This window comes from Neotamlana laminarinivorans (genome assembly GCF_020523925.1).
GTDB lineage: Bacteria > Bacteroidota > Bacteroidia > Flavobacteriales > Flavobacteriaceae > Neotamlana > Neotamlana laminarinivorans.
Genome location: NZ_JAJAPW010000005.1, coordinates 1 through 220,216 on the forward strand (window position 1 = coordinate 1; position 220,216 = coordinate 220,216).

At 32.0% G+C, this 220,216-nt stretch carries 187 protein-coding genes, 9 tRNA genes and 1 pseudogene; 145 read left to right on the forward strand and 52 right to left on the reverse strand.

Annotation, left to right across the window (positions count from 1 at the left end; all coding sequences use genetic code 11):
• Positions 1–1,224: 1,224 nt before the first annotated feature.
• A tRNA-Phe gene (locus LG649_RS11905) sits at positions 1,225–1,297 on the reverse strand.
• A gap of 171 nt (positions 1,298–1,468) precedes the next feature.
• Here LG649_RS11905 and LG649_RS11910 point away from each other — a divergent pair.
• From LG649_RS11910 to LG649_RS11955, 9 genes are all read left to right on the forward strand, one after another.
• Entirely contained in the window at positions 1,469–2,200 is a 732-nt protein-coding gene (locus tag LG649_RS11910) for a type III pantothenate kinase (protein WP_226544039.1), read from the forward strand.
• 221 nt (positions 2,201–2,421) lie between these two features.
• Positions 2,422–3,783 (forward strand): hypothetical protein, encoded by a 1,362-nt coding sequence (locus tag LG649_RS11915; protein WP_226544040.1) that lies wholly within the window; start codon positions 2,422–2,424, stop codon positions 3,781–3,783.
• Positions 3,783–4,343: an LPS export ABC transporter periplasmic protein LptC gene (lptC, locus tag LG649_RS11920; protein WP_226544041.1), complete on the forward strand. Its 561-nt coding sequence runs from the start codon at positions 3,783–3,785 to the stop codon at positions 4,341–4,343. Before LG649_RS11915 ends, lptC begins: the two co-directional genes overlap by 1 nt.
• Before the next feature lie 65 nt (positions 4,344–4,408).
• On the forward strand, positions 4,409–4,603 hold the full coding sequence (locus tag LG649_RS11925; protein WP_226544042.1) for a hypothetical protein: 195 nt from the start codon (positions 4,409–4,411) through the stop codon (positions 4,601–4,603).
• Entirely contained in the window at positions 4,604–5,893 is a 1,290-nt protein-coding gene (locus tag LG649_RS11930; RefSeq protein WP_226544043.1) for a hemolysin family protein, read from the forward strand. It abuts the gene before it with no gap.
• 137 nt (positions 5,894–6,030) lie between these two features.
• A complete protein-coding gene (locus LG649_RS11935; RefSeq protein WP_226544044.1) occupies positions 6,031–8,160 on the forward strand; it encodes a peptidylprolyl isomerase in 2,130 nt (709 codons plus the stop codon).
• A 145-nt stretch (positions 8,161–8,305) separates the two neighbouring features.
• Positions 8,306–9,286 (forward strand): thioredoxin-disulfide reductase, encoded by a 981-nt coding sequence (trxB, locus tag LG649_RS11940; protein ID WP_226544045.1) that lies wholly within the window; start codon positions 8,306–8,308, stop codon positions 9,284–9,286.
• Between the two features lie 99 nt (positions 9,287–9,385).
• A tRNA-Pro gene (locus tag LG649_RS11945) sits at positions 9,386–9,460 on the forward strand.
• A gap of 475 nt (positions 9,461–9,935) precedes the next feature.
• On the forward strand, positions 9,936–12,587 hold the full coding sequence (locus LG649_RS11955) for a fibronectin type III domain-containing protein (RefSeq protein WP_317197663.1): 2,652 nt from the start codon (positions 9,936–9,938) through the stop codon (positions 12,585–12,587).
• A gap of 420 nt (positions 12,588–13,007) precedes the next feature.
• Here the strand turns inward: LG649_RS11955 and LG649_RS11960 are convergent, their stop codons facing one another.
• From LG649_RS11960 to rpsO, 3 genes are all read right to left on the reverse strand, one after another.
• Positions 13,008–14,378, reverse strand: coding sequence for a glycosyltransferase (locus tag LG649_RS11960; protein ID WP_226544046.1), 1,371 nt, complete (start codon positions 14,376–14,378; stop codon positions 13,008–13,010).
• A 147-nt stretch (positions 14,379–14,525) separates the two neighbouring features.
• A complete protein-coding gene (locus tag LG649_RS11965) occupies positions 14,526–16,751 on the reverse strand; it encodes a polyribonucleotide nucleotidyltransferase (RefSeq protein ID WP_226544047.1) in 2,226 nt (741 codons plus the stop codon).
• Between the two features lie 187 nt (positions 16,752–16,938).
• Positions 16,939–17,208 (reverse strand): 30S ribosomal protein S15, encoded by a 270-nt coding sequence (gene rpsO, locus LG649_RS11970; RefSeq protein WP_226544048.1) that lies wholly within the window; start codon positions 17,206–17,208, stop codon positions 16,939–16,941.
• Positions 17,209–17,387: 179 nt separating this feature from the next.
• Here rpsO and LG649_RS11975 point away from each other — a divergent pair, with 179 nt between their 5' ends.
• Positions 17,388–18,509 carry a sensor histidine kinase gene (locus LG649_RS11975; protein WP_226544049.1) on the forward strand — a complete coding sequence of 374 codons (1,122 nt, stop codon included), beginning with the start codon at positions 17,388–17,390 and terminating at the stop codon, positions 18,507–18,509.
• Positions 18,510–18,512: 3 nt separating this feature from the next.
• On the opposite strand, the gene LG649_RS11980 is transcribed toward LG649_RS11975, so the two are convergent.
• Entirely contained in the window at positions 18,513–20,006 is a 1,494-nt protein-coding gene (locus LG649_RS11980) for a TrkH family potassium uptake protein (protein ID WP_226544050.1), read from the reverse strand.
• A 9-nt stretch (positions 20,007–20,015) separates the two neighbouring features.
• Entirely contained in the window at positions 20,016–21,365 is a 1,350-nt protein-coding gene (trkA, locus tag LG649_RS11985; protein WP_226544051.1) for a Trk system potassium transporter TrkA, read from the reverse strand.
• Positions 21,366–21,499: 134 nt separating this feature from the next.
• Between trkA and ubiE the strand changes: the two genes are divergently transcribed.
• Together ubiE and porT are read left to right on the forward strand one after the other, a co-directional pair.
• A complete protein-coding gene (gene ubiE, locus LG649_RS11990) occupies positions 21,500–22,225 on the forward strand; it encodes a bifunctional demethylmenaquinone methyltransferase/2-methoxy-6-polyprenyl-1,4-benzoquinol methylase UbiE (protein WP_226544052.1) in 726 nt (241 codons plus the stop codon).
• Positions 22,226–22,229: 4 nt separating this feature from the next.
• Entirely contained in the window at positions 22,230–22,961 is a 732-nt protein-coding gene (gene porT / locus LG649_RS11995; protein ID WP_226544053.1) for a type IX secretion/gliding motility protein PorT/SprT, read from the forward strand.
• A 26-nt stretch (positions 22,962–22,987) separates the two neighbouring features.
• On the opposite strand, the gene LG649_RS12000 is transcribed toward porT, so the two are convergent.
• Entirely contained in the window at positions 22,988–23,725 is a 738-nt protein-coding gene (locus LG649_RS12000; RefSeq protein WP_226544054.1) for a TrmH family RNA methyltransferase, read from the reverse strand.
• A 151-nt stretch (positions 23,726–23,876) separates the two neighbouring features.
• Between LG649_RS12000 and tamL the strand changes: the two genes are divergently transcribed.
• From tamL to LG649_RS12020, 4 genes are all read left to right on the forward strand, one after another.
• On the forward strand, positions 23,877–26,414 hold the full coding sequence (tamL, locus tag LG649_RS12005; RefSeq protein WP_226544055.1) for a translocation and assembly module lipoprotein TamL: 2,538 nt from the start codon (positions 23,877–23,879) through the stop codon (positions 26,412–26,414).
• Positions 26,415–26,540: 126 nt separating this feature from the next.
• Positions 26,541–27,608 (forward strand): class II fructose-bisphosphate aldolase, encoded by a 1,068-nt coding sequence (fbaA, locus tag LG649_RS12010; RefSeq protein WP_226544056.1) that lies wholly within the window; start codon positions 26,541–26,543, stop codon positions 27,606–27,608.
• Between the two features lie 241 nt (positions 27,609–27,849).
• A complete protein-coding gene (gene accD, locus LG649_RS12015; protein ID WP_226544057.1) occupies positions 27,850–28,707 on the forward strand; it encodes an acetyl-CoA carboxylase, carboxyltransferase subunit beta in 858 nt (285 codons plus the stop codon).
• A 133-nt stretch (positions 28,708–28,840) separates the two neighbouring features.
• Positions 28,841–29,107 (forward strand): hypothetical protein, encoded by a 267-nt coding sequence (locus tag LG649_RS12020; protein ID WP_226544058.1) that lies wholly within the window; start codon positions 28,841–28,843, stop codon positions 29,105–29,107.
• 67 nt (positions 29,108–29,174) lie between these two features.
• Here the strand turns inward: LG649_RS12020 and LG649_RS12025 are convergent, their stop codons facing one another.
• Positions 29,175–30,359, reverse strand: a complete 1,185-nt coding sequence (locus tag LG649_RS12025) for a pyridoxal phosphate-dependent aminotransferase (protein ID WP_226544059.1) — start codon at positions 30,357–30,359, stop codon at positions 29,175–29,177.
• A 19-nt stretch (positions 30,360–30,378) separates the two neighbouring features.
• Complete coding sequence (locus tag LG649_RS12030; RefSeq protein ID WP_226544060.1) at positions 30,379–31,479, reverse strand: fatty acid desaturase family protein; 1,101 nt, start codon at positions 31,477–31,479, stop codon at positions 30,379–30,381.
• 141 nt (positions 31,480–31,620) lie between these two features.
• On the opposite strand from LG649_RS12030, the gene rsmG reads away from it, so the two are divergent.
• A complete protein-coding gene (rsmG, locus tag LG649_RS12035; RefSeq protein WP_226544061.1) occupies positions 31,621–32,250 on the forward strand; it encodes a 16S rRNA (guanine(527)-N(7))-methyltransferase RsmG in 630 nt (209 codons plus the stop codon).
• Here the strand turns inward: rsmG and LG649_RS12040 are convergent, their stop codons facing one another.
• Positions 32,251–33,207, reverse strand: a complete 957-nt coding sequence (locus LG649_RS12040) for a tetratricopeptide repeat protein (RefSeq protein WP_226544062.1) — start codon at positions 33,205–33,207, stop codon at positions 32,251–32,253.
• Positions 33,208–33,275: 68 nt separating this feature from the next.
• Between LG649_RS12040 and LG649_RS12045 the strand changes: the two genes are divergently transcribed.
• From LG649_RS12045 to LG649_RS12070, 6 genes are all read left to right on the forward strand, one after another.
• A complete protein-coding gene (locus tag LG649_RS12045) occupies positions 33,276–34,568 on the forward strand; it encodes a DUF2851 family protein (RefSeq protein ID WP_226544063.1) in 1,293 nt (430 codons plus the stop codon).
• Between the two features lie 14 nt (positions 34,569–34,582).
• Positions 34,583–34,810: a PspC domain-containing protein gene (locus tag LG649_RS12050; protein WP_226544064.1), complete on the forward strand. Its 228-nt coding sequence runs from the start codon at positions 34,583–34,585 to the stop codon at positions 34,808–34,810.
• 6 nt (positions 34,811–34,816) lie between these two features.
• Positions 34,817–35,842, forward strand: coding sequence for a potassium channel family protein (locus LG649_RS12055; protein ID WP_226544065.1), 1,026 nt, complete (start codon positions 34,817–34,819; stop codon positions 35,840–35,842).
• Positions 35,843–35,946: 104 nt separating this feature from the next.
• Positions 35,947–37,644, forward strand: a complete 1,698-nt coding sequence (locus LG649_RS12060) for an alanine/glycine:cation symporter family protein (protein ID WP_226544066.1) — start codon at positions 35,947–35,949, stop codon at positions 37,642–37,644.
• A gap of 21 nt (positions 37,645–37,665) precedes the next feature.
• The gene (locus LG649_RS12065; RefSeq protein WP_226544067.1) at positions 37,666–38,538 is read left to right on the forward strand and encodes a ComEA family DNA-binding protein; all 873 of its coding nucleotides are present in this window, start codon (positions 37,666–37,668) and stop codon (positions 38,536–38,538) included.
• A complete protein-coding gene (locus LG649_RS12070) occupies positions 38,531–39,697 on the forward strand; it encodes an acyl-CoA dehydrogenase family protein (RefSeq protein ID WP_226544068.1) in 1,167 nt (388 codons plus the stop codon). Before LG649_RS12065 ends, LG649_RS12070 begins: the two co-directional genes overlap by 8 nt.
• Before the next feature lie 13 nt (positions 39,698–39,710).
• Here the strand turns inward: LG649_RS12070 and LG649_RS12075 are convergent, their stop codons facing one another.
• Positions 39,711–40,643, reverse strand: a complete 933-nt coding sequence (locus tag LG649_RS12075) for a hydrogen peroxide-inducible genes activator (protein ID WP_226544069.1) — start codon at positions 40,641–40,643, stop codon at positions 39,711–39,713.
• Positions 40,644–40,729: 86 nt separating this feature from the next.
• Here LG649_RS12075 and LG649_RS12080 point away from each other — a divergent pair, with 86 nt between their 5' ends.
• The 21 genes from LG649_RS12080 (at position 40,730) to LG649_RS12180 (ending at position 59,353) form a co-directional block, all read left to right on the forward strand.
• Positions 40,730–42,250, forward strand: a complete 1,521-nt coding sequence (locus LG649_RS12080; RefSeq protein WP_317197664.1) for a catalase — start codon at positions 40,730–40,732, stop codon at positions 42,248–42,250.
• A 64-nt stretch (positions 42,251–42,314) separates the two neighbouring features.
• Complete coding sequence (locus LG649_RS12085) at positions 42,315–43,397, forward strand: glutamyl-tRNA reductase (protein WP_226544070.1); 1,083 nt, start codon at positions 42,315–42,317, stop codon at positions 43,395–43,397.
• Positions 43,398–43,425: 28 nt separating this feature from the next.
• Positions 43,426–43,959 (forward strand): ankyrin repeat domain-containing protein, encoded by a 534-nt coding sequence (locus tag LG649_RS12090; protein ID WP_226544071.1) that lies wholly within the window; start codon positions 43,426–43,428, stop codon positions 43,957–43,959.
• Positions 43,960–44,060: 101 nt separating this feature from the next.
• Positions 44,061–44,255 (forward strand): 30S ribosomal protein S21, encoded by a 195-nt coding sequence (rpsU, locus tag LG649_RS12095; protein ID WP_226544072.1) that lies wholly within the window; start codon positions 44,061–44,063, stop codon positions 44,253–44,255.
• A 123-nt stretch (positions 44,256–44,378) separates the two neighbouring features.
• Entirely contained in the window at positions 44,379–45,269 is an 891-nt protein-coding gene (locus LG649_RS12100; protein WP_226544073.1) for a tyrosine-type recombinase/integrase, read from the forward strand.
• A 37-nt stretch (positions 45,270–45,306) separates the two neighbouring features.
• Positions 45,307–45,609, forward strand: coding sequence for a ribosome hibernation-promoting factor, HPF/YfiA family (gene hpf / locus LG649_RS12105; protein ID WP_226544074.1), 303 nt, complete (start codon positions 45,307–45,309; stop codon positions 45,607–45,609).
• Between the two features lie 101 nt (positions 45,610–45,710).
• Positions 45,711–45,784, forward strand: a tRNA-Thr gene (locus tag LG649_RS12110).
• 62 nt (positions 45,785–45,846) lie between these two features.
• A tRNA-Tyr gene (locus tag LG649_RS12115) sits at positions 45,847–45,928 on the forward strand.
• 22 nt (positions 45,929–45,950) lie between these two features.
• Positions 45,951–46,023 (forward strand) — tRNA-Gly (locus LG649_RS12120).
• 11 nt (positions 46,024–46,034) lie between these two features.
• Positions 46,035–46,106, forward strand: a tRNA-Thr gene (locus LG649_RS12125).
• Between the two features lie 74 nt (positions 46,107–46,180).
• On the forward strand, positions 46,181–47,368 hold the full coding sequence (tuf, locus tag LG649_RS12130) for an elongation factor Tu (RefSeq protein WP_226544075.1): 1,188 nt from the start codon (positions 46,181–46,183) through the stop codon (positions 47,366–47,368).
• Positions 47,369–47,429: 61 nt separating this feature from the next.
• A tRNA-Trp gene (locus LG649_RS12135) sits at positions 47,430–47,502 on the forward strand.
• A 62-nt stretch (positions 47,503–47,564) separates the two neighbouring features.
• Positions 47,565–47,759 (forward strand): preprotein translocase subunit SecE, encoded by a 195-nt coding sequence (secE, locus tag LG649_RS12140; protein WP_226544230.1) that lies wholly within the window; start codon positions 47,565–47,567, stop codon positions 47,757–47,759.
• A gap of 22 nt (positions 47,760–47,781) precedes the next feature.
• Positions 47,782–48,336, forward strand: a complete 555-nt coding sequence (nusG, locus tag LG649_RS12145) for a transcription termination/antitermination protein NusG (protein WP_226544076.1) — start codon at positions 47,782–47,784, stop codon at positions 48,334–48,336.
• A 70-nt stretch (positions 48,337–48,406) separates the two neighbouring features.
• On the forward strand, positions 48,407–48,844 hold the full coding sequence (gene rplK, locus LG649_RS12150) for a 50S ribosomal protein L11 (RefSeq protein ID WP_226544077.1): 438 nt from the start codon (positions 48,407–48,409) through the stop codon (positions 48,842–48,844).
• 20 nt (positions 48,845–48,864) lie between these two features.
• The gene (rplA, locus tag LG649_RS12155) at positions 48,865–49,554 is read left to right on the forward strand and encodes a 50S ribosomal protein L1 (protein ID WP_226544078.1); all 690 of its coding nucleotides are present in this window, start codon (positions 48,865–48,867) and stop codon (positions 49,552–49,554) included.
• A 19-nt stretch (positions 49,555–49,573) separates the two neighbouring features.
• The gene (gene rplJ / locus LG649_RS12160; RefSeq protein WP_226544079.1) at positions 49,574–50,095 is read left to right on the forward strand and encodes a 50S ribosomal protein L10; all 522 of its coding nucleotides are present in this window, start codon (positions 49,574–49,576) and stop codon (positions 50,093–50,095) included.
• Between the two features lie 64 nt (positions 50,096–50,159).
• A complete protein-coding gene (gene rplL, locus LG649_RS12165) occupies positions 50,160–50,537 on the forward strand; it encodes a 50S ribosomal protein L7/L12 (protein WP_226544080.1) in 378 nt (125 codons plus the stop codon).
• Positions 50,538–50,724: 187 nt separating this feature from the next.
• Positions 50,725–54,537, forward strand: a complete 3,813-nt coding sequence (gene rpoB, locus LG649_RS12170; protein ID WP_226544081.1) for a DNA-directed RNA polymerase subunit beta — start codon at positions 50,725–50,727, stop codon at positions 54,535–54,537.
• A 70-nt stretch (positions 54,538–54,607) separates the two neighbouring features.
• On the forward strand, positions 54,608–58,909 hold the full coding sequence (rpoC, locus tag LG649_RS12175; RefSeq protein ID WP_226544082.1) for a DNA-directed RNA polymerase subunit beta': 4,302 nt from the start codon (positions 54,608–54,610) through the stop codon (positions 58,907–58,909).
• 126 nt (positions 58,910–59,035) lie between these two features.
• Positions 59,036–59,353, forward strand: coding sequence for a DUF3467 domain-containing protein (locus LG649_RS12180; RefSeq protein ID WP_226544083.1), 318 nt, complete (start codon positions 59,036–59,038; stop codon positions 59,351–59,353).
• Positions 59,354–59,404: 51 nt separating this feature from the next.
• Here the strand turns inward: LG649_RS12180 and LG649_RS12185 are convergent, their stop codons facing one another.
• Entirely contained in the window at positions 59,405–60,994 is a 1,590-nt protein-coding gene (locus LG649_RS12185) for a peptide chain release factor 3 (protein WP_226544084.1), read from the reverse strand.
• Positions 60,995–61,119: 125 nt separating this feature from the next.
• Here LG649_RS12185 and idi point away from each other — a divergent pair, with 125 nt between their 5' ends.
• The 4 genes from idi (at position 61,120) to LG649_RS12205 (ending at position 62,538) form a co-directional block, all read left to right on the forward strand.
• On the forward strand, positions 61,120–61,647 hold the full coding sequence (gene idi, locus LG649_RS12190; protein WP_226544085.1) for an isopentenyl-diphosphate Delta-isomerase: 528 nt from the start codon (positions 61,120–61,122) through the stop codon (positions 61,645–61,647).
• A complete protein-coding gene (locus tag LG649_RS12195) occupies positions 61,644–62,054 on the forward strand; it encodes a 6-pyruvoyl trahydropterin synthase family protein (RefSeq protein WP_226544086.1) in 411 nt (136 codons plus the stop codon). Before idi ends, LG649_RS12195 begins: the two co-directional genes overlap by 4 nt.
• 80 nt (positions 62,055–62,134) lie before the next feature.
• The gene (locus tag LG649_RS12200; protein WP_226544087.1) at positions 62,135–62,404 is read left to right on the forward strand and encodes a hypothetical protein; all 270 of its coding nucleotides are present in this window, start codon (positions 62,135–62,137) and stop codon (positions 62,402–62,404) included.
• 60 nt (positions 62,405–62,464) lie between these two features.
• Positions 62,465–62,538, forward strand: a tRNA-Thr gene (locus LG649_RS12205).
• A gap of 92 nt (positions 62,539–62,630) precedes the next feature.
• Here LG649_RS12205 and LG649_RS12210 read toward each other — a convergent pair.
• Positions 62,631–63,326, reverse strand: coding sequence for a DUF4369 domain-containing protein (locus LG649_RS12210; RefSeq protein WP_226544088.1), 696 nt, complete (start codon positions 63,324–63,326; stop codon positions 62,631–62,633).
• Between the two features lie 347 nt (positions 63,327–63,673).
• On the opposite strand from LG649_RS12210, the gene LG649_RS16435 reads away from it, so the two are divergent.
• Both LG649_RS16435 and LG649_RS12215 read left to right on the forward strand, forming a co-directional pair.
• A complete protein-coding gene (locus tag LG649_RS16435; RefSeq protein WP_394371917.1) occupies positions 63,674–63,763 on the forward strand; it encodes a DUF4044 domain-containing protein in 90 nt (29 codons plus the stop codon).
• 204 nt (positions 63,764–63,967) lie between these two features.
• Positions 63,968–64,633, forward strand: a complete 666-nt coding sequence (locus tag LG649_RS12215; RefSeq protein WP_226544089.1) for a M15 family metallopeptidase — start codon at positions 63,968–63,970, stop codon at positions 64,631–64,633.
• 3 nt (positions 64,634–64,636) lie between these two features.
• On the opposite strand, the gene LG649_RS12220 is transcribed toward LG649_RS12215, so the two are convergent.
• Complete coding sequence (locus tag LG649_RS12220; protein WP_226544090.1) at positions 64,637–65,878, reverse strand: DEAD/DEAH box helicase; 1,242 nt, start codon at positions 65,876–65,878, stop codon at positions 64,637–64,639.
• Positions 65,879–66,010: 132 nt separating this feature from the next.
• Positions 66,011–67,639 (reverse strand): L-glutamate gamma-semialdehyde dehydrogenase, encoded by a 1,629-nt coding sequence (gene pruA, locus LG649_RS12225; protein ID WP_226544091.1) that lies wholly within the window; start codon positions 67,637–67,639, stop codon positions 66,011–66,013.
• 152 nt (positions 67,640–67,791) lie between these two features.
• Here pruA and LG649_RS12230 point away from each other — a divergent pair, with 152 nt between their 5' ends.
• A complete protein-coding gene (locus tag LG649_RS12230; RefSeq protein ID WP_226544092.1) occupies positions 67,792–68,517 on the forward strand; it encodes an NRDE family protein in 726 nt (241 codons plus the stop codon).
• Positions 68,510–69,502: a DUF6695 family protein gene (locus tag LG649_RS12235; RefSeq protein ID WP_226544093.1), complete on the forward strand. Its 993-nt coding sequence runs from the start codon at positions 68,510–68,512 to the stop codon at positions 69,500–69,502. Before LG649_RS12230 ends, LG649_RS12235 begins: the two co-directional genes overlap by 8 nt.
• Positions 69,503–69,657: 155 nt before the next feature.
• On the opposite strand, the gene apaG is transcribed toward LG649_RS12235, so the two are convergent.
• On the reverse strand, positions 69,658–70,044 hold the full coding sequence (gene apaG / locus LG649_RS12240) for a Co2+/Mg2+ efflux protein ApaG (protein WP_226544094.1): 387 nt from the start codon (positions 70,042–70,044) through the stop codon (positions 69,658–69,660).
• 104 nt (positions 70,045–70,148) lie between these two features.
• Positions 70,149–71,393, reverse strand: coding sequence for a type IX secretion system plug protein (locus tag LG649_RS12245; protein ID WP_226544095.1), 1,245 nt, complete (start codon positions 71,391–71,393; stop codon positions 70,149–70,151).
• A gap of 169 nt (positions 71,394–71,562) precedes the next feature.
• Between LG649_RS12245 and LG649_RS12250 the strand changes: the two genes are divergently transcribed.
• Genes LG649_RS12250 through nqrF form a run of 6 tightly spaced genes read left to right on the forward strand, consistent with a single transcriptional unit; the run spans position 71,563 to position 77,606 of the window.
• Complete coding sequence (locus LG649_RS12250; protein ID WP_226544096.1) at positions 71,563–72,918, forward strand: Na(+)-translocating NADH-quinone reductase subunit A; 1,356 nt, start codon at positions 71,563–71,565, stop codon at positions 72,916–72,918.
• On the forward strand, positions 72,918–74,117 hold the full coding sequence (locus tag LG649_RS12255; protein ID WP_226544097.1) for an NADH:ubiquinone reductase (Na(+)-transporting) subunit B: 1,200 nt from the start codon (positions 72,918–72,920) through the stop codon (positions 74,115–74,117). The genes LG649_RS12250 and LG649_RS12255 overlap by 1 nt, the downstream gene beginning before the upstream one ends.
• A 4-nt stretch (positions 74,118–74,121) precedes the next feature.
• The gene (locus tag LG649_RS12260; protein WP_226544098.1) at positions 74,122–74,874 is read left to right on the forward strand and encodes a Na(+)-translocating NADH-quinone reductase subunit C; all 753 of its coding nucleotides are present in this window, start codon (positions 74,122–74,124) and stop codon (positions 74,872–74,874) included.
• A gap of 5 nt (positions 74,875–74,879) precedes the next feature.
• Positions 74,880–75,524 (forward strand): NADH:ubiquinone reductase (Na(+)-transporting) subunit D, encoded by a 645-nt coding sequence (locus LG649_RS12265; RefSeq protein ID WP_044625883.1) that lies wholly within the window; start codon positions 74,880–74,882, stop codon positions 75,522–75,524.
• A gap of 50 nt (positions 75,525–75,574) precedes the next feature.
• Positions 75,575–76,294 (forward strand): NADH:ubiquinone reductase (Na(+)-transporting) subunit E, encoded by a 720-nt coding sequence (gene nqrE / locus LG649_RS12270; protein WP_044632566.1) that lies wholly within the window; start codon positions 75,575–75,577, stop codon positions 76,292–76,294.
• 1 nt (position 76,295) lies between these two features.
• Positions 76,296–77,606 (forward strand): NADH:ubiquinone reductase (Na(+)-transporting) subunit F, encoded by a 1,311-nt coding sequence (gene nqrF / locus LG649_RS12275; RefSeq protein WP_226544099.1) that lies wholly within the window; start codon positions 76,296–76,298, stop codon positions 77,604–77,606.
• A 177-nt stretch (positions 77,607–77,783) separates the two neighbouring features.
• Here the strand turns inward: nqrF and LG649_RS12280 are convergent, their stop codons facing one another.
• The 3 genes from LG649_RS12280 to LG649_RS12290 all read right to left on the reverse strand — a co-directional run bounded on the left by LG649_RS12280 (position 77,784) and on the right by LG649_RS12290 (position 80,648).
• Entirely contained in the window at positions 77,784–79,283 is a 1,500-nt protein-coding gene (locus LG649_RS12280) for a PAS domain-containing sensor histidine kinase (RefSeq protein WP_226544100.1), read from the reverse strand.
• Positions 79,284–79,408: 125 nt separating this feature from the next.
• Entirely contained in the window at positions 79,409–79,876 is a 468-nt protein-coding gene (locus tag LG649_RS12285; protein ID WP_226544101.1) for a Na(+)-translocating NADH-quinone reductase subunit F, read from the reverse strand.
• Positions 79,877–79,916: 40 nt separating this feature from the next.
• The gene (locus LG649_RS12290; protein WP_226544102.1) at positions 79,917–80,648 is read right to left on the reverse strand and encodes a tetratricopeptide repeat protein; all 732 of its coding nucleotides are present in this window, start codon (positions 80,646–80,648) and stop codon (positions 79,917–79,919) included.
• Positions 80,649–81,136: 488 nt separating this feature from the next.
• Between LG649_RS12290 and LG649_RS12295 the strand changes: the two genes are divergently transcribed.
• Both LG649_RS12295 and LG649_RS12300 read left to right on the forward strand, forming a co-directional pair.
• Positions 81,137–81,514: a Na(+)-translocating NADH-quinone reductase subunit F gene (locus LG649_RS12295; protein ID WP_226544103.1), complete on the forward strand. Its 378-nt coding sequence runs from the start codon at positions 81,137–81,139 to the stop codon at positions 81,512–81,514.
• Entirely contained in the window at positions 81,515–82,489 is a 975-nt protein-coding gene (locus LG649_RS12300; RefSeq protein ID WP_226544104.1) for an FAD:protein FMN transferase, read from the forward strand.
• Between the two features lie 8 nt (positions 82,490–82,497).
• Here LG649_RS12300 and LG649_RS12305 read toward each other — a convergent pair whose 3' ends face one another.
• From LG649_RS12305 to gpmI, 6 genes are read right to left on the reverse strand one after another with little or no spacing between them, the layout of a single operon-like run.
• The gene (locus LG649_RS12305) at positions 82,498–82,866 is read right to left on the reverse strand and encodes a DUF423 domain-containing protein (RefSeq protein ID WP_226544105.1); all 369 of its coding nucleotides are present in this window, start codon (positions 82,864–82,866) and stop codon (positions 82,498–82,500) included.
• A gap of 6 nt (positions 82,867–82,872) precedes the next feature.
• Positions 82,873–83,640 carry a class I SAM-dependent methyltransferase gene (locus tag LG649_RS12310; RefSeq protein WP_226544106.1) on the reverse strand — a complete coding sequence of 256 codons (768 nt, stop codon included), beginning with the start codon at positions 83,638–83,640 and terminating at the stop codon, positions 82,873–82,875.
• An 11-nt stretch (positions 83,641–83,651) separates the two neighbouring features.
• Complete coding sequence (locus LG649_RS12315; RefSeq protein ID WP_226544107.1) at positions 83,652–84,434, reverse strand: DUF3050 domain-containing protein; 783 nt, start codon at positions 84,432–84,434, stop codon at positions 83,652–83,654.
• 1 nt (position 84,435) lies between these two features.
• Complete coding sequence (gene map, locus LG649_RS12320) at positions 84,436–85,254, reverse strand: type I methionyl aminopeptidase (protein ID WP_226544108.1); 819 nt, start codon at positions 85,252–85,254, stop codon at positions 84,436–84,438.
• A 45-nt stretch (positions 85,255–85,299) separates the two neighbouring features.
• Complete coding sequence (locus tag LG649_RS12325; RefSeq protein ID WP_226544109.1) at positions 85,300–85,704, reverse strand: BT0820 family HAD-type phosphatase; 405 nt, start codon at positions 85,702–85,704, stop codon at positions 85,300–85,302.
• 34 nt (positions 85,705–85,738) lie between these two features.
• The gene (gpmI, locus tag LG649_RS12330; protein ID WP_226544110.1) at positions 85,739–87,256 is read right to left on the reverse strand and encodes a 2,3-bisphosphoglycerate-independent phosphoglycerate mutase; all 1,518 of its coding nucleotides are present in this window, start codon (positions 87,254–87,256) and stop codon (positions 85,739–85,741) included.
• A gap of 231 nt (positions 87,257–87,487) precedes the next feature.
• On the opposite strand from gpmI, the gene LG649_RS12335 reads away from it, so the two are divergent.
• On the forward strand, positions 87,488–87,889 hold the full coding sequence (locus tag LG649_RS12335; protein WP_226544111.1) for an ankyrin repeat domain-containing protein: 402 nt from the start codon (positions 87,488–87,490) through the stop codon (positions 87,887–87,889).
• Between the two features lie 74 nt (positions 87,890–87,963).
• Here LG649_RS12335 and LG649_RS12340 read toward each other — a convergent pair whose 3' ends face one another.
• Both LG649_RS12340 and LG649_RS12345 read right to left on the reverse strand, forming a co-directional pair.
• Complete coding sequence (locus LG649_RS12340; protein ID WP_226544112.1) at positions 87,964–88,731, reverse strand: M48 family metalloprotease; 768 nt, start codon at positions 88,729–88,731, stop codon at positions 87,964–87,966.
• Positions 88,732–88,809: 78 nt separating this feature from the next.
• Positions 88,810–89,274 carry a GNAT family N-acetyltransferase gene (locus LG649_RS12345; protein WP_317197665.1) on the reverse strand — a complete coding sequence of 155 codons (465 nt, stop codon included), beginning with the start codon at positions 89,272–89,274 and terminating at the stop codon, positions 88,810–88,812.
• A gap of 63 nt (positions 89,275–89,337) precedes the next feature.
• Here LG649_RS12345 and LG649_RS12350 point away from each other — a divergent pair, with 63 nt between their 5' ends.
• Together LG649_RS12350 and LG649_RS12355 are read left to right on the forward strand one after the other, a co-directional pair.
• Positions 89,338–89,763: a GNAT family N-acetyltransferase gene (locus tag LG649_RS12350; protein WP_226544113.1), complete on the forward strand. Its 426-nt coding sequence runs from the start codon at positions 89,338–89,340 to the stop codon at positions 89,761–89,763.
• A gap of 50 nt (positions 89,764–89,813) precedes the next feature.
• Positions 89,814–89,886 (forward strand) — tRNA-Gly (locus LG649_RS12355).
• 297 nt (positions 89,887–90,183) lie between these two features.
• Here LG649_RS12355 and pepE read toward each other — a convergent pair.
• Positions 90,184–90,891, reverse strand: a complete 708-nt coding sequence (gene pepE, locus LG649_RS12360; protein WP_226544114.1) for a dipeptidase PepE — start codon at positions 90,889–90,891, stop codon at positions 90,184–90,186.
• Positions 90,892–91,004: 113 nt separating this feature from the next.
• Here pepE and LG649_RS12365 point away from each other — a divergent pair, with 113 nt between their 5' ends.
• The 6 genes from LG649_RS12365 to LG649_RS12390 all read left to right on the forward strand — a co-directional run bounded on the left by LG649_RS12365 (position 91,005) and on the right by LG649_RS12390 (position 98,304).
• Positions 91,005–91,808 carry a carboxypeptidase-like regulatory domain-containing protein gene (locus LG649_RS12365; protein WP_226544115.1) on the forward strand — a complete coding sequence of 268 codons (804 nt, stop codon included), beginning with the start codon at positions 91,005–91,007 and terminating at the stop codon, positions 91,806–91,808.
• A complete protein-coding gene (locus LG649_RS12370) occupies positions 91,795–92,595 on the forward strand; it encodes a peptidase associated/transthyretin-like domain-containing protein (protein WP_226544116.1) in 801 nt (266 codons plus the stop codon). Before LG649_RS12365 ends, LG649_RS12370 begins: the two co-directional genes overlap by 14 nt.
• Before the next feature lie 58 nt (positions 92,596–92,653).
• Entirely contained in the window at positions 92,654–93,157 is a 504-nt protein-coding gene (locus LG649_RS12375; protein WP_226544117.1) for a DUF6702 family protein, read from the forward strand.
• A gap of 109 nt (positions 93,158–93,266) precedes the next feature.
• Complete coding sequence (locus tag LG649_RS12380; RefSeq protein ID WP_226544118.1) at positions 93,267–95,516, forward strand: M1 family metallopeptidase; 2,250 nt, start codon at positions 93,267–93,269, stop codon at positions 95,514–95,516.
• A gap of 81 nt (positions 95,517–95,597) precedes the next feature.
• The gene (locus LG649_RS12385; RefSeq protein ID WP_226544119.1) at positions 95,598–95,885 is read left to right on the forward strand and encodes a Sec-independent protein translocase subunit TatA/TatB; all 288 of its coding nucleotides are present in this window, start codon (positions 95,598–95,600) and stop codon (positions 95,883–95,885) included.
• Positions 95,886–96,015: 130 nt separating this feature from the next.
• The gene (locus tag LG649_RS12390; RefSeq protein ID WP_226544120.1) at positions 96,016–98,304 is read left to right on the forward strand and encodes a tetratricopeptide repeat-containing hybrid sensor histidine kinase/response regulator; all 2,289 of its coding nucleotides are present in this window, start codon (positions 96,016–96,018) and stop codon (positions 98,302–98,304) included.
• A 72-nt stretch (positions 98,305–98,376) separates the two neighbouring features.
• Here the strand turns inward: LG649_RS12390 and LG649_RS12395 are convergent, their stop codons facing one another.
• On the reverse strand, positions 98,377–101,703 hold the full coding sequence (locus LG649_RS12395; protein WP_226544121.1) for a carbohydrate-binding protein: 3,327 nt from the start codon (positions 101,701–101,703) through the stop codon (positions 98,377–98,379).
• Between the two features lie 303 nt (positions 101,704–102,006).
• On the opposite strand from LG649_RS12395, the gene LG649_RS12400 reads away from it, so the two are divergent.
• The 22 genes from LG649_RS12400 to LG649_RS12505 all read left to right on the forward strand — a co-directional run bounded on the left by LG649_RS12400 (position 102,007) and on the right by LG649_RS12505 (position 135,038).
• Complete coding sequence (locus LG649_RS12400; RefSeq protein ID WP_226544122.1) at positions 102,007–104,640, forward strand: glycoside hydrolase family 31 protein; 2,634 nt, start codon at positions 102,007–102,009, stop codon at positions 104,638–104,640.
• Positions 104,641–104,642: 2 nt separating this feature from the next.
• The gene (locus LG649_RS12405; protein WP_226544123.1) at positions 104,643–106,175 is read left to right on the forward strand and encodes a sulfatase-like hydrolase/transferase; all 1,533 of its coding nucleotides are present in this window, start codon (positions 104,643–104,645) and stop codon (positions 106,173–106,175) included.
• 107 nt (positions 106,176–106,282) lie between these two features.
• Positions 106,283–107,716, forward strand: coding sequence for a hypothetical protein (locus LG649_RS12410; RefSeq protein ID WP_226544124.1), 1,434 nt, complete (start codon positions 106,283–106,285; stop codon positions 107,714–107,716).
• 5 nt (positions 107,717–107,721) lie between these two features.
• Positions 107,722–109,569: an arylsulfatase gene (locus LG649_RS12415; RefSeq protein ID WP_226544125.1), complete on the forward strand. Its 1,848-nt coding sequence runs from the start codon at positions 107,722–107,724 to the stop codon at positions 109,567–109,569.
• A 10-nt stretch (positions 109,570–109,579) separates the two neighbouring features.
• Entirely contained in the window at positions 109,580–111,070 is a 1,491-nt protein-coding gene (locus tag LG649_RS12420; protein WP_226544126.1) for a sulfatase-like hydrolase/transferase, read from the forward strand.
• A gap of 170 nt (positions 111,071–111,240) precedes the next feature.
• Entirely contained in the window at positions 111,241–113,859 is a 2,619-nt protein-coding gene (locus tag LG649_RS12425) for a carbohydrate-binding protein (RefSeq protein WP_226544127.1), read from the forward strand.
• Positions 113,860–113,870: 11 nt separating this feature from the next.
• A complete protein-coding gene (locus tag LG649_RS12430; protein ID WP_226544128.1) occupies positions 113,871–115,211 on the forward strand; it encodes a glycoside hydrolase in 1,341 nt (446 codons plus the stop codon).
• 250 nt (positions 115,212–115,461) lie between these two features.
• On the forward strand, positions 115,462–118,728 hold the full coding sequence (locus LG649_RS12435) for a SusC/RagA family TonB-linked outer membrane protein (protein WP_226544129.1): 3,267 nt from the start codon (positions 115,462–115,464) through the stop codon (positions 118,726–118,728).
• An 11-nt stretch (positions 118,729–118,739) separates the two neighbouring features.
• Positions 118,740–120,626, forward strand: a complete 1,887-nt coding sequence (locus tag LG649_RS12440) for a RagB/SusD family nutrient uptake outer membrane protein (protein ID WP_226544130.1) — start codon at positions 118,740–118,742, stop codon at positions 120,624–120,626.
• A gap of 30 nt (positions 120,627–120,656) precedes the next feature.
• The gene (locus tag LG649_RS12445) at positions 120,657–121,901 is read left to right on the forward strand and encodes a DUF4959 domain-containing protein (protein WP_226544131.1); all 1,245 of its coding nucleotides are present in this window, start codon (positions 120,657–120,659) and stop codon (positions 121,899–121,901) included.
• 17 nt (positions 121,902–121,918) lie between these two features.
• A complete protein-coding gene (locus LG649_RS12450; RefSeq protein ID WP_226544132.1) occupies positions 121,919–122,695 on the forward strand; it encodes a DUF4998 domain-containing protein in 777 nt (258 codons plus the stop codon).
• A 203-nt stretch (positions 122,696–122,898) separates the two neighbouring features.
• A complete protein-coding gene (locus LG649_RS12455; RefSeq protein WP_226544133.1) occupies positions 122,899–124,641 on the forward strand; it encodes a leucine-rich repeat domain-containing protein in 1,743 nt (580 codons plus the stop codon).
• Positions 124,642–124,815: 174 nt separating this feature from the next.
• Entirely contained in the window at positions 124,816–126,453 is a 1,638-nt protein-coding gene (locus LG649_RS12460; RefSeq protein WP_226544134.1) for a GH39 family glycosyl hydrolase, read from the forward strand.
• Between the two features lie 10 nt (positions 126,454–126,463).
• Positions 126,464–127,207 (forward strand): DUF6250 domain-containing protein, encoded by a 744-nt coding sequence (locus LG649_RS12465; protein ID WP_226544135.1) that lies wholly within the window; start codon positions 126,464–126,466, stop codon positions 127,205–127,207.
• Between the two features lie 83 nt (positions 127,208–127,290).
• Positions 127,291–128,187, forward strand: a complete 897-nt coding sequence (locus LG649_RS12470) for an AraC family transcriptional regulator (protein WP_226544136.1) — start codon at positions 127,291–127,293, stop codon at positions 128,185–128,187.
• Between the two features lie 136 nt (positions 128,188–128,323).
• Positions 128,324–129,985, forward strand: coding sequence for a UxaA family hydrolase (locus tag LG649_RS12475; RefSeq protein ID WP_226544137.1), 1,662 nt, complete (start codon positions 128,324–128,326; stop codon positions 129,983–129,985).
• Between the two features lie 23 nt (positions 129,986–130,008).
• Positions 130,009–130,791, forward strand: coding sequence for an SDR family NAD(P)-dependent oxidoreductase (locus tag LG649_RS12480; RefSeq protein ID WP_226544138.1), 783 nt, complete (start codon positions 130,009–130,011; stop codon positions 130,789–130,791).
• Positions 130,792–130,817: 26 nt separating this feature from the next.
• Positions 130,818–131,672: a fumarylacetoacetate hydrolase family protein gene (locus LG649_RS12485; RefSeq protein WP_226544139.1), complete on the forward strand. Its 855-nt coding sequence runs from the start codon at positions 130,818–130,820 to the stop codon at positions 131,670–131,672.
• A complete protein-coding gene (locus LG649_RS12490; protein WP_226544141.1) occupies positions 131,672–132,508 on the forward strand; it encodes an amidohydrolase family protein in 837 nt (278 codons plus the stop codon). The genes LG649_RS12485 and LG649_RS12490 overlap by 1 nt, the downstream gene beginning before the upstream one ends.
• A gap of 16 nt (positions 132,509–132,524) precedes the next feature.
• The gene (locus tag LG649_RS12495; RefSeq protein WP_226544143.1) at positions 132,525–133,307 is read left to right on the forward strand and encodes an L-fucose dehydrogenase; all 783 of its coding nucleotides are present in this window, start codon (positions 132,525–132,527) and stop codon (positions 133,305–133,307) included.
• A gap of 35 nt (positions 133,308–133,342) precedes the next feature.
• Complete coding sequence (gene fucP, locus LG649_RS12500) at positions 133,343–134,689, forward strand: L-fucose:H+ symporter permease (protein WP_226544145.1); 1,347 nt, start codon at positions 133,343–133,345, stop codon at positions 134,687–134,689.
• 10 nt (positions 134,690–134,699) lie between these two features.
• Positions 134,700–135,038, forward strand: a complete 339-nt coding sequence (locus LG649_RS12505) for an L-rhamnose mutarotase (RefSeq protein ID WP_226544152.1) — start codon at positions 134,700–134,702, stop codon at positions 135,036–135,038.
• 92 nt (positions 135,039–135,130) lie between these two features.
• Here the strand turns inward: LG649_RS12505 and LG649_RS12510 are convergent, their stop codons facing one another.
• From LG649_RS12510 to LG649_RS12535, 6 genes are all read right to left on the reverse strand, one after another.
• Positions 135,131–136,072: an endonuclease/exonuclease/phosphatase family protein gene (locus LG649_RS12510; RefSeq protein ID WP_226544153.1), complete on the reverse strand. Its 942-nt coding sequence runs from the start codon at positions 136,070–136,072 to the stop codon at positions 135,131–135,133.
• A gap of 165 nt (positions 136,073–136,237) precedes the next feature.
• On the reverse strand, positions 136,238–136,954 hold the full coding sequence (locus tag LG649_RS12515; RefSeq protein WP_226544154.1) for a head GIN domain-containing protein: 717 nt from the start codon (positions 136,952–136,954) through the stop codon (positions 136,238–136,240).
• Between the two features lie 113 nt (positions 136,955–137,067).
• On the reverse strand, positions 137,068–138,864 hold the full coding sequence (locus LG649_RS12520; RefSeq protein ID WP_226544156.1) for a PspC domain-containing protein: 1,797 nt from the start codon (positions 138,862–138,864) through the stop codon (positions 137,068–137,070).
• Positions 138,857–139,201, reverse strand: coding sequence for a PadR family transcriptional regulator (locus tag LG649_RS12525; RefSeq protein WP_044633969.1), 345 nt, complete (start codon positions 139,199–139,201; stop codon positions 138,857–138,859). The genes LG649_RS12520 and LG649_RS12525 overlap by 8 nt, the downstream gene beginning before the upstream one ends.
• Before the next feature lie 312 nt (positions 139,202–139,513).
• Positions 139,514–139,960, reverse strand: a complete 447-nt coding sequence (locus LG649_RS12530; RefSeq protein WP_226544158.1) for a DUF4870 domain-containing protein — start codon at positions 139,958–139,960, stop codon at positions 139,514–139,516.
• Between the two features lie 160 nt (positions 139,961–140,120).
• Positions 140,121–141,203 carry a serine hydrolase domain-containing protein gene (locus LG649_RS12535; RefSeq protein WP_226544159.1) on the reverse strand — a complete coding sequence of 361 codons (1,083 nt, stop codon included), beginning with the start codon at positions 141,201–141,203 and terminating at the stop codon, positions 140,121–140,123.
• 83 nt (positions 141,204–141,286) lie between these two features.
• Here LG649_RS12535 and rimO point away from each other — a divergent pair, with 83 nt between their 5' ends.
• From rimO to LG649_RS12550, 3 genes are all read left to right on the forward strand, one after another.
• On the forward strand, positions 141,287–142,591 hold the full coding sequence (rimO, locus tag LG649_RS12540; RefSeq protein ID WP_226544161.1) for a 30S ribosomal protein S12 methylthiotransferase RimO: 1,305 nt from the start codon (positions 141,287–141,289) through the stop codon (positions 142,589–142,591).
• Positions 142,592–142,673: 82 nt separating this feature from the next.
• Positions 142,674–143,363 carry a peptidoglycan DD-metalloendopeptidase family protein gene (locus tag LG649_RS12545; RefSeq protein ID WP_226544162.1) on the forward strand — a complete coding sequence of 230 codons (690 nt, stop codon included), beginning with the start codon at positions 142,674–142,676 and terminating at the stop codon, positions 143,361–143,363.
• A 125-nt stretch (positions 143,364–143,488) separates the two neighbouring features.
• The gene (locus tag LG649_RS12550; RefSeq protein WP_226544163.1) at positions 143,489–144,037 is read left to right on the forward strand and encodes a YceI family protein; all 549 of its coding nucleotides are present in this window, start codon (positions 143,489–143,491) and stop codon (positions 144,035–144,037) included.
• On the opposite strand, the gene LG649_RS12555 is transcribed toward LG649_RS12550, so the two are convergent.
• From LG649_RS12555 to LG649_RS12585, 7 genes are all read right to left on the reverse strand, one after another.
• Positions 144,024–144,476, reverse strand: a complete 453-nt coding sequence (locus LG649_RS12555) for a hypothetical protein (protein ID WP_226544164.1) — start codon at positions 144,474–144,476, stop codon at positions 144,024–144,026. The genes LG649_RS12550 and LG649_RS12555 overlap by 14 nt on opposite strands.
• 166 nt (positions 144,477–144,642) lie before the next feature.
• The gene (gene secA / locus LG649_RS12560) at positions 144,643–147,996 is read right to left on the reverse strand and encodes a preprotein translocase subunit SecA (RefSeq protein WP_226544165.1); all 3,354 of its coding nucleotides are present in this window, start codon (positions 147,994–147,996) and stop codon (positions 144,643–144,645) included.
• A 171-nt stretch (positions 147,997–148,167) separates the two neighbouring features.
• A complete protein-coding gene (locus LG649_RS12565; RefSeq protein ID WP_019387375.1) occupies positions 148,168–148,389 on the reverse strand; it encodes a DUF2795 domain-containing protein in 222 nt (73 codons plus the stop codon).
• A 342-nt stretch (positions 148,390–148,731) separates the two neighbouring features.
• Positions 148,732–149,304: a cob(I)yrinic acid a,c-diamide adenosyltransferase gene (locus tag LG649_RS12570; protein ID WP_226544166.1), complete on the reverse strand. Its 573-nt coding sequence runs from the start codon at positions 149,302–149,304 to the stop codon at positions 148,732–148,734.
• 55 nt (positions 149,305–149,359) lie between these two features.
• Positions 149,360–150,463 (reverse strand): DUF748 domain-containing protein, encoded by a 1,104-nt coding sequence (locus tag LG649_RS12575; RefSeq protein ID WP_226544167.1) that lies wholly within the window; start codon positions 150,461–150,463, stop codon positions 149,360–149,362.
• A 65-nt stretch (positions 150,464–150,528) separates the two neighbouring features.
• On the reverse strand, positions 150,529–151,290 hold the full coding sequence (locus LG649_RS12580; RefSeq protein ID WP_226544168.1) for an O-methyltransferase: 762 nt from the start codon (positions 151,288–151,290) through the stop codon (positions 150,529–150,531).
• Between the two features lie 7 nt (positions 151,291–151,297).
• The gene (locus LG649_RS12585; protein ID WP_226544169.1) at positions 151,298–153,160 is read right to left on the reverse strand and encodes an ABC-F family ATP-binding cassette domain-containing protein; all 1,863 of its coding nucleotides are present in this window, start codon (positions 153,158–153,160) and stop codon (positions 151,298–151,300) included.
• Positions 153,161–153,263: 103 nt separating this feature from the next.
• On the opposite strand from LG649_RS12585, the gene LG649_RS12590 reads away from it, so the two are divergent.
• The 39 genes from LG649_RS12590 to LG649_RS12780 all read left to right on the forward strand — a co-directional run bounded on the left by LG649_RS12590 (position 153,264) and on the right by LG649_RS12780 (position 193,916).
• Positions 153,264–154,046, forward strand: coding sequence for a polysaccharide biosynthesis/export family protein (locus LG649_RS12590; RefSeq protein ID WP_226544170.1), 783 nt, complete (start codon positions 153,264–153,266; stop codon positions 154,044–154,046).
• 8 nt (positions 154,047–154,054) lie between these two features.
• Complete coding sequence (locus tag LG649_RS12595; protein WP_226544171.1) at positions 154,055–156,520, forward strand: exopolysaccharide transport family protein; 2,466 nt, start codon at positions 154,055–154,057, stop codon at positions 156,518–156,520.
• A 25-nt stretch (positions 156,521–156,545) separates the two neighbouring features.
• Positions 156,546–157,385, forward strand: coding sequence for an ABC transporter permease (locus LG649_RS12600; protein ID WP_226544172.1), 840 nt, complete (start codon positions 156,546–156,548; stop codon positions 157,383–157,385).
• Between the two features lie 6 nt (positions 157,386–157,391).
• Positions 157,392–158,588, forward strand: coding sequence for an ABC transporter ATP-binding protein (locus tag LG649_RS12605; protein ID WP_226544173.1), 1,197 nt, complete (start codon positions 157,392–157,394; stop codon positions 158,586–158,588).
• Between the two features lie 5 nt (positions 158,589–158,593).
• Positions 158,594–159,682: a DegT/DnrJ/EryC1/StrS family aminotransferase gene (locus LG649_RS12610; RefSeq protein WP_226544174.1), complete on the forward strand. Its 1,089-nt coding sequence runs from the start codon at positions 158,594–158,596 to the stop codon at positions 159,680–159,682.
• Positions 159,672–160,382, forward strand: coding sequence for a WbqC family protein (locus LG649_RS12615; RefSeq protein WP_226544175.1), 711 nt, complete (start codon positions 159,672–159,674; stop codon positions 160,380–160,382). The genes LG649_RS12610 and LG649_RS12615 overlap by 11 nt, the downstream gene beginning before the upstream one ends.
• Entirely contained in the window at positions 160,379–161,185 is an 807-nt protein-coding gene (locus tag LG649_RS12620) for a sulfotransferase domain-containing protein (protein WP_226544176.1), read from the forward strand. Before LG649_RS12615 ends, LG649_RS12620 begins: the two co-directional genes overlap by 4 nt.
• Positions 161,182–162,168: a sulfotransferase family protein gene (locus LG649_RS12625; protein ID WP_226544177.1), complete on the forward strand. Its 987-nt coding sequence runs from the start codon at positions 161,182–161,184 to the stop codon at positions 162,166–162,168. The genes LG649_RS12620 and LG649_RS12625 overlap by 4 nt, the downstream gene beginning before the upstream one ends.
• A 6-nt stretch (positions 162,169–162,174) precedes the next feature.
• Complete coding sequence (locus LG649_RS12630) at positions 162,175–163,092, forward strand: glycosyltransferase family 2 protein (RefSeq protein WP_226544178.1); 918 nt, start codon at positions 162,175–162,177, stop codon at positions 163,090–163,092.
• A 19-nt stretch (positions 163,093–163,111) separates the two neighbouring features.
• The gene (locus tag LG649_RS12635; RefSeq protein ID WP_226544179.1) at positions 163,112–163,888 is read left to right on the forward strand and encodes a glycosyltransferase family 2 protein; all 777 of its coding nucleotides are present in this window, start codon (positions 163,112–163,114) and stop codon (positions 163,886–163,888) included.
• Entirely contained in the window at positions 163,888–164,817 is a 930-nt protein-coding gene (locus LG649_RS12640; protein WP_226544180.1) for a glycosyltransferase family 2 protein, read from the forward strand. Before LG649_RS12635 ends, LG649_RS12640 begins: the two co-directional genes overlap by 1 nt.
• Complete coding sequence (locus tag LG649_RS12645) at positions 164,814–165,806, forward strand: hypothetical protein (protein WP_226544181.1); 993 nt, start codon at positions 164,814–164,816, stop codon at positions 165,804–165,806. The genes LG649_RS12640 and LG649_RS12645 overlap by 4 nt, the downstream gene beginning before the upstream one ends.
• A 16-nt stretch (positions 165,807–165,822) precedes the next feature.
• Complete coding sequence (locus tag LG649_RS12650) at positions 165,823–166,740, forward strand: glycosyltransferase family protein (protein ID WP_226544182.1); 918 nt, start codon at positions 165,823–165,825, stop codon at positions 166,738–166,740.
• On the forward strand, positions 166,733–167,647 hold the full coding sequence (locus LG649_RS12655; RefSeq protein WP_226544183.1) for a class I SAM-dependent methyltransferase: 915 nt from the start codon (positions 166,733–166,735) through the stop codon (positions 167,645–167,647). Before LG649_RS12650 ends, LG649_RS12655 begins: the two co-directional genes overlap by 8 nt.
• Positions 167,644–168,903, forward strand: coding sequence for a glycosyltransferase (locus LG649_RS12660; RefSeq protein ID WP_226544184.1), 1,260 nt, complete (start codon positions 167,644–167,646; stop codon positions 168,901–168,903). The genes LG649_RS12655 and LG649_RS12660 overlap by 4 nt, the downstream gene beginning before the upstream one ends.
• A gap of 7 nt (positions 168,904–168,910) precedes the next feature.
• Positions 168,911–169,687: a glycosyltransferase family 2 protein gene (locus LG649_RS12665; protein ID WP_226544185.1), complete on the forward strand. Its 777-nt coding sequence runs from the start codon at positions 168,911–168,913 to the stop codon at positions 169,685–169,687.
• Positions 169,687–170,523, forward strand: a complete 837-nt coding sequence (locus tag LG649_RS12670; RefSeq protein WP_226544186.1) for a glycosyltransferase family 2 protein — start codon at positions 169,687–169,689, stop codon at positions 170,521–170,523. Before LG649_RS12665 ends, LG649_RS12670 begins: the two co-directional genes overlap by 1 nt.
• Before the next feature lie 12 nt (positions 170,524–170,535).
• Positions 170,536–171,315, forward strand: coding sequence for a glycosyltransferase (locus tag LG649_RS12675; protein ID WP_226544187.1), 780 nt, complete (start codon positions 170,536–170,538; stop codon positions 171,313–171,315).
• 22 nt (positions 171,316–171,337) lie between these two features.
• Positions 171,338–172,072, forward strand: a complete 735-nt coding sequence (locus tag LG649_RS12680; protein ID WP_226544188.1) for a glycosyltransferase — start codon at positions 171,338–171,340, stop codon at positions 172,070–172,072.
• 6 nt (positions 172,073–172,078) lie between these two features.
• Entirely contained in the window at positions 172,079–172,777 is a 699-nt protein-coding gene (locus LG649_RS12685; protein ID WP_226544189.1) for a class I SAM-dependent methyltransferase, read from the forward strand.
• Between the two features lie 19 nt (positions 172,778–172,796).
• Positions 172,797–174,203, forward strand: a complete 1,407-nt coding sequence (locus LG649_RS12690) for a DUF6056 family protein (RefSeq protein ID WP_226544190.1) — start codon at positions 172,797–172,799, stop codon at positions 174,201–174,203.
• Positions 174,196–174,888 (forward strand): sulfotransferase family 2 domain-containing protein, encoded by a 693-nt coding sequence (locus tag LG649_RS12695; protein ID WP_226544191.1) that lies wholly within the window; start codon positions 174,196–174,198, stop codon positions 174,886–174,888. Before LG649_RS12690 ends, LG649_RS12695 begins: the two co-directional genes overlap by 8 nt.
• Complete coding sequence (locus tag LG649_RS12700) at positions 174,885–175,814, forward strand: glycosyltransferase (RefSeq protein WP_226544192.1); 930 nt, start codon at positions 174,885–174,887, stop codon at positions 175,812–175,814. Before LG649_RS12695 ends, LG649_RS12700 begins: the two co-directional genes overlap by 4 nt.
• On the forward strand, positions 175,815–176,912 hold the full coding sequence (locus tag LG649_RS12705; protein ID WP_226544193.1) for a glycosyltransferase family 2 protein: 1,098 nt from the start codon (positions 175,815–175,817) through the stop codon (positions 176,910–176,912).
• The gene (locus tag LG649_RS12710) at positions 176,909–178,048 is read left to right on the forward strand and encodes a glycosyltransferase (protein WP_226544194.1); all 1,140 of its coding nucleotides are present in this window, start codon (positions 176,909–176,911) and stop codon (positions 178,046–178,048) included. The genes LG649_RS12705 and LG649_RS12710 overlap by 4 nt, the downstream gene beginning before the upstream one ends.
• 57 nt (positions 178,049–178,105) lie before the next feature.
• Complete coding sequence (locus LG649_RS12715) at positions 178,106–179,260, forward strand: acylneuraminate cytidylyltransferase (protein WP_226544195.1); 1,155 nt, start codon at positions 178,106–178,108, stop codon at positions 179,258–179,260.
• A gap of 108 nt (positions 179,261–179,368) precedes the next feature.
• The gene (locus LG649_RS12720; protein WP_226544196.1) at positions 179,369–180,244 is read left to right on the forward strand and encodes an N-acetylneuraminate synthase family protein; all 876 of its coding nucleotides are present in this window, start codon (positions 179,369–179,371) and stop codon (positions 180,242–180,244) included.
• 1 nt (position 180,245) lies between these two features.
• A complete protein-coding gene (locus LG649_RS12725; RefSeq protein WP_226544197.1) occupies positions 180,246–181,079 on the forward strand; it encodes a polysaccharide pyruvyl transferase family protein in 834 nt (277 codons plus the stop codon).
• Complete coding sequence (locus LG649_RS12730) at positions 181,072–182,466, forward strand: glycosyltransferase family 28 protein (protein ID WP_226544198.1); 1,395 nt, start codon at positions 181,072–181,074, stop codon at positions 182,464–182,466. Before LG649_RS12725 ends, LG649_RS12730 begins: the two co-directional genes overlap by 8 nt.
• On the forward strand, positions 182,463–183,611 hold the full coding sequence (locus LG649_RS12735) for a glycosyltransferase family 4 protein (RefSeq protein WP_226544199.1): 1,149 nt from the start codon (positions 182,463–182,465) through the stop codon (positions 183,609–183,611). Before LG649_RS12730 ends, LG649_RS12735 begins: the two co-directional genes overlap by 4 nt.
• Entirely contained in the window at positions 183,608–185,140 is a 1,533-nt protein-coding gene (locus LG649_RS12740) for a glycosyltransferase family 2 protein (protein WP_226544200.1), read from the forward strand. The genes LG649_RS12735 and LG649_RS12740 overlap by 4 nt, the downstream gene beginning before the upstream one ends.
• Complete coding sequence (locus LG649_RS12745; protein WP_226544201.1) at positions 185,137–186,138, forward strand: glycosyltransferase family 2 protein; 1,002 nt, start codon at positions 185,137–185,139, stop codon at positions 186,136–186,138. Before LG649_RS12740 ends, LG649_RS12745 begins: the two co-directional genes overlap by 4 nt.
• Positions 186,138–186,878 carry an FkbM family methyltransferase gene (locus LG649_RS12750; RefSeq protein WP_226544202.1) on the forward strand — a complete coding sequence of 247 codons (741 nt, stop codon included), beginning with the start codon at positions 186,138–186,140 and terminating at the stop codon, positions 186,876–186,878. The genes LG649_RS12745 and LG649_RS12750 overlap by 1 nt, the downstream gene beginning before the upstream one ends.
• A gap of 10 nt (positions 186,879–186,888) precedes the next feature.
• Positions 186,889–187,896, forward strand: coding sequence for a hypothetical protein (locus LG649_RS12755; protein ID WP_226544203.1), 1,008 nt, complete (start codon positions 186,889–186,891; stop codon positions 187,894–187,896).
• A 2-nt stretch (positions 187,897–187,898) separates the two neighbouring features.
• Positions 187,899–189,017 (forward strand): glycosyltransferase family 4 protein, encoded by a 1,119-nt coding sequence (locus LG649_RS12760; protein ID WP_226544204.1) that lies wholly within the window; start codon positions 187,899–187,901, stop codon positions 189,015–189,017.
• Complete coding sequence (locus tag LG649_RS12765) at positions 189,018–190,094, forward strand: glycosyltransferase (protein ID WP_226544205.1); 1,077 nt, start codon at positions 189,018–189,020, stop codon at positions 190,092–190,094. It abuts the gene before it with no gap.
• The gene (locus LG649_RS12770) at positions 190,091–191,452 is read left to right on the forward strand and encodes an O-antigen ligase family protein (protein ID WP_226544206.1); all 1,362 of its coding nucleotides are present in this window, start codon (positions 190,091–190,093) and stop codon (positions 191,450–191,452) included. The genes LG649_RS12765 and LG649_RS12770 overlap by 4 nt, the downstream gene beginning before the upstream one ends.
• Before the next feature lie 4 nt (positions 191,453–191,456).
• Positions 191,457–192,470 (forward strand): glycosyltransferase family 4 protein, encoded by a 1,014-nt coding sequence (locus tag LG649_RS12775; protein WP_226544207.1) that lies wholly within the window; start codon positions 191,457–191,459, stop codon positions 192,468–192,470.
• A gap of 54 nt (positions 192,471–192,524) precedes the next feature.
• Complete coding sequence (locus LG649_RS12780) at positions 192,525–193,916, forward strand: sugar transferase (protein WP_226544208.1); 1,392 nt, start codon at positions 192,525–192,527, stop codon at positions 193,914–193,916.
• A gap of 10 nt (positions 193,917–193,926) precedes the next feature.
• Here the strand turns inward: LG649_RS12780 and LG649_RS12785 are convergent, their stop codons facing one another.
• Positions 193,927–195,102, reverse strand: a complete 1,176-nt coding sequence (locus tag LG649_RS12785; RefSeq protein ID WP_226544209.1) for a lipoprotein N-acyltransferase Lnb domain-containing protein — start codon at positions 195,100–195,102, stop codon at positions 193,927–193,929.
• Positions 195,103–195,130: 28 nt separating this feature from the next.
• Positions 195,131–196,225: a putative type IX sorting system protein PorV2 gene (locus LG649_RS12790; RefSeq protein ID WP_449587297.1), complete on the reverse strand. Its 1,095-nt coding sequence runs from the start codon at positions 196,223–196,225 to the stop codon at positions 195,131–195,133.
• 87 nt (positions 196,226–196,312) lie between these two features.
• Between LG649_RS12790 and pssA the strand changes: the two genes are divergently transcribed.
• Positions 196,313–197,014: a CDP-diacylglycerol--serine O-phosphatidyltransferase gene (pssA, locus tag LG649_RS12795; RefSeq protein WP_226544211.1), complete on the forward strand. Its 702-nt coding sequence runs from the start codon at positions 196,313–196,315 to the stop codon at positions 197,012–197,014.
• A 9-nt stretch (positions 197,015–197,023) separates the two neighbouring features.
• The gene (locus tag LG649_RS12800) at positions 197,024–197,830 is read left to right on the forward strand and encodes a TerC family protein (RefSeq protein ID WP_226544212.1); all 807 of its coding nucleotides are present in this window, start codon (positions 197,024–197,026) and stop codon (positions 197,828–197,830) included.
• Between the two features lie 572 nt (positions 197,831–198,402).
• On the opposite strand, the gene lptB is transcribed toward LG649_RS12800, so the two are convergent.
• From lptB to LG649_RS12815, 3 genes are read right to left on the reverse strand one after another with little or no spacing between them, the layout of a single operon-like run.
• Positions 198,403–199,143 carry an LPS export ABC transporter ATP-binding protein gene (gene lptB, locus LG649_RS12805; protein WP_226544213.1) on the reverse strand — a complete coding sequence of 247 codons (741 nt, stop codon included), beginning with the start codon at positions 199,141–199,143 and terminating at the stop codon, positions 198,403–198,405.
• 23 nt (positions 199,144–199,166) lie between these two features.
• The gene (gene tatC / locus LG649_RS12810; protein ID WP_226544214.1) at positions 199,167–199,997 is read right to left on the reverse strand and encodes a twin-arginine translocase subunit TatC; all 831 of its coding nucleotides are present in this window, start codon (positions 199,995–199,997) and stop codon (positions 199,167–199,169) included.
• A complete protein-coding gene (locus tag LG649_RS12815) occupies positions 199,997–200,962 on the reverse strand; it encodes a KpsF/GutQ family sugar-phosphate isomerase (protein ID WP_226544215.1) in 966 nt (321 codons plus the stop codon). Before LG649_RS12815 ends, tatC begins: the two co-directional genes overlap by 1 nt.
• A gap of 182 nt (positions 200,963–201,144) precedes the next feature.
• Between LG649_RS12815 and recQ the strand changes: the two genes are divergently transcribed.
• The 5 genes from recQ to LG649_RS12840 all read left to right on the forward strand — a co-directional run bounded on the left by recQ (position 201,145) and on the right by LG649_RS12840 (position 205,955).
• Complete coding sequence (recQ, locus tag LG649_RS12820; RefSeq protein ID WP_226544216.1) at positions 201,145–203,346, forward strand: DNA helicase RecQ; 2,202 nt, start codon at positions 201,145–201,147, stop codon at positions 203,344–203,346.
• Positions 203,347–203,459: 113 nt separating this feature from the next.
• Positions 203,460–204,392: a peptidylprolyl isomerase gene (locus tag LG649_RS12825; RefSeq protein WP_226544217.1), complete on the forward strand. Its 933-nt coding sequence runs from the start codon at positions 203,460–203,462 to the stop codon at positions 204,390–204,392.
• Between the two features lie 98 nt (positions 204,393–204,490).
• The gene (locus LG649_RS12830; protein WP_226544218.1) at positions 204,491–204,913 is read left to right on the forward strand and encodes a hypothetical protein; all 423 of its coding nucleotides are present in this window, start codon (positions 204,491–204,493) and stop codon (positions 204,911–204,913) included.
• An 8-nt stretch (positions 204,914–204,921) separates the two neighbouring features.
• Positions 204,922–205,461: a YfiT family bacillithiol transferase gene (locus LG649_RS12835; RefSeq protein ID WP_394371919.1), complete on the forward strand. Its 540-nt coding sequence runs from the start codon at positions 204,922–204,924 to the stop codon at positions 205,459–205,461.
• 11 nt (positions 205,462–205,472) lie between these two features.
• Positions 205,473–205,955 (forward strand): GNAT family N-acetyltransferase, encoded by a 483-nt coding sequence (locus tag LG649_RS12840; protein WP_226544219.1) that lies wholly within the window; start codon positions 205,473–205,475, stop codon positions 205,953–205,955.
• Here LG649_RS12840 and LG649_RS12845 read toward each other — a convergent pair whose 3' ends face one another.
• Complete coding sequence (locus LG649_RS12845) at positions 205,956–206,513, reverse strand: thioredoxin family protein (RefSeq protein WP_226544220.1); 558 nt, start codon at positions 206,511–206,513, stop codon at positions 205,956–205,958. It lies immediately after the preceding gene.
• Between the two features lie 48 nt (positions 206,514–206,561).
• Between LG649_RS12845 and LG649_RS12850 the strand changes: the two genes are divergently transcribed.
• Positions 206,562–206,897 (forward strand): tRNA-binding protein, encoded by a 336-nt coding sequence (locus LG649_RS12850; protein ID WP_226544221.1) that lies wholly within the window; start codon positions 206,562–206,564, stop codon positions 206,895–206,897.
• A 4-nt stretch (positions 206,898–206,901) separates the two neighbouring features.
• Here LG649_RS12850 and LG649_RS12855 read toward each other — a convergent pair whose 3' ends face one another.
• From LG649_RS12855 to LG649_RS12865, 3 genes are all read right to left on the reverse strand, one after another.
• Entirely contained in the window at positions 206,902–209,406 is a 2,505-nt protein-coding gene (locus LG649_RS12855) for a M14 family metallopeptidase (RefSeq protein ID WP_226544222.1), read from the reverse strand.
• A 70-nt stretch (positions 209,407–209,476) separates the two neighbouring features.
• Positions 209,477–209,842 (reverse strand): PUR family DNA/RNA-binding protein, encoded by a 366-nt coding sequence (locus LG649_RS12860; RefSeq protein ID WP_226544223.1) that lies wholly within the window; start codon positions 209,840–209,842, stop codon positions 209,477–209,479.
• Between the two features lie 155 nt (positions 209,843–209,997).
• Positions 209,998–211,755, reverse strand: coding sequence for an ABC transporter ATP-binding protein (locus tag LG649_RS12865; RefSeq protein WP_226544224.1), 1,758 nt, complete (start codon positions 211,753–211,755; stop codon positions 209,998–210,000).
• Positions 211,756–211,954: 199 nt separating this feature from the next.
• On the opposite strand from LG649_RS12865, the gene nusB reads away from it, so the two are divergent.
• The 4 genes and pseudogenes from nusB to LG649_RS12885 all read left to right on the forward strand — a co-directional run.
• A complete protein-coding gene (nusB, locus tag LG649_RS12870) occupies positions 211,955–212,899 on the forward strand; it encodes a transcription antitermination factor NusB (RefSeq protein WP_226544225.1) in 945 nt (314 codons plus the stop codon).
• 87 nt (positions 212,900–212,986) lie between these two features.
• On the forward strand, positions 212,987–213,463 hold the full coding sequence (locus tag LG649_RS12875; protein WP_226544226.1) for a DUF1573 domain-containing protein: 477 nt from the start codon (positions 212,987–212,989) through the stop codon (positions 213,461–213,463).
• A gap of 10 nt (positions 213,464–213,473) precedes the next feature.
• Complete coding sequence (yajC, locus tag LG649_RS12880; RefSeq protein ID WP_226544227.1) at positions 213,474–213,770, forward strand: preprotein translocase subunit YajC; 297 nt, start codon at positions 213,474–213,476, stop codon at positions 213,768–213,770.
• Between the two features lie 542 nt (positions 213,771–214,312).
• A pseudogene (locus LG649_RS12885) lies at positions 214,313–220,216 on the forward strand (hypothetical protein); the annotation flags it as partial.

Here is a 220,216-nt window from a genome sequence, read left to right on the forward strand (position 1 = left end):
CCATTAGCGCCGATGGTACTACACTCGTGGGAGAGTAGGTCGCCGCCTTTTTTAAACCCTTCACAACACTGTGAAGGGTTTTTTGTTTTTATTCCCTTTTTAATAATATTTAAGATTTTATATAGTTAAGCATTCATATAAAATTTGACTTTTTCTTGCACATTATTAAAAATAAAGAATATTTATGTGTTGATTATGGTTAGCATTTTAAGTAAATAATTAGGTGTTAAATTTTAGAGTATCTAGTAAATGGGGTTAATAATATTTATTATTATAGAGAAGATAAAGGAGATCATTATTACGTTTCAAAAGGTAATGATGTATTATATGAACTGAAAAATAATGAGAAAACTGTATTAATTGTTGGTGTAACTTATATTAAAGAAAATAAGGAATATATAGGAGCGTTAAAACATTTTTTCAAGGAAAGTTCCTAGAATAATAAAAAACGTTTAAAATATAGCGCTAAAAGATAAATCATTAATTGATATTACGAAGGACTATCATAATGAAGTTTGCCTAGGCCAAATATGTTTAGTTTATGAAAAATCAATATCAAAAATTAAAAACAAATTTGGTTTACTTGTTGGTTTTAATGTGTTCTCTATTTCAGATAATAATGTAACTTATGAGTATTATTTTAGGAATAGTAACTTTAACTTTTCAATAGCACCAGCAATAGGAGTATATTATAAAATTCATCTTACTAGATTGAATGAAAAGCTTTTTTACAATATGAGGGTGTTTTCTCTTACTTTAAACAAACTAAATCTAATATCTATACAGAAGAAATATTTTGTACAAATTATTATAATAATATTAATTATGAACAATATGGATTTAATAATGATAATCTGTTTAAATATGAATTGCCAAATAAAAGAAAATTTAATCCCATACTTTCAATAGGTGTTTTTTTTAATTATTCTTTAGCATATGAATATAATCGAGATTTAGAAGTTAAATTTTTATCTGTTTATAAAAGATCGTCAGAAGAATTTGAATAAAGTCCTCTTTCAAAAATTGATAATTGATATTGGATTTGGACTAAAAACGGTTAATATTAAAAGTAAAAAGCCATTCTTTGATATTAAATATAGAAAAGGTTTTGGTTTATTGGAAGGAGTCTCTACAGATTGCTTTTTAGTTAATGTTGGTATGCAAATTGGAAAATAATTTATATAATAAAAAAATCCCGTAAACAAATGTTTCGGGATTTTTTTGTGGTACCTCCAGGAATCGAACCAGGGACACAAGGATTTTCAGTCCTTTGCTCTACCAACTGAGCTAAGGTACCTCGCTAAAGCGGTTGCAAATATATATTCAATTTTGTTATTTGCCAAAATAAAATTGCAAAAAATTTAAATTATTTTTCAGTTAAATTATATTTATTTGAATTTTAATAATTTATGTTAAAGTCAAGTATTATTATTTTCGTGTTTTATAAATTTACTGCCAATTTTACGGTATGAAATTAATTATAGATGTTGGAAATACTTTTATTAAACTAGCTATTTTCAATAATGGAACTTTATTATTTAAGCAAGTAATTACAGAAAACACGTTTTTTAGCGCTGTAGCACAAATTAAAGAAACTTATGAAGATACTAATGTAGCTATAATTTCTTCCGTAGGAAAACTTCAACCAAACAGCATAACATTTTTAAATCAGAATTTTAAATTGCATGAATTGTCGGTTTCATCAATATTACCATTTAAAAATTTATACGCAACACCATATACTTTGGGGGTAGATCGATTAGCTTTAGTTTTAGCTTCAATAAAACACTTTTCAAACAAAAACGTGTTAATTATAGACGCAGGAACTTGTATAACTTTCGATTTTATAAATAACCAAAATGAGTATTTAGGAGGCGCTATTTCACCAGGTTTGAAAATGCGTTACCAAGCCTTGCATAATTTTACAGCTAAATTACCGTTGTTAAAACCAGAAAAGCCTAAGCATATTATAGGTAATTCAACAACGCAATCCATTCATTCTGGTATTGTTCATGGCGTTTTAAGTGAGTTACAAGGTGTTGTTAATAAGTATAAAATTAATTATAAAGATTTAAAAGTTGTTTTAACAGGAGGAGACTGTGAATTTTTGTGTGAAAATTTAGAAACAAAAGTTACTGTATTACCAGATTTTTTATTAGAAGGACTTAATTATTTTTTAGATTTAAAATTAACTAATTAGTAATTCTAATTTAAAATTTAATATAAATTGAAATTTTTTGGCACGTAATTTGGTAATATGTTAATGAAAAAGGAATTTTAGACTATAAATTATTAATGAATTAATTTTAAGCTAAAGTTTAATATAAACAAGTGTTTTGATAGTTTCTAATTAACCTTATCTTTGAGCGATAAATTATGGAAAATAAAACACGACTAACAGCATAAATTTATTTAATTATCATGAAGAAACAATTTACACTATTATTAGCAATTTTATTTGTTGGGTTAAACTATGGGTTTGCTCAACAAAATGAAGAATGCATGGCGAAGCTATCAATATTTCATGAGTATGTAAAAGCTAAAAATTATGATGCAGCATACGAGCCCTGGATGGCCGTTAGAAATACCTGCCCAAAATTTAACAATGCAATTTATATAGATGGAGAAAAAATTCTAAATCATAAAATAGATAATTCTTCAGGAGCAGAAAAAGTTGCTTTTATAAACGATTTATTAAAACTTTGGGAGCAACGCGCAGAGCATTTTGCAAGTAAAACACCTAAAGGAGAATATGCTGCTAAAGCAGGTCAATTATTATATGATAATAGAAAAGAGCTAGGTAAAACAAACGAAGAGTTATACGCTGCTTTCGATGCCGCTTTTAAAGAAGATAAAGCGTCGTTTAAAAACCCTAAGAGCTTATATACATATTTTTCTTTAATGGTTGATTTATATGATGCTAAAAAGAAATCGGCTGCCGATTTATTTAATAAATATGATGATGTAGTTGAAAAAGTTGAAGAAGAAGTAGGAAACTACTCTGAATCTTTAAATAAACTTATAGCCAAAGATTCTACAGGAAAAACCTATACCAGTAAAGAAAAGAATTACAAAAGATATTATGAAAGTTATTTAAATGCCTACGATCAAGTTTCAGGAAGTATTGATAGTAAATTAGGAGATAGAGCAAACTGTGATAATTTAATTCCTCTTTACGAAAAAGATTTTGAAGCAAACAAAGATAATGCTGTTTGGTTACAACGTGCAGCTGGTAAAATGAGTGAAAAGGAATGTACTGACGATCCTTTATTCTTTAAGTTAGTAAATGCATATCACGAGTTAAGCCCTTCTGCTAATTCTGCTTATTATTTAGGTATATTAAAAGATAAAGATGGAGATTCAAACGGAGCTATAGCTTTTTATAAGCAAGCTATTAGTTTAGAGACAGACGACTTTAAAAAAGCTAAATTAAACAAGCGTATTGGTTTAAAACTTAAAGGTAAAGGTCGATATGGGCAAGCTAGATCTTTTTATAGACAAGCTTTAAAGTTAAATCCATCTGATAAATCACCACATATTTCTATAGCTGCCATGTATGCATCTAGTGCCAATAGTTGTGGGGATACTCAGTTTAATAAAAGAGCTGTATATTGGTTAGCAGCAGATGAAGCAAAAAAAGCTGGTAGTATGGGGTCTAAATCTGTAGAAAGATATACTGCCCTTGCGCCTTCTAAGCAAGATGTTTTTAGTTCTGGTCGTGCAGGAGAAACTATTAAAATAGGTTGTTGGATTGGTTCTTCAGTTAAAGTGCCAAATATTTAATGGTAAAAAAAAATAAATATATAATTAAAAACATAGTCATAGCAGCAGCTGTGGCTATGTTTTTTTCTTGTAATAATAGTTTATCAAACGTTCAGAAAATAGGAATTTCAGAAAACGAACCTATTGGCGAAGAGTATAATTCTAACTTAAAATATACAGATTCTGGTAGAGTAAAAGCAAACTTAATAAGTACCAAGTTATTCGATTATACTAACAGAGACTTCCCGTTTCATGAATTTACCGACGGAGCAACTTTATATATTTATGATAACGAGAATCGTAAAAGTACTATTGTTGCAGATTATGCGTATGTTTATACCGAAACCGATTTAATTGATATGCGCAGTAACGTGGTAATAACAACACATGATAACCGAGTTTTAAAAACCGATCAACTCTATTACGACCAAAGTAAAGAGTGGTTGTATACAAATAAGCCCGTATCGTTTAAAACCGAGCAAGACCTTATAAATGGTAATGGTTTCGATTCTAACTCAAAGTTCACTAACGCAGAAGTACTAGAGGTAACAGGTATAATTACGCTACAGGAAGAAGATTAAAAACTTTCGCTTAGCATTCTTCAAAATTAAGTATCTTTGCCGCATAAAATAATTCGTTTCAATTCATGAAATATTATAAAATATTCCAATATGCTTATTTAGTATTTGCAGTCTTATTTCTTTGGGATGCCTTCACAAAATTTGGAAATAACCCAACAGGAGCCTACATATCTATTGGCTTATCAGTTTTAGCTGTTTTTATTTTTTTCTTCAGAAGAAAATTTAGTAAAAAGTACGACAATAGAGATAACTCAAAGTAAATGAGTATTTACGTTGTTATTATAATAGCTTCCTTAATATTATCAGCCTTTTTTTCAGGCATGGAAATTGCCTATGTGTCATCAAATAAAATTCATATAGAAATTGAAAAAAAGCAAGATGGTGTATTAGCAAAAATTTTAAGCAAAATTACGGCAAAACCTTCAAAATTTATTACTACTATGCTTATTGGTAATAATATAGCTTTAGTAATTTATGGGTTTTTTATGGGCGATTTATTAGTAAATTGGTTTCAGTCGTTATTACCAGTTAGTAGTAACTTTTTAAACTACTTACTCACAGATTTAAGTTTACTATCACAAACTATAATTTCAACCTTAGTAATATTAATTACAGCCGAGTTTTTACCAAAGGTATTTTTTCAAATATATGCTAATACGCTAATAAAAGCATTGGCAATACCAGCATATCTATTTTATATGCTATTTACTTTTATATCAGATTTTATTATTTGGATTTCGGATATTATTTTAAAACACCTTTTTAAAACTGAAGGCGACCAAATACAAATGGCATTTACAAAAGTAGAGTTAGGAAATTATATAAGTGAACAAATGGAATCTGTTGAAGAGACTGATGATGTAGATTCCGAAATTCAAATATTTCAAAATGCTTTAGAGTTTTCAGATGTAAAAGCACGTGAGGTTATGGTGCCACGTACCGAAATTATAGCTGTAGAAATTAACGACTCTATTAAAAATTTAAGTGCTCTTTTTACAGAAACAGGTTGTACCAAAATTTTAGTGTATAAAGATACTATTGATGATATTTTAGGATACGTACATTCTTTTGAACTGTTTAAAAAACCTAAAAGTATAAAAGCTATGATGCTTCCTGTCGAGTTTGTTCCAGAAACCGTATTAATTAAAGATGTATTAGGTGTACTAACAAAAAAACGTAAAAGTATTGCTGTAATTTTGGATGAATATGGTGGTACATCTGGTATAATGACGGTTGAAGATATAGTTGAAGAATTGTTTGGTGAGATTGAAGATGAACATGATTCTATTGATTTAATAGAAGAAGTAATTAACAACGAAACCTTTAAATTTTCAGCACGTCTTGAAGTCGATTACATTAACGAAACTTACAAATTAAATTTACCCGAAAGCGAACATTACGAAACCCTTGGTGGTTTAATTGTTAATCACACAGAAGAAATACCACAGCAAAACGAAGTAGTTAAAATAGAACAATTTCAGTTTACTATTTTAGAAGTTTCAAATACTAAAATAGACCTAGTTGAAGTTAAAGTTTTAGATGAAAATTAAAATAATAGCTACTACTTTTATTATTGAATAGAAAATGGTATTTTCGCGCACGATATTTTTGCTAGATATAATGTTTGGCAACCAACTTAATAAGTAATCCTAGGTAAAAAAAGGGTTTAAAAAAATCAAATTTTCAAATGGCAGTTTTAAATAAGATAAGACAACGCTCACTAATTTTAATATTAATTATTGCATTAGCGTTATTTTCTTTTGTATTAGCAGATTTGTTTAAAAACACTGATGCATTAACTTCAAAGTCGCAAAATATAGTTGCGACAATTAATGGTAAAGAAATTTCTCGTGAAGACTTTCTTCAAAAAGTAGAAGCACTTCAACGTCAAATGGGACCAAATGCAACCAATTCTCAGGTAATGAATCAAGTTTGGAGTCAAGAAGTACGTCAAGCTGTTATGGAAACACAATACGATGCTTTAGGTATTACTGTAGAGAAAGACCAAATGCGAGATTTACTTAAAACCGCTTTAGCCTCTAGTCCAGAATTTTTAAATGAAGCAGGTTTATTTGATGAAAACAAATTAAATGAATACATCGCAAACTTAAAAGAAACATCTGAAGCTGGTTACCAAAGCTGGATTAATTATGAAAATCAAGTAGCAGCAAACGCGCTTCAACAAAACTATTTCAACTTAGTAAAAGCAGGTTTAACAGGCACCTTAAACGAAGGGAAATTAGAACATAAATTAGAAGGTAATAAAGTAGATGTAAAATATGTACAGATTCCTTACAGTAAAATACCAGACAGTACAGTTACTGTAACTAAATCTGAAATATCTGCCTATATTAAAGATCATGAAAAACAATTTCAAGTTGAAGCTTCAAGAGATATTCGTTTTGTAGAATTTAAAGAAGTAGCTTCAGTTGAGGACGAAACCAATATAATCAAGGAATTAACTTCATATAAAAATGGAAGATTTGTTGACGAAACAGGAAGAAAAGATACTGTTGTTGCTTTTTCAAAGGTTAAAACTAATGCAGATTATATAAATCATACAGCAGCTTCAGATATTAAATTTGACGAGCGTTTTATATTCAAAAATAGCCTGCCAACAGCAGTTGCAGATAGTATTTATAAATTAAATGAAGGAGAAGTTTACGGACCTTATAAAGACAACGGATATTTTAAAATATCTAAAGTAATTGCTGTAAAACAAATACCAGACTCAGCTAAAGTACGTCACATTTTAATACCATTTATAGGAGCACAAAGTGCAGCACCAGATGTAACTCAAACCGATGCTCAAGCAAAAGCTACTGCAGATAGCTTATTAACCGTATTAAAAGCAGACAAATCTAAATTTTCTGAGTTTGTTACAACGTTTTCTTCAGACCAAGGAAGTCTAACTAAAGAAGGACGTTACGATTGGCACCCATACAACACTATGGTTCCAGAATTTAATACATTCGAATTCGAAGGTAACGTTGGAGATTTAGGGGTTGTAAAAACTGTTTTCGGTTATCATATTATTGAAATAGAAGGTCAAAAAAATAAAAAGAAAGCTATTCAAGTAGGAACAATAGCAAGAAAAATAGAGCCGTCTGAACAAACCACAGATAAGCTGTTTAGAGATGCATCAAACTTTGAAATAAATGCTGCAAAGGGAGATTTTGATGCTATTGCCAAAGAAAACAAATATGCTGTAAAACCTGTAAATGGAATAAAAGCTTTAGATGAAGCTATTCCAGGAATAGGAAACCAACGCCCTATAGTGCGTTGGGCTTTTGATGTAGAAGCAGAAGTTGGAGATGTAAAACGTTTTAACATAACTGGAGGTTACGTAATAGCACAATTAGTAGCTAAACATAAAGCAGGATTAATGTCTGTTGAAGAGGCTACAGCAACTGTTCTTCCTAAAATTAAAAAAGAAAAGAAAGCAGAAATTATTCGTGAAAGAGTTAAAGCCAATACGCTTGAAGCTTTAGCTTCTGCAGAAGGAACAAGTGTTAGAACAGCTACAGGTATTAACATGAAAACACCAACAATTTCTGGAGCAGGTCGAGAGCCTTTAGTGGTTGGAACCGCTTTTGGATTAAGCGAAGGTGAAACTTCAGGACTTATAGAAGGAGTAAATGGTGTTTATATGGTACAAGTAACTAAAATAACACCAGCAGTAGAATTAGAAAATTACCAAGCTTCAGCTAATCGTGTTGAACAACAAAAAGCAAGTGCGGTTGCAAGTAAATTATACAATGCTTTAAAAGAATCTGCCGATATAGAAGATAACCGTGCTAAGATTCAAATTCAATAAAAAAGAATTTATTCATATTTAAAGCCTCGTTTCACGAGGCTTTTTTTATAACTATTTATTATTAATTAATAAGAACTGTTTATAATTTAGTTGTTAGGTTTCTAACAAAAAAACTACTTTTGTAATATCTAAAAAGAAATTCAATATGTCAGACACAATAGAAAAAGTAAAATGTTTAATTATTGGTTCTGGGCCTGCGGGTTATACCGCTGCTATTTATGCAGCTAGAGCGAATATGAATCCAGTATTATATCAAGGAACTCAGCCAGGTGGTCAGTTAACAACTACTAACGAAGTTGAAAATTTTCCAGGTTATCCAGAAGGTGTTACTGGGCCTGAAATGATGCTACAATTACAAGCACAAGCACAGCGTTTTGAAGCCGATATTAGAGATGGTTGGGTTACTAAAGTAGATTTCTCTGGAGGTGTACATAAAGTTTGGGTAAACGAAACTAAAGAAATTCATTGCGATACTGTAATTATATCAACAGGAGCTTCTGCTAAATATTTAGGTTTAGATTCTGAGCAAAAATATTTAAAATTAGGTGGAGGAGTTTCGGCTTGTGCTGTATGTGACGGATTCTTTTACAGAAACCAAGAAGTTGTAATTGTTGGAGCAGGAGATTCAGCATGTGAAGAAGCACACTATTTATCTAAACTTTGTAAAAAAGTAACCATGCTTGTTCGTAAAGATGAGTTTAGAGCATCAAAAATTATGGCAGATAGAGTAAAAAATACCGACAACATTGAAATTTTGTTTAATACTGAAACTGAAGAAGTTTTAGGAGATGGACAAGTAGTTAATGGAGTTCGTGTATTTAATAACAAAACTCAAGAGAAACAAGAATTAGATATAACCGGATTTTTCGTTGCAATTGGGCACAAACCTAACACAGATATTTTTAAAGATTATTTAGAATTAGATGAAACAGGTTACATTATAAATAAACCAGGAACATCTAAAACAAATATAGAAGGTGTTTTTGTTTCTGGTGATGCAGCAGATCACGTATACAGACAAGCTATTACAGCTGCAGGAACAGGTTGTATGGCAGCATTAGATGCAGAACGCTACTTAGCAGCTAAAGATGCTTCGTTTGAAGTTTCTACTTCTACGTATAACTAACAAACAAAGTTATAAATAAACAAAAAAGGTAGTTTTTTAAAGACTACCTTTTTTGTTTTGTACATATAAAAAAAATTATTTTCTTTGAGCACTTAAAATCGGGATGTGGCGCAGTCCGGTTAGCGTACACGGCTGGGGGCCGTGTGGTCGCAGGTTCGAATCCTGTCATCCCGACTAACCTAAAAATAGGTATAACCAAAACACTGTTAATTATATTATTATCGGTGTTTTTTGTTTTTTACTTTTATTTGAAATCAAATTAAAGCGATATAATTTCAGTTTAATTTTTTGAGATATTTGCAAAAGTATTGATATTTATTTGTTTAACTAGTTTATTGCTATTTAAAAAACACAACTTCATACACACGTTACCTAAAATTAAACTCGTCGATACAACTTTTTGTTTTAAATAAAAGAAGGAGATTAGTTCATGTAGGAGTTTTTTGATATTAATTGTAATGTATTCTTTTAAAATTACAACTAGATAATTCAAGTTATTTAATCTTATTTCTTAACAATATATCGTTATGGTTTTGTTATAAGAATAACAGAACGATGTTTTTTGTACTAAAATTTATATAAATATGTATTTCGTCATCTAAAAATCGGCTTTAGTCGTAAATCTCTTTGTATAAATAAAACCTACAAAATGAAACAAAAATTATGTCCCCAAAGACACCTTAGGAAACCATTAAAAAGCTTTATTATTGGTTTGTTGTTATCAGTTACATTCATTAGTCAAGTTCAGGCTCAAAGTGATTTGGTGCCTTCTGATTTATTAAATGCATGGAATTCTAACACAGTCAATAATACTACTTATGCGCATTGCGAACAATGGAAAATCACTTATCCGACTAGTGAAGAAGATAAAACCTTATGCGGAGAAGATAACAATGAGTTTTTTTATGTAAATTCTTCTAATGATGGAATTGTATTTTATGCCCCTGTACGATCTGATAATGGTACTACTCCAAACTCTAACAACATACGTTCTGAATTACGAGAAAGAGAAATTGATGGAGATTCAGATAAATACTGGACTACAGAAGGTAGGCATGTTATTTACGTAAAACAAGCAATTACTCACCTACCTATTAATGTAAACGAATTAGTGGCAACACAAATTCATGGAAACAAATCTGAAGGAATTGATGATGCTTTGGTTGTAAGACTTGAAGATAAACATCTTTTTTTAAGTTTTAATGGAGGTGTTTTAAGAAGTGATGTAACAATTACTAATAATTATCAATTAGGAACTTTGCATGAGGTTATTTTTGAAGTACTAGATGATAAACACTATGTATATTATAGTGAAGATGGTAATTTAAAAGCAGCATACCAAAACGGTACAGCCTCCTCTTATTTAGTGAAAGATGATGGTGATGCTGTATTAATGGATATTGAATATGATGATGCTTATTTTAAAGTTGGTAATTACACACAAAGTAATCCTTCAAAAGAAGGAGATGATACAGACGATCCTGATAATTATGGAGAAGTAGTTGTTTATGATATGTATGTAGATCATGCAGATGAAGCTATTGTTACACCAATTACTTGTAGTCTAACCGCTCCTTCAGGATTAACAGTAAATAATGTATTGAAAACCGAAGCAACTTTAAGCTGGAATTTTAATACTACTGTAGATCACTATAACGTTAGATATAGAGAAGTAGGTAGTTCTGTTTGGGTAACTGAATCTTCTATTACAGCAGGAAGTGTTACTTTAACTGGCTTAAATGAAGACACAAATTACGAATGGCAAATTAGAGCAAAATGTGCTGATGATACTGGTTCTGATTATTCAGATGCTCAAGGTCCAGACTTTAAAACAACTTCGGCAGAAACAATCTGTAATGCATCTGCTCCTACAGAATTAACAGTAACTAACGTATCGGTAACCGAAGCAACTCTAAGCTGGAATTTAGATAATACCGTAGACTATTACAACGTTAGGTATAGAGAGGTTGGTAGTTCTACTTGGGTAATTGAATCTTCTATTACATCAGGAAACATTACTTTAACAGGCTTAAATGAAGATACAAATTACGAATGGCAAATTACAGCAAAATGTGCTGATGATACTGGTTCTGATTATTCAGATGCTCAAGGTCCAGACTTTAAAACAACTTCAGCAGAAACAAACTGTAATGCATCAGCTCCTACAGAATTAACAGTAACTAACGTATCGAAAACCGAGGCAACTTTAAGTTGGAGTTTTGATACTACTGTAGATCACTATAATGTAAGATATAAAGAGGTAGGTAGTTCTACCTGGATTACTAAATCTTCTATTAGAGTAGAAAGTGTTATTTTAACAGACCTAAATGAGGCTACAGATTACGAATGGCAAATTAGAGCAAAATGTGCAGATGAGACTGGATCTAATTATTTAGATGGTTCAGGACCTAATTTTAAAACGACATCTGATTTATCTTCAGAAGCTTGTAGTGATACACCAACTGGATTATACGTTAGCAATTTAACGAGTGATAGTGTAACTTTAAATTGGGATTATAATTCTAGTGTAGACCACTATAATGTTCGCTATAAAAAAACTGGAGATTCCGATTGGAGATACGTTGAAAGTATAAATGCAGGGAGTGTAACATTAACTGATGTTAATACAAGTTCTACTTACGAATGGCAAATTAGAGCAAAATGTGAAGACGGTAGTGGTTCAGATTATAATGATGGTCAAGGGCCAGACTTTTTACCACCATCTTCAGATGAAATCTCTGTAACTCCATCATGTAGTGATACACCAACAGGACTATATGTTAGCAATTTAACGAGTGATAGTGTAACTTTAAATTGGGATTACTATTCTAGTGTAGACCACTATAACGTACGCTATAAGAAAACAGGAGATTCCGATTGGAGATACGTAGAGAGTATTAATACAGGGAGTGTAACATTAACTGATGTTAATACAAGTTCTACTTACGAATGGCAAATTAGAGCAAAATGTGAAGACGGTAGTGGTTCAGATTATAATGATGGTCAAGGGCCAGACTTTTTACCAACATCTTCAAATAAAAGTATTCAATCATCCATTATTGCATATACAAGTTCATCTAAAACTAACTTAATTGTTAAAATAGATGATACTACAAACACCCCAGAGCAGTCAATAAAAATATTTAGTATTTATGGAAGATTAGTTTATGAGAAATCAAATATTGAGTCTTCTAATGGCGAAGTTCTGTACGATATTAATATTGAAGATGGAATATATATAATTATGCTATTTAATAAAAATGGTGAAATTATAGAATCTAAAAAAGTGATGAAAAATTAAGATAATTTAAATCTTAATACTTTAACAGATGCTTGTATCAATAAGGTAGGTGTATTTTATAAATATATCTACCTTATTTAGTTTGTGTATAATGGGCAGACAGAAATTAAAACAAAATACTTTATAATAGCTATAAATGCTATTCCAAATAAAATAATTAAAGTTCTTTCAATTGTTTATTGCGTTTTGTTATTTAGCCTTGAAATAATTTTTTCAAATATATTAAGCTAAGGTGAATTGAGATAATATTAACTTAAAAGACGCCTAAAAACAAGTTGAAATTTCAGCGATATAGGAAAAATAAAAATATACCATAGGTAGATAGGTTTATTATTAATTTGGAGTCTTAGCCTAATTGTAATAAAAATAAAAAAAGCTGTAAACTAATGTTTTACAGCTTTTTTTATTTTTATTAAATTTTTACTTTTTTTCAGCTAGACCTCTAGTTAACCAACCTCTTCGGTTTGCAGTTACAATAGCATAAGGTGTAATCCAGAATAAACTAAACGTGTATAAAATACTGTAGGTATATGCCCAAATAGCTTCTTTAATTTTATATCTGTACGAATAAAATGCTACTGAAAATGTTGAGTAAATTAAAATAGTAACCAATGTAGACCCTAGGAATAAAAGTGGATGTACAGCAACAAAAAATAGCATGAAAATTAAAAACGGAAAACTCATTATTAACTCACTAACGTGGCTTATAAACAATAACCTGCTACCTAATTTATTTCCTTTTCTAAAGTTTTTAAAAATAAATTTAGACATTTCAATAGATTCTCTAACATTACTTCTTCCCCAACGTATAAACATTTTGTATAAACCAGTGTATTTATCTGGTACATTGGTAAAAGCTACTGCGTTTCTTTGAAAAAGTACATGTTTTCCTTGTTTTAGTATCATGTTAGTTAAGGCACGATCTTCACCAATATCTGATGGCTGTCCCATAAAGGTTTGATTAATCCAATCGTTTAAACAATTTAATACAGATTCTTTTTTATATGCAGCTAAAGCTCCAGGAGTACAAAAAACCGATTTTAGTGTGCTTTCTGCAGATCGAACAAACTCAAAACTTAATACAAAACTTACGTCTAGCATTTTTGGAAGCAATTCTTTGCTATTGTTTAATACCCTAATGTTTCCAGCAACAGCTCCACAGTTTTTATCTTTTATAAATGGGCTTACCAAGTTTTTTAAAGTATCTTCTGTAACAATAGAATCGCTGTCTACAGTTACAAAAACATCTCCCGTTCCTTTTTTAAATCCGTAATATAACGCATGGCGTTTACCCATGTTTTTTGGTTGTTGGTGAAGCTCTAAGTTTTCACCTAAAATAGCTTTTGCTTTTTGCATCCATTGCCAAGTGTCATCTTTACTGCCATCATCAACAGAAATTAATTGAAACTTATCTTTAGGGTAATCACTTTTGTTTAAGCTCATTAAAGTGTCAAAAACTTGTCGACTTTCATTATAAGCAGGAACTATTACGGTAATTTTTGGTAATTCTTTATTGCTTACAGCTTCAATAGGTTTGTATTTAAAATATTTGAAAAACATATATAGAAAAAAGAAAGCCTTATAAATAAATAGGGCAGAAGCAATTATTAGAAAAGAGTAACCAAGAGTAGAGCTACGTCTTTGCTCATTAAATTCTATAAAGTCTTCATGAAAAACATAAAAAAATGAGATGCCTAGCAAGATGAGTAAAAATGTACTAGTTAGAACTATTAGGTTTGAATAATTCCCTGATTTAATTTTATTACTTGTAGATTGTAAATTTGATAGCATAGCGTTGATTGTGATTTTTTCTTACACCATCATTTACGCTACGAGTTGTTATTTAGATTATATTTTAGAATTATTTAACATAGCTCTAAAATAAAGCCTCAATTAGATTTCTAATTGAGGCTTTTATTAACTATTTATAAAACAATACTAGTCTCTGTTATTGTTTCTTGGTTTTCTGTCGTCACGACGGTCACGATTTTTATTATCCTTACTACGGTTGTTATCGCGTTTAGGTCTTTCTTCCCAACCTTCTGGTTTTGGTAAAATAGCTTTTCTGGAAACTTTTTCTTTACGCGTTCTTGAGTCTATACCAAAGTATTTAACATCAAAAACATCTCCCATATTTACAACATCGGATACGTTTTCTGTACGTTCCCAAGCTAATTCACTTACGTGTAATAAAACCTCATTTCCTGGAGCTTCAGTATATTCTACTACTGCACCAAAATCTAACATTTTAATAACTTTTACTTCGTAAATGCTTCCAACTTCTGGTTTAAATAACATAGCATCAATACGAGCTAAAACAGCATCAATACCTTTAGAACCTACACCTAAAACTTCAACTATACCTTCTTCTGTTACTGGATCTTCGTTTATTACAATTGTAGTTTCAGTTTCTTTTTGTAATTCTTGAATGTTTTTACCACCAGGACCAATTAAAGCTCCAATAAATTCGTTAGGAATACGTCTTGTAATCATTGTTGGTGCGTGATCCTTAACTTGAGCATTTGGAGTTTTGATAGTATCGGTAATTTTACCTAAAATATGTAAACGACCATCACGTGCTTGTTTTAAAGCATTCACAAGAATTTCGTATGATAAGCCTTTTACTTTAATATCCATTTGGCAAGCTGTAATACCGTCTGCAGTACCAGTTACTTTAAAGTCCATATCACCTAAGTGATCTTCATCACCTAAAATATCAGATAATACAGCGTATTTTCCTGAATCAGCATCAGAAATTAATCCCATTGCAATACCAGAAACAGGTTTCTTTAATTGCACACCAGCATCCATCATTGCCATTGTACCTGCACAAACAGTTGCCATAGAAGAAGAACCGTTAGATTCTAATATCTCTGAAACCACACGTACTGTATACGGGCAATCTTCAGGAATCATGCCTTTTAAGGCGCGTTGTGCTAAGTTACCATGTCCTACTTCACGACGCGATGTTCCACGAATTGGTCGTGCTTCACCAGTTGAGAAAGGAGGGAAGTTGTAGTGTAAATAAAAACGTTCTTCACCTTCATATGATGGCATATCTATTTGGTTTGCTTCTCTACTTGTACCTAAGGTAACTGTAGCTAAAGCTTGAGTTTCTCCACGAGTAAATATTGAAGAACCGTGTGTAGATGGTAAATAATCTACCTCACACCAAATTGGTCTAATATCTGTAGTTTTACGTCCATCTAAACGCAAACCTTCATTTAATGTTAAATCTCGTACAGCTGCTTTTTCTGCTTTCGAGTAGTATTTAGAAATTAATCCGCCGTAATCTTCAACTTCTTCTTCAGAAAAACTAGCGATAATTTCTTCTTTAATTTCTGCAAATGCAGCACCTCTTTCATGTTTAGATGATCCTGCTTTAGCAACAGCATACACTTTATCGTATGCCATATCGTGTATTTTCTTAGCTAATTCTTCATCTTCTCTTTCTGGTTCGTATTCACGAACTTCTTTTTTCCCGAAGGCTTCAGCCAATTTTACTTGTGCTTCACATTGTACTTTAATAGCTTCGTGAGCAAATTTAATAGCTTCAGTCATTTCTTCTTCAGAAATCTCATCCATTTCACCTTCAACCATCATAACAGAATCGGCAGAAGCACCAATAACCATATCGATGTCACTTTCTTCTAACTGAGAAAAAGAAGGATTAATAATAAATTCACCATTGATACGACCAACTCTTACTTCAGAAATTGGGCATTCAAATGGGAAGTCTGATAGTTGAATAGCAGCAGATGCAGCCAAACCTGCCATAGCATCTGGCATAACTTCAGGGTCGTGAGACATTAACTGAATCATTACCTGAGTTTCAGAATGGTAATCTTTTGGGAACAGTGGACGTAAAACACGGTCTACTAAACGCATTGTTAAAACCTCACCGTCGCTTGGTCTTGCTTCTCTTTTGAAGAAACCACCAGGATACCTACCCGCAGCGGCAAATTTTTCTCTGTAATCTACTGTTAATGGTAAAAAATCTACATCAGCAGATTTGTAATTGGAAACAACTGTACATAATAACATACATTTTCCAGATTGTACTACAACAGAGCCGTGAGCCTGTTTTGCTAGTTTTCCAGTTTCGATGGAAATTTCTCTACCATCACCAAGGTCTATAACCTCTTTAAATGTTTGTGGAATCATAAAATTTTAATTCTTATTTCAAGCTTACTTTAGCTTGAAACATGTTAAACAATGGTCGTTGTGTTGTTGTGTAGTTGTTGTTGTAGACCAATGAAAAACTGTAAAAGCTTCTTCAATTTCGGTAGTTATACTCGCCCGAAACGAGTGTATATAAATTAAAAAAAGAGGCGCGAAGCCTCTTTTTTAATTATTTTCTTAAACCTAATTCTTTAACTATAGCACGATATCTTAAAATATCTTTCTTAATTAAATAATCTAGTAAAGAACGACGCTTACCTACTAGCTTTACTAACGAACGCTCTGTGTTAAAATCTTTACGATTTTTTTTTAAGTGTTCTGTTAAATGGTTAATTCTGTGCGTAAATAACGCGATTTGACCTTCTGCAGAACCAGTATCGTTTGACCCTTTACCGTGTTTTGCGAAGATTTCTTCTTTTACTTCTTTAGTTAAATACATGCTAATATTTTAAAAATGATTTTTATGTACATGAAAGGCTTTCTTTCAAGCGGCAAATATAATTAATTAATTGCTTTTTTATTTACTTATTTGTGGTTTTTTTATAAGTAGTATAAATCTTGTTAAAAAACGACAAACGGTAACTTTTTTATGTTAAATTTTTTTACATTTGGCATGCGATGGCTAGTAAGGAAAGAAGCGTAAAGCTTGATACATATAAGATTTTTGAAAGTATATTTAATTATGCTAACGGAGGTATTGCCATTGTTAGCTTAAAGGGCGATTGGATAAAGGTTAATGACAGCATTGAAAAAACTCTTGGCTATACTAAGGAGGAATTATACAAAATAAGGTTTCAAGATATTACTCATAAGGATGATTTGGATAAAGATCTTTCCCAAATGCATGCTCTATTAAATAATGAGATTGAAAGTTACCAAATGGAGAAACGTTATTTTCACAAAGCGGGTCATATTATTTGGGCACTTTTATCAGTTTCATTAGTTAAGGATGAACTTGGAAAACCGTTACATTTCATATCTCAAATTCATGATATTTCTAATCAAAAATCTGCAAATAAAGATTTTGAAGTTATGCTTGATGTAGCTAAAGAACAAAATTCCAGATTGTCTAATTTTGCTAATATTATAACCCATAATTTAAGAACTCACGCATCAAATCTAGAAGTTTTATTTGGATTTATTGAAGAGGAAGATGCGAATCTAATTTTAAAAAATGATAATTTTAAATATTTAAAAGAATCTATCCTTAATTTAAATGAAACGGTTTCCCATTTGTCTGAAATAGCCAAAATTCGAGCAGTCTCCGAAACTAAAATGAAATCGTTAAGTTTACAGTTGTATGTTAAAAATGCTATATACAACGTTAGTGCAATACTTAAAAAGAATAACTTTGAAATAGTTAATAACATTAATCCAGATCATCACTTAAAAGCTATACCTGCTTATTTAGATAGTATAATATTAAATCTTATAACGAATTCTATAAAATATAGAAGTAAAGAAAGACAAGGTAAGGTTGTATTATCTAGCTATACAGAAAATAATTTTATAGTTTTTTCTATAAAAGATAATGGTATTGGTATAGATTTAGAAGCACATGGTAAAGAGCTTTTTCAAATGTATAAAACATTTCATAGAAATAAAGATGCTATTGGTTTGGGGTTATTTATTACCCGTACACAAGTAGAATCAATGGGAGGCAAAATTACTGTTGAAAGTGATGTAAATATAGGAACCACATTTAATGTTTTTCTTAAAAATGCTGAAACTATTTTGTAGTTACTACCTGTTTCTCCAGAAAAAAGGAGTTAACAATATAAGTACTGTAAAGAGCTCTAAACGCCCTATTAGCATTAAAAACGAGGCCCACCATTGCCCTAAAAGTGGAATGGCGGCGTAATTATTTACAGGTCCAAAATCTCCTAAAGCTGGTCCTACATTTCCTAAAGTAGATGCGGCTAAACCAATTGCCGATTTATAATCTATACCAAACATAGAAAACACCAAGGCTCCAATTATAAACGATAGCATATACAGAATAAAGAAGCCTAAAATATTAAATACAATACCGCCTTCAATAGCTTTTTTATTGTATCGAACAGGTATAATAGCGTTTGGGTGTAATGCACGTTTAAATTCTAAAAATCCATTTTTAATTAAAATTAAATGGCGTACTACTTTTACACCTCCAGATGTACTTCCTGCAGAACCTCCAAGAAACATAATGCCAAAAAAGAATACCATTAAAAATGGAGTCCATAAGGTATAATCTGCAGAAACAAAACCAGTAGTTGTAATTACACTAATGATTTGAAATAAAGCATGCCTAAAAACACTTTCTGCTTTTCCCCAAACCATCGGATGATTAATAGAAGACTCTGTTAAATCGGCTTTAAAATAGATAATAACAGATGCTATGATGGTAAAAATTAATATAAATTTAAAATATAACCTAAGTTCTTCATCACGTAACGCCTTTTGAATTTTTCCTTTGAAAGCAAAATAACTTAATACAAAATTAGTTCCTGCTAAAAACATGAATAGGATTATTATGTATTGAATAATAGGTTGGTCGTTCCAGTAAGCCACACTAGCATTTTTTGTAGAAAATCCTCCGGTGGATAGTGTACAAAGCGCATGGTTTATAGCATCAAAAAACGACATACCTGCTAAACTTAAAAATAAAGTTTCTGCTGCGGTATATCCAAAATAAATTAGCCATAAGCGTTTTGCTGTATCTGTAATTCTTGGGTGAAGTTTATCTGCGCTAGGGCCTGGAGCTTCAGCAGCAAAAAGTTGCATGCCACCAATGCCTAAAAGCGGTAGAATGGCGATTGCCAATACAATAATACCCATGCCACCAATCCAGTGTGTTAAGCTACGCCAGAATAATACGCCTTTAGGTACGGCTTCAATATCATTTAAAATAGAAGCACCCGTAGTGGTGTAACCCGACATGGTTTCAAAAAATGCATTTGTAAAATTTGGTATGCTATCTGTAAAGATATAAGGTAAAGAACCTGATAAAGACATTATTATCCAACCGAAAGTTACTACAATATAACCTTCGCGTTTATTCATTTCTTTAATATGATTTTTTGTAAAAAACATAACAATAACACCAAGAAACAAAGTGGTAATACCTGCTAAACCAAGTTGGCCAGTTACGCCATCTTTATAAAGAAAGCTTATTAGAGTAGATAGTAGCATAAACGCCCCATTAAACAATAATAGAGAGCCTAAAAAGTAAAAAATGATTTTGTAATTAAGTTTCATTTTGAGGTTTTAGCGGAATAATTTTTCTACGCCTTTAATAGATTGTAATAAGCTGCAAACTACTACACGGTCGCCTTCTCGAATTTTAAAATCACCAAGAGCAATTTGTCCTATACCATCTCGAATTACGCCGCCAATAATGGCAGATCGAGGAAAATCTAATTTTTTTATGTATTTGTTGCAAATTTCAGATGATGCCTTAACTTCAAATTCTAACAACTCAGCATTCATGTTGTTAAGCTTTGTCATGGCAACAACTTCACCTTTTCTAATATATCTAAAAATATTATTAGCAGCCAGAAGTTTTTTATTAATTAAAGTTTCAATACCAACGGATTGGGATAACTCAAAATAGTCCATGTTTTCTACTAAAGCTACCGTTTTTTTTACGTCTTTAGACTTAGCTACTAAACAAGACATAATGTTAGTTTCAGAGTTTTCACCTACAGCAATAAAGGCATCCATGTCGCTTATGTTTTCTTCATCTAATAATTGAACATTTCTACCATCGCTATGTATTACAAGAACTTTGGGTAAATCGTCAGCAATATCAAAAGCACGTTCTTTATTTTCAACAAAAAGTTTAACATTAAAACCTTTTTCAGCTAAATCTCTTGCGGTTTTAAACCCTATTTTGCTTCCACCTAAAACCATTACGTTTTTAATGTCGCGGTTAGCTTTACCGGTTAATCGGCATAGCTCTTCGCCTCCGTTTTCTGTAGTTATAAAAACTACGGTATCCCCTTTTTGAAATTTGGTATCACCTCTAGGAATAATTGTGTATTGTGCCCCAAAACGTTGAATAGCAATAGGAACAAAATGAATTTCAGGGAAAATTTTAGCAGCTTCTTTAACTGTTTTACCAACAAATAAAGCCGAACGAGATAGAACAATTCGAGCCATTTTTAAAGCGCCTTCTTCAAACTCGTAAGCATCTGTAAAAGAAGATTGTTTAAGAGATAATTCAATTTCTGATGCAGCTAAAGATTCTGGCGATATAAGCTCGTCTATACCAAATTTGGTAAAGCCTAACTCTTCTTTATGCCTAATAAACTCTGTATTTGTAATTCTAGCAATGGTTTTGTCTGAACCTAATTGTTTAGCTAAAACACAAGCCGTAATATTAGTTGTTTCACTTGAGGTTACAGCTATAAAAAGGTCGCTGTTTTCTACTTGCGCATCCTTTAAAATAGCTCTAGAAGTAGAGTCGCCTCGAATAACCTTAATATCTAAATGCGTATCGGCATAGGCTAAGCTATCTTTATCTACATCTATTAGCGTAATTTCTTGCGATTCGTAAGATAATAATTTGGCTAAATGAAATCCTACTTCACCAGCACCTGCAATAATTATTTTCATTTTCCAGTATAATAAAAAGTAGTGCAAATATAGTACAATTAGGTTTTTTGAATAAAATTAATTCGATATAATTCCTTAATAGCCTTTGTGCATTAGTTTTATAAAAGGTTATCTTTGCATAAAAAATATATAGTTTGTTAAAAGTTAAACCTTATAAAAATAGCGACCTAGGAAAAAAAGAACAGGTAGCAAAAATGTTTGATACTATTTCTGAAGATTATGATGGGTTAAACCGTGTAATTTCTTTTGGTATAGATGTTAAGTGGCGTAAAAAAGTTGTAAAAATGGTAGAGGCAGCTAAGCCAGATTCTATTTTAGATATAGCAACTGGTACAGGAGACTTAGCTATTAATTTATCGCAAACTTCGGCCTCAAAAATAGTAGGATTAGATATTAGTGCAGGTATGCTTGAGGTGGGTAAAATAAAAATAAAAAAGAAAGCCCTACAGAATAAAATTGATATGGTTTTAGGCGATAGTGAAAATTTGCCTTTTGAAGATAATAGTTTTGATGCTATAACAGTAGCCTTTGGGGTTAGAAATTTTGAAACTCTAGAAAATGGATTAAAAGAAATTTTAAGAGTTTTAAAACCTGGAGGTACGTTTGTAATTTTAGAAACTTCTGTGCCAACCAAAACACCGTTTAAACAAGGGTACAATATTTATACAAAACATATAATGCCAATGATTGGTAAAATATTTTCTAAAGATAGAAGTGCTTATAAATATTTAAGCGAATCGGCTTCTGTTTTTCCTTACGGAGAAGCGTTAAACAATATTTTGCGAAAAATTGGGTTTATAGATGTTAAAGATTTTCCACAAACTTTGGGTGTGGCAACTATTTATAAATCATCGAAGTGATAATATGAAGCATTTTTTTGCAGTTGTAGCGTTTTTATTTGTTATTCAAAATTCTCAAGCACAACTTTTTAAAAAGGAAAAAGTAACCTATGATGCCAATCAAGGAAGAGGAACAACCGATAATAATTTACTACGTTGGGGCTATTACTTAGGTTTAAGTTCGTACGATTTTAATTTTGATTATTACGAAGATTTACGCGATGTTTATGTTAAAAGAACTGCAGGCTTTAATGTAGGACTTATTGGAAATTTAAGAATTAATAAGTTTTTAGATTTACGTTTAGAGCCAGGGTTGGTTATAACCACCAGAGAGTTAAATTATAGCGAAGAGTATTTTCAAGATTTTGCAGACTTAGGAAGCCATGATTTGGTTCGTGAAGTAAAATCAACCTACATACATTTTCCGTTGTTATTAAAAGTTTCTACAAAGCGTGTAAATAACTTTAAGCCATTTGTAGTTGGTGGTGTTTCTACAGCTATTAATTTATCTAGCAACGAAAGTAACCCAGAAGATAATAGTAGTGGACAGTTTAGAATGACTAAAAATGCCTTTTTTTATGAGCTTGGGTTTGGTATAGATTTTTATTTACATAATTTTAAATTTACACCATCGGTACGAGGTGTTTTTGCCCTTAGTGATGAGTTAGTAAGAGACGAAGACCCAAACAGCCCGTGGACTAGTAATATTGCTAGTATGAAAACTCGTGGCGTATTTATAAATTTCACATTTCAATAAAAACACTAACAAAAATTATTGTACGTTTAATCTCTTCGTTTAAACTCACTTAATAAAATAGCTGTTGCTGTAGCAACGTTTAAACTTTCGGTTGCTTGTAAACTACCAAACCGTGGTATAGATATTTTTTCTGAAATAAAAGCTTCAATAGTTGTGCTAATACCGTTTGCCTCATTACCCATAACCAAAATTCCGTTATTTAAATCTTGTTTCTGGTAAATATTTTCACCTTCCATAAAAGCACCATAAATGGGTAAGTTAGTATTTTTTAAATACTCCTGTAAATCTACATAATTAACATTTACCCTAGTTATCGATCCCATTGTTGCTTGTATAACTTTAGGGTTGTAGCAATCTACCGTTTGATTACTACAAATTAGATTTTTAATACCAAACCAATCGCAAAGTCTAATAATAGTACCTAAATTTCCAGGATCTCCAATGTCGTCAAGGGCAAGAATTAATCCAGAATTTTCAGGTTTTTTAAAGGAGGGTATTTTAAAAACAGCTAAAGCAGTGTTGGGTGAAGATAAAAAACTAATACGTTTTAATTCAGATGAAGTGATTACTATTTCCTTGTCTGTATTGTAACTATTGGCATCAAATTTGTTGTGTTCTGTGGTGTAAATTTTGAAGAGCTCAAAACTAGACTGAAGCAATTCGTTTATAGTTTTTAAGCCTTCAACAACAAATAAACCATGTTGCTGTCTATACTTTTTTTGCTTTAAACTAGTTATTAATTTTATTTGACTTTTTGAAAGCATAGTAATGTATTCTGGTTAAGAATTGCAAATATTAATAAGTTATGTTACTTGATTACTTAATTAAGTAATTTTTTCTTTTAAAAGCTGTATTTTTGACTGCAAAACTAAGGATTATAAATTTTAAAAAGCTACTAAACCTTTATAACTACGTTTGAAAAATAGACTCTCAAAAATATTAATTATAAGCATTTGTTTTAATTATTTTTCGTCCTGCGATAGTGTTAAAAGAGTTGCAGAAAACGATTATTTATTAGCCAAAAACACCATTAAAGTTAATAATGAAAAAAATAATACAGAGGTTTTAAATAATTTACTTTATCAGCAATCTAACGTTAAAATCCCTTTAATAAATTTACCCTTACGTTTGCATGTTTATAATTTAGCACGACCTAACATAGATTCAATTATAAATGAAAATATTTTTTTAAATACTAAGAAAAAGCAACGGTTAGAAAACTTTCTGTCAACAAAGCAATTCGATAAATATATTCAATCTAAAAAAGATTTTAATACTTGGTTAAAAAATACAGGCGAAGCACCCGTAATTGTTGACGAAGATAAAGCGAGTAAAACCGTAACAAGATTTAACAATTATTACATTAATAACGGATGGTTTGATGTTGATGCTAATTATAAAATTGATAAAAAAGAAAATAAAAAAGCTGAGGTAACTTACAATATTAATACGGGAAAAGCATATGTTTTAGATACTATAACAGCAAATATAAAATCGCCCATTGTTGATACTTTATATAAAGAAATAAAGAAAAAATCGTTACTAAAGCGCTTCGAACAGTATAAAACCGATAATTTTAATAATGAGCGCGATCGTATTTCTAGTGCTTTAAGAAATTCTGGGGTTTATCATTTTAAATCCGATTACATAAACTATACTATAGATACCATTGGAACCAATAATAAGGTTAACGTTGGTATTAATATTTTAAACAGAGCAATAAGAACACCCGATTCAACACGACGAGAACCTTTTAAAATATATAAAGTTAGCGATGTAAATATAATAACAGATTATACTTTTGAAAACAGAGGAAAGCCCTTTAACGACTCCATAAAATACAACGGTTTTAAAATTTATGCTTACGATAAAATTAAATATAACGCTAAGGCTTTAACCGATGCTGTATTTATTAATCCGGGTGGAGTTTATAAAGAATTAGATAAAACGAGAACTTACAGGCACTTAAACGAACTCCGAACATTTAAATACCCCAATATTGAATACGTAGAGAAAGGTAAAAATAGACTAAGCGATACTATTAGGCTTACACCCTTAAAAAAGTTTAATTTTGGTTTTAGCACCGATGCTTCACAAAGTGATATACAAATAGTTGGTTTTTCATTAAACCCAAGTTTAAAAATTAGAAATATATTTCGCGGAGCAGAAACATTCGAAATATCAGGGGTAGCATCAATTGGAGCTTCTACCGATGCTAATAGAAATAGTGATGAAGATCCATTTTTCGATATAAATGAATATGGCGTAGATTTTAAGCTAACAATACCAAGGCTATTTTCGCCGTTTTATACCGAGCCTTTTATACCAAAATACATGTCGCCAAGTACACAAATTAGTTTATCGGCAACAAGCCAAACTAATATTGGTTTAGACAAACAAAGCTTTAGCGGTGTGTTTAATTATAATTGGTATCCAAATTCAAAAATTTCCAACCGATTAGATTTTTTTAATATTCAATATGTAAAAAACTTAAATATTGACAATTATTTTTCGGTATATACAACATCCTATAGCAACTTAAATGATATAGCTCAGGATCTTGGATATGTAACAGATGATGACGATTTAAGTATCCCAACCGAAGCTGATGAGTTTATTGATGATGTTTTATCTGGAAACACAACTTTAACATCAGATGACGACGATTATATTACCGTATCTAACATTAATGAAAGAAAATTAAGGCTAACCGAAAATAACTTAATTCTAGCCTCAAGTTTTACTTTTACCAATGATGGTAGAACGAATTTATTTGATAACGATTTTTCTATATTTAAAGCAAAGTTAGAAGTATCGGGTAATTTATTTGCAACAGCTGCAGATTTAATGGGTTTCGAGCGTAATGCAGACAATCGTTTCGAAATTTTAAATGTTGCATTTTCACAATATACAAAAGCCGAGATCGATTATATAAAGCATTGGGATTTAGGTAGAAATAACGTATTAGCATTTAGAAGCTTTTTGGGTATAGCAATACCTTACGGAAACTCTAACAGCATTCCTTTTTCTAAAAGTTATTTTGCAGGAGGGCCAAACGATAATAGAGCTTGGACAGCCTACAGTTTAGGTCCGGGAAGTTTAGAAACCACTTACGAATTTAATGAAGCAAATTTTAAACTAGCAGTAAGTGCAGAACAACGTTTTAACATTGTTGGTAGTTTAAATGGAGCTTTATTTGTTGATGCTGGTAACATTTGGAATGTATTAGATAATGTAGACGATGATAGTGCAACACTAAGTAGTTTTACTTCATTAAAAGACATAGCTATTGGCTCTGGTTTTGGGCTCCGTTACGATTTTAGTTTCTTTGTATTTCGTTTCGATATTGGTTTTAAAACCTACGATCCTTCATACCAAGATGAAAACCGTTGGTTTAACGACTATAATTTTGCCAATGCGGTATACAATATAGGTATTAATTACCCTTTTTAAAAATACATTTACTACAACGTTTTAGGGTTATTTTAGGGTTAAATAAGTAATTAGCAATAATTAAATTGTTAAAAATTGATTACTTTTGAAGTAAGACTAATTAAAAAAATAAAATCAAACATAAACATGGCACACAACATTAAACCAGGAGTTGCTACAGGCGATGAAGTTCAAGAAATATTTAAACACGCAAAAGCGAACAATTATGCCTTACCAGCAGTAAATGTTATTGGTTCAGATACTATTAATGGTGTATTAGAAACAGCTAGAGATTTAAATGCTCCAGTAATTATTCAATTTTCAAATGGTGGCGCTCAATTTAATGCCGGAAAAGGATTAAGCAACGAAGACCAAAAAGCAGCAATAGCAGGTGCAGTAGCTGGAGCAAAACATGTTCATACACTTTCTGAAGCTTATGGAGTGCCTGTAATTTTACATACAGACCACTGTGCAAAAAAATTATTACCATGGATAGATGGTATGTTAGATGCTAGTGAAAAACATTTTGAAGCAACTGGAAAACCTTTATTCAGTTCACATATGATTGATCTTTCTGAAGAACCAATTGAGGAAAACATAGAAATATGTAAAACCTATTTAGAAAGAATGAGCAAAATGGGAATGACTCTAGAGATAGAATTAGGTATTACTGGAGGAGAAGAAGATGGAGTAGATAACAGTGATGTAGACGATTCTAAACTATACACACAACCCGAAGAAGTAGCTTACGCTTACGAAGAGTTAAGTAAAGTAAGTCCTCGTTTTACCATTGCAGCAGCTTTTGGTAATGTACACGGTGTTTACAAACCAGGTAACGTAAAATTAACTCCAAAAATCTTAAAAAATTCTCAAGAATATATTTCTGAAAAATATGGAGTAGGTCATAACCACATCGACTTTGTATTCCATGGTGGTTCTGGTTCTTCAGTAGAAGAAATTCGAGAAGGTATTAGCTATGGTGTAATTAAAATGAATATCGATACCGATTTACAATATGCATTCATGACTGGTATTCGTGATTACATGGGTGAAAAAGCTGAATATTTAAAAGCACAAATTGGTAACCCTGACGGAGACGATGTGCCAAATAAAAAATTCTACGATCCACGTGTTTGGTTAAGAGAAGGAGAAAAAACTTTCGTAGCGCGTTTAAAGAAAGCGTTTGAAGATTTAAATAACGTTAATACGTTGTAAGAAATTAAATGTTTTTGATAAAAGAGATTCTGTGAAAACAGAATCTTTTTTTGTATAATTTGTTTTCAACCAATTTAATAGGTTAAAATTACTAGAGTTTACATTATAAAAAGTACTGTAGTTTTACCTCAAAAGCAAAAAAAGGTTTAATTTTGTCTTCAGGCTTTTTTGTAAAAGCAAACTAACTAACAAAGTTGAAACTTAATAGATTTTTTATAATCTGTAAAAAAATATAAATCATATGTCTTGGTTTAAAAGAAAAACAAAAGGAATAACAACAACCACCGAAGAGAAAAAAGATACACCCAAAGGGCTTTGGTACAAATCACCTACAGGAAAAATTATTGATACCGAAGAGTTAGAAAAAAACTTTTATGTAAGTCCAGAAGATGGTTATCATGTACGTATTGGTAGTAAAGAGTATTTTGAAATTCTTTTTGATGATAATAAGTTTAAAGAATTAGATGCAAACCTAGAATCTAAAGATCCTTTAAAGTTTGTTGATACTAAAAAATACCCAGATCGTTTAAAATCTGCTCAAGAAAAAACAAATTTAAAAGATGCAGTTAGAGTAGGTGTAGGTAAATCTAAAGGAAAAGATTTAGTTGTAGCCTGTATGGACTTTGCCTTTATTGGTGGTTCTATGGGAAGTGTTGTAGGCGAAAAAATAGCACGTGCTGCAGATTATGCTTTAAAGAAAAAATTACCATTAATGGTAATATCAAAATCTGGTGGAGCTCGCATGATGGAGGCAGCCTTATCTTTAATGCAATTAGCTAAAACATCTGTTAAGTTAGCACAGTTAGCCGAGGCTAAATTACCATATATTTCGTTGTGTACAGACCCAACAACTGGAGGTACAACAGCATCGTTTGCTATGTTAGGCGATATAAACATTAGCGAACCCGGAGCTTTAATTGGTTTTGCAGGCCCTCGTGTTGTAAAAGATACAACTGGAAAAGATTTACCAGAAGGTTTTCAATCTGCCGAGTTTTTATTAGAGCATGGTTTCTTAGACTTTATTACGGTTAGAAAGGAACTTAAAAACAAAGTAAATCATTATATCGATTTAATAATGAATCAGCCTTTAAGAGCTTAATTCATTTTATAATATTTTAATCAAAGCCGCTAAATTTAGCGGTTTTTTTATTGGCTTTTAGTAACATTTTTTAAAAAGTGCTACCTATAATTACAACAGTGTGTTATTGTTTGTTAATTAAAACTATAAAATTATGGGAGGAGAAGGTGCAATGGCAGCAGCCAGTAATTCGTTAAAAAATAATAGAAGATTATTATCAAAACGACAAGACAAAAAAGTATTATCTGGAAGTTACGAAGGTGTTAAAATGAAATCTTTTCCAAAATCTACACCAGCATTATTAAACAAAATAAAACAGCAAACTATTGAGGAAAACAGAGTTTATAAAAGGAAAATTGTTTTTATAACATTATTGCTAATGTTACTATTTAGTTTGTTGGGGTATTATATTTTTATATAAAAAAAGACCTTTAAGTATATTTAAATCTTAAAGGTCTTTGTCTAAAATTATCAGCTTCAGTTAAAAATTAACTTACAGCTTCTTTAATACGTTTTATAGCTTCAATAATTTGTTCTTGTGAAGCAGCATATGAAATACGAATACAATCTGGGTTACCAAAAGCTTCACCTGTTACTGTAGCAACCAAAGCTTCTTCTAATAGATATAAAGAAAAATCAGTAGCATTGTTTATGGTTTTTCCACGTAAAGTCTTTCCGAAGTAATGCGAAATGTTAGGGAATACGTAAAAGGCACCATCTGGTGTATTGGTATTAAAGCCTTCTACATCATTCAATAAATCTAAAATTAAATCACGACGTACCTTAAACTCGTCAATCATGTATTGCACTTTACTTGGCGATTCGTTTAAAGCAGTAATTACTGCACGTTGTGCAATACAGTTGGCCCCACTTGTAATTTGCCCTTGTAATTTATTACAAGCTCTTGCAATTTTTTCTGGAGCACCAATGTAACCTATTCTCCAACCCGTCATAGCAAAGGCTTTAGAAACGCCATTTACTGTAATAGTGTTGTTATACATATCTTCAAATTGAGCGATACTGGCATGACCACCTTTGTAGTTTATATGTTCGTAAATTTCATCAGAAACCACATAAATGTTAGGGTGTTTTACTAAAACATCTGCCAAAGCACGTAGTTCAGCTTCGCTATATACCGAACCACTAGGGTTACAAGGTGAACTAAACCAAAGCATTTTAGTTTTTGGTGTAATAGCTGCTTCCAGTTGCGCTGCGGTCATTTTAAAGTCGGTGTCAATAGATGTTTTAACTTCTACAGGAACACCTCCGTTTAATTTTACAATATCAGAATAACTCACCCAGTACGGGCAAGGTAAAATAACTTCGTCACCTTCGTTAAGCATAACACCTGCAATATTTGCTAAGCATTGTTTTGCACCTGTAGATACAACAATTTGAGCAGGAGCATAAGTTAAGCCATTATCACGTTTAAATTTAGTTATAATAGCATCTTTTAATTCGCCATAACCATCAACAGGAGTATAAGAGTTGTAATCGTCGTTAATAGCTTGAATAGCGGCTTCTTTTATAAAATCTGGCGTGTTAAAGTCTGGTTCGCCTAAGCTTAAACCAATAATGTCTTTGCCTTCGCCTCTTAATTCTCGTGCTTTTGCTGCCATGGCTAACGTTGCTGAGGTAGCCATGTTTAAAATTCTATCAGATAATAGTTGCATTTAAATGTAAATAAGTTGGTTAAACGTTTAAAGCTGGTTTAGCTCCCATTTGTTTTAAAAATTTAAAATGAGAGATAATGGCTTTACGTGTTGTTTTATATTCGTTGTAAGGTAAATTAAATTCTTTAGCAGTTTCTTTTACTATTTTTGCGATTTTTGTATAGTGAACATGACTTATGTGCGGGAAAATATGGTGTTCCACTTGGTGGTTTAATCCGCCAGTAAACCAATTAACAATTTTGTTTTTAGTACTAAAATTAATAGTAGTTTTTAATTGGTGTATTGCCCAAGTATTTTTCATGGTGCCGTTTTCTTCAGGTAAAGGCATTTCGGCTTCTTCCATAACGTGTGCTAATTGAAACACAACACTTAAAATTAAACCAGCTGTATAATGCATTAAAAAGAAGCCTAAAAGTACTTTCCACCAAGAAATATCTAAAATTAAAAGAGGTAAAACTATCCAAATAGAAACATAAATTATTTTAGAAATAACCAGTTTACTCCAATTCCAAACAGGATTTGGGAATTTACCGTAAGACAGTTTACGTTTCATATAACGACGCATTTGTTGCCAATCTGTAGTAATTGCCCAGTTTATAGTTAATAAACCATATAATAGAATAGAGTAGTAATGCTGGAATCTGTGATACCATTTCCACTCAGAGTGATTTGTAAAACGTAATATGCGGCCAGCATCTAAATCTTCGTCATGGCCATGAATATTAGTATAAGTATGGTGTAAAACGTTGTGTTGTACTTGCCAGTTATAAACATTTCCTGCAAGTATATAAATGCTACTACCCATTAAACGGTTAACCCATTCTTTATTTGAAAAAGCGCCGTGGTTACCATCGTGCATTACATTCATACCAACTCCTGCCATACCTACACCCATTACAATAGTTAATAATAACTGTGCCCAACCAGGAATATTTAATGTAAGTATTAAAAAATAAGGTGCTAAGAAAATAGAGAACATAACTATGGTTTTAACCCATATTTTCCAGTTTCCGGTTTTTTTAACATTGTTTTCTTTAAAGTAATTGTTAACTCTTTTATTTAATGTTCTGAAGAATTTTGCTGAATCCGTTCTAGAGAACGATAATGTCTGTTTAGTCATGATAAAAATTTTATATAGTATTCAAATTAGGTCGAATTACCATATTCGGTGCAAATATAGTTATAAACGAACTGAACTAATAACGTTTTTTAGTAAAATAATGTATTTAAAAAGTATATTTTTGTTGAAAATTTAACAGAAATGGAACTCATTTTAAAGTACTTTCCAGATTTAACCGAGACTCAAATTAATCAGTTTAAACAATTAGAAAATCTTTATCAAGACTGGAATTTAAAAATTAATGTAGTATCTAGAAAAGATATAGACGAGTTGTATTTACGCCACGTTTTACACTCGTTAGGTATTGCAAAAGTAATGGAATTTAAAGATGGAAGTAAAATTATGGATGTTGGTACCGGAGGAGGGTTCCCTGGGGTGCCATTAGCTATTTTATATCCAGAATGTTCGTTTCATTTGGTAGATAGTATTGCTAAAAAGCTTAAAGTAGTAAATGAGGTTGTTCAGGGCTTAGGTTTAACCAATGTTAAAACTACACACACTCGTGTTGAAGAAATTAATGATACCTACGATTTTATTGTGAGTAGAGCTGTAGCAGCAATGCCAACTTTTGTACATTGGGTAAAAGGAAAAATAAAAAAAGAACAAAATCACGATTTAAAAAATGGTATATTATATTTAAAAGGTGGTGATTTAAGTGAAGAACTTAAAACGTATAGAACAGCTACTATTTACGATTTACCAGATTTTTTTGAGGAAGTTTTTTTTGAAACTAAGAAAATAGTACACTTACCATTAAAATACAAAGGCTAATTATTGTGCTTTAACAATGGCGTTAATACTGTTATTAAAGTAATGATAATAGTTTTGATGCCAAAAAGTATACTTATAATCTTCAATAGTATTTATGGCTTCACCAGGTGCAATTATGCTATTTGCTTTTTTTAGATATACAGACGCTTGCTCTAAACTACCTAATTTTTGGTAAGCCATGGCTAAGCCTAAATATGTGTCAAAATCCATGGTGTCAAAATCTTTAGCTTTTTTAAAGTCTGAAGCAGCATCATCATATAAACCCAAAAATAAATTAACAGCTCCACGGTAAAAATAACTGTAGGCATTGTTTTTGTCGGCGCGTAAAACTATAGATAAATCGTTTTTAGCTTCTTTTAAGTAATTAAGTTCCATAAAAAATATACCCCGGTTGTAATAAGATTCAATAGATGGTTCAATTAAAATAGCTGTATTGTAGTCTTTTAAAGCGATCTCATAGTCTTTCAAAGCTTTTCGTGCATGACCTCGTAAAATATAAACTTTAGCAAAGTCTGGAGCTATTTTTAAAATTTTAGAAAAGTCTGTTATCGCGTTTTCAAATTCACCTAAATCTAATTTAACACACGCTAAACTGTAAAGTGCATCAATAAAATCATCATCAAGAAAATAAGCTTTTGCATAATCGGCTTTAGCCCCACTAAAATCTTGCAAACTATATTTTGCATTCCCCCTGTTAAAAAATGTATTGGCATCTTGCTTATTAATAATAATTCTAGAATAGTCTGCAATAGCCCCCCTGTAATCACCTAAATTATTTTTAGCCAAGCCACGCTGGAAAATAGCATCGTAATATTGTGGCTCTAATTTTATAGCCTCATTTAAAATAGAAATGCGTTCTTTTAAATTAGACGTTCTCAACGCTTCGCGATACATTTTCTTAACTTGTCCAAAAGCAAGAAATGGAAATATTGTTAGTAGGAGTAGTAATTTTTTCATTAGCTATTCTTGAGCAAAAAATATGCCGTTTTTAAGATAAATATAATATAGTTTTTTAAATTAGAGCTATGCGAGAAGATTTTCTACACTACATATGGAAATACAAAAAGTTTATTATAACCGGATTAAAAACTGTTTCTGGGGAAGCAATTACAATTAAAAATGTTGGAGAACATAATTTTAATTCAGGGCCAGACTTTTTTAATGCACAAATCCAAATTGGAGATCAGCTTTGGGCAGGAAATGTTGAACTTCATGTTAAATCATCAGATTGGTTTTTGCACAATCATGAAAAGGACGATGCTTATAAAAATGTTATTTTACATGTGGTTTGGGAACACGATACCGAAGTTTTTGCAAAAAATAATTTACCTATAGCTACCTTACAGTTAAAAGATGTTGTAGACTTTAATTTAATTAATAGTTATAAGAAGTTATTTTTAAATGATAGCAGATGGATTAACTGTGAAAATAGTTTTTCTAGTATTGACGATTTTACGTTTAATAACTGGAAAGAACGATTGTATTTTGAAAGAATAGAGCAAAAAACAAGTGTAATTGAAGATTTGCTAAAAACTTCAAAAAACGATTGGGAAGCCGTTTTATTTAAAATGTTGGTTAAAAACTTTGGATTAAAGGTTAACGGTGAAGCTTTTTTTAGTCTAGCGAATTCCATAGATTTTTCATTGATTAGAAAATTACAAAATAGTACTAATTTATTAGAAGCATTACTTTTTGGTCAAGCGGGTTTATTGGAAGAAGACATAGAAAATTCATATTATATAAATTTAGTAAAAGATTATGCTTTTTTAAAAAGTAAGTATACTTTAAGCAATATAAATGTTCTTCCAGTACAATTTTTTAGATTAAGGCCTCCAAATTTTCCAACAATTCGTTTATCACAAATGGCTAGTCTTTATAACTTGCATGGCAATTTATTTTCAAAAATTATAGAGACGAATGTAATAAATGACTTTTATGAGTTATTAAAAGTTGAAACATCAAGTTTTTGGAAATCGCATTACACATTTAATAAAGAATCAAAAACGATAAAAAAGTCAGTTTCAAAATCTTTTATCGATTTACTATTAATAAATACAATTATTCCTATTAAATTTTGCTATGCTAAGCATAAAGGTATTAACATCAATGAAGATATAGTTTCATTAATATCATCAATTGCATCAGAAAAAAATAGTATAATTTCTGCATATAATAAATTAAAACCTGTGTCTAAAACAGCTTTAGACTCTCAAGCGTTAATTCATTTAAAAACAAATTATTGTAATACTAATTTATGCCTAAAATGTGCCATAGGTAATGCGTTTTTAAATAATAAACTTTTAAACCAAAAAACTTAGTGTTAACTTGCAATATGAATGTATTTTATAAACCAGTATATTTTTTTCAAAAGCATGGCTATTACGTATGCCAACGTATTGCCGATAGGTTGGGAATTCGTGCAAAAGTAGTACGAACCACATTCATGTATTTAACCTTTGTAACAGTAGGTTTTGGTTTCGCTTTATATTTATTTTTAGCCTTTTGGATGAAAATAAAAGACTTAGTATACACCAAACGCTCTTCGGTTTTCGACTTGTAGTTTTATATGAATCCATTAATAAAATTTTTTAGAACCAAAATATACACCGCCGTTCTTCTGCTAATTGTTCTTTTATTAATTGGTGTTGCAGGCTATAAAATAATTTCGGGATATACATGGGTTGATGCTCTTTATATGACGGTTATAACCATGACTACCGTTGGTTTTGGCGAGGTAGTTCCGTTAGATAATCAAGCTAAAATATTTACAGTTTTTTTAATATTGGCAAGCGTAATTATTGTAGGTTATGCACTATCTATTATCACCGAGTACATAATAAGTAAAAATGATGTTGAAGAGTTAAAACATAGAAAAATGCAAAAAAAAATAGATGCTTTTCAAAAACATATTGTAATCTGTGGTTATGGTAGAAATGGAAGGCAAGCAGCACAAAAATTAATGGCATATAAACGAGAGTTTGTAGTTATTGAAAAAGATAAAGAAATGGAAGAACGTTTAGAGCTAGACGGGGTTCCATACGTAATAGGTAATGCCAATGAAGATGAGATTTTAATACAATCTGGTGTACAGCGTGCATCATGCTTTATCTCCGCATTACCCAACGATGCCGATAACTTATTTGTAGTTTTATCGGCAAGACAACTTAACTCTAAAATAAATATTATTAGTAGGGCGTCTCAAGAATCATCTTACGATAAGCTAAAATTTGCTGGGGCCAATAATGTTATTTTACCAGATAAAATAGGTGGCGACCATATGGCATCGTTAGTTGTTGTTCCTGGCTTAATGGAGTTTATTGATAATTTATCAATAGTTGGTAAGGCAAACATAAATATAGAAGAAGTAGCTGTAGAAAAATTATTCAATACAAATAATTCTAACAAAACAATTAAGGATCTAGATTTACGCCGTAAAACAGGTTGTAACATAATTGGTTATAAGGATGCTCATGGAGAATATATTGTAAATCCAGAAGCCGATTTAAAAATAGAGCCTAAATCCAAAATAATTGTTTTGGGTCGTCCAGAGCAAATAAATACATTAAATTCAGAATATAATATAGAACAGTAAAATTACATTTTTAACAACCAATGTTTTAAAATGCCATTTTTTTTTAGCATCTTGCCAGCAATTACTCATTATTCTCTAAATAAAAACTAACTTATTTCTATATTATGAAGAAGAATCTTCTAACAGTTCTTACATTAATTTTACCAGTTTTAACATTTGCACAAGAAGAAGTTGGTCTCGATCAAAAAATAGATCAAGCTTTTGCTCCAATAGCTAACTTTTTTAAAAACGTTGTGTTTTTTCCTATTTATCAAGGGGAAGAATTTACAATTCCATTTGTATTATTACTTTTAGTAGGAAGCGCTTTGTTCTTTACTATTTATTTTGGTTTCCCAAACATTCGTTACTTCTGGACAGCAATAAATACAGTACGTGGTAAATATGAAGATATTGAAAAGCACGGTGCTCAAGAGCTTTATGGTGAAGATGGTATTGCTCAAGGTCAAGATTTAACTAATGTAGATATAGAAGAACATTTAGTAAGTGTAGAAGACGATTTAGCTGTAGATGGCGATATTGTTGATACCATACGAGATGAAAGCTCAGAAGGGGAAGTGTCTCACTTTCAGGCTTTAGCAACTGCGGTTTCAGGTACAGTAGGTAATGGTAACATTGCGGGTGTAGCTTTAGCTATTGCTTTAGGTGGTCCAGGAGCAACCTTTTGGATGATTATTTGTGGTCTTTTAGGTATGTCTACTAAGTTTGTAGAATGTACTTTAGGTGTTCAATATCGCGATGTAGGTGAAGATGGTACTGTTTACGGTGGTCCAATGTATTACATAAGTAAAGGGTTAAAATCAAAAGGATTTAAAACCTTAGGGAAAATTGCAGCAGGTATTTTTGCAGTATTTTGTATTGGTGGTTCGTTTGGTGGTGGTAACGCAGCACAATCTAACCAAGCAACTATAGTAATTAAAGAGCTTTTTAACTGGCAAAGTACTGCAGCAGGTGCAATTGTAGGTTTAGTATTAGCTGTTTTAGTTGGTATTATAATAATTGGAGGTATTAAGCGTATAGCATCGGTAACTGAAAAAGTCGTGCCTTTTATGGCTTTAATGTATATAATAGCTTGTGTTTATATAATCTTTAGTAATTTCTCTTTAATTGATGATGCTATTGGTTTAATTGTAAAAGAAGCATTTAATCCAACAGCATTTGGTGTAGGCTCGGTAATAGGAGTTTTACTAGTAGGTTTTAAACGTGCGGCGTTCTCTAACGAAGCTGGAGCTGGTTCGGCATCAATAGCGCACTCTGCGGTAAGAACAAAATATTCTGCTTCAGAAGGACTTGTAGCTTTATTAGAGCCATTTATTGATACTGTTGTAATTTGTACTATGACGGCTTTAGTTATTATTATTTTTAACTTTGGAGGCTTTTTTGAGTATGGTGGAGACGGTTCAGGTGTTGTGTTTATAGATGGTGAACCTTTTGAAGGTGCAGGTATTACATCTAAAGCATTTGCGCAATATATTCCTTACTCTAATATATTTTTAACTATAGCTGTAGTATTATTTGCTGTATCAACAATGATTTCGTGGTCATACTACGGATTACAATCATGGAAATTTTTATTCGGAAGAGGTAAAGTTGCCGATTTAGTTTATAAAATATTATTCTTAACCTTTGTTGTAATTGGTGCAGCAGCCAGTATGGGGTCAATTTGGTCGTTCTCCGATGCGATGATTTTCGCTATGATTTTCCCTAACATGGTTGGTTTATTCCTATTATTCCCAGTGGTTAAAAAACAATTAAATCGCTATCTTGATGCTATTAAGCTAAAAGTAGATGCTATTGAAGATTAAACTTTAACTAACTCAACTCTAATGCTATCCCATTTCAAGTTTACTAAACAACAGCGAAATGGGATTTTGCTTTTATTAACCATTATTATTGGTTTACAATGTGCTTATTTTTTTATTGATTTTTCTGCCGAAAGTGAACCAATAAACCCAGAAGAATATCTAGCCTTTGAAAAAGAATACGATTCTATTAAAAAAATAAAATTAGAGTTAAGTAAACCTAAATTATACCCTTTTAATCCTAATTACATTTCAGATTTTAAAGGCTCTAATTTAGGAATGACTAATGAAGAAACTGATAGATTATTAGCTTTTAGAAAACAAGGTAAATGGATTAATTCGGCTAAACAATTTCAAGAAGTAACACAAGTATCAGATTCTCTTCTAAATCAAATATCACCTTATTTTAAGTTTCCAGACTGGGTAAATAGAGATACACAACCAAATAGCAAATCACGCTTCAACAAAAATAAAGAAGAAAAGCAAGATTTAAATAAAGCAACAGCACAACAATTGCAAACAGTTTTTGGTGTTGGAGAAGTTTACGCGAAACGAATAGTAAGGTTTAGAAATAAATTCCCAGGTGGTTTTATTGCCGATGTACAGCTAAACGATGTGTATGGGTTGAAGCCTGAAGTAACAAAAAGGATTACCCAAAAGTTCACGGTTAAAACACCTCGAGTAGTTAAAAAAATAAATGTCAATACAGCCACTGTTAACGATTTTGTAACCGTTCAGCATATCGATTACGATTTAGCAAATGAAATAATAGCGTATAGAAATTCTCTTAATGGTTTTAAATCCATCCAAGATCTAAAAAAAGTAAATGGTTTTCCTGTAAATAAATTTGAGATAATTGAATTATATTTGCAAACCGAAAATTATTTAAATGAATAACATATACTTCACTGAAGAACACAACCTTTTTAGACAGAGTTTAAAAGACTTTTTACAAAAAGAAGTTGTACCGAATATTAATAATTGGGAAAAATCAGGTGTAATAGATAAATCTATTTGGACTAAGTTAGGTGAAATGGGTTTTTTAGGGATAAACTATCCTGAAACTTATGGGGGTTTAGGTTTAGATTTTTTTTACACAGTTATTTTACTTGAAGAACTTCAAAAAATAAATTCAGGCGGTTTTGCTGCAGCAGTTTGGGCTCATGTATATTTGGCCATGACGCATTTAAATGCAGAAGCTAGCGAAACCATTAAAGAAAAATATTTATCTGCAAGTATTGCTGGTGAAAAAATAGGATGTCTTTGTATTACTGAACCTTTTGGTGGAAGTGATGTGGCAGGAATGCGTACTACTGCAGTAAAAGACGGTAATGTATATGTTATTAATGGTTCTAAAACATTTATTACTAATGGTGTTTATAGCGATTACTTAATTGTTGCAGCTAAAACCACACCAGAATTAGGAAATAAGGGCATAAGTATATTTCTTATAGATAGAGAAACTCCTGGTGTTTCTGCAACAAAGCTAGATAAGTTAGGGTGGAGAGCATCAGACACAGGTGAAATAGCTTTCGATAATGTTAAAATACCTGTTGAAAATTTAATGGGAGAAGAAAACAAAGGCTTCTCTTATATCATGCAACACTTTGCATCCGAACGTTTAATTATGGGAATTAATGCCCATGCTCGCGCAGAATTTGCTTTAGAGTATGCCTTGGACTATATGAAGGAGCGTAAGGCATTTGGTAAATCAATCAATCAGTTTCAAGCCTTAAGACATAAAATTGCTGATTTGTACACCGAAATGGAATTCTGTAAAACTTTTAATTATGCTGTAGCTAACCAATTAAACAAAGGAGAATATGCGGTTAAAGAAGCTACTATGTCTAAATTAAAATCTACAAAAATGGCCGATGAGGTTATGTACGAATGTTTACAGTTTTTAGGTGGTTATGGTTACATGGAAGAATACCCAATGGCACGACTGCTTCGCGATAGCAGGTTAGGTCCAATTGGTGGTGGAACATCAGAAATACTTCGAGAAATATTATCAAAAATTATCATAGATAATAAATCATACAAACCAGCAACTTAATTTTAAGTTGTTTTTAGCGCCAATTTATTTTAACAAACCTAGAATTCTTTTTAAAGGCTTCTGGTGTGTGTTTTAAAATTGATTTTCTTAAAGCGGTAATTAAGGCTTCTTTTGTAAAGTTTTTGTGCGTTACAATGCTAATTTCTCGAACGGGTTCTGGAGATTCAAATCTAACAATATGTTTTTTATCAGTAGCTTCATTGTATGATAACTCAGGAATTAAAGTATAACCAGAAATTTTATTTATTAGGGGTTTTAATGTTTCAATAGAGCCGCCTTCCATTAAAATATTGCGTTCAAACTCTACGTTTTTTAGTTCGCATAATTTTAGCATTTGGTCTCTAAAACAATGCCCTTTTGCCAATAGCCATAAACCTTCGGGTTTTAAGTCTTCGCTACTTATTTTGTTTTTTCCTTTTGTTATAGATTTTATATTATCGGTGTAAACTAAAAAGGGTTCGTAAAACAAAGGGGTTTCAATAATATTTTTTTCGTTTAAAGGAGTCGCTAATATACCAATGTCTAATTGTTGTTTTTCTAATTTTTCTATAATGTCTTCACTGTGTAATTCTAGTATTTTGAGTTTTGTTTGTGTATGTTTTTCTAAAAATTCTTTTATAAATAAAGGCAATAAGTAAGGTGCAAGTGTTGGTATTATGCCAATACTAAAGGTGCCGTTCATATTTGTTTTTTCATCATTAACAGTGCCTTTTAATTCATCAATTAAAACCAAAATGTCTCTAGATTTTTTTATAAAGTCTTTACCTAAAGGTGTTGGTTTTAAAGGTTGACTAGTTCTATCAAATAAAATTAATCCTATCTGGTCTTCTAATTTTTTTACTTGTAGGGTTAATGTAGGTTGTGCTACGTTGCAACTCTCAGAAGCTTTTACAAAGTTTCTAAAATTATCTAATGCCACTATATATTTTAATTGTTGAATCGTCATTATTTATATTGTAAATATTAGTTGTTTAATTATCTATTTGATAAATATAGTAGCTCTGCTTTAATTTGCCAAAAAATAATTTAAACATGAAACAAATCAGCATTACTTTTTTAACTATTCTAATGTCAACTTTTGCTATAGCACAAGAAATGACAACTAACTTTGGTGCGCCCGTTGGCGATAACCAAAACTCAAAAACCGTTGGTGAGTACGGTCCTGTTTTATTGGAAGATATTCATCTAATAGAAAAATTAGCAGCATTTGATAGAGAACGTATTCCAGAACGCGTTGTACACCCAAGAGGGGCAGGTGCATTTGGAGTTTTTGAAGCCTCTGCAGATATGTCGAAGTATACAATTGCGGCACCTTTTCAGCAAGTTGGAAAAACAACAGAGTTAGCAGTAAGGTTCTCTACAGTAATTCATGGTAAAGGTTCTCCAGAAACAGCAAGAGATCCAAGAGGTTTTGCGGTAAAGTTTTACACAGAGCAAGGTAATTACGATATTGTTGGTAACAATTTACCTATCTTCTTTATTAGAGATGCCATTAAGTTTCCAGATATGGTGCACTCTTTAAAGCCATCCCCTGTTACTAACAAACAAGACCCAAACAGATTTTTCGATTTCTTTTCGCATATTCCAGAAGCCACGCATATGTTAACTCGTGTGTATTCAGATTACGGAATTCCAGCAGGTTATCAATTCATGAATGGTAGTAGTGTTCATGGTTATAAATGGATTAATGCTAAAGGTGAGGTAACTTATGTGAAATACCATTGGGAATCTAAACAAGGTGAGAAAAATTTAACAGTAGCTGAAGCTGAAGTACAACAAGGTAAAGATTGGCAACATGCCACAATAAGTTTACGTAATGCTATTGATAGTAAAAATTACCCACAATGGGATTTGTACGTGCAACTAATTAAACCAGAAGATTTACATAGTTTCGATTTCTTCCCGTTAGATGCTACTAAAGATTGGCCAGCTGATAAAATTGAGCGCATTAAAATTGGAACGATGACGTTAAATAGAAATCCTGTTAATTATTTTCAAGAGGTAGAGTCTATCGCATTTGCTCCTGGTTCATTAATTCCAGGCGTACAAGCTTCAGAAGATAAATTATTACAAGGGCGTTTATTCTCTTATTTCGATACGCAAAGACACCGTTTAGGTCCAAACTTTCAGCAAATTGAAGTGAATAAGCCAAAACAAAAAGTGGTTAACTATAATTCTGATAGTTTTTCAAGCTCAAGAAACGATGAGTTTGATAACCCAGATGTAAACTATCAACCAAGTTCTAGAACAGCTGTTTCAGATACCGAGAAATATAAATATGTTCAAGAAACTTTAAACAATGTAACAATTACTCAGCAAAAAATTACAAAAACTAACGATTTTAGTCAGGCTGGAGATTTTTACAGATCATTATCAAAGCAAGAGCAAGAAAACTTAATAAGTAATCTGGCTGGAGATTTAGCTAAGGTAAAAGATAAAAATACACAAAAAACCATGATTACTTATTTCTATAAAGCAGATAGAAATTATGGAATGAGTTTAGCAAAAGCACTTGGTTTTTCAATGAGCGATTTTATGGGTGGTAAACACTAAAAGTTGAGTTGATTATTATTCTGCGAAGCTTATAGTTTCGCAGAATTTTTAAATGAGGTTTAAAATGATGATGAAAAAATTATTGTACATAGGCATAACACACGAAACAAGTAAAGCTTCAGAAAGAGCGTTTTATGCGTTTACATCTTCTGAAAAAGAAAGACTAATTACTGCTTTAAGGTTAAAAATTAATGTGGAAGGCATAGCAATTTTAAGTACTTGTAATAGAATGGAGTTGTATATTGAAACCAGTAATGGAACTCCAGAAATTATAAAAGATGTTTTAGTAAATTTTGCCCAAACATTACATAATACAGCTTTAAACAAGTCGTTGTTTACACTTCATCACACTACAGCTGCTACGGTTAAACATTTGGCAACAGTTGCAAGTGGTTTAAAGTCATCAATTATTGGTGATAAACAAATTATTACTCAAATTCGTATTGCGTATAAAGAAGCAGTAGCGCAAAATAGGCAAGGTACTTTGCTGGAAAGAGCTTTTCAGGCTGTATTTAAAAGTCATAAACGTATAACAAAGGAAACACTGTATTTTACAGGAAGTACATCTACTTCATATGTAACTTTAAAATTGGTTAAAGATTATTTTAATGCAAATAATATTGAAAACGGAAAAGTACTATTAATAGGAGCTGGAGATATGATTCAAGATATTTTAAAATATCTTAAAAAAATACAGTTCTCCAATGTTTATATTTCTAACAGAACGCATATAAAAGCTCAAGAAATTGCTGAAAAATATCAACTAAATATTGTTAACTGGGATGATGTTGAAAATAATAATTTAGAAGATTTTAATGCTATAATTTCAGCAGTAAGTAATAGAAAGAACATTATGTGCAATACTAAATTGAATCAAACAAATCGTATTTATTTAGATTTAGCAGTGCCTTTTAATGTGAGTGATAGTTTAGGAGTTGTAAATCCTATTTATAATATAGAAGATATATCAAAGGAAGTAAATAAGGTTAATGGTATGCAAAATAACGCTATTCCTGTTGTAGAGAATATCATTAATCAAGAGGTGAAAAGTTATATAACCTGGGTTAATAATTATAATAATAGAAGGTTGAAAAATGATAAACCTTATAAATTTATTGAAGCCAAAAAGTATCTTTCAGCATCATAAAACAAAAATTTATAAAATAAGAATTGCTATGAAAACGAAAATTATTTTAATTATAACATGTTTACTATTTAAAACGTTAAGCTCACAAACCGATTTTTTTTCGCTAGTAAGAAACGGAGATTTGACTACTATTAAAACCATGGTGTTAAAAGATAAAAGTATTGTTAATCAGTCAAACCATATGGGGTTTACGCCGTTAATAATAGCTGTATATAATAATCAAACCGAAGTATCTCAATATTTAATAGCGCAAGGGGCAAATGTAAATGCTAAAGATAACAGCGGTAACACGGCACTTATGGGAGCTGCATTTAAAGGATTTGTAAAAGAAGCAAAACTTTTAATTGATTCTGGTGCGAATGTAAATGCGCAAAATTATAACAAAGCAACAGCTTTAACTTTTGTAGCTACTTTTGGTTCGGGTGAATTAGCTAATTTGCTTTTAAATGCAAATGCAGATATAACCATTAAAGACAGTGAAGGTAAAACGCCTTTAGACCATGCTATAGCACAAGGAAACAATGCTGTTTTAAATGTTATAAAAACAAAGTTTAAGGGCTAATAAACAGTGATTTAATAAAAATTATAAATTAAATTGTAAATTTTAAATTAGTTTTTATATTTGCACCCACAAAATCTGAAAAAGAGAGGAGGTTAAGAGCTATGTTAATTATACCAATAAAAGAAGGAGAAAATATAGATAGAGCTTTAAAGCGTTACAAACGTAAGTTTGATAAAACTGGTACTAAGCGTGGATTACAAAATCGTAAGCAGTTTACCAAACCATCTATTGCTCGTAGAGCGCAATTACAAAAAGCGCAATATATCCAAACTCTTAGAGATGCAGAGTCATTATAATACTTAAACTCTCAATATTAAAAATCCCACTAGTTACAAGTGGGATTTTTTTGTTTTATATCTTTACAATTGTATAAAGATGTGTAACTTTAGTACAATAAATTTAAAGTAAACTTCCAAATCTTGTCTATTTCAGCATTTTCAGAATATTTATTACTCGAAAAAAAGTACTCCAGATTAACAGTAAAGGCATATCAAAAAGATATTACAGCATTTTCAGAATTTGTGTTTACTGAATTTCAAGACGAATCAATAAATAATGTTAACTACGCACAAATTCGTACTTGGATAGTTAGTTTGGTAGAAGCTGGTATAACTAACCGAAGTGTTAACCGTAAAGTTTCAGCATTAAACACATATTACAAATACTTAATAAAAAGCAATCAAATTAAAATTAACCCTTTAGTAAAACATAAAGCCTTAAAAACAAGTAAGAAGGTGCAAATACCATTTTCTGAATCTGAAATAAGTGAAGTGTTAAATAGTTTTGATGCAGATAAAAGTTTTGAAAGCTTAAGAGATAAGTTAATAATTGAACTATTTTATTCAACAGGTATAAGGCGTATAGAACTTGTTGAGTTAAAAGTATCAAATATTGATTTACATAATAAAACGTTAAAGGTGTTAGGGAAACGAAATAAGGAAAGATTAATGCCGTTATTAAATTCTGTAGTGCTAACACTAAAGGAGTATTTAGAAGAACGTAATAAGCAGTTTAAGTTAATCGATTTAGATAATCTATTTCTTACAAAAAAAGGAGTTAAAATATACGAAACACTTGTTTATCGAATAATAAATGATTATTTTAGTAAAGCATCTAGAAAAGTAAAAAAGAGTCCGCATATATTAAGACATTCTTTTGCTACTCATTTATTAAATCAAGGTGCAAACTTAAATGCTGTTAAAGAACTTCTAGGTCACTCTAGTTTAGCTGCCACACAAGTCTATACTCATAATAGTATAGCAGAATTAAAAAAGGTGCATATAAAAGCGCATCCTAGAAGTAAAAAATAGTATTAAATTATTGTCTAACTAAACCTTATTATTTAAGATGAAAGTAAACACGCAATCCGTAAATTTTAATGCAGATCAAAAGTTAATTGAATTTATTCAAAAAAGAATGGATAAATTAGATTTGTTTTATGATAAAGTTATTAAGTCTGATGTTTTTTTAAAAGTAGAAAACACTAGCGATAAAGCCAACAAAATTTTTGAAGCCAGAGTAAGCGTTCCCGGTGATAGTCTTGTGGTAAAAAAACAATGTAAATCTTTCGAAGAAGGAGCAGATACCGCAATTGCATCACTGGAGAGACAGTTAAAAAAGCGAAAAGAAAAATTAAGAGCTTATTTATAGTAAAATTTTTAAAAAAATGTTTTGAATAAAAAAATAAATCTCTACATTTGCAGTCCGTTAGAAATAACGGGCTTTTTTTATATGCTAAAAAGTATTAAAAAGCCGATGTAGCTCAGCTGGCTAGAGCAGCTGATTTGTAATCAGCAGGTCGTGGGTTCGAGTCCCTCCATCGGCTCAAATAAATCTAAAAAACTTGTTTTTTAGTAACGTTCTTAAAAAGAGTGAAAATATAAAATTGGGGAGATACTCAAGCGGCCAACGAGGGCAGACTGTAAATCTGCTGACTATGTCTTCGCAGGTTCGAATCCTGCTCTCCCCACATTTTTATGGATAAAATAATTGCGGGAGTAGCTCAGTTGGTAGAGCGTCAGCCTTCCAAGCTGAATGTCGCCGGTTCGAACCCGGTCTCCCGCTCTAATATTTAAGCCGGTGTAGCTCAGGGGTAGAGCGTTTCCTTGGTAAGGAAGAGGTCACGGGTTCAAATCCCGTCATTGGCTCTATATCAAAGAAGATGAAAAATTATTAGAATACACTAATATTATTATATAACTAAGATTAAATTATTTTTAACATGGCAAAAGGAACTTTCGATCGTTCAAAACCGCATTTAAATATAGGTACTATTGGACACGTAGATCACGGTAAAACAACTTTAACAGCTGCTATTACTAAAGTATTAGCTGATGCAGGTTTATCTGAAGCTAGAGATTTCGATCAAATCGATAATGCTCCAGAAGAAAAAGAAAGAGGTATTACTATTAATACGTCTCACGTTGAGTATCAAACAGCAAATCGTCACTACGCACATGTAGATTGTCCAGGTCACGCCGATTATGTAAAGAACATGGTAACTGGTGCTGCGCAAATGGATGGTGCTATTTTGGTTGTTGCTGCTACAGATGGTCCTATGCCACAAACTCGTGAGCACATCTTATTAGGTCGTCAGGTAGGTATTCCTCGTATCGTTGTTTTCTTAAACAAAGTTGATATGGTTGATGATGAGGAGTTATTAGAGTTAGTTGATATGGAAGTTAGAGATTTATTATCTTTCTACGAATATGATGGAGATAATGGTCCTGTAATATCTGGTTCTGCTTTAGGAGCTTTAAATGGTGAGCAAAAGTGGGTTGATACTGTGTTAGAGTTAATGCAAGCTTGTGATGATTGGATCGAAGAGCCTGTACGTGATATGGATAAGCCATTCTTAATGCCTATCGAAGATGTATTCTCAATTACTGGTCGTGGTACTGTTGCAACTGGTCGTATTGAAACTGGTGTAGCAAACACAGGAGATCCTGTAGAGATTATTGGTATGGGTGCAGAGAAGTTAACTTCTACTATTACTGGTATCGAAATGTTCCGTCAAATATTAGATAGAGGTGAAGCTGGTGATAATGCTGGTATCTTATTAAGAGGTATTGAGAAAACTCAAATATCTAGAGGTATGGTAATTACTAAGCCAGGGTCTGTAACTCCACATGCTAAATTTAAAGCTGAGGTTTATATCCTTAAAAAAGAAGAAGGTGGGCGTCACACTCCATTCCATAATAACTACCGTCCACAGTTTTACGTTCGTACAACTGATGTAACTGGTAATATTTCTTTACCTGATGGAGTTGAAATGGTAATGCCTGGTGATAACTTAACAATTACTGTTGAATTAATTCAACCAATTGCAATGAATGTAGGTTTACGTTTTGCAATTCGTGAAGGCGGTAGAACAGTAGGTGCTGGTCAGGTAACTGAAATTTTAGATTAACAAATCGAAATATTTTATACTAAAGGTGTTTCGTTAACACGAAATACCTTTAAGTATAAATACGGGTGTAGCTCAGTTGGTAGAGCACTGGTCTCCAAAACCAGGTGTCGGGAGTTCGAGTCTCTCCTCCCGTGCGAAATAGAAGAAATTAAACAGGTTGAATTTAGGTTCAACTTGTTTTTATTAAAAAAATAACATTATGGGAATTGTAAATTATATAAAGGAATCATTCGCAGAGCTTAAAAATAATGTGACATGGCCTTCTTGGGCAGAATCACAAAGTTTAACGGTTTTAGTAGCTGTGTTTTCTATTATATTTTCACTTGCTATTTGGGGTGTAGATACAGTTTTTAGTAAGGTTATTTCGGCTTACTTTCAATGGATTGGATAACATTTAAAAGTTAAAAAAGATTATGTCTGAAGTAAGTGAAAAAAAATGGTATGTAGTTCGTGCAGTTAGTGGTCAAGAGAACAAAATTAAAACATACATAGAAAATGAGATAGCACGTTTAGGAATGCAAGATTATGTAGACCAAGTTTTAGTTCCTACAGAGCGCGTAGTTCAGATTCGAAATGGAAAAAAAATACATAAAGAAAAAGTTTTTTTTCCTGGATATATAATGGTTCAAGCTAATTTAACAGGTGAAGTACCTCATATTATTCGTTCTGTTACAAATGTAATTGGTTTTTTAGGAGAAACAAAAGGAGGAGATCCGGTGCCTTTAAGACAATCTGAAGTAAACAGAATGCTAGGTAAAGTTGATGAATTGGCAGTAGAAGAAACATCTAATGTAGCTATTCCTTACACTAAAGGTGAAACGGTAAAAGTAGTTGATGGACCTTTTAATGGTTTTGATGGAACAATTGAAAACATTAATGAAGAGAAGCGTAAACTTGAAGTTATGGTGAAAATTTTTGGAAGAAAGACACCATTAGAATTAAGTTATATGCAAGTTGAAAAAGTATAATAATTGTTACACTATATAATGATATGTTTTTTGCTTCCAAACTAAATCATATCAAACTAAATTATTAAAAATGGCAAAAGAATTAGGTAAAGTAGTTAAGTTACAAGTTCGGGGAGGTGCTGCGAATCCGTCGCCACCGGTTGGACCCGCTTTAGGTGCTGCTGGAGTTAACATTATGGAGTTCTGTAAGCAATTTAATGCGAGAACTCAAGATAAAGCTGGTAAAGTATTACCGGTTGTTATATCTGTTTATAAAGACAAGTCTTTCGACTTCGTTATAAAAACTCCTCCAGCTGCAGTACAATTATTAGAAGCGGCCAAGGTGAAAAAAGGTTCAGGAGAACCAAACCGAAAAAAAGTAGCTAAAGTATCTTGGGACCAAGTAAAGGCTATTGCAGAAGATAAAATGCAAGATTTAAATGCTTTTGAAATTGAATCTGCAATGCGTATGGTTGCTGGTACAGCAAGATCTATGGGGATAACTGTTACTGGTCAATTCCCATCTTAATCTATTAAAGACATTACAAAATGGCAAGATTAACAAAAAAGCAAAAAGAAGCTTTAGCGAAAATTGAAAAAGGAAGAGTGTATTCATTAAATGAAGCATCTGCCTTAGTAAAAGAAGTTACCAATACAAAGTTTGACGCATCAGTTGATATTGCTGTACGTTTAGGAGTAGATCCTAGAAAGGCAAATCAAATGGTACGTGGTGTGGTTTCATTACCTCATGGTACTGGTAAAGACGTAAAAGTATTAGCATTAGTAACTCCAGATAAAGAAGCAGAAGCTAAAGAAGCTGGAGCAGACTATGTTGGTTTAGATGAATACCTTGATAAAATTAAAGGTGGATGGACTGACGTTGATGTAATTATTACTATGCCTAGTGTTATGGGTAAATTAGGTCCTTTAGGACGTGTATTAGGTCCTCGTGGTTTAATGCCAAATCCAAAAACAGGTACAGTAACTATGGATATAGCAAAAGCTGTTAGCGAAGTAAAAGCTGGTAAAATCGATTTTAAAGTTGATAAAACAGGTATCGTGCATGCTGCTATTGGAAAAGCATCTTTTAGTGCTGATAAAATTGCAGGAAATGCAAATGAATTATTACAAACATTAATAAAATTAAAACCAACAACTGCAAAAGGTACTTACGTAAAGAGTATTTTTATTTCTTCTACAATGAGTCCAAGTATTGCTGTTGATCCAAAAATTGGTTAATTAAGTTAAAACTTTTATTATGACAAGAGAAGAAAAATCACAAGTTATTGAGGAGTTAACTACAGAATTAGCCAATAATGCAAATATTTATTTAGCTGATATTTCTGGGTTAAACGCAGGAGCAACATCTGACTTACGTCGTGCTGCTTTTAAAGCAAACATAACAATGGCAGTTGTTAAAAATACCTTACTAGCAAAAGCAATGGAGGCTTCAGATAAAGAGTTTGGAGAGCTTCCTACAGTTTTAAAAGGTAATACATCTGTAATGTATGCAGAGACAGGTAACGCGCCTGCAAAGTTAATTAAAAACTTCCGCAAGAAGTCAGAAAAACCTTTGCTTAAAGGGGCTTTTATTGAGGAAGCAATTTACATTGGCGACGAGCAATTAGATGCTTTAGTTGAAATTAAGTCTAAAGACGAATTATTAGGTGAAATTGTAGGATTATTACAATCGCCTGCTAAAAACGTTGTTTCAGCACTTAAATCAAGTGGAGGAAAAATTGCAGGTATTATTAAAACGCTATCTGAAAAAGAGGGATAGTATTGGCGAGTACGCACTTTATTACAATTATATTATTAAAAAACACTATTAAAACGATAGAAAAATGGCAGATTTAAAAGATTTCGCAGAACAATTAGTTAACTTAACAGTTAAGGAAGTAAATGAGTTAGCTACTATATTAAAAGATGAGTATGGTATCGAGCCTGCTGCTGCTGCTGCAGTTGCTGTTGCTGGTCCTGCTGCAGGTGGTGGTGACGCTGCTGAAGAAAAAACTGAATTTGATGTAATCTTAAAAGCAGCTGGTGGTTCTAAATTAGCAGTTGTAAAATTAGTTAAAGAATTAACTGGTTTAGGATTAAAAGAAGCTAAAGGATTAGTTGATGATGCTCCATCTCCAATTAAAGAAGGTGTAGCTAAAGATGAAGCTGAAGCTTTAAAAACTCAATTAGAAGAAGCTGGAGCAGAAGTTGAGCTTAAGTAAGCTTTACTACTCTTAAAAACAAAGGTTTAGGTATATCCCGCTAAATAGCGGGATAACACCTAGACCATTTTGCGTATATAAAAGTATAGCAAATAAATTACTATTTTTCAGCGCTATTTAGAGCTGTTTTTACCCAAGTGTTTAAAGAACACTTTAACTATTTTTTTAATCAAAATTCCGTCCATTGATGTTGTCAACACAAGCTGAAAGATTAAATTTCTCCTCTATTGTTAATAGAACGGAATATCCAGATTTCTTGGATATTCAAATTAAATCGTTTCAAGATTTTTTCCAATTAGAAACTAAATCAGAAGAACGAGGAGATGAAGGTCTTTATAATACCTTCATGGAAAACTTCCCAATTACAGATTCTCGTAATCAATTTGTATTAGAGTTTTTAGATTACTTCGTAGATCCACCAAGATATTCTATTGAAGAGTGTATAGAAAGGGGACTTACCTATAGTGTACCACTAAAGGCTAGATTAAAGTTATATTGTACAGACCCAGAGCATGAAGATTTTGAAACTATTGTTCAAGATGTTTATTTAGGTACTATTCCTTACATGACACCTAGTGGAACCTTTGTAATAAATGGTGCAGAACGTGTTGTTGTTTCACAGTTACACCGTTCTCCAGGTGTGTTTTTTGGGCAATCATTTCATGCAAATGGTACTAAATTATATTCAGCTAGAGTTATTCCTTTTAAAGGATCATGGATAGAGTTCGCTACCGATATAAACCAAGTAATGTATGCTTATATCGATAGAAAGAAAAAATTACCTGTAACTACGCTTTTCCGTGCTATCGGTTTCGAGCGAGATAAAGATATATTAGAAATTTTTGATCTAGCTGAAGAGGCTAAAGTTTCTAAAACAGGTCTTAAAAAGTATCTAGGACGCAAACTAGCTGCTCGTGTACTTAATACATGGCATGAAGATTTTGTAGATGAAGATACAGGAGAAGTAGTATCAATCGAGCGTAACGAAATTGTACTTGATCGTGATACTATTTTAGATAAAGATAATATTGAAGAAATTATTGAAGCTGATGTTAAAACAATTCTGCTTCACAAAGAATCTAATGAACAAGGCGATTATGCTATAATTCATAACACCCTTCAAAAAGATCCTACAAATTCAGAAAAAGAAGCTGTAGAACATATATACCGTCAATTACGTAATGCAGAACCGCCTGATGAGGAAACTGCTCGTGGTATAATTGACAAGTTATTCTTTTCAGATCAACGTTATTCACTTGGTGAAGTAGGTCGTTATAGAATGAATAAAAAATTACAGTTAGATATTGGTATGGATAAGCAAGTGCTTACTAAAGAAGATATCATAACTATTATTAAGTACTTAATTGAACTTATCAACTCAAAAGCAGAGATTGATGATATTGATCACTTATCTAACCGTCGTGTACGTACAGTTGGTGAGCAATTATCTCAACAATTTGGTGTTGGTTTAGCTCGTATGGCGCGTACTATTCGTGAGCGTATGAATGTTCGTGATAACGAAGTATTTACTCCAATTGATTTAATTAATGCAAAGACATTATCTTCTGTAATTAATTCTTTCTTTGGTACAAACCAGTTATCTCAGTTCATGGACCAAACGAATCCATTAGCAGAGATCACTCACAAACGCCGTTTGTCAGCATTAGGTCCTGGTGGTCTGTCTCGTGAAAGGGCAGGTTTCGAGGTTCGTGATGTTCACTATACACACTACGGAAGACTTTGTCCTATTGAAACTCCAGAAGGACCAAACATTGGTCTTATTTCTTCACTTTCAGTTTATGCTAAAGTTAATTCAATGGGATTCATTGAAACCCCATATAGACCAGTTGAAAATGGTGTAGTCGATATTAAAAATGCACCAACATACTTAAGTGCTGAAGAAGAAGAGGAAAAGTTAATCGCTCAAGCAACTGTTAATGTTGATGAGGATGGTAAGATATTACATGATAAGGTAATTGCACGTATGGAAGGTGATTTCCCTGTAATTGAACCGACTGATTTACATTATACTGATGTAGCTCCAAACCAAATTTCCTCTATCTCGGCTTCTTTAATTCCATTTTTAGAGCATGATGATGCAAACCGTGCTTTAATGGGATCTAACATGATGCGTCAAGCTGTACCATTATTAAGAGTAGATTCTCCTATTGTAGGAACAGGTCTTGAACGTCAGGTTGCTAAAGATTCCAGAGTATTAATTAATGCAGAAGGAACTGGAGAAGTTTTATATGTTGATGCAAACGAAATTAAAATTAGATATGATAGATCTGAAGATGAAGCTAAAGTAAGTTTCGATTCAGACATTAAAACATATCCATTAATCAAATTTAGAAAAACGAACCAAGGTACCTCAATCAACCTTAAGCCAATTGTTGTTAAAGGTGATACAGTAACAAAAGGTCAAGTTTTATGTGAAGGTTATGCTACACAGCAAGGGGAATTAGCTCTTGGTAGAAACATGAAAGTGGCCTTCATGCCATGGAAAGGTTATAACTTTGAGGATGCGATTGTAATTTCAGAAAAAGTTGTTCGTGAAGACATATTTACATCTATTCATATTGATGAGTACTCTTTAGAGGTTAGAGATACTAAATTAGGTAACGAAGAATTAACTAATGATATCCCTAACGTTTCAGAAGAAGCCACAAAAGATTTAGATGAAAACGGTATGATTCGTGTAGGTGCCGAGGTTAAACCTGGCGACATCTTAATTGGAAAAATCACACCAAAAGGGGAAAGCGATCCTACTCCAGAAGAAAAATTATTACGTGCTATTTTTGGTGATAAAGCTGGAGATGTTAAAGATGCATCTTTAAAAGCTTCTCCATCATTAAATGGTGTTGTAATTGAGAAGAAATTATTTGCTAGAGCAGTAAAAGATAAACGTAAGAGAGCTCAAGACAAAGATGATATTTTAGCTTTAGAGGCACAATACGACAGAAAGTTTGACGATTTAAAAGAAATTTTAGTTGAAAAACTATTCTCTATTGTAAACGGTAAAACAGCTCAAGGAATTTTTAATGATTTAGGTGAAGAAGTATTACCAAAAGGTAAAAAATTCACTTTAAAAATGTTAAATGCAGTTGATGATTATGCGCATTTAGTTTCAGGTAAATGGACTACCGATGAGCATACAAACCAATTAGTAGCTGATTTAATTCACAATTACAAAATCAAAGAAAACGATTTACAAGGTGCATTACGTCGCGAGAAGTTTACTATTTCTGTAGGTGACGAGTTACCATCAGGAATTATTAAACTTGCTAAAGTTTACATAGCTAAAAAACGTAAGCTTAAAGTTGGTGATAAAATGGCAGGTCGTCACGGTAACAAAGGTATTGTTGCTCGTATTGTTCGTCAAGAAGATATGCCATTCTTAGAAGACGGAACTCCTGTAGATATAGTACTTAACCCACTAGGTGTACCATCTCGTATGAACATTGGTCAAATTTATGAAACTGTTCTTGGATGGGCTGGACAAAAATTAGATAGAAAATACGCTACACCAATTTTTGATGGTGCAACTATCGATCAGATTAATGCATTAACAGACGAGGCTGGGATACCACGTTACGGACATACATATTTATATGATGGCGGTACAGGTGAGCGCTTCGATCAGCCAGCAACAGTAGGTGTAATCTACATGTTAAAGTTAGGACACATGGTAGATGATAAAATGCACGCACGTTCTATAGGACCTTACTCATTAATTACTCAACAACCTCTTGGTGGTAAAGCACAATTTGGTGGTCAGCGTTTTGGTGAGATGGAAGTTTGGGCACTTGAAGCATACGGTGCATCAAGTACTTTACGAGAAATTTTAACTGTAAAATCTGATGACGTAATTGGTAGAGCAAAAACTTACGAAAGTATAGTTAAAGGTGAGCCAATGCCAGATCCTGGTTTACCAGAATCATTCAATGTATTAATGCATGAATTGAAAGGTTTAGGATTAGATATCAGATTAGAGGAGTAAAAAAACATAGTTAACATCCACAGTTTAGATTGAAATATAAACTGTGGATGAAAGCTGAAGACTAAAAAACATGGCAAGAAAACAAGATAAGAATACAGTAAAGAGATTTAATAAAATCTCAATTGGTTTAGCATCACCAGAGTCTATTTTAGCAGAATCTCGTGGCGAGGTTTTAAAACCAGAAACTATCAATTATCGAACTCACAAACCAGAAAGAGATGGTTTGTTCTGTGAGCGTATTTTTGGTCCTGTAAAGGATTACGAGTGTGCTTGTGGTAAATATAAAAGAATCCGTTATAAAGGTATTGTTTGCGACCGTTGTGGTGTTGAAGTAACAGAGAAGAAAGTACGTCGCGATAGAGTAGGACACATTAACTTAGTTGTGCCAGTAGCACATATTTGGTATTTCCGTTCTTTACCTAACAAAATTGGTTATTTACTTGGTTTACCTTCTAAGAAATTAGATATGATAATTTACTACGAACGTTATGTAGTAATTCAGCCAGGTAATGCTAAAAATGAAGAAGGTGAGCCTTTACAAAAATTAGATTTCCTTACGGAAGAAGAATATTTAAATATATTAGAAGCACTTCCGCAAGACAATCAATATTTAGATGACACCGACCCTAATAAGTTTATAGCTAAAATGGGAGCAGAGTGTTTAATCGAGTTATTAGCTAGAATAGATTTAGAGACTTTATCATACGAATTACGTCATAAAGCAAACACTGAAACGTCTAAACAACGTAAAACAGAAGCTTTAAAGCGTTTACAAGTGGTTGAAGCTTTACGTGAATCTAACAACAACCGCGAAAACAGACCAGAATGGATGATTATGAAGGTTATTCCAATCATTCCGCCAGAATTACGTCCGTTAGTACCGTTAGATGGTGGTCGTTTCGCAACTTCAGATTTAAATGATTTATACCGTCGTGTTATTATTCGTAACAACCGTTTAAAGCGTTTAGTTGAAATTAAAGCACCTGAAGTAATTTTACGTAACGAAAAGCGTATGTTACAAGAATCTGTAGATTCGTTATTTGATAACACACGTAAATCTTCAGCAGTAAAAACCGATTCTAATCGTCCGTTAAAATCTTTATCAGATAGTTTAAAAGGTAAGCAAGGACGTTTCCGTCAAAACTTACTTGGTAAACGTGTAGATTACTCGGCACGTTCGGTAATTGTTGTAGGTCCAGAATTAAAATTATTTGAATGTGGATTGCCAAAAAATATGGCAGCAGAACTTTACAAGCCTTTTGTAATTAGAAAGTTAATTGAAAGAGGTATTGTAAAAACTGTAAAATCTGCAAAGAAAATTATAGATAAAAGAGAGCCTGTGGTTTGGGATATCTTGGAAAATGTTCTTAAAGGACATCCAGTATTACTAAACCGTGCTCCTACATTACACCGTTTGGGTATTCAAGCTTTCCAACCTAAGTTAATTGAAGGTAAAGCAATACAATTACACCCATTAGTTTGTACGGCATTTAACGCCGATTTCGATGGTGATCAAATGGCGGTGCATTTACCTTTAGGTCCAGAGGCAATCTTAGAGTGTCAATTATTAATGTTGGCATCGCATAATATTTTAAACCCTGCAAATGGTTCGCCAGTAGCAGTACCTTCTCAGGATATGGTTCTTGGTTTATATTATATGACTAAAGAGCGTAAGTCTACACCAGATTTACCAATAAAAGGAGAAGGCTTAACATTCTATTCTCCAGAAGAAGTAGAAATTGCTTTTAATGAAAAGCGTGTAGACTTAAATGCATCAATTAAAGTCCGTACGATTGATATTAATGAAGAAGGTAAGTTAGACAGAATGATTATTGAAACAACTGTTGGACGTGTGTTATTTAATCAACACGTACCACAAGCAGCTGGTTTTATCAACAAAGTACTAACTAAAAAGTCGTTAAGAGATATTATCGGTGATATTCTAAAAGCAACATCTGTTCCCGAAACTGCGGATTTCTTAGATGCGATTAGAACTTTAGGATTTAATTTTGCATTTAAAGGTGGTTTATCATTTAGCTTAGGAGATATTATTATTCCACCAGAAAAGCAATCTATGATTGATGCCGCCAATACTAAAGTAGATGGCATTACAGGTAATTACAACATGGGGCTTATTACTAACAATGAGCGTTATAACCAAGTTATCGATATCTGGACATCAACTAACGCTGAATTAACCGAGTTGTCTATGAAGCGTATTCGCGAAGATCAACAAGGGTTTAACTCTGTGTTTATGATGCTTGATTCTGGAGCTCGTGGTTCTAAAGAGCAGATTCGTCAGTTAACTGGTATGCGTGGTTTAATGGCAAAGCCTAAAAAATCAAATGCCGGAGGTGGTGAAATTATTGAAAACCCAATTCTTTCTAACTTTAAAGAGGGGCTTTCAATTTTAGAATACTTTATTTCTACTCACGGTGCTCGTAAAGGTCTTGCAGATACTGCATTAAAAACTGCAGATGCAGGTTACTTAACACGTCGTTTAGTTGATGTTTCTCAAGATGTTATTATCAATTCAGAAGATTGTGGTACATTAAGAGGTGTCGAAGTTGAAGCACTTAAGAAAAACGATGAAATAGTTGAAACATTAGAGGCAAGAATTGTTGGTAGAGTATCATTAAACGATGTAAATAATCCTTTAACAGATGAGTTATTGGTATCTGCAGGACAATTAATTGATGATAAAATAGCTAAAACTATTGGAGATTCTCCTGTTGAGTCTATTGAAGTTCGTTCACCATTAACATGTGAAGCTTTACAAGGTATTTGTGCTAAATGTTACGGTCGTAACTTAGCCTCTGGTAAAATGGTTCAGCGAGGCGAAGCAGTTGGTGTTGTAGCGGCACAATCAATTGGAGAACCTGGTACACAGTTAACACTTCGTACTTTCCACGTGGGCGGTATTGCAGGAAACATTTCAGAAGAAAATAAACTTATAGTTAAGTTTGATGGTGTAGCTGAAATTGAAGATTTAAAAACAGTTAAAGGTCAAGATAACGAAGGTAACGATATTGATATTGTTATTTCTAGAACATCAGAACTTAAACTTATAGATAAGAAAACAGGCATTGTTTTAAGTACAAATAATATTCCTTATGGTTCTACACTAAATATTAAAAATGGTGCTAGTTTAAGTAAGGGGGATGTAGTTTGTTCTTGGGATCCATATAACGGTGTAATTATTTCAGAATTTGCTGGTAAAGTAAGATATGAAAACATCGAGCAAGGTATTACTTACCAAGTTGAGATTGATGAACAAACAGGTTTCCAAGAAAAAGTAATTTCAGAATCTAGAAATAAAAAGCTTATCCCAACCCTTCATATTGAAGATGGAAATGGAGAAGTAATTCGCTCTTACAACTTACCAGTTGGGGCACACCTTATGATTGATGACGGAGAGAAAATTAATGTTGGTAAAATTTTAGTAAAAATACCACGTAAATCGGCTAAAGCTGGTGATATTACGGGTGGTTTACCGCGTGTAACCGAATTATTCGAAGCACGTAACCCATCTAACCCAGCTGTTGTTTCAGAAATAGATGGTGTTGTATCTTTTGGTAAAATTAAGCGTGGTAACCGTGAAATTATCGTAGAGTCTAAATTAGGCGAGATTAAAAAATACTTGGTTAAATTATCAAATCAAATTCTTGTACAAGAAAATGATTTTGTAAAAGCAGGTATGCCGCTCTCTGATGGTTCTGTAACACCTAACGACATATTAAACATTAAAGGGCCTTCAGCAGTACAACAATATTTAGTAAACGAAGTACAGGAAGTTTACCGTTTACAAGGTGTAAAAATTAACGATAAGCATTTTGAAGTTGTTGTAAGACAAATGATGCGTAAAGTTAGAATTATTGATTCGGGAGATACTCTATTCTTAGAAGATCAATTAGCACACAAAGCTGATTTTATTAAGGAAAATGATGATATTTTCGGTATGAAGGTAATTGAAGATGCTGGAGACTCTGTTAATCTTAAAGAAGGGCAAATAGTTTCACCTCGTCAATTACGTGATGAAAACTCAATTTTACGTCGTGAAGATAAAAATCTTGTTGTAGCTCGTGATGCACAACCAGCAACAGCAACACCTATTCTTCAGGGTATTACAAGAGCGTCACTACAAACTAAATCTTTTATTTCTGCAGCATCCTTCCAGGAAACTACAAAAGTACTTAACGAAGCAGCTGTAGCTGGTAAAGTAGATACTTTAGAAGGCTTAAAGGAAAATGTAATTGTAGGTCATAGAATTCCTGCAGGTACAGGTATGCGTAAGTATAGCGACATTATTGTAGGTTCGAAAGAAGAGTTCGACCAAATGATGCAAGTAAAACAAGAATTAAATTATAATTAATAATTTTTGTTATTCCCGCGAAGGCGGGAATCTATAAAATAAAAGCCTTCATGTATAAACGTGAAGGCTTTTTTTAATGAATTTATAATAATAAAACTTTTATTTAAAGTTAAAAAATAGTTTCAAATGGCAGACGAAAAGAATAAACCAAAACAAGGGCAAATAAATATAGAGTTAGATGAAAAAGTAGCTGAAGGTACATATTCTAACTTGGCCATAATTAATCATTCTGTATCCGAATTTGTAGTCGATTTTGTTAACATAATGCCGGGTGTACCTAAGAGCAAGGTTAAATCTAGAATTATATTAACACCACAACATGCTAAACGATTATTAAAAGCGTTAAACGACAATGTACAACGTTTTGAGCAAGCACATGGTGAAATAAAAGATTACGAGCAACCTCCAATTCCTTTAAATTTTGGACCAACAGGACAAGCATAAAAAAAAGCCTTTAAAATTAATTTTAAAGGCTTTTTTTTATTGAAATTAAATTTATTCAAACTCCGATGTGAAGTGTAATTTTACACTCGGGTATTTTTGCTGTGTCATTTGCAGTGAAAATGGAGAGTCTGATAAAAACACCAATTGACCTTGCTTGTCTTTTGCTAAAAAGCGCTGTTTAACTCTTAAGAACTCTTTATATTCATCAGATTTTGGATCATCTGGATCTACCCAACAGGCCTTATGAACATTTAAGTTTTCGTAAGTACATTTTGCTCCATATTCATGTTCTAATCGATATTGAATTACCTCGTATTGTAAAGCGCCAACGGTACCAATTACTTTTCTACCGTTAAGTTCTAAAGTAAAAAGTTGTGCTACACCTTCATCCATTAATTGATCGATACCTTTAAAAAGCTGTTTCGATTTCATTGGATCAGCATTGTTTATATATCTAAAATGCTCAGGAGAAAAACTAGGAACGCCTTTATAGTTTAAAATTTCTCCTTCTGTTAAGGTATCACCAATTTTAAAACTCCCTGTATCCTGTAAACCAACAATATCTCCAGGATACGATATATCTACAATTTCTTTCTTTTCAGCAAAAAACGCATTTGGGCTCGAGAATTTAAGTTTTTTATTATTTCTTACATGAAGGTATGGCGTATTACGTTTAAATTCACCAGAAACAATTTTAACGAAAGCTAAACGGTTACGATGATTTGGGTCCATGTTTGCATGAATTTTAAAAACAAAGCCTGTAAATTTCTTTTCATCTGGTTTTACCAAACGTTCTTCACTTTGTTTAGCTCTTGGTTTTGGTGCTATTTCAACAAAACAATCTAATAACTCGCGAACTCCAAAATTATTTAATGCGGAACCAAAAAATACAGGTTGTTGATTGCCTTCTAAGTAATCCGTTTTATTAAACTCTGGGTATATACCTTCAACTAACTCTATTTCTTCTCTTAAGGTATTAGCCGATTTTTCTCCAATTAATTCATCCAATTCAGGAGAAGATAAATCAGAAATTTCAATAGTTTCTTCAATATTTTTTCGGCTATCTCCACTAAATAAGTTTACATTTTTTTCCCAAATGTTGTAAATACCTTTAAATTCATAACCCATGCCAATAGGGAAACTTAAAGGAGCTACTTTTAAACCTAGTTTTTGTTCAACTTCATCTAACAAATCAAAAGCATCTTTACCTTCACGGTCAAGTTTATTAATAAACACAATCATAGGAATGTTTCTCATACGGCAAACTTCAACCAACTTTTCAGTTTGTTCCTCAACACCTTTTGCCACATCAATAACAACAATTACACTATCTACGGCTGTTAAAGTTCTAAAGGTATCTTCAGCAAAATCTTTATGTCCAGGTGTATCTAGAATGTTTATTTTTGTACCGTTATACTCAAATGCTAAAACAGAGGTAGCCACCGAGATACCACGTTGGCGCTCAATTTCCATAAAGTCACTAGTAGCACCTTTTTTAATTTTATTACTTTTTACAGCGCCAGCTTCTTGAATAGCACCACCAAAAAGTAATAGCTTCTCTGTTAATGTTGTTTTACCTGCATCTGGGTGAGAAATAATACCAAAAGTCCTTCTGCGTTGTATTTCTTTTAAAAAACTCATAAAATTTTAAATAAATGGGATGCAAATATACTACTTAATACACCAAATATTGTAGAACTTTACAGGGCTTTTTAATTTAGTAAATACATTGTTAGTTTAAATTTTACTTGGTATTTTTGTTTACTATGGAAGAAGAAAAAGTAATTCTTGTAAATGAACAAGATGAACAAATAGGATTAATGGGTAAAATGGAGGCTCATGAAAAAGCATTATTACATCGTGCATTTTCAGTTTTTGTTTTTAATGATAAGCATGAATTAATGTTACAGCAGCGTGCTTTTAGCAAATACCATTCTCCGGGCTTATGGACAAATACATGTTGTAGCCACCAGCGTGAAGGTGAAAGTAATATAGAAGCTGGAAAACGTAGATTATTTGAAGAAATGGGATTTGTAACCGAGTTAGAAGAAACAACTTCATTTATTTATAAAGCCCCTTTTGAAAATGGATTAACAGAACATGAGTACGACCATATTATGCTAGGGTACTTTAACGATGCCCCAGAAATTAATACAGATGAAGTTGAAGCTTGGAAATGGATGCCTTTAGAAGCCGTAAAAAATGATATTAATTTAAATCCAGATACTTATACCGAGTGGTTTAAAATTATTTTTGAAAAGTTTTATAAACACATAAATATTACAAAGCCATGAAAGCCACAGTAAGCAGAAAAGCCCATTTTAACGCTGCTCACAGACTTTATCGAGCAACTTGGAGCGACGATAAAAATAAAGCTGTTTTTGGTAAGTGTAGTAACCCTAACTTTCATGGACATAATTACGAGTTAATTGTAAGTGTAACAGGAGAGATAGATAACGAAACAGGTTTTGTTATAGATATGAAGGTTTTAAAAGATTTAATTTATGAAGAAATTGAGCAAACTTTCGATCATAAAAATTTAAATTTAGAGGTTGAAGTCTTTAAAACACTAAATCCAACAGCCGAAAATATAGCTGTTGTTATATACAACATTTTAAAACCAAAACTATCAAAGCATCTAGATTTACAAATAACACTGTACGAAACTCCACGAAATTTCGTTACCTATAGTGGTAAATAAAAAACTTTATAAGTTGTAAAAATAAAAAGAGTTTTATATTTATTTTAAATGTAATTTTGCATTAAATTAAAATTTATATTATGGCAAATGTTAGAGATTTAAAAAAAGACATAAATTATGTTCTAGGGGATATTATTGAAGCTGTTTACGTATGGGAAATGGAAAATACAGATAAGGATACAAAAGAGAGCGAAGCAATAATTGATGAAGCTATTGAAACGTTTGATGTTTTAATAGCAAAAGTAAATGCAAAAGATGTAGAAACCCCAAAGGCTCATTTTAAGGCAATTAACCTTGAACTGGAAGAAAAAGGGAAGGCGTTAATAGAAAAGATTAATAAATTAAGTTAATTTTTTTTAGAAAGTGCTTGCAAATTTAATTTTTGCGATTATATTTGCACCCGCAATTACGCCGATGTAGCTCAGCTGGCTAGAGCAGCTGATTTGTAATCAGCAGGTCGTGGGTTCGAGTCCCTCCATCGGCTCAAAACACTTAAACGTGTTGCGAAAAAAAACCTTTCAAATTTTAATTTGAAAGGTTTTTTGTTTTATAAGAGTTGTTTATGCACTATAGCAATTACTCTTTTTCTTTTATTTCTTTAATAAATGCATCAAGCTCTTTTCCATATAAAGAGTTTTTTATCTCTGGAGTTAGGCTTTGGTTAATAGTATCTAAATACTTTACTTGTGCATTGTAAATTTCAGAAAGTGCTAAATATGGAGCAACTTCGCTGTCTTTATGGTTAAGTGCAAAATTTACAGTATATAGGTATTGCCTTTTTAATAATGAGTTAGATAATTTTATTAAAGAGTCATTGGCTATTGAATCTCCTCTGCGTTGCGCTTCAAATTGTTCTTTAATAAGCTCTAAACGCTTGTTTTTTAATTTAGAAAGCATCGCTCTATATTCTTCGTATATTTCTTGTTGCTTAGAGCCTTTAATTTTAGCATCAAAAACAAAATTTTTAAGAGTTGTGTTAATTTCGGTAACTCCTTTATCAGCAAAAAACTGAATACGATCTTGTTCAGTACTTTTTTTATCTAAATCTAAAATGAACATTTCAGGAGATTTTAAGCTTGCTTGCAGTTCAAAGTTAGAGGTACCATTTAATACAAGGCTATCTACTGTTATTAGTATTGTATCTTGTACTTTTTTTAGGTAAACGGTTCCTTTTTTTAAACCTTTTATATTTCCTTTTACAATTAAATCGTTTTCTGTTTTACCACAAGAAAATAGAAGAGCTGTTACAGCTATTAACCAAATATGTTTCATTAATTTTTGTTTTAAGGTTAGCAAATATCTTATAATTTAAATAATAATACTAATCGGTTTTTAATTAAATAACACTAGGGGTTCTTTTTTTGTTAAATAAATACTAATGGAAAACAGGTTTTAAGTTTTTGGCACGAGAATTGATTACTAGTTAGTAATTACATTCAAATAATAGTTTATTGAGTGGTTACTTTAAACTTTAGATTGTAATTCAAATTTTGGTTAGTTAGTTAGATAAAAAACACCTTTTAATAAGGTGTTTTTTTATTGGTTAGAATTAATTTTAGAGAAACATTTTAGCTTATAAATATGTTTTTTATCGATTAAATGCGTTTTTTTGATTTTAAATGTTAAAAAAAAGTACATTTCATCGAATAACAATGTTTTTCGTCGTTATTCATGTTTTAAGAATTATATATTTGTTGTGTACTAAATAACACACTTTTTAGTTCAATGGATTAATTAATTAATATTTGCATTATGTTGTTGATGCGGTTATCCCCAAATCTAACCATCATAAGTAAAGAAGCAAATTGAGAAAAAACCGAGTTTGAGGGAACTCGGTTTTTTTATGCAATAAAATCAAGTATACTAATAGGTTTATTGATTATGCCTTAATTAATTTTTAAATTAGCATTATTATGACGTATAAGATTTTTATTTTAATATGTGTTTTAACTTTTAAAGGTTTTGCTCAACTTCCTGAAGGGTTTGTTTATGTAAAAGATATAATTCCTGATTTGGATGTTGAACTAAGGTATAATACAACTAATAATTTTTTAGGAAAGCATGTTAACGGTTACTACGGTAACACTTTAATTCTTACTGAACAAGCGGCTGAAGCTTTAAAATTGGTGCAAGAAGAACTTCAAAAACAAAATTTGTGTTTAAAGGTTTATGATGGTTACAGACCGCAGGAAGCCGTTAATCATTTTGTTAAATGGGCTAGAGTATTAGATGATACTATAAATAAATCAACTTTTTATCCAAAGGAAAACAAAAAGAATTTGTTTAAAAACGGTTATATCGCTTCTAAGTCTGGACATAGTAGAGGAAGTACAGTCGATTTAACAATAATTGATGCTAATACAGGAACACCTATCGATATGGGAAGTCCATTTGATTTTTTTGGACAACAATCGTGGGTTACGTTTGGCAAAATAACCAAAAAGCAGCATGATAATAGAATATTGCTTCAGCGTGTTATGCAAAAGCACGGATTTAGAAGTTACTCCAAAGAATGGTGGCATTTCACTTTACGCGGTGAGCCTTTTCCTAAAACCTATTTTAATTTCCCTATAAAATAAAGTTTAATACCAGCGCTTTTTCTTCTTTTTTGAAGCTGTACTTTTTCGTCCTTTTTTATGTTTACTACCTGTTTTTTTAGATTTATGAACAAGAGGTTTAGCTTTTGGATCTAATGGATATGGATGTTCTGCTTCAATAGGAATTTCTAATTGAATAAGTTGTTGAATAGTTTTAATGTAACTCTTTTCATCAGCAGAACATAGCGAATAAGCTGTTCCGGTTTTACCAGCGCGAGCAGTTCTACCAATGCGATGCACATAGGTTTCGGGTACGTTAGGTAAATCGAAATTTATAACAGCATCCAATTCATTAATATCTATACCACGTGCCGCAACATCTGTAGCAATAAGAATATTAACGTAGCCATTTTTAAATTTATTTAAAGCATCTTGTCGTAAATTTTGTGTTTTATCGCCATGAATACTATCAACTTTATAACCGTTTTTAGTTAATGTTTGTTCAAGTTTGTTTACTCCAAATTTGGTTCGTCTAAAAATTATAATACTACCTTTAATAGTGTTTCGAAGTAAGTGTAAACATAATTCCATTTTATTACGTTTAGGTACGTAATATAAAATTTGATTAATGTTTTTTGAAGTTGAAGAATTTGTAGCAACTTCAATACGTTCTGGAGTATTTAAAATGGTGTTGGCAAGTTGCTCAACTTTTGCAGGTATGGTTGCAGATAATAATAAAATTTGCTTTTCTTTTGTACAAAGGCGTTCAATTTTTTTAACATCATCAATAAAGCCCATGTCTAACATTAAGTCGGCTTCATCTAATACTAAAGTTTCGACATAGTCTAAATTTAGTAAATCTTGTTTGTGTAAATCGAGTAAACGACCTGGTGTTGCAATTAAAATATCGACACCTTTATTTAAAATATCTTTTTGAGGTTCTATAGATGTACCTCCAAAAATTACAGTAGATCTTAAGTTTGTATATTTTCCTAAAGTTTTAAAGTTATCTTGAATTTGAGAGGCCAATTCTCGCGTTGGGCTAACAATTAAAGCTTTAACTTTTTTGCCTTTTTTAGGTGCATCTTGATAATCGAAAAACTTTTGAAGAATAGGTAAAGCAAAAGCAGCTGTTTTACCTGTACCTGTTTGTGCAGAAACAATAACATCTTTATTGTTTAAAACAGAAGGAATTGTTTTTTCTTGAACCAATGTAGGGGCAAGGTAACCCGCTTCATCAATTGCTTTTAAAATAGGTTTGTTTAACTTAAAATTTGAAAATGACATACAAGAATTTTAGGCAAAGATACGGTAAAGAAAGTCAATTTGTTTTTAATTCAATTTAGGTTTTAAAATATCCAAATAAAAAAAAGCCATCTTGAATAGATGGCCTTTATATATAAAGATAATTGTTATTAATTATTCGCCTAAAAACGGGTAACGATAATCGGTTGGTGTTACAAATGTTTCTTTAATCATTCTTGGCGACACCCAACGTAATAAGTTTTGTGCGCTACCTGCTTTATCATTTGTTCCAGAAGCTCTAGCACCACCAAATGGCTGTTGACCAACAACGGCTCCGGTAGGTTTATCGTTTATATAAAAGTTACCTGCACTGTTTTGTAAAGCTTCAGTAGCTTGTGTAATTGCATATCTATCGGTTGATAAAATGGCACCGGTTAAGGCATACTCGCTAGTTTCATCTACTAATTTTAAAGTTTCCGCGTAAGCGTCATCTTCATAAACATAAATAGTAATTACAGGTCCAAAAAGTTCGGTACACATGGTTGTGTATTTTGGGTTTGTTGTTACTATTACCGTAGGTTCTATAAAATACCCTTTGCTTTTATCGTAATTTCCACCAGCTATAATTTCGGCATCGGTATCGTTTTTAGCACCATCAATATATTTTGCTAATTTATTGAAAGAACCTTCGTGAATTACAGCAGTAATAAAGTTGCTCATATCTTCGGGAGAACCCATTTTAAAAGAAGCAATATCTTCTAAAACAAAATGCTTAACATCTGCCCAAATGCTTTTTGGTATGTAAGCTCTAGAAGCTGCACTACATTTTTGCCCTTGAAACTCAAAAGCACCACGTGAAATAGCTGTTGCTACTTGTTTTGCATTAGCCGATTTATGTGCTACAATAAAATCTTTACCACCAGTTTCACCAACAATTCGTGGGTAAGTTTTGTAGTTGTGTATATTGTTACCTATTTGTTTCCAAAGTTCTTTGAAAATAAAGGTAGAACCTGTAAAATGTAAACCTGAAAAATCTGGACTTGCAAGTACAGTTTCGGTAATCATTGCTGGATCTCCAAATACCACGTTAATTACACCGGCAGGTACACCAGCTTCTTTAAATACATCCATTATAACTTTAGCTGAATATACTTGGCTATCACTTGGTTTCCAAACAACAACATTACCCATTAAAGCCATACATGCTGGTAAATTCCCTGCAATAGCAGTGAAATTAAATGGTGTAACAGCATAAGTGAAACCTTCTAGTGGTCTGTATTCAATACGGTTCCAAGCATCGCTTGTGCTTTCTGGTTGCTCCATGTAAATATCAGTCATAAACTGTACATTAAAACGTAAAAAGTCTATAAACTCGCAAGCCGCATCAATTTCGGCTTGGTGAATGGTTTTAGACTGAGCAATCATAGTTGCAGCATTAATTTTTGCACGGTAAGGACCGGCAATTAACTCGGCAGCTTTTAAAAATATACCAGCGCGTTGTTCCCAAGGCATTAAACTCCACGTTTTTCTAGCTTCTAAAGCTGTAGAGATGGCGTTTTCAACATGACTTTTTTCTGCTAAATGAAACGTTCCTACAATATGTTTATGGTCATGGGGAGGCGACATTTCTTTAGTGTTACCTGTTTCGATATTTTCACCATTAATATATAGTGGTACATCAATTTTGCTATTAAACATGTCCTTGTATGCAGTAAGTACTTCTGCGCGTTCTGGTGTTCCAGGAGCATAAGATTTTACAGGTTCGTTTACGGCAATAGGTACGTTAAAAAAGCCTTTTCCCATGATTTGTTGTTTTTTGTTATTGAAAATTCATTAATTGAGCCACAAAATTACGAATTTTTAAATGAATAATGATGATTGTATTTCCCCAAAAATGTGTTAATATTTAGTTTATATTTGTAAACTGCTAACCTGTTTAAAAGCTTATTTGTAACATGTGTACAGTTTCTATATTTCCTAAAGGAGATAATGATTTTATTTTAACCTCCAACCGAGATGAGGCGCCTAGTAGAATATCTTTGCCTCCAAGTTTTTACGATTTTAATGGAAAAAAAATGTTATATCCAAAGGATGAATTATCTGAGGGTACTTGGGTAGGTGTTAGTGAAAACAATCGGCTAATTTGTTTGCTTAATGGAGGTTTTAAACTCCATACACGACAACCTATATACAGGAAGAGTAGAGGTATAGTGGTTAAAGAGTTATTGGTAGCCCCACATATTATAAATATATTTAATGATTACAATTTTTTAGGAATTGAACCATTTACTTTAGTGATTGCAGATTGGAACGATGGTTTACAATTTTATCAGTTTGTTTGGGATGGCTTAGAAAAGTACTTTGAAAAATTACCTTTAGAGCCTAAAATTTGGTCTTCGGCAACTTTATACACTACAAGTATGAAAGTTGAAAGATTAGAATGGTTTAAAGAATTTGTAGAAACTAATGAAAATTCTGCAAACAATATTCTTGATTTTCATAAATACGCAGGAAAAGATAATAACGAATACGGTACGGTAATTAATCGTGGTTTTGTAAAAACCACAAGTATTACTCAAGTTTGTAAAACAGGAACAACAGTAGAAATGAGGTACGAAAACGTTCGTAATAAATTTGTTTCTAAAGAACAGTTTAAATTTCCTGAGCCTATAAATGAATAATACAGGAATTATTATAACCTTAGCTTATCCTGAAACTATTGTTATGGTTGCCGATGAGTGGTATTCTCCTTTTTTAAGGTTTATTGGTATAGGTAAAAAAGATTATTTAAGAGCAGGACATGCCGCATTAGTTTTAATAAATAAGGAAACCGGAATTTTAGAGTATCATGATTTTGGTAGGTATATTACTCCGGAACCAACAGGACGGGTTAGAGGTAAAGATACCGATAATGAATTACATTTTCCTATTCAAGCAATAATTCAAGAAAATCAAATAATTAATTTAAATGAAATTTTAAAGTTTCTTGCTACTAAGCCAAAGTTAACTCATGGAGAAGGTAAACTTGTAGCGTCGGTGTGTACTAAAGTTAATTATTTAAAAGCACGTACGCACATTACCAAAATGCAAAACAAACATTTTATTAGATATGCCGCTTTTATAAAAAACGCTTGTAATTGTGCACGTTTTGTAACGGAAAGTTTAATAGCTTCGGTTACAGATGGTAATGTTAAAAAAGCTTTGAAAAAATCGTTATGGTTTACGCCAAGTACTGTTGGTAATGTGTTGTTAGCAAATACAGAAAGTGCAGTTTATGAAGTTGCAGAAACTGGTGAAATTTCAATATTTAAAGGTTCTCAAAAAAGTGAAAATTTACGATGTTTTTTAGATAGGTTAAAAAATCACCAAGTTAATTTAGTGGGGTCTTTAAAACCAAAAATTGTTTCGGGTTTGCATGAAAATGCACAATGGTTATCCGGTATTGCAGCTGGTGCATGGTTTGAGTTGCATAATACTGAAAAAGATAGTAGGTACCGATTTAGACGAATTTCGCCTTATGGAAATATTGATGTTGATGCTGTTTTTGAGGTTGAAGATACTAGTTTTGATTTTGGGTTAAACTATAATTTTGTTCATTACTCCAATTGTAAATTTTTTAATATTGAACAAAACGGTAAGGTTTATAAATTTAATAGAATAGCCTAAACTTACTTACGCGTTAGGGATTGAAGCGGCATCCTTTTTTGTAGTGTTATAATTTGCCAATATTACTTTTGTATTATTGTTTGCGCGTGGTTTGAAAAATTTTAAAAGCTACTTTACAAAAAAGATATAGCGTAAAGCCCGCCCGAACGCCCAAATTAATTTACTGCAAACGGAGCGCTTAATTTAAATGTTGGTATGGTAACATCAAATTTTTTAGTGGTTGTAAAGTTTACCATGCTGTAAAACCCTTGCATAGCTCCAAATGGAGATGATAATAAACAACCAGAGGTATATGTGTGCGACTCGCCTGGTTTTATTACTGGTTTTTTACCAATAACACCTTCACCAGATACAATTTCTATATTGTTTAAGGCATCAAAAATTTCCCAATGGCGTGCATTAAGTTGCACAGAATCTTTACTTTGATTTTCAATTGTTACGGTATAACCAAAAGCATATTGAATTTTATAGTTTTTATAAAATGAGCCTTCGAAAGTTGTTTCGACCGAAATTTTAATGCCTTTTGTAACTTGTTGAACCATGTTAACTATTGATGAATCAATGTATTTAGTAGCAAAAATACGAAATTTATTGTTGCTTGGATTATTATTTTAACGAATAGGCTTAAATATTAGTTAAACGGTACTTAATTTGAGATGTTTACCGAGGTGCCTTCGCCTAATCCTATTATTTGATCGTAACGTGCACCCAAATTGCGATAATATACAATTACTTTGTAATTGTTTTCGGTTTGATAAAAATTGCCACTTACAATACCTTCGTTTAACGTAGTTTTTTCTTGCGAAACATATTTATAGTTGTAAAACCCTTGTTTTAATAATAGTGTTTTGTAAAAAATGTTTTGGTTTGCATCGTAATTCATTTTTGTATTATTATCAATAGAAAAATTATTAAAATTACCGTAAACATATATGGCTTTGTTTTTTAGGTTTTCGGTTGCTTTTAATGAAAAATGTACCCAAACATAATCAGCTTCAATATCAGAATCTTTGGCATCTAAATTTAACACAGTGTAATTACCATTAATATCTGGGAAATAGGTGTAAGGTATATTATTACGAGGTGTGTTTGTGTATAAATAGCTGTGGTATAGGTTTTTTAACTCGATGTATTGAACACCAGTATTTGCTGCACGAGTATCTTTGTTTTCAAAATATAGGTATTCGTTGCCTGCCCAAAAGCTAGTTTCCTTATCGTAGCGGTACATAAGTTGGGTGCCAACGGTAAATTGCGGTTTTATGTTTGTTATAGCTGTTTTTAAATTGTTGTTTTTTATAATTACAGCTTTTACGGTTTGCTTTGGGTTAGTTAATGTAATTTTTGGATCTATTAAAATTTCGACACGTTGTTTTTCGTTTATAAATGCCAGATCTCTAGATCGTTTTAGGGTTACACCAACGTTTGCTTTGTTTTCATAAATCATGAATTTTCTTGAAAACACTAATTCATCATCATTATTAAAAATAGAAATAATATAGTTGCCAGTAACTTTAAGGCTTTTTGTAAATTGGTTAGGTATTGTAAGTGTGTAATGTGAATATATTTGGTAGGTGTTATATGAGTTTTCGTAATTTCTGATGCGTTGATTATCAAAACCTTCAAGAAATTCAGGTTTCATAAGTTGAGATGGTGTCCAATCGTGATTAAAATGTTCTATTTTGTAATAGTAGTCCTCTTCATCTCCGTTTAAAGCATCAAAAGATATCTCAATGCTTTCTCCTAACTCTACGATAGGCAGCTGAGATAAATCGGTATTACCTTTAAAAATTATGGTTTTAATGTATTCTGGAGGGTTAACTTCATTTACTTGAGAAAAAGCAGCAAAAGAAACAAAGTAAAATGCTATGTAAAAACGGATTAAAAAAGTCATTTTATAAATAAAAATTTTAGTAAAGATAATCAAAATCTATGCCCAAGACTAAAATGTTATTTAGAATAAATATAAATAAATTATTGATGTGATTATAAATAGAATTTATATGAATTACTTCGTATTTTTGCTGCGATTTTTATTAAAATAAATTCAACAAAAAAATAATATGTCAAACGACATTCGTATTAAAAAGGGTCTGGACATTAAACTTAATGGTGAAGCTGAAAAAACTGTAGAACAAGCAGTTATTAGTAACTACTGCACCATAAGGCCAGAAGATTTCCACGGTGTTATTCCAAAACTTGTTGCAAAAGAAGGAACCTCTGTTAACGCAGGTGGTGTTTTGTTTTACAATAAAGCCAACGAAGCGATAAAGTTTTTATCGCCAGTTTCAGGTAAAGTTGTTGAGGTTGTACGTGGACCAAAAAGACGCATTGATGCTATTAAAATTGAAGCAAGCAAACCACAAACTTTTGAAGATTATGGTAAGTTTGATGTTGATGGCGCAACAGCGGAAAGTGTTAAATCGCATTTGCTACAAGCAGGTTGTTGGCCGTTTATTAAACAACGACCGTACGATGTAATTGCAAACCCAGCAAAGGCACCAAAAGCCATTTTTATTTCGGGTTATGCTTCTGCACCGCTTGCTGCCGATTTGGATTTTACCTTACAGGGTAAAGAAGCCGAATTACAAGCAGCAGTTACAGCCTTAGCAAAACTTACTGAAGGTAAAGTGCATGTGTCTGTTGGTAAAACATCAAACTCACCACTTGCAGGTTTATCTGGTATTACATTGCATAAGGTTTATGGGCCACACCCATCAGGTAATGTAGGGACTCAAATTAATAAAATCGATCCAATAAATAAAGGCGAAGTTGTGTGGACAGTAAATCCGCAAGACTTAGTTATTATTGGAGAGTTATTATTAACTGGTAAGTTTAATGCAGAGCGTATAGTTGCTTTGGTTGGTTCTTCAGTTCAGAAGCCAAGATACTTTAAAACTATTATTGGTAGTGAAGTTTCTACAATGATTTATGATAAAGGTGTAGAGCAATCAGGAAACGATCGTATCATTTCAGGTAATGTGCTTTCAGGTAAAGAAATTAAAGCCGATGGTGCTTTAGATTATTACAGTAATACAATTTCTGTAATTCCAGAAGGCGATGATTACGATTTTTTCGGTTGGAACAAACCAATATTTAACAAAATATCTACTTCAAGAGCTTTAACTTTTTCTTGGTTAAGCCCTAATAAAAAGTACGATTTAAATACAAATACAAACGGTGAACATCGCGCATTTGTTGTAACTGGTAACTATGAGGAAGTTTTTCCTTTAGATATTTTTCCGATGCAAATTCTAAAAGCTTGTATGTATAAAGACTTAGATGAAATGGAAGCGTTAGGTATGTATGAAGTAGCTCCAGAAGATTTTGCACTTACCGAGTTTGTTTGTGTGTCTAAACAACCGCATCAAAAAATTATTAGAGAAGGTTTAGACTTAATGATTAAAGAGATAGGATAATGAGTTTAAAAAGTAATTTACATAACTTAAAAGAAAAGTATAAAGGAACCAAAATGGCTCCTGCTTTTAACGCATTACATACGTTCTTATACTTGCCTAACGAAACTACTCATGGTGGTACGCATATTAAGGCAGCAGACGATTTAAAGCGAACAATGAACACCGTTATTATGGCATTAGTACCATGTTTAATTTTTGGTATGTTTAATGCGGGTTATCAGCACTTTGCTGCAGTAGGAACTCCTGTAGAGTTCTTATCATGGGATGCCTTTTACATTGGTTTAATTAAAGTTTTGCCTTTAGTAATTGTATCTTATGGTGTTGGTTTAGCTATAGAATTTTTATTTGCGGTAATTAAAGGACACGAAGTAGAAGAGGGTTACTTAGTAACAGGAATGCTAGTGCCATTAATTGTTCCTGTAGATTTACCACTTTGGATGCTTGCTGTAGCAGTTGCTTTTGGTGTTGTTATTGGTAAAGAAGTTTTTGGTGGTACTGGAATGAACATATTAAACCCAGCATTAACTATTCGTGCTTTTTTATTCTTTGCATATCCAACATGGATGTCTGGAGATAAAGTGTGGGTTCACGGTGCTGTAGAGCGTGCTCAAGAGGTTGCAAATGGTGCAAATGTAGATGTTATTTCAGGTGAAACTATTTTAGGTAGTTTAGCACAAAGCAATGTAGCAGGTTATTCTGTAGCTGATATGTTCTTTGGATTTATACCTGGTTCGGTTGGAGAAACATCAACGTTATTAATATTATTGGGAGGATTATTTTTAATCTTTACTAAAATAGGAAGCTGGAGAATTATGTTGTCATCTGTTGTTGGAGCCTTAGTAATGGGGTTAATATTCAATGGAGTAGTAAGTTCTGGTTGGATAACAGAAAGTAGCAAGTTTTATGGATTAATGAGTGAAACTTTTTGGCATCATTTATTAATTGGTGGTTTTGCTTTTGGTACTGTTTTTATGGCTACCGATCCAGTAACAGCGTCTCAAACAAATAAAGGAAAATGGATTTACGGATTTTTGGTAGGTTTCATTTCAATTTTAATTCGTGTGTTCAATCCAGCGTATCCAGAAGGTGTAATGTTAGCCATTCTATTAATGAATGTGTTTGCACCAACTATAGACCATTATGTGGTACAAGGAAACGTTAAGAAAAGAATGAAACGTTTAAAAGTTAAAACAGCTTAAAAAGATGAGTAATAAAACAGATAGTAACGTATATACCATAATATTTGCCATTGCTATGGTAATTATTGTAGGAGCTTTATTAGCATTTACAGCTGCATCTTTAGCTCCAAAAATATCAGAAAACCAACGTATAGAAAAACAACAAAACATTCTATATGCCATGGGAGTAAATAATAATGATGAAGGTAGTGCTGTGTTTGTTGATGCAGGTGAAGCTCAAGAGTTATTTTCAAAATATATTACTAAGCAATTGGTAATGCAAAATGGAAATGTAACAGAAGATGCTGAAGCTTACCTTATCGATATTAAAAAGCAAAAAACTATAGGAACAAATAATCCAGATGAAAGAAAGCTACCTATATTCTTAGGCGATAAAGATGGTAAAACATATTATGTTATTCCAATTTATGGTAAAGGTTTATGGGATGCCATTTGGGGATATGTTTCTGTAGATAAAAATATGGTTATTCAAGGTGCCTATTTCGATCACAAAGGAGAAACACCTGGTTTAGGAGCAAATATTAAAGAGCGCTTTTTTATGGATGACTTTATTGGAGAACATTTATTAGATAGCAACGGAAACTTTAAAGGTGTAGATGTTGCAAAAGGTAATGCCGATCCAAAAAATGAAAACAAAACCGATAACGAGGTTGATGCAATTGCGGGAGCTACTATTACAGGTAATGGAGTTACAGCAATGATAAAAAGCGATTTAAAGCTTTACAAACCTTATTTCGATAATCTTAAAAATAACTAAAACGTATGGGACTTTTATCAAAAAAAGATGCCAAGTTAATCACCGATCCGTTAGCAGATAATAACCCAATTACTATACAGGTATTAGGTATTTGTTCGGCTTTAGCAATTACTGCTCAGTTAAAAGCATCAATTGTAATGGCTGTGTCTGTAATGGCTGTATTAGGTATAGGTAACGTGGTAATCTCGTTAATGCGAAACATTATTCCTTCAAAAATTAGAATTATCGTTCAGCTAGTTGTAGTTGCCGCTTTGGTAATTATTGTAGATCAAGTTTTAAAAGCCTTCTCGTACGAGTTAAGTAAAACCCTATCTGTATTTGTAGGTTTAATTATTACCAATTGTATTATTATGGGACGTTTTGAAGCATTTGCTTTAGGTAATGGACCATGGCGTTCGTTTTTAGATGGTATTGGTAATGCTTTAGGTTACGGTGTAATTCTGGTTATAGTAGGTTTCTTTAGAGAATTATTAGGTTCTGGTACATTATTAGGATTTAAAGTTTTAGGAGATCCAATTGAAAAAACAGGATTATATGCTATTGGTTACGAAAACAATGGTTTCATGTTATTATCGCCAATGGCGTTAATTGTTGTTGGAATTATTATTTGGGTACAACGTAGTAGAAATAAAGATTTAATCGAAGACTAATTGACTTGTTATTCTGAACTTGTTTTCAGAATCTCATCAAAATAAAGAATATGGAACATATAGAATTATTTTTCAAATCAATATTTATCGATAACATGGTATTTGCCACATTCCTTGGGATGTGTTCTTACCTTGCGGTATCTAAAAAAGTAAGTACAGCCGTTGGTTTAGGTGCTGCAGTAGTTTTCGTATTAGCAGTAACTGTGCCTGTAAACTGGTTGTTAGACCAGTATATTTTACAACCTGGTGCTTTAAAATGGTTAGGGGCAGAATATGCAGAGTACGATTTAAGTTTCCTTTCGTTTATCATGTTTATTGCAACTATTGCAACTATGGTACAATTAGTGGAAATTGTGGTGGAAAAGTTTTCACCATCTTTATACAACTCTTTAGGTATATTTTTACCACTTATTGCTGTTAACTGTGCGATTTTAGGAGGTTCGTTATTTATGCAATCTCGCGAAATTCAAACTATAGGCTTAGCATTTAATTATGGTATTTCTTCTGGAATAGGATGGTTTTTAGCCATTTTAGCGATTGCAGCAATACGAGAAAAAATACGTTACTCTAACGTACCAGCTCCATTAAGAGGTTTAGGTATTACTTTTATTATTACTGGTTTAATGGCCATTGGTTTTATGAGTTTTGGAGGAATGCTTACAGGAGGTGATGAAGAAGCTCCAGCAGAAGAAAAAGCTGCCAAAATTGAGAAAAAGGAAGATTCAAAAAAAGACATTGAAGTCGCTAACAACATAAAAGTTATAAAGTAATATGATTTTAGCAGCAGGAACATTAGGAACCGTTATTGCAACAGTAAGTGCTTTTTTAGTAATTACATTGTTGTTAGTGGCGTTATTATTATTTGTAAAACAAAAATTATCGCCATCTGGTCCAGTAAAAATTACTATCAATGGTGAAAAAGAAATTGAAGTAGCTTCGGGTGGTAGTTTATTATCAACTTTAGGTAATCAAAAAATATTCTTACCATCGGCTTGTGGTGGTGGTGGTACTTGTATACAATGTGAGTGTCATGTTTTAGAAGGTGGAGGAGAAGCTTTACCAACCGAAACCCCTCACTTTACAAGAAAAGAATTACAACATGGTGCACGTTTGGCTTGTCAAGTAAAAGTTAAGCAAGACATGAACATTACAATTCCAGAAGAAGTATTTGGAATTAAGAAATGGGAAGCAGAAGTTGTACGTAACTACAATGTAGCATCATTTATTAAAGAATTTGTTGTTCGTATTCCAGAGGATATGAATTACAAAGCAGGTGGATATATTCAAATTGAAATTCCTAAATGCGAAATTAAATATGCTGATATAGATATTACAGCGCATCCAGAAGAGCATGAAACTCCAGATAAGTTTCAAGCAGAATGGGATAAGTTTGGTTTATGGCCTTTAGTAATGAAAAATGATGATATTGTAGAGCGTGCATATTCTATGGCTTCTTACCCTGCAGAAGGGCGTGATATTATGCTTAATGTACGTATTGCTACGCCACCATGGGATAGAAATAAAAACGGTTGGATGGATGTAAATCCAGGTGTAGCATCATCTTATATTTTCTCAAGAAAGCAAGGTGATAAAGTAACTATTTCTGGTCCTTATGGAGAGTTCTTTATTAACGAAAGTGATTCAGAAATGCTTTACGTTGGTGGAGGTGCTGGTATGGCGCCAATGCGCTCGCACTTATATCACTTATTTAAAACATTAGAAACAGGAAGAACGGTTACTTATTGGTATGGTGGACGTTCTAAGCGTGAGTTGTTCTACTTAGAGCATTTTTATGAGTTAGAGCGTAAGTTCCCTAACTTTAAATTCTTCTTAGCATTATCTGAACCTTTACCAGAAGATAACTGGAAGGTTAAAAAAGATATTCATGATGAAGAAGGAGATGGTTTTGTTGGATTTATTCACAACTGTGTAATCGATAATTATTTAAGTATCCATGAGTCGCCAGAAGATATTGAATTATATTTTTGTGGGCCACCATTAATGAACAAAGCAGTTCAAAAAATGGGTGAAGATTTTGGTATTCCAGATGAACATATCCGATTTGATGACTTTGGTGGTTAAACTAATTAATACATTATAATAAAAAAAACCAACTCTTTAGAGTTGGTTTTTTTTATGAATAAGATCAAGGCTTTTGTTTATAAACTTTGTTTTTAAATGTATTTAAAACTTTTTTTCAATGAAAATAGATATATTAATTAATGATATATTTATAATTTATTTTTTGGTCTAAAAAGTTTAATCTCTACTAGCTTTTTTTAAGTGAATTTTAAAAGTTGTTCCTACATTTACTTCACTTTCTATCTCAACTTTTCCACCAATTGCTTCTATTTGATTTTTTGTAATAAATAAACCAATGCCTTTTGAGTCTTTATTTCTATGGAAAGTTTTATACATACCAAAAAGTTTTTCACCATATCTCTCAAGGTCTAAACCTAGTCCAGAGTCTTTAATTGATATTATTACATAATCGTCAACTACATCTGTTTTAATTTCGATTTTTGGTGATTCGTTGGGTTTCTTATATTTTATAGCGTTTGTTAGGAAATTTAATATTATACTATCTAAATATGCTGGAATTCCTAATATGTGTATTGTAGAATCTATATCTAGGCTTATATCTGCTTTTGAGGCAATTATTTGGGCTGATAAACTATTCAGGATGGTATTAAACGCTTGCTTTAAATTTAAAGATTCTAGCTGAATATCTTTCTTAGTGTTAATTGACGCTACTGTGTTTAGGTTGTCTACTGTTTCACCTAAATGTTTTACAGCTTTTTTTAATAACGGATAAATTTGATTTTCTGAATCTTTAGGAGATTCCATTTGTTCTAAATCTAGAAGCATATCTAAATTAGAAAAATGAGATCGTAAGTTATGTGAAACTATATGAGCAAAATTTAATAAACGTTTATTCTGGTTTTCTGTGGTATCTAGTAAATCAATTATTTTTTGAGTGCCTTTTTTTAGTTGAGTAATATCGTTTATTTGTGTTACTATATGAAGAGGAGTGCCATCGTTATCTCTAATTATAGTTCCAGAAATAGATGCCCAAATAGTTTTTCCTGATTTATGATAATAGCGTTTTTCAGTTTTAAAACAGTTAATTTCACCATTAATAAGATCCATCACGGCTTTTCTTCCTTTTGCTATATCATCAGGGTGTGTAATATCGTAAAAAGTAAATGTTTTTATTTCCTCTTTAGTATATCCAAATGTTTTACAAAAGCTATGATTTGCGTCTATAAATTTTCCGTTTAAATCTATTATAACAGTACCAACTAAAGCATGATCAAAGGTTTTTTGTAATACTTGTTCTCTGTATGCTAATTCTTTTTCATTTTTTGTCTTTTCATCTATATCTTGAAAAAGCCCAATTATTTTTATACAATCGCCATTTTTAACAATAGGTTTACCAATGGCTCTAACCCATTTTTCTTTGCCTTTACTAGTAATTATTTGTAAATCTACATCGTAGTTTTTATGGTTTTCTACACAGTTTTTAAAAGATTTTGCAATCATTGCTCGACTATAACCTTCTTTATAGAAGTTTATAGCTTCCGTAATATTGGGTTTGTAGCTTAGGGGAAGTTCATGAATTTTATAAGTTTCTTCACTCCAAGAAACTGTTTGTTCTTCTATATTATATTCCCACGTGCCTATTTTTGCACAATCTTGAATAAAATTTAAGAAAAATTCCATATCTGTTTCTGTAATAACATCACGTGGGATTTTCATGTCTTAGGGGCTTGTAAATTTTAAGCTGCAATGTAATGAATTTTTATCAAAAAATAAGATGAAATACATAAAAAACCGCTAAAATGCATTTATGTATTTATTTTTCTTATTAATTAGTGATGAATTTATGTGTGGTTTTTAGTGTTTATTTCTTTCTTTTCTTTTAAAACAGTTGCAGTTTTAAAGAGATTTGTATAATCTAATACATTTTTAATATTATCTAAATCACATAAAAATTCAATTACTTCACAAAGTGCAGAAAATAAAATATGTGTATCGGTAGGGTTTTTAGGCTTTAGGTGGTTATGTTTAAATGGCAATTCATAGCCACATGCAGTTAAAAATATAACTTCAATTTTAAGTAGCTCTAAAGGTGTATACCCATTAAAAGTTTTTCCTAAGCGTTGGTTAACAGATCCAATGTAATTTAAGTTTGTTGAGCCATGATTATCTGAAAAATGTTTCCAACTATCTGTATTATCTAAAATATTACCTACTGCGCATTGTTTGCAACATTCAGGATTTAAATTACTAGAATTAAATGCATTATATAATTTTATTATGGCCCTATCTAAACGAGAATTACTATACATTTAATGTTTTTTACTAATATAACAAAAATTTAGTTTAATTTTAATTAGATAGTTTTGAAATTAATTTCTTACTATTTTCTGTGTTACTTTCGTTCAAGAATTGTTTGGCTAATTTAGTTTTTCCCTCTTTTAGGTAGGCTAATCCTAGATAATAATTAGCTTCACTTATTAAGGGAAATGTTTTTTTTGATTGCACGGTGCGTTCTAAAAAGGGTATTGCAGAATCTGTATTTTTGTTAGCTAAATGTGCTACACCAATAAAATAGTTTAGGGTGTCGTTTGCTGGGTTTTTAAGAGCTAATTTTTGTAATGTTTTAATTGCAGCGTTATATTCACCTCGATTATATTTATCCATAGCATTAAAAAATTCTATATCGTCACTTTTTTTATTTTGGTTAGGTAAACTTTGTGCAGGTGTGTAATATTTTGTGTAAAGTTTTTCGTTTTCTGGAAAACTAAAAAAATAAATGCTACCAAAACCAATTATAAATGCTGTAGCTAAGGCAAGTTGTTTGAATCTTAAATGGATAAAATTGTAATTGTTTTTTTTAGCAGGTTGTGTTTCAACATTGTTTACTAAATTATTAAGCTCTTCTTTTTTTTCTTCAGTTTTACTTATAAATGCTTTTACTTCCTCTACATTGTTTTTAAATTCATCATCTAACTCAATCAATTGATTTATATCTTGAGATTCCTTAAGAGTCATATCTCCTTTAATATAACGCTCAATAATTTCAAATAATTCTTTTGATATGTATTCTTTCTTTTTCAATTTATAATTATTTAAATAGTAAAACTATTTGATACCTATTTTATTGCAAACATTTTATAATACTTAAGTTATAGTATTTGTATTTGCATTTAATGTAAGTGTATGGTACTAAATAAATGAGGCAAATTATAAATCTTGCTAAAAAATAATACCTTTTTTAAGGTAAATTATTAAAGCCATTGTAGGTTTATAATATAAATATAAGATTTATTGAGTTTTGATATTAACTTTTAATGTTAAGTAATTTATAAATGTTTAGTTTTTATTAGAGCTAATTTTTTAATGTTTATAACTTAAAGATTATAAATAATAGAAGAAACAAAGCGTTTTATTGACATAATAATTAGAAATAATTTCATGATAATGAAATTATTATAAATACAAGAATATTAAATTTTTATAATGTTTTAGTTGTTAAAATTTAATATTAATTAATAAATTTTTAAAAACACTACATTATCATCAAAAAATATTTTTAATTTCGCAGCATGAAAAAGCCTCTTAGTCAGCAAGAATTACATAATTTAGCAATGAATCATGTAGGTAAAGATTTAGAAAATCGTGGTTTTGAATTTGTTGCGATAAATAGTAAGCTTAAAAAACATCCTCAGTTTGTTTGCATAGATAAAAACAAGCAATATTATTTTGTAATTGTTAGGGCAGTCATATTACCAGAAAACCCAAATAATTATGATGTTGTATGGATGGAGACTTTTAAAAAACATGCCCGACAAAATAACGCTAAAGTACTTTATGCAGGTGTAGGCTTAGGTAGTAAAACGGATACTAAAACACCTATTTATTTAAACGAAGAATATTTATTACAATACAATGGTATTCAAGTACTAGATACCAATTTAAATTAAATGATAAAAAAAATACTTGTTTTAACTTGTTTGTTAATATTAGGTTGTAAAAATGAAAAGCCTAAAAATGTAAAACTTCGAGGATCAGTTTTTGGAACCACTTATTCCATTATTTATGATGCTAAAACAAATTATACAAGTCAGTTGGATAGTTTGTTTTCTGTAATCAACAATTCTTTGTCTAATTATCAAGATAATTCAATAATTTCTAAAATAAACAGAGAAGAACTTGTTGAAACCGATGAGCATTTCGATAAGGTTTTTAAAACCTCAAAGGAAATATTTTATAATACTGAAGGTGCTTTCGACCCTACTATAGGGGCTGTGGTTAATGCATGGAGTTTTGGTTCTGAACATAAAATTATTAGTGTTGATAGTTTAATTATTGATAGCTTGATGCGGTCTGTAGGATTTGATAAGATTTTTAAAATTAACAAAAAAATAACCAAACCTAAAGATGCTTTTTTAGATTTTAATGCCATAGCGAAAGGATATGGGGTTGATGTTGTTGGTGAATTTTTAGAGTCTAAAAATATATTAAATTATCTTGTAGAAATTGGTGGAGAGGTAAGAGTTAAAGGAAAAAACGTTGAAAAAAATGCTTCATGGCGCGTAGGTGTTGAAAATCCTAATTTTAACGGAGAGCAATCTATTTTAAAAGCTATAGAATTGCATAATGAAGTTATGGCTACATCAGGTACTTACAGAAAGTTTAAAATAGATGATAATGGTAGTAGATATGCCCATATTATCAATACCGATACAGGATACCCTACTAAAACAAATGTTTTGAGTGTATCTGTAATCGCAGATAGATGTATGGTTGCTGATGCATACGCAACCGCATTTCAAGCCATGGGTGTAAATAAAATTAAAGAGTTTTTAAAACATCACCCAGAATTAAAAGTGTTTTTAATTTTTGAAAATGAAAATAATGAAATAGAAACACTTGCTTTAAATGGTTTTCCTGAATAATTGTAAGCTTAAATAGCTTGCAAAATTATTAATAACCAACCAACAACAAAAAGTAAGCCTCCAATTGGAGTAATAGGCCCTAAAAATTTTAATTTCTTTTCTTTAGCATCACTTATTACTAAGCCATAAATACTAAAGGAAAATAAAATAATTCCTATAGTAAAACATAAATACATTACTGTGGTTGAAAAATTATGGAAAAAGCCCAATAAAAGTAAAACTATCGCATGATACATTTGATATTTTACACCGGTTTCAAAACTTTTTAATTGATCTTCAGATAATAACTTTTTTAACGCGTGAGCACCAAAAGCTCCTAAAATTATAGCTAGCATACCAAAAGAGGCACCAGTTATTATAAATGTTTGTTGTGTCATTTTTAATTAGTTTTTTCTAACCAAGGGAATTATTTCACCTTTTGCTAAACGATATTTATCTATGTCTTCTTTAGTTAGTTTAGCTGTATAATCTACTTCTTCAACAGTAAAACCAATACTTCTAAGTTTGTCAAAGTAATCTTTACCATAAACGCGAACATGGTCGTATTGTCCAAATATTTTAGCGCGTTCGGCTTTATCGGTTATAGTATTATCTTCAAAAGTAACGTCTCGGTTTAAATCTTGCGGTATTTGAAAAATGCCCCAACCACCGGGTTTCATTACGCGATAAAGTTCTTGCATGGCCTTTGTATCGTCTGGAATATGTTCTAAAACATGATTACAGAAAATAATATCGTAACTATTATCTTTAAAAGGTAAATTGCAAATGTCTGCTTTTACATCGGCTATAGGTGAAAGTAAATCTGTTGTGGTATAATCTATATTTTTTAAAGCTTTAAAACGTTTTAAAAAGCATTGTTCTGGAGCAAAATGAAGTACTTTAAATTTATTAGAAAAAAACGATGTTTCACTTTTTAAATACAACCATAACAACCTATGTCTTTCTAAAGATAGGGTAGAGGGCGATAAAATATTTTCGCGCTGTTTTACATAACCGTAAGCTAAAAACGATTTAAAACTTTTACCATCAATAGGATCAGTGTATCTATCTCCTTTTAACATTAAAGCTAAAAACGGTTTTGCTAAATAGCTTAACCTAATTAATAAAGGCCTAGGAATAAGGTTTAATATGAGCTTAAAAAGAGATTTCAAAAGGTAAATTATTATGCTAAAATGGATTTATTAGCCTCTATTAAGTTTGCAATATTATCCCAAAGAGCAATACGTTGTTTAATCGCTTCAATAGCTATTTCTTTAGCTTCATCCCATTTTGTTTGGTCATTTCCACAAAGCTCTTCTATCATTTTTAATGATAAAGGCCCGTGTTCATCACCATCTAATTCAATATGACGCTCTAAGTAATAAGTTAATTTGCTGTAAGATTTGTCTTTAGTTTCTGATTTGTTTATAATTTGAAAAAACATATCAGGAATTAAATCTTCCCGCCCAAAAGTAAAAGCAGAAGCAATTAGGTGTGCTTTTTCTGATGCAATAACATTAAAAGTAAACTCAACGAACTTTAAAGTTTTTAAGTTTACTTTGGTTTGTTTTGAAGCTTCTTTAATGCTTGTACCATTATAAATACTTTTTACAAAAGCTTCAATTTGGTTTGTGTTTGCATCAATTTGAGTCATGGCATCCAAGTACATTTCGTAATGGCTTTTAGGTTCACCAAGCTCGTTTACATCGGTTTCTTCACCCAAAACAATTTCGTTTATAAACCGTGCTGTTGATGGCGTTTTAACAGGTGTCCATGGCAATGTTATGCATGTTAATTTGTTTTGCAGGGCTTTTAATAAAGACATAAAATCCCAAACCGCAAAAACATGATGTTCCATGAAGATTTTAACATCATCAATGGTTTGTAAATTTTTATAAAGTTTATGATTGTTTAATTCTGATAATAAAGGTTCTAACTCTTTTTGTATATCTTGAATGTAAGTCATGTTATAAAACTAATGCTTCTTGTCTAAATTCGTTTTCTTCGTCACTTTTTATTCCTAATGCATCATATATGTAAGCAAAGGTAGATAGTAATTCTGGCTTTCCATCAACTAAAGCAACGTCGTGCTCAAAATGCGCGCTTGGTTTATTGTCTCTGGTTGTAATAGTCCAACCATCGCTGTGTTGTTTTATGCGATGCGTTCCTAAATTAATCATAGGTTCTATTGCAACTACCATACCCTCAACAAATTTTTTGCCTCTACCACGTTTGCCGTAATTTGGCATTTCTGGGTCTTCATGCATTTTTTTACCTAAGCCGTGGCCCACAAGTTCACGAACTACGCCATAGCCATGGTCTTCGCAATATTTCTGGATGGCATAACCAACATCGCCAACACGATTATTGGCTTTAAATTCGCGAATACCAACATAAAGAGATTCTTTGGTTACTTGTAAAAGTTTTTCGGTTTCGGCATCAATCTCACCCACAGCAAAAGTGTAGGCATGATCGCCATAAAAATCATTTTTTAAAGCACCACAATCTATAGATATAATATCGCCTTCTTCTAAAGGTTTATCGTTAGGTATGCCATGAACCACTTGTTGGTTTGGACTCATGCATAAAGTGTTTGGGAAATCGTAGAGTCCTAAAAAACCAGGAATAGCACCATGATCGCGTATATGCTCTTCTGCAATTTTATCTAATTGTAGGGTAGTAACCCCAGGTTTTATTTCTTTTGCCAAAACGCCTAAAGTTTTAGAAACTATTAGGGCGCTTTCTCTCATTAACTCGATCTCTTCTTTTGTTTTTACTACTATCATGGTTTTAAAAATAAAAGGCAAAGATACAATATTGTTACGATTAGGCTATTTAAATAAACCTAAAAAGCCTTTTTTCTTTTCGGGAATATTGGGTGTTTCGTTGGTAATAATTTGATAAATTTTACCCCAACCTATAAAACCGCCAATGTTTCTATCATCAATAAAAACATCGGCGTTTATTTTTCTACTAGCATCGTTGCTAAATTTTTCTTCTGGAAAACTATTGTTAATGGCATAGAAGAAAATACCATTATCTTCACAAAACTTTACGGCTTCGTTAAGTCGTTCACCATGTCTATAAGTCCATAAAATAAGACGATGCCCTTCACTTTGAAGCTTTTTTAAGGTTTCAAATGCAAAAATTTTTGGTTTTCCTATTTTTGGGTAGGCATCCTCTACAATAGTGCCGTCAAAATCGACAGCAATAATTAATTGTTTATTTAAATTCATTGAAATAGACTTAGGGTTAAGGTATTGTTATAAATTATACAAGCGGATGTTGTGTCATAGCCTCTGGTTGTGGTACACCTATTAACTTTAAAATAGTTGGAGCTACATCACCTAAAATGCCATCTTTTATTTCCTTAATGTCTTTATCTACTAAAATAATTGGCACCGGATTTGTTGTGTGCGCAGTATTTGGTGAACCATCTGGGTTTATCATGGTTTCACAGTTACCGTGGTCTGCAATTACAATAGTAGTGTAATTGTTGTCTAAAGCTGTTGTAATAACTTCTTTTACACATTCATCTACAGCTTCACAAGCTTTTACGGCAGCTTCCATAACTCCAGTATGTCCTACCATATCGCCATTTGCAAAATTTAAACATACAAAATCGGTTTCCCCTTTTTGTAGTTCTGGTATTAAGGCATCTTTTAACTCGAAAGCACTCATTTCAGGTTTTAAATCGTAAGTTGCTACTTTTGGTGAGTTTCGTAAAATTCGGGATTCACCTTCAAATTCAGCTTCTTGACCTCCTGAAAAGAAAAAGGTTACGTGAGGGTACTTTTCGGTTTCTGCAATACGAATTTGTTTTTTTCCGTTTTTAGAAAGCACTTCACCTAAAGTTTCTTTTAAGTTTTCTTTATTAAAAATTACGTTTACATTTTTATATGTATCGTCATAATTTGTAAGCGTTACATAATGCAGATCGAGTTTGTGCATGTTTTGCTCATGAAAATCTGTTTGCGACAAGGCTTCAGTTAATTCACGACCACGATCGGTTCTAAAGTTGAAGAAAATAACCACATCTCCATCTTTAATTTTTGCAACGGGTTCATTTTTCTCATCAACCATAATTATAGGTTTTATAAACTCGTCTGTTACGTCATCATCATATTGCTTTTGAATAGAATTTGTAACGTTTTTAGATTTTTCACCAATACCTTTTACAACGGCGTCGTAAGCTAATTTAACACGCTCCCAACGTTTATCACGATCCATGGCGTAATAACGGCCTGTTACCGAAGCAATTTTTCCTTTACCTTTTTCTAGATGTTCTTCTAGTTCGGTTAAAAAACCGTATCCAGATTTTGGATCAACATCGCGACCATCTGTAAAAGCATGAACATATGTGTTTTCTAAACCAAAATCATCAGCTGCATCTAATAAGCCAAATAAATGATTGATATGTGAATGTACACCACCGTCACTTAATAATCCTAAAAAGTGCACATCTTTATTGTTTGTTTTTGCATAATTAAAGGCATCAACTAAAACCTGTTCGTTATTTAGTGTTTTATTTTTAACAGCTAAGTTAACTTTTACTAAATCTTGATATACAATTCGTCCTGCTCCTAAATTCATGTGTCCTACTTCGCTGTTTCCCATTTGGCCTTCAGGTAAACCTACGTGTAAGCCATCGGTACGAAGTGTTGCATAAGGGTAATTATTGTAAAGCGAATCTATAAATGGTGTGTTGGCATGGTCTATAGCAGAAACTTTTGGATCTGGAGAATTTCCCCAGCCATCAAGTATCATTAAGATAACTTTTTTGTTCATTTTTAATAAAATTTAATTTGAAACAAATATAACTAAGTTTCGTAAAAAACACTTATAAAAGTCTTATAAATACTAAGGTGTGTGCGGGATTTGATGTTGTTGTAACTATTTGTAAATGTGTGAAATAATTGTTAAAAAATGAGTTTTTGATATTTTTTATGTAACAATAGAAAAAAAGAGGCGTCTATTAAGTAAATCAAAAAACAATCACAAATCATTAAATCTTTCATCATGAAAAAAACAATCATTATTTCCGCAATCGCATTAAGTTTAGGTGTAACCAGTGTTAATGCAAAAACAGTTTCTAAAGACCTTAACGTTGTTAATTACGAGTATTTTTTTAAAGTGAATTCTTTTTGTGTCTCTATTGCACATGGCGATTTAGAAACGGTACAAAAATTAATAGCAAGAGGAGCAGATGTTAACGAACGTTCAAACGGAATGACTCCAGCCATGTACGCTGCAAAATTTAACAGAACTGAAATTTTAGAGTTACTTATAACTCACGGTGCCGATTTAAAAGCGAAATGTTCAAGTAAAAAAATGACAGCATTACATTATGCTAAATTACACGGTGCCAAGGACACTGCCGATATTATTAAAGCAGAGTTATCTAAGAAAAAGAAAAAATAGGAAATGGTATACCGTTTTCTAGTTATTCGAGCTAGTCACTCAGAAAAAAGCCTTGCATTTGCAAGGCTTTTGTTTTATAAATTTTTGTATTTGTTTATAGACTCTTGTATTTTTTCAATACGATTATCGGGATCGGGATGTGTACTTTGAAACTCTGGTACACGGTTAGGTCCTGCTGCTGCTTTTAGTATTTCCATAACACCAATCATTTCTTGTGGGTTGTAACCCGCTTTTATCATAAATTTTACGCCTAAGTCGTCGCTTTCTAATTCGTCGTCACGCCCATTAGTTAATAAAGTGTTTTGTCCTATACCGCTTACAACACCACCCATGTCTGCACCAACAGATCCTGCTGTTGTTAATCCTTGCCAATATTCGCTTTCAGCAATACGTTCGGCACTGTGGCGGCCTAAAACATGGCCAATTTCATGGCCCAAAACCCCTGCCAATTGGTCTTCGTTTTCTAATTGAGAAAACAAAGCGTAAGTAATAAAAATTTGTCCGCCGGGTAAGGCAAAAGCATTTATGGTATTAGGGTCGCTAAGTAAATGAAATTCATATTTGTATGGTGTTTCTCTGGCAATACTACTATTTACTAGTTTGTTACCAACATTATCGACTAAAGCTTGGTATTGTGTATTCTCGTGTAAACCACCGTGTTGCTGAGCCATTTGCGGTGCACTTTGTAAACCAATGGCAATTTCCTCGTTTGGCTCCATAGATATGGTTTGCGTTCGTCCTGTATAAGGGTTTACTTCTTGTTGGCTACAACGCTTAAAAACAAAAAACAATGCAATGGCTGCTCCAATTAATAACCTGAATTTTAAATTTCTTCCTCTCATTATGTTGTTAAATAAGTTGCAATTAAATTACAAAATTTAGTTTATATAAATTTAGACTCAAACTAATAATTAAAGTCACTACTGTAAAGGTTTATACATAGCGTAATGTGTGCCTATTTTTTCTATTTCAAAAGGTTCTCCAAAAATTTCATAACCTAAATTAGTGTAAAATTTAGTGGCGACCTCTCGGGCATTACACCAAATGGTAGTTATTCCTTTAGCTTTGATAAAACTTTCGGCATAGTTTAAAACTAGTTTTCCAAGGCCTTTGCCTTGTTGTTCTGCTAACACTGCCATTCCGCGAAGTTGATATTGATGAGCGTCGCTAAGGTTTTTATGTTCGTTTTTAAATAATGAACAAATACCCAATAATTGGTTATTTAAAAAAATACCAAAATGAAAGGTGGTTTCAAGTGTGTCGCCATCAAAAATACAAGTTTCAAAGGCACGACCTGGTCGTAAAACAGGATGACGAACTTGATAACTTTCTTGTGCTGAAATTAATTTTATAATATATTTTGGAGTATTGATAGTATTTAGAATTAAAAGTTAATAGATCAAACATAAAATATTTTGCTTAATTATTAACTTGCCACGAAAAAAAAGATGAGTTTTGATTTTAAGATTATAGAAAAAGAAAATATTCTGAATATTTTACCTTTGGTTGAAAAATTGAATGATTTTAAAATTTCTAAAGAGGTTTTAAAAGAAAGAATTTTAGAGATGACTGAACAAAATTATGAGTGTGCTGGGGTGTTTTTTAAAGGTGAGTTAGTAGGTATTTGTGGTTTATGGTATTGCACGCGCCATTATTCTGGTAAAAGTACAGAGGTAGATCATGTTTTTATTGAAGAAAAATTTAGGGGACAGGGTATTGGTAAACAATTTTTCAAATGGATTTATAACTATTTGAAAACGAAAGGTTTTGAGGCTATAGAGTTGAATACTTATACCACAAATTACGCTTCGCATAAGTTTTATTACAATGAAGGTTTTAAAATTTTAGGGTATCATTTTTTAAAAAAGTTGTAAAAGTTTTGCAGAATTGTAAGGAGTTTTTATATTTGCAGCCACTTATAAAGGCGGGAGTAGCTCAGTTGGTAGAGCGTCAGCCTTCCAAGCTGAATGTCGCCGGTTCGAACCCGGTCTCCCGCTCAAAAAAACTCTGTTGTTTTCAACAGAGTTTTTTTATTTCTGATTGTTAAATACTATGTTTTTTTAGTAGTAATTTTTTGGCTGTAATATAACTGGCAAACTGTATTCCCTGCATTTAAATACCCTTAATATTTATTTTTAGTGTGCTTATAACTAATTAATTAAAAGAGGTGTTTGATAAGATTAAGCTATTATACTACAAAATGCCCGCCTGAGGGATAGTAGTGGAAAGCCCACAGCGAGTTACGAGCGCGGACTTGTAACGTATAGCCCGACCCTTTATGGGGCACGCCCAAATTAATTTAAGTTGCTTAAGTTGGTTTCGGGATTTACTTCGTATGGTTTTTTGTTGTGTTCAAAAATTCTTGCTGTTAGTTCGCCTTTTAATGTTATGGCATTACCGCTTACTTGCAACCAGCTGCCTTCACGAAGCCCTACTACTGGTGGTGTATTATAGTGGTGAAACTCATTTATTCGGGTTTCTCGGGTTTCTCCCATATGCTTACTACTTGTGTCAGGATCTAAATAATGAGGGTTTATATTAAAAGGTACCAAAGCCAAGGCATTGAAACTTGGCGGATATACTATAGGCATATCGTTTGTGGTTTTTATTGTAAGGCCACAAATATTACTTCCGGCACTTGTGCCTAAATATGGCGTGCCATTTTTTAACATCTCTTGTAATGGTGTTATAAGTTTATTTACATAAAGTTGATTTGTAAGAACAAAAGTGTTGCCGCCACCTACAAAAATACCCTCGGCCTTGTTTATGGCTTCTACAGGGTTTTTAAAGGTATGTATGCCAACCACGTTTTTATTTATTTTTTTAAATGCTTTTGTTGCAATTGCTGTATACTCGTTATGCGAGATGCCTCCAGGGCGCGCATATGGTATAAATAATATGGTTTTAGCTGTTTTAAAGTGATTTGCAAGGGTTGGTAATATATAATCTAGGTAGCCACTGCCGTAAATTGTAGAGGTACTAGCAATTATTAAATTTTTCATGTGTTTTATTTTTTGTAAACTTAATTATTTATTGGCTTTAACAAAATATTACCGTGATATTACCTTTTTTTTAAGATAAAAAAGACGTAATTTATGGTACAAAAAAAATAGGCGTGAGAACAAAATTACTTTTATTACTAGTTGCTATTATACCAACAATTGTTTTATCTCAAACTGTAGAACGAGTTACAATTACTGGGGCAATTTTTTCTGAGTCTAACGATGTTGAGGCTGTTACAATTTACAATACATCGGCAAATCAAGGAACAATTACTGATGCTTTTGGCGTTTTTACTATTAACGTAGCTTTAAATGATATTATTGAAATTTCGGCCTTACAATTTCAGCCTGTTACGGTTGTTGTAGATGAGGATGTTGTTAAGACTAAAACTTTAAAAATTCAGTTAATTGAGCAAGTAAATCAATTAAATGCAATTACTGTTAAATCTGGTTTAAGTGGAAATTTAGAAACCGATATTAGCGATGTAAAGATGGTGAAAATTGAGCAGTTAGATATGGGGAATATGGATGCACTTAGCATGAGTGAAGATAAATCTGTTGACCCCCAGGTAATTCGCGATCATTTAACAGCAACTTTAAACCCTAATGCTTTAAACTATTTGCCAAATTTTGTTGAGATTTTTGAACTATTTGTAAAAATTAAGCCTAAAAAAAAGAACAAAAAAGTTGTTGTTGATGACGATAATAATGAGGAAATAGATGTTTTAGATATTTATACGGTTAGTTATTTAAATGAAAATTTTAATATTCCTGAAGATAAAATTCACGACTTTTTAAAGCATTTAGAAACTGAAAATATAGATAGAGAACTTTTTAAACCTAAAAATGAAATATTCCTATTGGAATTTTTATTAGTTGAAAGTCAACGTTTTTTAAATACTGATGATAAGAATTAAGCTATCTTTAATTATTATTTTGTGTTTTGGGGTAAAAAAAATGTTGGCTCAAAATGTTGAGTTATTAGGCACAGTTTATAGTAATGGTAATGTTGAAAATATACACGTTTTTAATAAAACTTCAAACCAATATACCATTACTAACCAACGTGGCGAATTTAAAGTTGTAGCCAAACTTAACGATACACTGCAGTTTTCTTCAATTCAACACACTCTTAAAGAGATAATAATAACTCCCAAAATTTTGAACTTAAAAAGTATAGTAATTACTCTAGAAGAGCAAGTAAACGAGCTAGACGAAGTTTTGGTAGGTAACGTTTTAACTGGCGACTTATTATCTGATGTGAAAAATGTAAAAGGTAAACCTCCAATAAATTTTTTTGACGTTGGAATTCCTGGTTATAAAGGCAAAATAGCAACCCAAAGCGAACGCCGATTGGCCGAAGCAGGCGAGTTTAAGCCCATAATGTTAGTTGGATTAATTGGTGGTGGATTGCCTTTAAATCCTATTATAAATGGAATTTCTGGGCGAACAAAAATGTTAAAAAATAGAGTTAAATTAGAACAGAAAGAAGCCTTAATGCAAAGTATTAAAGCTAGGTTAGGAACCTTGTTTTTTGATGCCTTTCCGTTAGATGATAATTTAAAAAATGATTTTTTTTACTTCTGTTCAGATGATCCACTTTTTACACAGAGTTGTGCTAATAAGCCAGATTTTGAAATACTAAATTTTTTAAAAGAAAAGTACGAAGCTTACTTAAATAACCAAGCTATAAATGCTAAATAAATTTAATATGGTACACATTTTGGTTATAAAATTTTACATTAGCAACAAATATTAATTCATGAAAATAAAGCATATAATTTTTATGTTGTGTGTTGTGCCACTTCTAGCTTTTACTGCAGTACACAAATATTATATTAGCGTTACGCAAGTTAACTACATAAAAAAACAGGAAGCATTACAAATTACCTCAAGAGTATTTGTTGATGATTTAGAAACAGCCCTTCGAAAAAAATATAGTGACACTATTACCTTAACAGGTTTAAATAAACCTGAAAAGGCCGATAGCTTTATTGAAACCTATCTTCGCGAAAACATAATTCTAAATATTAACACAGAAAAATCAAAATTCATCTTTATAGGTAAAGAATACGATGGTGATATAGTTAGGTGTTATTTAGAGGTTCCAGGTATCAAAAACATAAAATCTTTAAGTATTACCAACACTATTTTGTTTAATGTATATTCTGAACAACAAAATATTGTAAAAACTAAAATTAATGACCAACAGAAAAGTAAAGTGCTTTCTAATTCAAATCGAAAATTCGTGTTAAATTTTAATTAAAAAAGAGTGATAGCTCTTAAATTTTATTAATTTCGGGTGGTTTTGATAACAAAAAATTAACATAATTCATCATTTTATCAAAATTCTAAAATAACTCAAAAATCAAATAATGAAAAAACTAACGTATTTAATGTTTTCGTTTGTTTTTGTGTGCACTACTTTAATGGCACAGGAGCAAGAGAAACCACAAGGTCATACAGACCAAAACAAATTTAGGCAAATGAAAGATTTGCTGGCCACACCAAACACCACAAGAACGGCTTCTGGAGCTCCGGGTTACGAATACACCCAACAAAAAGTGGATTATGTAATGGATATTCGTTTAGATGAAGAAAAGAATCAAATTTTTGGTGAAGAAAAAATAACTTATCACAATAATTCTAAAGACCATTTAGAATATTTATGGCTTCAGTTAGATCAAAATATGAGAGCTAAAGACTCTAAAACTCCTGATGCTAATGAAGAAAGTTTTAGAACGCCATTTAACGGACCGCAATCTTTTACAAAAGCCAATTTAAAAGATAGATTTGATGGTGGTTTTAATATTGAATATGTTAAAAACGAAAATGGATCTCCATTATCACACACTATTAATAGAACCATGATGCGTATTAACTTACCTAAGCCTTTGGCCCCTGGAGAAGTTTTTAAATTTAGCATAAAATGGTGGTATAATATTAACGACATTAATGTTGATGGCGGACGTTCTGGTTTAGAAACCTTTCCAGATGGAAACATAAATTATACTATTGCTCAGTTTTTTCCAAGATTGTGTGTTTATAATAACGTAGAAGGATGGCAAAATATGCAATTTTGGGGGCGTAGCGAGTTTGCTTTAGAGTTTGGTCGTTATGATGTTAAAATTACAGCACCTGCAGATCATATATTAGAAGCTACAGGAAAATTACAAAACCCTAAAGATGTTTACACTAAAGAGCAACTTAAACGATTTGAACAAGCTAAAAAAGCCTTTAAAGATCCAGTTTTTATAGTAACTCAAGAAGAAGCAGAAGAAAACGAAAAGGGCAGAAGCAAAAAAACAAAAACATGGCATTTCATAGCCGATAATGTTCGCGATTACGCATTTGCATCATCCAGAAAATATATTTACGATGCTATGGCCGTAAATATTAACGGTAAAACTGTAATGGCTATATCTTTATATCCAAAAGAAGGAAATCCATTATGGGAAGAACACTCAACTAGAGTGGTAGCAAATACTTTAGAGGAATACTCTAAATACACATTCGATTATCCATACAGCAAGGCTATTTCAGTACACTCTGAAAGACAAGGTATGGAGTACCCAATGATCTGTTTTAACTACGGTCGCCCTAATCCAGATGGAACATATTCAGCAAGATTAAAACGCGGAATGATTGGGGTAATTACTCACGAAGTTGGTCATAACTTTTTCCCAATGATTGTAAACAGTGATGAGCGCCAATGGACTTGGATGGACGAAGGTATAAACTCGTTTGTTGAAACATTAGCCGAATTAGATTATGATCCTAATTACATTACAGGAAACTTACCTAAAGATATTGTGCCATACATGGGCGGCGATCAAAACTATATTTCTCCTATTATGTCTCAAGGAGACTATGTATATAAATTTGGTCCTAATGCATACACTAAACCAGCTGCTGGTTTATATATGTTGCGTCAAACCATAATGGGCCCAGAATTGTTCGATTATGCTTTTAGAACGTACTCACAACGTTGGATGTTTAAACACCCAACTCCAGCAGATTTCTTTAGAACTATGGAAGATGCTTCTGGTATGGATTTAGATTGGTTCTGGAGAGGTTGGTTTTATACAACAGATTATACCGATATTGGGGTTAAAAAAGTTACTGAATATTATTTAACAGATCAGCCAACTGAAGAAGCAGAAGCTCAAGCGAAGCGTTATAATATGAATCTTGAAGAATATAAAGATAAATTAATTTATTATGCCGAAGCTAAAAATGGTGTTCCTGCTAATGCTAAATCGGCTTCAGATTTTTCAGTTTTAAATGAGTACATTGCTAGTTTATCTGAAGAAGAAAAAGCGCAATTAAAAGAAGCTCCAAAACATTTTTATCAAGTTACTTTTGAAAAACCAGGCGGATTAGTAATGCCAATTATTTTAGACATAACTTACGAAGATGGAACAAAGGAAAGAAAAACATTCCCAGCTCAAATTTGGAGATTTAACGATAAAGAAGTAACTAAGGTATTTAAAACAACAAAAGCCATTACAAGCTTTGTTGTAGACCCAGATTTGGAAACTGCCGATGTTGATACTTCAAATAATACTTGGCCAAGAGATAACCAAAATGCTTTTGACAAGTTTAAGGATAACGTAAAACAATAAAAAGTATTAAAAAATATTTAAAAGCCGATTTTTTATAATCGGCTTTTTTTATTCTAACAAAACAACACCTATATTTGCATCGTGATACAAAACCCTACATTATTATTTATAAGCGGTCCAGAAATAGCTTTTATCTTATTTATTGCTATAATGGTTTTTGGCGCAGATAAACTACCCGAAATAGCTCGAGGTTTAGGAAAAGGTATGCGCACACTTAAAGACGCTACTAACGATATTAAACATGAAATTACCAAAACAGCACAAAATAGTGGTATAGACACAAGTGTTGCTTCTGACGTAAAAAAAGAAATAGATAAAGTAAAAGATGATATCGAAGATTTCGCTGGTTCAGTAAAGCGTAAAATGTAATCTTTTCATTATTTTTTTAAGTTTATTTTAACATTTTACCAATTCTATTAGCCATTTACCGATTTTATTGAGTTGATTTATATGGATTTGGTATATTTGAAATACCAAATCGTAAAATACAACCTACTCAATGAAAACTCTTCTACTTAGTTGTTTTCTTAGCTTTTCAATATTGGCGTTTGCCAATGATGAAAGGGAAATTATCAAGAAAATTGATAATATAACTTCATCTGCTTCTCAATTTTTAGAAAATAAAAATATTGTAAAAGCTTTTCAAGAATTTGTTCAAGCCAAAACGTTATCCGATTCCATTCAAGATCACTATGGTAGTGCTATAGCCAATTTTAATATTGGAAATATTTATAATTTAATGGAAAACCACGACTCGGCAAAGTTGTATTATGGTATGGCATTAAAATCGTTAACAGATTTGGAGGATGATTATTTATATGCTAATATCAACTTAAATTTGGCAAAAATTTATACAAAAGAAATTAGTTATGTAAAAGCTACCCATTATTTTAATGAGGCCTTAAAATATGCCGCAAACTACCCGAAACTTAATGGAAATGATTTGCATAAAACAAAACAGGTTTATTTTGAAGCAAGATTAAATTTATGTGAATTGTTAATTTCTAAAGGTAATTTAGAAGATGCTTTATTAAGTTTATTAAAAATTAATGAATATGTAGAAGCAGATAAAATAAACAATTTTTATCAAGGTTATTACAATCATGTTTTTGGTTTATACTATGCAAAAAAAGAATTGTTTAATAATGCTACCAAACATTTTAGAAAGGCAATTCCATTACTTAGCGATACATCAGAGAGCTTAAATTTGCTTAGCAAAGTTTATATGCAATTATCAATGTCTTTAGCAAAATCTGGTAAAAGCACAGAGGCTTATTTAACCTTGTTAGAACATAACAAATTCAAAGAAATATTTGAGAATAAGAAAAAAAACCAACAAGATTTATTAATTAAATCAAAATTCTTAATCGAAGATTATAAAAATAATGCAGAAAAAGCATATGCCGAAAAAAACGAGCAAATCCAAGTTGCAAACAAATTTAAAAAAATTAATAATGCGGTTATTATCACTTTAGTATTATTATTACTATCCGTACTAATTGTTTACAGTAGTTATGTCTCAAAACGAAAATTAAATAAAACGCTCGAAATTAAAAATAATGAACTAGAAATAGCTAAAGATGAAGCCGTTAAATCGGCAGAATTAAAAAGTAAATTTATTTCTAATGTATCACACGAGTTAAGAACACCGCTTTATGGTGTAGTTGGAATTACTTCTCTTTTATTAGAAAAAAACGATTTAAATGATAGTGATAAAAAATACCTAAATTCCTTAAAATATTCAGGTGATTATTTACTGAATTTAATTAACGATATATTACAAGTAGGTAAAATTGAAGCTGAAAAAGTTGAAATCAAAAATGTTTCAGTTAACCTTCCAGAAATGCTGCAGAATATAGTGAATACGTTTAATTATCGTTTAGAAGAAACTAATAATAAACTGTTACTATCTATTGATAATTATGTGCCACAATACATCTTTTGTGATAAAGTTAGATTATCTCAAATATTAATAAACTTAATAGGTAATAGTGTAAAGTTTACCACTAATGGTGTTATCAAATTAAATGTTAAATTATTAAGCAAGGAAGATGCTAAAGTAGGTTTACGCTTTGAGGTTGAAGATAACGGTATAGGTATACCCAAAGAAAAGTTTGATACAATTTTTGAAAATTTTTCTCAAATAGAAGAAAGTAATTTAAATTATCAAGGTACAGGTTTGGGGCTTTCTATAACCAAAAACCTTATTAATTTGTTTGGAGGAGATATTAAGGTTAAGAGTGAAGTTAATGTAGGTACTATTATTAGTTTTGAGCTAGATTTTAATGTAGATACCCAGAACACAATAAATAAGCCTAAAACAAAATCCTTTGAAAAACAAGCTTTAAAAACTGGTGCTGAAATTAAAATTTTAGTAGCAGAAGATAATAAAATAAACCAAGTAGTTACCAGAAGCTTATTAACTAAGCAAGGTTATACATGTTTTATAGTTGATAATGGTGAAAAAGCTCTAGAGGAAGTTCGAAATAATCATTACGATTTGGTATTGATGGATATAAACATGCCAGTAATGAATGGTAACGATGCAACTAAAGCTATTAGAAGATTTAATAATGAAATTCCTATTATAGCTTTAACAGCAGCAGATATTGATGATGTTAGCAAAAATTGTAATGAAATCGGTTTTAACGACTATATAATTAAACCTTTTGATAATTATGAATTTTTCCAAGTTATTTCAGAAAATCTTCAAAATTCAAATGTTAACAAAGAAGTGCACACACAAAAAGTTATGACTCCAAAATTAAAAGTAATCAAAGCATCATAAATTTATGAGTAGAAAATAGAAAAACCGAATGTATATTTTAATATTTCGGTTTTCTTGTTTTATCATAATCATTCAATTTTTTATTAGTTTTTTTACCAAAGTTCCTTGAGTATTTTTAAACCTTAAAAAATGTATTCCTTTATTAAGTTGTTGCAATGATAAGTTATGCTCGTTTTTATTAATTATAAATTGCAACTCTAATATTCCTTGTAAATTGTAAACTTCAACCTTAGTATTTATTGCATTCCCTATGGTTATAATATTTGTTGCTGGGTTAGGATAAAGTTTTATTTGGTTTAATGTTTTGCTATTAGTGCCTAAAGTATTGCTGCCGTAAACTTCTACTTCCGCAAGAGAAATAGCTCTATTCGAAGTTTTAGATATTTTTACAATTTTACCAACTGTTGTTCCAACATCAATAGTTAATGGGCGGCTACTTGGGTAAGTGGCATAAAATTGAGAAAAAGTAACATCGCCGTTAGCATTGATAATTTCTACAGTGAAATTATTTAAATCATCAATATAATTACTTCCTGTTCTGCCATATACTTTAATTTCATTAATGGTTTTGTCTGCTCCTAAATCTACTTGCCACCATTTAAGGACACCGTCGGCACCGTGTTCTGTGTGAGTAACAGAATTTCCTCCAAAATTTCCATCCGTATTTCCATCGTTTGCTCTGCTTGCTTCACCTTCGTAAGCTGTACTCGATTGAGATGCAATACCACCATTTGAAGCCAATGCTAAATTAATTGACTCTTCGGTTTCTGCATGAAATTCAAACCAATCAATATTAAATTCGTTATTGCCAAAATAAATATAAACGTCGTGAATACCTGTTACTTCTTGGTTTAAAGGCACGGTTACTTCTTGCCAAACTTCCCAGCCACCAGTTTGTGGTACTGTAGCTGTGGCAATCATGGTACCATCGTACGGGTGACTTAACATAACGTTTATATAGCCTGAAGTGGTACTAAGTCCCGCAAGGTTTAATGTGATTTCTGCCGGACTTGTTGACGTAAAATCTACGTTGCTATAGCGAATCCAATCGCCATCATGAATACCACCAAGATATTCGTCGTTTATTGGTATAACACCAAGCATACCGCAATAGCTTAATGCATCTATTTGAGTATAAGCATCATATGAAACACCAAAGCATTCGTCATTTTGAAAATAAAAATTATCGAACTTTAACCATGTTCCTGTACCTTCAGTAAATACAAAATATATGTCGTGAATTCCTGTTAGTTCACTACTTGTATAGCTTTTAAATACATCGTATGTGTTCCAGTCGCCGGTGCTTTCTACAGATATTGTTGCAAGCAAAGTACCGTCTACAGCACCGCTTCTAACTTCTACTTTACCATTTGAAGTTGCTGAAGCCAGAATTTCTATAGCATTATAAACATCGTCATACCCAAAATCGACATTCGAGAATTTTATGTAATCTGTGTTTTCTATATCGCTGACTACATCGTTAAAAATAGAAAGGTTTTCAATTGTAACACCATTACCATCACAATAATCTTCGGCGCTTAAACGGAAAAACGGATTATAACTTGTTGTACAAGGGTCTTCAACAAACTTAATGACATCAATATTAAAAAGCCATCCAGTATCTGAGGGCGAATTTGCAACAAAATATAAATCGGTTGTACCAGTAATAGTTTGGTTTAAATTAGCAGAATACTCTTGGTAAGTTAAATAATTACCAGTGCTTGAAATAGGAATTGTAGCCAAAAGCGTACCTGTTGCACTGCCTTGTCTAACCTGTAACGACACATTGTCTTTTGTACCAGAAGCTTTAACTGTTACCGACGCCATGTTTGTTAAATCGATGGAGCTAAAACTTATCCAATCGCCAGAATTTATACCATACACTTCACGTTCGTTGGTGTCGCCTGCTATATCTTGAGTGCCAATACTTAGCATGTTGTCGTAACATTCGGCCTGCAAATTGTCTGCACGGTTATCGCAAGGTCTAATATAATCACAGGTTGTTAAGGTTGTAATTGTGTTTCCAGAACCATTATCGGTAACAGGGCCACAAGAATAAATATCGCAATTTGTTGCAGTTTCTAAAATAACAGGATATTTTGTGTTATTAGTAAATGTAATATTTTCGGCACTTCGAGATGGTGGCGGTTCAACAGATCCTGTTAAAAATCTATTCGCGTATCTATGGCCTCCTAACACAATTTGGATATCCGGATTATAGTATGTTGTGCCATCGTGTATAGTAATATTGTGATTTGTTCCACCTGCAAAAAAGTAGGGAGTATTTCCAATTTTAGGTATGTAATTGTCTAAAATAGTAACCTCGTAAGTGGCGTTCGAGCGATGAATGTCTTCCGATAAAATAGGTCCAACAGAAGCATCTGCAAAACAATTAATTACATCGCCGTCGTTACCAAGCCAGAAACCACCTTCGCAAGCTAGAGCGGTACAGTTTTCTATACGTTTATTATCGCCACCTTCTGCGCCGGTATTAACACCAACACGCATTTTTACGATGGTACAATCTATAACCGTAGTATTCAAGGTTTGTCTTGCAGTTTCATCGGTTGGGTTTCCTTCACTATCGTAAACCACACCGTTTGAATATGCTCTAATTCCAGCTTCTTGTAAGCTAAAAGTATAATCGCTTGTATGATCTTTTAAATTGAAGTCCCAAACGGTTTCAAAATCGACATTGTCGGCAGGAGAATCGGTACCTTCTTCTTGAAGCATTTCGCCTACTGTTCTTAATTCACCTTCAACATAACAGCCTTCAATAATAGCGTCGTGAGAGCCTTGTACAAAAATACCATGACCATAAGCACGCATAATAACTGTACAGTTTTTTAGATGATTTCTGTCTCCTCTAACTAACATGCCTGCATGTTTGTTATGAGCAATTACAGAGCCACCGCCTTTACCAAAAGTATCTCCGTAGCCATAAGGAAAAGAGCCTCTTGTGGTTGTTTTAAAGCCTTCTATTAAGTTGTCTGCCCCATCTAGGTGTAAAGTGCCTGCGCCTTTTGTAGGAACAGTCATGCCAATATCTTCAAGGGTTAAGTTTTTGTAAGTATTGTTGCTACCTACTGGCCAAAATTCTATAATATCTACATTGCCATACAAGGTGAAAATTTCGGTATCAATTTCAAACTTAACGTCTGTAAAATCAAACGTTGAATTATTTCCTGTAAATAATAATAGTCTAGGATCATCAAAAAGTTTGCCCTCACCACAGTTACTGGTATTGAAATAATAGGTTCCTGGCGTCATAACAAAATTGCCATTATCTTCGTCTAACCTATCTTTTAATTCTGCAAGAGAATTAATTGTTGTTTGAGCTCCAGATTTGGCTGCAATAAGCAGCATCAAACACAAAATTAATTGAGTAATGTTTCTCATAATAATTAGTTTTATTTGGTCTTATTTAGTTTTTATAAAAGAACAAATAAAGCTTATGTATGTTTTTTATTTATGACTCAATGGCTGTAAAATATAACCCATTTAGTTAAACGAAAATCAATATTTATTAGAATTATATAGCGTTTATAGAGTTGTCTAAATTAAAATCAACATTATTTTATAGTTAATGCATCATGGTTTAAAGAGGAGAATGTTTTAAACGATTATTATTGTTATAAATTAAATAGGTTTACAGGAATGTAAAATGTTTTAATTATGACTAAACCAAACTAAATATTATACATGTTAAGTAAAATTTCAATTTTAAGTTTATTGTCAATGGTCGTTTTGTTTACAAGTTGCCATTCAAAATTTAAGCATCAATACACAACAACAGCTCACGGTGTAAGTATTGAAAATGATAGTGTAATTATTGATGTTGAAATAATAAATGAAGCCATTATTCATGTTAATAAAATGAAATTAGGGAGTGAGCCAACTTCAATTCCCGATTATGTAACAGTTTTAGAACCGCAAAATGTGGAATGGAGCATTACTGAGTCGACAGATAATTTAAGTATTGAAACTGAAGTATTAAAAATAGAAATTAGTACTGAAGGTGAAATAGTTTATAAAACTAAAAATAGCCAGAGTTTAGTTTCAGAAACAAACGAAAAAACGTTCATTAACTTAAATCCAGAAGTTTCTCATCCGGTTTCACAAGCATTTACAGCTGGCGACGAGGCGCTTTACGGTTTAGGGCAGTTTCAAAGTGGCATCATGAACTGGAAAAACGTGCCCATTCGTTTGCAACAATACAATCAAGAAATTGCTATTCCGTTTTTGGTTTCAACAAAAGGTTACGGTATTTATTGGCATAATTATAGTTTAACAGATTTTAATATGCCTGAAAATGAAATTGAGTTCGCTTCCGCGGAAGTGTTGCCAGACGCTCCAAAGAATAAGGAAACAAAAATAGAAGGCGAGAAGGAAGATGTAGCATCGCATATATCAAAACAAAATATATCTAAAAATATTCGTGAAACCACCTTTACGCCAACACAAACCGGTGAATATACCTTTTTAGCTTTAAGTGATAATAATGGACGAATGCGAGGCGAAATAAAAGTAACTATCGATGGTGACGACATCATCAACTACGAAACCATTTGGATGCCGCGTCGTTATTCTGGGAAAAAATATTTAGAAGCCGGTAAAACCTATAACGTCGTATTTCAAAATACAGGCGCTAAAATACCAGGGAAATTATTTTATAACACGCCCGATTTTAACAAAACCGTGTTTAGCAGCACGCAAGGAAACGCCATCGATTATTATTTAATTCAAGGAGATAACCCAGAAAAGGTAATTTCAGAATATCAAAACCTTACAGGAAAAGCACCATTATTTCCTAAAACAGCTTATGGTTTTTGGCAATGTCGAGAGCGCTATCATAACCAAGAAGAATTGTTAGAAAATGCAAACGAAATGCGCAAGCGTCAAATTCCATTCGATAATATTGTGCAAGACTGGTTTTATTGGCCAAAAGGAACTAAGGGGCCAGAATGGGATCCTGCTAAATACCCAAACCCAGATGCCATGGTCGATGAGTTAAAAAAATTAAACTTAAAACTAATGGTTTCGGTTTGGCCGGAAGTAAAAAATAAAGCACTAGAAGAAAAATATAATCTAAAAAAAATAGAGAGTTCTAATTATGTAGATATTTATGATACAGGCGTAAGCGAGCGTTTTTATAAAATGATTAGCGACTCTATGTTTCAAAAAGGTGTGAGTTCTATTTGGCTAGACGGCACAGAGCCAGAAGGTGTTACCGATGCAACTAAAATGACTGCTGTTGGTCGTTTTAATGAGGTTCAAAATCCATATTCCTTAGAGGTTACAAGAGCTATGTATGAAGGTCGCAGAAACGAATTCCCAAACGAGCGTGTGTTTAACTTAACACGTTCTGCCTATGCAGGACAGCAACGCTACGGTGCTACATCTTGGTCTGGCGATGTTGAAGCGTCTTGGGAACAATTAGAAGAGCAAATTTCTGCCGGACTTAACTTTACCATGGCAGGTATTCCATATTGGACCCACGATATTGGTGGCTTTTTTAGAGATTCAAAATCAATTAATCCACGTTTCGATAACCAATACACCAATCCAGAATTTATCGAGTTATTAACGCGTTGGTTTCAATTTGGGGCCTTTAGTCCTATTTTTAGAATTCATGGTTATAAATCGGAAACCGAAATCTGGCGATACAATCAAGAGTTTGAAGACATGGCTCGAAAATTTATCGATATTCGTTACCAACTCATGCCATACATTTATTCTGATGCTTGGAAAGCCACTACCACCGGAAAATTAATAATGGCGCCATTGGCATATCAATATCCAAACGATAAAAATGTTTGGGGTATAAAAGATCAGTTTTTATTTGGAGAATCTATTATGGTAGGTATTGTTACAGAATACAAACAACGCCAAAAAGCAATGTATTTGCCAGAAGGGACTTGGTACAACTTCTGGAACGATAAACAAGTTGAAGGAAACCAAAAAATAACGGTTAATGCCGAACTTGATGAAACACCAATTTTTGTAAAAGCTGGAAGTATTTTACCAATTGGGCCTAAAGTGCAAAATGTAACCGATAGTACTGAGAAACCAATTAATATAATGGTTTATCCTGGTGAAGATGCTAAATATACCATGTATTTAGATGATGGAGCATCTTATAATTACGAGGATGGTTCTTATTCTGAAATTGAATTTTCTTATTCAGAATCTACCAAAATCCTAACCGTAAAAAAGGGTGAAGGTGATTATCACGATTTTAAAAATACGCCAATAGAATTTACGTTTCAAATGATTGGAAAAAGTCGTGTCGACCAAAAATATTTTGTTGGAGAAGAACTTACAATTCAGTTTTAAAAATGAAAAAATTAATCTTAATTCTTCTTTGTGTTTTTACGTGTTTTGGGGTAAACTTTAATATTGAAGCTCAAAAATCCAAACAACCCAATATTATTTTTTTAATGACCGACGACCAGCGTTGGGATAATATGGGATGCTACGGAAGGTCTGAGTTTTACACACCAAACCTCGATAGTTTGGCAGCAAAAAGTGTGGTTTTCGATAATGCATATTACGCCGTAGCTATTTGTATGCCAAGTCGAGTTACCATGATGACAGGGCGTTATAATTCCAATCATCGCGTAGGTTTTGTGGCTCCAGATAATTACACTTTGTCTCAAACCGATTTAGCTAAAACTTATCCTGCCATGCTAAAAAATGCAGGATACAGAACTGGTTTTGTTGGTAAAGTAGGTTTTACAGTTACCGAAAATGGACAACGACCTAGTATTCCAAAAGAACATTTTTACAAAGAAAATTTAGGGCAAACTTTCGATTTTTTTGCGGGTAGCGAAACACGCCCAACTAAAGGTTTAGTGTTATGGCCGGAAAACGATGAAGCGCTTAAAGAAATTTACAAACCAGGAAGAACAAATACAGGTAGAACCTTAAAAACTGGCGAAGCCATGTTAAGGTTTATTGATACGCAACCAGAAGATCAGCCGTTTTGCTTATCGGTGAGTTTTTATGCGGTAAAGCATGATTCCGATAAACACATGTATATGTCTCATTTTGAGCAATTTAAAAATGAGGAGTTTTCGGTTCCTGAAAACTACGTTGAAGGCGATAATGAAAAATTGCCACAAGTTGTAAAAGAAAATGCTCGTGGTGTTTATTTGCATCGAAACAGGTCTTCAAAACCCGAGCAATATCAGCGATTAGTGCGCCGATTTGCGACACAAGGTTACTCGGTAGACGACCAAGTGGGGAAACTAATTAAAAAACTAAAAGAGAAAAATTTACTCGATAACACTATAATAATTTATACTAGCGATAACGGGCGTTTTCAAGGTTCGCATGGACTTTTTGATAAATGTTTGTTGTACGACGAGTCGGTTAAAGCACCACTAATTATTTACGATGGTCGAAAATCAGCTTCAGCGCAAAGTAGGCGAGAAGATGCGTTGATTTCTTCAGTAGATATGGCGCCTACCATAGTTTCAATGGCTGGTTTAAAGCCGGCAAATATCATGCAAGGTCGAGATATTACAAAGGTTTTAAACCAAACTCAAGATTTGTCGCAATGGCGAGACACTGTGTTTATGGAAGATTTGTTTTTAGTAGATATGTTTAAAGCCAAAAACAGTAATAATCCAGAGGCATTAAATCAAGAATTAATTAAAAATAATAAATCGTATCGAGCAAGAGGTGTGCGCACTAAAAAGTGGAAATATTTTGTGTATTACGAGCACGAACCTAAAATAGAAGAATTGTACGATGTAGAAAAGGATCCTTTAGAGCAAAATAATTTAGCTAATAACATAGAGTATCAAAACACTCTAAAAAAATTAAGAGAAAAAACTAACGATTTATATTTACAAATAATCGAATAATATTTTAGAAGTTTTTGGAGTATAATTGATAGCTTTTGAATAATAGTTTATATCTAAATATTACGCATAAATTAATTTTATCAACACTAAACAAAACTTAATTTTATATGATATTTTCAAATAAACTAAATATGGTAAAGTCTACCTATTTGTATATATTACTTAGTGTTTTTCTGATTTTTTATTCAAAAGTATATGCTCAAATCAAAGTAAACTCTTTACAGGAATTATTACCGTATTTAGATGATGATAACGCTGAGGTGAAGTTAAATCCAGGGGTTTACACTATTACCGAAGAAGATGTAAAAAACGGACTTTACAACTACGAAGTCAAACTAAAAAACACGAGTAAAGTATTGTTGCTTTTTAAAGGAAATAATAGTACTTACGATTTTTCAGGTGTAACTTTAAATATCGAGACAAAGGTGTTACAAGCTTTTGGAAAGCATCAAATACACGAATTGCGAATCATCGGTAATAACAATATTCTTAAAAATTTAACCATGGCCGATGTTGGTTCTGTGCATGATGCACCAGCTAGACGAGCAGTTAATGTTGTTATGGATGGAAAACATAATTTAATTGAAGGTTTTAATGTTACAACAAAAGGTTCGTTTCCTTATGGCTATGGTGATGCATTTGGCAAAGGCGGTAAGGCAGTTATTCCGCACAGAAAACACAGCGCATGTTTAATTCGGGGAGAATCAAATCATTTAAAAAACTCTAATTTTATTCATAAAAGTTACGGGCATTGTATATTCATGCAAGCGGCTAATAATCCAATAATTGAAGGTTGCAATGTAGTTGGAGAAGTGCGTAAAACCGATGATATGTTAGCCGAAACTTCGGGACCAGCTTTTGATGTAAATTTTATGACAGTTTGGGGTTATAAACTTCCAAAAGGCTATATGTTAAGTACTGGAGAAGCTGGGATTAGAGCTTATAACGCAGGTGAAACTATTATTGATGGTAAGGAAATTAGAAGAGGAACATCTAACCCAACCATAATTAATAATACTATAAAATTCATGCGAACAGGTGTTACTATTGCACACGCTACTGGAAAAAAATATGTTGAGGGGTGTAAAGCTATTGCTTGCGAAAACGGATTTTCATTAGGATCAGGAATAGCAGTTAATTGTAGTGCAGATTGCGCTTATGGCCCGGTGTATTCAACAACCTACGAGAAAGACAAAAATTATCATGCTAATATTACTATTTTACCAGCCTCTGTTCCATATTATAATGGTTCAGGGTCTGTAGCTTATATTGGGGGGAGCGAGCATGATATAATATTTACAGCTTCTAAAGATGTATACTGTAAAGGCTTAGCCATTAAAATTGGTGGCGATAAAAATAATATACGCCTTAAAAATGGCAACTTTCCGCATCAAAACGATTTTAAAGCTTATAATTTTAAACTAAATAATCAAACCTCTTTCCCTGTTTCTTTATCTAATAAAAGTACGGGAGTTAAAGTTAAATCTTTAGGAAAGGTAACCGATTTAGGAACTGGAAATAAAATAGAACAAATAAATTAATGATTATGAAGAATAGCAAAAAAAAACATTTATTTGCTAGATTAATTATAGTAACCATTTTCCTTGTTGTAAGCTGCAAACCCAATAAAAAAGAATCAATCGAAATACTTAAAACAGATAAGCCAAATGTTATTGTGCTTATGGTAGACGATGTAGGGTACGGCGATATTGCAGCCCATGGTAACGAATGGATTAAAACACCAAATATCGATAAATTACACAGTGAAAGCACGCGGTTAACCAACTTTCATGTTAGCCCAACGTGTGCGCCAACTCGTGCCGCATTTATGACGGGGCATCATAATTACAGAACCGGTGTATTTTTTACCATTAAAGGGCGTTCGCTTATTCTTGAAAAAGAAAAAACAATGGCTCAAGTGTTTAAAGATAATGGCTATAATACCGCTATGTTTGGTAAATGGCATTTAGGCGATAATTATCCGTTTCGTCCACAAGATAAAGGTTTCGATGAGGTGTTAATGAATAATGGCGGGGGCGTAGGACAAACTATGGATTACTGGAATAACGATTATTTTGACGACACCTATGTGCATAACGGAAAGTTAGAAAAGTTTGAAGGCTATTGTACCGATGTTTGGTTCGAAAATGCTAAGAAATATATTGGTGAACATAAGGACGAACCGTTCTTTTGCTATTTAGCAACAAATGCAGCGCATTCACCGTATTGGGTCGATAATAAATATTTAGATCCATATAAGGATAACGAAAATATTCCTAACGCCGCTTTTTATGGAATGATTACGAATATCGATGAAAACCTTGGTAAGTTAGTCGATTATTTAAAGTCGATTGACTTAATGGATAATACTATTTTAGTGTTTACTTCAGATAATGGTTCTGCTGCCGGAAATAAAATGGGAGAAGGGCAAGATCGTTTAGATGGTTTTATAGCCAAAGGAAATAACGCCGGTATGCGAGGTGTAAAAGCGAGTATGTACGAAGGTGGTCACCGCGTTCCATTTTACATCCATTGGAAAAATGGAGGTATAAATGTAGGTAAAGATATTAATGATTTAACAGCGCATTATGACATATTTCCGACATTGGTAGAGCTTTGTGATTTAGAATTAAAAGAAGATTTAAAATTTGATGGTTCAAGTTTAGTGCCTTTAATGAATGGCGATAATTCTAATTTTGACGACCGTATAGTTTACGTAAACACACAATTTTCTACAGACCCTGTGCCTTGGAAACGTACTGCATTAATGCATAAAAATTGGCGACTTGTTGAAGGAACAGAATTATACGATTTAAATATAGACCCAGAGCAGCGCACCAATTTAGCCGATAAATACCCAGAAAAAGTTGAATTATATAAAACGGAATATGATAAATGGTGGGCAGAAATAGAACCTACTTTTGTTGAGAAACCATTTTTTATTGTAGGTAACGAAGCCGAAAACCCAACCACCTTGTTTTGTCACGATTGGCATAGCGAAACCTTTACACCTTGGAAACAAGACCACATTCGCACAGGGCAAATAAATAATGGCTTTTGGCGAGTAAAGGTTGAAGAAGCTGGAACTTACACTATAAAATTACGTCGCTGGCCAGAAGAAACACATTTGCCATTGGGCGCCAAAGCACCGCTTCGTCCGGCACTCGAAGGAACAAGTGTAACGGCAAGTAAAAAAAGCAAGGCTTTAAATATTAAAAATTCAAGAATAGAAATTCAAGATATTAAAAAGTCTAAATCAGTAAATCTTGATGAGGAATATGTTGAGTATAAAGTAGAATTAGAAAAAGGAGAAACACATTTAAAGACCTGGTTTACTTTAGAAGATGGTGTGGAAATTGGAGCCTATTATGCCACTATAGAAAAGCAATCATAAATTAAAACGAATGAAAAAACATTATATATTTCAATCGGTTTTATTGTTTATGTTTTTAGGACTGCTAGGTTGTAAAAATAAAATTGAATTAAATGCTAACTTGAAAAAAGAAGCTAAAAGACCTAATTTTTTGTTTGTTTTAGTTGATGATCAATCACCTTTCGATTTACAAACCTATAATCCAGCGTCAATATTAGAAACGCCAACAATTAGTAAATTAGCCGAAGAAGGTATCGTGTTCGAAGAAGTTCGCCATATGGGCTCAATGAATGGCGCAGTTTGTACACCGTCGCGCCATATGATTATGTCTGGGCGCACACTTTGGCATTTACCACCAAGTGCAGAATTTCAAAAACAAACCGATCCGCATGAAATCGATGAGCAAACTATTGGTGCCATTTTTAATCGTGCAGGTTATAAAACCATGCGTACTTGTAAAAAAGGCAACTCGTATCCCGGAGCAAACAAGCAATTTACAGTATTTCATGATGCAACAAAACGTGGCGGAACCGATGAAACGGGAAGCCCTTGGCACGCCAAACAAGTATTAACTTACTTAAACCAAAGAGAAAAAACCAAAGAAGACGATCCGTTTTTTATTTACTTTGGGTTTTCACATCCACACGATAGGAGAGATGGGACACCAGAATTGCTAGAAAAATATGGTGCTGTAAATCATCGCGATAAAAATGCGTTACCAGCATTAAACGAAAAGCAACCACAATTACCAGAAAATTATTTAGAAAAACACCCGTTTCATCATGGACATCCTAATTTACGAGACGAAACGCGTGTAAGTGGCGTTTGGGAAAACCGAGACGAAAATACCATTAGAAACGAGTTGGGTAGAGAATTTGCATGTTCAGAAAATATCGATATTCAACTTAATAAAGTTTTAGCCAAATTAGAAGCCATGGGCGAGTTGGATAATACTTATATTATTTACACTGCCGATCATGGAATGGCTATTGGTCGTCACGGACTTCAAGGAAAACAAAACTTATATGAACATACATGGCGCGTACCGTTTATTGTAAAAGGACCTAATTTGCCTAAAGGAAAACGTGTAAAAGGAAGCGTTTATTTATTAGATGTGTTACCAACGTTATGCGATTTGGCAAATATTGAAATACCTGAAACTGTTGAGGGTAATAGTTTTACTTCGGTTTTAAATGGTGAAACAGAATCTATGCGCGAGGTTATGTACGGCGTATATTGTGGTGGTACCAAACCAGGTATGCGAACCGTTAAAAAAGGAGATTGGAAACTAATTAAATACGATGTGTTAGAAGGGCAAGTAAAAGAAACACAGTTGTTTAATTTGGCTGAAAATCCGCTTGAATATTTACCTGAGCATGGTAAAGACGGCGAGTTACTAACCAATTTAGCGAACAATCCTAAATATGCCGATAAGCTTGCAGAAATGGAAGCTTTGTTGCTAGAACAAATGGTACACTATGGCGATCCTTATCGCTTATGGAATCAGCCACAAATTAATTAGTTATTTATTATTAAAAATAGAATGCTGTATTTCAATTAAGAGATACAGCATTTTTTATGCGTTTTATTTTCTAAACGAACCATAATTTATACATAAAGAACTCTAGTTTAAAATATAAACTTTAATAATCTTATAATATTACGCTACCAACTAAACTAAATAATTTCATCATGACTAATTTTAATAAGAAGCTATTAAGCATTCTGGCTTTAGCTTTGTGCATATTTAATTTTTCTCAAGCTCAACTTGTTCATCCAGGGATTTCTCATAAATTATCAGATCTAGACCGCATGAAAGCTATGGTTGAAGCAGGTGTAGAACCTTGGGCAACTACTTATCAAAATTTAAGTAATAACTCAAAAGCGCAATATAACTACTCTGTTAATGTCGATCCAGCAATAACCACCGAATATAACAGTACTAGCGATGGTTGGTTTATTAACGATGGTACCGCGGCATATTATAATGCTTTAATGTGGTATATAACTGGAGACTCAAGGCATGCCGAAAAAGCCATAGAAATTTTTAATACCTGGAAAGGCTTAAAAAGAAATACCATGACAGTACCACTAAGTTCTGGTCGTATTTGGCGCATTATTGAAGCGGCCGAAATTATACAACATACATATGATGGATGGGTAGAAACCGATATTCAAGAGTTTAAAGATATGTTGGTATATCCTGGTTACTCAAATACTACAGTGCCTACGTCTGCGATAGCAAGTAACGATATAACATTTTATTGGCGTGTTTATCAAGGTGATCCAGCAAGACACGGTAACCAAGGATTGTTTTGTATGAGAACTATGATGGCAATGGCGATATTTTTAGATAATGAGATTATGTACGATAGAGCATTACGTTATCTACAAGGCTACACACATAGGGTTGATGATGTAGCTTATCCATCTGGACCTCCAATAAACAATAATCAGTTAGAAGGTTGCGAGTATTTTGATGAGTTTACTCAAAATGGATTTGAAACCACAATTACAGATTACGGCTATAACGAAGTAATTAGTAATTATATTTATGAAAACGGCCAATGTCAAGAATCTTCAAGAGATCAAGCTCATGGGCTTGCAGGGGTTTCAACTATAGCAGTTATGGCAGAAATGGCTTGGAGTCAAGGCGATGATTTATATGGTCATTTGAATAATCGTCCGCTTCTGGGGTTAGAATTTTATTATCGCTATAATTTAAGTTACGATAATTCATATCCAGACCAAAGCACGCCATGGGAGCCAACAGTAGCTTCAGGAGAATATATTGAGAGAAGCGATCGTTCTGGTCGATGGACATCATTAAAAATAAACCCTTATTTAGTTTGTAATACAGGTGAAGAATATAGGGAACGCGCTAAGCACAATCTTCAGCCTGTTTACGAAATGAATTTAGCGCATTATCGTGATCGATTACAAACCTTACCAAGCGACGATTATAAATGGTTACAAAGAGGTTTCGAATATTTAACTACTCAAATTGGCGTAGAAGGAGAAGGTACAGTGACCGATCATCCAGGTTTTGGGGGCTTAAAATTTCGAAGAGTAAGTCCTGGAGACCCAATTAGTGGTTTCGATAGTAATGGTTTGCCAATGTATAAAATGAATGATTTGTCTACGGTTATTGAGGCAGAGAATTTTGATTATTTTGTATTAAATGGTCAAGATAGAACATATAGTGATAATTCGAATAGTAATGAAGGTGGCGAGTATCGAACCGATGAAGCTGTCGATTTAGAAGTATGTAGCGAAGGCGGTTATTGTGTAACTAACATAGAAGGTGGCGAATGGCTAACTTATACCATAAATGTACCAGCTAATGGCATTTACAGTATAGGAATTCGTTATGCTTCAGAAAATTCCAACGGAAAAATAAAATTTAATTTAGATGGAGAAGATGTAACATCCGAAGTTGAAGTACCTTTTGGGGGTGCTAACTCTACAGGTTTAACCGACTGGAAAGATTATGAAGTAGCAAATCAGGTACATTTAAATCAAGGCGTTCAGGCTATGAAAGTTCTTTTTGGAGGTGCAAATAATGCTTTTCAATTAAACAATATCAATGTATCTCTTGTTGAGGCAGATCAAGATCCAGTTAATTTAGCTGTTTTATACGGTATTGCTTCACAATCAATAGATTCCGATCCTTGTCCTTACGGTGGTTGTGCAGAATTAGCTATAGATGGTAATACTAATGGAAACTTTGGTGGTGGTTCTGTTTCACATTCTGCACATGGAACAACTGACTCTTTAAAATGGTGGAAAGTAGACTTACAGAACAATTATAATATAGAAACTATAAATATTTATAACAGAACAGGAGGTTACGAAAGTAGACTTTCAGATATTACTTTAGAAATTAAAGATAGTAACAATAATGTGGTTTATAGCGAGTTTTTTGCTGGTTATCCTAACCCAATGTGGAGTATAGATATTGGTGGTGTTAAAGGTAAAGAGGTAACTATATCAAAAACTACCGACACCGGAATTACCTTGGCCGAAGTTGAGGTTTATGGCGTAGATGCGCCAGTAACATTATCGAAAAATAATTTTGAGTTTAAAAACAATATAAAGCTGTATCCTAATCCAGCTAATAATTTGCTTTATGTTACAAATGCTGAAAACTCAAAAATATCGATTTATAATATTTTAGGTACCAAGGTTCGTCAAAAAGATGTGATTAAAAACAATGAATATATTGATTTGTCAGGCTTAAAAAACGGTATGTATTTCGTGAAAATAAGTAAGGATGGTACTAATTCAACTCAAAGAATTATAAAGCAGTAACTCAATTTATTATGAATAAGCAAATACTTAGTAAATATAAGTTTCAATTTAAAAAAGGATATTTTGTTATCCTTTTTTTTATTTCAATACAATCAATAAGTCAGTCCATAACAATAAATACAACAAATTACAAGCAAGTAATAGACATGATTGGGGCAGATATTGAGCGTAGTTCAATAGCAATACAAAACGCGAAAAATAAAAATGAAATTATTAATTGGGGATTTAAAGATATAAATTTTAACTATTGTAGAGTGCAGTACGATAAGCATCAAGAGCTTACGCAAGGTCAAAAAAAAATGGGGTTTTATAAAAAGCAGCTACAAACCATGAAGCAAATAAAACAGTTAAACCCTAACATTAAGTTTTTTGCTACTATGCGAACCGATTACAATGGCTACGGAAATAAAAACAATATGCCAGATTGGATAGTGAATTATAAAACTAAAGCAGTAGATGTAAAAAAATATGCAACGTTTTTAGCCGACTATTTAGAGTTTATGGAGCACGAAAATTTAGCCATAAATACATTATCTATTACAAAAGAATGGACTTCTTTTATTAAACCAAAAATTGGAAGTGAGATAATTGTCGAGCTGCAACAACAATGTAACCTTCGGGGAATAAAAATGCCAAAAATATCAGATCAAGGGTTTTGGAGTATTTCACAGGGTATTAAATATCTAAATGCTATCAAGGCATTAAAAACAGAACACCTCTATAGTTCATTTTGTACACACGATTATAAAAATGAAGGACAAGAAAAGTGGCAAACAATTATAGCCAATACAAATAGTTTAGATAAAAAGTTATATGATGACGAATCGAGCACAGGATCAGGTTCTCCAACCTATGGATCAGAGCGCCCTATAAAAAAACAATTACAAGAATATATAGATAAGTCCGAGGCTTATAAAGCTGGACTAAGCGGCGAAATATTTTTTGAAATATGGTCGCGTGGCATAAACAAAGAAACCAGAGCTATTTATTATCCAGCAAATGGAGAAGGAAAAAGGCTTCGAGGCTATTTTATAATGAAGCAATTTTCTAACAACATTTTAAATTACAGGTATCTAACATCCGTAGTTAATAATATGCCAGATGTATATACAATGGCCTTTCGGAAAGAAAACAAAATAGTGTTCTGGATTTTAAATAATTCAAAAAATAAGTACGAAGTTTCAGTTAATCTAGATAATTCAAAGTTTTTGAGTGAAATAAATATGCGTTACTGGACAGATAGCACACCCTTAAATGGTGATTGTTTAATTTACAAAAGTAACCAATCAACTGTTAACTTAAGTTTAAAACCGGAAAGTATAAATTCTTATGTGTTTAGAGTTGTTAATTAAGTTTTAAGTATGCATAATGCACATTTTTAGGTGCTTATAAGGCGTTTGTAGCTATATAAGAATCATGATTTATATATTTTGAACTTAAATTTATTAATGTTCATTTAGTTTTTAAAGAAGTTTGGAGTATTGGTTTGTTAACCATTTGTTAAAAAATTATAAAATAAAATTTTAGAATATATGTAAAAAAAAAATAGAAAAACTAAAAATTAAGACTAGACCAATTAAACTAATTATTAAACCAAAAAGTATGAATAAAATTTATTCTTTAATCTGTTCGATGAATACACGATACAAATCGAGCAAAAAGATAATTAAGTCGGTTGCCGTATGTTCGTTGTTTGTAATAAACGGATATGCCACTACGGAAACCGCACTTAAAACTTCAGTAAATAATATCACAGATGAAAGTAAACAACAAGCTCAAGTAACAGGAACTGTTCTTGATGAAAGCGGAATACCTTTGCCAGGAGTAAATATTTTAGTTCAGGGTACAAATAGAGGGGTTCAAACCGATTTTGATGGTAATTTTACCTTACAAGCAACAAAAGGAGACGTGTTAGTGTTTTCTTATATAGGTTTTAAAACCCAAGAAGTTAAGGTAGGCAATTTCCCAACAGTAAATGTTACCATGATTGAAGATCTTACTGGGTTAGATGAGGTTGTTGTTGTGGGGTTTTCAACACAAACTAAAGAGGCTGTAGTAGGAGCTATTACGCAAGTAAAACCAGAAGATTTAAAAATTCCTTCAAGTAATTTAACAACATCTTTTGCAGGTCGTGTTCCTGGGGTAATTGCTTTTCAAAGTTCAGGCGAACCTGGTCAAGGTTCAGACAATGCTCAATTTTTTATTCGTGGGGCTACAACCTTTGGGAATTATTCGTCACCATTAATATTAATAGATAATATTGAATTAACAGCAGACGATTTAGCAAGAATATCTCCAGACGACATTGAAAGTTTTTCTGTGTTTAAAGATGCAACTGCAACAGCAATTTATGGTGCACGTGGTGCCAATGGAGTTATTGCTGTAAAAACAAAATCTGGAGAATTGGGAAAACCTAGAGTATCTGTAAGATATGAAACCACATATTCTCAAGCAACACAAAATTTAGAAATAGCAGACCCTATTACCTATATGAGGTTACATATGGAGGCTGTTAATACCAGAAATGCTTCGCCTAACATTAATCTTCCGCTACCTTATTTACAAAATAAAATAGATAATACAATAGCTGGAACAAATCCTTATGTGTATCCTGTAACAGATTGGCAAGATGAGCTTCTTCAGGATTTTACCAGAAATCAACGCTTAAATTTTAGTGTTTCAGGAGGAGGTAAAATAGCAAGATATTACGTGTCTGGTTCTGTTGCTCAAGATAATGGTATTCTAAAAGTAGATAATAAAGCAAATTTTAATAATAACATAGATAATAAAGTATATAACCTAAGGTCTAATGTTAATATCGATTTAACACCAAGTACAGAACTTATTGTTCAATTAAACCAAACAGTTGATGATTACCGAGGTCCAGTTCCTACCGGAAATCAAGTTTACAACATGATTACAAGAACTAATCCAGTACGTTTTCCAGCATACTATGCACCAGATGAAGCACATGCCACCAGAGAACATTTGCTATTTGGTAATGTTGATACAGGAGATGGTACTTTGGCTTCTTATTTAAACCCTTATGCCGAATTAGTACGTGGTTACAGAGATTATAGTAGAAATGTAAGTTTATTAAGTTTACAGTTAAAACAAGATTTATCTGGTATTACAGAAGGATTACGTTGGAGAATTTTAGGAAACATAACAAATACATCTTCATATAATATTCGAAGACAGTATAATCCATATTATTATGCCATATCAGATAATAACTATGATAGAGCAACAGATACTTATCAATTAACACCTTTAAACCCAGATAGCGGTACAGAGTATTTAGATTTTGTACAATTTCCAGATGATAGAGTTGTAAGCAGAAATATATATTTTGAAACAGCATTAAACTACGATAAAACATTTAAAGAAAAGCATACAATTAGTGGTTTGCTAGTGGGTATTGCAAGAGAAGCTGTAGATGGTAATGCCGATAATTTACAAGAATCGTTACCTAGCAGGAACATAGGCGTTTCAGGGCGTTTTACTTACGATTACGATCGTCGTTATTTTATTGAAGGTAACTTTGGTTATAACGGTTCAGAACGTTTTGCCGAAGAAAACAGATTTGGTTTTTTCCCTTCTGTTGGAGCGGCATGGGTAGTATCTAATGAAGATTTCTGGAATTGGGATTTTGTTAGTCGATTAAAACTTAGAGGATCGTATGGAGTTGTGGGTAACGCACAAATTGGAGACAGAAACGATAGATTCTTCTATTTATCAGAAATTAATTTTAATGGTACCGGAGCCACTTTTGGTACTTTTGGTGGCGATTCTGAAACTGGCGTTTCAATAGATAGATACGAAAACCCATATATTTCTTGGGAAAGAGCTTATAAGCAAAATTATGGTATAGAGGTGTATTTACTTAAAGACGCTATTCAATTACAAGCAGAATATTTTCAACAAAAAACCACCGATATTTTACAAACACGTGCAGATATTCCAACATTTTTAGGTTTGCAATCTACACCTGTTGCCAATTTAGGCGAAGGTAAATCTGGAGGTTTCGAGTTAACATTACTTGTTAATCATAATTTTAATAAAGATTGGTGGTTGCAAGCTACAGCAAACTTTGTAAAAACACATAGTAAATTTACTGTTTACGAAGAGCCAGATTTATCTGCAACACCTTGGTTATCAAAATTGGGTAATCCTTTTAATCAAGCATATGGTTTAGTAGCAGAACGATTATTTATTGATGAGGCCGATGTAGCCAATTCTCCAGAACAGCAATTTGGTGAAGTTATGCCTGGAGATATTAAATATACCGACATTAATGGAGATGGCATAGTATCAACTCTAGATATTGTACCAATAGGCGAGCCAACTCAAGCAGAAATAAGCTACGGCTTTGGTTTTTCATTAGGGTATAAAAACTTCGATATTTCTGCGTTTTTTGCTGGTTTAGATAATGTCTCGTTTTTTATAGACTCCGAAGGTTTAACTCCTTTTGCCGATACCGATGGTTCTGGAGACTATTTACCCGATGCTATAGCCGAAAATCAAATTTTGCAGGCATTTGCCGATAACCATTGGTCTGAAGAAAATCAAGATATATATGCATTATGGCCCCGACTTTCCAGCTACTCAGTTCAAAACAATAACCAGACAAGCACATGGTGGATGCGAGATGGTGCTTTTATGAGACTAAAATCGGTAGAAATTGGCTATAATTTTACACCAGACCAAGGTGATATTTTTGGTCAAGCCAACGTGCGCTTATACCTAAGCGGAACAAATTTAGTTCACTGGAGTAAATTTAAACTATGGGATCCAGAATTAAGAGGTAACGGACTAAATTATCCATTACAAAGAACCTTAAATATTGGAGCAAGAGTTAATCTTTAAAAAAAAGAAATATGAAAAAAATACATAAAATAATATTTTCTATGGTGTTTTTGCTTGTGTTTTCATGCGAAGACTATATAGATATCGTGCCAGACAATGTGGCAACCTTCGATTTGGTTTTTAATAACAGAACCAATGCAAAAAAGTTCTTTTTTACATTATATGGTTATTTACCAGGTTTTTCAGATTATAATGATAATGTAGCTTTAGTTGGCGGAGATGAAATTTGGACACACCAAACCTGGACGGCAATGAGTTTTTCACAAGGTGAACAATCTAAAGCATCTCCATTGTTCGATCACTGGGGAGATGGTAATCGCATTACACCTCATATTGCTTTACGAGATTGTAACATTTTTTTAAACAGAATAAATGATGTGCCAGATATGACACAAGAAGAAAAGGACAGATGGATTGCAGAAGCCAAATTTTTAAAAGCATATTTCCATTTTCATCTTTTAAGAATGTATGGACCAATACCTATTATTGATGAAAATATTGAAGTAAGTGAAGATATTATTTCTGTGCGAATAGGTAGAGATACCGTAGATGAAGTTGTGGATTATGTTGTAGAATTATTAGATGAGTCTATAGCAGGTTTACCATCGCAAATATTTTTAGAAGGCGACGAATTAGGAAGAGCAACACAGCCAATTGCAGCAATGCTAAAGGCTAAAGTATTAGCGCTAAGTGCTAGTCCTCAATTTAATGGAAATTCGGTTTATTCTACATGGACAGACGAAGAAGGTACACCCTATATCAATCAAACTTACGATGAAAATAAATGGCAATTAGCGGCAGATGCTTGTAAAGAAGCTATAGACTACGCACATGCTGGAGGACACTATTTATATACTTTCAATTCATCTTACGATTTATCAGATGAAACCATTTATAAAATGAATCTTAGAGGAGCCATTACAGATAGATGGAACGACGAAATTATCTGGGGTCAAGCCTATAATCCAACAACAAGTAATATTCAAAATGTAGCATTCCCTAGAATAGATCCTGCATGGGTAGGGCAAACCGCAGGTCAAGTAAATTCTTATTACTCGGCACCTTTGCATATAGCAGAACAATTTTATTCCATAAACGGAGTACCTATTGACGAGGATACTTCTTACGATTATGCTGGAAGATACAATTTAACAACTGGCGATGTAGAAAATCAATTTTATGTTCAACAAGGTTACGAAACTATAGGTTTGCATTTAAATAGAGAGCCAAGATTTTATGCATCATTAGCAGCAGATGGGGTATTGTCTTACGATGTTAATAATGAGGCAGATGATACCAGTTTGTTTGTTGTAAATGCTAAAAACGGAGGTGTTTCTGGTTATATAAACGAACGCCAATATAACCAAACAGGATATTGGCCAAAAAAATTAGTACACTATAAATCTTTTATTGCTAACGATAGTTATACAGCCGAAAATTATTCGTGGCCAGTATACCGTTTAGCAGATTTATATTTGTTATACGCAGAATGTTTAAACGAAGCCCAAGGCCCCTCAACAGAAGTGTATCAATACATAGATCAAGTTAGAGAGCGCTCTGGGCTAGAGGGCGTAGTAAGCTCATGGGCCTCATATTCAACTAATCCATCAAAACCAACAACTAAAGATGGGTTAAGAGATATTATTCACGACGAGCGCTTAATTGAGTTAGCTTTTGAGGGGCACCGTTTTTGGGATTTAAGACGATGGTATAAAGCACACGAATATTTAAATAGTACACCAATGAATGGTTGGGATTATTCTCAAGCTACAACCGAAAGGTTTTATAATATTGAAAACTATGGATATACCGAGTTCTCAATTCGTGATTACTTCTGGCCAATATCAGAAGCAGATATTTTAGCAAACCCTAATTTAGATCAGGCGTTTGGTTGGTAAAAACTAATAAGAAATACTAAATTAATTAAGATGAAAAATTTAAAATTACTAACGTTATTTATGTCTTTTGCACTTATTTTAAGTTGTGAAGAGGACAATACCGAGTCACTTGTGGCTAATGATGGTGTAGCCCCAGGAATGGTAACTGTAGAGGCTAATGCAGTAGAAAATTTTTCCGGAGGATCTAAAATAACATACAATCTTCCTGATGATGATGATTTATTATATGTAGTCGCAGAGTATCAAAGGGCTAGTAATGGCGAAGTTGTAAGTGTAAAATCTTCAGCATTTAATAACTCTTTAACTGTCGAAGGTTTTGCCAATGCCGAGGAGTATAATGTAAATTTATATGCTGTAGATCAATCAGAAAATAGATCTGCACCTACAATGGTAACTATTAGTCCAGAAGCCCCACCTTATACATTTGTATGCGAAACAGTTTACGCAGAAGCAACTTATGGGGGTATTCAGCTTTTTTGGGAAAATCCAGAAACAGGTCTAGTTACAATTGAAGTTTATATTGAAGATGCAAGTGGAAATTTAATTTTTAAAGATGCTATTTATACCGAAGGACCAACAGGGCAACGTTTAGTTTTAGGGCTTGATGCCGTAGAAACAAATTTTGTAATTATTGTACGAGACAGATATAACAATAGATGTCCGGAAATTAGAACAACATTAACCCCGCTTTATATTCAACTTTTTGATAGAGCAAATTATCAAGCTGTTTACCAAAAGCATGATACTCCAGATGCTTACGGATGGATCCTTCCTAATTTATATAATGGTTCATCAGGGGGTAATGGTTTTCATACACCACCAGGATGGGTAGATCCAGATGGAGAATTACCAGAATATGCAGATTGGTCATATGATGGTATCGATATGTATCCAACTATGTTTACCATAGATATTGGTGAGTTAGTACAGTTATATCGTTTTAAATATTGGCCTAGGCTTAGTAATTATATGTGGCGTCATGGTAACCCTCATTTATTTGATTTATGGGGTACAGATGAATTGAATGCAGATGGAACATTTGACGGGTGGACATTACTATTAGAAAACGTGGGGCCAGTTAAACCTTCAGGAACTTTAAGTAATGACGATAATACTACGGAAGATGAAGAGGCAGCAACTGCAGGGTTTAATTTCGAAATTTCTCCAGATATGCCAAAGGTTCGTTACATCCGATTTGTTCAAAAAGTAAATCAAGATCGTAAAAGTACGTTATTACATTTAACTGAAGTTGAGTTTTATGGAGATAACAGATAACATTAAAATTAAAATTTATGATTAATAATATAAAAAATAAGTTTATAAAAATCTTTGCAATTAGTACAGCAGGTGTTTCTGTGTTTTTTTCGTGCGATAATACAGATTTAACAGAAACGTATAATGAATACATTCCAGAGGCAGTAGTAAGTGTTGCTAAACCAGACTCTGTAGCTATAGTTCAAACAGGCTATAATAAAATAGCATTTCAAGTTTTTGTAAACGCTGATCCTAAAATAAATAAAATTGTTATAGCGTTATTTGATGATGATCTTACAGATGATGATGATAAACAAGTAGCTTCAATAGATGTTAACAGAACATTATTTGCTCCAGAAATTTACGAAGCAGAAGTGGAGTTAGAAGAAGGTGGTGCAGAATATTTTGTACATATAGAAGATGAATACGGTAATGAGTCTATTAAGTATGATGTATTTGGAACTGTTTTAGGAGCTTCTTATGTAGAAGGCTTAGCACCACGCTTATATTCAGATATTAGGTTATATTCTGAAACCGAAACAATCATTACATGGGAATCGAATAGAACCATAAATGACGATGATGAAGAGGAGGTAGTAAACCCTTTATTGGTAAAAAGTGTAATAACCTACACAAGCAGTGAAGATGGTACTGAGTTAACTATTGAAGTAGATGAATCTGAAGATTCAACCATAATCCCAGATTTTATATCAGAAGGTACATTTACGTATACAACTTTTTATAAGGTTTCGGCAAACTCTGATTATACTTTTGAGAGCAACCCAACCGAAGGTACTTTTCCAACCAAAATTTAAGTTTTTATTTTAAAACTTAAAACAGTTTGAATCTCCCATAAAGCTAAAATTAATCTTTCTGGGAGGTTTTTTTGTATTATATTGATTTGTATGTGTTTACTGTGTTTTATGGTTGTTTTGTTATATAGATTGAACAATAATTTATAGTGCGAATTACATCACTTTAAGATATTTATTCCAACTAAACTTTAAAACTAATTATAATGAAAAAAACATTACTATTTGTGTTTGCTATAATGGTAACCACAACATTATGTGCTCAAACTGTTGGAGATACATTTACAGATGGAGATTTAAACTATGAGGTTCTTAGTGTAGGTACACCAAACACAGTAACATTAACAGGTGGTGGGGGAGCCGTGGTTACAGTTCCAACCACAGTAACAGATGGTACTTACACCTATGAAGTAGTTGAGGTAAATAATAATGCATTTAAAGATAATGCTACACTTACTAATATTACACTTCCAAGTACTGTTACTACACTTAAAAATGGTGCTTTTAGAAATGCCGATAACTTAGTGTCTACAAACTATTCAAGTGTTTTAGTAACAGAAGCAAATTCGTTAAGTAGAAATGCAAGTTTTGATGGGCTGTCAATAGACTTGTCATCTGCAACAGAAATAAACGGTTATACCTTTTGGGAAAGTTACATTGCAGAAGTCGATATTGCTTCTGCAATAACCATCCACGATAACGCATTTAGAAGAACAGCACTTACATATATTAAAATACCGGAAACGGTAACTAGTATTGGAAGTGTAGCTTTTAGCGATACTAATATTGCAGCCGTTGAAGTTTACTGGAACGATGCAGGAAGTTTACCAACCATAGCAAACGATGCATTTTCTGGTTTAACCATTACATTATATGTGCCAGTAGGCACTACTAGTATTTACGAAAATGCAGCTGTTTGGCAAGACTTTACAATTGTAGAAGGAACCATACCAGAAAATTTAGGTGTTACATTTACTGAGGGCGATTATAATTTTATAATAACAGGAGCCGATACAGCAACTTTAACAGGAACAAATAGTACTACAGAAACACTTCATATTATTCCAGGTAGTGCTGCTTATTCTGGCGATGCATATACAATAACAGCTATTGCAGATAAGGCATTTTATCAAAACCTTAGTGTTGCTTCAGTTTCATTACCAACTTCAGTTAAAATTATGGGTAACGAGGTGTTTTTTCAATGTTACAGTTTAGCATCAATCAACACAGAAAACATTGAGTATATAGGCTCTAATGCATTCAGAGAAACAATTATTACATCTCTAGATTTGAGTGAGGTTAAAAGTATAGCTTCTAACGGGTTAGGAAGAATGGCAAAACTAACAGGAAATTTAAATTTACCTAAAATTGAAATATTAGGGGCTTATGCTTTCGTGGGGCCTGATGCAGCAGATGGAACACATATTACAGGTTTAAATTTAGGAAGTTCACTTACAGAGGTAGATACTAATTCATTTTATAGATTACGAGATTTGTCGTTACTAACAGTGGGTACAGATACACCACCAGCTTTAGCCGCAGGAGCAACTGCTTTCGATTTAAATACCACGCCTAGTAGTGGTTTAGTTTCAGATATTTCTTTAGAAGTGCCTACACCTACTGGAGTTTCAAATTATAGTATGGCAGATGGATGGTCTCAGTTTACAAATATTTCAGATAATTCGTCTTTAAGTACTGATAATATCTATGTAAATAGTTTAGGTTTTGCAATCTATCCAAATCCAGCAACACAAGTTATTTCAATTAAAAACACCGAAGGTTTAAACGCACAAATTAAAGTAAGCGATTTAAATGGAAGAATTTTAATAAGTAAAAATATCAATAATGATTTGTCTAAAATAAATATATCTAGCTTAAATGCTGGTATGTATTTATTCAAAATTACAACTCAAGGGAGAGAGTTTGTTATGCGTATAGTAAAACAATAAATTTACTGTAAGCAAGTATTTTAGTTTATTTAGAAAAAGCCGTTATCAATGCAAAATTGATGCGGCTTTTTTGTAAGAAAAGATACATTATTTATAGTTTATGGTTCATTATTTATATCTAAAATTTAAAACTTTTGGCAAATTGCATAACAAAGAATTAAACTTTTATATGAAATGAGTTTTTTAAAAAAAATAATTTTAAGCATTATTATAACAACAGCATTTTACCGTTTAAACGCACAAAATAATATTCAAATCGATGCAACTAAGCAAGGAGAAATATTTAATCATTATTGGAGTAAAATGGTTGGAGCTGGTAGAGCAAACGAAGCTTTGCGAGCTGGTTGGCTAGAGCAAATGCAACAAGTACAAGAAAATTGTGGTTTCCAGTATGTACGATTTCATGGGTTGTTTCACGATGATATGTTTCCGGTAATTATAGAAAATGGAAAAACCGTATATAATTGGCAATATATTGATGATGTTTTTGATAGACTCTTAGATTTAAATGTAAAGCCTTTTGTAGAATTAGCTTTTTTACCAACTAGTATGGCTGCTAAAAATTCTAAAACTGTTTTCTGGTGGAAAGCTAAAGTAACTCCAAAAGAAGATACCTTTACACAATGGCACGAATTAATTAAAGCTTTTACGCTACATTGTGTAGATCGTTACGGTATAAATGAGGTGCTTACATGGTATTTTGAGGTCTGGAACGAACCCAATCTTTATCCTTTTTTTTGGCACGGAACAAAATCGCAATATTTCGAGTTGTATAAGCAATCTGCTTTGGCTATAAAAAGTGTTGATGAGCGATTAAAAGTGGGAGGTCCCTCTACAAGTAATTTTGTTCCCGATGCTCGATTCGATAATGAAATTATAAACAATCATGTCTCAGAAGAAATATTTAAAATTGAAGATATAAATGCCCTAGAATGGCACGGCGTATGGATTGAAGATTTTTTAAAATACTGTAAAAAAGAAAATTTACCAGTAGATTTTGTGTCTACACATCCATATCCAACAGATTATGCTTTTAATCCAGAAACAGGTAAAGGTCGTGGGCTTACTCGCTACGTACACTCTTTAAAAGAAGATTTAGTATGGCTTAATAAAACTATAGCAAAAAGTGCATATCCAAATGCAGAAATACATTTAACAGAATGGAATACTAGCCCAAGCAGTCGAGATGCCATGCACGATCGTTTACCTGCTGCAGCATACATTGTAAAATCAAATTTAGACTGTATTGGCTTAACAAACTCTTTAGCATTCTGGACTTTTACAGATATTTTTGAAGAAAAAGGAGGCGCATCCAGTATTTTTCATGGGGGTTTTGGTATGATAAATTATCAAGGCTTAGTAAAGCCATCTTATCATGCCTATCGTATGTTACACCAATTAGGAAATCAACAATTGTACAAAGACGATTATGTATTTGTTAGTAAAAATTCTAAAGACAATAAAATTGTAGCATTAGCTTATAATTACCCAGAAGAATATGAAAATGCAGTACCGTCGGGTACCAATAAGCGTGAAGACGGTACTTCTAAAAAAATAAAATTAACTTTAACTAATTTAAAACCAGATAGTTTATTTCAAATTGAAATATTAGATAAAGATCACGGTAATATTCACAATTTTTGGGAATCTATGGGTAAACCAGAGCCGCCAACACGAGCTCAAATTAAAACTATGAAAGCTTATGCAAACACCATGAAAACTAAATTTATAAAAGTAAACAATAATGGCGTGTTAACTATTAACCATGAAATAACGCCGTGGAGTTTGGTTCTAATTAAACAAGTTAACTAATATAAAAACCATGAAAAATTTAAAACTACCGTTAATTGCGGCTTTAATTGCCACAGTATTTTTTACTGTTTTTGTTTCGGGTTGCCAAAACGAAAAAAACTTTATAATTAATGAAGCTGAAGTCGAAGCATCATTAATTTATGAAAATGATTTTGATGATGATTTAACCGATTGGCAGATAGAACAAATGGAAGGAGGTACAGTAGAGTTAAACAACGGAAAGTTAGAGATTAACGATGTTAAAGGTTGTACTGTTTGGTTAAAAGAAAAATTTACAGGTCCTATAATAATAGAATACAATGTGGTTATTATTCAAAATGGTGGTTTAAATGATAGAGTTTCAGATTTAAATTGTTTCTGGATGGCTACAGACCCGAAAAATCCTGGCAATTTATTTGCTAATAGCGCCCAACGCAAAGGTAAATTTTCAAACTACGATAGTCTACAATTATATTATATGGGTGTTGGGGGCAATCACAATAAAACAACCCGATTTCGAAGGTATACGGGCACTGGCGAACGTCCACTGTTACCAGAACACGATTTAAGTGATTCTAAATATATGTTAGAACCCAATAAAACGTATCATATAAAAATTGTAGCAAATAATGGGATAATTCAGTATTACAGAAATGGTGAATTATTTTCTAATTATAAAGACGAAGCACCTTACACATCGGGCTATTTTGGATTTAGAACAGTAAAAAATCATATGACTGTAGATGATTTTAAAGTGTATCAAATAAAATCTTAAAGCGTATTTGTGCTGTAAAGTCTAACAATCTGTTTAATTTTGCATTACCAATTGCCAAATTAAAAAGACAGACGTGTTAGATTATGAAGTTACATTTTCTTGATAGAAGTAGTTTAAACAACAGCTCATTTAGTGCTAGAGTTAATGAATATCCAAATTTTTTAAAAGTTTGGCACTATCATCCAGAAATGGAACTGGTAGTTATTTTAAAAAGTCAAGGTACTTGTTTTGTTGGAGACAGTATCGAGAAATTTAAACCAAAAGATATTGTTTTAATCGGTAAAAATTTGCCGCATATGTGGCAAAACGATCCAGAATATTTTAAAGAAGGTTCTCAATTAAAAGCTAAAGCAGTATCGGTTCATTTTAAAAAAGATTTTTTAGGTAGTTATTTTTTTGAAACACCAGAAATGATTCATCTTCTAGAATTGTTTGAGCGTGCTAAATTCGGACTTAAATTTTTAAAAGTACCCAATCGTTTAATTAACGAAATTACAAAACTACCAGAGTTAGATGGTTTTAATAAAACCATTGCCTTTTTAAATGTTTTAAACAAACTTGCTAAGCATAAAAACACTCAAAAATTAACCAGTCATGGTTTTGTAAATTCATTTAGGTTAACAAAAAGTAAGGTTCAAGATAAAGTACAAGCTTATATTTTTAATAACTTTAATAAGGACATAAATTTAGAGGAAGCTGCAAAAATAGCTAGCATGAATGCATCAGCTTTTAGTCGTTATTTTAAGCGTGTAAACAGAAAAACATTTTCTAGATATGTAACCGAAATTAGGGTTGGCTATGCTTGTAAACTATTAATTGAGAGCAAATTTAATATTGCAGCTGTTTGTTTTGAGTCCGGTTTTAAGAATATCTCAAATTTTAATAGGCAATTTAAGGTTATTATGAATTGTACCCCTTCAGAATTTTTAAAAAACTATAAATCGGAAGCTTCTGAAGAGGAAAAAAGTTATTCTGTTTAGGTCTTTTTTGTAAGGTATTTTTGCAATAACTCATGTGAGGTCTACTTAAAGGCAAAAATAATACTAGTATCTGTCAAATTAAAATTAGACAAAATCTTTATTAGGCAGTAATATTGCTTTAATAAACCAACGACTAATGAGTACAGCGAATACGGTATTAAAAATACATCCTAAAGATAACGTTATAGTAGCCTTAAGAGATTTAGAAAAAAACACGAAAGTGTCTCTAAATTCTGAAGATTATATTCTCAATGATACTATTCCTGCAAAACATAAATTTGCTACGCAAGCCTTTAAAAAAGGTGATGCCGTTTATATGTATGGGGTTTTAGTTGGACGAGCTAAAAAAGATATCGCCAAAGGCGGATTAATTAGTACTACAAATTTAGAGCACGATACCGAAACTTACGCAGCTAACAACGAAAAAAATAAAATTGAGTGGGAGCAACCCGATTTTTCAAAGTTTATAACTAAAACATTTAAAGGTTACCACAGGGCAGATGGTAAAGTTGGAACCGAGAATAATTGGTTAATTATACCGTTAGTGTTTTGCCAAAATAGAAATGTTGAGGTTTTAAAACACGCGCTTTTAGAAAAATTGGGTTTCAGTAAAGAGCAGCATTTAAAATTAGATGTTGATGCTTTAATTGAAGATTATAAAAATGGAGCTTCAACCGAAGCCATTTTAAATAAAGATATTTTAAAATCTTCTCAACATAAGGAGAAGAATCCATTATTTCCAAATATAGATGGCATTCATTTCTTAACTCACGAAGGTGGCTGTGGTGGTGCAACTTCAGATTCTGTGGCGCTTTGTCATTTATTGGCAGGTTATATTAATAACCCAAATGTGGCTGGAGCAACCATTTTAAGTTTAGGTTGCCAACATGCACAAGCTAGTATTTTACAAGATGCTTTAAATAAAATGTCGCCCGAACATAAAAAACCTATTTATGTTCTAGAGCAGCAGCATATAGCTTCTGAAGAAGTACTTTTAGCCGAAGCCGTTAAAAAAACTTTTGTTGGTTTAATTGAAGCTAATAAAATAGAACGAAAACCAGCGCCATTAAGTAAATTGGTTATTGGTTTAGAGTGTGGTGGTTCCGATGGCTTTTCAGGTATTTCTGCAAATCCAACCTTAGGATATGTTTCCGATTTAATTGTGGCTCTTGGTGGTGCAAGTGTGTTGTCAGAATTTCCAGAGTTAAATGGTGTTGAGCAGGAAATGATTAATAGATGTACAAAGGTTGAAAACGCTAAAAAGTTTTCACAAATAATGTCTACTTACAATGCTAAGGCCGATGCTTTAGGAGCAGGTTTTTATGCAAATCCTTCACCAGGAAATATAAAAGATGGATTAATTACTGATGCTATTAAATCTGCTGGTGCTGCAAAAAAAGGAGGAAGTTCTCCAGTTGAAGATGTTCTAGACTACACAGAGCAAGTAACTCAACCAGGTTTAAATTTACTGTGTACGCCAGGAAACGATGTAGAGTCTACTACAGGTTTGGCAGGTTCTGGGTGTAATGTTATTTTATTTACCACAGGTTTAGGTACACCAACAGGTAACCCAATTACACCAGTTGTAAAGGTATCTACCAACTCAAAATTATACAATAAAATGCCTGATATTATAGATTTTAATGCAGGTACAATTATAGAAGGAACAACCTCTATTGAAGAAGCTGGCGAGCAGTTGCTAGACTTTGTAATCGAGGTAGCTAGCGGTAAATTAACAAAAGCTAAGCAATTGCGTCAAGACGATTTTATTCCATGGAAACGCGGAATGTCCTTATAAAATATTAACCCAACTAACATCACATGTCAAAATTTAGTTTAAAAAACAAAGTAGCTTTGGTTACTGGAGGCGGTAGCGGTATAGGTAAAGCCATATCGTTAACTTTTGCACAGCAAGGAGCCGAAGTACATATATTAGATTTTAATTTAGAAGCAGCCGAAGAAACGGTTAAAGAAATTGAAGCAACAAATGGTAAAGCTGCAGCACATAAATGCGATGTTGCCAGTAAAACTAATGTAGATAGCATTGTAGAAACCATTACAAAAAACGGAAACATCGATATTTTAATAAACAATGCGGGTATCGCTCACGTTGGAAATATTGAAGCTTGCGAAGAAGAAGATTTGGATAGGTTATACAATGTAAACATTAAAGGTGTTTATAACTGTATCAAATCGTGTTTGCCGGCCTTAAAAAAATCAGGTAACGGGGTTATTTTAAATTTAGCATCTATTGCATCAATAGTTGGTATAAACGATCGTTTTGCGTATTCTATGACTAAAGGTGCGGTGTTAACCATCACCTATTCCGTAGCTAAAGATTATTTAAAAGATGGTATCCGTTGTAATTGTATAGCTCCAGGTCGTGTGCATACACCATTTGTAGATGGTTTTATCAAAAAAAATTATCCAGGAAAAGAAGACGAAATGTTTGCTAAGTTATCACAAACGCAACCAATTGGCAGAATGGGTAAACCACAAGAAATGGCCGATTTAGTATTGTTTTTATGTTCAGATGAAGCCGGATTTATTACAGGTTCTAACTACGCAATCGATGGAGGATTTGTAACCTTAAACGGAAATTAATAAAACACTCAAAAAAATAATTTAAAATGAAATTAATAAGATTTGGAGCTGTAGGCGAAGAAAAGCCTGGGGTTCAGTTAGCAAACGGAACTAAAATTGATGTTTCTGCTTTTGGGCAAGATTACAATGAAGATTTCTTTGGAAACGACGGTATCGAGAAATTAGCAAAGTGGTTAGAAACTAACCAAGCTAGTTGTCCAGAAATTGATGATAATGTACGTTTAGGTGTGCCATTAACCAGACCATCAAAAATAGTTTGTGTAGGTTTAAACTATGCACAACACGCTGCCGAAGCTGGTATGGAAATTCCAAAAGAACCTGTATTATTCTTTAAATCTACAACAGCATTAGTTGGGCCTAACGACGATGTTATTATTCCAAAAAACAGTGAAAAGAGCGATTGGGAAGTAGAGTTAGCTATTGTAATTGGCAAAAAAGCATCATATGTAGAAGAAGCAGATGCTTTTAATCATATAGCAGGATATGTTTTACATAACGATGTAAGTGAGCGTGCTTTTCAAATAGAAAAATCTGGGCAGTGGTGTAAAGGTAAAGGTTGCGATACATTCGCTCCAGTAGGTCCGTTTATTGCAACAACAGACGAAATAGAGGATCCGAATAACTTAAACTTATGGTTAAAATTAAATGGCGAAGTAATGCAAAATAGTACAACTTCAGATTTTATTTTTAACGTACAACATGTGGTTAGCCATATTAGCCAATTTATGACGCTTTTACCTGGAGATATTATTTCTACAGGAACGCCATTTGGTGTTGGTTTAGGTTTAAACCCACCAATGTATTTAAAAGAAGGTGATGTTATGGAGTTAGGTATTGAAGGCTTAGGAGTTTCAAAACAAAACGTAAAAGCATACAAATAATGCGTATTGATGCACATCAACATTTTTGGATTTTCAATCCAGTTAGAGATAGCTGGATTGACGATTCTATGTTGGTTATTAGAAAGGATTTTTTACCAAAGGATTTAAAGCCCATTTTAAAAGCCAATAATATTGATGGTTGCATTGCCGTTCAAGCAGATCAATCTGAAAAGGAAACTAATTTTTTATTAGAATGTGCCTTAAATAATCCTTTTATAAAAGGTGTTGTTGGTTGGATAGATTTGTGTAACGAAAACGTGGAAGAAAGATTAAAGCATTTTACGCAAAACAAATTATTTAAAGGTGTTAGGCATATTGTACAGGCTGAAACAGAAGATTTTGTTTTACGAAACGATTTTCTAAACGGAATTAGCAAATTAAGTAAATATAACTTAGTTTACGATATTTTGGTTTTTCCAAATCAATTAGAAAATGTAATAAAAATGGTAGCTAAGTTTCCAGAGCAAGAATTTGTTCTAGATCATATAGCGAAGCCAAAAATTTCAGAAGGATTAATAGCAAATACCAACTGGAAAACTAATATTAAGCGTTTAGCATCGTATAAAAATGTATCTTGTAAAGTGTCGGGAATGATTACCGAAACACAAGATTTTAAGTGGGAAGAAAAAGATTTTTACGAATTTTTAAATGTAGTTGTTGAAGCTTTTGGCACAGACAGATTACTTTTTGGTTCCGATTGGCCAGTGTGTTTATTGGCAGGAGAATACCAAGATGTGCTTCAAATTATAGAACAATATTTTAGTGCATTCTCAAAAGAAGATGTTAGTAAAATTATGGGAGATAATGCAGCTAGAATATATAAGCTAAACAACTAATCAACAAACTAAATTAATGGATTTACAACTAAAAGATAAAGTAATTATAGTAACTGGTGGCTCTAAAGGAGTTGGCTTAGGTATTGTAGAATCTTTAATTAGAGAGGAAGCTATACCTGTTATAATTACAAGAAATAAAGCTAGTGTAGATGAGGTTATTAAAAACTTTAAAGTACAAGGCGCAGAAGTTTTTTATGCAATTGCAGAACTAACAGATCCAGAACAGTGTAAAAACGCAGTACAAGCAACTATAGATAAATACGGCCGAATAGATGGTCTTGTAAATAACGCCGGCGTTAACGATGGCGTTGGTTTAGAAAGTGGTGATGCTAATAGTTTTATAGAATCATTAAAACGAAACATTGTACATTATTATTTAATGGCTCAATATGCCTTGCCTGAACTTAAAAAGAGCAAAGGAGCTATTGTAAACATAGGCTCGAAAACAGCCGATACAGGACAAGGAGGAACCTCTGGTTATGCAGCTGCAAACGGCGGTAGAAATGCTTTAACTCGTGAATGGGCGGTTGAGCTTCTACCTTATGGTATACGTGTAAATGCACTTATAATTGCAGAATGTTATACGCCATTGTACGAGAAATGGATTAACACATTTCCTAATAAAGAAGAAAAATTAGCATCTATCACAAAAAATATTCCTTTAGGAAAAAGAATGACAACTCCAGAAGAGTTAGGTGATACTGTAGCCTTTTTGTTATCAAACAAATCTAGCCATACCACAGGGCAATTGGTTTATGTAGATGGTGGTTACACGCATTTAGATAGAGCCATAGAATAAAAACCAAAAACTATAATAAGAAAACAACTGATTAAATGAATAATACAGAAAAAACTCCCGTTGTATCAAAAAAAATAATTTTACCTTTTATACTAGTTACCTCTCTTTTTGCCTTGTGGGGTTTTGCAAATGCAGTAACAGACCCAATGGTTAATGCCTTTAAAAAGGTTTTAGAGCTATCTAACACACAAGCATCTTGGGTACAAATGGCATTTTATGGCGGGTATTTTTGTATGGCTTTACCTGCTGCTTTATTTATGCGCAAGTATTCATACAAAGTTGGGGTATTAATAGGTTTAGGGCTTTATGCTAGTGGAGCATTATTATTTTATCCTGCTGCAACTACAGAAATGTTCTGGTTTTTCTGTTTAGGTTTATACATATTAACCTTTGGTTTAGCTTTTTTAGAAACTGCAGCAAACCCATACATTTTAGCAATGGGGGCTAAAGAAACAGCTACACAACGTTTAAACTTAGCACAATCATTTAATCCAGTAGGTTTAATAGGAGGTTTGTTGGTGGCAAAGTATTTTGTTTATGACAAATTACAGTCTGATGATATTGCCGATTTTTCCGCGTTAAGCGAGTCAAAAAGAGCAATGGTTAGAGTTGCCGATTTAGCAGTAATACGCGATCCTTATGTTGTGTTAGGTTTAGTTATTTTAGGTGTTTTCGTGTTGTTTTTAGTTAACAAAATGCCACAAAGTAAAGCAGAAGGTACTATGCCTAGTTTAGGAGCTACTTTTAAAGGGTTGTTTAAAAACTCTAAATATGTTTTAGGTGTTTTTGCCCAAATTTTGTACGTAGGTGCACAAATTATGACTTGGACATATATTTACCAATATGCAGAAGCCATTGACTTAGCAAATGCCGGAGTAGCAGGTTACGAAAAAATAGATGTTTTCGCCTACCAATTTGTAGCCTTTATTTTATTTGCTGTTGGTCGTGTGGTTGGTACAGCTATGTTACGTGTAATGAGCCCAGGAAAATTATTAATGTTCTTTGCTTTACTAGCAGCTATTTTTGTTGCAGGAGCTATTTTTATAAGCGGCACTGTTGGTTTATATTGTGTAGTTGGTATTTCATTTTGTATGTCACTTATGTTCCCAACTATTTACGGTATTGCTTTAAACGATTTAAATGAAGAAGAATCTAAAGTTGGTTCTGCAGGTTTAGTAATGGCCATTGTAGGTGGTGCATTATTACCAATGTTACAAGGAATGATAATTGATGCTGGAGGTAACGGGGTAGCAGACACTTTAATTTTAGGTGTAGCAGAAGTTAACTTTTCATTTATACTGCCATTAATTTGTTTTGCATATATAGCATGGTATGGATTTCATGTGTTTAATAAGCATGAGGTTAAAGCTAATATTTCTTAAAATTATTTAAATGAAAAGACATTGTTTTGCTCTCGATTTAAAAGATGATGAAGTTTTAATTGAAGCTTATAAAACCTATCATAAAAACGTTTGGCCAGAAATTATTGCAAGTATAAAAGATTCTGGAATAGAAGCTTTGGATATTTATTTGGTAGCAAATAGGTTGTTTATGATAATGGAAGTAAACGATACATTTTCGTTTGAGAAGAAAAATGAAATGGATTTAAATAATCCTAAAGTACAAGAATGGGAAACATTAATGTGGAAATATCAACAGGCATTACCAGCAGCAAAACCAGGTGAAAAATGGATGCTAATGGATAAAATTTTTGAGTTACAAATTATATAGTTAGAGAAAAACCAAACTCAAAAGAGGCTTCAATTTTATATTGAAGCCTTTATTTTTTATCTTAATTTTGTTTTAAGTAAAGTTATCTTTGGTTAAAGATCTAATTGCATCCAAAGCGGGCGATGGTCTGAAATATAATATCTTAAATAGGCTCGAAAGTTTTTGGATGTTTCATTTTGCCAAAGTTCTGGAAAAATGGCAGTATCAAAATCAAAAACACCATTATTTACAATTTTAGATTTTATGTCTGGAAGAAACGCAATTTGGTCAAATTGTTTATCATTTGAGATGTTTGAGTATACTTTAGTTGAATGATCGGGAAGCAGTAAGCCACGACTTAAAAGTGCATTATAAACAACATCGCCAGGTTCTACTTTTGGGATGTTAAAATCGCCTAAAGCAATTATGTTTTTCGAGAAAGCGTTTTTGTTTTTTCGGTTTAAATCGGCATATCTAGAAATGGCATAAGCTTCTAGCGCGCGCCTATTTAAATCAGATTTTGATGTGCTTCCGGAAAAGGAATGCACCGTAATTAAAATAAAAGTAAAGTTTTGCCACTGGAAAGAGCATAGGTAAGGGTTTCTATCAAAACCTGTAAAGGTTTCAGTAATTCCCTTAATTTTTATGTATTTATGGTCTTTTGGCGCTACGGCAATTTCGCCAACAAGTTCCAATAATTTAATCTTTCGGTTATCATATATAAAAGCCGATCGTTCGTTGTTGCCACCTCTATCAGAAAATATTAAGCTGTAATAACTTGGTAGTTCAGATTCAATGTTGCGTAAACCTTCCAAATTAGCATTTACTTCTTGCACAGCAACTACATCAAACCAGTTAATTATTTCGGCAATAAGTTTATAATGGTCGGTGTGTCTGTCTTGTAAGCCAAGGTTAGCAATGTTCCATGAAGCAACAAGGAGTTTATCTTCTAATTTTTCTGGAATTTCTCTGTGTGTTTTATGTGTTTTTAAGTTTTTTATTTCATCTATTAATCGAAACGGAAAACTAAATTTTGGTTTAGCAAAGGATGGCATTAGTGTAGTGTTTAGATTATGCACTCTAATATAAATATTAAATTTTATTATTTTAAAATATAAGTTGTTCATTTTCAGTTGTAAATGAAACAATGTTGAATTAAATTGAAAAAGGCCTCAAAATTAATATTTTGAAGCCTTCCTTTTTTGATTGATTGTTTGGTTTTATCGTTGCACAATGCTACCTGAGGAGCTATCGCTTTTATCAACAGTTTTTGGGTTTCCATAATAATTTACATCTGCACCACTAGAAGCTTTAGCAATTAGTGTTTCGGTTGTGTTAACTGTTATTCCAGCACCGCTAGAAGCCTTTACTTCGCTGCTTTTTGTAATTAAATCTGCCGCTCTAATATCGCTTCCGCTTGAGGCTTCGGCTGTAAGTGTTTGTGTGCTTCCGCTTAAGCGTATGTCGCTTCCGCTACTTGCTTTGCAATTTAGGCTATTGGTTTTTACTTCTAGTTTCATATCGCTGCCGCTGCTAGATTTTAAACTTAAATGTTCTGTAACTATAGGTGTTTTTGCTAATACATCGCTACCACTTGTAGATATTATGCTACTAACATTTTTAAAATTGACATTAACTTTTAAAGTTGTAGAGTAACCAATACTTTCTTTACAGTGTATTTTTAAAACCCCGTCTTCAATATCGGTTAAAATGAGGTCTTGTAAATTTTCGTCGGCTTCAACAACAATACTTTCGGTGTTGCTTTGTGTTAAATATACGTCTAAACCTTCGGTGGCTTTAATGGTTGTAAAGCTTTCAGTTATCATTCTGTTACTAGTAACTACATTGCCGTTACCGCGCTCTCCCATATCAAATTTACAGGAGAATAACGTTAAACTAATTATGGCAGCTACAATGATTTTGATTAGAGTGGTCATGATTGTTCGTTTTTTAATTGATTTAATTTGTTAGTCAAATATATTTAAGGATTGATGCATTTTATAATTTTGGTTTCTGAATTGTAAATTATTCAGGATGAATTGTGATGATTTTAATTATCCTCGTCAGAATCTATTTCAATACCATCAGAATTAATGTTAACTCTAACGGTTTCAGAGGTTGCTTTAACGCCTTCATCATCAATTTTAATTTCGTTGCCATCGGTTGTAATTTCAATACCATCATCATTTATTTTTAATTTTGGTGTATGTACTTCAATTTCAAAATCATCTTCTTCAGGGCAATCTAAACATTCAGATGCTTCAGCATTAATTTTTATATAATGGTTTGTAAGTTCGCGAGACACCAAATTGTTGCTATTGCGGTAATATGATAAAAACGATTTTGTGCTTTGGCTAAAATAAACCACGGCATTTTCTGGTAAATACAAGTAAACATAAACCTCTTGGTCGCTAAATTTGTTTTTAACATGAGTAATTAAATGGTCGTTTAGGTATAAGGTGTTATTTTCAAACTCGTAAGTATAAACAATGTTTTTTGCACGTTGTAAAGCAATATCGTAATCGCTACCATCGGCATGTTTTTCAATAATTAGTTTTGCAGTATCTTCGGATGTCGATTTTACTCTAATATTAATATCTGTAGAGTAAATTACTTTTTCTCCGGCCTCGTTATGCTTAATTTTAAAACCGTTATTGCGGTTAAAACTAGAGTGAAAACTATCGGAACTAACCATTTTTACGGTAAGTGTATCATTTGCGGTAACAGGAAGCTCAACTTTTTTATTAAAACTTTCGTCGTAAGCATGTTCGCTGGCTTGTCTAACCCCAATTACAACAAGAGCAATTACAGAAATTAACCACAAGCCTAGTAGCGTAAATTTCGCAAAATTACCAATAGATTTTAAGTTGGTTACTAAAATTTTTAAGCCTAAATAAAACAGGAAGAAAAACGGAATACCAACTGCAAAAAAGGTAAAAATAGATACCAACCAAATGGGCGTGTTTCCTGTGTTGGCAATTTCAACCATATCTAAACCCGGGATATGAATAATATCTACAACACCAACCGATAAAAGTCCGATAATAAGCGCAATTAAAGTAGCGGCGCCAACAAAAATTAAGAGTATACCAATAAATTTTGCAAAAAGCTTTACAAAAAACATGATAAGATTGCTTAATGCATCAAAAAAAGTTTGCGAAGACGATTTTATGTTATTCGATTGCTTTTTTAAATCTACATTTTTCGCGGCATTAGTAACAGAATCGGTGACATTTTTCGCGGCTTTACCAACTGTTTCTGTTACGTTTTCAAAACCATCTTTAATTTTTTTTTCAATGTTACTTATGTTCACCGGTTCGCCGGTCATCATAATTTTTTCGGCAGTCGTTTTGGCTTCAGGTACTAAAATCCAAAGTAAAATGTATAATAAAACCCCAGTTCCTAGTCCAAAAATTAATAATATCCAAGCTAAACGAATCCAAATAGCATCAATGCCAAAATAGTGTGCTAAACCAGACGATACACCTGCAACATAAGCACTATCAGAATCTCTAAAAAGTTTTTTATTCGATGCTGTTTTTTTCGTTTTTACAGGTTGTGGCTCGTCTTCAAAAATCTCGTCGTCTACAATATAATCTTCCGGTTGCCCCATAATGGCAATAACATCATCTACCTGTTTAATACCAATAACTTGCTTGTCGTTTTGTACACGCTCGTTAAAAAGTTCGGCAATACGCGCTTCAATATCGGCTATAATTTCAGATCGCCCTTGCGAGTCTGTAAACGAACGTTTAATAGCCTCCAAATAGCGTTGTAATTTTAGGTAAGCATCCTCATCTATATGAAAAAATATACCTGCTAAATTTATGTTGACTGTTTTATTCATTTTTGGTTGTTTTTTGGCTAGTTACAATAGTTACAGCGTTGTGCAATTCGCTCCACGTTGTGTTTAATTCTTTTAAAAATAGTTTTCCCGTTTCGGTTAATCCGTAATACTTTCTAGGTGGTCCCGAGGTCGATTCTTCCCAGCGGTAGCTTAATAATCCCGCATTTTTAAGTCGTGTAAGTAAAGGGTAAATAGTGCCCTCAACTACCAGCAACTTAGCATTTTTTAGGGTGTCTAAAATTTCTGCAACATAAGCATCTTCGTCTTTTAAAACCGAAAGTATGCAGAATTCTAAAACGCCTTTTCGCATCTGTGCTTTGGTGTTCTCTATCTTCATAAGGTCATGCGTTTAATGTTTTTAAAACTGTTCATTTTTTGATTGATTGATTGATTTTGATGAAATTTATTTTTTTTGGCGTTACCCTCGAAACTTCGGGGTCGGGCTTTTATTCATGATTCTTTATTCTGTATTTTTGAATTCATGAACATAAATGTTTCGCTATATCTTTTTCTCGTTCCTCAAAAAAGGATGTCGCTGCAATCCCTAACGCGCTTCATAGTTTTTATAAACTTTTAGTTAGTTATAAGTTTTAGTATTGGGTTTATAGTGTCCTTTTTAAAAATAAAGGAGTAACTGGTGTGTTATTTCTTATTTTAAAAAATTAATAGTTAAAGGATATTCATACAACTCACCATCTCTAGCTTTTAAACTTGCAACTACAATTAATACCAGTTCAATAATAAAGGCAATAACAGCAACTGCGCCTAAAAAACCACTTAAATAAAGTAGAGGAGAAGGCTTACCAACGTTAATATGAAAATTGTTAAAGCCATGAAAATCTATAACATCTAAGCCATTAAATAATTTGAAAATAAAAAACGGAATAGAAAGTGTCCCCAGAATAACAGCATATAATAAAATACTTATTTGAAAATTAATAGCCTGTTTACCATGCATATCTATAAAATTACTTTTCTCTTTGTTTATAGACCATAATACTAGTGGGCCTACAAAATTGCCAAACGGAATAAAGAACCGGCTAAATGTAGATAAGTGAATAAATGTAGCGATGTTTTTTTGATGCGATGTTACCATGATTTTTTTTGATTGATTAAAAACATATAATAGTTTCTTATACAAATATATGTCTAAAAACAGGTACTTTGTTACGCATAGTACTAAAAATTAACAAAATATTAACAAATAGAGTCGTGTTCGCTTATTTGTAATAGATTGTTTAGTAGTGTTTTATTGGTTAATTGATGAGGTTGTTAATTTTTTCCCATAAATCATTATCAAAAGTAGAGAGTGCAAAATTCTCTTCACTAGCGGCATCTCCCATTCTAATAATTACTAATTTTTTGCTGGGTATAACGTAAAGTTTTTGGTCGTTTTTACCTAAACCAGCATACATGTCGTTTGGTGCGTTAGGAATAAGTTCGCCGCTAAACTCAAATTGCGTTTGTGGTAAATGGTAGCTTGCTTTTCCGTTTAGCCACCACATATAACCGTAAGCTTCATTAATAGTCTGCGAGGTATTAATGGCTTCATTTAAAAAATCTTCAGGAATAATTTGAGAATCTTCCCATTTACCATTGGCATACATTAGCAAACCAAAACGTGCCATACTTCGGGTATTGCTCCAGTACACATTGGTGCTCTCAAAAGGAAACCAAAATCCATTCATTCCTATTTCGTCTTTTAGTTTGCTGTTAAAATAGGAATTCCAAGTGCTTCCTGTAGCTGTTGCCACAACGTCTTGTAGTTTTAAAAAAACACCATGGTATGCCCAACGTGTTCCTGCATCGGCGAGGTAGTTTAGGTCTTCTGGAGCAATATCATCATCACTATCATCTAAACCAGAAGTCATGGTTAATAAATGTTTGTTGGTAATTAATGCTTCTTGTTCAGCTGTAGCGCTTGTCCAACCTGTTCCTATATAATCTGAAACTTTATCGTTTATATTTAAATAACCTTCTTCTTGTGCAATTCCTGTAATAGCGGTGGTTAAAGTTTTTCCTGCGCTTGCCCAATACCAGTTTGTGTCTTCATCATGATCGTTAAAATATTTTTCAACTACAATCTTTCCTTTATAAAGTATCATGAAACTTTTGCTGTTGTTTTCTTCTAAAAAATCATATAAATTTTGAAGTTCGTCTTCATTCCAATCTAAATCTGTAACAGACGTGCTTTCCCAAGTATCGTTATCAATCGGTGGGAAATAAATAGTAGTTTCAATATCTTCATTTTCAGGCTCGGTATCTGAGTCGTTACTTGAGCAATCGAAAAAAAGTAAGACGAATAAAGAACAAATAATTAGGTTAATAGCAGTTTTCATAAGGTAGATTATAATTTTAAGACCCTCAAATATATAAAAGGTTTAATTTAGTTGTATCTTTGCGCCCTGATTTATAGAAAAGTATGCGTACAAAAACTCTTAAAAAGAACAGAATTAACGTTGTAACCTTAGGTTGTAGTAAAAATGTTTACGATAGCGAAGTGCTTATGGGCCAATTAAAAGCTAGCGGTAAAGATGTAGTACACGAACAAGAGGGCAATATTGTGGTAATTAACACTTGTGGTTTTATTAATAATGCCAAAGAAGAAAGTGTAAATACCATTTTAGAGTATATGCAAAAAAAGGAAGCTGGCGATGTTGATAAGGTTTTTGTAACAGGATGTCTTTCGGAGCGTTACAAGCCAGATTTAGAAAAAGAAATTCCAGACGTAGATCAATATTTTGGTACAACCGAATTACCAGGATTGTTAAAAGCTTTAGGTGCCGATTATAAGCATGAACTTATTGGAGAGCGTTTAACAACAACACCTAAAAATTACGCTTATTTAAAAATTGCTGAAGGTTGCGATCGGCCGTGTAGTTTCTGTGCTATACCAATAATGCGCGGTAAACACCGCAGTACACCAATTGAAGATTTAGTTACCGAAGCAGAAAAACTTGCTGCAAATGGCGTTAAGGAATTAATTTTAATAGCTCAAGATTTAACTTATTACGGACTCGATTTATACAAAAAACGAAACTTAGCCGAACTTTTAGAAGCTTTAGTAAAGGTTGAAGGTATAGAGTGGATTCGTTTACATTATGCATTTCCAACTGGTTTTCCAATGGATGTGTTAGATGTTATGAATCGCGAACCTAAAATTTGTAATTATCTTGATATTCCGTTGCAACATATTTCCGATGCTATTTTAAAGAGTATGCGTCGTGGTACAACACAAGCTAAAACAACTAAGCTTTTACAGGAATTTAGAGCAAAAGTGCCAGAAATGACTATTCGAACGACTTTAATTGTTGGATATCCGGGTGAAACAGAAGAAGATTTTCAAACGCTTAAGCAATGGGTTAAAGATATGCGTTTTGAGCGTTTAGGTTGTTTTACATATTCTCATGAAGAAAATACACATGCCTATAATTTAGAGGATGATGTGCCAGAGGAAGTTAAAATAGATCGTGCGAACCAAATTATGGAAATTCAATCGCAAATTTCTTGGGAGCTTAATCAAGCTAAAATAGGGCAGGAGTTTAAGGTTATTATCGATAGAAAAGAAGGTAATTACTTTGTAGGCCGTACAGAGTTTGATTCGCCAGATGTAGATAACGAAGTTTTAATAGATGCCAGTAAAACTTATTTAAAAACAGGCGAATACACTACCGTAAAAATTACTGAAGCCGAAGATTTTGACCTTTATGGTGAAGTTATTAGTTAAATAAAATAGTTTTAAAACTTATAAAAAAAAAGCACCTTCAACGGGTGCTTTTTTTATTCAAATTAAATTGATAAACTTGTATATGCAGAAATTTAATTTTCATGAATTTATTGAGGGCATAAGCCCAGAGTTTACAAATGTGTTAGATGTAAGTATTTTAAAATCTGAATATTGTACTTTAGATTTATCTGAAAGTAATGATGAGCTAAATAACATAGATGTTGGTTGTACTAATGCATTAGGTGAATATATAAATAAACATATAGCTAATAATGATGCTAAAGTTGCTTTTGGTGGTTATTTAGAAAAACGAAATATTTATAAGAGAAGTAACCATTTTAACAGTCAGTCTCAAGATGAAAGAGATATTCATTTAGGAATTGACTTATGGATTGAAGCCGAAACTCCAATTTTTACACCATTTAATGCGGTGGTACATAGTTTTAAAAATAATACTAATTACGGCGATTACGGGCCTACCATAATTTTAAAGCATAACATAAATGATGTTGTTTTTTACACGCTTTATGGGCATTTATCATTAAAATCTATTGAAAATTTAAAAGTAGGTCAAATTTTTAAAAAAGGCGAACAACTTGCAACTTTGGGAGATGATAGTGTAAACGGTAATTACCCGGCACATTTACATTTTCAAATAATAAAAGATTTACAAGAAAATTTTGGAGATTACCCAGGTGTTAGTAGTGTTAAAGATTTAGAGTTTTATAAAACGAATTGTCCAGATCCTAATTTACTTTTAAAATTAAATTAGTTCTCATTATAATTTTTTATAAGTATGTATTTATCCTGTTAACTCAGTTTTACATAAAAACTTTATTTCTTTGTTAAATTTGTTATATAAGTTTACAAAATATCAACTTAAATAAATTAATTAATATGAGACAGTATACATTTATTTTATGCCTTTTCTTTTGTATGGGTATAACAAATTCACAAACAATAGATCAAGATAAATCTGTTGTAAGATTTAGTATAGACAATATGAAATGGAATACTGTTGAAGGTAAATTATCTGGAATGAAAGGTGATGTGGTTTTTGATAAAAATAACTTATCAACTTCAAGCTTTAATATTAGTATAGATCCAGCAACAGTTAATACAGAAAGTAAAAAGAGAGATGAACATTTAAAAAATGAAGATTTTTTTCATGTTGAAAAATATAAAACAATAAATTACAAATCTCAAAGCATAGTAAAATCTAGTGATAAGTATATTACTAAAGGTAAAATGACGTTGCATGGCGTAATAAAAGATGTTACTATTCCTTTAATTATTAACGAAAATACTGATAGTATTATAATTGAGGGTAAATTTGAGTTAAATCGTTTTGATTATGGTTTAGGAGCAGAAAAGTATAAGAAAACATTTATGGTAGGAGAAATAGTAACTATAAACATTAGTTGTGTTTTAATTAAACATAAATAGTTAAAATATTTAATTCATAATCAAACGTATAGTTGTATTCTGTAAATACAGCAAAGTCTTCAATTAAAATATTAGGGCAACAGCTATTAGTGTCGTTAATTGTTGTTGAATATGATGTTCCTAATTCCGATAAATTATCAATAATTATAGATTCATTGTTTAATGTATGCAAACCTATACATATTGTATTATTGTAATCCTCATTACTCGTTGAAACTATGTAAAAATAAACAGCTTCATCTTCAGTATTTTTAATTATAATATTATTATCAGTAATATTGTTTTCGGTTACATAATTATTTCCTGTTTCAGAATCTATTATTTTTATGTAATACGAAGAAGCTTCGCAAGATACAGCAGCACAGTCTATATTATCGTCACTACTTTTACAACTTATTGAAATAGTTAACAGAGTAAATAATATTAATATTTTTTTCATCTTGTTTTTTTACCAAGACGATATTTGATTAAAAAGGTTGCGTTCAATATTAAAAAATCCCGAAAACAGTTGTTCTCGGGATTTTTTATGATAACCTGAGCTTGTTCAGGTGTTTGTTATTTTGAATTTAGATTCTGAAACGAGTTCAGAATGACAGTGTAACGTATTACTCTTCAACCAAAACCCAGTCGCCTTTGGCAATTAAAGGTTCTGCTTGTTTGTATTTTACAGTTTTACTTTCACCATTCATGACGTGTTTTATTGTAACACGGTCGTTACGACCAATTTTTGGTTTATCGCGAACAATAGTTTCAACAACTTCTGCTTGACGTTGCGTATTGCCTGCAGCTCTACTTTGGGCAGCACGCTCGTCTAGGTTAGGAATTTCCTCTTTACTTGTTTGTACTTTTTCGGCTTGCCTAGTTCTAGCCTCTTGAATGTTTTCTTGAGTTTCGCTTGGTAATTCACCTTTAAATAAGAATGAAATCACATCTTTGTTAACCTCATCAATCATAGCTTTAAACAATTCAAAAGCTTCAAATTTATAAATTAAAAGCGGATCTTTTTGTTCGTGAACAGCTAATTGAACGGATTGTTTTAACTCATCCATTTTACGTAAATGCGTTTTCCAAGCATCGTCAATAATGGCAAGCGTAATATTTTTCTCGAAATCGGTAATTAATTGTTTTCCTTTGGTTTCGTAAGCCTTTTCTAAATCGGTTACAACATTTAAGCTTTTTACACCATCGGTAAATGGTACAACAATACGTTTGTACTTATCACGCTGATTTTCATAAACATTTTCAATAACTGGATACGCAATTTCTGCATTTCGCTCCATTTTTTCACGGTAATTATCGAAAGCTGCTTTGTATACTTTTGATGTGATTTCTTGAGCAGAAAGCTTTCCAAATTCAGCTTCAGAAATAGGAGCACTCATCGAGAAATAACGAATTAATTCAAACTCGAAGTTTTTAAAATCGTTAGCGCCTTTGTTTGTTTCTGCTATGTTTTCAGCAGTGTCAAAAATCATATTCGCTATATCTACACGCAAACGCTCACCGTTTAAAGCATTGTAGCGACGTTTGTATACCACTTCACGTTGGGCGTTCATTACGTCGTCGTATTCAAGTAATCTTTTACGAACTCCAAAGTTATTTTCTTCAACTTTTTTCTGTGCACGTTCAATAGATTTCGATATCATAGAATGTTGAATAACTTCGCCTTCTTTTAAGCCCATTCTGTCCATCATTTTAGCGATACGTTCGCTACCAAATAAACGCATTAAGTTATCTTCTAACGATACGTAAAATTGCGAGCTACCAACATCTCCTTGACGACCAGCACGACCACGTAACTGTCTGTCTACGCGACGCGAATCATGACGTTCTGTACCAATAATGGCTAAACCACCAGCGGCTTTAACTTCGTCGCTTAATTTAATATCGGTACCACGACCAGCCATGTTAGTTGCAATAGTTACTTGCCCACTTTTACCTGCCTGATCTACAATTTCAGCCTCTTTTTTATGTTGTTTTGCATTTAATACGTTGTGCGGAATTTTTCGAATACTAAGCATTTTACCAAGCAATTCTGAAATTTCTACCGAAGTTGTACCAATTAAAACAGGACGACCTGCTTTAGAAAGTTGTGTAACTTCCTCGATAACGGCATTGTATTTTTCACGTTTTGTTTTGTAAACTAAATCATCACGGTCATCACGAGCAATGGGTCTGTTAGTAGGTATTTCAACAACATCAAGTTTATAAATTTCCCAGAATTCGCCAGCTTCGGTAACGGCTGTCCCCGTCATACCAGACAGTTTACGGTACATTCTAAAGTAATTTTGAAGTGTTACCGTAGCAAATGTTTGTGTGGCGTCTTCAATCTTAACATTTTCTTTAGCTTCAATGGCTTGGTGTAAACCATCAGAGTAACGACGACCTTCCATAATACGACCAGTTTGTTCATCAACAATCATTACTTTATTATCCATAACCACATATTCTGTGTCTTTTTCAAATAAGGCATACGCTTTTAAAAGTTGATTTAAAGAGTGAATACGCTCAGATTTTATACCAAAATCTTTATAAAGGTCTTCCTTAAGTTCAGCTTCTTCTTCTTTACTTAAGTTTTGCTCTTCTATTTTAGCAATTTCAATACCTATTTCGGGTAGAATAAAAAAGTTAGGGTCGTCTTTACCAGAAATATATTCAACACCTTTATCGGTTAATTCAATTTGATTATTTTTTTCTTCAATAACATAATACAATTCAGCATCAACCTTTGGCATTTCGCGGTTGTTGTCTTGCATGTAAAAGTTTTCGGTTTTTTGTAGTAATTGCTTAACGCCTTCTTCACTTAAAAATTTAATAAGTGCTTTGTTTTTAGGCATACCACGGTATACACGAAGTAATTGAAAACCACCTTCTTTAGTGTCGCCTGAGGCAATAAGTTTTTTAGCTTCGGCTAAAACGCCCGTTAAGTATTTACGTTGTACACCAACAATATCGTCTACTTTAGGTTTTAGCTCTGTAAATTCGTGACGATCGCCTTGCGGAATTGGACCTGAAATAATAAGCGGTGTACGAGCATCGTCAACCAAAACAGAATCGACCTCATCTACAATAGCATAGTTATGTGGGCGTTGTACTAAATCATCTGGTGAGTGCGACATGTTATCGCGTAAGTAGTCAAAACCAAATTCGTTATTTGTACCATAAGTAATGTCGGCTTTGTAGGCTTTTCGTCTGGCGGCAGAGTTTGGTTTGTGGTAATCAATACAATCTACTGTTAAGCCATGAAACTCAAAAATAGGAGCCATCCACGCGCTATCACGTTTTGCAAGATAATCGTTAACCGTTACTAAGTGTACACCTTTACCAGCTAAGGCATTAAGATAAACAGGTAATGTAGCAACCAACGTTTTACCTTCACCAGTTTGCATTTCTGCTATTTTACCTTGGTGCATAGCAATACCACCAATAAGCTGCACATCGTAATGTACCATATCCCAGGTTACTTCTTTTCCTGCAGCATTCCAAGAATTTGCCCAAGTAGCTTTATCGTTTTCTAGGGTAATGTAATCTTTTTCACCAGATAAGCTTCTATCGAATTCGTTTGCTGTAACACTAATAGATGTGTTGTTTGCAAAGCGTTTAGCAGTTTCTTTTACCACAGCAAATGCTTCGGGTAAAATGTCGTTTAAAACATCTTCTGTAATTTTGTAAGCTTCGTCTTTAAGTTTATCTATTTGGTCGTAAATATCTTCACGAGCATCAATATCTTCAGTGTTTTCTGCTTCTTTAAGTAAGTTTTCAATTTGCTCGTCTATAGCTTTGTTAGCCTCAGCTATTTTATGTTTAAACTCAGCAGTTTTATTACGAAGTTCGTCGTGCGATAAGGCTTCTAAATCGCTTTCAAAAGCTTTTACCTTTTTTACAATAGGCATTATGGCTTTTACATCTTGTTTAGATTTATCGCCAACAAATACCTTTAATACAGAATCTAAAAAACTCATGTTTATATATTTTACTGTTTCTACATTAAATGAGAAACATAGGTGTTTATTATTTTAATTTTATGTATTATGAAACATGTTCAAAGATACATTTTGTTATTATTTTAAATAACTACTTGAATAAAAAAAAGCCTCAAAACGAGACTTTTTAACTATAATTTATACTTTTCTTTAGTATTCATCTTCATTCCAAAGATAATCTTCATCGGTTGGGTAATCAGACCAGATTTCTTCAATAGAATCATACGAATCGCCTTCGTCTTCAATAGATTGTAGGTTTTCAACTACTTCTAAAGGAGCACCTGTTCTAATAGCATAATCTATTAATTCGTCTTTAGTCGCTGGCCAAGGTGCATCACTTAAATAAGATGCTAATTCTAATGTCCAATACATGTTGTGTTCGTTTTAATTTTCTGCAAAAATAAATTTTTAGTTTAAACAAGCAAGAAAAAAATGAATTATTTTAATTTTTAAAAAAACAGGTTCAATTTTACTGACAATCAACAGTTTTAACAGGGTTTAAAATATTAATATTTAATGCATCTCTGGGCAAAAAACATCAAATTAAACCGTTTTATCAATAATATTATGAACGTTTAAAGCTATTAATTTGGGCGCTACCCTAAAAGGGTCGGGCTTTACACTACAAGTTTTGGCTCGATGCGCGCCTCGCCAAAAGCTATTCGTTTCAATCCCTAGCGCAAAAGGGAAACCCTATAATGTTTAAGTTGTAATTTAATACTTTTCGGGAATCCACTTAACTTCATTAGCTTGCAAGTCGTAGGTCAACTTTCGTGCCAACACAAAAAGATAGTCAGAAAGGCGGTTTAAGTATATTAAAGCATTAGGCTCAAAAGGTTCTAAGTCGTTTAAACTTACAGCTAAACGTTCGGCTCTGCGGCACACACAGCGTGCAATATGACAGAATGACACGGTTTGGTGTCCGCCAGGTAAAACAAAATGCGTCATAGGTGGTAAGGCCTCATTCATAGTATCCATTTCTTGTTCTAGTAGCCCAATATCGCTAGCGGTTATTTTTTCAATATTTAAGCGATCTTTACCATTTTTTAAAGTTGCTTTATCTGGCGCTGTTGCTAAAATGGCCCCAATTGTAAATAATTTATTCTGAATGTTGATTAAAATTTTTTTGTAATTATCATTAATGTTTTGGTCGCGAATTAAACCTAAATGTGAGTTTAGCTCGTCTATAGTGCCATAACTTTCAATACGAATATGGTGTTTGGGTACACGTGAGCCTCCAAAGAGAGCAGTTGTACCTGCGTCGCCAGTTTTAGTGTAAATTTTCATAGCTTCAAATTTATATTTAAATTACTAATACAGCAAAATATAAAGCTGTTGCATTTTACTTTTTGGCATTGTTTAAAGCATCTTTAAACTTAATATCTTTATCAACTTCAGTTTTAAAAGCTTTAATCCAGCCGTTTTCAAAAATATTAATTATAGTAGGGAATATTCCTGCGTTTACATTATTTAAATCGCCTTCAAGTGGAACTTTAGTGGCTAATGTTTTTGTGCCTTGGTTTTTTAAAATAAACTTAAATAAACCTACAAACCCTTCCCAAATTGTGCTTAAAATACCATCGTCTTTACCAATAAGTTTGGAGTCTTTTAGCATTGGTTTTATATAACCTTTTAAATAACTGTTAGCAATTGCTATTTCGCCGAAAACATCAATATTACCATATTCAAAATCGATACCTCCATAATGTCTAGTAAAATCGTTTACCGAAGTTACGCTGGCATTAGTAAGCTCGAAATCTATATCTAAATCTGGAATGGTTTTAATTAAGTTAATAGCGCCGTTTATATTAAAATTACCATTACCTATACTTACACCAGAACCTGAAATGGGAGATGGTAGTTTGTTGTTGTTTTCAACTACGTTTCTTAGGTTTTCTGCAGTAAACTCTACATCGTCCATATACAAATCTAAGCTAGGTTCTGTGGTTATTTGGGCAATACCTACTTTACCGTTATGTACTTCAAAATGGTTAATTTCTAAAGGCACAAGGTCTGTAATAGCTGTTGTCCAGTCGTCTAGTTCGGCCTGTTCACCATTAACTGTAGCTTCTTGGTCTTCTAGAATATAAGTAACTTGTGGGTTGTACATTATAATTTCGCTAACTATGCTTCCTTTAAATAAGGATTTCCATTCTATAGAAATATCAGTTTTTGGGAAATTTAAAAAAGGTACTTGGCTTTTCGCATTAACTTTATTTAAGTATAAATCTTTTATAGTGTATGCGCCTCGATATAGCGATATATCAATATCTTCAACATGGCCATAATATTCAGGTATGTTGGCTAATGTTTTATTAACATAGTTTTTTACAATGTATGGTAAAGCTAACCGAGCAATTACTAGTAAAATTACTATGCTAGCTATAATTTTAAATCGTTTTTTCTTGTAAAATTTTCGTTTGGAGTTGTGAGAGTTCTTTTTCATATATATGAATATTGCATTTTTTTGTTAATTTTTACGTTAACGAACTCATAAAAAAGCAATATATGTTATAAACGAATGGTAAAATGTTGTTTAACTTGTTCTTTTCTGAAAAAGACAAAACCCCAGAAAAAGGTATCGATAGTTACTGTAACTTTTGGGTGTTGTTTTATAATTTCCCAGGCTTTGGCCATGTCTTTACTCCAGTAAATATCATCAAAAATAAAAATGGAATTGTTATGAGCTGTTTCTAGTAAGGTTTTAAAATAGTTTAAAGTGGCTTCTTTTTGATGGTTGCCATCAAAAAACACCAAATCGAATGGTTTATTGTCTTGCGTTTTAAGTGTTTCGCTAAAGTTTCCAGTAACTATGTTAACGTTGTTGTTATTTAAAAGGTTTGATGTGAATTGTGAGATATTAGGGCAGCCCTCTAAAGACGTTATTTTGGCTTTTGAATTGCCAAGACTCATGGCATGGGTACTTATACCTAAAGACGTTCCTATTTCTAAAATGTTGTCAGGTTTAAAGTATTTACAAATTCTGTAAAGTAACTTAGCTCTTTTTAAAGTTGAACCTGCATATTTTGCCATTTCAGATATTTTACGTTCACTAGTTTTAAAAGTGTGTGAACCTGCGCCAAAATCGGTAACATTTAATATATTGCTATTTTTTAAAAGCGCTTTTCTGTAATTTAAAATAGTTTTATAATCTGTATATTTTGTTTTGTTATAGAAACATTGCGTTACCAAATTATACACAAAAGGAGAGTGCACACCATGTTGATTGGTAGACCTGAATAAAAATTTTATGTATTGTTTTATTTGATGCATTAAAACTTTAACCTTCTAATTTTTCGCTTAATTCAAACCAACGTTCTTCTTTTGTTTCAATAGTATTTATAATACCTTGTAATTCTTCAGAAAGGGCATTAATTTGATCTTGTGTTAAATCGGGGTTTAAGAATTTATCTTCAAGTTGTTTTTTATCGTAAGCTAACGATTTTAATTTGCTTTCTATATTATTTAATTCCTTTTGCTCGTTGTAGCTTAGTTTTGAAGCTTCGTTTTGTTTTAACGTTTTATTATCTTTTTTATCGTCTTTTATTGTAGTAGCTTCTGGTTGGCTATCTTCGTAAACACGATAATCTGTATAGTTTCCAGGGAAATCTTCAATTTTTCCATCACCTTTAAAAACGAAAAGATGATCTATAATTTTATCCATGAAATAGCGGTCGTGAGATACTACGATAATACAACCTGGAAAATCTAATAAAAATTCTTCTAGAACATTTAGAGTAACAATATCTAAATCGTTTGTTGGTTCATCGAGAATTAAAAAATTAGGATTTTGAATTAAAACGGTACATAAATATAAACGTTTACGCTCGCCACCACTTAGTTTTTCAACAAAATCGTATTGTTTTTTTCTGCTGAATAAAAAGCGTTCTAAAAGTTGTTGTGCGCTAATTTGTCTGCCTTTTTTTAAAGGAATAAAATCGCCGAATTCTTTTATTACATCAATAACCTTTTGTTCTGGTTTTATAGTAATGCCATTTTGGGTGTAATAGCCAAATTTTACCGTTTCGCCTTTTACAACTTTACCAGAATCGGGTTGCGCTGTTTGGGTTAAAATGTTTAAGAATGTGGTTTTTCCTGTACCATTTTTACCAATTATACCAACACGTTCGCCTTTTTTAAAGGTATATTCAAATTTATCAAGAATGCGTTTATCTTTAAATGCTTTGGATACATTATGAAATTCTAGAATTTTACTACCTAAACGCTCCATGTTTAATTCTAACTGAATTTGATGATCGTTACGGCGCTGGTGTGCACGGTGTTTTATATCGGTAAAATCATCAATTCTAGATTTTGATTTTGTAGTTCGTGCCTTTGGTTGTCGGCGCATCCAATCTAGTTCTTTTTTAAAGAGTTGTTTGGCTTTTCCCGTTTCTACAGCTTCTCGTTCAATGCGTTCGTCTCGTTTTTCTAGATAATACGAGTAGTTGCCTTTGTAGGTGTATAATTGGCCTTCATCTAGTTCAATAATTTCATTACAAACCCGCTCTAAAAAGTAGCGGTCGTGCGTTACCATAAAAAGGGTAATATTTTCTTTGGCAAAAAAGCTTTCAAGCCATTCAATCATTTCTAAATCTAAATGGTTGGTTGGCTCGTCTAGAATAATTAAGTCGGGTTTGTTAATTAAAGCATTGGCTAGTGCAAGCCGTTTTTTTTGTCCGCCAGAAAGCGTGCTTATTTTTTGTTGTAAATTATCAAGTTTAAGTTTAAAAAGAATTTGTTTGTAAAGCGTTTCGAAATCCCAAGCTTGGTGACGTTCCATAGCTTCAAAGGCGCTTTGGTAAGCTTCGGTTTCTTCTGGGTTTAATAGGGCTTTTTCGTAATTGGCAATAACTTTTAATATGGGATTGTCGCTTACAAAAATGGTTTCTTCAATAGTTAAATTTTTATCGAATTTGGGGTCTTGTGATAAAAAGGAAACCTTAATGTCTTTGCGGTAAATAACATTTCCTGAGTCGGGCGTGTCTTCACCAGAAAGAATTTTTAATATGGATGTTTTTCCTGTGCCATTTTTGGCTACAAAGGCAATTTTTTGATCTTTATGTACGCTAAAAGAAATATCTTCAAACAAGGTTAACTCGCCATAAGATTTTCCAATATTTTCTACTGTTAAGTAATTCAAGGTGTAAATTTTTTACAAATAACGCATAAAAAACCAAAAAAGCAGTTATATGTTTTATTGTTAATCCCTAAAACTTATATTTGTCATAATTCAAACAACCAAAATGAACCGATTTTTAGTAATCTTATTACTTTTTACAGGCGTGTTACTATCGTCATGCATTACGAACCGAGATTTGGTGTATTTACAAGATAAAGGTGATATTAATGCAGAAGATTTAATATTAAATCAATTACCAGACCTTTACCGTGTTCAGGTAAACGACATTTTAAGCATTAATGTAAAGGCTTTAGATGAGGAGTTGGTTGATATTTTTAATCCAATTGAAGGCACGAGTTCAGGTAGTGGAGGGTTGTATTTTAGTGGCTTTACTGTAGATATGCATGGTAATATTGAGTTTCCTATTTTAGGGAAATTGAATGTTTTAGGTTATACCATACCAGAAATAAAGGACAAAGTAGAGCGCGAATTATTAAAACAATACTTTAAAGAAACCGCTGAGATTTTTGTTACCGTTAAGTTGTCGGGGCTGAAATATACTACCATTGGCGAAATTGGTACAGGTGTGCACGTATTACAACAAGATCGTGTAAATATAATAGAAGCGATTGCGAATGCTGGTGATATAAATGAGACGGGAGATAGAAAAGATGTGCTTATAATAAGGCAATATCCGGATGGGCAACAAATACATCATATCAATTTAACCGATATTAAGGCTATGCAATCACCATATTACTTTATAAAACCAAACGATATAATTTTGGTAAAGCCTTTAAAACGTAAAGCACTTGGTGTAGGGCAAACGGCAATACAAAATATAACAACCATATCATCTATATTGTCGGTATTGGTATCTACATATTTTTTAACAAAAAATTTATAAGATTTTAGATGGAAGAAGAGTTTGAAACATCCGAATCGTCTGGTTTAGGTTTTACTTTTGATTTAAAAGCCTTTATTAGTCGTGTTTTAAGCTATTGGAAATGGTTTATAATTTTAATAGGAATTGGTGTTTTTATTGTATATCAACAAAATATTAGAACACAGCAATCTTACCGATTAAGCACGCAAATTTCTGTAGAAGACGAATCGAACCCTCTGTTTACGTCAAACACGAGTTTAACCTTTAACTGGGGAGGAGTGTCTGGAAAAGTACAGACTATAATGAATTCGCTAAAGTCGAGATCGTTACACGAAAAAGTAGTAGATAATTTAGAGTTTTATTTAAGTTATTTAAAGCAGTCTCGATTTAGAAAAGACGATGTTTATACCTATGCGCCTTTTAAGTTTGAGCTTGTTCCCAATAGCTACCAGGTATTAAATACGCCTGTTCGTGTTACTTTTTTAAAAGACGATAAGGTGGAGATTTACGTTAATTTTGAAGTAAACACTATACAAACCCAAAATTATACAGATAAAACAAAAGAAACCATTACGGTTAATTTAGGGGAATTTAAAAAACAGTTTCGTATTACCGATGTTATAGAGTTGCCATTTTTAAATGGTACTATTACATTGCGCGATAAACGCAAAGTTACCACAGGCGATGCGTATTACCTACAATTCCATAATTTTGATGGTATTGTTGCGCGTTACAGAAATAGGCTTACTATAAATAATCCTAAAAACTCAGCTATTTTAAATTTAAGTATGGTTGATGTTAATAAAGCCAAAATTGTTGATTATTTAAACGAAACTGTAGAGGTGTTAAGTGAAGAACAGTTGGATAGAAAAAATCAGTTTGTTACCAATACTATTAATTTTATAGACCATCAGCTAGAGCGTGTAAAATCTCAACTTACCCTGAATGCAGACTCTTTAAATAAGTATAAAGAACAAAATAGAGTGTTTAATTTAACTGAAGAAGGGGCGTTAATTAACTCGAAAATAAATGGTTTAGAAATAGCTAAAGAGGAACAAAACGAAAAATTGGCGTATTACGCTAGTTTAAAAAATTATTTAGAGACTAGTGATTCTTTTACAAACATACCAGCCCCAGCCGTGGCAGGTATAGACGATGGAAATATTTTAGGTAATATTAGTCAAATAAATGCTTTGTCTGTACAAAAATCGAAGTACAGTTCAACGGTTAGAAATGATGCTACTATTTTTGCTGATTTAAACCGGCAAATAGATGGTTTAAAAGAAGTTATATTAGAGAATATAAGTTCTGTAACCAACGAAACCAAACGTGAAATAGGAATTATCAATTCTAAAATAGCTATTGAAGAATCGAAAATAAGAAAATTACCCAAGGCGCAACAAGAATTATTCGATATACAACGTCAATATTCTTTAAGCGAAAAAACCTATAACATGTTTTTAGCTAAACGCGGGGAGGCGGATATTATAAAATCTGCAAGTGTGTCTGATATTTTAATTATAGATACCGCTAAAGATACCGGAGCGGTACCTATTGATTTAAAATTGAGTTCACGTTATATTTTTGCTGTATTAGGAGGCATTTTACCTTTAGTGTTTTTAGCCTTTTTAATTACTTTTTTTGATGATAAAATTCACAATCCTAAAGTATTAGAGCAAATATCAACAATACCAATGTTGGGTGTGGTTGGTAAAAATGATTTAGATGAAAACTTAATAGTACATTTAAAACCAAAATCTACAATTGCCGAAGGGTTTCGTGCTTTACGATCTAGTTTACAATATTTTTATAAAACGCATCAGGTAGATGGGGCTAAAACGGTTATGGTTACCTCGTCTGTAAGTGGCGAAGGAAAAACTTTCTGTTCTATAAATTTGGCTACTGTATTTGCTATGAGTGGTAAAAAAACAGTTTTGGTAGGTTTAGATTTACGAAAGCCTAAAATTTTTGGAGATTTTAATTTTACCAACGAAACAGGTGTTGTAAATTATTTAATAGGACAAAAAAACTTTAATGATATTATTCAAGGTACTGAGGTTGAAAATTTAGATGTTATTTTATCTGGTCCTATCCCTCCAAATCCGTCGGAATTATTAATGAATGATAATATGGATAAGTTTATTGAGGCGTTAAAAAAGACCTACGATTATATAGTTTTAGATACCCCTCCAATAGGTTTAGTTGCCGATGCTTTAGAAATTACCGATTATGTCGATGCTAGTATTTACGTAGTACGACAAGATTATACTAAAAAAGGAATGATAAGTTTGGTAAATGAAAAGTACGACAAAGGTGAAATAAAAAACCTAAGTTTTATTTATAATGGTTATAACCAAAAAGGGAAATACGGTTATGGCTATGGTTATGGCTACGGCTACGGCTACGGTTATGGTACTTATGGTAATGGTTACCATGATAACGGATCTACAAATAGTATTGTTGGTAAAATCAAGAGCTGGTTTTTAAAAAGGTAGAAAGAAGGATTAGAGTTGAATTAAAATGGAAACCCGTATATATAAAAAAGAAAATAGCCTTAGTTTTTTTAAGCTATTAAAAGGTAGTGCTACAGATATATGCAAATCGCGGTTTTTAGCACGACAGTTAGCCGAACGCGACATAAAAGCCCAATACAGGCAATCGTATTTGGGTATTATTTGGGCCTTTATTATGCCTATAACTACAGCTATTGTGTGGATATTTTTAAGTAGTTCTGGTACTGTACAATTATCTGACACTGGTATAAGTTATCCCGTTTATGTATTTTCTGGTACACTAATCTGGTCTATTTTTAAAGAGGCTTTAATGATGCCTACCAGCAGTACTAATAGTGCCAGAGGCCTATTAAGTAAAATAAACTTTCCTAAAGAAGCCCTAATTTTATCGGGCATATACAAAATGCTATTTAATAGTTTATTTAAAATAGTTTTACTTTTTGTTTTAATGCTTATTTACAAAATTAGTTTTAGCTTTACATTATTGCTATTCCCATTAGGGTTATTATCTCTTATTTTGTTAGGCGTGTCTGTGGGTTTAATTGTTACCCCGTTTAGTATGCTTTATAATGATGTAGGTAAAATAATAAATCTGGGTTTATCGTTTTTTATGTACGTAACTCCGGTAGTTTATGCTCTGCCAGATACAGGCCTCATGAAAACTATAATGGAATTAAATCCGCTTACCTATGTTATAGGTATAACTCGCGACATTTTATTTGGAGGCACCTTTACTTATTTAATGCCTTATTTGGGTGTTGTTTTAATTAGTTTGCCTATTCTTGTTTTGGGGTTGGTATGGTACCGTTTGTCTATTCCTGTTATTGTAGAACGTTTAAGTGCTTAGCTTAGTATGGAAAATGATGAGGTATTAGTAAAAGTAGAAGGGCTTAGTAAAAAGTTTTGTAAAGACTTAAAAACAAGCCTTTGGTATGGCGTAAAAGATTTAATAAGTGGCGTAAAAAGCAGTAAAAACGAAAGGGCATTACGCCCTAAAGAGTTTTGGGCAGTAAAGGATATCAACTTTGAGCTTAAACGTGGGGAATGTTTGGGTTTAATTGGGCATAACGGAGCAGGAAAAAGTACACTTTTAAAAATTTTAAATGGTTTAATTAACCCCGATGCTGGTCAAGTTACTATAAAAGGCCGAGTAGGAGCACTTATAGAACTAGGCGCAGGTTTTAACCCCATTTTGAGTGGTAGGGAAAATATTTATAACAATGGAGCTATTTTAGGTTTTACACGTAAAGAAATTGATGATAAACTAGAAGACATCATAGATTTTGCCGAAATACGGGAGTTTATAGATATGCCAGTGCAAAACTATAGTAGTGGAATGAAAGTGCGCTTAGGCTTTGCCGTGGCAGCCCAAATGGAACCCGATGTGTTAATTATTGATGAGGTTTTGGCGGTTGGAGATTTGGGTTTTACATTAAAATGCTTTAAGACTATTGATACTATTTTACCTAATACAGCGGTCGTTTTTGTAAGCCATAGCATGCCCATGGTTTCACGAATTTGTAACAAAATAATATTAATGGAAAACGGTGAGCCAAAATATGTAGGAGAGGATATTGGCGAAGGGATTGATAAATATTATAGCAGGTTTACAAATAACAATAGTAATGTAGTTTTTGATGATAATAGTTTAACCTTAGATAGCTTTAAAATTAAAACAGAGTCTGTAATAAATGGCTTTCCAGTTATTAATTGGGGAGGAAACTTAAAATTGGATATTAATTTTACAACTAAAATTAAAAAGGAAACATTTTGCATTGTTATAATTATATCTGATAAGGAGCAACGCCCAATAGCAATGTTACAAGAAAGCCAATTTAATTCAATTGAAAACGAAAGTATGAGAGTTCTTGTTGATGTAAGTGATCTGCAATTATCTAAAGGGCTATATAATTTTAATTTGGTTATGAAAAGTGGAATGACGAATGAACCAAGGCTTAGAATTAATAACATTGGAGAATTTCAAGTTATTCATGAAAAAGAAGTTTGGCAACCTTTTTTATTAAGAGCAACCTATGATTTTATTAGTTAATATTAATGATACCTGTAACTAAAACTTTTTTACCTCCACAAGAAGAATTTCAAGAGCTGATATCGCGTATCTGGGAAAACCAATGGTTAACAAATAATGGCGAATTATTTAAAGAGTTTAGAAAAAAATTACAGAGCTTTTTAAATGTAGATTTTGTTATACCAACGACAAATGGCACATTACCACTGCAAATAGCCTTAAATGCTTTTGGAAATTGCGGTGAAGTAATTACAACACCTTTTAGTTATGTGGCGACCACAAGTAGTATAGTATGGGAAAAATGTACGCCTGTTTTTGTCGATATTCATAAAGACTATTTAACTATTGATGAAACAAAAATAGAAGCCGCTATAACCCCAAAAACTACTGCTATTTTGACCACACATGTTTATGGTAATGCCTGTAATTTAGAAGTGTTAGAAAAAATAGCGAAAAAGCATAGTTTAAAGTTAATTTATGATGCAGCCCATTGTTTTGGGGTTACTTATAAAGGCAATTCTATTTTTCATTATGGTGACGTTAGCACTTGTAGTTTTCATGCAACAAAACTATTTCATTCGGGTGAAGGCGGTGCCTTATTTTGTAAAAATAAAGAAATAGAAAAAGAGCTTTGGTTTAGGCACAATTTTGGCCATAATGGCCCAGAAAAATTTCATGGTTTAGGTATTAATGCCAAAATGAGTGAGTTGCAAGCCGCAATGGGTTTATCTGTATTGCCTTATGTCAATTTCATTATAGAAGAACGAAAAAAAGTATGTAATTTTTATGATGTAAGTTTGAATTTTAATGTTTTGAGGCGTCAAAAAATAAGAGAAGGACTTAAATGGAATTATGCTTATTACCCAATAATTTTTAAAAATGAAAGCACTTTAATTGAGGTAAAGCAGAAGTTGGAGGAAAACAATATTTTCGCAAGACGTTATTTTTTTCCTAGTTTAGAGAAATTGCCTTATATAAAAACAAGCTTGTGTCCCATTGCTGAGCATATTTCAACGACTGTTTTATGTTTGCCAGTATATGTTGGTTTACAAGAAAATGATTTAGTTCAAATTACTTCAATTATAAATTCTTGTTTAAATAACTATGGAGCATAAAATAGCAATCATTCAACCGTATGTTTTTCCTTATTTAGGGTATTTTCAATTAATTAATGCAGTAGATGAATTTATTTTATATGATGATGTTAATTTCATAAAAAAAGGTTGGGTTAATAGAAATAAAATATTAGTTCAAGAAAAGGGCAAAATAATAACATTTCCTTGTAAAAATATAAGTCAAAATAAGTTAATAAAAGACGTTTATTTACATAAAGACAGTAAGACCTATTTAAATTTAAAAGAGACAATTAAACATGCTTATACAAAAGCTCCTTATTTTTCAGATGTATTTCATTTGTTTAATAAAGCTTTAGAATCAAATTGCAAAACAATTTCAGAACTTAGTATTTTAAGCATTAAGGAGGTGTTAAATTATTTAGATTTAGATGTTAATTTAAAAATATCATCAAAAGCCTACACTGGATTGGAAGTGTTTAGCAAAGAAGACAGGTTGATTAATATTTGTAAAATAGAAAAATGTAACGTTTATATAAATGCAATAGGGGGAAAAGCTATTTATTCTAAAGAAATGTTTAGTAAAGACGAGATTGTTCTAAAATTCTTGAAGCCAGAATTACCAGAATACAATCAATTTTCTAATAGTGAATTTATAAAAGGACTTTCAATTATAGATGTAATGATGTTTAATAGTCCTGATGAAATAAGAGACATGCTAACAAAATATACTTTAGTGTGATAAAAATAGCCGTGCATAGTGTGCCTCGTTCTGGTTCAACCTGGCTTGGTGAGATTTTTAATAGTCACCCAGATGTTGTTTATAAATATCAACCATTATTTTCTTATGCCTTTAAAGGCAGGCTTTCAACAAGTTCAACTAATCAAAATATTCAAGATTTTTTTACAGATATATCCAAATCAAGTGATGATTTTATCAATCAGGTTGAAGCTAGGAAAGATGGTAAGCTTCCTATTTTTAACAAAGAAGCCTCATTTAAAGCTATTGTTTATAAAGAAGTAAGATATCATCATATTTTAGCGCATATTTTAAAACAAGACAAGGAGTTGAAAGTAATAGGTCTTGTTCGTAATCCGTTAGCTGTAGTTTATTCTTGGTTAAATGCTCCAAGAGAATTTAGAAAAGATTTAGGTTGGCAGGTTTTGGAAGAATGGCGCTATGCCAAGAAAAAAAATTTAAATAAAATTGAAGAATTTAATGGTTACGAAAAATGGAAAGAAGTCTCATTAATGTTCTTAAGGTTAGAAAAACAATTTAAAAATCGATTTAAGCTCATACAATATGAAAACCTATTAAACCAAACAGAGTTTGAAGTAAAAGCTTTATTCGATTTTTGTAATTTAAGCTATTCAAAATCAACTCAAAATTTTATTTTAAGTAAAAATGAAGTAAACAATACAGACGCGTACAGTGTTTTTAAAACCAAAAAAGAGGAAAAAAAATGGAGGCAATTACCTCCTGAAATTATTAGCTTTATAGAGCGTGATTTAGAAAATACAGAATTGAAAAAATTTATTTTATGAGGTGCGATTTTTTAATCAGTTCAGAGCGTTCAGGAAGCAATTTAATAACCAAAATAATTGATGCCCATTCGCAATATTGTGGCCCAACTCCGCCACATTTATTACGAATTTTTTATCCTGTAATGAGTAAGTATGGCAATTTGCAAGAAGACGCTAATTGGAATAGATTTATAAGTGACATTTTAGAAATGTTTAATTTAAAAATTAGCATATGGGAGGTTAATTTTAATAAAACCGAATTACTAAATATTACAAATAGAAGTTTGGCTTCGGTAGTTAAATATATTTATAACAAAGAAGCCAAACATCACTTAAAAACGCATGCATTTATTAAAGAGGTTAATACCTTTAATTTGGCTCCGTATATTAACGAGAATTTTGAAAATGCAAAATATATTTGGTTAGTTCGAGACCCACGCGATATGGCTTTATCCTGGTTTAACTCTCCAGTTCATCGTGGCGATTTAGTAAGAGCTGCAAATATTTGGAAAAAAAATCAAGAACGTACTATTTCACTTTTTAAACAATTCACTAAAAATAATAAAATTATACTTGTAAAATATGAAGCGTTAATTGAAGATCAAGAACAAAGTATTTTAAATATTTGCGATTTTTTAAGTATTAATTTTGAAGCTGAAATGCTAAGTTTTCATAAAAATAATATGTCGGTTAAAAACGCCGAGAAAACCGATAATTGGAAAAATTTAAACAAAGCAATTCTAAAAAATAATTCTAAAAAATACAAAGCCAAATTAACTAAAGACCAAATACAATACATTGAGTATGTTTGTAATGAAGAGATGAGTTTTTTAGGCTATGAAAAAGATTTCGAGCTGTTAAGCGAAAAATCATTTAGTAGTTTACATGATGTTTTATTAAAACAAGAACGCCATGAAAAACCAGCTTATAATTTAATTCCAACCGAAGAAAAATTAAAGCGGGAGGCTTGGTATAATAAGTATTTAGAAATTCAAAATGTTTAATTAAATATGAGCCAAAACTTTAAAAGCGTTGATGTTGCAAAACCACTAGTAAGTATTTGTTGTTTGGTTTATAATCATGAAAAATTCCTAAAACAAACACTGGATAGTTTTTTAATGCAACAAACCAGTTTTAAGTTTGAAGTGGTAATTCACGACGATGCTTCGACCGATTCTAGTACAGATATTATAAAAGCTTACGAAGCAAAACATCCTGAAATTTTTAAGCCAATTTATCAAACCGAAAATCAGAAATCAAAATTTAAATCAGGAATGAATCCAAGATTTAACTTTCCTCGAGCAAAAGGTAAATATATTGCTGTTTGTGAAGGCGACGATTATTGGACAAACCCACTAAAACTGCAAAAACAGGTTGATTTTTTAAATAATAACTCAGATTTTGTACTCTGTTTTCACAACGTAACTATTTTAAATTCGCGAGGAAAAGAAACAACGGAAACTTTAATGATAAAAAACACTCAAAAGGAAGTGTTTAAAACTGAAGATATTATTGAGAAATGGTTTGTTCCTACCTGCTCAATAATGTTTAGAAACCTTGAGGATTTTGAGCTGCCAAATTGGTTTTTTCGGTGCATAAGTGGTGATTTTCCTTTTTTATTACTTTTATCTTTAAGAGGGAAATTTAAATATCTTACTAACACTATGGGCTGCTATAGGTTGCACAATACCGGAGCTTCAACTAAGCATAAAGGGTATTTTAAAGTGTATGGTATGATTTTTATTTATCAAAATTTTAATCAATTTACCAATTATAAGTACGAATCAATTGTAAACAAAGGAATTAAAGAAGCTATAAATACCCATTTACCTGAAATTCAAGAATTAAATGAATTAAAAAAATATCATAAAAATTTCTTAGTTAGAACTTGGTTAAAAAAGAAATTTCGATTCTTTTTAAAAAATTAATAATTAAGGAAATTGCATTATGCTAATATCAATAATTACAATTAATTACAACAATAAACAAGGTTTAGAACGTACGCTTAAAAGTGTACAAACCCAAACCTTTAATGATTATGAGTTAATTGTTATTGATGGCAACTCAACAGATGGTAGCAAACACATAATTGAGCAGTATAAAACAGACTTAAATTATTATGTTAGCGAACCAGATACTGGTATCTACAATGCCATGAATAAAGGCATAAAACAAGCTAAAGGCAATTATTTGTTTTTTTTAAATAGTGGCGACAATTTGGTTAATGATAGTGCATTAGCAAAAGTTGCAAAATATTTATCTGGTGAAGGTTTTGTATATTTTAATATCAATAGAATAAAAAACAATAAAAAATGGGTAATAGAAGTGCCTAGTGAAATGAGTTTCTTTTATTTACATAATGATACTATTCCGCACCAATCTATATTTATAAAAAAAGAATTGTTTAATACAGTGGGGGCTTATGATGAACATTTAAAATTAGTATCCGATTGGAAATTTATTATCACAGCACTTATAAAATATAATGCAAGCTATAAGCATGTTAATGAGGTGTTTTCAAATTTTTATGAAGGTGGTGTAAGTTCATCAAAAGGAAGTTTTGAAGCTATGGAAAAGGAAAGACAGCTTGTTTTAAAACAAGATTTCCCGCTTCTTTTAAACGATTTAAAGTATAAATTTAAGTTAGAACGTACTTTAAGAACTTTGCGAAAGTCAAGAAAAATTAACTGGTTAATAAAACTAGGATTAATTAATAAGTTTTAATGAAGTTAGGTTTTAAAGTTTCTGTAATTATTCCAGTATATAACTGCGAGCGCTTTATCGAAAAAGCTGTAAGATCGGCATTACAACAACCTGAAGTGGCCGAAATTGTAGTGGTAAATGATGGTAGTACCGATAACTCATTGAAATTGCTAAAAACCCTACAAATCGAAGATGAAAGAGTAAAAATTCATCATCATAAAAATAAAAAAAATAAAGGACGCGCTACTAGCAGAAACCTTGGGATTAAAAAAGCATCATCAAACTATATCGCGTTTCTAGATGCAGACGATTTTTATTTAGAAAACAGATTTAAAACGGATGCAAAAGTATTTTTAACACAAAACGAAGCAGACGGTGTTTATAATGCTGTTGGGTTTCATTATTACCGTAATGTTAGTGAAAATGATGCCAATAAAACTAATTTATGTACCCTTAGCCAAGGCATTAGCCCTAATGAAATATTTGAAGCATTTATGTTGGGAAAAGGCCATTTACATTTGAACGGATTAACTTTAAAAAAGGAAGCCATTAGGTTGTCTGGTTTGTTTAATAGTAAATTAACCGTAGGCGAAGACACCGATTTTATTTACAAGCTTGCCTTAAAATGTAAATTATTTGCTGGTGTTGTAACCCAAGCCGCAGCCTTACGAGGGGTTCATGAAAATAATGTTTTTAGTAATAGAAAAGTATATTCGAAATATCATGGCAAAACATACGAATCGCTTATTGTTTGGAGTGCAAAAAACAATGTGTCGCTTACTCGAATTGATAAACAATTAAGTTATTTGTGGTTTTTTTATAGCGGCGAAAAAAATAAGTTTTTTAACCAATTGTTAAGTTGGGTTAAAATTTTTATGTCGTCTTTTAGACTGTTTTTTTCTAATTTAAATCTTAAATATTTTCCAATTGTAAATCTGATTAAAAAATGATAGATAACAAATTAAACCCCTGTTATATTTTGTTTTGTCATTATGGTAATTCAGATTATTTGTACTATACCTTAAAGCAGGCCAAACTTACCAATCCTGGAAGTCATGTAGTGCTTTTAGGTGATAATGAGAACGAGCATATTGCCAAAAAAGCCAAAGTAGCGCATTACCATTTTAAGGATTTTTATACAACAAACGAAATAAAAACTTTCGATAAGGTTTATAAACATGTTGCAGGAGTTAAACATGGAAAAGAATTTTGGACCAACTTTGTTTTTAAGCGTTGGTTTTACATTCATGGCTTTGTAAAAGAAAAAAATATAAACTCATTTTGGCATTTCGATTCGGATAATTTAATATTAACTAATGTACAAAAACAAGAATATAAATTTGTTGATTATGATTGCACCGAGCAATGTAATGGCAAATGTATAAATGGATTTGTGTCTTCTTTTAAAGTAATAGATGGTTATGTTAAGAAAATAAACGAACTGTTTCTAGATGAAAATTACTTAAACATCCAGCGAAAAGATTTTATAAAGCATCCTAATTATGCATTTACCGAAATGCGCGCTTATACGGCATATAAAAACCAAGAAAATGTAAATAGTATCAGATTAAATGCTATTATAAATAATGAGTCTTTCGACGATTGTATTTGCATGAATCATGGTTATGAAACTTATAACGAGCCTTTAAAAAATCAATTTTTAAAAAAAATATATTTTAACAAACAAGGTGAGTTTTTTTGTTATCATAAAGAAAGTTCGTCCTATATTAAAATGATGAGCTTAAACTTAAGTTGGGTGCCAACAAAACTGTTTAAATTGGTGTGTAATACGTTTAAAAAGTATTATTTAAAAAAGAATAAGAGTAATACAAATACCTATTTTTCACTAAATATTTATAAAGCAAATAGTTTAAGAACTCGTATTTTAAGCCCTATTCCCAAGCCTATTAAAAAAAGAATTAAAGGTTGGTTAAAATAATATAAAGTAACGTAAAATGAACCTCGCCCCAATATTAATTTTTGCATATAACAGACCTGATCATTTGCAGCAAACTCTTGAAGCCTTGTCGTTAAATGCAGATGCTAAACATAGCAATTTGTATATATTTTGCGATGGAGCTAAACCTAATATGCAAGAATTAGATTTGAAAAAAATTGAATCTGTTCAATTTATTGCCAAGAATGAAAATAGGTTTAAATCTGTAGTTGTAAAAATAAGAAAATCAAATTACGGTTTAGCCCAATCGATAATTTTAGGGGTAACTGAAGTTATAAATAAACATGGTCGTATTATCGTGTTGGAAGATGATATTGTTTCAGGAAAGTTTTTTTTAAAATTTATGAATGATGCCTTAAATGTTTATGAAGGGTCAGAGAAAGTTTATGGTATATCTGGGCACCGATATGATTTTATAAAGTATGTAGATTCAGAAACTTATTTTTTACCTATTTCATGTTCTTGGAGTTTTGCTACTTGGAAGGATAAATGGGAAAAAATAAATTTTAATACATACGAATTGTATGATACAATTAAAAGAAATAATTATGAGAAGAAACTTAATTATGGTAATTTAGATTTTTTTCAGATGCTTACCGAGCAGAAAAATGGAAATATAAATTCTTGGGCTATTCGTTATTATACTTCTATGTTTATTCAAAAAGGATATTATATTTACCCCAAATTACCCTTAATAAAAAATATTGGTTTTGATGGGTCTGGGGTGCACTGTTTGAGCGATACTAAAAGTGCAAATAAAAAAAATAGTTTAGAAAATAAAAGAATAATTGTAAGTAAGCAATTTCCAAAAACTAAAAAAGTAATTAAGCTTCAGTCTGTATTTGCTAAATTAATCTTAAAGTTAAAAATAGTAAAGAAAGTAAAAAGTAGAATAATTAAAAAAAATGATGAGTAGCATTCTTTCTCCATTATTAAACAATGCTAAGGTTAAAGTTGATAGAGTAATTTGTGTCGAAAATTTGATTAAAGATTATAAGAAGCATTTAAATATAGATGTTTCAAGTTATTTTATTGGTTTGCAAGAAATTACATTGTATAAATGTGAGTTATCTGGTTATCGTTTTTTTTATCCTTATAATGTTGCAGGAAATGGTTTTTTTTATGAGCAGTTACAAAGTTACGACTGGTATTATATGCCGTGGAAATGGGAAAATCAAAAGACTTTAAGCTTGCTAAATAAAACTTACAAGATATTAGAAATAGGTTCGGGAGGATTAGGCTTTATAAAAAAACTTAATGACTTAGGTTATAATATTACTGGCTTAGAATTGAACGAAAATAGTGTGAAAATAGGGCAGTCTATTGGCGTAAATATTAAGAACGAGAGTATTCAAAATCATGCTAAAACTAATTTGGGATATTACGACTTTGTATGTTCTTTTCAAGTTCTTGAGCATATATCGGAAGTTAATTCATTCATAGAGGCGCAAATCTCATGTTTAAAAAAAGGAGGGAAGCTGTTAATTAGCGTTCCTAATAATAATTCATTTATAAAGTTTAATCATGGAGGGATATTAAATGCACCTCCTCATCATATGGGGCTTTGGGATATAAATTCTTTAAAATACTTAACTAATATTTATAATATTAAATTAGATAGCGTTTTTTATGAACCTTTACAAGACTATCATTTAGACTGGTTTATAAATTCAAGTATAGCGTTTAGGTTTAAAAGAATGCCATTATTACGTAGGTTTTTTGGAAGTTATAAATTTAAAATATTGTTTAGGCGAATTGTTAAAGTGTTTCAAAAGTTTATAAAAGGCCATACTATAATTGCTGTTTTTGTTAAAGAAAAATGAAAGTTTTAATTGTAAATACTAGCGATATTGGTGGGGCTGCAAACGCATGTTTAAGGTTGCATGAAGGATTGTTAAATAATGGTATAGATTCTAAAGTAATTTTAATTAAAAAGCATAAAAATCTTCCTCAAACATTTAAAGTTTTACCAGAAAAAATAAATATTTACAAACGGGTAAAAAAGAAGCTTTTTAAATTACTAGAAAATTACAATCTCAAGAAAAAATCGAATGAAGTAGTATTTCTTAAGCAACGTTCGTCGCGCTTAGAATTGTTTAGTTTTCCGTTTTCAGAATTCGATATAACAAAAAATAAATGGTATCAAGAAGCTGATGTTGTTAATTTACATTGGGTTTCAGGATTTTTGGATTTAAAATCATTTTTTGGTAAAAACACTAAACCTGTGGTTTGGACTATGCACGACATGAATACCTTTACAGGAGGTGAACATTATACCGAAACTATTATTGGAGCTAATAACAACGGAAATCCTATTTATAGAGATTATACAGAGTTAGAAAATCAAACCAATGCATATTACAAAAATTATAAAACCAGAATATTTAATTCGGTAAATAACCTCACTCTAGTTGCGCCTTCTAAATGGTTGCAAAATGAAGCCTTAAATAGCCCAGTACTTCACGGTAAAACAGTAAAACATATTGCTTACGGATTAAATAAAGAAATCTTTAATATTAGAGACAAGGTTTATTCTCGTAACCTTTTAAAGTTACCTCAGGATAAAAAAGTAATTCTTTTTGTGGCAGAGTCGTTAAATAATACAAACCGAAAAGGATTCGATTTTTTAGTTAAAGCTTTTAATCTCTTAAAAAACGAAAATGTTGTTTTGTGCGCAGTAGGCCATAAAAAAGTAAAACTTAATTTTACAAATAATGTAATAGAACTGGGCGTTATTAACGATGAATTACTTATGAGTGTTGCTTATTCGGCAGCCGATGTTTTTGTTATCCCTTCGTTAATGGATAATTTACCAAATACTGTTTTAGAGTCGTTAATGTGCGGTACACCAGTTATAGGTTTTCCTGTGGGAGGTATTTTAGATATGGTAAAAGACGAGGAAAACGGTTATATTGCAAACCAAATTTCGGCGAATGCCTTAAAATGCGAAATTGAAAAATTTCTTGATAATTCCAATCGGTTTATGGCTAACGAAATTCGGAAAAACGCTATTGATAAATACGATATAAATATACAAGCCCAAAATTACATTAATCTCTATAAGAGTTTGCTAAATTAAAATTATAGTGAAACTAACCATAATAACCATAAACCACAATAACCTCGAAGGCTTAAAAAAAACTGTTGAGAGTGTTACAAAACAAACGTTTCAAGCGTTGGAGTATGTGGTTATTGATGGTGGATCAACCGATGGTAGTAAGGAGTATCTTGAAGACAATGCACAAAAATTTAATTATTGGGTAAGCGAAAAAGATAAAGGCGTGTATCATGCCATGAATAAAGGTATAGCAAAAGCTAAAGGCGATTATTTACTGTTTTTAAATTCGGGAGATCATTTTTATAGTGACGGGGTTTTAAAAGAAAACCTTAGTACACTTACAGGTGAAGGCATCATCTATTTTAATCTTCAAGTTATTGAAAGGGAAAAGCAATTCATAAAAACCTATCCAAAAACATTATCATTTTCATATTTTTTAAATGATACCTTGCCACATCCAGCCACTTTTATTAAAAAGGAAGTGTTTGCTAAAACCAATTCTTTTAAAGAAGATTTTAAAGTGGTTTCAGATTGGAAATTCTTTATCGATGCCATTTGCAAGAACAATATATCTTATAAATATGTAAATAATGTACTTTCAACTTTTTATATTGGAGGTATAAGTTCGAATGCAGCGTATAGGGAAATTAAGTTTAAAGAGCGAAATACCGTTTTAAATAGTAATTATTCCGCATTTATGCAAGATTTAGACGATGTTGTAACTTTTAGAAAAACGCTAAACAATTTACGACAATCTAGAATTATAAAGTTATTGGTTAAACTAGGTTTTCTAAATAAATTTTAATGAATACATTGGTTTCCATAATAGTGCCTTGTTATAATCATGCAATTTTTTTGGGTGAAGCGTTGCAATCGGTTTTAAACCAAACTTATACCAATTGGGAATGTATTATTGTTAACGATGGCAGTCCAGATAACACAGCTCAAATAGCTGAACAGTGGCTAACAAAGGATAATCGATTTAAGTATTTAGAAAAAGAAAATGGTGGCTTATCAAGTGCTCGAAATGCAGGTGTAAAAAAATGTAAAGGTGAATTTATTTTACCTTTAGATGCCGACGATTTAATACATGAAAACTTTTTAACGACCTTAGTGCCTGTGCTTGAGAATAATCAAAATTTAGCGGTAGCGTCGTGTTATAGTAAGTTCTTTTTTGGTAGCAGGAATAATATTATTCACGAGTTAAAGCCTAAAGGGGCGAATTATCATGCTTTACTTTACGAGAATATTTTAATCGCAACCTCTCTGTATAGAAAACAATGTTGGGAAGCCGTTGGAGGTTACGATGAAACCATGAAAAAAGGTTTTGAAGATTGGGAGTTTTGGATAGCCATTACCAAAACAGGTTGGGAGTTTAAAATCGTTGAAGAATTTCTGTTTTACTACCGCAAGCAGAAGCAGTCTATGCTTATCGATACTTTGCAAAATCATAGGTTAGCAAATATGGAATATGTGTACAACAAGCACAAAGAAATTTATATTGACAAATACGAAACCACATTAAAATATTTATTTTACTTAATAAATAAACACAGTACAAGCGAGCAAAAAATAAAACATTCATTAGAATTTAAAATTGCGAAAGTTTTGGCAAAACCGTTAAAATGGTTTAAAAAATAAAAATATTTATAGATGATATCGGTCGTAATTCGAACAAAAAATCAAGAGGAAGCTTTAAAGTTTACCTTAAAAAACCTAACCGAGCGTTATTGTGACGATATAGGTGAAATTATTGTTTTAGACAACCAATCTACCGATGCCAGTGAAGCCGTAACGAAACAATTTGGTGCACGTTTTGTAACCATTGAAAATTTTAGCTACGGCGGAAGCGCAAATTTTGTAACCAAAAGAGCAAATTACGATATTGTAGTTATGTTTAGTGCACACGCTTACCCTGTAAGTCACGATTTTTTTAAATTAATTAAACAGAAATTTGAAGCCAATTCCAATTTAGCAGGCTTACGCTGTTTGCATCATCCTAACGATTACAGAAATTATATAAATCAAGTTTCAGTAAAGGACGATCCTAATAAATCGGGCTTAATTTTTTCTGGTTCGGCATTTCGAAAATCGGTTTGGGAGCAAATACCTTTTCGAGAAGATGTTGCCACTTTCGAAGATAAAGAATGGACAGTACGTGTGCTAAAAGCAGGTTTCGATATTGATTTTGTGGCATCAATATTTAGTTACCAAATAACAAGAACCAAAGCACAATTATACTTTAGGTTTAAAAACGATGTTGTAGGGAATTACCAATTGTGGCATGATAATGTGACTTGGAAAAATATTTTTAATGGTTTTGTGGTTGGAAGTTTTAAATTACTCAAAAACTTTTTAGTCGATCTTTGGTACATCTTTAAAAAAACTCTTTTTTTGATAAAATTTATGTTTAATAAGCCCCCGAAATTTTAAACTTTTACTTATAAATTTTTGAATGAAACCAAAGCTTAGCCTCATAATTCCAGTTTATAATGCCAGCACTTTTGTGTTAAAGACACTTCAGGAGGTTTCCAATTGGCAAAAATCAATCGATTATTCGGTTGAGGTTATTATGGTTAACGACGGTAGTCCCGATAATTCTAAAATAATAATCGAAAATTATATAAAGGAACAGAACGCTAACATTAAACTGGTTTCTTACTCAAAAAATAAAGGAAAAGGTTATGCTGTAAAGCAAGGAATGATGCAGGCAACTGGTGCTTATAGAATTTTTACAGATGCCGATATTCCGTACGGCTTCGAAATATTAGAAAAAATACTTTATTATCTCGATTTTAAAGAATTCGATGTATGTATTGGTAATCGCCGATCTATACACTCGCAATATTATACGAGCATTACTTTTGCAAGAAAATTGTCTAGTTTTATTTTTACAGGATTTGTTTCTCGGTTTGTAGTAACAGGAATTAATGATACACAATGTGGTATAAAAGGCTTTACAGAAAAGGTGGCGAACGAAATTTTTCCAAAATTGGCTGTTAACGGTTTTGGTTTCGATATAGAAATACTTTATCTGTCGTATAAAAAAGAGTTTGATATAAAGCGTATTCCTGTAAAATTTGAAGGAAACGAAAACTCGACAATAAGCTTACTTAAAGATTCTATTTTAATGCTAAAAGATGTTTTGCTGATTCCTTTTAGATATCATTTTACAAAAAAATACAAGTAGATAAAAATGAAGTTGTCAAGAGATTTTACTAATAAAATAAATTGGATTTTAGACAATTTGTTACCACCATTTGTGAGAGATTCTAGGTTTATTATGAGTCCGCTGTTTTTGCTTTTGTTTGGTAAAAAAGGGAAATTATTTTTAAATTTTAAGGAAAACGCCTGGGAATTTAATTCTACCGAAATGGCCAATTATTATAAGGAGTTGGCGAGTGTTCATATAAAAAGAGAAACAGATCTTAATTTAAGTTGTGAAAAGTATATCTTAAATAAAATTAAAGGAGATAAAGTTTTAGATATTGCCTGCGGAAGAGGTTATCTTGCAAAAAAAATACAGCAAAAAGAAGGTTGCGAGGTTGTAGGAATCGATTTTGTAATACCAGATGAATTAAAAAACTCAAAAAATATATCTTTTCAAGAAGGTATTATCGAGGATATTAAATACCCAAATAATTTTTTTGACACCGTAATTTCTACACATACATTAGAGCATGTTTTAGATTTAGAAAAGTGTATTACTGAACTAAGGCGCGTTGCAGCAAAACGTTTAATTGTTGTTTTGCCTAAGCAAAGGCCTTATCGTTTCACATTTGATTTACACTTACAATTTTTTCCGTATAAGTATAACGTTTTAAAAGCCTTTGGAAATGTTAATGGTAATTGTGTGTTATTAGATAACGATTGGTTATATATAGAGGATTTGTAGACTATATTTAAATAAAAAAATGAAACAGATTCTAGAAAAATATCTTCAAAGTACAAATGTTATTTTAATTTTATGTAGCGTTGTAGTATTTCCATTTTTGTTAATATCCGTATTTAATAACCCATCTGCCGACGATTTTTGTTATAGTAATTACGCCAGAGATTTAGGCTATTTTGGCTTGCAAAAAGAAGCTTATTTTGGCTGGTCTGGACGTTATTTACCAACTTTAATTCTTGGTATTCCTAATTTAATTTCTGGTTCGTTTGTAGTTTATAAATTGGTGCCCGTTTTGTTATTGATTAATTTATTTATAGCAGTTTATCATTTAGTGTCTTCCATTTTTGTAACCTTATCAACAAAAAACAAATGCTTACTTGCAATTATTACGGTTGCTTTATATTTAGCGCAAATGCCTTCACCTACGCAAGGGTTTTATTGGTTAGCTGGTTCTGTTACTTATCAATTATCAATAATTTTGGCCTTATTTATGTTTTCTTACGTAATAAGATATTTAACTACAAAAAATAGAAAGTTCGTTATTACGGCAATATTTTTAGCTTTTTTTATAATGGGATCTAACGAAATTACTTTGGTATTTGTTAATCTCATTATTGGTTTTGCTATAGTTTATATGTTTTTTCAATATAGAAAAATCGACTCAGGAATGTTAGCTTTATTTGTGGTTATGTTAGCGTGTTCAGCCTTTGTGTTATTGTCTCCTGGTTCGGCATCTCGGGCAACAACATATCCAGGAAACCAGCAGTTTATGTATTCGGTTTTAAAAACCTTAAAAGCAACCAAAAGGCATTTAGGCGATTGGCTACCAAGTATAATAGTTGTTTTACTATTGTTCTTTAATTCTTTTGCGAAAACCGCTTCTAAAATTAAAACACCAGATGTTTTTAAAGTAAAATTGTTTTTTCCTGTTTTAATTGTATTTAGTTTTCTAATTCTTGGTATTTTTCCTGTTTATTATAGTTTAAAATGGGTGCCGTTTCGTGTGGTTAATTTAGTTTACTTTTTCTTTTTACTAGGTGTGTTTTATGTATCGTTTATCTTATTTTTTAAATTAAAAGAGAAAGAAAAACCATTTATTAAATTATCAAAATGGACCAAAATAGCACTTTTTGCATTGGTGTTTTTTCGTTTAGGAGGCGATAACAATGTTAGAGTTGCGTATTCCGATTTATTTAGCGGGAAAGCTTATGCCTACAACAAAGCATTAAACGAGCGATACAAAATCATAAAACAATCAAAAGATAAAACGGTTGTAATACCAAAGCTAACGGTGTTTCCAGAAACTATTTTCTTCGAAGATGTTAAACCAGATTCCAAACATTGGATAAATGCCTGTTATAATTCATATTTCAATAAATCTGAAATAACATATAAGTCTAAAAATAATAGAATGCAGCATAATGATTAGCCATGAGCATAAATGTATTTTTATACACATTCCTAAATGTGGAGGTACAACTATAAAATATTTGTTTTTTCCCGAAGCGAATATTAGTTGGAAAAACGCAGATTATAACAAGCTTTATGGTTGGTGCCCAAAACGTAAGTTTTTTTTACAACACGCTACAGCAAAACAATTGTTGGAAACCGAATTAATTACGGAAGACGTGTGGAAAACTTACTATAAATTTACATTTGTTAGAAACCCTTGGGATCGAGCTGTTTCAGATTATTTTTGGTTAATGAAAGATCGAAAAATAAAAGATTCATTTAAAAATTACATATTAAAACAAGGTAAATTTAAATCGGTTTTAACGCATGAGCACGAATTGTATTATCGTGGCGACCATACCAAACAGCAAACCGAATTTTTCGATTTAAGGGGCGATTTTAAACCAGATTATATCGGGAAATTTGAAAATTATAACGAAAGTTTAAAACACATCTGCGAGGTTTTAAAATTACCAGTACAGCAGAATTTACACATAAATAAAGCTAAAACAAAGAAAAAACATTATTCCAATTACTTCTTTGATGATATAAAATTGGAGTTTGCAGATTTATATCAAGATGATATTGAGCAGTTAGGTTACACTTTTAATAACCAACAAGATGCTTTTTTTAAACTGAAAAACTATTTTAAAAAAATATGACAGCTGCATCGCAAATAACCGTTAGTGTTTTCATGCTCACATACAACCAAGAACATTGTATTGCTCAAGCTGTTAATAGTATTTTGGAGCAAAAAACAAGCTTTAGGTTTCAATTGGTTATAGGTGAAGATTGCAGTACAGATAACACTAGAAGTATTTGCGAAGACTATCAAAACAAATATCCAGATAAAATTAAACTTTTGCCCTCGGTTGGGAAAAATATAGGCTTAATAAATAATTATTTACAAACCATAAAACAGTGTGATGGTAAATATATTGCCATTTGTGATGGTGACGATTATTGGATTGATGAATTTAAACTACAAAAACAAGTCGATTTTCTAGAAGCCAATCCAGATTTTGCTATTGTTGGTACCAATTATCACAAACTATTTAAGGACAATGCCTTAGTTGAAGAAAAAAAAGAACACAGCAAACCTTATTATGAGTTTAGCGATTTAATTTTTAAAAATGTATTACCGTCGGTAACAACCCTTTTTAGGAATATACCAAAGCAAGCACCTTTACCAAATTGGATTTTAAAATATCCTTATGGCGATTGGCCAACCTATTTGTGGGTTTTAAAAAATGGTGGAAAAATTCATTTTTTAAATGATTTTACTGCAGTGTACAGAATGGAAATTGGAGTGTCTGCAAAACTTAGAAAAACATTAAGCGATATTGAAACCGTTAATCTTAATATTTTAAAAGATATAGCATCTGATGATGCTTTCTCACATAAAAAGGCTATTATTAACAAAAGTATAAACGATAAAAAGAAACAATTGGTAAGTTTATACAATCGCGAAAAAAAATATTTTAAAGCCTTTGCGTTATTTTTGAAAACCATATTTAAACAAGAAAACAAACTTAGGTTTGTTAAATTTTATGTTTATTCCGTTTTAAAATCGGTAAAGTTAATTTAAATGAAGCATACAGCAACCGATAACATATCCATGGTATTAACCAACAGAAATAGAGATTTACGCATTGTAAAACAATGTTTAACATCTTTAAAAAAGCAAAGCGAACAGAGCTTTGTGTGTACTTTGGTCGATTATGGTTCGGATGCCAATTATTTAAAAGATTTAAAAAAATTACTGCAAGATTTTCCTAAAATTAATTTTGTATCCTGCGACGTTTCAGGGCAATTATGGAACAAGTGTCGCGCTATAAATATTGCTTTAAAAGCTTGCGAAACACCATATTTTATGGTTGGAGATATCGATTTGATGTTTCATCCAGATTTTATTAAAACAGCAAATACACTTGCAAAACCTAGTGAAGTTCATTATTTTCTATACGGTTTTTTATCGGAAGAAGAATCTAAATTAAATAAAGAGTTTATTGACTATAAAGTTGATTTCCCGGGTAATAATGAGGTTACAGGAAATACTATGTTTCCAACCGAAGTATTAAAAAAACTTAATGGTTACGATGAGTTTTATCATGGTTGGGGCGCCGAAGATACCGATATACATATCCGAATGAAAAACCAAGGGTTGTCGGTTAATTTTTATGATAAAGAGATTTTAGTGAAGCATCAGTGGCATCCAAAAGCCTACAGAAGTAAATTAAGTAAACATCCGTTTCATTCGCAGTTAGAGCGCATCAATCATGCTTATATGAATTTTACTGAAGCTTCAAAAAAAAAACAAGTAAATCAGGATTTAGAATGGGGAAAGCTTCCTGTTACAAAGCATTATAATCAATTGAATAATGCATGTGATAAAGTATTTCATATAAAAGCTTCCAACCTAGAACTAAAAGCCTTTTTAGCGCATCTACATAATATTAAAGATGAAACTATTCAGCTTAAAATTACCGATTTCCCTTCAAGCGAAAAGCAAAAAAATAATATGAAGAAACTTTTTGGTAAAAAAAGCATTCCTGTATTATCTATGGAAACTATAAATAATATCATTTTAGAAGAAATAATTACTAAGTTTAGAAATAATCCTTATAAATATCAATTTGATAGAACAGAAAACCAAATTGAGCTAACCATGTATTGCGAAGCATGAAAATATTAATGGTTTCTATACCAACCTTACACTTTTTTAGATGGACAGATCAATTAAAAAATGCTGGTCATGAGGTGTTTTGGTTCGATATTACAGGAATGAGTGCTCCTGTAGAAAAACTGAATTGGGTGCAACAACGTGTCAATTGGAAACTAAAATACAATTATCCGGGGCGCGTGTTTTTAAAAAAACGATTTCCTAAAATTTATAATTTTGTTCAAAGGTTTAACGAGAAAAACACGGCGATAGAATTTGAAAAGTATTTAAATGAAGTAAAACCCGATGTTGTCCATAGCTTTGCTATTTACTTAGCATGTGCGCCTATTTACGAAGTCATGATGAAGCATAAAAACCAAAAATGGATATATTCATCTTGGGGTAGCGATTTGTTCTATTTTCAAAATAATCCATCCTATTTAAAAAATATAAAACAAGTTTTGCCACGCGTTAATTATTTGTTTACCGATTGTAATCGCGATTATGAAATAGCAAAACAATACAGATTTAATGGTGAGTTTTTAGGCGTTTTTCCGGGTGGTGGTGGTTTTAATTTACAGCATGTGCAAAAGTTTCATTTGCCAATTAAGGAGCGAGAAACCATTTTAATAAAAGGTTTTCAAGGACGTTCTGGTCGTGCAATTAACGTTTTAAAAGCCATAATAAATCTACAAGACCAGTTAAAACAATTTAAAATTATTGTCTTTGGTGCACCCAACGAGGTGTTTCAATTTGTCGATAATTCAAATTTAAAAAACTGGGAGAATTTACAAGTTTTAGGTCGCATAAATCATGAAAATGTACTTGAGCTTATGGGGAAAGCCTTAATTTATATTGGGAATAGTAATTCCGATGGTATGCCAAATACTTTGCTAGAAGCTATAATTATGGGCGCTTTTCCAATTCAATCTAATCCTGGAAATGTCACTTCTGAGATTATAACACCTAATAAAAACGGACTGTTAATTAACGATTGCAAAAATGCCTCAGAAATTGAAAAACTACTTACAAACGCTTTAATATCTCCAGAGTTAATAAATACTGCTTATACATTTAATCAAGAAGAATTAAAGCAAAAATTGGATAGAGAAACGATTAAACTGTCGGTTTTACAAAAATACGGCTCAATAGCACCCTAATTGTTTATACTTTTAAAAACAAACAGTATTTTAGCATAATAGTGAAAATCGAATTTTATGAAAAGTATTGGTTTTATACCACTCCGTAAAGGTTCTAAAGGTATTCCAAATAAAAACAAGCGTAAAATGGTTGGGCGGCCCTTGTTTACATGGGTTTTAGGCGAGGCAATTTTTTCTAATTTAGATGAAGTTGTTGTTTATACCGACGACGACGATATTATTTCTTTTATTGAAAAGGAATACACCTGGACCAACAAAGTTAAAGCCTTATTGAGAAGCGAAGCTAGCGCAAGTGACAGTGCAAGTACAGAATTTGCCATGTTAGAATATGCTGAAGCTATTAACTTTAATTTTGATGCTTTTTGTTTATTACAAGCCACTTCACCATTTACTAAATCGGAAGATATAAATAGGTGCTTAAGTAAATTAAATGATGATTTTGATTCAGCTTTAACCGTTGTTAATACACATCGGTTTTTATGGGATAAAAATGGAAAACCATTAAATTATAATCCTTTAAATCGTTCAAGAAGGCAAGATTTTGAAGGCTTGTTAATAGAAAACGGCGCTGTTTATACGGTAACAAAAGAAACTTTACAGAAACGTAAAAATAGAATAGGCGATAAAGTTGCTGTGGTAGAAATGCCCGAAGATAGTTTGCAAGAAATAGATTCTGAAACCGATTGGATTGTGGTTGAACAACTCCTTATGGAACGCCAAAAACGTGAAAAAGAATCGAAAAAAATAACGCATTTAGTGTTAGATGTTGATGGCGTTTTTACCGATGGCACCATAACTTATACCAAAGATGGCGAACACACTAAAGGGTTCGATATGCGTGATGGAATGGGACTTGAAATTTTGCGTCAGTACGATGTTATGGTAATGATAATGACGTCAGAAAACTCGGAACTAGTGGCAAAACGCATGGAAAAGTTAAACTTAAAACATGTGTATTTAGGTGTAAAAGACAAATATACTTTACTTAAAAGCATTACTAAAGATTTAGGAATTAGTATAAGTAATGTAGCCTATGTAGGCGACGATGTTAACGATTTAACCAATATTTGCAGTGTGGGTTGGTCGCTAACACCCAATAACGCTACAACAGTTGTAAAACAACATGCCGATGTGGTTTTATCTAATAATTCCGGAGCTGGGGCCATTCGTGAAGCTTGCGGATTTATTATGAATTATAATAAACGATTTTAATTTTCTATGCAATAGTTGTTTCAATATGTCAGGCTGAGCGCAGTCGAAGCCCAATAAAAAGAATCTACTAAAAATAAACATTAAAAAAGGTTTTAAACCAAAAACAAAATGAATACCTACAAAAAACCATATGTAATTGCCGAAATTGGCTGCAATCATAAAGGCGATATGGAAATAGCAAAAGAACTTATTAAAGTTGCAAAAATATTCTGTAATGTTGATGCTGTTAAGTTTCAAAAGCGAAATAATAAGGAATTATTAACTGAAGACCAATACAATACGCCGCATCCAAATCCGGTAAATTCATACGGTTCAACTTATGGAGAACACCGCGAATTTTTGGAGTTCGATGTAAATCAGCATAAAGAATTAAAAGCATTTTGCGAAGAAGTTGGTATCACGTATTCAACTTCGGTGTGGGATTTAACTTCAGCAAAAGAAATAGCATCATTAAACCCAGAATTTATTAAAATTCCATCGGCATGTAATAACAACACCACGATGCTTACATGGTTATGCGAAAATTATAAAGGTGAATTACATATTTCAACAGGAATGACTACTAAAACAGAAATTGAAGATTTAGTCAACTTGTTTAAAACTCACAATCGTAATAAAGATTTAGTACTTTACAATTGCACATCGGGTTATCCGGTGCCTTTTGATGATGTTTGTCTGTTAGATATTAATCTGCTTATTGAAAAATATGGAGACCAAGTTAAACACATTGGGTTTTCTGGGCATCATTTAGGAATTGCTGTCGATGTTGCGGCTTACACCCTTGGAGCTAACATTATTGAGCGCCATTACACGCTTGATAGAACCTGGAAAGGAACCGATCATGCAGCGTCGTTAGAACCTATGGGCATGCGAAAATTATCTCGCGATTTAAAGGCGGTTTACAAAGCTTTAAGATTTAAAAATGCCGATATTTTACCTATCGAACAAGTGCAGCGCGAAAAATTAAAAAATCAAAAAGGTTAACATGAGTTCATCTAAAAACATACGTTTGTTTTGGTGGAACGAAATTAAAATACAAGGCAAAGCCAAAGAAAATTATGGCGATTTGCTTGGTAAATATTTAGTCGAAAAAATATCTGGAAAACAAGCGGTTTGGGTAAAACCTAAAGCGTTTTCTTTTGTTAATTTTTTTAAGCCTATTTATGTTACCATAGGAAGCATTCTTACTCATGTAACAAGTAATTGTATAGTTTGGGGTAGTGGTATTATTGCTAAAGAATTTCATGTAGAAAATGCTGAATTCTTAGCCGTTCGAGGACCGCAAACCAGACGTTTTTTAATAGAAAAAGGATACCATGTTCCAGAAGTTTATGGCGATCCGGCTTTATTGTTGCCAAAATATTATAATCCGAAAATTGAAAAGAAATATAAATTTGGAATTATACCTCATTACAACGATTTTAAAAAAGTAAAGGATTTTTATTCCGATGCATCGGAAGTGTTGTTAATTGATTTAATGACTAACAATATTGAAGAAACTACAAATCAGTTTTTAGCCTGTGATAAAATTGTATCCTCGTCTTTACACGGCATTATTGTAGCGCATGCTTACGGTATTCCTGCAGTATGGCAAAAATTTTCTGATGATGTTTTTGGCGATGATGTAAAATATCAAGATTATTTCGAGTCGGTTTTAATCGAATCGTATAAACCAGAAATTGTAAATACTAAATTGGACATTCCAGATTTAGAAAGTTTGTTTACTAATAAACAAACGCTTCCAAATGCAGAATTAGTTGATGATTTGTGTAATAAATTAATGGCTGTTTGCCCGTTTAAAAAAGAAGGAAATGTCTAAAAAAGTATTCATTTTTTTTCCAGATGGAGTAGGCTTACGAAATTTTGCTTTCACCGATTTTAAAAAAATAGGAGAGCAAAAAGGTTTCGATATAACTTACTGGAATAACACCATATTTTCATTAAAAGACAGTTTAGGCTTTAACGAAGTTAAGATTGAAGATAAAAGTGCTCATAAATTACTTTCTATTTATTCCAGAGCAAGAAAACGCGCCGAATTAAATGTGTCGAGAGATAAATTTAATGATGCCGTTTACCCAACTTATAAATTTCCTTTTAACTATAAAGGAGCAAAAAATATATTCCGTAGTTTATTTACAAAATGGTTAGTTGGGAAATATTCATCTCCAAAAGGGATAACTCAATTACGGGAAAAAATAAATAAGTTAGAGCGTTCAACATCAAAATATGCGTATTGTAAAAAACAGTTACAAGAACATAAACCAGATTTAGTGTTTTGTACAACCCAACGCGCCACACAATCTATTAGTGCGCTTTTAGCTGCTAAAGATTTAGGAATTCCAACGGTTGCTTTTGTATACTCTTGGGATAACGTACCAAAAGCGATGCAAGTTGTTGAAACCGATTATTACTGTGTTTGGAGCGATTTAATGAAAAAGGAACAGCTTAAATATTATCCGTTTGTAAAAGAAGAACAAGTGTTTGTAACGGGTACGCCACAGTTCGAACCACATTTCGATGCGTCGTTAAAACAAACTAAAGAGGCTTTTTTTGCTGAGCATAATCTTGATATCAATAAAAAATATATTTGCTATTCTGGAGACGATGAAACCACATCTCCACTCGATCAATATTACCTTGAGGATTTAGCAAATGCATGTAGAAGTTTAAATAGTAAAGGGTATAATTTAGGTGTAATTTACAGAAAATGCCCTGTTGATTTTACACCGCGATACGATGCTGTAATTAACGCGAATAAAGATATTATTGAGGTAATCGACCCCATTTGGCAGCAAGTTGGTAGCCAATGGAACCAAATTTTACCAACGCCCGAAGATTTTAAAATGCTTTACAATGTTTGTGAACATAGCGAGTTTGTAACCAATGTATGCTCGTCTACAGTATTCGATTTTGTGGCTCATAATAAACCATGTATTTATTATAATTATGAGCAACCGCAGTTAAAAAAAGGCATTCGCGATATTGGTCAGAATTACAAATACGTTCATTTTCGAAGTATGCCAAGCGATAAAGCAGCTGTTTTTTGTACCGATAAAAAAAATTTAGAAGGTATAGTACAGCAGATTTTAGATGGTGAATTATCGAATGTTGAAGAAGGACAAGAATGGTTTAAAATCGTAGCAGGAAAACAACCTACAAAAGCTTCAGAAACTATTTGGAACACACTTGAAGCGATTTTAAAATGAAAATAGGTTTTATAACACCCGAATATCCGCACGAAAAAATTGCTCATGCTGCTGGAATTGGCACGAGCATAAAAAACCTTGCAATGGCATTGGTTAAAAAAGGTGTTGCTGTTTATGTGTTAGTTTACAATCAAAATGTTTCAGAAGTTTTTACCGATAATGGCGTTGAAATTCATTGTATCGCAAAAAAGAAATTTTCTTATTTAGGATGGTATTTCAGTCGTAAATACATTCAAAATCAAACTGATAAAATAGTTTCAGAAAAACAGATTTCTGTTTTAGAAGCACCAGATTGGACAGGAATTACCGCTTTTATGCGTTTTAAAGTACCATTAGTTATTCGTTTACACGGAAGCGATGCCTATTTCTGTAAATTAGAAGGCAGACAACAAAAGTTTAAAAACTTTGTTTTTGAAAAACAAGCCTTACGAAAAGCTGATGCTTTTATAGCTCCTACAAATTTTGCAGGTGAAGAAACACGTAAAATTTTCGGACTAAAATCATCTAAAATAGAAACGATTTTTAACGGGGTATCATTAAGTGATTTTACAAATGAATCGCCAGAAAATTACATTAAAAACACTATTTTATATGTAGGAACCATTATTAGGAAAAAAGGTGTTTTCGAGTTGGCTAAAATTTTTAATAAGGTAGTAGAACAAAACCCAGAAGCACAATTAGTTTTAATTGGGAGCGATAGTGCAGATATTAAAACAGGGCAAAAATCCACCTTTAGTTTAATGGAGAAATTGTTTTCCGATAAGGCTAAAAAGCGCATGAAATATTTAGGAAAACTGCCGTACAACGACGTGCAACAACAAATAAAACAGGCTCACGTTTGTGTTTTTCCTAGTTTTGCCGAAACCTTAGGTATGGTAACTATTGAAGCAATGGCATTGCAAAAACCTGTGGTAAATACAAGCATTGGTTGGGCACAAGAATTAATTGACGATGGTGAAAATGGGTTTTTAATTCATCCAAAAGAAACCGATTTGTATGCCGAAAAAATATCAGAATTACTTCATAATGAAGATTTATGTAGAAGTATAGGTGCGAAGGCAAGAGTTAAGGTTGCCGAAAAGTTTGATATCGATAAAATTGCCGATATTAATTTAAACTATTATAAATCGCTTTTAAAATCATGATAGGTTTATTCCATAATGAAAATCATGTCGTTGAGGTTGTCGATTTGTCGTCGAAGAACACAATTGATATACCTTCGGATAAACCAACCAAAGCATTATTTCAATTAGCCGAAATTTTCTCGGATCGAGTTCTAATTTGGTGTCATATAGAGCAAAAAGAAAACTTAAATATTGATGATTTTCAAGATATATTTTCCTTGAAAAATATGATGTTATCTTATGGGAAATCTCAATATTTACCTAAAGCAATTGGTTTTGTTGAAGATTCTCCGTTTTTAAAAGTGAATAAAAATGTAAAATATCCAACTTGGTTAATGAGTAGTGAAGTTGGAGCAATTCATGCATCCCAAGTTTTAAAATTTAAATCCATAATTAAATTAGACGCACCGTTTAGTTATGCATTAAATTCCATGGCTAAATTAGGAATGAGTAACGGTTTGTTTTGTTATTCAGAGCCAAAATTATTATTGAATTTAGGTTTAGTTAAAGAGCGAAAAAAGGCATCAAAAACCATGCTTTTTAAGTTTGTGAAACAGCATTATAAATGGGTTTGGAGTTTCTTTTTAATGTTTAATATTACTTTTTTTAATAAGCAATTTCCGCTTTATGCCTTTTTTAAAAGTTTGTTTGTTAGTCAATTAAAAGGTTCGATTAAAATAGATTTAGAAGTCTTAAAAAGTAATAGTGCATCTGCTTCAAGTATCGATGTTATTATTCCAACTTTAGGAAGGAAAACTTATTTATTGGATTTTTTAAATGATTTAAAACGGCAATCTATTTTGCCTAAAAAAGTAATTATCATTGAACAAAACCCAGACGAAAATAGTGCTTCCGAACTCGATTATTTAAGCAATCAAAATTGGCCTTTTATAATTTGTCATAAATTTATCCATAAAACGGGGGCGTGCAATGCTAGAAATTTAGCGTTGAATGAAGTAGTTTCAAATTATGTGTTTTTTGCCGACGACGATATTAGAATTCAACCTAATTTTACCGATTTGGCACTCAAAAAAATGCAAGCAGCTAATATTAAAGCGGTGACTTTTTCTTGTTTAAGAACCAACGATAAAAAACAAAATTTTAATGAGAAACAATGGAGTACTTTTGGTTCTGGTTGTAGTATGGTAAAAAGTACGGCTTTAAAAGAGTTGTATTTTAATATGGTTTACGAGTTTAATTTTGGTGAAGATGCCGATTATGGCATGCAATTAAGAAACAATGGGGTTGATGTTATTTATTTTCCCGAACCAGAAATAGTTCACCTAAAAGCTCCAATTGGCGGATTTAGAAAAAAGCACATAAATATTTGGACAAAACAGGGATATAGCCCAAAACCGTCTCCAACAATTATGTACTATAAATTACAGCATAACACACTGCAACAACTTTTAGGTTATAAATTAGTGTTATTTTTAAAATATTATAAAAGTCAATCCATAAAAAACCCGATAATCTATTTTAAAACATTTAAAAAACAATGGCGCGAAAGTGTATTATGGGCAAACAAATTAAACCAGATTAAGCAATGAAATTCTCGTTAATTGTTTGTACATATATGCGGCCGACGGCTTTATTATCGTTACTAGAATCGGTAAAAAAGCAAACGCTTTATCCTGATGAAATTATTATTGTTGATGGTTCTATAAATAAAGAAACGGAGCAAACTTTAAAAGATAATGAGTTTAATAATCTTAGTTATTTTCTTGTAGATGATAAGCATCGTGGTTTAACCAAACAACGTAATTTTGGAGTAGCTCAAGTAGCAAAGGAGATAGATATTATTTGTTTTTTAGACGATGATATTGTTTTAGATTCTAATTATTTTGAAGCTTTAATTAGCACTTATAAACAAAAACCAGATGCTTTGGCAGTTGGAGGTTATATTAAAAATGAAGTGGTTTGGAAAAAAAACAACACTGCAAATAATCCCAATTTGTTTTATTTTCAAGGTTGGAGCAGGAGCGAACCATCGAGATTTAGATTGCGTCGAAAATTTGGATTGTTGCCAGACGCTAAACCAGGATTTTTACCAACTTTTGCACACGGCAGATCTATTGGATTTTTACCGCCATCTGGTAATATTTATGAGGTTGAATTAATTATGGGTGGTGTGTCATCTTATAAAAAAGAAGTTTTTAGTAAGTTGGCCTTTTCTACTTATTTTGAAGGTTATGGTCTTTATGAAGATGCCGATTTTAGTTTACGTTTAGCTAAACTTGGTAAATTATATGTAAATACACAGGCGCAATTAAGTCATTATCACGATGTTTCAGGACGACCAAATAAGTATAAATATGGTAAAATGGTGCTTAGAAATGGTTGGTACGTTTGGCGTGTAAAATATAATAAACCTAAATTTATAGCTAGAGTAAAATGGCATGCTACCGGGTTGTTATTAACAGTAATTAGACTGGTTAATGTAATAACTACAAAAGATAAAAAGCAGGCTTTAACAGAATCATTTGGTAGAATAATAGGATGGTTTAGTTTGATTTTTAATAAGCCTAAACTTGATAATAAAAATTAATGCTACAGATTTTATATACAATTGTTAAACACTATAAAGTGTTAGGAATAAGTGGAATCATACTTTTATTAAAAAGGAATTTTAATTACTTCGAAATATTGAATGTCAAATTAAGAAATTATAAATTTCCTATTGAGTTGAGAAATAAAACAAGTGATTTAGGCGTGTTTTATCAAGTTTTTTTGGCACAGAGTTATCAACTTAATTATTATTTGGAACCAAAAGTTATAATTGATTGTGGTGCAAATATAGGTCTAGCAACTATTTTTTTTAAAAATAAATTTCCTAAATCAAAAATTATCTCCATTGAACCAGAAGAATCAAATTTTAAAATGCTACTAAAAAACACAAAGCAGTATGAGAATATAATCTGTTTGAATTACGGTATATGGAATAAAACCGCTAATTTAAAAGTTGAAAAAAACTCAGGGAATTGGGATTTTACTGTAAAAGAAGTACTTAATAAAGATAATAATACTGTTTCAGCTATATCTATTAACGAAATTGTTGAGCGTTATGATATCAATCAAATTGATATTTTAAAAATAGATATTGAAGGTTCGGAAAGGGAACTTTTTAAAAATAACTGGGAAACATGGTTAAAATTAACAAAAGTGCTGATAATAGAGTTACATGATGGGTTAAAGCCAGGGGCATCAAAGTCTTTTTTTAAAGCAATTTCAAATTTTGATTTTAGAATGATTAAGAAAGATGAAAATTTAATATTTTACCTAAAATAAATATTGAACAGTGAAATTAGAACTATCCGTTTGGACACACCATTTAACACATTTAGTATATTCTTATTTTTACTATTGTAGAGCGAACAAAATAGGGGTTAATATTTCGTATAACCCTAAAATTAAATACAATTCGGCTAAATTAACGGTACATAATAACACTATTCTTTTCGATTATTCTGATGATACAAAGTTGATTGATGCTTCAGATAATTTCGACTATTATTTTAAGCGTTCATTGTTAAAAAGGGATCAATCCTTAAATGTACATCCATTAAATTTTAATGTTCCTCTGGCTTATAAAAGTTATCAGCTTTTGTTAAAATTAAATAAAGATTTGGTGTTTCATAAATTTAATAGAACAGAAATAGGTAGAGCTTTAGATGTTTTTGGTTGGTTTACAAACTCAGGGCATGGAACTCTTGATGTTAAAAATTATCCTAAAACAGTTTCCGATTTTGGTGGAAAAATCATTTATTATACCCGATTGTGGAATCCTGATAATAATCCTAACCCCGATGAAAAAGAGCGGAGAACCATACAAAATGAATTTAGAATTAATGCATGTAGATTATTAAAAAAGGAATTTAACAACGTGGAGGTTGGTTTGTATGCAGATGATTTATCAAATAAATTAGCCTTAGATTTAGTACTACCATCTTCAAAATCGGATAAAAAGAGTTATTTAAAAAAATTGTCGAAATTTAATATAGGTATTGCGGACGATGGTTTAAAAAATACTCCAGGTTGGAAAATTGGAGAGTATTTACTATTTGGTAAAGCAGTTGTAACAACACCTTTAAACGTTTGTATTGATGACTTTTATGAAGGTGTAAATTATTCAAAAGTATCTTCTCGTTCGGCTTACAACGAAATTCCCGATAAAATTGAGTATTTGTTGCAAAATAAAAACTATTTAAAAATGTGTGAAGCTAATTTTATTTGGAGTAAAAATTATATCCATCCTAAAAACTATTTGGCGCGTATTTTAAAAGTTACCGAATTATCTGAAGAATAACAATGACCTTCGTAATCATCACACATGTTAAACACAAATTTCAAGGACAAAGCATTTTTGGGTATGCGCCTTATGTTCGTGAAATGAATATTTGGTTAAAACATGTAGATGAAGTTATTATTGTTGCACCAAAAACGTCTGAAGCTATTTCTAAAATTGATATTGCATATCAGCATAAAAATATAAAGTTTGTAGGAATTCCAGCCATTCAGTTTACAAGTTTAAAGTATGCCTTTTCGGCAATATTTAAGCTGCCTAAAATTGTATGGGCCATTTTTAAAGCAAGTAAAAAAGCCAATCATTTACATTTGCGATGCCCTGGAAATATTGGGTTGTTCGGGTGTTTGGTGCAAATGGTTTTTCCTAAAATACCTAAAACAGCAAAATATGCGGGGAACTGGGATCCAAAGTCTAGTCAACCATTAAGTTATAAGCTTCAAAAAAAGATTTTGAGCAGTACCTTGTTAACCAAAAATATGCAGGTTTTAGTTTATGGAAAATGGCCAAATCAAACCAAAAACATTAAACCTTTTTTCACGGCGACTTTTACAGAAAATGAAATTGAAGCATCATTAATTCGCCAATATACTTCTGGTTTAAAATTTGTCTTTTTAGGCAGTTTAGTGTCCGGGAAACGCCCGTTATTAGCGATAAAAATTGTTGAATTGTTAATTGAAAAAGGATTCAATGTATCTTTTGATTTGTACGGTGAAGGCATTTTAAAAGAAGAATTACAACTTTATGTTGAAGCACAAGGTTTATCAGAACATATCAAACTATTAGGAAATCGAGATAAAAATGTTGTAAAGGAAGCTTTAAAGGAAGCTCATTTCTTAATTTTACCTTCAAAATCTGAAGGATGGCCAAAAGCTTTGGCTGAAGCTATGTTTTTTGGAGCGATTCCTATTTCAACCACAATTTCTTGTGTGCCTTATATGTTAGATGAAGGTAATCGAGGTATTTTAATTAGTCCCGATGAAAAATCTGCGGTCAATAAAATTGAATCGCTTTTAAATACACCCACAGTACTTCAAGAAATGTCTAAATTAGCATCAAAATGGTCGCAAAACTACACTTTAAACACTTTTGAGACCGAGATTGTTAAATTATTACAGGCATAAATGCGGGTTTTACAACTAATAGATTCTTTAGAGACTGGTGGAGCAGAACGTGTTGCTGTTAATTTAGCCAATGCATTAGCTAAAGAAACTAAATTTTCTGCCATTTGTGCAACACGAAAAGAAGGTTTATTAAAAAATGAAATTAACCCAGAAGTTCATTACCTTTTTCTTGGCAAAACAAAAGCGATAGATATTGCTGCTATAAAAAAAATGATTTCGTATATAAAAACGAATCAAATTGAAATTATTCATGCGCATTCTTCCTCTTTTTTCTTAGCTAGCATAATAAGGTTGTTTAATAAAAGTTTAAAAATAGTATGGCACGATCATTATGGAAATGCCGAGTTTTTAAGCGAACGAAAACATAATGTTTTAAAAGTATGTTCAAAATTGTTTTCTCATATTTTTGCAGTAAATACCACTTTAGAAATTTGGATAAAAACGAATATAAAACATAAAAGTGTATCGTATTTGCCTAATTTCGCAACCTTAAATACCACGTTAAAAATAACCGATTTAAAAGGACAAACGGGAAAACGAGTGGTATGCTTAGCTAATTTTAGAGAACAAAAAGATCATATTACGCTAATTAAAGCATTTAAAACAGTTACAGAAATACATGAAAATTGGACATTACATTGTATCGGTAAAAGTTTTAACGACGATTATTTCAATAGGGTTAAATCTGAAATCCAAAAGCAAGATCTTGAAAACAATGTGTTTTTATATAAGCAAAAACCCGATGTTTATCATATTTTAAAACAGTGTGAAATAGGAGTACTGTCTTCAGTATCTGAAGGGTTACCCATTGCACTTTTAGAGTATGGTATTGCTAACTTAGCTGTTGTGGCAACCGATGTTGGTGAAATAGGAAATGTGGTTTCAAATAAAAAAAATGCGAGCTTAGTTTCACCAAATTCTGTAGAAGAGATTTCGAAAGCAATTTTAATGTATATTGAAAACGAAGCTTTAAAACAAGAACACAGCTCCGCATTTTCAAAACATATTGAAGCAAATTATTCTGAGAATTCTCAAATTAAAACAATAATAAACACGTATAAACAAATTCTTTATTGAACAATTTTAGTTACATAAAAAAAATAGGATTTCATGTGTTATTGGGTTTAGCTATTTATGCAGTTTCTTTTTTATCTAAAGTGTATTTATTTGCAATTTGCGTGTATTTTGCAAATCAAATTTTAACAGCAAAACCTTCTCAAAAACCAGTACAAGTTTTGTTGGCATGCGCTTATGTTGTAGGTTCAGAAGTTTTTATTAGAATGACTGGTGGAAATTTCTTGTACGAGGCGTCTAAATATTTGGTTATTTTATTTGTCTTTATGGGGCTTTTTACTACCAGATTGCCAAGTCAACCTATTGGGTATATCATGTATTTATTTTTGCTGCTACCTGGTATTATTGTAGCCGGACTTAACTCTAGTCCTGGGTCTAATTTAAGAACCGACATAGCCTTTAACCTTAGTGGCCCCGTTTGTTTAGGTATTGTTGCTTTATTTTGTTATAAACGAAAAATTAGCTTTCAAAATTTAAATATAGTCTTGTTATATATGGCATTACCGTTAGTGTCCATGACTGTTTATTTGTTTTTTTATACCCCAGATGTAAGAGCAACTGTTACTGGTACCGGATCGAATTTTGCTGCTTCTGGTGGTTTTGGACCCAATCAAGTATCAACTGTTTTGGGGTTAGGAATGTTTGTGCTCACGGCTCGTTTTTTTATGTTATCTCCCAACCTATTTCTTAAAATAATTTCGGGTGTAATTTTGGCAGCCATGAGTTTTAGAGGTGTTGTTACCTTTAGTCGTGGTGGTATTTTAACAGCGTTGTTTATGATTGCCGCTTATTTGTTTTTTTACTTTAAAAAAGTAAATATAAAAGCTAAATTTAGAATTACAAGGTTGGTGGTTATTTTTACAGCCTTGGCTTTATCGGTTTGGTTAATTTCGTCCTTACAAACAGGAGGTTTAATTGAAAATAGATACGCAAACCGAGACGCTTTAGGTAGAGAAAAAGAAGATGTTACAACAGGACGGAGTGATTTAATATCGTTTGAGTTTAACGAATTTTTAAATAATCCTGTTTTTGGGGTTGGAGTTGGAAAAATAAAAGTGCTTCGTGAACAGAAAGAAGGACTCTTAGCGGCTTCTCACAACGAGGTAAGTAGAATTTTAGCAGAACATGGTTTATTTGGTGTTTTTGCCTTTTTAATTTTGTTATTAGCTCCGATGGTTCTTCGATTTAAAAATAAGAATAATGTATTCTTTTATTCCTTTTATTTATTTTGGTTTTTAACAGTAAACCATTCGGCAATGCGTATTGCAGCTCCGGCTTTTGTGTATGGATTGTGTTTATTAGATGTGCGTTTTAAAACTAAACGTAAACTTAAATTACCAGTTAGAAAATCATTAAAATAAATATATGAAGCACATTCTTTATATAGGAAATCAGATTAATAGCAAGTCAAAATCTAATGTATCAACAATAGATATATTGTCCGGGTTGCTAAGAAAAGAAGGGTTTAAAGTTGTTTCAGCTTCAAATAAGGTTAACATTATAAATAGGTTACTCCATATGCTTTTTGTGTGTTGGAAATATCGAAAAACAACAGATTATGTTTTAATTGATACTTATAGTACATTAAATTTTTATTATGCACTGTTTGTTAGTCAATTGTGTAGGTTTATAAAACTAAAATATATTCCAATTTTGCACGGAGGTAAGCTTGCTGGTAGGCTTCAATATTCACCTAAACTTTCAAAAGCTATATTTAAAAACGCGTATAAAAATGTTGCGCCTTCTGGTTTTATTCAAAGTGAATTTTTGCAAAAAGGCTATCAGAATATTATCTGCATTCCAAATGTTATTGAACTAGAAAAGTATTCATTTAAAAATAGAAAAATAATACACCCTAAGTTATTATGGGTGCGATCTTTTTCAAAAATTTATAATCCTAAATTAGCAGTTTACATACTTAAGGCCTTAATTAACGATGGAATAAATGCTGAGCTCTGTATGGTTGGTCCTGATACAGATGGTTCTTTAAAAGAAACCAAAGAGCTGGCTAAAAAAGAAGGATTAAATATTTGTTTTACTGGTAAATTAACAAAAAAAGAATGGATAGCTCTTTCTGAAGATTATAACATTTTTATAAATACTACAAATTTTGATAACATGCCAGTTAGTGTTATAGAGGCTATGGCACTTGGTTTGCCCGTAATATCAACAAATGTTGGGGGGATGCCATTTTTAATAGAACACAATAAAACAGGAATTTTGGTAAAACCAGAGTTAACAGAACCTTTTGTTGAAGCTATTAAAATATTATTTAATAATGAAGAATTAAAAGATGATTTAGTAAAAAATGCAAGATTTCAAGTAACAAATTATAGTTGGGATATTGTTAAAAATATGTGGGTCAATCTATTAGATTAACTTAAGTTATTGTATAAATACTCTTATATTTACAACGATTTATTTTAATATATCATGCCACAAAAAAGTATTCATTTCAATATATCCGAACGTAAAATTCTGCTAAGAGTTTTTGATATTCTTTCGGTTTTGTTGATGCTTTTTTTTGTAAGTAATAGTTTAAAGTTTGATTATTTTACTATTTCTAAGGAAAATTGGACTTGGGTTTTTGTTCTCATCTTATATCTATCTCTTTTTGGAAGCATTTTTGAGATTTATGATTTGCAAAAATCCAGTGCTATAGAAAAAATAGCTTCAGGAGTTGTATTAACAGCATCAACAACTGTATTATTTTATTTATTAACACCTATTTTTACTCCATTTTTACCTAGCAATAGGTTACAAATTATATTCTTTTATTTTTCAATTCTTTTGGCATTGTTTATTTGGCGATTGGTTTATAGTACACTAGTTGTTTCGCCACGATTTTTTAAAAAAATACTTATAGTTGGAGAAACTTCAAATATTGAAGCTATAATTGATGCTTTTAAGCAAGCAGATCCAAATTACAAAATTGTAGCCTTTATAAACTGTGAAGAAAATCAAGATGATACTATAAAGTTTAAAAATATAAAAGAATATAAGCCAGACGAAATTCATGAAGTTTTAAAACAAGAAGGTGTTTCCGAGATTGTAATTGCTAGTTATAATTCAGAAACAATAACACCAGATCTTTATTTTCAACTTATAAGGCTGTTAGAGTCGGGTTTTTCAATAAAGGAATATACTCAAGTATATGAAAACTTAACTCAACGCGTACCTGTACAGTATGTGGGTAAAGATTTTTACAAATATTTTCCGTTTAGTAGAAGTAATGAAAACAAATTATATTTATTCTTTCACAGGCTTTTTGATATCGTAGTTTCAGTTTTAGGAATTGTTGTAGCTATTTTGTTTTTACCAATAGTGTTAATAGGTAATGCTTTTGGTAACAGAGGTAAATTATTTTACACTCAAGAACGTGTTGGCAAAAATGGAAAACTATTTAAAATTATTAAATACCGAACCATGATAAAAAATGCTGAAACCAAAGGTGCGGTTTGGGCAAAAAAGGGAGATACTCGAATAACACCATTTGGTAAATTTTTAAGACATTCTAGGTTAGATGAGATGCCGCAATTCATTAATGTTTTAAAAGGTGAAATGAGCTTTATAGGTCCTAGGCCAGAGCGCCCTTTTTTTGTTAAGCAATTATCAGAAATGCTTCCTTTTTATGAAACAAGGCATATAGTTAAACCAGGTTTAACAGGTTGGGCACAGGTAATGTCTCGATATGGAGCGTCTGTTGATGATAGTTTGTTAAAACTACAATACGATTTGTATTATATAAAGCATCGTAGTTTTTTATTGGATGCTATAATCTTGATGAAAACATTTAGCACAGTAATATACTATAGAGGCCAGTAATTACCACTTATTAACTCTTTTTTGAATAGTGATTAACTAAAAAAATCCACCTAATAAATAGTGCTACTAGTAAAGGCAGTAAAGCTTTAGAAAATATTTGAATGCCAATTACCCAATGTAGTGTAAGTAGGCATAGCATAATTATTAAAAACTTAATATAATTTACAAACCATTTGGCTGGTTTTACTTTTATTAATTGCCAAATAACAAATATGTTTAAAGGAAACGCCCATAATATATTGTAATTTGTTTTTGTAGCACTATGGTCTGTTGCAAACCAAAGTAATATCATAATAATTCCAGCTAATCCCGTAATACTAAACAATATTATATCTAGCCATTTACTTTGCTGGTGGTTTTTAAAATTTTTATAAGTTAAAATTAAAATAACAAAAGCAATAGTACTTAAAATACTTATTGGGCTAAGTAATATGTTATTAGCAGTTTTAGTTTCTTTTCGCTTAAATAAAGTTGTACTTTTTTTTACTAAAGGCTTTCCGTTGTTAATGCTAGCACTCTCAAAAAAACGATAAATATTTTCGGGTAAAAACATTTGTTCTTCTGGGGTGGCTTTCTGGTCTATAACTGCGCCTAGAGCCATATCTATACCAACGCTTCCCCATGTATTCCAGTTTAAATTATTTTGAATTAAATCTCTAAAAGAGGCTTCAGTATAGTTTTTAGGAGTGTTAAAATCAATGGCGTTATGGGTTGCTTTTTGAGCAACATCTTTAATTCGGGTTGCGCAATTATCAAAAAAGAAATCGTATAAATAAGCCCGATTTTCGGGTTTGTAGTTTATAACTAAAAAATTGTATAAATCCTGTTTCTGATTTTGCTTTAAGTTTAAAACTTGTTCTTTTAATGAACGGTTGTAGTAATCACGATAAACTAAATAAAAACGGTTAAATTTAGTTTTACTAATTAAGTAATTGAGTTTGCCTTGTGCGAATTTTAAATAAAAAAAAGGCGTATCAAAATCATATTCGCCATAGCCGTAAACTACATCTAATCTATTAACAGGGTCTTTTATTCTAAAAGCACTGTGGCCAAAGGCATCACTTAAGTTATCTCCTGGCCCCACAGTTAAAATACTTACTTCGGCTTTGTTTGATAAGGTTATATTTTGACTAAAAATTATTTCAGAGGCAAATAAAATAAAGAATAGAAGTAATAATTTTTTCATTTTATAATAATTTGAAGTTTAGTAAGTTTTATCTAAACATACTAAAATCTAACTTTAAAGAAAATACATTGGAATATAGTGCTACGCTTTGGTCTCCAATATCTGTAAATGCGTAGTCAATTTGTATGCCACTATATTTAAAACCAACGCCAAAAGTAGGCTGAAAGGTTAATTGCTCGCTATTATCAAGCTGTAATTCATTTTGAAAGTTTCCAACGCCTGCGCGTAAAAAAGCCATATCAATATACCCAAACTCGAAACCTAAAGCAGGATTAATGCTAGCTGCAGATGTAGAAATAATATCGTTATTTTCTTCAAACCTAACATTTAAATTAAATGATGTTAACAGTGTGTAATCGTAATCAAAATCTACTAATTTAGATACTCCAATTTGTAGTTTAGGAATTGTAATTTCTGTAGTTTCAGGTAACTCTTGGTTTTGCCCTTCAACAGCATCTTGAACGGTTGCAAATTCTTCCTCATCAATAGCCCAAGCATTAAATGTTGTTGTAATATCACGAGCCATTATTCCAAATTTCCAGTTGTTTTTTGATTCAAATTGAATAGCAGCATCAAAACCAAAACCCCAAGACGATGCAAAATCGCCAATAATACGCCTAATAACTTTGGCGTTAATTCCGTAATTTAATCCTTGAAGCGGTAAAGCTCTGGCGTAAGAAAAAGTTAATCCGTAATCTGCTGTTGAAAAAAGGCTGATCCTATCGTAATTAATATTTCCTTCCTCATCAATAAGTTGGGTAGTATTTAAAATGTCATCTACAGCAAAACGAATTAAAGATATACCAAAAGCACTTTGTTTATCTAAAGGCATGGCATAGGCTATATAGTCGTAATTAGCAATATTGGCAAAATAACTAGAATGCATCAAAGCTAATTGATTGTCTTCTAACTTTAAAAGACCAGCAGGATTCCAGTAGCCTGAATTTACATTATTTGAATGTGCTGTAACCGCATTACTCATGCCTAAAGCAGCTGCATCAACACCAATATTCATGAATTCGTTTGAATATTTAGCAGTTTGAGCAAAAACCACGGCAGATATAAATAGAAAAAACGCAGTTAAATTAGTTTTCAATTGTATTTTTTTTACAAAGATGCACATAAAATTTAAACCTATAAACTTGAAATTTTTTTACTTATTGTTTTAGACGGAATTAGTTTGCTATTTTTACGCAATAAATAAACAATCATGAGAAAAGCTATACCTAATACATTAACCTTATTAAATTTATTTTGCGGATGTATTGCTGTTATTTTTACAGTTAAAGATGATTTTGTAATAGCAGCCATTTTTGTTTTTTTAGGTATATTTTTTGATTTTTTTGATGGTTTTGCAGCCAGAAAACTAAATGTACAAAGTGAATTAGGGCTTCAATTAGATTCGCTTGCAGATGTTGTTACAAGCGGTGTGGTTCCCGGCTTAATAATGTTTAAGCTGTTAGAAATAACCCACTCAAGTTGGGATGCTTTTAATGTAATGCCTTTTTTAGGCTTAAGCATTACGTTAGCTTCTGCATACAGGTTAGCCAAATTTAATATAGATGAGGAGCAACAAAATTATTTTAAAGGTTTACCAACACCAGCAAATGCACTACTTATTTTGTCTCTGCCTTTAATAATGGAATATCAAAATAACGATATTATAAATGGTATAATTTTAAATAAATGGTTTTTATTAGCTGTAATTGTATTTAGCTGCTACATTTTAAATGCCAGTGTAAAATTATTTGCTTTAAAGTTTAAAAACTTTGGGTTTGCAGATAATGTTGTGCGCTATGTTTTTTTAATTTTAAGCCTGGTATTAATAATTGTTTTACAATTTGCAGCTATTCCATTAATCATTTTACTATATATTAGCCTCTCAATTTTAAATAATTTTACATCAAATTAAAAACTTCTTATGTTAGAAAACATTTTTACGCTATTAATGCTTGTTATGTTACAAGCTGTTTTAGGGTTTGATAACCTATTGTATATTTCTTTAGAAAGTAAAAAAGCGCCAGTAGATCAACAAAAGTCGGTACGGAAAAAGGGGATTTTAATAGCTATAGTTTTACGAATAGTTTTATTGTTTGTTCTAGTATCGGTAATTGACTTTTTTCAAGAACCATTTTCATTTTTAACGGCAGAAATAAAAGATATTGCAAAATTTGCATTTAATGGCCACAGTTTAATAGTTTTAGCTGGTGGTGGCTTTATAATTTATACAGCTATCAAAGAAATTTGGCACATGATTTCCATAAAAGATTTTAATCAACATGATGAGGAAGCTTCATCTAAAGGAAAAAAGTCGGCGAATGCAGTAATTACTAGTATAGTAATAATGAATTTAGTGTTTTCATTCGATTCTATTTTAGCGGCTATTGGTTTAACTAGCGATATAGAAAATAGAACCACCGCGTTTGTAATTATGGCTATAGCTATTGTTTGTAGTGGTTTATTAATGTTATTATTAGCTGATAAAATATCTGCATTCTTAGCTAAAAACCGTATGTACGAGGTGCTTGGTTTGTTCATTTTATTTATAGTTGGAATAATGCTAGTTACCGAGGGCGGGCATTTAGCATATTTAGAATTATTTGGAAACCACATAGTGCCAATGAGTAAAACAACCTTTTATTTTGTATTATTTGTGCTTGTTGTTGTAGATGTTGTACAAGGTCGTTACCAGAAGAAACTGTTGGCAGAACAACAAAAAGGTAAATAAAATTATATATTATATTTTAAAAAAAAGCTCACTTTACATAGTGAGCTTTTTTGTATTTGTTTAATAGCTTTTTGTTTAGTTTATATGAAATAAGAACTTCTAGAAGTTGTATTTATTTATTTATTTGAATAATGCGATATATAATAGAGTTAATGAGAAAATTGGCACTAATAAAATGGTTAAAGAATAAAAGGAGTAATAAAAGTGATATTTTTTTAGGTTACCTCTATTTTTCACCCAAATACCATCGGATAATTTGTTTCTGTAAAGCTGAAAAGGTTCTTTTTTGAATGTACTTTTAAAGGTAAAGGCTAATATTTTTATAGTAAAAATTAGGAGCAGAGGAAGCGCAGTGAAAAAAATGCACTCAAAATTATGTAAATAGTTCCAGTTGAAGATTTCCATAATACAGCCAATGGAAAAGATAAAAAGAGCAACTTTTGTGTAATTAAACAGATGTTTTTCTCTTTTAAATCTTCGCTGCAAGTTAGAATGATTAGGCTAAAAATTTGAAATAGAAACAAAATCATATAAAAATAGATTTCATTTAATTTCATAATAAAATATTGTATTTAGTCTCTAATTTTCTTTTTACGAAGCTCGAAGTTTTGACCTAGATAAACTTTTCTAACCATTTCATCGTTAGCTAATTCTTCCGGTTCACCAGCTTTAAGAATACTACCCTCAAACATTAAATATGTTCTGTCGGTAATTGCTAGAGTTTCCTGTACGTTATGGTCGGTAATTAAAATACCAATATTCTTTTTAGTAAGTTGTGCAACAATACGTTGAATATCTTCAACAGCAACTGGGTCTACACCAGCAAAAGGTTCATCTAATAAAATAAAGCTAGGGTCGGTTGCCAAGGCACGGGCAATTTCGGTACGTCTACGTTCGCCACCAGAAAGTAAATCGCCACGGTTTTTTCTAATATGGCCAAGACTAAACTCTTCAATTAACGATTCCATTTTATGTAATTGCTCCTTCTTACTAAGTTTTGTAAGTTGTAAAACGCTTAAAATATTATCTTCTATACTTAATTTTCTAAAAACAGAAGCTTCTTGTGCTAAGTAACCAATACCATTTTGTGCACGCTTATACATAGGGTATTTTGTAATTTCGGTATTATCAAGAAAAATATGGCCACCGTTAGGTTTAATAAGTCCAACAATCATGTAAAACGATGTTGTTTTTCCGGCACCATTAGGGCCTAAAAGCCCAACAATTTCACCTTGTTCAACTTTAAGTGATACATCTTTTACTACTTTTCGCCCACTGTAGGACTTCATTAAATTATCGGCTCTTAAAATCATAATTACAATAACGTAAAATTAAATTATTTATTGGCGACTTGTGTTTGTGCTTTTTTTTGGTTTTTTACTACTATTTTAGATATGTATATACTTACTTGGTATAATATTAAAATAGGAATGGCCACAATTACCTGACTGGCAATATCTGGTGGTGTAATAATAGCTGAAAGAATTAATACAACTACTAAAGCATATTTGCGATAGGTTTTTAAAATTTCTGGAGTTACTAAACCAACTTTTGTTAGAAAATAAATGATGATAGGTAATTCAAAAATTAATCCTGAAGCCAATGCAGACGATCGAACTAAGGCTACATAGGAACTAATGTCTATTTGGTTATCTACAACTTCAGAAACGCTATAATTTGCTAAAAAGTTAATTGAAAGAGGTGTAACAATATAATACCCAAATAAAACACCTAGAAAGAATAATAAAGATGAAATAATTATAAATCCACGTGAATGCTTGCGTTCGTTATCATGTAATCCTGGGCTTATAAAATGCCAAAGTTGATAAATTATATATGGGAAGGAAATTACGAAACCAGCTAAAATAGCGGTCCAAATATCGGCCGAAAATTGCCCTGCCATGGTGCGGTTTTGTATAATCATTGGTATTTCTTCGGCACAAAAAGTAGTGTCTACTCCTATAAATGTGGCTATTTCACACAAGAAATCGTAAGTAGGAAAACTCATTTTTAGCGGTGCAAAAATGATATCGTCGAAAATAAATCGGCTAAAAATAAATGCTAGCGTAGCTACTATAACAACTGCTATACAAATACGAATTAAATGCCAGCGTAAATCTTCAAGATGATCTAAAAAAGACATCTCGTTTATGTTTTGTTTTGCCATTAAATTATTCCTTCTTTAATTAAATCGTGTAAATGTACAATGCCAGCATATTTACCATTTTCTTCAACGAGTAATTGTGTTATATCATTAATTTCCATAAGTTCTAAGGCATCTACAGCCATGGCATTAAAATTAATGCTTTTTGGGTTTTTACCCATGATATCTTTAGCTGTTAACTTAGAAAAATCGTCGGTTTTTGCAAGCATTCTTCGTAAATCACCATCGGTAATTATACCTACAATTTTTTCGTTATCAACTACTGCAGTTACACCAAGCATTTTTGCAGAAATTTCTATAATTACATTTTTAATATTTGTGCTACTACTAACTTGTGGTTTTTCGTTTTGGCTTGCAATATCCTTTACTCTTAAATATAATTTTTTACCTAACGATCCTCCTGGGTGGTATTTGGCAAAATCTTGGCTAGAAAAACCTCTTAATTTTAACAACGATATAGCTAAAGCATCTCCCACAACTAATTGCGCTGTCGTGCTTGTTGTTGGTGCTAAATTATTAGGGCAAGCTTCTTTTTCTACAAAAGTATTTAATACAAAATTGGCTTGCTTTGCTAAAAATGATTCTGTATTGCCAGTTAAAGCAATCATTTTATTTTTTGTACTTTTTATTAAAGGCACTAAAACTTTAATTTCAGGTGTATTGCCACTTTTTGAGATACAAATAACAATATCGTCTTTTAAAATTAAGCCTAAGTCTCCGTGTATAGCATCTGCGGCGTGCATATACACAGCAGGAGTTCCTGTAGAGTTTAAAGTAGCTACTATTTTACTAGCAATAATAGCACTTTTACCAACCCCTGTAATAATTACACGTCCTTTTGAGTTATATATAAGTTTAACGGCTTTAGCAAAATCATCAGTAATTAAATTTGATAAGTTTAAAATAGCGCTTGCTTCAGCTTCAATAGTTTGTTTTGCAATGTTAACAATAGATATTTTGTCGTTCAAAAGTTTAATATTTTATGGCATTTCTAAAGATTTTGTTATCTTTATATATGCAAAATTTAATTTTTATGTAAATTAGATTTTCGCTACAAAACTAACGAAAAAAATAATGAGGGTTCTCCAAATGTATTATTAAATTTTATAGTACATTTTGTAATTAAACATTAAATTAATTTTAACAATTCATGTCTGTAGACAAAACTGACTTACAAGCATCACTAAAACAATATTTTGGTTTTGGTGCGTTTAAAGGTCTCCAAGAAAGTGTGGTAAAAAGCATATTATCAGGGCAGCATACTTTTGTAATAATGCCAACAGGTGGTGGTAAATCTTTATGTTACCAGTTGCCGGCTTTAATGCAAGAGGGTACGGCTATAGTTGTATCGCCTTTAATTGCTTTAATGAAAAACCAGGTAGATGCCATTCGTGGTCTATCAAATCAAGAAGGTATTGCACATGTTTTAAACTCGTCTCTCAACAAAACCGAGGTAAAACGTGTTAAGGAAGATATCGTTAACGGTGTAACTAAATTGTTATATGTTGCTCCAGAATCTTTAACTAAAGACGAAAATGTAGAGTTTTTAAGAACTGTAAAAATATCGTTTTTAGCTATTGATGAAGCACACTGTATTAGTGAATGGGGACACGATTTTAGACCAGAATATCGCAATTTAAGGAGTATAATTGGTAGAATAGGAGACAATATACCTATTATTGGTTTAACCGCTACCGCTACGCCTAAAGTACAAGAAGATATAATAAAAAACTTAGGTATAACAGGTGCAAATACATTTAAAGCATCTTTTAATAGGCCTAATTTATATTACGAAGTAAGGCCAAAAACAAAACAAGTAGATGCAGATATAATACGTTTTATAAAACAAAACGAAGGTAAATCTGGTATTGTTTATTGTTTAAGTCGTAAACGAGTAGAGGAGTTAGCTCAAGTACTTCAAGTAAATGGTATTAACGCTGTGCCATATCACGCAGGTTTAGATGCCAAAACAAGATCTAGTCACCAAGATAAATTCTTAATGGAAGATGTAGATGTTGTTGTTGCAACCATTGCCTTTGGTATGGGAATAGATAAGCCCGATGTACGTTTTGTAATTCATCATGATATACCTAAAAGTATTGAAAGTTATTACCAAGAAACAGGTAGAGCGGGTCGCGATGGAGGTGAAGGACACTGTTTAGCATTTTACTCTTACAAAGATATTGAAAAGCTGGAAAAGTTCATGTCTGGAAAGCCAGTTGCTGAACAAGAAATAGGGCAAGCTTTATTACAAGAAATGGTAGCTTTTGCTGAAACATCTGTATCTCGTAGAAAATTTATACTTCATTATTTTGGAGAAGAGTTTGATAACGAAACAGGTGAAGGGGGAGACATGGATGATAATGTTCGCCATCCTAAAAAACAGCATCAAGCTAAAGATGAAGCCAAACTGCTTATAGAAACTGTTCAAAACACTAACGAAAAATACAAATCTAAAGATTTGGTAAACGTTTTAGTTGGTAGCGAAAACGCTTTAATAAATTCTCATAAAACTAACGAGCAACCCTTTTTTGGTGCTGGTAAAAACCACGATAAAAAATACTGGATGGCTTTACTAAGGCAAGTGCTTGTATCTGGATATTTACGTAAAGATATTGAAACTTATGGGGTTATTAAATTAACCGATGCAGGTAAAGAATTTATAAGCAACCCGGTAACATTTATGATGACTGAAGATCATGAGTTTACCGAAACTCAAGACGATGCCATAATAACAAACTCAAAAAGTTCTGGTGCAGCAGCCGATGAGGTATTAATGGGAATGCTTAAAGACTTAAGAAAAAAGAATGCAAAAAGATTGGGTGTACCCCCGTTTGTAATTTTTCAAGATCCATCTCTAGAAGATATGGCATTAAAGTATCCTATAAGTTTAACTGAATTAGCAAATGTTCATGGTGTTGGAGATGGTAAAGCAAAGAAATATGGAAAAGATTTTGTAGCGCTAATAGCTAAATATGTAGAAGATAACGATATTGTTAGGCCAGATGATTTAGTTGTAAAATCAACCGGATCAAACTCTGTAAATAAACTTTATATCATCCAAAATATAGATAGAAAGCTGCCTTTAGATGATATTGCTTCAGCAAAAGGTTTAAGCATGCAAGAATTTATTAAACAAATGGAAGCCATTGTATATTCTGGAACAAAACTAAATATTAATTATTGGATTGATGAGATACTAGATGAAGATCAACAAGAAGAAATTCATGATTATTTCATGGAATCAGAATCCGATAATATTAATATGGCTATAGATGAATTTGATGGAGATTATGATGATGAAGAGTTGCGTTTATACCGTATTAAATTTATAAGTGAGGTTGCAAATTAAAATTTAGCTTATTTATTTAAAGTTAGTTGTATATATGTATCCCTAAAACTTATTTGTTTAAGCTTCGGTCTTACAACTAAAAAAATTATCTTTGCAGCCTAAAAAAATAAAAAATGAAAGACGGTTTATACGCAAAATTCAACACTACAAAAGGCGAAATTTTAGTAGCCCTAGAATATAAAAAAACACCAGGAACAGTAGGTAACTTTGTTGCTTTGGCAGAAGGAAACTTAGAGAATAAGGTAAAACCACAAGGCACACCATATTACAATGGTTTAAAATTTCATAGAGTTATACCAGATTTTATGATTCAAGGAGGTTGCCCACAAGGTACAGGATCTGGTAATCCAGGATATCAGTTCGATGATGAGTTTCATCCAGATCTAAAACACGACGGCCCTGGAGTTCTATCTATGGCAAATGCAGGACCAGGAACAAACGGTAGCCAGTTCTTTATTACACATGTAGAAACACCTTGGTTAGATAATAATCATACCGTTTTTGGAAAAGTTGTAGAAGGTCAAGATGTTGTTGATGCCATTGCTCAAGGTGATGTAATTGAAACTTTAGAAATAGTAAAAGTAGGTGAAGAAGCAGAAGCTTTTAATGCCGTTGAAGCTTTTAGAACTTTTGAAGGAGCCAGAGAAAAGCGTGTTGAAGAAGAGAAGAAAGCAGCTGAAGCAGAGCTAGATAAGCTAGCTACAGGTTTTAGTAAAACAGATAGCGGTTTACGTTACCAAATTATACAAGAAGGTACAGGAAAAAAAGCCGAAAAAGGCAAAACTGTATCTGTACATTATAAAGGTCAATTAGCCGATGGTACTGTTTTCGATTCGTCTTACAAAAGAAATTCCCCTATAGATTTTCCATTAGGTATGGGGCAAGTTATTTCAGGTTGGGATGAAGGAATTCAACTTTTAAAAGTAGGAGACAAGGCAAGATTAGTAATACCAAGTCATCTTGGGTATGGTTCAAGAGGTGCAGGAGGCGTAATTCCACCAAATGCAACATTAGTTTTTGATGTAGAACTTATGGACGTTAAGTAGAAATATTATAAATACATAGATAAAGCACCTAATAGTAATTATTAGGTGCTTTTTATTTAATTATTTTCTTTAAATTGAAAAAATGAAATTTATGTGTGATGAAGTATGTAAGAGATTCTAGTTATTATGAAGAGGTCATAAAAGAGGTCAAATATTCCTTTGGTGAATTATTTTTATTTCAAGGTTTTGTTGTTGGAGAAATTTATGAAGGACAAACAATTAATTGGCAAAATGCAGAATTAATGGTTGATGATGTAGTGAATTTATTAGGAACAGATGGCTCAGATATAATTTATATAAGTAATAGAGTAAATACGTATTCTGTAATAGCCTCAGATTGGCTTAAGTTTTTTAAATATAGTTATTCATTAAAATCTTATTATGTTGTTTCCACAAACAATGTAGGAACATTAAATTCTACCATTGAAAAACTTTTTTTTAAGAAAAAAATAAAGCATTTTAATTGTTTGGACGAAGCTATTTTAGAAGCAAAAAAATTATTAAAGGAAAAAGTAAAATAATAATAATTGTGGAAGATTTACAGAAATTAAAATATCCTATAGGGCAGTTTAATGGCCCTGAAAAAATAACAAAAGTAGAAATTGATAGCTGGATTTTAGAATTAGAAACCTTACCAAATAAGTTAGAGTTACTTGTAGGAGTATTAACAGACAATCAATTAGATACGGTTTACAGGCCAGGTGGCTGGACGGTTAGGCAGGTTGTACATCATATTTCAGATAGCCATCATAATAGTTATTTACGATTTAAATGGGCATTAACCGAGGATAAACCTTTAATAAAGGCTTATTATGAAGATAGATGGGCTGAACTTTTTGATTCAAAAACAGCACCTATACAAATGTCTTTAAATCATTTAAAAGCCATTCATGTAAAATTGGTATATTTATTAAAAGGCTTAAGTTTGGCAGATTTACAAAAATCTTTTATTCATCCAGAGGATAATTTAGAATATACTTTGGCATTTAATGTAGGTAAATATGCTTGGCATGGTAACCATCATTATGCTCATATTGAGAATTTATTAAAACGTGAAAACTGGATTTAATTTTGTAAATAGTGATACGACCTTTTAAAGTTGAAGATACATCCCAAATTCTTGAAATTTATAATTATTACGTATTAAACTCCACAGCTACTTTCGATTTGGAGATTTCAGAATTTAAAAGTTTTCAAGAGAAGCTAATAGGTATAAATAATAATTTTCCATTTTTAGTTTTTGAAGAAAATAACCAAATTCTTGGTTATGCTTATGGTAGTAAATTTAGACCTCGACCAGCTTATAATGACACTGTGGAATCCACGGTTTATGTTAAACATAACGTACATGGTAAGCAAATTGGTACAAAACTATATATACAACTATTAAAACAGCTTAAAATACAACAATTTCATACCGTATTAGGTGTTTTAACTGTGCCAAATGTAGGTAGTGTTAAGTTACATGAAAATTTAGGATTTAAACAAGTAGCCGAGTTAAAGGAAGTTGGTTTTAAATTTGGAGAATGGCAAAATGTTGGTTTTTGGCAACTAAAATTATAGCTATTTTTTCCATTTAATATTACAACCTATACTTGGTTTTTGGGTGGTTTCGTTTATTGTGTTATTTAGCAAACATTCTATGGCATGTTTTAAATCTTTTCCAGTAACTGGTAAGTTATTCCCTGGTCTTGAATCGTCAAATTGACCTCTATAAACTAAATGTAATTCAGCGTTAAATAAATAAAAATCTGGTGTACAAGCCGCATCGTAAGCTTTTGCTACTTCTTGATTTTCATCATACAAATACGGAAATGGATAATTGTTTGCTTTAGCATGAAGTTTCATTTTATCTGGAGCGTCTTGTGGGTAATTAACAACATCGTTACTAGAAATAGCAATAAAACTTATACCTTTTTCCGCGTAAGCGTTAGCTAAATTTACAACTGTTTTATTTACATGAATAACAAAAGGGCAGTGGTTGCAAATAAACATAATTACTGTACCGTTTTTACCTTTTAACTTTTTAAGCGAAATCTGCTTTTCTGATATAGTGTCTGGTAAATTAAAATCGGGAGCTTTTGTTCCTAAAGGAAGCATATTTGAAGGTGTATTAGCCATTTCTTTTAAATTTTATTCAAATTTCGTGATTATTTGTATTTTTAAAAAATGAATAAGACGATAACTTTTGAAGATTTTACTAAAGTAGATTTACGCATAGGAACTATTATTGAAGTTAAGGATTTTCCTGAAGCAAGAAACCCAGCATACCAATTAAAAATTGATTTTGGTGATTTAGGAATAAAAAAATCATCAGCTCAAATTACAACGTTATATTCTAAGGATGATTTACTAAACAAACAAATAGTTGCAGTTGTTAATTTTCCAAAAAAACAAATCGCTCAGTTTATGAGCGAGTGTTTAGTTTTAGGCGCTGTTAATGCCAAAGATGTAATACTTTTAAACCCAGAAAATAAGGTGAAAAATGGAACTGTAGTGTCTTAAAATTTTAAAGTTCTTCTCTAAAGAAAATAGCATTCATTAGCAACTTATTGGTGCCATACCAAAAGGCTCTAAAATTAGTGTTATCTGTAAAGGCAACTATTTTACCTTGTTTTAAACGTTTAATTTGAAACGGCACGGTTTCACTAATACTATCTAAATTAGGTTTAGATATATAGCCACTTAATAGCGGGTTTTTAGTGTATTTAATTGGGTTATTATAGCTGTTTTTATCGGCTTTTAAAAAGATATTAGTGCTTTTAAAAAGTGCAATTTTATCATTTTTTATACCAAAGTTTATAGGGTGCGATCGGTCTAATTCAGCTTCAAAAATAGCACCTTTAATAAGTTGCGCTCCAGAAAAATTACTTTTTTGCTCGTAACTTATATTTTTTGCAATTTGCTTTTGTTTTTTAAATTCAAACTTCGCTAATTCGTTACTATTAGCCCATTTTAAAGCATTAGAATAACTAATTAAAGTACCACCATTTTCAATCCAGGTTTTAATTTTTTCAGTATTACTTTTATTTAAAGATCCGCTTGGGAAAATAATGGTATTATAACGGTTAAGATTTTTTCTGGTTAAATCTTTTGTGTTTAATTTTGTAACCATAATGTTATATCTGGTATCTAATAAATGCCAAATTTCACCAGCATCGTAAGAGCGTATACCTTCACCTACTAATAAAGCTATCTCAGGTTTTTTAACGGTTTCAAAACTTCTGCTTCCTAGGTCTATACCACTGGTTAATCCGGTATTTGCAGCGTTTATGGTAATATGACTTTCTTCAGATACAGTTTTTAAAATTTCGTATAATTCGTCGCTATTATATTTTTGATTTTGTACTGGAATTAAAATAGTACCGTAATCGTAAGTTGTGTTGTTTAGGCTAAATACTTTTTTTGCAACCTTCGCTCTAATCCCTTTTTTAAGTATATTATTTAATGCTTTTGGTGTGTAATATTCGTGCCATTGCATTAAGTAGGCGTAATTACTTTTTTCGGTAACTTGACCAGATTTAGGTTTTAAATCTTTTACTTCTTTATTGCCAAGCGAAGCATTTACGTTTTCTTGATAATCTAAATTAAAGGCTAACGGAAATGACCAAGCAGAGATATCGTAAAACAAACTATCTGTAAAGGTTGTTCGTTTTTCGAACATGGTATTTATTAGTCGTGTGTTTTTTTGGTTTTTAGGAATTACAAAGCTGTAACCTTTTTTGTAGGTTTTGTTACTTAAAGTCACATCGTTTTTGAGGTCGTAAAATTTAATGTTTTGACGTTTAAGTATTTCGGCTAGGTGATAGGTTGATGCAGCATCTTTTTCGTTACCAAAAATAATAGCTTTACCATTTTGTTTAGTGGCTTCGTTTCTGGCGTTTTTAAAGAAATTGTGTTGGTACTTTAAAAGCTCTTCGCGCAAGCCAACAGCGGCTTTTAAAGTAGATATAGCGGTTGTATATTGATTTCTAATAGTAAACGGAAAGGTTAAAATACCATTATCAGATTCTTGAATATGACCTCTAGAACTCGCTTGTTCGAACAAAATACCAATACCACCATTAATGTCCGGAAAGGTTGAGCCTTTACCATAATAAAAATCGTCGTAACTTTCTTCTGTAAAATAAAGAGAGCCAATTTTATCTAAAGCTTCGGCGTGATAATTGCCAATTTTTGCAGTTAATTCTTGATTTAATTTTGGTGTAAGCGGATGCGTTCTTGATGGAATTCCTGGTTGAAAAAAGAATGATGAATTTGTACCCATTTCATGATGATCGGTTAAAATATTTGGCAACCATTTATGAAAAGTAGCAATTCTAGCTCTAGATTCTGGTAACTGTACAGGAAGCCAATCTCTGTTCATATCAAACCAGTAGTGGTTGGTTCTTCCACCAGGCCAAACCTCGTCGTATTCTCTATCGTTAGGATCTGGATTTAAATTGATGCTTTTGTTTGTATTTGCCCAATAAGCAAAACGTTGTAAACCATCTGGGTTAAAACAAGGATCGAATAAAATAACTGTGTTTTTAAGAATGTTTTTAGTTAAATCGTCTTGTGAAGCTGCCAAATAGTAAGCAGCAACCAAGGCGGCGTTTGATCCACTTGCTTCGTTACCGTGAATTGAAAACCCTTGATAAACAACTACAGGTCTGTCGAAATTATTTTCTGTATCATTATTTGTTGCATTAATGTGGTTTTCACGAATATTTTCTAGGTTTTTATGATTTTCTGAAGAAGTTATAGTAAGTAGCAACAGTGGTCTGTCTTCAAAAGTGGATCCTCTATTTTCTATACTAATTCTATCTGAAGCTTTAGCTAAAGCATACATGTATTGTACTAGTTTATCGTGTGTAACATGCCATTTACCAACAGGATGCCCAATGATACTTTCTGGTGTAGGGATGTTTTTGTCTAGAGGAATGTTTTCGTTTAAATAATATGATAAATCTAGATTATTTTGAGCTTTTAATAGTGAGCAAAATAGAAGAGTAATAAATAGAATGTTTTTCATGAAAATGAGAAATTTATAACTAAAAAAGCCATTAAAAAATTAATGGCTTTTGTTTGTAATGTGTTTTATATTAAATATCATCAAAATTAATATCTGTAAAACTTTCAGGAGCTTTTAATTCGGCTTCAGTTACCCTTGGGGTAGCGTATTCCTTTTTAAAATCTTTTTGGTGTCTTTCGCTAATAACTTCATCACCTTTTTCGTTTATAATAAAATCAGTCATTTCTGCCAAAATATCTTTAAACTCGGCAAAGTCTTCTTTGTAAATATAAATTTTGTGTTTTTTGTAATGGAAAGACCCATCATCATTTGTAAATTTTTTACTTTCAGTTATTGTAAGGTAATAATCGTCTGCTTTTGTAGCTCTAACGTCAAAAAAGTAAGTTCGTCTTCCGGCTCTTAATACTTTTGAAAAAATTTCCTCTTTCTCCATCATGTCATTCAAGGTTTGATTGAAATAAGTTGTGTTTGTTAAATTGTTTGTAATTCCAAAAATCTAAAAAAAACTCTTATTAACCAACAAATTATAAATTTTCTTTTGCAAAAGCACGATTTTTGTGGGTAAAATTCAACAAAAAATGAATTAAAATGTTAAGGTTTAGGAGATTCGCTTAACTGTTTTAAATATAAATCTTTATAATAACCATTTACATTTATTAAGCTTTCGTGTGTGCCTTCTTGTACTATTTTACCATTATCTAAAACAATAATTTTGTCTGCATTTTTTGCTGAAGATACTCTGTGACTTACAATTATAGATGTTTTGCCTTTTGAAATTTGACTTAAATTTTTAAGTATTTTTTCTTCAGTCTCTGTATCTACAGCAGATAAACAATCGTCGAATAACAAAATTTTAGGCGATTTAATTATTGCTCTTGCAATTGAGACTCGTTGTTTTTGCCCCCCTGAAAGTGTAATACCGCGCTCGCCTAATACAGTATTGTAACCGTTTTTAAATTTAATTATGTTTTTGTGCACATGTGCATTTTTGGCTGCTTGAATAACATCATTTTCGGTAGCATCAATTTTTCCAAAACTAATATTGTTTTTTATACTGTCTGAAAATAAAAAAGCATCCTGTGGAACATAGCCAATATTGTCTCTTAAACTATATAAATTAAGTTCGTTTAGCTTTTTGTTATTTATGGTAATTTCACCTTCATTTACATCATATAGGCGACCAATTAAGTCTAAAATAGTAGATTTTCCTGAACCAGTTTTTCCTAGAATAGATAGGGTTTCTCCTTGTTTAACTGTAAAACTTACATTTTTTATAGCCTGAATGTTGGTGTCGTTGTAAGTAAACGATACATTGTTAAAAGTGATATCACCATCAATTTTGGTTTCTGTTTCCGATTGATTTTTTATTTCAGGTTCTATGTTTAAAAACTCGTTAATACGTTTTTGAGAAGCTTCAGCTTGCTGTACAATAGAAGTTACCCAGCCAACAGTTGCAACTGGCCAAGTAAGTAAGTTAACATACATTAAAAATTCTGCAATAGTACCAATACTTTTAATTTCACCATTAATATATTGCATGCCGCCAATGTAAATTACTAATAAATTACTGCTGCCAATTAGTAAAATCATCATAGGGAAAAACCAAGCTTGCATTTTAGCTAAGCTTATTTGTTTGTCTTTACTTTCTAATGCTAAATCTTTAAAGTTTTTAGAGGTTTGAGTTTCTATGCCATAGGCTTTTATTACAGAAATTCCACTAAATGATTCTTGTGTAAAAGTTGATAATTTGGATAAATACTCCTGTACTACAGTACTTCTATTATGTATTTCTTTACTTAATTTATAAATAATTATAGATAAAACAGGCAAAGGAAATAAAGTGTATAATGTAAGTTTAGGAGAGGCATTATACATATAAAACACAACCATTACTATTAAAGTTAGGGTGTTAATACTATACATAATAGCAGGGCCAGCATACATGCGTACTCTAGAAACATCTTCGGTAATACGATTCATTAAATCGCCAGTACGATTTTGTTTGTAAAAGCTTAAAGAAAGTTTTTGATAGTGATTGTAAATTTCATTTTTTAAATCATATTCAATATATCTCGATACATTAATTATGGTTTGGCGCATAAAAAAAGTTAGTATTGCTCCAATTAAGGCTGCCCCAATTATATATAGAATAGCTTCAATTAATTCGTTTTTAAAAACAGTTTTAGTAATATCGCCAGCAAAATAAGTTTCAATTATTGTAAATATTTCCTTTATATAACGAGGTGTATAAAGTAAAAATAAGCGTGCAATAATGGTAATAATTATACCAATAATTAAATGGTTATGGTATTTATAAAAGTATTTATTTAAATGCAGTAATGCTTTCATGAAATTTTAAAAGTAGAAGAGCAAATATAACCTATTAATGATAATTATTTAGATTTACGGTGTAATTCAATTGTTAAACATAGCTTAAAAAAAATGTTATAATAAATTAATATTTATCCTACTGTTATATTAATTATAGTATTATTTTTGCGGCGTAAAAATTTTCAAAAAAAATATTTTTTAAAAGTTCTTTGTAAATATGCTTAATAGAAGACACATTAGAATAAAAGTCATGCAAAGCCTTTATGCATTTAAAGGAAATGAAAGTGATGATTTTAGTAAAGACCAAAAATTCTTGCTATTTAGCATAGAACATATTCAAGATTTATATCTTTTATTACTCTCGCTATTAATAGAAGTTCAAAAAAGAGCCGCCAGCGATTTAGTTAAAAAACAACAGAAACATCTTGCAACAAAAGAGGATAAAGATCCCAATCGAAAATTTGTAAATAATCAATTACTTAGTCTTTTATGTGAAAATGAAGAGTTAAGAGAAGCTATTGAAGGCAGAAAGATTAATAATTGGGAACTGGATAGCGAATACGTTGATGTAATTTTTAAAGGAATAACTTCTAGTAATTTGTATAACGATTACATGAAAACCAGAACTTCCGATTTCAAAGAAGATAAAGATTTTGTTATAGATGTTTTTAAAGAAATAGTAGCACCAAACGAAAAACTTTACGATTACCTTGAAGATAAAAACATTACTTGGTTAGACGATTTACCAATTGTAAATACAGCAATATTAAAATTGTTTAGAAAGGTAAAAGCTGCCAGCAGTAATACAAATTTTACGCCCAAATTATATAAAGATATTGAAGATAAACAATTTGCTATAGATTTGTTTAGAAAAACACTTTTAAACCGTACGGCATTAAATAAACAAATTGAAGGTAAAACAAAAAATTGGGATGCAGACCGCATAGCAAATGTAGATTACGTGTTATTACAAATGGCAATTTGCGAATTGTTAAACTTTCCATCAATTCCAGTAAAAGTTACTATTAACGAATATTTAGAAATCTCAAAGGAGTACAGTACACCAAAAAGTAGTATTTTTATTAACGGTATTTTAGATAAGCTAGTAAAAGAATATCAAGCTGAAAACAAATTAAACAAAGTAGGAAGAGGTTTAATATAACATGTGTTAAGAACCTTTAAAAAGTTTTTAATAGAATAAAATATTACTACTTTTACCCTTTAATATCCAATAAATTTAAATTTTATTATGAAAAAACTCATATTAAGCTTAACTGCGTTAACATTAGCTTTTACTTCATGTAAAGACGATGCAACAAAAAAAATTGATCAAAGCAATATTACAGCAGCTGCAGAAAGAGATGCAGTAGCATCAAAATTTCCAGTAATTAAATTTGAAAAAACAGAACACGATTTTGGTGAAATAGAATCTAGAACACCTGTTGAAACTGTTTTTAATTATACTAATACCGGAGATGCACCTTTGGTAATTACAGATATTAAAAGTAGTTGTGGTTGTACAGTACCGCAAGATTGGAGTAGAGAACCTCTTGCTCCAGGCGAAGCAGGAAAATTTACTGTAAAGTTTAATGGTAGTGGTACTAATAAGGTAACAAAAACCATTACAGTAACTGCAAACACAGAAAAAGGTAAAGAAACTGTAAAAATAACAGCTTTTGTAAAGCCAGATCCAAATAAAACAACTAACGCTCCGGCAGCACACTAAATATTTAATAATGGAAGGTTTAAGTAGTTTATTACCATTTGCTTTAATGTTTGTTGTAGTTTATTTTTTTATGATAGCTCCACAAATGAAACGTGCAAAAAAAGAAAAAAAGTTTGCTGCAGAATTAAAGCGTGGCGATAAGATAATTACTAAAAGTGGTTTACATGGTAAAATAGCAGAGTTAAACGACAAAGATAACTCTTGTGTAATTGAAACCTTAGCTGGTAAATTAAAATTTGATAGATCTGCTATCTCTATGGAAATGAGTGAAAAACTCAATACACCACCAGTTACCGATAAAAAGTAAATAAATTATATACATAAAAAAGCCTCCTAATTTAAGGAGGCTTTTTTTATGCGTATAATTCAATAGTATTTATATTGTATCTTCAATTCTACATAATTTAGCCTAAAAACACATTGATGTTGTAGAGTTAAATAAATGTTAAAAACCGCTTATCTATACATTTTTGTCGTTCAACTACACTTTAATAGTTTCTACAAGTAAAGGAATAATAAAAAATTAAGTTCTGTTTAGTTTTGTTGTTGATGTTTAAAATTCAATTTTTTTTTGTGACTTATTAAAAAATATAGTTTCTAATTCAATAAGATTTTTTAAACAATCTGTTTTTTTTAAAATTTAATAGATAAGTAAATTTATTTTAGATGTAAAATATTACATTTATAATAATTTTTTCTTTCAATTTAATTATTGGCAATATGAATAAAACAATTACTCTAATTAAGACTTTATCTGCATTCAAATTAAAAAGATTTGAAACAAACCTTAGGGGATTTTTTTTAACTTCAAGTTTCAGAATTTTTTTATTATTTATTTTGCTGGCTTTCTTGCCACAAATATCGCTAGCTCAAGATACCGATGGTGATAATGTAGCAGATTCTATAGATTTAGATGATGACAATGATGGTATATTAGATACAGATGAAGGATATTCAGCAACAGTAACAAATTATCTAGCAAACCCTAGTTTCGAAAGTAATAATCCTAATATAGGAAATCAACGTGGTGGCTCTTATTTAGGGCCAGGAACTGGAAATGTAGGTATTGCTGTGGATAATTGGGATCTCGTTTGGGGTACCGGAGATTTATATGATAACGCAACTAGAAGTGATTTTGCAGCATCAGATGGGAGTTATTATGTTGGTTTTCATTCCGGCGATGGAAACAATGATACATCTTACAATCAAGATAGTGCAAACACTAGAGAAGTTTTAATACATAATCTAGCAAATCCTTTGCAAGCCGGTGTTCAGTATACGCTTTCTTTCGATTTAGCAGCTTACGATTTTGATAACAATTTAAATAACACTCCACCAGTTGAGATTGAGTTTTATACAATTAATGACGATATAGCGACGGAAGGTGACCATGATAGTGATGGAACACCGAATTATTCCGATATTGATTATATTGACTTAACCGATCTTTATCAAGATGGAAATATAGAAGGTGATTTAGCTACCGGAAACCCAGGGCTTATTTATCAAGCTAAAATGGGGTCTGCTGGTCTTTACGATGTTGTAGGTTGGAGTTCAGCAACTTTTACTTTTACGCCATCTTCTAACATAGACAGAATTTTATTAACACCTACTTCTGGTTCTCATGAAGGGGTTTTAATCGATAATTTTACTTTAGTAGCTACAGGTGCTACTTTTACTTCAATAGACACAGATGATGACGGAACTCCAGATCATTTAGATATAGATAGTGATGGCGATGGTTGTTACGATGCAGATGAAGCCTACGGGGTTTCAGGTACAGATAGTAATAGCGACGGAACCTATGGAGGAGTAATAACTAGTGCAGATGTTGATGCTAATGGTTTAGTAACAGCCGCAGGTGTTAGTGGAAATACTTACAATACATCTCCAGCAACATTAACAAACCCTCCAGGAGACGCTTTTCAAATTGCAACTACAGCAGTAGTAGACGCTACTGCTTTACAAAATCAATCTGTTTTTCAGGGTAATAGCACAACATTTACCATAACAAGTAGCTCTGCTACAAGTACTGAAACATTTGCCTCAGGATCTCCCAATTATTCTTCGGGTCAAACCGATGTAACGAGTGCTTTAATTTATCAATGGCAAGAAGATGGTATAGGTTTAAGTAATGCAGGTGTTTACAGTGGCGTAAATACAGATGAATTAAATATATCAGATGTAACAGGTTTAGATGGTAAAGTTTATACATTAGTAGTAACACATCCAGATAATGTTTGTATCAGTGTTCAAAACAGCGCCACATTGTCAGTTACACCAGATAATGATGGAGACGGAATTGAAGATAGTGTTGATACAGATGATGATAACGATGGAAACCCAGATGTGTCAGATTCCAATCCTTTTATGCCAACAGCTGTAGATGAAAGTGTAGTTGCTATATTAAATGTAGCAACAAGCATAAACATATTAAATAATGATGATTTTTTACCCAATAACGATTTAACCAACGAAGGTACAACAGTAATTACTCAAATTGGCGGTACAGCAGGAGGAACAATTGTTATAGATAATTTAACAGGTGAATTAGCTTATACACCTTTAGCAACCGAGGCAGGATCTGTAGTTACAGTAATCTATAATGTATGTAATACAGATCCAAACCCAGATGTTTGTGATACGGCAACTGTAAACATTACCGTTACAGATGGTACAACAGATTCAGATAATGATGGTGTTTTAGATGTTTCAGATATATGCCCTGGGTATGATGATACAGCCGATAATGACTCTGATGGTGTTCCAGATGGATGTGATTTAGACGATGATAATGATGGTATTTTAGATGTAAACGAAATGCTTTGTTCTCCTGGGTTTGTAGACTTAGACCAAACATTTTCAAATACCGATACCGGAACAAACGGAGGTACGGCCACCGCAAGCTTAACAGGACTTTACCCTTCAAATGTTGTTAGCGTAGATGCAACTTATGAGATTCAAGGAGGAGCTAATTGGAATTCTGGAGTGCAAAGTATAACAGGAACAACAGGAATATCAGGAGCATATGTAAATACTCAACCAGAAAATACAGATTTCCCAAATGGAGATGTAGCTGTCTATACTTATGCATTTTCAGAGCCTGTTTATAATGTCGAGTTTAAATTTGGAGGACTTGACAACGATGACCGAGCAGATTTTTCTGCATCAGGCCCTTCAGGAAGCACGCCGGCAGTTTTATCTGATATAAATATTGGAACAACAAACCTAACAATAAATGGGCAAAGTGCAATAAGTACAGCAGGAAGTTCTAATGCTCCAGGTAATGCAATTCAAGTTCAAATACAAGGGCCAGTAGAAGAAATTGTAATTACTGTTGGTAAAGAAGATGGGAACTCCGGAAATGTAACTATGCAATTTTACGAACTACAATATTGCGTTATTTCAGATACAGACGGAGATACAATTCCTGATTATTTAGATACAGATAGTGATAACGATGGTTGTTATGATGCATTAGAAGGAGGCGATAACATACCAGTAGGCTCTGTAGATGGTAGTGGTATGTTAACAGGAACAGTTAATGGTACATCAGGAGTACCAAATGATGTTGATGTAAATAACGGACAATCTGTTGGAACATCGGCAGATAACACACAATATGACAGTTTTGGCCAATGCGACCAAGATAATGATGGTGTTTTAGATGCTAACGATGTTTGTAATGGCTCTGACGATTCTGCCGATAACGATGCAGACGGTGTTCCTGATGGATGTGACTTAGATGATGATAACGATGGTATTTTAGATACAAATGAAAAAGATTGCGACCGTTTACGATATGGATTAGCTGTCGATGATACGGCGCCTTCTGGAACTACATTTACAGATTCAAGTTACAATGTATCTGTAACACCAACTTTTACAGATACATTTAGTATAAACAATGTACACGCGGTTTCCGATTCTGATGCGTTTGAGGTTTCAAATACATATAACACATTCAACGAATATACTACATGGGATATAGCTGTCTCTCCTGCCAATCAAGATTTATATTTAATCTTTACAGATTTCGATCAAAATAACGCAGCGGACATAGGAGAAACAATTACAGTTAGTTTTTATAACGGAGCTACTCTTGTAAATTATAATGTAAGAGAAATGGGGGGAAATATCCAACGTTCTTTAAATACATTCTCTGCTTTTCAAAATGGAAATAATTCAACAACTTCTCCAACAGGAAACATTGACCCAGCCGATAATAGGCTTATTATTGATATCCCAAATTTTATAGATAGAATTGTTGTAGAAGTAACAATTACCTCTTATGGAGCTGCGTCGCCATCTAGCGGAAATGCAAATACTAATTTTCGAATTGGATCGTGTTTTAGAGATACAGATGGAGATAATTTACAAGATTATTTAGACGCAGACAGCGATAACGATGGTTGTTATGATGCATTAGAAGGAGGCGATAACATACCAGTAGGCTCTGTTGATGGTAGTGGTATGTTAACAGGAACAGTTGATGGTACAACAGGAGTACCAAACGATGTTGATGTAAATAATGGGCAATCTGCTGGAACATCGGCAGATAACACACAATACGATAGTTTTGGGCAATGCGATCAAGATAATGATGGTGTTTTAGATGCTAATGATGTTTGTAACGGTTTTGATGATACTGCCGATAATGATTCAGATGGTGTTCCAGACGGATGTGATTTAGACGATGACAACGATGGTATTTTAGATACAGAAGAAAATTTATCTTGTTTAACAACAAATGGTTTTGCAGTTAAACATTGGTCTCTATATAGTTACAGTGAAACTGCAGAAAATCCTTGGGTTGCTGCTTCAGGAGGGTCAGTAGGGCCAGATTGGAGAGTAGAAATAACAGAACCTTATGGAGGGTTTAATAATGTTGTTTTACAGCCAGATTATGCACCTGATGATGATTTTGTAGTTACAAATTTATCAACTCAAGTAAATTCTACAGATGGGGGTACGGTTTTAAGTTTCGATCAAGGCTTAAGTGTAGATGATGAATCCTCAGATCCAGATTATAGATCTGTTAGTACATCATACCCTACAGGAAACTATATTATAACAGAGGCATTAATTAAGGTGCCTTCAACAACAGGTCCAAGTTCCTTACCGCAACTTAGGGTTTTAGGTAGTCGTTTCACGCTTCAACAGCTTTATGTAGCTCATGATGGTTCAAATAATCCAACTTTAAATGCATCAGATTACAGATTTGTAGGTCAAGCTGTAGGGAATGGAACAGCAACACCTATTTTTATTCCTTCATCAACAAATAGTTACATTAAAGTTTTATTAACCAACCAGGACGGTCGAGCAATGTCAGGAACTATATTGCAATGGAGTTTAGATGGAGGAAGTAGTTGGCAGGATGTTCCTTTTGCTAATTCATACCCTCCAAATGTAATTTGCGATACCGATGGAGATACAATTCCAGATCAATTTGATACGGATAGCGATAACGATGGATGTTACGATGCATTAGAAGGGGGCGATAATATTCTAGTAGGCTCTGTTGATGGTAGTGGTATGTTAACAGGAACAGTTAATGGTACAACAGGAGTACCAAACGATGTTGATGTAAATAATGGGCAATCTGTTGGAACATCGGCAGATAACTCACAATATGATAGTTTTGGCCAATGCGACCAAGATAATGATGGTATTTTAGATGCTAATGATATCTGTAACGGTTTCGATGATTCAGCTGATATCGATTCAGATGGTGTTCCTGATGGGTGTGATTTAGATAATGATAATGATGGAATTTTAGATACCGATGAAGGTGCCTCAACTTCAGTTTCAGAAGAATTTGAAGCAGCACCTGCTTCTGGGGCATGGACATATGGAACGAATTCAAATGGAGATAATCAGGGAGATGTTAATCATTCTACAGATGCCGTAACAAATCAAGGATGTGATTTTTCATCAATTCCATCAGGACCAGACGGTGAGTATATTTTAGTAACAGATCCTGCTGGTGGCCCAACATATTTTAATGGTGATGCCTCTTCTTTTTCTTCTGCAGATTTGTTAAATGGTTCATTGTCTTATTATTGGATAAATGGAACTTATGATGGCTCTGGAGCTCAAGATGGTACTCAAAATATACAACAAGTTGTTTTACAGGGAAGTACTTTAAGTGTAAGACACACTTTTGATGCAACAGGCATTTACAATGCAGGTTGGCAATTAATTCAAATAGACTTAGATGCCTCTTCTTGGGTAAATAATAGTGATGGAAGCGCGATTACAGATACAGATTTAGAAAATGTTTTATCTACATTAACTAATATAATTATAGAAGTTGAAACAGGCGGTGGTAGTCAAGTACCTCCTTCAACTTGTGCAGCAGGAGAATATATGGGAATTGACGGGGTAACTTTTTCAACTCCATCTCTAGATACAGATGGAGATAATACACCAGATTATTTAGATAATGATAGTGATGGCGACGGTTGTCCAGATGCTGTTGAAGGAACTGAGAATATAATGTCTTCAGATGTAGATACAAACGGAAGAGTTACAGGAGGTGTAAACGGAAGCGGTATACCTACTGCAGTAGATAGTGGTTTAGGTCAAGGTGTTGGTAGTTCTACAGATGCTAGTGTTTCTGCATGTGTACCAACAACAGTAGACGATACGGCAAGTGTAGATGAAGACGATACAGTAAACATTGTAGTATTAGACGACGATAGTTTTGGCGGCGATGGTCCAAGCACCGGCACGATAACTATCACCAGTGGG

What these genes read in the sequence shown, in the direction of transcription:
- LG649_RS12200 (WP_226544087.1), top strand. Translation starts at nt 62,135, where the DNA reads ATGGCAAATGTTAGAGATTTAAAAAAAGACATAAATTATGTTCTAGGG.
- LG649_RS12830 (WP_226544218.1), top strand. Translation starts at nt 204,491, where the DNA reads ATGAAGTATGTAAGAGATTCTAGTTATTATGAAGAGGTCATAAAAGAG.
- LG649_RS12700 (WP_226544192.1), top strand. Translation starts at nt 174,885, where the DNA reads ATGACAGCTGCATCGCAAATAACCGTTAGTGTTTTCATGCTCACATAC.
- accD (WP_226544057.1), top strand. Translation starts at nt 27,850, where the DNA reads ATGTCTTGGTTTAAAAGAAAAACAAAAGGAATAACAACAACCACCGAA.
- pruA (WP_226544091.1), bottom strand. Translation starts at nt 67,639, where the DNA reads ATGGGAAAAGGCTTTTTTAACGTACCTATTGCCGTAAACGAACCTGTA.
- LG649_RS12195 (WP_226544086.1), top strand. Translation starts at nt 61,644, where the DNA reads ATGAAAGCCACAGTAAGCAGAAAAGCCCATTTTAACGCTGCTCACAGA.
- fucP (WP_226544145.1), top strand. Translation starts at nt 133,343, where the DNA reads ATGAATAATACAGAAAAAACTCCCGTTGTATCAAAAAAAATAATTTTA.
- secA (WP_226544165.1), bottom strand. Translation starts at nt 147,996, where the DNA reads ATGAGTTTTTTAGATTCTGTATTAAAGGTATTTGTTGGCGATAAATCT.
- pssA (WP_226544211.1), top strand. Translation starts at nt 196,313, where the DNA reads ATGAGAAAAGCTATACCTAATACATTAACCTTATTAAATTTATTTTGC.
- LG649_RS12575 (WP_226544167.1), bottom strand. Translation starts at nt 150,463, where the DNA reads ATGAAAAAGAACTCTCACAACTCCAAACGAAAATTTTACAAGAAAAAA.
- rpoB (WP_226544081.1), top strand. Translation starts at nt 50,725, where the DNA reads ATGTTGTCAACACAAGCTGAAAGATTAAATTTCTCCTCTATTGTTAAT.
- LG649_RS12690 (WP_226544190.1), top strand. Translation starts at nt 172,797, where the DNA reads ATGAAACAGATTCTAGAAAAATATCTTCAAAGTACAAATGTTATTTTA.
- LG649_RS12555 (WP_226544164.1), bottom strand. Translation starts at nt 144,476, where the DNA reads ATGAAAAAAATATTAATATTATTTACTCTGTTAACTATTTCAATAAGT.
- LG649_RS12685 (WP_226544189.1), top strand. Translation starts at nt 172,079, where the DNA reads ATGAAGTTGTCAAGAGATTTTACTAATAAAATAAATTGGATTTTAGAC.
- LG649_RS12825 (WP_226544217.1), top strand. Translation starts at nt 203,460, where the DNA reads ATGAAAGACGGTTTATACGCAAAATTCAACACTACAAAAGGCGAAATT.
- LG649_RS12545 (WP_226544162.1), top strand. Translation starts at nt 142,674, where the DNA reads ATGCAGAAATTTAATTTTCATGAATTTATTGAGGGCATAAGCCCAGAG.
- LG649_RS12565 (WP_019387375.1), bottom strand. Translation starts at nt 148,389, where the DNA reads ATGTATTGGACATTAGAATTAGCATCTTATTTAAGTGATGCACCTTGG.
- LG649_RS12745 (WP_226544201.1), top strand. Translation starts at nt 185,137, where the DNA reads ATGAAATTCTCGTTAATTGTTTGTACATATATGCGGCCGACGGCTTTA.
- LG649_RS11930 (WP_226544043.1), top strand. Translation starts at nt 4,604, where the DNA reads ATGAGTATTTACGTTGTTATTATAATAGCTTCCTTAATATTATCAGCC.
- LG649_RS12595 (WP_226544171.1), top strand. Translation starts at nt 154,055, where the DNA reads ATGGAAGAAGAGTTTGAAACATCCGAATCGTCTGGTTTAGGTTTTACT.
- LG649_RS11980 (WP_226544050.1), bottom strand. Translation starts at nt 20,006, where the DNA reads ATGAAACTTAATTACAAAATCATTTTTTACTTTTTAGGCTCTCTATTA.
- LG649_RS12675 (WP_226544187.1), top strand. Translation starts at nt 170,536, where the DNA reads ATGATATCGGTCGTAATTCGAACAAAAAATCAAGAGGAAGCTTTAAAG.
- LG649_RS11915 (WP_226544040.1), top strand. Translation starts at nt 2,422, where the DNA reads ATGAAGAAACAATTTACACTATTATTAGCAATTTTATTTGTTGGGTTA.
- LG649_RS12370 (WP_226544116.1), top strand. Translation starts at nt 91,795, where the DNA reads ATGATAAGAATTAAGCTATCTTTAATTATTATTTTGTGTTTTGGGGTA.
- LG649_RS12865 (WP_226544224.1), bottom strand. Translation starts at nt 211,755, where the DNA reads ATGAAAGCATTACTGCATTTAAATAAATACTTTTATAAATACCATAAC.
- nqrF (WP_226544099.1), top strand. Translation starts at nt 76,296, where the DNA reads ATGATTTTAGCAGCAGGAACATTAGGAACCGTTATTGCAACAGTAAGT.
- LG649_RS12535 (WP_226544159.1), bottom strand. Translation starts at nt 141,203, where the DNA reads ATGAAAACTGCTATTAACCTAATTATTTGTTCTTTATTCGTCTTACTT.
- LG649_RS12735 (WP_226544199.1), top strand. Translation starts at nt 182,463, where the DNA reads ATGAAAATAGGTTTTATAACACCCGAATATCCGCACGAAAAAATTGCT.
- recQ (WP_226544216.1), top strand. Translation starts at nt 201,145, where the DNA reads ATGTCTGTAGACAAAACTGACTTACAAGCATCACTAAAACAATATTTT.
- rplJ (WP_226544079.1), top strand. Translation starts at nt 49,574, where the DNA reads ATGACAAGAGAAGAAAAATCACAAGTTATTGAGGAGTTAACTACAGAA.
- LG649_RS12085 (WP_226544070.1), top strand. Translation starts at nt 42,315, where the DNA reads ATGATGATGAAAAAATTATTGTACATAGGCATAACACACGAAACAAGT.
- rplL (WP_226544080.1), top strand. Translation starts at nt 50,160, where the DNA reads ATGGCAGATTTAAAAGATTTCGCAGAACAATTAGTTAACTTAACAGTT.
- LG649_RS12230 (WP_226544092.1), top strand. Translation starts at nt 67,792, where the DNA reads ATGTGTACAGTTTCTATATTTCCTAAAGGAGATAATGATTTTATTTTA.
- LG649_RS12040 (WP_226544062.1), bottom strand. Translation starts at nt 33,207, where the DNA reads ATGAAAAAATTACTACTCCTACTAACAATATTTCCATTTCTTGCTTTT.
- LG649_RS12615 (WP_226544175.1), top strand. Translation starts at nt 159,672, where the DNA reads ATGGAGCATAAAATAGCAATCATTCAACCGTATGTTTTTCCTTATTTA.
- LG649_RS12235 (WP_226544093.1), top strand. Translation starts at nt 68,510, where the DNA reads ATGAATAATACAGGAATTATTATAACCTTAGCTTATCCTGAAACTATT.
- LG649_RS12305 (WP_226544105.1), bottom strand. Translation starts at nt 82,866, where the DNA reads ATGACACAACAAACATTTATAATAACTGGTGCCTCTTTTGGTATGCTA.
- LG649_RS12530 (WP_226544158.1), bottom strand. Translation starts at nt 139,960, where the DNA reads ATGGTAACATCGCATCAAAAAAACATCGCTACATTTATTCACTTATCT.
- yajC (WP_226544227.1), top strand. Translation starts at nt 213,474, where the DNA reads ATGGAAGGTTTAAGTAGTTTATTACCATTTGCTTTAATGTTTGTTGTA.
- LG649_RS12710 (WP_226544194.1), top strand. Translation starts at nt 176,909, where the DNA reads ATGAAAATATTAATGGTTTCTATACCAACCTTACACTTTTTTAGATGG.
- LG649_RS12750 (WP_226544202.1), top strand. Translation starts at nt 186,138, where the DNA reads ATGCTACAGATTTTATATACAATTGTTAAACACTATAAAGTGTTAGGA.
- LG649_RS12505 (WP_226544152.1), top strand. Translation starts at nt 134,700, where the DNA reads ATGAAAAGACATTGTTTTGCTCTCGATTTAAAAGATGATGAAGTTTTA.
- LG649_RS12630 (WP_226544178.1), top strand. Translation starts at nt 162,175, where the DNA reads ATGAGCCAAAACTTTAAAAGCGTTGATGTTGCAAAACCACTAGTAAGT.
- LG649_RS12515 (WP_226544154.1), bottom strand. Translation starts at nt 136,954, where the DNA reads ATGACCACTCTAATCAAAATCATTGTAGCTGCCATAATTAGTTTAACG.
- LG649_RS12070 (WP_226544068.1), top strand. Translation starts at nt 38,531, where the DNA reads ATGAATAACATATACTTCACTGAAGAACACAACCTTTTTAGACAGAGT.
- LG649_RS12045 (WP_226544063.1), top strand. Translation starts at nt 33,276, where the DNA reads ATGCGAGAAGATTTTCTACACTACATATGGAAATACAAAAAGTTTATT.
- LG649_RS12025 (WP_226544059.1), bottom strand. Translation starts at nt 30,359, where the DNA reads ATGCAACTATTATCTGATAGAATTTTAAACATGGCTACCTCAGCAACG.
- rsmG (WP_226544061.1), top strand. Translation starts at nt 31,621, where the DNA reads ATGGAACTCATTTTAAAGTACTTTCCAGATTTAACCGAGACTCAAATT.
- LG649_RS12645 (WP_226544181.1), top strand. Translation starts at nt 164,814, where the DNA reads ATGATAGATAACAAATTAAACCCCTGTTATATTTTGTTTTGTCATTAT.
- LG649_RS12600 (WP_226544172.1), top strand. Translation starts at nt 156,546, where the DNA reads ATGGAAACCCGTATATATAAAAAAGAAAATAGCCTTAGTTTTTTTAAG.
- LG649_RS12480 (WP_226544138.1), top strand. Translation starts at nt 130,009, where the DNA reads ATGTCAAAATTTAGTTTAAAAAACAAAGTAGCTTTGGTTACTGGAGGC.
- LG649_RS12860 (WP_226544223.1), bottom strand. Translation starts at nt 209,842, where the DNA reads ATGATGGAGAAAGAGGAAATTTTTTCAAAAGTATTAAGAGCCGGAAGA.
- LG649_RS12220 (WP_226544090.1), bottom strand. Translation starts at nt 65,878, where the DNA reads ATGTCATTTTCAAATTTTAAGTTAAACAAACCTATTTTAAAAGCAATT.
- LG649_RS12185 (WP_226544084.1), bottom strand. Translation starts at nt 60,994, where the DNA reads ATGAGTTTTTTAAAAGAAATACAACGCAGAAGGACTTTTGGTATTATT.
- LG649_RS12325 (WP_226544109.1), bottom strand. Translation starts at nt 85,704, where the DNA reads ATGAATTTAAATAAACAATTAATTATTGCTGTCGATTTTGACGGCACT.
- LG649_RS12715 (WP_226544195.1), top strand. Translation starts at nt 178,106, where the DNA reads ATGAAAAGTATTGGTTTTATACCACTCCGTAAAGGTTCTAAAGGTATT.
- LG649_RS12490 (WP_226544141.1), top strand. Translation starts at nt 131,672, where the DNA reads ATGCGTATTGATGCACATCAACATTTTTGGATTTTCAATCCAGTTAGA.
- LG649_RS12080 (WP_317197664.1), top strand. Translation starts at nt 40,730, where the DNA reads ATGAAACAAATCAGCATTACTTTTTTAACTATTCTAATGTCAACTTTT.
- LG649_RS12725 (WP_226544197.1), top strand. Translation starts at nt 180,246, where the DNA reads ATGAGTTCATCTAAAAACATACGTTTGTTTTGGTGGAACGAAATTAAA.
- LG649_RS12380 (WP_226544118.1), top strand. Translation starts at nt 93,267, where the DNA reads ATGAAAAAACTAACGTATTTAATGTTTTCGTTTGTTTTTGTGTGCACT.
- tatC (WP_226544214.1), bottom strand. Translation starts at nt 199,997, where the DNA reads ATGGCAAAACAAAACATAAACGAGATGTCTTTTTTAGATCATCTTGAA.
- LG649_RS12000 (WP_226544054.1), bottom strand. Translation starts at nt 23,725, where the DNA reads ATGCTTTCAAAAAGTCAAATAAAATTAATAACTAGTTTAAAGCAAAAA.
- LG649_RS12785 (WP_226544209.1), bottom strand. Translation starts at nt 195,102, where the DNA reads ATGAAAAAATTATTACTTCTATTCTTTATTTTATTTGCCTCTGAAATA.
- LG649_RS12610 (WP_226544174.1), top strand. Translation starts at nt 158,594, where the DNA reads ATGATACCTGTAACTAAAACTTTTTTACCTCCACAAGAAGAATTTCAA.
- LG649_RS12060 (WP_226544066.1), top strand. Translation starts at nt 35,947, where the DNA reads ATGAAGAAGAATCTTCTAACAGTTCTTACATTAATTTTACCAGTTTTA.
- nusG (WP_226544076.1), top strand. Translation starts at nt 47,782, where the DNA reads ATGTCTGAAGTAAGTGAAAAAAAATGGTATGTAGTTCGTGCAGTTAGT.
- LG649_RS12760 (WP_226544204.1), top strand. Translation starts at nt 187,899, where the DNA reads ATGACCTTCGTAATCATCACACATGTTAAACACAAATTTCAAGGACAA.
- LG649_RS12570 (WP_226544166.1), bottom strand. Translation starts at nt 149,304, where the DNA reads ATGAAAATTTACACTAAAACTGGCGACGCAGGTACAACTGCTCTCTTT.
- LG649_RS12055 (WP_226544065.1), top strand. Translation starts at nt 34,817, where the DNA reads ATGAATCCATTAATAAAATTTTTTAGAACCAAAATATACACCGCCGTT.
- gpmI (WP_226544110.1), bottom strand. Translation starts at nt 87,256, where the DNA reads ATGAACAAAAAAGTTATCTTAATGATACTTGATGGCTGGGGAAATTCT.
- LG649_RS12050 (WP_226544064.1), top strand. Translation starts at nt 34,583, where the DNA reads ATGAATGTATTTTATAAACCAGTATATTTTTTTCAAAAGCATGGCTAT.
- LG649_RS12255 (WP_226544097.1), top strand. Translation starts at nt 72,918, where the DNA reads ATGAGTTTAAAAAGTAATTTACATAACTTAAAAGAAAAGTATAAAGGA.
- LG649_RS12580 (WP_226544168.1), bottom strand. Translation starts at nt 151,290, where the DNA reads ATGCATCAAATAAAACAATACATAAAATTTTTATTCAGGTCTACCAAT.
- LG649_RS12410 (WP_226544124.1), top strand. Translation starts at nt 106,283, where the DNA reads ATGATATTTTCAAATAAACTAAATATGGTAAAGTCTACCTATTTGTAT.
- LG649_RS12280 (WP_226544100.1), bottom strand. Translation starts at nt 79,283, where the DNA reads ATGAAAATCCCACGTGATGTTATTACAGAAACAGATATGGAATTTTTC.
- LG649_RS12680 (WP_226544188.1), top strand. Translation starts at nt 171,338, where the DNA reads ATGAAACCAAAGCTTAGCCTCATAATTCCAGTTTATAATGCCAGCACT.
- map (WP_226544108.1), bottom strand. Translation starts at nt 85,254, where the DNA reads ATGATAGTAGTAAAAACAAAAGAAGAGATCGAGTTAATGAGAGAAAGC.
- LG649_RS12315 (WP_226544107.1), bottom strand. Translation starts at nt 84,434, where the DNA reads ATGACTTACATTCAAGATATACAAAAAGAGTTAGAACCTTTATTATCA.
- LG649_RS12065 (WP_226544067.1), top strand. Translation starts at nt 37,666, where the DNA reads ATGCTATCCCATTTCAAGTTTACTAAACAACAGCGAAATGGGATTTTG.
- LG649_RS12765 (WP_226544205.1), top strand. Translation starts at nt 189,018, where the DNA reads ATGCGGGTTTTACAACTAATAGATTCTTTAGAGACTGGTGGAGCAGAA.
- LG649_RS12485 (WP_226544139.1), top strand. Translation starts at nt 130,818, where the DNA reads ATGAAATTAATAAGATTTGGAGCTGTAGGCGAAGAAAAGCCTGGGGTT.
- LG649_RS12415 (WP_226544125.1), top strand. Translation starts at nt 107,722, where the DNA reads ATGAAGAATAGCAAAAAAAAACATTTATTTGCTAGATTAATTATAGTA.
- LG649_RS12445 (WP_226544131.1), top strand. Translation starts at nt 120,657, where the DNA reads ATGAAAAATTTAAAATTACTAACGTTATTTATGTCTTTTGCACTTATT.
- trkA (WP_226544051.1), bottom strand. Translation starts at nt 21,365, where the DNA reads ATGAAAATAATTATTGCAGGTGCTGGTGAAGTAGGATTTCATTTAGCC.
- LG649_RS16435 (WP_394371917.1), top strand. Translation starts at nt 63,674, where the DNA reads ATGTTAAAAAAAAGTACATTTCATCGAATAACAATGTTTTTCGTCGTT.
- LG649_RS12475 (WP_226544137.1), top strand. Translation starts at nt 128,324, where the DNA reads ATGAGTACAGCGAATACGGTATTAAAAATACATCCTAAAGATAACGTT.
- LG649_RS12790 (WP_449587297.1), bottom strand. Translation starts at nt 196,225, where the DNA reads ATGTGCATCTTTGTAAAAAAAATACAATTGAAAACTAATTTAACTGCG.
- LG649_RS11935 (WP_226544044.1), top strand. Translation starts at nt 6,031, where the DNA reads ATGGCAGTTTTAAATAAGATAAGACAACGCTCACTAATTTTAATATTA.
- rpsO (WP_226544048.1), bottom strand. Translation starts at nt 17,208, where the DNA reads ATGTATTTAACTAAAGAAGTAAAAGAAGAAATCTTCGCAAAACACGGT.
- lptB (WP_226544213.1), bottom strand. Translation starts at nt 199,143, where the DNA reads ATGATTTTAAGAGCCGATAATTTAATGAAGTCCTACAGTGGGCGAAAA.
- LG649_RS12875 (WP_226544226.1), top strand. Translation starts at nt 212,987, where the DNA reads ATGAAAAAACTCATATTAAGCTTAACTGCGTTAACATTAGCTTTTACT.
- LG649_RS12605 (WP_226544173.1), top strand. Translation starts at nt 157,392, where the DNA reads ATGGAAAATGATGAGGTATTAGTAAAAGTAGAAGGGCTTAGTAAAAAG.
- LG649_RS12245 (WP_226544095.1), bottom strand. Translation starts at nt 71,393, where the DNA reads ATGACTTTTTTAATCCGTTTTTACATAGCATTTTACTTTGTTTCTTTT.
- LG649_RS11965 (WP_226544047.1), bottom strand. Translation starts at nt 16,751, where the DNA reads ATGATTCCACAAACATTTAAAGAGGTTATAGACCTTGGTGATGGTAGA.
- LG649_RS12340 (WP_226544112.1), bottom strand. Translation starts at nt 88,731, where the DNA reads ATGAGAGGAAGAAATTTAAAATTCAGGTTATTAATTGGAGCAGCCATT.
- LG649_RS12425 (WP_226544127.1), top strand. Translation starts at nt 111,241, where the DNA reads ATGACTAATTTTAATAAGAAGCTATTAAGCATTCTGGCTTTAGCTTTG.
- hpf (WP_226544074.1), top strand. Translation starts at nt 45,307, where the DNA reads ATGAAAGTAAACACGCAATCCGTAAATTTTAATGCAGATCAAAAGTTA.
- LG649_RS12265 (WP_044625883.1), top strand. Translation starts at nt 74,880, where the DNA reads ATGGGACTTTTATCAAAAAAAGATGCCAAGTTAATCACCGATCCGTTA.
- LG649_RS12525 (WP_044633969.1), bottom strand. Translation starts at nt 139,201, where the DNA reads ATGAAGATAGAGAACACCAAAGCACAGATGCGAAAAGGCGTTTTAGAA.
- LG649_RS12260 (WP_226544098.1), top strand. Translation starts at nt 74,122, where the DNA reads ATGAGTAATAAAACAGATAGTAACGTATATACCATAATATTTGCCATT.
- LG649_RS12180 (WP_226544083.1), top strand. Translation starts at nt 59,036, where the DNA reads ATGGCAGACGAAAAGAATAAACCAAAACAAGGGCAAATAAATATAGAG.
- LG649_RS12400 (WP_226544122.1), top strand. Translation starts at nt 102,007, where the DNA reads ATGTTAAGTAAAATTTCAATTTTAAGTTTATTGTCAATGGTCGTTTTG.
- trxB (WP_226544045.1), top strand. Translation starts at nt 8,306, where the DNA reads ATGTCAGACACAATAGAAAAAGTAAAATGTTTAATTATTGGTTCTGGG.
- LG649_RS12740 (WP_226544200.1), top strand. Translation starts at nt 183,608, where the DNA reads ATGATAGGTTTATTCCATAATGAAAATCATGTCGTTGAGGTTGTCGAT.
- LG649_RS12390 (WP_226544120.1), top strand. Translation starts at nt 96,016, where the DNA reads ATGAAAACTCTTCTACTTAGTTGTTTTCTTAGCTTTTCAATATTGGCG.
- LG649_RS12695 (WP_226544191.1), top strand. Translation starts at nt 174,196, where the DNA reads ATGATTAGCCATGAGCATAAATGTATTTTTATACACATTCCTAAATGT.
- LG649_RS12775 (WP_226544207.1), top strand. Translation starts at nt 191,457, where the DNA reads ATGAAGCACATTCTTTATATAGGAAATCAGATTAATAGCAAGTCAAAA.
- pepE (WP_226544114.1), bottom strand. Translation starts at nt 90,891, where the DNA reads ATGAAAAATTTAATAATTGCTAGTACCTCTACAATTTACGGCAGTGGC.
- LG649_RS12460 (WP_226544134.1), top strand. Translation starts at nt 124,816, where the DNA reads ATGAGTTTTTTAAAAAAAATAATTTTAAGCATTATTATAACAACAGCA.
- LG649_RS12090 (WP_226544071.1), top strand. Translation starts at nt 43,426, where the DNA reads ATGAAAACGAAAATTATTTTAATTATAACATGTTTACTATTTAAAACG.
- LG649_RS12210 (WP_226544088.1), bottom strand. Translation starts at nt 63,326, where the DNA reads ATGAAACATATTTGGTTAATAGCTGTAACAGCTCTTCTATTTTCTTGT.
- LG649_RS12670 (WP_226544186.1), top strand. Translation starts at nt 169,687, where the DNA reads ATGAATACATTGGTTTCCATAATAGTGCCTTGTTATAATCATGCAATT.
- porT (WP_226544053.1), top strand. Translation starts at nt 22,230, where the DNA reads ATGAAGCATTTTTTTGCAGTTGTAGCGTTTTTATTTGTTATTCAAAAT.
- LG649_RS12625 (WP_226544177.1), top strand. Translation starts at nt 161,182, where the DNA reads ATGAGGTGCGATTTTTTAATCAGTTCAGAGCGTTCAGGAAGCAATTTA.
- LG649_RS12520 (WP_226544156.1), bottom strand. Translation starts at nt 138,864, where the DNA reads ATGAATAAAACAGTCAACATAAATTTAGCAGGTATATTTTTTCATATA.
- LG649_RS12465 (WP_226544135.1), top strand. Translation starts at nt 126,464, where the DNA reads ATGAAAAATTTAAAACTACCGTTAATTGCGGCTTTAATTGCCACAGTA.
- nqrE (WP_044632566.1), top strand. Translation starts at nt 75,575, where the DNA reads ATGGAACATATAGAATTATTTTTCAAATCAATATTTATCGATAACATG.
- LG649_RS11910 (WP_226544039.1), top strand. Translation starts at nt 1,469, where the DNA reads ATGAAATTAATTATAGATGTTGGAAATACTTTTATTAAACTAGCTATT.
- LG649_RS12295 (WP_226544103.1), top strand. Translation starts at nt 81,137, where the DNA reads ATGAAAAAGCCTCTTAGTCAGCAAGAATTACATAATTTAGCAATGAAT.
- rpsU (WP_226544072.1), top strand. Translation starts at nt 44,061, where the DNA reads ATGTTAATTATACCAATAAAAGAAGGAGAAAATATAGATAGAGCTTTA.
- LG649_RS12850 (WP_226544221.1), top strand. Translation starts at nt 206,562, where the DNA reads ATGAATAAGACGATAACTTTTGAAGATTTTACTAAAGTAGATTTACGC.
- LG649_RS11960 (WP_226544046.1), bottom strand. Translation starts at nt 14,378, where the DNA reads ATGCTATCAAATTTACAATCTACAAGTAATAAAATTAAATCAGGGAAT.
- tuf (WP_226544075.1), top strand. Translation starts at nt 46,181, where the DNA reads ATGGCAAAAGGAACTTTCGATCGTTCAAAACCGCATTTAAATATAGGT.
- LG649_RS12550 (WP_226544163.1), top strand. Translation starts at nt 143,489, where the DNA reads ATGAGACAGTATACATTTATTTTATGCCTTTTCTTTTGTATGGGTATA.
- rimO (WP_226544161.1), top strand. Translation starts at nt 141,287, where the DNA reads ATGCGTACAAAAACTCTTAAAAAGAACAGAATTAACGTTGTAACCTTA.
- LG649_RS12655 (WP_226544183.1), top strand. Translation starts at nt 166,733, where the DNA reads ATGAGTAGCATTCTTTCTCCATTATTAAACAATGCTAAGGTTAAAGTT.
- LG649_RS12215 (WP_226544089.1), top strand. Translation starts at nt 63,968, where the DNA reads ATGACGTATAAGATTTTTATTTTAATATGTGTTTTAACTTTTAAAGGT.
- LG649_RS12430 (WP_226544128.1), top strand. Translation starts at nt 113,871, where the DNA reads ATGAATAAGCAAATACTTAGTAAATATAAGTTTCAATTTAAAAAAGGA.
- rpoC (WP_226544082.1), top strand. Translation starts at nt 54,608, where the DNA reads ATGGCAAGAAAACAAGATAAGAATACAGTAAAGAGATTTAATAAAATC.
- LG649_RS12335 (WP_226544111.1), top strand. Translation starts at nt 87,488, where the DNA reads ATGAAAAAAACAATCATTATTTCCGCAATCGCATTAAGTTTAGGTGTA.
- fbaA (WP_226544056.1), top strand. Translation starts at nt 26,541, where the DNA reads ATGGCACACAACATTAAACCAGGAGTTGCTACAGGCGATGAAGTTCAA.
- LG649_RS12450 (WP_226544132.1), top strand. Translation starts at nt 121,919, where the DNA reads ATGATTAATAATATAAAAAATAAGTTTATAAAAATCTTTGCAATTAGT.
- LG649_RS12855 (WP_226544222.1), bottom strand. Translation starts at nt 209,406, where the DNA reads ATGAAAAACATTCTATTTATTACTCTTCTATTTTGCTCACTATTAAAA.
- LG649_RS12640 (WP_226544180.1), top strand. Translation starts at nt 163,888, where the DNA reads ATGAAGTTAGGTTTTAAAGTTTCTGTAATTATTCCAGTATATAACTGC.
- LG649_RS12435 (WP_226544129.1), top strand. Translation starts at nt 115,462, where the DNA reads ATGAATAAAATTTATTCTTTAATCTGTTCGATGAATACACGATACAAA.
- apaG (WP_226544094.1), bottom strand. Translation starts at nt 70,044, where the DNA reads ATGGTTCAACAAGTTACAAAAGGCATTAAAATTTCGGTCGAAACAACT.
- LG649_RS12730 (WP_226544198.1), top strand. Translation starts at nt 181,072, where the DNA reads ATGTCTAAAAAAGTATTCATTTTTTTTCCAGATGGAGTAGGCTTACGA.
- rplK (WP_226544077.1), top strand. Translation starts at nt 48,407, where the DNA reads ATGGCAAAAGAATTAGGTAAAGTAGTTAAGTTACAAGTTCGGGGAGGT.
- LG649_RS12285 (WP_226544101.1), bottom strand. Translation starts at nt 79,876, where the DNA reads ATGTATAGTAATTCTCGTTTAGATAGGGCCATAATAAAATTATATAAT.
- LG649_RS12440 (WP_226544130.1), top strand. Translation starts at nt 118,740, where the DNA reads ATGAAAAAAATACATAAAATAATATTTTCTATGGTGTTTTTGCTTGTG.
- LG649_RS12470 (WP_226544136.1), top strand. Translation starts at nt 127,291, where the DNA reads ATGAAGTTACATTTTCTTGATAGAAGTAGTTTAAACAACAGCTCATTT.
- rplA (WP_226544078.1), top strand. Translation starts at nt 48,865, where the DNA reads ATGGCAAGATTAACAAAAAAGCAAAAAGAAGCTTTAGCGAAAATTGAA.
- LG649_RS12350 (WP_226544113.1), top strand. Translation starts at nt 89,338, where the DNA reads ATGAGTTTTGATTTTAAGATTATAGAAAAAGAAAATATTCTGAATATT.
- LG649_RS12495 (WP_226544143.1), top strand. Translation starts at nt 132,525, where the DNA reads ATGGATTTACAACTAAAAGATAAAGTAATTATAGTAACTGGTGGCTCT.
- LG649_RS11955 (WP_317197663.1), top strand. Translation starts at nt 9,936, where the DNA reads ATGAAACAAAAATTATGTCCCCAAAGACACCTTAGGAAACCATTAAAA.
- LG649_RS12250 (WP_226544096.1), top strand. Translation starts at nt 71,563, where the DNA reads ATGTCAAACGACATTCGTATTAAAAAGGGTCTGGACATTAAACTTAAT.
- LG649_RS12720 (WP_226544196.1), top strand. Translation starts at nt 179,369, where the DNA reads ATGAATACCTACAAAAAACCATATGTAATTGCCGAAATTGGCTGCAAT.
- LG649_RS12420 (WP_226544126.1), top strand. Translation starts at nt 109,580, where the DNA reads ATGAAAAAACATTATATATTTCAATCGGTTTTATTGTTTATGTTTTTA.
- nusB (WP_226544225.1), top strand. Translation starts at nt 211,955, where the DNA reads ATGCTTAATAGAAGACACATTAGAATAAAAGTCATGCAAAGCCTTTAT.
- LG649_RS12455 (WP_226544133.1), top strand. Translation starts at nt 122,899, where the DNA reads ATGAAAAAAACATTACTATTTGTGTTTGCTATAATGGTAACCACAACA.
- LG649_RS12780 (WP_226544208.1), top strand. Translation starts at nt 192,525, where the DNA reads ATGCCACAAAAAAGTATTCATTTCAATATATCCGAACGTAAAATTCTG.
- LG649_RS12800 (WP_226544212.1), top strand. Translation starts at nt 197,024, where the DNA reads ATGTTAGAAAACATTTTTACGCTATTAATGCTTGTTATGTTACAAGCT.
- LG649_RS12020 (WP_226544058.1), top strand. Translation starts at nt 28,841, where the DNA reads ATGGGAGGAGAAGGTGCAATGGCAGCAGCCAGTAATTCGTTAAAAAAT.
- LG649_RS11975 (WP_226544049.1), top strand. Translation starts at nt 17,388, where the DNA reads ATGGCTAGTAAGGAAAGAAGCGTAAAGCTTGATACATATAAGATTTTT.
- LG649_RS12030 (WP_226544060.1), bottom strand. Translation starts at nt 31,479, where the DNA reads ATGACTAAACAGACATTATCGTTCTCTAGAACGGATTCAGCAAAATTC.
- LG649_RS12590 (WP_226544170.1), top strand. Translation starts at nt 153,264, where the DNA reads ATGAACCGATTTTTAGTAATCTTATTACTTTTTACAGGCGTGTTACTA.
- idi (WP_226544085.1), top strand. Translation starts at nt 61,120, where the DNA reads ATGGAAGAAGAAAAAGTAATTCTTGTAAATGAACAAGATGAACAAATA.
- LG649_RS12845 (WP_226544220.1), bottom strand. Translation starts at nt 206,513, where the DNA reads ATGGCTAATACACCTTCAAATATGCTTCCTTTAGGAACAAAAGCTCCC.
- LG649_RS12660 (WP_226544184.1), top strand. Translation starts at nt 167,644, where the DNA reads ATGAAAGTTTTAATTGTAAATACTAGCGATATTGGTGGGGCTGCAAAC.
- LG649_RS11925 (WP_226544042.1), top strand. Translation starts at nt 4,409, where the DNA reads ATGAAATATTATAAAATATTCCAATATGCTTATTTAGTATTTGCAGTC.
- LG649_RS12395 (WP_226544121.1), bottom strand. Translation starts at nt 101,703, where the DNA reads ATGAGAAACATTACTCAATTAATTTTGTGTTTGATGCTGCTTATTGCA.
- LG649_RS12075 (WP_226544069.1), bottom strand. Translation starts at nt 40,643, where the DNA reads ATGACGATTCAACAATTAAAATATATAGTGGCATTAGATAATTTTAGA.
- LG649_RS12300 (WP_226544104.1), top strand. Translation starts at nt 81,515, where the DNA reads ATGATAAAAAAAATACTTGTTTTAACTTGTTTGTTAATATTAGGTTGT.
- LG649_RS12510 (WP_226544153.1), bottom strand. Translation starts at nt 136,072, where the DNA reads ATGCCATCCTTTGCTAAACCAAAATTTAGTTTTCCGTTTCGATTAATA.
- LG649_RS12635 (WP_226544179.1), top strand. Translation starts at nt 163,112, where the DNA reads ATGCTAATATCAATAATTACAATTAATTACAACAATAAACAAGGTTTA.
- LG649_RS12650 (WP_226544182.1), top strand. Translation starts at nt 165,823, where the DNA reads ATGAACCTCGCCCCAATATTAATTTTTGCATATAACAGACCTGATCAT.
- lptC (WP_226544041.1), top strand. Translation starts at nt 3,783, where the DNA reads ATGGTAAAAAAAAATAAATATATAATTAAAAACATAGTCATAGCAGCA.
- LG649_RS12375 (WP_226544117.1), top strand. Translation starts at nt 92,654, where the DNA reads ATGAAAATAAAGCATATAATTTTTATGTTGTGTGTTGTGCCACTTCTA.
- LG649_RS12705 (WP_226544193.1), top strand. Translation starts at nt 175,815, where the DNA reads ATGAAGCATACAGCAACCGATAACATATCCATGGTATTAACCAACAGA.
- LG649_RS12405 (WP_226544123.1), top strand. Translation starts at nt 104,643, where the DNA reads ATGAAAAAATTAATCTTAATTCTTCTTTGTGTTTTTACGTGTTTTGGG.